Origin of the sequence: Paraburkholderia sp. RL17-383-BIF-A, assembly GCF_046028015.1 — a bacterium.
GTDB lineage: Bacteria > Pseudomonadota > Gammaproteobacteria > Burkholderiales > Burkholderiaceae > Paraburkholderia.
Genome location: NZ_JARESR010000015.1, coordinates 1 through 172,621, shown reverse-complemented (window position 1 = coordinate 172,621; position 172,621 = coordinate 1). Strand labels below are relative to the sequence as shown.

Annotated in this window: 150 protein-coding genes and 5 pseudogenes; 86 read left to right on the top strand and 69 right to left on the bottom strand. The window is 63.0% G+C overall.

The annotated features are described in order from the left end of the window. From P0D71_RS19090 to P0D71_RS19065, 6 genes and pseudogenes are all read left to right on the top strand, one after another. Positions 1 to 493 (top strand): annotated as a pseudogene (locus P0D71_RS19090) (threonine ammonia-lyase, biosynthetic); the annotation flags it as partial. A 240-nt stretch (positions 494 to 733) separates the two neighbouring features. Continuing rightward, positions 734 to 1,642 (top strand): annotated as a pseudogene (locus P0D71_RS19085) (4-hydroxybenzoate 3-monooxygenase); the annotation flags it as partial. 158 nt (positions 1,643 to 1,800) lie between these two features. Next, on the top strand, positions 1,801 to 2,565 hold the full coding sequence (locus tag P0D71_RS19080) for a ParA family protein (RefSeq protein WP_408187845.1): 765 nt from the start codon (positions 1,801 to 1,803) through the stop codon (positions 2,563 to 2,565). Between the two features lie 133 nt (positions 2,566 to 2,698). Then, complete coding sequence (locus tag P0D71_RS19075; RefSeq protein ID WP_408481575.1) at positions 2,699 to 3,340, top strand: glutathione S-transferase family protein; 642 nt, start codon at positions 2,699 to 2,701, stop codon at positions 3,338 to 3,340. A gap of 343 nt (positions 3,341 to 3,683) precedes the next feature. Then, positions 3,684 to 4,922 (top strand): IS110 family RNA-guided transposase, encoded by a 1,239-nt coding sequence (locus P0D71_RS19070; protein ID WP_408481573.1) that lies wholly within the window; start codon positions 3,684 to 3,686, stop codon positions 4,920 to 4,922. A gap of 565 nt (positions 4,923 to 5,487) precedes the next feature. Continuing rightward, positions 5,488 to 5,730: a hypothetical protein gene (locus tag P0D71_RS19065; RefSeq protein WP_091793819.1), complete on the top strand. Its 243-nt coding sequence runs from the start codon at positions 5,488 to 5,490 to the stop codon at positions 5,728 to 5,730. A gap of 51 nt (positions 5,731 to 5,781) precedes the next feature. Here P0D71_RS19065 and P0D71_RS19060 read toward each other — a convergent pair whose 3' ends face one another. From P0D71_RS19060 to P0D71_RS19050, 3 genes are all read right to left on the bottom strand, one after another. Next, positions 5,782 to 6,030, bottom strand: coding sequence for a hypothetical protein (locus P0D71_RS19060; protein ID WP_091800458.1), 249 nt, complete (start codon positions 6,028 to 6,030; stop codon positions 5,782 to 5,784). 78 nt (positions 6,031 to 6,108) lie between these two features. Next, positions 6,109 to 6,510: a hypothetical protein gene (locus P0D71_RS19055; RefSeq protein ID WP_408481571.1), complete on the bottom strand. Its 402-nt coding sequence runs from the start codon at positions 6,508 to 6,510 to the stop codon at positions 6,109 to 6,111. 53 nt (positions 6,511 to 6,563) lie between these two features. Next, positions 6,564 to 6,695 (bottom strand): hypothetical protein, encoded by a 132-nt coding sequence (locus P0D71_RS19050; protein WP_286161937.1) that lies wholly within the window; start codon positions 6,693 to 6,695, stop codon positions 6,564 to 6,566. 614 nt (positions 6,696 to 7,309) lie between these two features. Here P0D71_RS19050 and P0D71_RS19045 point away from each other — a divergent pair. Continuing rightward, positions 7,310 to 8,122 carry a Crp/Fnr family transcriptional regulator gene (locus tag P0D71_RS19045; RefSeq protein ID WP_091793824.1) on the top strand — a complete coding sequence of 271 codons (813 nt, stop codon included), beginning with the start codon at positions 7,310 to 7,312 and terminating at the stop codon, positions 8,120 to 8,122. Positions 8,123 to 8,252: 130 nt separating this feature from the next. After that, the gene (locus P0D71_RS19040) at positions 8,253 to 9,185 is read left to right on the top strand and encodes a TauD/TfdA dioxygenase family protein (protein ID WP_408187848.1); all 933 of its coding nucleotides are present in this window, start codon (positions 8,253 to 8,255) and stop codon (positions 9,183 to 9,185) included. Between the two features lie 56 nt (positions 9,186 to 9,241). On the opposite strand, the gene kdgR is transcribed toward P0D71_RS19040, so the two are convergent. The 3 genes from kdgR to kduI form a co-directional block, all read right to left on the bottom strand. Continuing rightward, positions 9,242 to 10,129, bottom strand: coding sequence for a DNA-binding transcriptional regulator KdgR (kdgR, locus tag P0D71_RS19035; RefSeq protein ID WP_408187849.1), 888 nt, complete (start codon positions 10,127 to 10,129; stop codon positions 9,242 to 9,244). Positions 10,130 to 10,220: 91 nt separating this feature from the next. After that, entirely contained in the window at positions 10,221 to 10,991 is a 771-nt protein-coding gene (kduD, locus tag P0D71_RS19030; RefSeq protein WP_408481569.1) for a 2-dehydro-3-deoxy-D-gluconate 5-dehydrogenase KduD, read from the bottom strand. Positions 10,992 to 11,103: 112 nt separating this feature from the next. Continuing rightward, positions 11,104 to 11,940: a 5-dehydro-4-deoxy-D-glucuronate isomerase gene (kduI, locus tag P0D71_RS19025; protein ID WP_408481567.1), complete on the bottom strand. Its 837-nt coding sequence runs from the start codon at positions 11,938 to 11,940 to the stop codon at positions 11,104 to 11,106. 303 nt (positions 11,941 to 12,243) lie between these two features. Here kduI and kdgT point away from each other — a divergent pair, with 303 nt between their 5' ends. Next, on the top strand, positions 12,244 to 13,260 hold the full coding sequence (gene kdgT, locus P0D71_RS19020) for a 2-keto-3-deoxygluconate transporter (RefSeq protein ID WP_091793833.1): 1,017 nt from the start codon (positions 12,244 to 12,246) through the stop codon (positions 13,258 to 13,260). 222 nt (positions 13,261 to 13,482) lie between these two features. On the opposite strand, the gene P0D71_RS19015 is transcribed toward kdgT, so the two are convergent. Next, on the bottom strand, positions 13,483 to 14,928 hold the full coding sequence (locus tag P0D71_RS19015; protein ID WP_091793835.1) for an NAD-dependent succinate-semialdehyde dehydrogenase: 1,446 nt from the start codon (positions 14,926 to 14,928) through the stop codon (positions 13,483 to 13,485). 446 nt (positions 14,929 to 15,374) lie between these two features. Here P0D71_RS19015 and P0D71_RS19010 point away from each other — a divergent pair, with 446 nt between their 5' ends. The 4 genes from P0D71_RS19010 to P0D71_RS18995 all read left to right on the top strand — a co-directional run bounded on the left by P0D71_RS19010 (position 15,375) and on the right by P0D71_RS18995 (position 19,431). Beyond that, positions 15,375 to 15,578: a cold-shock protein gene (locus tag P0D71_RS19010; protein WP_007181784.1), complete on the top strand. Its 204-nt coding sequence runs from the start codon at positions 15,375 to 15,377 to the stop codon at positions 15,576 to 15,578. A 175-nt stretch (positions 15,579 to 15,753) separates the two neighbouring features. After that, positions 15,754 to 17,175 carry a hopanoid biosynthesis associated radical SAM protein HpnJ gene (hpnJ, locus tag P0D71_RS19005; protein ID WP_408298112.1) on the top strand — a complete coding sequence of 474 codons (1,422 nt, stop codon included), beginning with the start codon at positions 15,754 to 15,756 and terminating at the stop codon, positions 17,173 to 17,175. After that, positions 17,172 to 18,332, top strand: a complete 1,161-nt coding sequence (gene hpnI, locus P0D71_RS19000; protein ID WP_091793839.1) for a bacteriohopanetetrol glucosamine biosynthesis glycosyltransferase HpnI — start codon at positions 17,172 to 17,174, stop codon at positions 18,330 to 18,332. The genes hpnJ and hpnI (P0D71_RS19000) overlap by 4 nt, the downstream gene beginning before the upstream one ends. Before the next feature lie 103 nt (positions 18,333 to 18,435). Then, positions 18,436 to 19,431 carry a flippase-like domain-containing protein gene (locus P0D71_RS18995; RefSeq protein ID WP_408481585.1) on the top strand — a complete coding sequence of 332 codons (996 nt, stop codon included), beginning with the start codon at positions 18,436 to 18,438 and terminating at the stop codon, positions 19,429 to 19,431. Positions 19,432 to 19,528: 97 nt separating this feature from the next. Here the strand turns inward: P0D71_RS18995 and P0D71_RS18990 are convergent, their stop codons facing one another. Then, on the bottom strand, positions 19,529 to 20,932 hold the full coding sequence (locus P0D71_RS18990) for an ATP-binding protein (RefSeq protein ID WP_408481564.1): 1,404 nt from the start codon (positions 20,930 to 20,932) through the stop codon (positions 19,529 to 19,531). Beyond that, the gene (locus P0D71_RS18985; protein ID WP_091793845.1) at positions 20,929 to 21,588 is read right to left on the bottom strand and encodes a response regulator; all 660 of its coding nucleotides are present in this window, start codon (positions 21,586 to 21,588) and stop codon (positions 20,929 to 20,931) included. Before P0D71_RS18985 ends, P0D71_RS18990 begins: the two co-directional genes overlap by 4 nt. Positions 21,589 to 21,912: 324 nt before the next feature. Between P0D71_RS18985 and P0D71_RS18980 the strand changes: the two genes are divergently transcribed. From P0D71_RS18980 to hpnK, 3 genes are read left to right on the top strand one after another with little or no spacing between them, the layout of a single operon-like run. Beyond that, positions 21,913 to 22,263, top strand: a complete 351-nt coding sequence (locus tag P0D71_RS18980) for a hypothetical protein (protein WP_408481562.1) — start codon at positions 21,913 to 21,915, stop codon at positions 22,261 to 22,263. 12 nt (positions 22,264 to 22,275) lie between these two features. Then, the gene (gene hpnI, locus P0D71_RS18975) at positions 22,276 to 23,547 is read left to right on the top strand and encodes a bacteriohopanetetrol glucosamine biosynthesis glycosyltransferase HpnI (RefSeq protein WP_408481560.1); all 1,272 of its coding nucleotides are present in this window, start codon (positions 22,276 to 22,278) and stop codon (positions 23,545 to 23,547) included. Beyond that, positions 23,537 to 24,361: a hopanoid biosynthesis-associated protein HpnK gene (gene hpnK / locus P0D71_RS18970; protein ID WP_408481558.1), complete on the top strand. Its 825-nt coding sequence runs from the start codon at positions 23,537 to 23,539 to the stop codon at positions 24,359 to 24,361. The genes hpnI (P0D71_RS18975) and hpnK overlap by 11 nt, the downstream gene beginning before the upstream one ends. Before the next feature lie 29 nt (positions 24,362 to 24,390). Here the strand turns inward: hpnK and P0D71_RS18965 are convergent, their stop codons facing one another. After that, positions 24,391 to 25,395: a LysR family transcriptional regulator gene (locus tag P0D71_RS18965; RefSeq protein WP_408481557.1), complete on the bottom strand. Its 1,005-nt coding sequence runs from the start codon at positions 25,393 to 25,395 to the stop codon at positions 24,391 to 24,393. 317 nt (positions 25,396 to 25,712) lie between these two features. Between P0D71_RS18965 and P0D71_RS18960 the strand changes: the two genes are divergently transcribed. From P0D71_RS18960 to P0D71_RS18920, 9 genes are all read left to right on the top strand, one after another. Then, positions 25,713 to 27,197 (top strand): UbiD family decarboxylase, encoded by a 1,485-nt coding sequence (locus P0D71_RS18960; RefSeq protein WP_408481555.1) that lies wholly within the window; start codon positions 25,713 to 25,715, stop codon positions 27,195 to 27,197. Beyond that, positions 27,190 to 27,816 (top strand): UbiX family flavin prenyltransferase, encoded by a 627-nt coding sequence (locus P0D71_RS18955; protein ID WP_408481554.1) that lies wholly within the window; start codon positions 27,190 to 27,192, stop codon positions 27,814 to 27,816. Before P0D71_RS18960 ends, P0D71_RS18955 begins: the two co-directional genes overlap by 8 nt. Next, complete coding sequence (locus P0D71_RS18950; protein WP_408481552.1) at positions 27,813 to 30,857, top strand: xanthine dehydrogenase family protein molybdopterin-binding subunit; 3,045 nt, start codon at positions 27,813 to 27,815, stop codon at positions 30,855 to 30,857. The genes P0D71_RS18955 and P0D71_RS18950 overlap by 4 nt, the downstream gene beginning before the upstream one ends. Next, a complete protein-coding gene (locus P0D71_RS18945; protein ID WP_408481551.1) occupies positions 30,854 to 31,675 on the top strand; it encodes an FAD binding domain-containing protein in 822 nt (273 codons plus the stop codon). The genes P0D71_RS18950 and P0D71_RS18945 overlap by 4 nt, the downstream gene beginning before the upstream one ends. After that, the gene (locus P0D71_RS18940) at positions 31,648 to 32,229 is read left to right on the top strand and encodes a (2Fe-2S)-binding protein (protein ID WP_408186653.1); all 582 of its coding nucleotides are present in this window, start codon (positions 31,648 to 31,650) and stop codon (positions 32,227 to 32,229) included. Before P0D71_RS18945 ends, P0D71_RS18940 begins: the two co-directional genes overlap by 28 nt. Beyond that, positions 32,222 to 33,799 (top strand): AMP-binding protein, encoded by a 1,578-nt coding sequence (locus P0D71_RS18935; protein ID WP_408481549.1) that lies wholly within the window; start codon positions 32,222 to 32,224, stop codon positions 33,797 to 33,799. Before P0D71_RS18940 ends, P0D71_RS18935 begins: the two co-directional genes overlap by 8 nt. Before the next feature lie 3 nt (positions 33,800 to 33,802). Further along, on the top strand, positions 33,803 to 34,609 hold the full coding sequence (locus P0D71_RS18930) for an enoyl-CoA hydratase/isomerase family protein (protein WP_408350957.1): 807 nt from the start codon (positions 33,803 to 33,805) through the stop codon (positions 34,607 to 34,609). A gap of 194 nt (positions 34,610 to 34,803) precedes the next feature. Then, positions 34,804 to 36,537 carry a GMC family oxidoreductase gene (locus P0D71_RS18925; protein ID WP_408481547.1) on the top strand — a complete coding sequence of 578 codons (1,734 nt, stop codon included), beginning with the start codon at positions 34,804 to 34,806 and terminating at the stop codon, positions 36,535 to 36,537. 92 nt (positions 36,538 to 36,629) lie between these two features. Further along, positions 36,630 to 38,006, top strand: coding sequence for an MFS transporter (locus tag P0D71_RS18920; protein ID WP_408481545.1), 1,377 nt, complete (start codon positions 36,630 to 36,632; stop codon positions 38,004 to 38,006). Here P0D71_RS18920 and P0D71_RS18915 read toward each other — a convergent pair. Then, positions 38,003 to 38,926: a LysR family transcriptional regulator gene (locus P0D71_RS18915; RefSeq protein WP_408481543.1), complete on the bottom strand. Its 924-nt coding sequence runs from the start codon at positions 38,924 to 38,926 to the stop codon at positions 38,003 to 38,005. The genes P0D71_RS18920 and P0D71_RS18915 overlap by 4 nt on opposite strands. A gap of 163 nt (positions 38,927 to 39,089) precedes the next feature. Between P0D71_RS18915 and P0D71_RS18910 the strand changes: the two genes are divergently transcribed. Beyond that, positions 39,090 to 39,959, top strand: a complete 870-nt coding sequence (locus tag P0D71_RS18910; RefSeq protein ID WP_408481542.1) for a ProQ/FinO family protein — start codon at positions 39,090 to 39,092, stop codon at positions 39,957 to 39,959. A gap of 15 nt (positions 39,960 to 39,974) precedes the next feature. On the opposite strand, the gene P0D71_RS18905 is transcribed toward P0D71_RS18910, so the two are convergent. Then, entirely contained in the window at positions 39,975 to 41,327 is a 1,353-nt protein-coding gene (locus P0D71_RS18905; RefSeq protein ID WP_408186659.1) for a TAXI family TRAP transporter solute-binding subunit, read from the bottom strand. A gap of 284 nt (positions 41,328 to 41,611) precedes the next feature. Between P0D71_RS18905 and P0D71_RS18900 the strand changes: the two genes are divergently transcribed. The 3 genes from P0D71_RS18900 to P0D71_RS18890 all read left to right on the top strand — a co-directional run bounded on the left by P0D71_RS18900 (position 41,612) and on the right by P0D71_RS18890 (position 43,485). Continuing rightward, positions 41,612 to 42,073, top strand: a complete 462-nt coding sequence (locus P0D71_RS18900; protein WP_408481541.1) for a DUF2946 domain-containing protein — start codon at positions 41,612 to 41,614, stop codon at positions 42,071 to 42,073. 104 nt (positions 42,074 to 42,177) lie between these two features. Further along, positions 42,178 to 43,071: a hypothetical protein gene (locus tag P0D71_RS18895; RefSeq protein WP_408186661.1), complete on the top strand. Its 894-nt coding sequence runs from the start codon at positions 42,178 to 42,180 to the stop codon at positions 43,069 to 43,071. 15 nt (positions 43,072 to 43,086) lie between these two features. After that, positions 43,087 to 43,485: a copper resistance CopC family protein gene (locus tag P0D71_RS18890; RefSeq protein ID WP_408481539.1), complete on the top strand. Its 399-nt coding sequence runs from the start codon at positions 43,087 to 43,089 to the stop codon at positions 43,483 to 43,485. A 113-nt stretch (positions 43,486 to 43,598) separates the two neighbouring features. Here P0D71_RS18890 and tssM read toward each other — a convergent pair whose 3' ends face one another. The 11 genes from tssM to P0D71_RS18835 form a co-directional block, all read right to left on the bottom strand. Further along, the gene (tssM, locus tag P0D71_RS18885) at positions 43,599 to 47,627 is read right to left on the bottom strand and encodes a type VI secretion system membrane subunit TssM (RefSeq protein WP_408481538.1); all 4,029 of its coding nucleotides are present in this window, start codon (positions 47,625 to 47,627) and stop codon (positions 43,599 to 43,601) included. A 32-nt stretch (positions 47,628 to 47,659) separates the two neighbouring features. After that, positions 47,660 to 48,994 carry a type VI secretion system protein TssL, long form gene (tssL, locus tag P0D71_RS18880; protein WP_408481537.1) on the bottom strand — a complete coding sequence of 445 codons (1,335 nt, stop codon included), beginning with the start codon at positions 48,992 to 48,994 and terminating at the stop codon, positions 47,660 to 47,662. A gap of 87 nt (positions 48,995 to 49,081) precedes the next feature. Beyond that, the gene (gene tssK / locus P0D71_RS18875) at positions 49,082 to 50,428 is read right to left on the bottom strand and encodes a type VI secretion system baseplate subunit TssK (protein ID WP_408481535.1); all 1,347 of its coding nucleotides are present in this window, start codon (positions 50,426 to 50,428) and stop codon (positions 49,082 to 49,084) included. 12 nt (positions 50,429 to 50,440) lie between these two features. Further along, positions 50,441 to 50,941, bottom strand: a complete 501-nt coding sequence (gene tssJ / locus P0D71_RS18870) for a type VI secretion system lipoprotein TssJ (protein ID WP_408481534.1) — start codon at positions 50,939 to 50,941, stop codon at positions 50,441 to 50,443. 113 nt (positions 50,942 to 51,054) lie between these two features. Continuing rightward, on the bottom strand, positions 51,055 to 51,537 hold the full coding sequence (locus P0D71_RS18865) for an Hcp family type VI secretion system effector (RefSeq protein ID WP_091793890.1): 483 nt from the start codon (positions 51,535 to 51,537) through the stop codon (positions 51,055 to 51,057). 46 nt (positions 51,538 to 51,583) lie between these two features. After that, positions 51,584 to 52,051 (bottom strand): DUF3828 domain-containing protein, encoded by a 468-nt coding sequence (locus tag P0D71_RS18860; RefSeq protein WP_408481533.1) that lies wholly within the window; start codon positions 52,049 to 52,051, stop codon positions 51,584 to 51,586. Between the two features lie 20 nt (positions 52,052 to 52,071). Beyond that, positions 52,072 to 52,473, bottom strand: coding sequence for a hypothetical protein (locus tag P0D71_RS18855; RefSeq protein ID WP_408481531.1), 402 nt, complete (start codon positions 52,471 to 52,473; stop codon positions 52,072 to 52,074). A 130-nt stretch (positions 52,474 to 52,603) separates the two neighbouring features. Further along, positions 52,604 to 54,097: a type VI secretion system contractile sheath large subunit gene (gene tssC / locus P0D71_RS18850; protein WP_408481529.1), complete on the bottom strand. Its 1,494-nt coding sequence runs from the start codon at positions 54,095 to 54,097 to the stop codon at positions 52,604 to 52,606. Positions 54,098 to 54,130: 33 nt separating this feature from the next. Next, positions 54,131 to 54,676 (bottom strand): type VI secretion system contractile sheath small subunit, encoded by a 546-nt coding sequence (tssB, locus tag P0D71_RS18845; RefSeq protein WP_408481528.1) that lies wholly within the window; start codon positions 54,674 to 54,676, stop codon positions 54,131 to 54,133. Between the two features lie 38 nt (positions 54,677 to 54,714). After that, a complete protein-coding gene (tssH, locus tag P0D71_RS18840; RefSeq protein WP_408481527.1) occupies positions 54,715 to 57,468 on the bottom strand; it encodes a type VI secretion system ATPase TssH in 2,754 nt (917 codons plus the stop codon). Between the two features lie 436 nt (positions 57,469 to 57,904). Then, positions 57,905 to 58,357, bottom strand: coding sequence for a hypothetical protein (locus P0D71_RS18835; protein WP_408481587.1), 453 nt, complete (start codon positions 58,355 to 58,357; stop codon positions 57,905 to 57,907). Between P0D71_RS18835 and P0D71_RS18830 the strand changes: the two genes are divergently transcribed. The 8 genes from P0D71_RS18830 to P0D71_RS18795 all read left to right on the top strand — a co-directional run bounded on the left by P0D71_RS18830 (position 58,319) and on the right by P0D71_RS18795 (position 64,232). Beyond that, entirely contained in the window at positions 58,319 to 58,723 is a 405-nt protein-coding gene (locus P0D71_RS18830) for a TagK domain-containing protein (RefSeq protein ID WP_408481583.1), read from the top strand. The two genes, P0D71_RS18835 and P0D71_RS18830, sit on opposite strands and share 39 nt — an antisense overlap. A gap of 51 nt (positions 58,724 to 58,774) precedes the next feature. Beyond that, on the top strand, positions 58,775 to 59,353 hold the full coding sequence (gene tssE, locus P0D71_RS18825) for a type VI secretion system baseplate subunit TssE (protein WP_408481525.1): 579 nt from the start codon (positions 58,775 to 58,777) through the stop codon (positions 59,351 to 59,353). A gap of 75 nt (positions 59,354 to 59,428) precedes the next feature. Beyond that, positions 59,429 to 60,526, top strand: coding sequence for a type VI secretion system protein TssA (locus P0D71_RS18820; RefSeq protein ID WP_408481581.1), 1,098 nt, complete (start codon positions 59,429 to 59,431; stop codon positions 60,524 to 60,526). A gap of 739 nt (positions 60,527 to 61,265) precedes the next feature. Then, positions 61,266 to 61,811 (top strand): PAAR domain-containing protein, encoded by a 546-nt coding sequence (locus P0D71_RS18815; protein ID WP_408186673.1) that lies wholly within the window; start codon positions 61,266 to 61,268, stop codon positions 61,809 to 61,811. An 8-nt stretch (positions 61,812 to 61,819) separates the two neighbouring features. Next, positions 61,820 to 62,383 (top strand): lysozyme, encoded by a 564-nt coding sequence (locus P0D71_RS18810; RefSeq protein WP_408186674.1) that lies wholly within the window; start codon positions 61,820 to 61,822, stop codon positions 62,381 to 62,383. Beyond that, positions 62,370 to 62,819, top strand: a complete 450-nt coding sequence (locus P0D71_RS18805; protein ID WP_091793913.1) for a hypothetical protein — start codon at positions 62,370 to 62,372, stop codon at positions 62,817 to 62,819. Before P0D71_RS18810 ends, P0D71_RS18805 begins: the two co-directional genes overlap by 14 nt. 204 nt (positions 62,820 to 63,023) lie before the next feature. After that, a complete protein-coding gene (locus P0D71_RS18800; protein WP_408186675.1) occupies positions 63,024 to 63,473 on the top strand; it encodes a hypothetical protein in 450 nt (149 codons plus the stop codon). 3 nt (positions 63,474 to 63,476) lie between these two features. Beyond that, positions 63,477 to 64,232, top strand: a complete 756-nt coding sequence (locus P0D71_RS18795; protein ID WP_408481523.1) for a hypothetical protein — start codon at positions 63,477 to 63,479, stop codon at positions 64,230 to 64,232. A gap of 507 nt (positions 64,233 to 64,739) precedes the next feature. Here P0D71_RS18795 and P0D71_RS18790 read toward each other — a convergent pair. Next, on the bottom strand, positions 64,740 to 65,189 hold the full coding sequence (locus P0D71_RS18790) for a hypothetical protein (protein ID WP_408481521.1): 450 nt from the start codon (positions 65,187 to 65,189) through the stop codon (positions 64,740 to 64,742). A gap of 203 nt (positions 65,190 to 65,392) precedes the next feature. Further along, complete coding sequence (gene hpaC, locus P0D71_RS18785; RefSeq protein ID WP_408481520.1) at positions 65,393 to 65,932, bottom strand: 4-hydroxyphenylacetate 3-monooxygenase, reductase component; 540 nt, start codon at positions 65,930 to 65,932, stop codon at positions 65,393 to 65,395. A gap of 267 nt (positions 65,933 to 66,199) precedes the next feature. On the opposite strand from hpaC, the gene P0D71_RS18780 reads away from it, so the two are divergent. Next, the gene (locus tag P0D71_RS18780; RefSeq protein ID WP_408481519.1) at positions 66,200 to 66,862 is read left to right on the top strand and encodes a response regulator transcription factor; all 663 of its coding nucleotides are present in this window, start codon (positions 66,200 to 66,202) and stop codon (positions 66,860 to 66,862) included. 55 nt (positions 66,863 to 66,917) lie between these two features. On the opposite strand, the gene P0D71_RS18775 is transcribed toward P0D71_RS18780, so the two are convergent. From P0D71_RS18775 to P0D71_RS18755, 5 genes are read right to left on the bottom strand one after another with little or no spacing between them, the layout of a single operon-like run. Next, complete coding sequence (locus tag P0D71_RS18775) at positions 66,918 to 67,661, bottom strand: SDR family NAD(P)-dependent oxidoreductase (protein ID WP_408351024.1); 744 nt, start codon at positions 67,659 to 67,661, stop codon at positions 66,918 to 66,920. 51 nt (positions 67,662 to 67,712) lie between these two features. Then, entirely contained in the window at positions 67,713 to 68,837 is a 1,125-nt protein-coding gene (locus tag P0D71_RS18770) for an amidase (protein ID WP_408481518.1), read from the bottom strand. Continuing rightward, complete coding sequence (locus tag P0D71_RS18765) at positions 68,834 to 69,349, bottom strand: nuclear transport factor 2 family protein (RefSeq protein ID WP_408481517.1); 516 nt, start codon at positions 69,347 to 69,349, stop codon at positions 68,834 to 68,836. The genes P0D71_RS18770 and P0D71_RS18765 overlap by 4 nt, the downstream gene beginning before the upstream one ends. A 10-nt stretch (positions 69,350 to 69,359) precedes the next feature. Beyond that, entirely contained in the window at positions 69,360 to 69,737 is a 378-nt protein-coding gene (locus tag P0D71_RS18760) for a hypothetical protein (protein WP_007181824.1), read from the bottom strand. A gap of 56 nt (positions 69,738 to 69,793) precedes the next feature. Then, positions 69,794 to 70,996 carry an acyl-CoA dehydrogenase family protein gene (locus tag P0D71_RS18755; protein ID WP_408481516.1) on the bottom strand — a complete coding sequence of 401 codons (1,203 nt, stop codon included), beginning with the start codon at positions 70,994 to 70,996 and terminating at the stop codon, positions 69,794 to 69,796. Between the two features lie 258 nt (positions 70,997 to 71,254). Here P0D71_RS18755 and P0D71_RS18750 point away from each other — a divergent pair, with 258 nt between their 5' ends. After that, entirely contained in the window at positions 71,255 to 72,751 is a 1,497-nt protein-coding gene (locus tag P0D71_RS18750) for a PAS domain-containing sensor histidine kinase (RefSeq protein ID WP_408481515.1), read from the top strand. A 7-nt stretch (positions 72,752 to 72,758) separates the two neighbouring features. On the opposite strand, the gene P0D71_RS18745 is transcribed toward P0D71_RS18750, so the two are convergent. The 3 genes from P0D71_RS18745 to P0D71_RS18735 are packed head-to-tail and all read right to left on the bottom strand — an operon-like array spanning position 72,759 to position 75,881. Then, entirely contained in the window at positions 72,759 to 74,075 is a 1,317-nt protein-coding gene (locus tag P0D71_RS18745) for an MFS transporter (protein WP_408481514.1), read from the bottom strand. Positions 74,076 to 74,100: 25 nt separating this feature from the next. Then, complete coding sequence (locus tag P0D71_RS18740; RefSeq protein ID WP_408185613.1) at positions 74,101 to 74,601, bottom strand: aromatic-ring-hydroxylating dioxygenase subunit beta; 501 nt, start codon at positions 74,599 to 74,601, stop codon at positions 74,101 to 74,103. Beyond that, the gene (locus tag P0D71_RS18735) at positions 74,598 to 75,881 is read right to left on the bottom strand and encodes an aromatic ring-hydroxylating oxygenase subunit alpha (protein WP_408481512.1); all 1,284 of its coding nucleotides are present in this window, start codon (positions 75,879 to 75,881) and stop codon (positions 74,598 to 74,600) included. Before P0D71_RS18735 ends, P0D71_RS18740 begins: the two co-directional genes overlap by 4 nt. Before the next feature lie 104 nt (positions 75,882 to 75,985). Here P0D71_RS18735 and P0D71_RS18730 point away from each other — a divergent pair, with 104 nt between their 5' ends. Continuing rightward, the gene (locus tag P0D71_RS18730) at positions 75,986 to 76,906 is read left to right on the top strand and encodes a LysR family transcriptional regulator (protein ID WP_091800464.1); all 921 of its coding nucleotides are present in this window, start codon (positions 75,986 to 75,988) and stop codon (positions 76,904 to 76,906) included. A gap of 19 nt (positions 76,907 to 76,925) precedes the next feature. Here P0D71_RS18730 and P0D71_RS18725 read toward each other — a convergent pair whose 3' ends face one another. Next, positions 76,926 to 77,813, bottom strand: a complete 888-nt coding sequence (locus tag P0D71_RS18725; RefSeq protein ID WP_408481510.1) for a LysR family transcriptional regulator — start codon at positions 77,811 to 77,813, stop codon at positions 76,926 to 76,928. Between the two features lie 104 nt (positions 77,814 to 77,917). Between P0D71_RS18725 and P0D71_RS18720 the strand changes: the two genes are divergently transcribed. From P0D71_RS18720 to catC, 3 genes are all read left to right on the top strand, one after another. Further along, the gene (locus P0D71_RS18720; protein WP_091793944.1) at positions 77,918 to 79,075 is read left to right on the top strand and encodes a muconate/chloromuconate family cycloisomerase; all 1,158 of its coding nucleotides are present in this window, start codon (positions 77,918 to 77,920) and stop codon (positions 79,073 to 79,075) included. A 47-nt stretch (positions 79,076 to 79,122) separates the two neighbouring features. Beyond that, positions 79,123 to 80,031, top strand: a complete 909-nt coding sequence (gene catA / locus P0D71_RS18715; RefSeq protein WP_091793946.1) for a catechol 1,2-dioxygenase — start codon at positions 79,123 to 79,125, stop codon at positions 80,029 to 80,031. Between the two features lie 111 nt (positions 80,032 to 80,142). Then, positions 80,143 to 80,433: a muconolactone Delta-isomerase gene (gene catC / locus P0D71_RS18710; RefSeq protein ID WP_091800467.1), complete on the top strand. Its 291-nt coding sequence runs from the start codon at positions 80,143 to 80,145 to the stop codon at positions 80,431 to 80,433. 95 nt (positions 80,434 to 80,528) lie between these two features. Here catC and P0D71_RS18705 read toward each other — a convergent pair whose 3' ends face one another. Beyond that, entirely contained in the window at positions 80,529 to 81,506 is a 978-nt protein-coding gene (locus P0D71_RS18705; protein WP_408481508.1) for a PDR/VanB family oxidoreductase, read from the bottom strand. Positions 81,507 to 82,239: 733 nt separating this feature from the next. Here P0D71_RS18705 and P0D71_RS18700 point away from each other — a divergent pair. Continuing rightward, entirely contained in the window at positions 82,240 to 82,986 is a 747-nt protein-coding gene (locus tag P0D71_RS18700) for a glucose 1-dehydrogenase (RefSeq protein ID WP_408481506.1), read from the top strand. Positions 82,987 to 83,091: 105 nt separating this feature from the next. On the opposite strand, the gene P0D71_RS18695 is transcribed toward P0D71_RS18700, so the two are convergent. Beyond that, positions 83,092 to 83,976, bottom strand: coding sequence for a LysR substrate-binding domain-containing protein (locus P0D71_RS18695; RefSeq protein WP_408481504.1), 885 nt, complete (start codon positions 83,974 to 83,976; stop codon positions 83,092 to 83,094). Positions 83,977 to 84,095: 119 nt separating this feature from the next. Between P0D71_RS18695 and P0D71_RS18690 the strand changes: the two genes are divergently transcribed. Beyond that, on the top strand, positions 84,096 to 85,328 hold the full coding sequence (locus P0D71_RS18690) for a 2-aminoethylphosphonate--pyruvate transaminase (protein WP_408481502.1): 1,233 nt from the start codon (positions 84,096 to 84,098) through the stop codon (positions 85,326 to 85,328). Positions 85,329 to 85,431: 103 nt separating this feature from the next. Next, positions 85,432 to 86,235: a phosphonoacetaldehyde hydrolase gene (gene phnX, locus P0D71_RS18685; protein ID WP_091793957.1), complete on the top strand. Its 804-nt coding sequence runs from the start codon at positions 85,432 to 85,434 to the stop codon at positions 86,233 to 86,235. Positions 86,236 to 86,478: 243 nt separating this feature from the next. Here the strand turns inward: phnX and P0D71_RS18680 are convergent, their stop codons facing one another. After that, on the bottom strand, positions 86,479 to 87,696 hold the full coding sequence (locus tag P0D71_RS18680) for an amidohydrolase family protein (RefSeq protein WP_408481501.1): 1,218 nt from the start codon (positions 87,694 to 87,696) through the stop codon (positions 86,479 to 86,481). Between the two features lie 225 nt (positions 87,697 to 87,921). Between P0D71_RS18680 and P0D71_RS18675 the strand changes: the two genes are divergently transcribed. Next, on the top strand, positions 87,922 to 88,953 hold the full coding sequence (locus P0D71_RS18675; RefSeq protein WP_177204977.1) for a sensor domain-containing diguanylate cyclase: 1,032 nt from the start codon (positions 87,922 to 87,924) through the stop codon (positions 88,951 to 88,953). Between the two features lie 154 nt (positions 88,954 to 89,107). Here P0D71_RS18675 and P0D71_RS18670 read toward each other — a convergent pair whose 3' ends face one another. From P0D71_RS18670 to P0D71_RS18645, 6 genes are all read right to left on the bottom strand, one after another. Then, on the bottom strand, positions 89,108 to 91,996 hold the full coding sequence (locus P0D71_RS18670) for an Hsp70 family protein (protein ID WP_408481499.1): 2,889 nt from the start codon (positions 91,994 to 91,996) through the stop codon (positions 89,108 to 89,110). Then, positions 91,993 to 93,852: an Hsp70 family protein gene (locus tag P0D71_RS18665; RefSeq protein ID WP_091793959.1), complete on the bottom strand. Its 1,860-nt coding sequence runs from the start codon at positions 93,850 to 93,852 to the stop codon at positions 91,993 to 91,995. Before P0D71_RS18665 ends, P0D71_RS18670 begins: the two co-directional genes overlap by 4 nt. Next, positions 93,849 to 94,433, bottom strand: a complete 585-nt coding sequence (locus P0D71_RS18660) for a DUF2760 domain-containing protein (protein ID WP_408481498.1) — start codon at positions 94,431 to 94,433, stop codon at positions 93,849 to 93,851. Before P0D71_RS18660 ends, P0D71_RS18665 begins: the two co-directional genes overlap by 4 nt. A 395-nt stretch (positions 94,434 to 94,828) precedes the next feature. Then, positions 94,829 to 96,448 carry a PqiB family protein gene (locus P0D71_RS18655; protein WP_408481497.1) on the bottom strand — a complete coding sequence of 540 codons (1,620 nt, stop codon included), beginning with the start codon at positions 96,446 to 96,448 and terminating at the stop codon, positions 94,829 to 94,831. 205 nt (positions 96,449 to 96,653) lie between these two features. After that, positions 96,654 to 97,616: a DUF2950 domain-containing protein gene (locus P0D71_RS18650; protein WP_408481496.1), complete on the bottom strand. Its 963-nt coding sequence runs from the start codon at positions 97,614 to 97,616 to the stop codon at positions 96,654 to 96,656. Between the two features lie 22 nt (positions 97,617 to 97,638). Further along, a complete protein-coding gene (locus P0D71_RS18645; protein WP_408481495.1) occupies positions 97,639 to 98,985 on the bottom strand; it encodes a DUF3300 domain-containing protein in 1,347 nt (448 codons plus the stop codon). 718 nt (positions 98,986 to 99,703) lie between these two features. Here P0D71_RS18645 and P0D71_RS18640 point away from each other — a divergent pair. Continuing rightward, on the top strand, positions 99,704 to 100,153 hold the full coding sequence (locus P0D71_RS18640) for a YMGG-like glycine zipper-containing protein (protein ID WP_408481493.1): 450 nt from the start codon (positions 99,704 to 99,706) through the stop codon (positions 100,151 to 100,153). An 83-nt stretch (positions 100,154 to 100,236) separates the two neighbouring features. Here the strand turns inward: P0D71_RS18640 and P0D71_RS18635 are convergent, their stop codons facing one another. From P0D71_RS18635 to P0D71_RS18620, 4 genes and pseudogenes are all read right to left on the bottom strand, one after another. Next, positions 100,237 to 102,714, bottom strand: a complete 2,478-nt coding sequence (locus tag P0D71_RS18635; RefSeq protein WP_408481492.1) for a fused MFS/spermidine synthase — start codon at positions 102,712 to 102,714, stop codon at positions 100,237 to 100,239. A 276-nt stretch (positions 102,715 to 102,990) separates the two neighbouring features. Next, a complete protein-coding gene (locus tag P0D71_RS18630) occupies positions 102,991 to 104,673 on the bottom strand; it encodes an arylsulfatase (protein WP_408185598.1) in 1,683 nt (560 codons plus the stop codon). Between the two features lie 126 nt (positions 104,674 to 104,799). Continuing rightward, entirely contained in the window at positions 104,800 to 105,858 is a 1,059-nt protein-coding gene (locus tag P0D71_RS18625) for an HAD family hydrolase (RefSeq protein ID WP_408481490.1), read from the bottom strand. A gap of 103 nt (positions 105,859 to 105,961) precedes the next feature. Then, positions 105,962 to 107,092 (bottom strand): annotated as a pseudogene (locus P0D71_RS18620) (formylglycine-generating enzyme family protein). A 440-nt stretch (positions 107,093 to 107,532) separates the two neighbouring features. Here P0D71_RS18620 and P0D71_RS18615 point away from each other — a divergent pair. From P0D71_RS18615 to P0D71_RS18575, 9 genes are all read left to right on the top strand, one after another. Beyond that, positions 107,533 to 108,492 (top strand): AAA family ATPase, encoded by a 960-nt coding sequence (locus tag P0D71_RS18615; protein WP_408481488.1) that lies wholly within the window; start codon positions 107,533 to 107,535, stop codon positions 108,490 to 108,492. Between the two features lie 31 nt (positions 108,493 to 108,523). Next, on the top strand, positions 108,524 to 109,486 hold the full coding sequence (locus tag P0D71_RS18610; RefSeq protein ID WP_408481487.1) for a DUF58 domain-containing protein: 963 nt from the start codon (positions 108,524 to 108,526) through the stop codon (positions 109,484 to 109,486). Then, complete coding sequence (locus P0D71_RS18605) at positions 109,483 to 110,022, top strand: DUF4381 domain-containing protein (protein WP_408481486.1); 540 nt, start codon at positions 109,483 to 109,485, stop codon at positions 110,020 to 110,022. Before P0D71_RS18610 ends, P0D71_RS18605 begins: the two co-directional genes overlap by 4 nt. After that, positions 110,009 to 111,046: a vWA domain-containing protein gene (locus tag P0D71_RS18600; protein WP_408481484.1), complete on the top strand. Its 1,038-nt coding sequence runs from the start codon at positions 110,009 to 110,011 to the stop codon at positions 111,044 to 111,046. The genes P0D71_RS18605 and P0D71_RS18600 overlap by 14 nt, the downstream gene beginning before the upstream one ends. Continuing rightward, positions 111,036 to 112,628: a vWA domain-containing protein gene (locus tag P0D71_RS18595; protein ID WP_408481482.1), complete on the top strand. Its 1,593-nt coding sequence runs from the start codon at positions 111,036 to 111,038 to the stop codon at positions 112,626 to 112,628. Before P0D71_RS18600 ends, P0D71_RS18595 begins: the two co-directional genes overlap by 11 nt. Further along, positions 112,625 to 114,004, top strand: coding sequence for a hypothetical protein (locus tag P0D71_RS18590; protein WP_408481480.1), 1,380 nt, complete (start codon positions 112,625 to 112,627; stop codon positions 114,002 to 114,004). The genes P0D71_RS18595 and P0D71_RS18590 overlap by 4 nt, the downstream gene beginning before the upstream one ends. Positions 114,005 to 114,108: 104 nt before the next feature. Continuing rightward, complete coding sequence (locus P0D71_RS18585; RefSeq protein ID WP_091793986.1) at positions 114,109 to 114,438, top strand: hypothetical protein; 330 nt, start codon at positions 114,109 to 114,111, stop codon at positions 114,436 to 114,438. Positions 114,439 to 114,920: 482 nt separating this feature from the next. Next, a complete protein-coding gene (locus tag P0D71_RS18580; protein ID WP_408481477.1) occupies positions 114,921 to 116,036 on the top strand; it encodes a glycosyltransferase family 4 protein in 1,116 nt (371 codons plus the stop codon). After that, positions 116,033 to 116,863: a polysaccharide deacetylase family protein gene (locus tag P0D71_RS18575; protein WP_408481475.1), complete on the top strand. Its 831-nt coding sequence runs from the start codon at positions 116,033 to 116,035 to the stop codon at positions 116,861 to 116,863. The genes P0D71_RS18580 and P0D71_RS18575 overlap by 4 nt, the downstream gene beginning before the upstream one ends. A gap of 53 nt (positions 116,864 to 116,916) precedes the next feature. Here the strand turns inward: P0D71_RS18575 and P0D71_RS18570 are convergent, their stop codons facing one another. The 7 genes from P0D71_RS18570 to P0D71_RS18540 all read right to left on the bottom strand — a co-directional run bounded on the left by P0D71_RS18570 (position 116,917) and on the right by P0D71_RS18540 (position 124,922). Further along, positions 116,917 to 118,470: a phospholipase D family protein gene (locus P0D71_RS18570; protein WP_408185587.1), complete on the bottom strand. Its 1,554-nt coding sequence runs from the start codon at positions 118,468 to 118,470 to the stop codon at positions 116,917 to 116,919. Between the two features lie 155 nt (positions 118,471 to 118,625). Then, positions 118,626 to 119,573 carry a TauD/TfdA dioxygenase family protein gene (locus tag P0D71_RS18565; protein ID WP_408481474.1) on the bottom strand — a complete coding sequence of 316 codons (948 nt, stop codon included), beginning with the start codon at positions 119,571 to 119,573 and terminating at the stop codon, positions 118,626 to 118,628. Between the two features lie 51 nt (positions 119,574 to 119,624). Next, complete coding sequence (locus tag P0D71_RS18560) at positions 119,625 to 121,001, bottom strand: LLM class flavin-dependent oxidoreductase (protein ID WP_408481472.1); 1,377 nt, start codon at positions 120,999 to 121,001, stop codon at positions 119,625 to 119,627. A gap of 46 nt (positions 121,002 to 121,047) precedes the next feature. After that, a complete protein-coding gene (locus tag P0D71_RS18555) occupies positions 121,048 to 121,914 on the bottom strand; it encodes an ABC transporter ATP-binding protein (RefSeq protein ID WP_091793997.1) in 867 nt (288 codons plus the stop codon). A gap of 34 nt (positions 121,915 to 121,948) precedes the next feature. Then, positions 121,949 to 122,827: an ABC transporter permease gene (locus P0D71_RS18550; protein ID WP_408481469.1), complete on the bottom strand. Its 879-nt coding sequence runs from the start codon at positions 122,825 to 122,827 to the stop codon at positions 121,949 to 121,951. A gap of 146 nt (positions 122,828 to 122,973) precedes the next feature. After that, positions 122,974 to 123,825, bottom strand: coding sequence for an ABC transporter permease (locus P0D71_RS18545; protein ID WP_408481467.1), 852 nt, complete (start codon positions 123,823 to 123,825; stop codon positions 122,974 to 122,976). 29 nt (positions 123,826 to 123,854) lie between these two features. Beyond that, complete coding sequence (locus P0D71_RS18540; protein WP_408481465.1) at positions 123,855 to 124,922, bottom strand: ABC transporter substrate-binding protein; 1,068 nt, start codon at positions 124,920 to 124,922, stop codon at positions 123,855 to 123,857. A 296-nt stretch (positions 124,923 to 125,218) separates the two neighbouring features. Between P0D71_RS18540 and P0D71_RS18535 the strand changes: the two genes are divergently transcribed. The 16 genes from P0D71_RS18535 to P0D71_RS18460 all read left to right on the top strand — a co-directional run bounded on the left by P0D71_RS18535 (position 125,219) and on the right by P0D71_RS18460 (position 145,371). Next, a complete protein-coding gene (locus P0D71_RS18535) occupies positions 125,219 to 126,700 on the top strand; it encodes an MFS transporter (protein ID WP_408481463.1) in 1,482 nt (493 codons plus the stop codon). A gap of 57 nt (positions 126,701 to 126,757) precedes the next feature. Further along, positions 126,758 to 127,819 carry an ABC transporter permease gene (locus P0D71_RS18530; protein WP_408481461.1) on the top strand — a complete coding sequence of 354 codons (1,062 nt, stop codon included), beginning with the start codon at positions 126,758 to 126,760 and terminating at the stop codon, positions 127,817 to 127,819. Next, the gene (locus P0D71_RS18525; protein WP_408481459.1) at positions 127,813 to 128,643 is read left to right on the top strand and encodes an ABC transporter ATP-binding protein; all 831 of its coding nucleotides are present in this window, start codon (positions 127,813 to 127,815) and stop codon (positions 128,641 to 128,643) included. The genes P0D71_RS18530 and P0D71_RS18525 overlap by 7 nt, the downstream gene beginning before the upstream one ends. Positions 128,644 to 128,691: 48 nt before the next feature. Next, positions 128,692 to 129,729, top strand: a complete 1,038-nt coding sequence (locus P0D71_RS18520; RefSeq protein WP_408481457.1) for an ABC transporter substrate-binding protein — start codon at positions 128,692 to 128,694, stop codon at positions 129,727 to 129,729. A gap of 12 nt (positions 129,730 to 129,741) precedes the next feature. Beyond that, the gene (gene soxC, locus P0D71_RS18515) at positions 129,742 to 131,019 is read left to right on the top strand and encodes a sulfite dehydrogenase (RefSeq protein ID WP_408481579.1); all 1,278 of its coding nucleotides are present in this window, start codon (positions 129,742 to 129,744) and stop codon (positions 131,017 to 131,019) included. 58 nt (positions 131,020 to 131,077) lie between these two features. Further along, complete coding sequence (locus tag P0D71_RS18510; RefSeq protein WP_408481577.1) at positions 131,078 to 131,599, top strand: c-type cytochrome; 522 nt, start codon at positions 131,078 to 131,080, stop codon at positions 131,597 to 131,599. Between the two features lie 283 nt (positions 131,600 to 131,882). Further along, positions 131,883 to 135,251, top strand: a complete 3,369-nt coding sequence (locus P0D71_RS18505; RefSeq protein ID WP_408481455.1) for an enterotoxin A family protein — start codon at positions 131,883 to 131,885, stop codon at positions 135,249 to 135,251. Between the two features lie 239 nt (positions 135,252 to 135,490). Continuing rightward, complete coding sequence (locus P0D71_RS18500; protein WP_408481453.1) at positions 135,491 to 136,399, top strand: TauD/TfdA dioxygenase family protein; 909 nt, start codon at positions 135,491 to 135,493, stop codon at positions 136,397 to 136,399. Between the two features lie 49 nt (positions 136,400 to 136,448). Continuing rightward, positions 136,449 to 137,501, top strand: a complete 1,053-nt coding sequence (locus tag P0D71_RS18495; protein WP_408481451.1) for an ABC transporter substrate-binding protein — start codon at positions 136,449 to 136,451, stop codon at positions 137,499 to 137,501. 70 nt (positions 137,502 to 137,571) lie between these two features. After that, complete coding sequence (locus P0D71_RS18490) at positions 137,572 to 138,402, top strand: ABC transporter ATP-binding protein (RefSeq protein ID WP_408351159.1); 831 nt, start codon at positions 137,572 to 137,574, stop codon at positions 138,400 to 138,402. Next, positions 138,399 to 139,277 carry an ABC transporter permease gene (locus P0D71_RS18485; RefSeq protein ID WP_091794022.1) on the top strand — a complete coding sequence of 293 codons (879 nt, stop codon included), beginning with the start codon at positions 138,399 to 138,401 and terminating at the stop codon, positions 139,275 to 139,277. Before P0D71_RS18490 ends, P0D71_RS18485 begins: the two co-directional genes overlap by 4 nt. Positions 139,278 to 139,579: 302 nt before the next feature. Continuing rightward, entirely contained in the window at positions 139,580 to 140,986 is a 1,407-nt protein-coding gene (locus P0D71_RS18480; protein WP_408481448.1) for a selenium-binding protein SBP56-related protein, read from the top strand. Beyond that, positions 140,983 to 141,666: a hypothetical protein gene (locus P0D71_RS18475; protein ID WP_408481446.1), complete on the top strand. Its 684-nt coding sequence runs from the start codon at positions 140,983 to 140,985 to the stop codon at positions 141,664 to 141,666. The genes P0D71_RS18480 and P0D71_RS18475 overlap by 4 nt, the downstream gene beginning before the upstream one ends. A gap of 45 nt (positions 141,667 to 141,711) precedes the next feature. After that, a complete protein-coding gene (locus P0D71_RS18470) occupies positions 141,712 to 142,248 on the top strand; it encodes a hemerythrin domain-containing protein (RefSeq protein WP_408298289.1) in 537 nt (178 codons plus the stop codon). Between the two features lie 357 nt (positions 142,249 to 142,605). Beyond that, on the top strand, positions 142,606 to 143,943 hold the full coding sequence (locus P0D71_RS18465; protein ID WP_408481444.1) for an LLM class flavin-dependent oxidoreductase: 1,338 nt from the start codon (positions 142,606 to 142,608) through the stop codon (positions 143,941 to 143,943). A 90-nt stretch (positions 143,944 to 144,033) separates the two neighbouring features. After that, complete coding sequence (locus tag P0D71_RS18460) at positions 144,034 to 145,371, top strand: LLM class flavin-dependent oxidoreductase (RefSeq protein ID WP_408481442.1); 1,338 nt, start codon at positions 144,034 to 144,036, stop codon at positions 145,369 to 145,371. A gap of 25 nt (positions 145,372 to 145,396) precedes the next feature. Here P0D71_RS18460 and P0D71_RS18455 read toward each other — a convergent pair whose 3' ends face one another. The 3 genes from P0D71_RS18455 to P0D71_RS18445 form a co-directional block, all read right to left on the bottom strand. Then, positions 145,397 to 146,173, bottom strand: a complete 777-nt coding sequence (locus P0D71_RS18455; protein WP_408481440.1) for a molybdopterin-dependent oxidoreductase — start codon at positions 146,171 to 146,173, stop codon at positions 145,397 to 145,399. Between the two features lie 15 nt (positions 146,174 to 146,188). Next, positions 146,189 to 146,815, bottom strand: a complete 627-nt coding sequence (locus P0D71_RS18450; RefSeq protein WP_091800502.1) for a cytochrome b/b6 domain-containing protein — start codon at positions 146,813 to 146,815, stop codon at positions 146,189 to 146,191. A gap of 70 nt (positions 146,816 to 146,885) precedes the next feature. After that, positions 146,886 to 147,137, bottom strand: a complete 252-nt coding sequence (locus P0D71_RS18445; protein ID WP_408185568.1) for a pentapeptide MXKDX repeat protein — start codon at positions 147,135 to 147,137, stop codon at positions 146,886 to 146,888. A 263-nt stretch (positions 147,138 to 147,400) separates the two neighbouring features. Between P0D71_RS18445 and P0D71_RS18440 the strand changes: the two genes are divergently transcribed. Then, a complete protein-coding gene (locus tag P0D71_RS18440; RefSeq protein ID WP_408481438.1) occupies positions 147,401 to 147,973 on the top strand; it encodes a sigma-70 family RNA polymerase sigma factor in 573 nt (190 codons plus the stop codon). Further along, positions 147,970 to 148,611 (top strand): DUF1109 domain-containing protein, encoded by a 642-nt coding sequence (locus tag P0D71_RS18435; protein ID WP_408481436.1) that lies wholly within the window; start codon positions 147,970 to 147,972, stop codon positions 148,609 to 148,611. Before P0D71_RS18440 ends, P0D71_RS18435 begins: the two co-directional genes overlap by 4 nt. Positions 148,612 to 148,675: 64 nt before the next feature. Here P0D71_RS18435 and P0D71_RS18430 read toward each other — a convergent pair whose 3' ends face one another. The 3 genes from P0D71_RS18430 to P0D71_RS18420 form a co-directional block, all read right to left on the bottom strand. After that, positions 148,676 to 149,080, bottom strand: coding sequence for a hypothetical protein (locus P0D71_RS18430; protein WP_408481434.1), 405 nt, complete (start codon positions 149,078 to 149,080; stop codon positions 148,676 to 148,678). Positions 149,081 to 149,303: 223 nt separating this feature from the next. Next, positions 149,304 to 150,194: an amidohydrolase family protein gene (locus P0D71_RS18425; protein ID WP_408481432.1), complete on the bottom strand. Its 891-nt coding sequence runs from the start codon at positions 150,192 to 150,194 to the stop codon at positions 149,304 to 149,306. Further along, positions 150,191 to 151,495 carry an MFS transporter gene (locus P0D71_RS18420; RefSeq protein ID WP_408481430.1) on the bottom strand — a complete coding sequence of 435 codons (1,305 nt, stop codon included), beginning with the start codon at positions 151,493 to 151,495 and terminating at the stop codon, positions 150,191 to 150,193. The genes P0D71_RS18425 and P0D71_RS18420 overlap by 4 nt, the downstream gene beginning before the upstream one ends. Before the next feature lie 143 nt (positions 151,496 to 151,638). Here P0D71_RS18420 and P0D71_RS18415 point away from each other — a divergent pair, with 143 nt between their 5' ends. Together P0D71_RS18415 and P0D71_RS18410 are read left to right on the top strand one after the other, a co-directional pair. Next, positions 151,639 to 152,382 (top strand): GntR family transcriptional regulator, encoded by a 744-nt coding sequence (locus P0D71_RS18415; protein ID WP_091794046.1) that lies wholly within the window; start codon positions 151,639 to 151,641, stop codon positions 152,380 to 152,382. A 230-nt stretch (positions 152,383 to 152,612) separates the two neighbouring features. Next, positions 152,613 to 153,920, top strand: coding sequence for an MFS transporter (locus tag P0D71_RS18410; RefSeq protein ID WP_408481428.1), 1,308 nt, complete (start codon positions 152,613 to 152,615; stop codon positions 153,918 to 153,920). Between the two features lie 138 nt (positions 153,921 to 154,058). On the opposite strand, the gene P0D71_RS18405 is transcribed toward P0D71_RS18410, so the two are convergent. From P0D71_RS18405 to P0D71_RS18385, 5 genes are all read right to left on the bottom strand, one after another. Continuing rightward, positions 154,059 to 154,421: a translation initiation factor Sui1 gene (locus P0D71_RS18405; RefSeq protein WP_091794050.1), complete on the bottom strand. Its 363-nt coding sequence runs from the start codon at positions 154,419 to 154,421 to the stop codon at positions 154,059 to 154,061. A gap of 299 nt (positions 154,422 to 154,720) precedes the next feature. Then, positions 154,721 to 155,965 (bottom strand): citrate/2-methylcitrate synthase, encoded by a 1,245-nt coding sequence (locus P0D71_RS18400; protein ID WP_408481426.1) that lies wholly within the window; start codon positions 155,963 to 155,965, stop codon positions 154,721 to 154,723. 107 nt (positions 155,966 to 156,072) lie between these two features. Continuing rightward, on the bottom strand, positions 156,073 to 156,465 hold the full coding sequence (locus P0D71_RS18395; RefSeq protein ID WP_408185560.1) for a VOC family protein: 393 nt from the start codon (positions 156,463 to 156,465) through the stop codon (positions 156,073 to 156,075). A 26-nt stretch (positions 156,466 to 156,491) separates the two neighbouring features. Then, on the bottom strand, positions 156,492 to 157,805 hold the full coding sequence (locus P0D71_RS18390) for an MFS transporter (protein WP_408481424.1): 1,314 nt from the start codon (positions 157,803 to 157,805) through the stop codon (positions 156,492 to 156,494). A 51-nt stretch (positions 157,806 to 157,856) separates the two neighbouring features. Beyond that, positions 157,857 to 158,615, bottom strand: coding sequence for an SDR family oxidoreductase (locus P0D71_RS18385; protein ID WP_408481422.1), 759 nt, complete (start codon positions 158,613 to 158,615; stop codon positions 157,857 to 157,859). 314 nt (positions 158,616 to 158,929) lie between these two features. Between P0D71_RS18385 and P0D71_RS18380 the strand changes: the two genes are divergently transcribed. The 5 genes from P0D71_RS18380 (at position 158,930) to P0D71_RS18360 (ending at position 164,444) form a co-directional block, all read left to right on the top strand. Continuing rightward, a complete protein-coding gene (locus P0D71_RS18380) occupies positions 158,930 to 159,892 on the top strand; it encodes a 2-hydroxyacid dehydrogenase (RefSeq protein WP_091794060.1) in 963 nt (320 codons plus the stop codon). A gap of 535 nt (positions 159,893 to 160,427) precedes the next feature. Continuing rightward, positions 160,428 to 162,008 carry an isocitrate lyase gene (locus tag P0D71_RS18375; protein WP_408297931.1) on the top strand — a complete coding sequence of 527 codons (1,581 nt, stop codon included), beginning with the start codon at positions 160,428 to 160,430 and terminating at the stop codon, positions 162,006 to 162,008. Positions 162,009 to 162,461: 453 nt separating this feature from the next. Continuing rightward, on the top strand, positions 162,462 to 162,962 hold the full coding sequence (locus P0D71_RS18370) for an SRPBCC family protein (protein WP_408297929.1): 501 nt from the start codon (positions 162,462 to 162,464) through the stop codon (positions 162,960 to 162,962). A gap of 156 nt (positions 162,963 to 163,118) precedes the next feature. Next, a complete protein-coding gene (locus P0D71_RS18365) occupies positions 163,119 to 163,895 on the top strand; it encodes a hypothetical protein (protein ID WP_408481419.1) in 777 nt (258 codons plus the stop codon). A gap of 84 nt (positions 163,896 to 163,979) precedes the next feature. Beyond that, a complete protein-coding gene (locus P0D71_RS18360; RefSeq protein WP_408481417.1) occupies positions 163,980 to 164,444 on the top strand; it encodes a 4-fold beta flower protein in 465 nt (154 codons plus the stop codon). A gap of 207 nt (positions 164,445 to 164,651) precedes the next feature. Here the strand turns inward: P0D71_RS18360 and P0D71_RS18355 are convergent, their stop codons facing one another. Next, positions 164,652 to 165,023 carry a YciI family protein gene (locus tag P0D71_RS18355; protein ID WP_091794068.1) on the bottom strand — a complete coding sequence of 124 codons (372 nt, stop codon included), beginning with the start codon at positions 165,021 to 165,023 and terminating at the stop codon, positions 164,652 to 164,654. 204 nt (positions 165,024 to 165,227) lie between these two features. Between P0D71_RS18355 and P0D71_RS18350 the strand changes: the two are divergent. The 3 genes and pseudogenes from P0D71_RS18350 to P0D71_RS18340 form a co-directional block, all read left to right on the top strand. Beyond that, a pseudogene (locus P0D71_RS18350) lies at positions 165,228 to 165,404 on the top strand (glutathione transferase); the annotation flags it as partial. Between the two features lie 183 nt (positions 165,405 to 165,587). Next, a complete protein-coding gene (locus P0D71_RS18345; protein WP_408187642.1) occupies positions 165,588 to 166,331 on the top strand; it encodes an SDR family NAD(P)-dependent oxidoreductase in 744 nt (247 codons plus the stop codon). 253 nt (positions 166,332 to 166,584) lie between these two features. Continuing rightward, entirely contained in the window at positions 166,585 to 167,040 is a 456-nt protein-coding gene (locus tag P0D71_RS18340) for a TIGR02594 family protein (protein WP_408481415.1), read from the top strand. A gap of 113 nt (positions 167,041 to 167,153) precedes the next feature. Here the strand turns inward: P0D71_RS18340 and P0D71_RS18335 are convergent, their stop codons facing one another. The 3 genes from P0D71_RS18335 to P0D71_RS18325 form a co-directional block, all read right to left on the bottom strand. Further along, on the bottom strand, positions 167,154 to 168,266 hold the full coding sequence (locus tag P0D71_RS18335) for a LacI family DNA-binding transcriptional regulator (RefSeq protein WP_408481413.1): 1,113 nt from the start codon (positions 168,264 to 168,266) through the stop codon (positions 167,154 to 167,156). 93 nt (positions 168,267 to 168,359) lie between these two features. Then, the gene (locus tag P0D71_RS18330; protein ID WP_091794077.1) at positions 168,360 to 169,319 is read right to left on the bottom strand and encodes a dihydrodipicolinate synthase family protein; all 960 of its coding nucleotides are present in this window, start codon (positions 169,317 to 169,319) and stop codon (positions 168,360 to 168,362) included. 46 nt (positions 169,320 to 169,365) lie between these two features. Beyond that, positions 169,366 to 170,685: an MFS transporter gene (locus tag P0D71_RS18325; protein WP_408481411.1), complete on the bottom strand. Its 1,320-nt coding sequence runs from the start codon at positions 170,683 to 170,685 to the stop codon at positions 169,366 to 169,368. Positions 170,686 to 171,873: 1,188 nt separating this feature from the next. Between P0D71_RS18325 and P0D71_RS18320 the strand changes: the two are divergent. Beyond that, a pseudogene (locus tag P0D71_RS18320) lies at positions 171,874 to 172,525 on the top strand (ISNCY family transposase); the annotation flags it as partial. Positions 172,526 to 172,621: the final 96 nt, after the last annotated feature.

Below are 172,621 nucleotides of genomic sequence, written 5' to 3'. Positions count from 1 at the left end.
TTTCCGGCGTTTCTGCGAACTGGTGGGCACGCGCAGCGTCACCGAGTTCAACTATCGCATTGCGGACGCGAATTCCGCCCATATCTTCGTGGGCGTGCAGATCAGGAATCGCAGCGAATCGGCTCAGATCGCGGGTGCGTTCGAAGCGCACGGCTTCGCCACGGTGGACCTCACGTTCGACGAACTGTCCAAGCAGCACATCCGCTATATGGTGGGCGGCCGCTCGCCGTTGGCACATGACGAACGCCTGTTCCGTTTCGAGTTTCCGGAGCGGCCGGGCGCGCTGATGAAATTCCTTTCGTCGATGGCGCCGAACTGGAATATCAGCCTGTTCCACTACCGCAACCAGGGCGCCGACTATAGCTCGATTCTGGTCGGCATCCAGGTGCCGGTGAGCGAGAACGAGGCCTTTGATCGTTTTCTCGCCACGCTCGGCTATCCGAACTGGGAAGAGACGCAAAACCCGGTGTATCGACTGTTTCTCGCATCGTAGAGCGGCTCGGGGTTTACCTTGACGTGGCGCGATGCGGCGCGACGAATGAGTCGCGCAGCGAATGCGCCACGAGCCTTGTCTGGACGGCGATAGCGCCGAATTGTGTCCGCGGTCGCGTGCGGCCAATCAAACCTTTTATCTCCAAACGCGATACGGCCTATCTACCGTATCGCGTTGCGCGATATAACGCGTGGTCGTCAAACTGAGTGCAAATCTAACGCCGCATTCAGGAGACAACTCATGCGCACTCAAGTTGGCATCATCGGTGCCGGGCCTGCGGGACTGCTGCTTTCCCATCTTCTTCATTTGCGTGGTATCGACTCCGTCGTGCTGGAGTCGCGTGCTCGCGATCAGATCGAATCCACCATCCGTGCCGGCGTGCTTGCACAAGGCACGATGGACCTGTTGACCGAAGCCGGCGTCGGCGCCCGCATGAAGGCCGAAGGCGCGCTGCATCACGGCTTCGAACTGGCTTTCGAAGGCAAGCGGCACCGCATCGATCTGACCGGACTCACAGGGCATTCGATTACGGTCTACGCACAGCACGAAGTGATCAAGGATCTCGTCGCGGCACGTATCGCCGACGACGGCAAGCTGCGTTTCAGCGTGTCGGACACGTCGATTCACGGCATCGATACAGACAAGCCGTCGATCCGTTATCGCCACGAGGGCGAAGCGTACGAACTGCAATGCGACTTCGTGATCGGCTGCGACGGTTCGCAGGGCGTGTCGCGCGCGTCGATTCCGCAGGCATTGCGCAAGGATTTCGAACGTGTGTACCCGTTCGGTTGGTTCGGTATCCTGTGTGAAGCGCCGCCGTCATCGGATGAATTGATCTACGCGCGTCACGAACGCGGCTTCGCGCTGATCAGCACGCGCTCGCCGAACGTGCAGCGCATGTACTTCCAGTGCGACCCGAAAGACTCGGTGGAGAATTGGTCCGACGACCGGATCTGGGCGGAACTGCATGCACGAGTCGATTCGCACGATGGCCGACAAATCGTCGACGGCAAGATCTTTCAGAAGAACATCGTCGCCATGCGCAGTTTCGTGTCGAACACCATGCAACACGGCAGGCTCTTTCTGGCGGGCGACGCGGCGCATATCGTGCCGCCCACCGGCGCGAAGGGTATGAATCTGGCGGTGGCGCGCGCACAAAGCATCCGGCCGTCGCACACTCACGCATAGATGAAATCTTCCCCGGCGAATGCAGCGGGACGAAACGACAGCGGCTTATGTCCGCGTTGTCATTTTGCCGGGGTATGCTCTCCCTTTAGTGCGTTCTTCGAAAAAAGGGGCAGAGGCAAATGCGGCGTGTCATATTCAACCAGAAGGGCGGGGTGGGCAAATCGACCATCGTGTGCAACCTGGCGGCCATCAACGCCAGCGAGAACCTGCGTACGCTGGTTATCGATCTCGACCCGCAAGGTAACTCCAGCCAGTATCTGCTTGGCAAAGAGGCCAGCGATCTCAAGCCCAACGTCGCGGACTTCTTCGAAACGGCCTTGAGTTTCAGCTTCAGACCGACGCCGGTCTCGACGTTCATTCACCGCACGCCGTTCGAAAATCTCGACGTGATGCCCTCTCATCCGGATCTCGACACACTTCACGGCAAGCTGGAGTCGCGCTACAAGATCTACAAGCTGCGTGACGCGTTGAACGAACTGGACGAGTACGACGCGATTTACATCGATACGCCTCCGGCATTGAATTTCTATACCCGCTCCGCGCTGATTGCGGTCGAGCGCTGCCTGATTCCTTTCGACTGCGACGATTTTTCCCGCCGCGCCCTGTATACGCTGCTCGACAACGTCAAGGAGATTCAGCAGGACCATAACGCCGGTCTGGAAGTCGAAGGTATCGTGATCAACCAGTTTCAGCCGCGCGCGAGCCTTCCCCTTCAACTGGTCGAGGAGTTGATCAGCGAAGGCTTGCCTGTGCTGGAGTCGCGATTGTCGACTTCGGTGAAGATTCGCGAGTCGCATCAGTACGCCAAGCCGATGATTCACTTCGATCCGCGTCACAAACTCGCCCATGAATTCATGGCATTGCATCGGGAACTGATTGGATAGACTCAGGCATGCGTTGCTAGTCAGGCGTGTCCGGATCGCTTTCGCCACTGAAGAATGAACCCGTTGATCATTCCGTTCGGCGGGCTCGTGAATGTGATAATCGGGCACGTTCACTCGCTAACGAGGTAATGCAATGCAGGTCTATGGCAGACGCAGTTCGATCAACGTACAAAAAGTGCTGTGGTGTCTCGCTGAACTGGGTTTCGCAGAAGGGCGGGAATTTTCGCGGATCGATGCCGGGCTCGAGTTCGGCGTGATCGACACGCCGCCGTATCGTGCGCTCAATCCGAACGGGTTGGTGCCCACGCTCGTGGATGGTGAGTGCGTGCTGTGGGAGTCGAATACGATCGTGCGCTATCTGGCCGCGAAATACGACGCGCAAACCTTGTTGCCGTCCGAACCCGCTGCGCGTGCCGATGTCGAGCGCTGGATGGACTGGCAACTCGGCACGCTCTGGGCAACGTTGCGCGTCGCGTTCCTCGGTCTGACGCGAGTGCCGGAGGAGCAACGCGACTATGACGCCATCAAGCGTTCATATCGCGAAGCAACGCGACTTCTGGGCATTGCCGACGCGGCCCTCGCGAAACACGACTATCTCGCGCAGGATCGCTTTACCGTGGCCGATATCGGAGTCGGCCTCGCGGCGCACCGCTGGGTGCATCTCGCGGAACGGTTTGCCGACGTGCTCCAGGCGCCGCAGCCCTTGCCTTCGCTGGACCGCTGGCTTCAGGCGGTCAAAGGCAGGCCGGCTTTTTCCGTGGCGGTCGCTCCCTGATTTGGCGTGAGGCGTGGCGCATATGCGCCTCACTCGGTCAAAGTGTCGCGAAAAGGCGCGACCATAATCGCGCCGAACAGAATCCATTTGAATATGTAACCGGCATGATATAGCCGGTGCCTCACGGTCCCGCGCCGCGCGGTTCTGGCGTATGGTGTGACCATCCGGGACAAGGGGCACCGGGGAGCACTTCGGGTGGGCAGGCCGTTCTTATACGATGAGCCGCGAGCTCGTTTTAGTAGTTGGCCGCCCCTGCGACCCGCCCGGTTGCGCTGCGAGCGCGAATCCGTAGTTGTCGTGCTGTCCCACCGGCTCCCAACATTCATCTGAATGGGAGACGATCATGCGAATCGTAGGGTTGGATGTTTCGCGCTCCGCGGCCGAGATCGCGTATCTCGAGGACGGTGTGCTGCAGGCCGGCGGTCGTGCCGGGCTCAGACGCGACGAACTGGAGCGCTTTGCCGCAAGGTTGCGCAGTACCGATCATGTGGTGCTCGAAGCGACGGGCAATACCGCTGCCATCGTCAACGTGCTGCGCCCCCACGTCGCGCGCGTCGCGATTGCGAATCCACTGCTGGTCCGGCTCATCGCCGAAGCACGCGTCAAGACAGACAGGATTGATGCGGCGGTGCTGGCACAGCTGTACGCGAGCCATTTTCTGCCGGAAGTCTGGATGCCCGACGAGAGCACCCTGGCGCTACGCCGACAGGTCTCGCGCCGGTCACAACTCGTGCGGCAACGCACCAGGCTGAAGAACGAAGTGCATGCGGTGCTGGCTGCGCATCTGATCGAGCGGTGCCCCGCTACTGATCTGTTCGGCAGGAAGGGACGCGTATGGCTCACGGCCCAACCGCTGCCGATGGACGAGCGTCTGGGCGTCGAGCAACGCCTGCGGGAGCTGGACCGTCTTGGGGAGGATCTGCACGAGGTCGACAAGGCCCTGGCGCAAGCCAGTATCGGCGACGAGCGGTTGCGCAGGCTGCTGACCATCACCGGCGTCAATAGCACTGTGGCAATCGGCCTGCTGTCGGCAATCGGCGCCGTTGAACGGTTTCCCAATCCGGAGAAGCTGGTGAGCTACTTCGGGCTGAACCCATCGGTCTATCAGTCGGGCCCAACGCCCGCCAGGCACGGTCACATCACCAAGCGGGGACGTTCGTACGCACGGGGATTGCTCGTCGAGGCAGCCTGGGGCGCAGCACAGGCGCCTGGCCCTCTGCGCGCTTTCTTCCTGCGCGTACGCGACCGTCGCGGCCAGCAGGTCGCCATTGTCGCGACGGCGCGCAAACTGGCGGTCATCGTGTGGTACGTGCTCACGCGCAATGAGCCGTTCGCATGGGATCGTCCAGCCCTGACCGCCCACAAGCTGCGCGCCCTGGAGTTGCAATCCGGCATGCCGGCACAACACGGCTCGCGCAAAGGATCGGCTGCCGCTTACAGCCTGAAGAGCGTACGCGACCAGGAACGGGCCATAGCCGAGCAGGCAGAGCGCACCTATCAACGCCTGTTCTCACGATGGAAGCAGACGCGTCCCAACAAACGCGAGGTACCACTGGTGTGGCCGGGAGCGCCGACCTCATAAAAATATCAAGCAGGGGCTTGTCGATTTCATCCGTAGTACGTTGGCCGATGCCATGCCTTTAGACGCTTTCTAACCCGTCGCACGGCATACAGATAGTTGAAAATGCGATTCAGAAACCCAATGCGATTTCCCGCTTCGTTCGGCGAGGCTGCCGTGCGAAGCTGAATGGCGGAAAACATCCGATTGAACGCGGCCGCCCAGCGAAAATACATTGTTCGGAGTGGAGAAGCGTTCGGAATGGAGACCGGGGCCGAGCCGCCGCACTCGCTGAAGCGACCGAGCCTGCGTGGTATAGCGCTCTGAATGACTGCTGCTCCGCAAAACAGGCACTGTGCGCGCCATGCAGAACAGTCCCCGCGTCCGAGCAGAGAAAGTAGCGTTTTTCCAGCAAATGCCTTTAGAAAACACCGGCTGCCCAACCGTTTTTCAATTGTAGTGGCAGCAGCAACAGTGAATTCAGGATTGTCGGATTTATCCGCCCGCGCCGGGCACCTACACTGTATTCACCGCTGCAACAACAGCCCCATCCGCAGCGCGTAGAAAGACAATCTCTGGAGGTGGTTTCATGAAGTCGCTCATTCAAGCTGTTGCTATCGCCGTTGTTCTTGCCGCGCCGGTAGCATCGTTCGCCCAGTCGTCCAATGACGCCGCGTCGCAAGCCGTGCAAGCGCAGGCCTCGGGCCAGCAACAATCGGCTCAAACGGACAAGAGCGGTTATGGCTCAGGCAGCCGTGGCACGTGGCAAGCGGGTTATGGTAACGACACGACGGTGAGTTCGTATTCGCCGCCGATCCGCAACATTCGTTAAGCAAACGACGAAGCGCGCGGCGAACACATCGCCGCGCGGGCGGATTGTTTTCTATGGCGCGCGCAACAGGGTCATTTCGTTGTGCAGCAGCGCCAGCAGATCATCATTACTAGGCCGCGTGCCCCAGTGCCGCGCGCCCGCTACTGACGCAATCGCGATCCACGAGTGAGGTGGAAACCATTCGCGCAGCAGTGTGCCATCCTGACGCAAACACAATTGGCCGGTCTGCTCGCTGTATTCGGCGCAGATCAGCGTGTCGTTGATTTGTGCGGTGACTCGGAGTGGATCGCTGCGTAGCACAATGTTGCTCCCGCGGATTAGGTGGCGCGAATGCGTGCGCGGCACGGTCGCGTCATCAACGCGACCGTGCCGCGTGCATCAATGATCGCCGTGACCGTGACCGTAGCCGCGATCGTCGCCGCGATCGTCGCCATGGCCATGCCAGCCATTATCGTGACCGCGCCAGTCGCCGTGCGGACCACGCGCCTCGTGCCATTCGCGTCCGTCGCGGTGACGCTCTTCCCACTCGCGCCGCTCCCAGTAGCGGTGGCCGTCGTAATAGCGCTCGCCGTACCAGCCCGGACTCACCACGACCACCGGCGGAGCCGGAGCGTAAACCGGCGGCGGGGGCGGGGCATACACGGGTTCGGGCGCGTAAGCGACCCCGGGAATGCCGATGTTCACACCCACATCGACGTGGGCCAGCGCGACTGACGATGCGCCGATTCCGAGTCCCGCAACGATCGCCATGGACAGCCAGCGGTTTCGTGATTTGTTCATGTTGTATTTCCCGCTTCTACGATAGTGAGTGGAAAGTCTTGTGTGGCTCGCGCTCAATAGCGGTCGCGATCGTGATAGCGATAATGGTCATGATCGTGGTAACCGCCCTCGGGGACGACGATGCAACCGCTCAATGCACCGCCGAGCGTGACGGCGAGAATGGCCAGCGCGAAAATTCTTTTCATGACGTTGCTCCTGTTTCCTTGTGACCCGAACTCTACTGACCGGCCGTATTTCCGGTGTGTTTGTGTGTAACAGGACGTGTCGATAGGCGCGTGTGGCGACAACGCGTGTACCGCGTAAGGGGCGCACGCCAGAGCCTGGTGAGAAGAGGGCGGATTATGCGGCGATCGGCGCGCAAGCCATTGAACGCACTGCAAATACAGCGTGATGGTCGACCCTTGCGCAAAGCGCTGCGGGCCGATCGGCGTGTGGATCGGCGGCACCCGGTCTCGTGGCGGGCAGGATTACCGCATCCATGCCGTACGGATACATTCAGTTGCAGACTAAGTTGCTGACCGGCGCTGTTGGCCGATTGAATCGCTCCGGTCGATTGATGATCCGCCGAAACATTGCGCGTGAGTGTCAGGACGTGGACAGTCGCCATTGGCGCCCGGCATGCGTAGCGACACGATTACGTCGATATCGACGCGGTGACGTCCGCGCGCGAACCTGGAACGTCGCGCGTGATAAGCACATGAAAAACAAGTCTTTTACGCGCGTGGCCAAGACTGGTTAGATCACGGGATCGACTGTCCGTCGGTCGATCCCGTTCAATCGCATTTCTTGCCGGTCAGCCATGAGCACACTTACCGAAGCGTTCACGCCGGATGCCGCGGCGCTCGCCGCGCGCCGGATGCCCTCGCGTGCTGCACCATTGGAGTGGTCGCGGCGCGACGGCCGCATGCTCGACGCCGATCTGCGCGAGGCGATCCACGCGGCCTTCACCGCGAACCCGTGCCTGAAGAGTTGGCCTGCCCACGCGATCGACGCGCTGTGCGACGCCGGCCACCTCCGCACGTGGACCAACGGCGAGTTGATTTTCGCGCGCGACGAGCCGTGCGACGACATTCAGGTGGTACTGTCCGGCGCGATCGAAATGAGCTGGACCAACGCGGCCGGCGTCCGCGCGGTGGCGGTGTATATGTGGCCGAACGAGGTCATCAATTTCATTCCGGTTCTGGACCGGCGCGGTTCGATGCATGATCAGCGCGCGCACGGTTCGACCACGCTGTTCCACATTCCCGGTCAAGCGCTGTTCGATCTGTTCGCCCGCGAGCCGGTGCTGTTGCGCAACGTGCTGGATCTGATCTGCCTGCGCAGCCGCGCACTGCACGGCCGCATGGGCAAGACGGCGCTGGCGGGTTTTCGCGCGCGCATGGCGGACCAGTTGCTCGCGCTCACCGAGTGGCATGGCAGACGAACGGAGCGGGGCGTCGAGTTGACGATCAGACTCTCGCAGGAGGATCTCGCGGCCTTGCTTGCCGCGTCACGGCAGAGCGTCAACAAGGAACTGCGCTGGCTGGTGCGCAACGGTATCGTCGACGTGCGTTATAGCCGTCTGACCGTGATCGACATGAAGGCGCTGCGCGAACTGAGCGAGGCCGCGTGAGAAAACTGATAACGATATAAAAAGCGCTTCTATCAAGTGTCCAAAGCGCGATAGATTCGCGGCGCCCACCCTGTCGATAATGACTCGTCGATTCAGACCTGTCCTGTCCTCAAACCGGGAGTTGCATCACATGTCGAACCTCAGTCTCGCGACGTCCAACGCACTGGACATTCATCCCGTCACTGGCCGCATCGGCGCGGAAGTTCGCGGCGTACGGCTGTCCGGCCAGCTCGAACCCGCAACGCTCGAAGCTATTCGCGCGGCGTTGCTGCGTCACAAGGTGATCTTTTTCCGCGGCCAGACGCATTTGCAGGACGCCGACCAGGAAGCGTTCGCCAAGCTGCTCGGCGAGCCGGTTTCGCATCCCACGGTGCCGGTGGTGGACGGCACGGACTATCTGCTCGAACTCGACTCGCATCGCGGCGGCCGCGCGAATTCATGGCATACGGATGTGACCTTCGTCGATGCCTATCCGCAAGCGTCGATCCTGCGGGGCGTGACGATTCCGGAAGTGGGCGGCGACACGGTATGGGCCAACACGGCCACCGCCTATGACGATCTGCCGCCGCCACTCAAGGCGCTCGCCGAACAACTGTGGGCCGTGCACAGCAACGAATACGACTATGCGAACCACGCGAACGTCGGCGAGCGCGGGCGCGATACTGAGGCGTTGAAACGTTACCGCGAGGCGTTCGTGTCCACGCGCTACGAGACCGAGCATCCGGTCGTGCGCGTGCATCCGGAATCCGGCGAAAAGACCTTGATTCTCGGGCACTTCGTGAAGAGTTTCGTGGGCCTCACGCCGAGTGCGTCGGCGCATGTGCTCGAACTGCTGCAAGGCTACGTGACGCGGCTGGAGAACATCGTGCGCTGGCGCTGGCAGACCGGCGACGTGGCGATCTGGGACAACCGCGCGACCCAGCACTACGCGGTCAACGACTATGGCGACGCCCACCGGGTGGTGCGGCGCGTCACGCTGAAAGGCGATGTGCCGGTCAGCGTCGACGGCCGCCGCAGCTTCACGCGCAGTGTCGAACCGAGACCGGCGGCGAAGGCGGCCTGAGGGTCGCGCTCACCTCGATTGCTCGCGAGTGGTTTCGTTCAGCGCGCATGGCGCGGCTATTCAGTGGCGAGGTGCGCCGGCGCGGTTGTTTCCCGATAGCCGAGCCGCGTCGAGATCGCGAGGCCCGACTTTCTGAGCAGCGCGACGTAGTGCGACTTGGTGTCGGCGCCGCAACGCATGGTCGGAAATGAAATGGACAAACCGGCGATCACGCGGCCGAAGCGGTCGAACACCGGCACGGCGAGACACTGCAGGCCTTCTTCCTGTTCCTCGTTGTCCTCGCCGTAACCCTGCTCGCGCACGCGCGGCAGAATGCTGAGCACGGCTTCGGCGGAGGCAAGCGTCTTTTGCGTCGACTTGCGGAATTCGACGTGGGAAAGCACTTCGCGCGCGTCGGCCGGTTCCATCCACGCGAGCAGCACCTTGCCGATCGCCGTGCTATGCAGCGGATTGCGCCGGCCAATGCGCGATTGCATGCGCAGCCCGTAATCGGCGTCGATCTTGTGAATGTAGATGATGGCGTCTTCGTCGAAAGCACCCAAGTGCACCGCCTCGCGCGTCGCCGCGCCGATACGGCGCATCTCGACGTCGGCCTCGCGGACCAGATCGACGCTTTCCAACGCTTTCGCGCCGAGTTCGAACAGACGGATGGTCAGCCGGTAGCGCTCGGTTTCCACTTCCTGCGTCACGTAGCCGAGCGACTTCAACGTCTGGATCACGCGATGCACGGTGGTCTTCGACATGCCGAGCCGCTGCGACAGTTCGCTAATGCCGATCTGTCCGCTGTCGCCGATCGCGCCGAGAATCGCGAAGACCCGGCCGATCGACGAGGCCGATTCGCCCTTGTCGCAAACCATGCCGCCCATGCCGCCGAAGTCGGCGTTCTCCGCGTCCTGTAGGTGGGCGGGGGCGTCGTCCTTGCGCTGTTTGCCTGTTGCTGCCATTGCCTTCTTCCCTGTCTATGCGTTGCCGCGCCGCCAACGCGCGTGTCGGCGACGCGCCGAGAGCATACCGCGTCCCGCGCGCGCTGCCGAGTCAACGCGCGAGCCAGCCGCCGTCCACCGCCAGTGTATGCCCGTGCACATAGTCCGAAGCGGATGACGCGAGGAACACGACCGGGCCCGCCAGGTCGTCCGGGGTGCCCCAACGGGCGGCCGGAATGCGGCCGAGAATCTCGTCGTTGCGCTGCGCATCGTCGCGCAAGGCCGCCGTGTTCGCAGTCGCCATGTAGCCTGGCGCGATCGCATTCACATTGATGCCTTGCGCCGCCCATTCGTTCGCGAGGAGCCGCGTGAGCCCGAGCACGCCGCTTTTCGATGCCGTATAGGAGGCCACCCGTATGCCGCCCTGAAACGACAGCATCGACGCGACATTGATGATCTTGCCGCCGCTTCGCTGCTTGACGAACTGCCGCGCGGCGGCCTGCGAGAGGAAGAACAGGCTCTTCAGATTGACGTCCACGACCGCGTCCCAGTCGGCTTCGGTGAAATCGAGCGCGTTCTCGCGGCGGATGATGCCCGCGTTGTTCACCAGCACGTCGATGCGGCCGAAAGCCTCGACCGCGGCGCGCACGATGTCCTCGACCGGCGCGATCGAGCCGAGATCGGCACGCACGTCCGCGAAGCGTCGGCCGGTTGCGGCCACGCGCGCGGGCGTGTCGCCGGCGTCGGCCCGGCTCACGCCGACAATGTCGCAGCCGGCGTTTGCCAGCGCGAGCGCCATGGCCGCGCCAAGGCCCGTGTTGCTGCCGGTGACGATGGCGACGCGGCCGGTGAGATCAAAGGTGTTCACGGTATTCATGCCCATGTCGTGCGCCGGGAGTTCCTGGCGCGAGAGAAGCAGTGAAGCGAGCAGCAAAACAAGCGGTTGAAAAACGGGCGAAGAAAGGGGCGAAGAAAGCGACGAAGAAAGCGGCCCGTCAACGCAAGTCCCCAACGGCGATGTGATCCATGTCGCTGAACACCTGGTTTTCTCCGACCATGCCCCAGATGAACGTGTACGCCTGCGTGCCGACGCCGGAGTGAATCGACCAGCTCGGCGAAATCACCGCCTGCTCGTTGTGCACGAGAATGTGCCGCGTCTCGTTCGGCTCGCCCATCATGTGAAAGACGGCGGCGTCGGCGGCGACGTTGAAATAGAAATACACCTCCATGCGGCGTTCATGCGTATGGCACGGCATGGTGTTCCACAGGCTGCCCGGCTCGAGCTTCGTCATGCCCATGGACAGCTGGCAGGTGGGCAGCACTTCGGGAACGATGAACTTGTAGATGGTGCGGCGGTTGCTCGTGGCGGGGTCGCCGAGCGTTTGCGGCGAGGCTTGCGCCAGCGTTATCGTGCGGGTCGGATACGACGTGTGCGCGGGGGCGCAGTTCAGGTAGAACTTCGCGGGGCGCGTGGCGTCGTCGCTGCCGAAGGCGATGGCCTGCGCGCCTTTGCCGATGTAGATCGCCTCTTCATTGCGCACCGTATGGCGCGTACCGTCCACATCGACCCAGCCGTCGCCGCCGATGTTGATCGCGCCGAGTTCGCGCCGCTCCAGCAGATAACTCACGCCGATCGCCTTGCCGAGCGAGCCGGGCACCTCGACCGCTCGCGCCACCGGCGACACGCCGCCGACGATGATCCGGTCGATATGGCTATAGGTGAGTTTCAACGCATCGCGCTCGAACACCTGATCGACCAGAAACGCCTGGCGCAGCCCTGCGGTGTCGAGCGTCTTCGCGTATTCGCTGTTGATGGCCTGTCTCACTTCCATGGTGCTTTCTCCGCTCGGTTGGCGCGCCTTGCCGTCTCTCCAGGCAGGCGCCGTTCTGGGCTCGACTGTAGCGCAGAAATGCGGTATCGGAACGGTGGTCCGAAAATAATGCTTTTCGTAACCGCGACTGGCAATGGTTTCAGAAGAGACGCGGGTAAACGATAAACGTAAATTTCAATTGAAACGGAACGGCGTTCCTAGGGCGGTGCTATATTGCGCCGAAAGGGAGCAGCCCGACCTAAGAACGGGACATTACCCCGGGTGAACCACCCGATAACTGGACGCAAAGTCCACGGAGGAGGCATGAAGCTCAAGAAGGCCATCGACCGCATTCCTGGCGGCCTGATGCTGGTGCCGTTGCTGCTCGGCGCCTGCGTCCACACGTTTGCGCCGGGCGCGGGCAAGTACTTCGGGTCGTTCACCAATGGGTTGATTACCGGCACCGTGCCGATTCTGGCGGTGTGGTTCTTCTGCATGGGCGCGACCATCGATCTGCGGGCGACCGGCACCGTACTGCGTAAATCCGGCACGCTGCTGGTGACGAAAATGATCGTGGCGTGGATCGCGACGATCGTCGCCTCGCACTTCATTCCGATCGACGGCGTCAAGGCGGGGCTCTTCGCCGGACTTTCGGTGCTGGCGATCACGACCTCGATGGACATGACCAACGGCGGTCTCTACGCGGCCGTGATGCAGCAATACGGAACCCGGGAAGAGGCGGGCGCGTTCGTGCTGATGTCGGTGGAATCCGGGCCGCTCGTCAGCATGATCATTCTCGGCGCGACCGGCGTGGCGTTCTTCGAACCGCGCCTGTTCGTCGGCGCGGTGCTGCCGTTTCTGATCGGCTTTGTGCTGGGTAATCTGGATGGCGAATTGCGCGAATTCTTCGGCCGTTGCGTGCATCCGCTGATCCCGTTCTTCGGCTTTGCGCTCGGTAACGGCATCGACCTCGGCGTGATCGCGAAAAGCGGCGTGCCCGGAATCGTGCTGGGTCTGGGCGTGATCGTGGTGACCGGTATTCCGCTGATTCTCGCGGACCGCTGGATCGCCGGCGGCAATGGAGCGGCGGGGCTGGCGGCTTCGTCGACGGCGGGGGCCGCGGTGGCCAATCCGGCGATCATCGGCGAGATGATTCCGAGCTTCAAGCCGCTGGTGCCCGCCGCAACCGCGATGGTGGCGACGGCCTGTCTCGTGACGGCGATTCTGGTGCCGATCCTCACGGCGCTGTGGGTGCGCCGGCATCATGCGCGCGACGCGTTGCGCGAGGAGTTCGCGGCGGCAAGCTCACCGCCGCTCAATGAGCGGGACGTGCATGTGTAGGGCGGGGTGAAGCCGGCTCGCTTGCGTTCCTGATAGACGTAAGCGGGTTCAGGCGTCAGCGGGTCGCGCGATTGCTCTGTGGTTGCTTGCGCTTGCGGGTAGTGGCTGCCGGTTCGCCCGTGCTCATGACAATAAAAAAGGTCCGCGAGCGACGGCTCACGGACCCGGTGCAGTGTAACGAAGCGTTGGCGGAAGGCGGCGAAAACGCCGCCTGCGCGAACCTTAGACCGCCATCACAGATACGGCCTTGGTGACCAGGTAGCCTTCCATCGCTTCAGGGCCGCCTTCTGAACCGTAGCCCGAATCCTTCACGCCGCCGAACGGCATTTCCGGCGACGGCGTAGCCGGCTGGTTGATCCACAGCATGCCGACTTCCAGTTGCTGCGACAGCAGATGCACATTGGCGAACGACTTCGTGAATGCGTAGCCGGCGAGACCGTACGGCAGACGGTTGGCTTCGGCGATCGCTTCTTCCAGTGTGTCGAAGCCGCGGATCGCGGCGATCGGGCCGAACGGCTCGTTGTTGAACACGTCGGCTTCGAGCGACACGTTGGTCAGCACGGTCGGTGCGAAGAAGTTGCCTTCCGAGCCCACGCGCTCGCCGCCCGTTTCCACCTTGGCGCCGGTTTTGCGGGCGTCGTCGAGCACCTTGCTCATTGCCGTCAGACGGCGCGCGTTGGCGAGCGGCCCGAGAGTCGTGCCCTCGGCAAGCCCGTCGCCCAGCTTGAGGCCTTCAGCGTGCTTGACGAGCGCCGCGGCGAATTCCTCGCGGATGCTGTTGTGCACGAGAAAGCGCGTGGGCGAGATGCATACCTGACCGGCATTGCGGAACTTCGCACCGCCCGCGGCCTTCACGGCGAGCGCCACGTCGGCGTCTTCGGCCACGATGACCGGCGCGTGACCGCCCAATTCCATCGTCGCGCGCTTCATGTGTGCGCCGGCCAGCGCCGCCAGTTGCTTGCCGACCGGCGTCGAGCCGGTGAACGTGACCTTGCGGATCACCGGATGCGGAATCAGATAGCTGGAGATTTCAGCCGGGTCGCCGAACACCAGGCCGACCGTACCCGCCGGCACGCCGGCTTCGACGAAGGCCTGCAGCAGCGCTGCCGGCGACGCCGGGGTTTCTTCCGGCGCCTTGACGAGGAACGAGCAGCCGCACGCGAGCGCGGCGCTCAGCTTGCGCACCACCTGGTTGACCGGGAAATTCCACGGCGTGAACGCCGCCACCGGGCCGATCGGCTCCTTGAGCACGAGTTGCTGCGCCGCGAGGTTGCGCGACGGCACGATGCGGCCGTAAACACGGCGGCCTTCGTCGGCGAACCATTCGATGATGTCCGCTGCCGCCAGTACTTCGACGCGCGCTTCGGCGAACGGCTTGCCCTGTTCCTGCGTCATCAGGCGGCCGATGTCCGACGCACGCTCGCGCACCAGCGCGGCGGCGCGGCGCATGGTGTTGGCGCGCTCGTTGGCCGGCACTTTGCGCCAGGCTTCGAAGCCGCGCTGCGCGGCGGCCAGCGCCCGGTCCAGATCGGCAATGCCGGCGTGCGCCACTTTGCCGATGGCCTGGCCGGTGGCCGGGTTGATGACGTCGAGGGTCTTGCCGCTGGCGGCGTCGCACCACTCGCCGTTGATCAGAAGTCGGGTATCGGTATAGCTCGAATTGGCCATGCTGGGGTTCCTGTATAGGGGAAGACGACAGGCCGCGCGCGCGTGAAACATGGGGCTGAATCTGCGCGGGCCCTGGATGGACTGCCGATACCAATCATATTATCTGATTGTGCAAAATCGCACCGACGGCCGGCCCGGCCGCGCCGCGCGGCACGCGTCTTGCGGCGCGGCTGGCGCGACAGCGGGAAACTGCCCAAAGCGGTGCCGCGCAAAGAAGCGTAGAGTCGAACAGCAGTGGCAGGAACCGGCGCGGACCCGCGGCCGTGGATGGTGCTGGAGGCCGGCTCGGGCAGGCAAAAGCAGAGAAAAGCAGGGAGAAAGCCGGCTCGAGCAGGCGAAAGCAGTACGCAAGGCGGTACGCGAAGCAGCGCGTTAGGCAACGTTCGCAGCGGCGAGCGAAACCCGGCGAATGCAGCCCAATCAACCCAGATGCACGAGGAATCGACATGCCAACCGGTACAGTGAAATGGTTCAATGACGCGAAAGGCTTTGGCTTCATCACCCCCGACGACGGCGGTGAAGATCTGTTCGCTCACTTCTCGGAAATTCGTTCCGAGGGTTTCAAGTCCTTGCAGGAAAACCAGAAGGTCAGCTTTGAAATCAAGCAGGGACCGAAGGGCAAGCAGGCGGCGGATATCAAGCCGGTCTGAACTGAAAGGCCGGTTCGCGCGTGACAGGCGCGCGGCCGGCCGGTACTTTCCTTAAGGTTTCCTTCAGCTTTGCTCCGTAGTATTTGCGCGATTACCCGCCGCCCGGTGGGCAAAAGTTCCGATTTTTTGTCGTTACTGAACAGAAAGCGCCAATACAAGGCTTGCTGGAGCATCCATGAAAACCCTGTTCTTGCAGGCGCCGTCGTACGACGGCTTCGATGGTGGCGCGGGTTCGCGCTATCAGGCCAAACGCGAAGTCCGCTCGTTCTGGTATCCGACGTGGCTTGCGCAGCCCGCGGCACTCGTGCCCGACAGCCGCGTGCTCGATGCACCGGCAGATGGTCTGTCGGTGGATCAAACGCTCGACATTGCGCAGCAATACGATCTGGTGGTGATCCACACCAGCACACCGTCCTTTCCGACCGACGCCCTGTTCGCCGAAGACCTGAAGAAGCGCAAGCCGTCGGTTTTGATCGGCATGGTGGGCGCGAAGGTCGCCGTCGATCCTCACAATTCGCTGGTTGCCACCGAGGCGATCGATTTCCTCTGCCGCGAAGAATTCGACTTCACCTGTCAGGAAGTGGCCGAAGGCAAACCGTTCTCACAGATCAAGGGTTTGAGCTATCGCGCCGCCGACGGTTCGATCGAGCACAACGAAGCGCGCCCGATCCTCGAAAACATGGACGAGCTGCCGTTCGTGGCGCCCATCTACAAGCGCGATCTGAAGATCGACAACTACTTCATCGGCTATCTGAAGCATCCGTACGTGTCGATCTACACGGGCCGCGGCTGCCGCTCGAAGTGCACGTTCTGCTTGTGGCCGCAAACCGTGGGCGGCCACCGCTACCGCACGCGCTCGGTCGAGAATGTGCTGGCCGAAGTGAAGTGGATTCGCGACAACATGCCCGAAGTGAAGGAGATCATGTTCGACGACGACACGTTCACCGATTTCAAGCCGCGCGTCGAGGAAATCGCTCGCGGTCTTGGGAAACTGGGCGTGACGTGGTCGTGCAACGCGAAGGCGAACGTGCCTTACTCGACGCTGAAGATCATGAAGGAAAACGGCCTGCGCCTGCTGCTGGTCGGCTACGAGTCCGGCGACGACCAGATTCTGCTGAACATCAAGAAGGGTCTGCGCACGGATATCGCGCGCCGTTTCAGCGACGACTGCCGCAAGCTCGGCATCAAGATTCACGGCACTTTCATTCTCGGTCTGCCCGGCGAGACGCAGGACACGATCCAGAAGACGATCGAATACGCCAAAGAGATCAATCCGCACACGATCCAGGTGTCGCTCGCCGCGCCGTATCCCGGCACCAGGCTCTACAACGAGGCCGTTGAAAACGGCTGGCTCGAAGAGAACAAGGTGATCAACCTCGTCAGCAAATCGGGCGTGCAGCTCGCGGCGATCGGCTATCCGCATCTTTCGCGCGACGAGATCTATAACCAGCTCGAACGCTTCTATAAGCATTTCTATTTCCGGCCGTCGAAGATCTGGGAAATCCTGCGCGAGATGCTGACGAGCTGGGACATGATGAAGCGGCGCTTGCGTGAAGGCGTCGAATTCTTCCGTTTCCTGCGCGCCCGCCAGGCGTGAGCGCCGCGCATCTGGCCGCCGTCACGCTCGCCTGCGCGTGCGCGGCGGGCGCGGTCCTCGGCATCGGCTACACCGCGCTCGCCGGTGTGCTGATCGGACGGTTCTTCAAACGCGCGGTGTCCGAGCCGACCGACTTCGTGCCGGTCACCATCGTCAAACCGCTGCACGGCAACGAGTGGGCGCTGCTCGACAATCTCTCGAGCTTCTGCCGGCAGAACTATCCGGGGCCCGTGCAGTTTCTGTTCGGCGTGCACGACTCCGCCGATCCCGCGCTGCAAGCCGTCGACGAATTGCGGCGCCTGCATCCCGAAGCGGACATCACCGTAGTGGCCGATGCGCGCCTCTATGGGCCGAACCGCAAGATCAGCAACATCCTCAATATGCTGCCGCAAGCGCGGCACGACGTGCTCGTCTTCGCCGACAGCGACGTGAGCGTCGGAGCGGACTATCTGCGCCACGTGATCGGCGAACTGCAGAAGCCCGGCGTGGGGCTCGTCACCTGCGCGTATCGCGGACAGCCCGATCCCGGTTTCTGGCCGCGCCTGTCGGCCAAGGCGACCAACTATCAGTTCCTGCCAGGCGTCGTGACGGGCCTCGCGCTCGGGCTCGCGCGCCCGTGCTTCGGCCAGACGATCGCGATGCGGCGCGATACGCTCGACAACATCGGCGGCCTGACGCCGTTCGTGCGGCATCTGGCGGAAGATCACGCAATCGGTGAAGCGGTGCGGCTGACCGGCGAGAAGGTGGTGATTCCGCCGTTCACCATCTCGCATGCCTGTGTCGAATCGAGCGCGGCACAGTTGATCGAGCACGAGTTGCGCTGGAGCCGCACGATCCGCCGCATCGATCCGCTCGGCCATCTTGGCTCGGCACTCGTTCATCCGTTCGCGTTCGCATTGCTCGCGGTTATCTTCTCGGCGGGCGGCTGGTGGGCGTGGTCGCTCGCGTTGGCCGCCGTCGGCGCGCGGCTCGCCCTGAAGCTGCTGTCCGATCGCGCGTTGAAGCAGGCGCATCGTGACCTGTGGCTGCTGCCAATATGGGATATCGTATCGTTTGCGATTTTCGTCGCGAGCTTCTGGTCGTCGCGCGTGATCTGGCGAGGCTTCAGCTTCAAGGTGGACGGCGACGGCCTGTTGTCGGCGGCGCAGGACGAATGACGGACGAAGGGCAGCCTGGATCGGCAATGATGAGTCGTATTTTCGAAGCAGCTTTCAAACGCGAGGCAACGCGCCTGAAGCGCGCGCACGAGGTGGGCGCGTGATGAAACACCTCGGCCGCGTCGCCGCGCTAGTTGGCCTGCTGGTCTCGCTCTGGCTCGTCTGGCAGGATAATCCCGCCGCCGTGCTCGGCGCGCTGCGCGCGGCCGGCGTGGGACTGCTGCTGGCCGCGCTCGCCCACGTGCTGCCGATGCTCGCCAATGCCTGCGACTGGCGTTCGTTGATTCGCGGCGCGAACCGTCCGGGCGTGTTTCAGATGCTGCACCTCGTGTGGGTGCGCGAATCGGTCAACAGCATGCTGCCGGTGGCGCGCATCGGCGGCGAAGTAGTGTCGTTTCGCATGCTCAGGCGTTGGGGCGTGCGGCCGTCCACGGCGGTGGGCAGCATCATCGTCGACATGCAGCTCACGGTGATCAGCCAGTTGCTCTTCACGATGGTCGGCATCGGCTTCCTGTTCGCGCATGCGCATTCCGATACGCTGCGGCTCGCCGGACAACTGGCATGGGGCGTGGTGGTGCTCACGCCGCTCCTCGTGCTGTTCTCGCTTGTGCAGCACGCCAGTCCGTTCGAGCGCATCACGCGCACACTCAATCATATGACGAGCGGCAAGCTCGCCGCGCTGGTCGGACAGTCGGCGCAGATCGATCAGGCCATCAAGCTGATCTGGCGCAGGCGTGGCGTGGTGTTGCGTTATCTGTTTTTCTGGCAACCGTTGCAGTGTTTCCTCACGTCGCTGGAAATCTGGCTCGCGCTGTACTTTCTCGGCGTGCACGTCACGCTCGTCGAAGCGGTGGTGATCGAATCGCTGATCCAGGCGATCAGCAGCGCGGCCTTCTTCGTGCCGGGCGGGCTCGGCGTGCAGGAGGGCGGCTTCATTCTGATCGGCGGCGCGCTTGGCCTCGATCCCTCCACCTGTCTCGCGCTGGCCGGCGCACGGCGCATTCGCGACCTCGTGATGTTCGTGCCGGGGCTGATTGCGTGGCAGTTCGCGGAGTCGTCGAATCGGGCGCCGCAGCGAGCCTTCGAGCGCGCACCATAGCGAGACGAACGGACAGGACACGCGGACGGCGTGGCGCGTATAGCGAGCAACTGCGGGTGAGGGGGAGGGCGCGCCGTCAGTTCGCGTCGCGATCTTCTCAGCTCACCTGAGCATAGGCGGGAAACGACACCTCGACCGTGAGGCCTCGTTCGCCAATGCCCGCACCCAGACGCAGGCTCGCGCCGAAGTGCTCCGCGATTCGCGCGACGATCGACAGCCCCAGCCCGCTGCCGGTGGCCTGATTGCCGGTCGCGCGAAAGAAACGATTCGTCAGACGGTCGAGATCGTCGGGCGCGACGCCGGGGCCGTCGTCGCGTACGCTCACCTGCACGCGGTCTTCGGCGTGCTGCACGGCCACTTCTATGTTGCCGCCGGCTCGGCCGTACTTGATCGCGTTATCGAGCAGATTGTCGAGCAGGATGCCGATCAGCACGGGCTCCGCGTTGATCTCGGCGCGCATGTCGCCCTTGAGCATGACGTGAATGTTTTTCTGCTGGGCGTTGCGCTCGTTGGCGAGCAGCGCGTCTTTTGCCACCACGGCGGGTTTGAGCGGCGCCGTCGACATGGTTTCGTGCGCGTCCAGACGCGCGAGCAGCAGCAATTGCTCCGCGAGCCGCGCGCTGCGATCGACGCCTTGCACCACGCGTTCCATTGCCAGCCGTTGCCGCGCCCCGTCCGTTTCGGCCAGTGCGACCTGTGCCTGCACCTTGATCGCGGCCAGCGGCGTTTTCAGTTCATGAGAGGCGTCGGCGGTGAACGCGCGCTCGCGCTCCAGCGAGTGCAGCAAACGCGACAGCAGCAGATTGATCGCATCGACGAGCGGTCGCACCTCGGTCGGCGCGCGGCCGATATCGACCGGTTCCAGCCGGTTCACGCCGCGCGTACGGATCGCACCCGAGAGCACCCGGAGCGGCGCGAGGCTCCAGCCGATGCTGAACCACACCAGCACCGCCAGCACCGGCAGCGCGATCAACGTGGGGCGGGCGATCCGGCTCGCGACGCCGCTCACCAGGTCGCTGCGCGTGTTGGCCGGTTCGAAGACGCGCACGGTGTGGCCGAGCAGCGTGTCGCGCAAGGTGAACGAGTGATACATCTGGCCGCCGAGCGTGATGTCCCGCGCGCCGCTCGCGCCCGGCACCGGAAGATCCCATGCGTTGAGCGCGCGCAGTTGCGGGCTGCCCGCCAGCACTTCGCCGTTCGCGCCGCGCACCTGAAAGAGTGCGTCGCGGGGCAGCGAATCGTCGTCGTCACTGTCGTTGGCGCCGGGATCACCGCCTTTTTCTTCTTCGCGCACGTCGATGCGGGCGTTGGCGAGCGTGGTCAGATTGCGCTCATCGAGCAGCGCGAGAATCTGCGCGAGTTCGGCGAGCCGCGCCCCTTCCCATTCGCTCACTTCGCGGACGGCCTGGCGATAGCTGGACACGAGCGCAATGCCCCACATCAGCACGATGCTCGCGAGAACCAGCAGCACGAGCCGCCGGCGGATCGACGCGCCCATCATTCTTTCTCCACCACGTAGCCGATATTGCGCACCGTCTTGATCAGCTTCGCGCCGAGCTTCTTGCGCAGATTGGACACGTGCACCTCGATCGCGTTGCTCTCGATTTCTTCCTGCCAACCATACAGGCTTTCTTCAAGACGCGAGCGCGACTGCGGTATGCCCTGGTTGGTCAGCAACTGCATCAGGATGGCCCATTCGCGCGAGGTGAGCGGCACGCGTTTCGCGCCCACTTCGACGGTTTGAGCGGCCGGATTGACCGTCAGGTCCTGATAGCGGATCTGCTCGACGCTGCGGCCTTGCGCGCGGCGCAGCAGAGCCCGGCAGCGCGCGATCAGCTCGGTCAGGTCGAAAGGCTTGCCGACGTAGTCGTCGGCACCCGCTTCGAGGCCATCGACCCGGTCGACCACCGTGCCCCGCGCGGTCAACACCAGCACCGGCACGTGCTTGCCCGAATCGCGCAGCCGTTTGAGCAGATCCATGCCCGATACGCGCGGTAACCCGAGATCGAGCACCACCAGCGCGTACGCGGTCGTGTCGAGCGCGAGACCGGCCTTGTGGCCGTCGCGGGCCCAGTCGACCGTGAAGCCGGCTTGACGCAGTCCTGCTTCGACACCGCAGCCGATCAGATCGTCGTCTTCTACGAGGAGTACGCGCATGGGTCCATTCATTCCATTCGATGTTTTTTGCATGGCGGCCGGCAGGTCAGGTGTCGAACCGCAGCCCGAAGTTTAACCATGCTGTTCATAACACGCTTTATACGCCTTCTTCCTTAAGGTTTCCTTCAGCTTGAATCGCTACTATCGGCCATCAACAGATCCTTGCTGCGGCGCCATTGCAAGCACGCGGTCTCGCGTCTGTTGCAACGTCTTTGCAGTTCAATCGTAGGCATCTCGATGGAATGGACGGTCGGCCGTTTTTCGGGCCGACGGGTCGCGCCGAGGCAAGGCGCCGTGCATTTCGTCAGGCAACGAGACCGAGTCATGAAGCCAGTCACCGTCGATATGCTGCGCGCCCACCTGCTGGTGGCTTCGCTCACGGCCATGGGCGCGGAGTTGCTCGTGTGTCTCGGGCTGCTGGTGTGGCCGGTTTCCGAGCACGCCTTCGGTTCCACGCCGTTCCGGCTATTGGCCGTGGCGGTGATTCTCAGCGGTGTGATCGTCACGCGCCAGTTCGCGCACGCCGCCTTCGACTTCGCTCTGCAGGGTCGCTACGCCACAGGCACCGGCCGGCCCGCACGGTCTGTCGCGGTCGCCTCGAACTGTCCGCGGCGCTGGCTCGTGATTCTTCATCTGCGCCTGACCGGCAGACCGTTCGTGCTCGCCGAGCATTGACGGAATGGAACGATGGCGGCGCACGCATTAACAGCATGCCAATGGGTTCTGCTCGGCGCAAGCGTCGGCGCCTCGCTGTACGCGCTGCTGGCGGCTGTTGCGATGCCGTTTTTTGCCTCTCGCCGGCGCGTAGCGAGTAGTCCTGCTCAAGGCGCTTCGCGCAACTCGCATCCGGTATATTCCTTCAAACATGTCGGGGTTAGCGTGCTCAAGCCGCTGTGCGGCGCAGAGCCACGGCTCTACGAAAATCTGCGGACCTTCTGCGAGCAGCGCCATGGATACTTCCAGCTGGTGCTCGGCGTGTCCTCGCCCGACGACCCGGCCATTGCCGTGGTTCGCCGGCTTCAGGCGGCCTATCCATTGCACGACATCGAACTCGCGATCGATACGCGCGTGCACGGCAGCAATCTCAAGGTCAGCAATCTGATCAACATGGCGGAGCGGGCCCGCCATGACGTGATCGTGATCGCCGATAGCGACATTGCCGTCGAAGACCATTATCTCGACAGCGTGGCAGCCCCGCTCGCGGATCCGCGCGTGGGCGTGGTCACGTGTCTTTACGTGGCCCAAGGTGTCGGCGGTTTCTGGCCGCGCGTGGGCGCGCTCTTCATCAACGAATGGTTCGCGCCGTCGGTGCGTGTCGCGCACGCGGCCGGTTCGCGCAGTTTCGGCTTCGGAGCGACACTCGCTTTGCGGCGCGCGACGCTCAAGCGCATCGGCGGTTTCGAGGCGCTGAAAAACTGTCTCGCGGACGATTACTGGCTGGCCGAACACGTGCGCGCCCTCGGGCTGCAAACCGTACTCTCGCGCGTGATCGTGGCCACCGACGTGATCGAGCCGACGTTCTCCGCCCTGTGGCAGCGCGAAACGCGCTGGCTGCGCACGATCCGCTCGGTGAACCCGCTCGGCTTCGCGTTCCTCTTCATCACCTTTCCCACGCCCTGGCTGCTGACCGGCGCGTGGCTCACCGCCAGCCTTGCGAGTACCTCCCACGCGGTCCACGTGGGGGCGGCGCTCACGTGCGCAACCAGCACGACGATCGGCCTCGCTGCCCGTCTGCTGTTGCATTGGCGCTCCGCGCGTCATGGGCGTACTTTCTGGCGTGATCTGCCGCTCGTGCCCTTGCGCGATGCCTTGCTGGCGTTGCAGTGGCTGGCCGGCGCGTTCGGCTCGCACGTGGTGTGGCGCGGTGCGCGCGTGCCCGTCGAGACTTCCACGTCGAGGGCGGCACGCGGCGGCGCGATGAACGTGATGGATGTCGCGGAGGCGTCCGATGGTCGCTAAGCCGCGCGGACTCATCGTGACCGCCGACGATTTCGGACTGCACGCGCGCGTGAACGAGGCGGTCGAGCGCGCGCATCGCGACGGCGTGCTCAGCGCCGCGAGCCTGATGGTCGGCGCGCCGGCCGCCGGCGACGCGGTGGCGCGCGCCCGTGCGTTGCCGCAACTGCGGGTCGGTTTGCATCTGGTGCTGGCTGACGGCGTCGCGAGCGCGCCGCGCGAGCGGATTGCGGCTTTGGTCGACGAACATGGCCGCTTTGGCAGCAACATGGTGTGGGACGGCGTGAGGTTCTTTTTCTTGCCGCACGTGCGCAAGCAGCTTGCGCGGGAAGTTCGCGCGCAGTTCGAGGCCTTCGCGAACACCGGTCTGACGCTCGATCATGTCAACACCCACAAGCACTTTCATTTGCACCCGACGGTGCTCGGGCTAATTCTGGACATCGGCCGCGAATACGGAATGAAGGCCATGCGCTTGCCGTTCGAAGCGAATGCGCCGCCATGGTTGCGGCCGTGGATCGCGCGGGTCGAGGCGCGTCTGGATCGCGCGGGCATCGCGCATAACGATTATGTGGTGGGGATCGCGGATAGCGGGCGGATGGACGAGGCGGCGTGGCTTGCGGCGCTCGCCGATCTGCCGCATGGGGTGGGGGAGATTTATTGCCATCCGGCGGTGGCGGGCGAGCGGGCGTTGAGCGACGGCATGCGCGATTACCGGCACGAGGCGGAATTGCAAGCGCTGTTGTCGGCGAAGGTTGCCATGGCGATTCGCGCGGCGGGAGTGCGGGTCGGCGGTTTTGCGGATGTGCTGGCCGGGTAGTTTTGCGGTCGGCGCCGGCACTAGAGGGCCTAATGTTTCCCGGCCGAAAGCGCCGGAGGTTTCCTGGCCGAAAGCGCCGGAGGTGGCTCGCTCGACGCATCTCCAGACGGGGGACTCAGCGTCGCGTCCAGTTCCGACGCGCTCGACACCTGGCGCAATTCATCGGCGATGATCGACACGAGCGCATCCGCCGCGGCGCTCAACGGGCGTCGCGGATGGGTCACGCACACGATATGCCGCACGATGCGCGGCGCGAGAATGGGGTAGGCGCGCAGGCTGCCCTGGCGCACCCCGCGCTGCACGGCGATACGCGGCAGAATGGTTGCGAAGTGGGTACTCTCCACCAGTTTCACGATCGTGCTCAACACGTCGATCTCGAAGCGCGGCGCGAGCAGCACGTCTTCATGCTGTGCAGCCGTATCGAGCACGCCCCGCAAGCCGTGACGCTTGGTCGGCAGCACCAGCTCCAGTTCCGGGAGTTGCGCGAGTTCGATCGCGTGCGGCAACTCGGGTCCGTGCTCGGCGCTCGTCACCAGCACCATTTCCTCGTCGAGCAAGGGCTGCGCGTCGAGTGAGAGACGTGCGCGCGGTTTGTTGATCAGCGCCGCGTCGAGCTGGCCGCCCGCCACCCAGTCGATGAAAGTCGCGCTGTAGCCGTCCGCCACGGTCACTTCGACATGGGGGTAACGCGCATGGAAACGCGACAGCGCATCGGCCAGCACGCTTTCCGTGACCGATGCGATCAGCCCGATCGACACATGCCCGGTCACCACCTCGTCGCGCTGCACGAGTTGCTGACGGGCATGCGCGAGATCGCGCATGATCGGCAGAAACAGCCGGTACATCAGCCGGCCGGCCGCTGTCGGCGCCATGCCGTGCGCGTTGCGCTCGAAGAGCTGCTGGTGCAGTTCGTCCTCGAGTTTGGCGATCTGCATGCTGAGCGCGGGCTGCACGATGTTCAGGCGTTTTGCCGCCCGCGTGACCGAACCGTCCTCGAAGAGCGCGATGAAATACTGGATTTGCCTGAGGTCCATGTTGGTATGAATAAAACATCAGCAAACGTAATGAGAACGGCGCGCCGTATCAGATGAAAACGGGAGCCGCGCGCCACCAATGCCTGCAAAGCGTGGCTGCTGCCCTCCGCCATGGTTGGCGACCCGCGCGGTGGCTCGCGGTCTCCATTGATATCCTGCCTACAATTGCCTGTCATTGGTGCTAACACGCATATCATCAGGAATGATCCAGCGCATCAATAATCAATATTAGAAGTTATAAGCCGATCTCGTTACGCTTCCGTCATCAACTGGCCGTCCGGTTCGGACATGAAGCCGGGGCACGGATGGAGACGTAAATGAATACTCGCGATGCCGCATCGCCCGGTACTTTCCACCTGACGTGGGGCCGCCCGTCCGGCGTGCTCACGCTGCGTGACTGGCTGGCGCACCTGGCGCATACAGGCCGGCTGGCCACGATCGACCAACCGGTTGCGCTCGAACACGAACTCGCCGCGATTGCGAAGTGCCTCGACGGCACGCAAGCAGCTTTCTTCACAAAGCCGGGCGCTCACGACGTGCCGGTGGTCAGCGGTTTCATGTCGCGCCGCGGCTGGATCGCCGAAGCAATGGGCGTGGCCGAGGCCGATCTGCTCGCGCGCTTTCGCGACGCGGCCGATCAACCGGTTGCCTCGAAGGAAATTCCACGCGCCGAGGCGCCCTGCCAGCAGGTCGTGCATACCAGCGGCATCGACCTTCACCAGCTGCTGCCGATTCCCACGCACAGCGAACACGACAACGGGCCGTATATCACCGCCGGTCTCGTGATTGCGCGTAATCCGCGTACCGGCGTGCAGAACGTGTCGATCAACCGCATTCAGGTGCATGGGCCGGACCGCATGGCGATCCTGCTGCTGCCGCGCCACTTGTACGCCTTCCAGAAAGCCGCGGAAGAAGCGGGTGAGGCGCTCGACGTCGCCATCGCGATCGGCGTCGATCCGCTGACCATGCTCGCCTCGCAAGCCATCTCCCCAATCGATTCCGACGAGCTCGAAATCGCCGGCGCACTGCATGGCGCGCCGCTGCCGGTGGTCAAATGCGTGAGCAACGGCGTCGACGTGCCGGCCTACGCCGAGATCGTGATAGAAGGGCGCATTCTGCCGAACGTGCGCGAACTGGAAGGCCCATTCGGCGAATTCCCGAAGTACTACAGCGCGCAGGAAGCGCGCGAGGTGATCGAAGTCACCGCGGTGACGCATCGCGAGAAGCCGATTTTTCATACGATCGTGCCGGCGGAAATGGAGCATCTGCTGCTCGGCGCGATTCCACGCGAGGCGACGCTGCTCGCGCATCTGCAGCGTAGTCATCCCAACGTGAAGGACGTGCATCTGTCCGTGGGTGGCGTGTGCCGCTATCACCTGTGGGTGCAGTTCGAGAAGAAGCGCGAAGGCGAAGCGAAGAACGTGATTCTGTGCGCATTCGGCGCGCACTACGACATCAAGCAGGTCGTGGTGGTCGACACCGATGTGGACGTGCACGATCCGGCCGAAATCGAATGGGCCATCGCCACGCGCTTCCAGGCCGACCGCGACCTCGTCGTGATCGAAGGCGCGCAAGGCTCGCCGCTCGATCCGTCCACCACCGTCGGTCAGCCCGAGGACGCGCCGCCGCATCTGCAAGGCGTGAGCGCCAAGATGGGACTCGACGCCACGCGGCCCGTGGTGTATCCGTCGCACGTGTTCACACGGGTGTGCATTCCGGGGCAGGACACGGTGAATCTGGAGACACTCGTGGCCGCCGACAACACCGCGTTCAATACGTATCTGGGTGGCGTGCATGGCTGATCACGGACACCAGCCTCAGCGCATCGTCGTGGGCATCTCCGGCGCGAGCGGCGCGCTGATCGCCGTGCGTCTGCTGGCGGCGTTGCGCCGCCTCGGCACGCACGAAACGCATCTGATCGTGTCGGCCTCCGGCGCGGTCACGGCGGCGCAGGAACTCGGCATGACGCGCGGCGACCTCGAGCGTCTCGCCGACGTGGTCTACAACGTGCGCGACATTGGCGCGGCAGTGGCGAGCGGTTCGTTCATCACGGCGGGCATGGTGATCGCGCCGTGCTCGATGAAAACGCTCGCGGGCGTGGCCAACGGTTTCGCCGACAACCTGCTCACGCGCGCCGCCGATGTGATGCTCAAGGAGCGCCGCCGGCTCGTGCTGGTCGCACGCGAAACGCCGCTCAACCTCGCGCATCTGCGCAATATGACTTCCGTCACGGAGATGGGCGGGATCGTCATGCCGCCGGTACCCGCTTTCTACGCGCATCCCAGGACGATCGAGGACGTGGTCGATCACACGGTAGGCCGTATTCTCGATCTGTTCGGGATCGAGCATCGCGAGATCGCGCAGCGTTGGAGCGGACTCGCGGACGAATTCGCGGCGCGCCGCTCTGGAGACGACGAATGAACCAGCGCGACTTGCTCCATTCGGGCGACGCGTCGACCCAGGAACGCCCCGCTGAGCCGGCGTTGGAGAATCGCCCGCAGCGGCATCTAGGCCGCCCGATGGAGCGTCTGGAGGATCCAGCGATTCTCACCGGCCGCGGCCGTTATGGCGACGACATCGGTATCCGGCTCGGCACGCTGCACGCCGCGATCTTGCGCTCGCCGCACGCGCACGCGGAACTGGTGTCGATCGATACCGAAGCCGCGTCGAAACTGCCCGGTGTGCACGCAATTCTGACCCGCGACGACCTGCGCGCCTGGTCACGGCCCTTCGTGGTCGGCGTGAAATCGCCGATGGAACAGTGGGCGCTGGCCATGGACCGCGTGCGCTATGTCGGCGAACCGGTGGCGGTGGTGCTGGCGCAATCGCGCGCGCTGGCCGAAGACGGTCTGGATCTGCTCAAGGTCGAGTACGCGATGCTCGAGCCGGTCACGTCGATCGAACAGGCGGCGAGCGATCAGTCGCCGGTCTTGCACGAGAAAGTGGGCAGCAACGTGATCAGCGACCGGCACTTCCGCTACGGCGAGCCGGAAGCCGCGTTCGAGCAAGCGCCGCATCGCGTGAAACTGGTCGCGCATTATCCGCGCAATAGCTGCGCGCCGATCGAATGCGGCGTGGTGATCGCGGAGTATCTGGCCGGCGACGAAGGCTACGACGTCACATCGAATTTCATGGGGCCGTTCTCGCTGCACGCAGTGATGGCGATGGCGCTCAACATCCCGGCCAACCGTTTGCGTCACAAGGCGCCGCGCGATTCGGGCGGCAGCTTCGGTGTGAAGCAGGCCGTGTTTCCGTACGTCGTGCTCATGTGTCTCGCCTCGCGCAAAGCGGGCGCGCCGGTGAAATGGGTCGAGGACCGGCTCGAACATCTGAGCGCGGCGACCTCGGCGACCGCGCGCGTCTCGACGCTCGAAGCCGCCGTGGAAAGCGACGGCCGCATCACGGCGCTCGCTTACGACCAGCTCGAAGATTGCGGCGGCTATTTGCGCGCGCCGGAACCGGCCACGTTCTATCGCATGCATGGCTGCTTGACCGGTGCCTATGCGATCGACAATCTGCTGGTGCGCAACCGCGTCGTGTTGACCAACAAGACGCCGACGGGTCTGGTGCGCGGCTTCGGCGGACCGCAGGTGTATTTCGCGCTCGAACGGCTGATGCAGCGCATCGCGCTTGAACTGAAGCTCGATGTGCTCGACGTGTACCGCCGCAATTTCGTCGCCGCCGATGCATTCCCATATCGTGCCGCGGCCGGCGCGCTGCTCGACTCGGGCAATTACCAGGAAGCATTGCGCCGCGCGCTCGCCGAAGGCAATTACGAAGAACTGCGCGCCCGCCGCGACGCGGCACGCCGGCAAGGGCGGCTGTACGGTATCGGCTTTGCGGCGATCGTCGAGCCGTCGGTGTCGAACATGGGCTACATCACGACCGTGATGCCCGCCGAGGCGCGCAAAAAAGCCGGGCCGAAGAGCGGCGCGATCGCGAGCGCGACCGTGAGCGTCGATCTGCTCGGCGGCGTGGTAGTGACGATTGCATCAACGCCCGCGGGCCAGGGGCATATGACGGTGTGCGCGCAAGTGGTTGCGGACGTGCTCGGCGTGTCGCCGCATGACGTCGTCGTCAATGTCGAATTCGATACGCACAAGGACGCGTGGTCGGTGGCGGCAGGCAATTATTCCAGCCGCTTCGCCGGCGCGGTGGCGGGCACGGTGCATCTCGCGGCCGTGCGCGTGCGTGACAAGATCGCGCGCATCGTGTCAAAGCAGTTGGGTTGCGCGCCGGACGAGATCCGCTTTGAAGAAGGCCGCATCTTTGCGAAGGGCGCAGAAGATCGCGCGCAGCCGTTCGGCCGTGTCGCCGCCAATGCACCCCATTGGGCGCCCGCGCTGTTGCCCGAAGGCGAAGAGCCGGGCTTGCGCGAGACGGTGTTCTGGAATCCGCCGAACATGGCCGCGCCGGACGAGAACGACCGCATCAATACGTCGGCGGCCTACGGTTTCGCTTTCGACATGTGTGGGATCGAAGTGGATCGCGCCACGGGCCGCGTGCGGATCGATCGCTACGTCACCGCGCATGACGCCGGCACGCTGCTCAATCCCGCGCTCGCCGACGGCCAGATTCGCGGCGCGTTCGCGCAAGGGCTCGGCGCGGCATTGATGGAAGAGTTTCGTTACGGCGCGGACGGCAGCTTCCAGTCGGGCACGCTCGCCGACTATCTGATGCCGACCACCTGTGAAGTGCCCGATCCGGTGATCGTGCATCTGGAAACGCCGTCGCCGTTCACGCCGCTCGGCGCGAAAGGACTCGGCGAAGGCAACAACATGAGTACGCCGCCATGCATCGCCAATGCGGTCGCGGATGCGCTCGGGGTCGACGACATTCGCTTGCCGCTGACGCCGTCGAAAGTGATGGCGCTGATCGGCATCGACGACCCGGAGCCGTCGCGTCCCGAGTTGCGTGAAGCGCGCGCGGCCAAACCGGCGACGCCGGGTGGCGGCAAGGCGCTCACCGCGCAAGGCAGCGTGGATTTGCCGGCATCGCCGGCAGCGATTTTTGCCGTGCTGCTCGATCCGAACGCGCTCGCCAAAGTGATACCCGGCTGCCATGCGCTCGAAGCCGAAGGCACGAACCAGTATCGCGCCGACGTGACGGTCGGCGTCGGGATGATCAAGGCGCGTTTCGAAGCGAAGATCGGCCTGTCGGAAATCGACGCGCCGCATCGGCTGCGTCTGGCGGGCGCGGGCATGTCGTCGCTCGGCAGCGCACGCGGCAGCGGCCTCGTCGAACTGACGCCGATCGAAAACGGCACGCGTCTTTCCTACGACTACGAAGCCCAGGTGTCGGGCAAGGTCGCGGCGGTGGGCGGACGCATGCTCGAAGGCGCGGCCAAGGTCGTGTTGCGGCAACTGTTCGAATCGCTCGGCCGTCAGGCGGCGGGCAAACCGGTTCGCACCGGCGGCTCGTGGCTCTCGCGCCTCTTGGCCCGTTTCAGGAGACAGGCATGAAACCCGCACCGTTCGATTATCTGCGCGCCATAACGACGCAGCATGCGCTCGACACCCTCGCGCAAAGCGGCGAGGACGCTCGCGTGCTGGCCGGCGGCCAGTCGCTGATGGCGGTGCTGAACATGCGGCTCGCGCAACCGCGCGTGCTGATCGACATCTCGCGCACCGACGAGCTGAACTCGGTGCGCGTCGATCACAAGGCCGGCTTGCTGATCGTCGGCGCGGCGGCGACGCAAGGCAGCGTCGAATGGCGCGCGACGCTGCGCGACGAAGTGCCGTTGCTGGCCATGGCGTTCCCGCATATCTCGCACTTCCAGATCCGCAATCGCGGCACGGTATGCGGCTCGGTCGCCCATGCCGACCCGAGCGCGGAACTGCCGCTGGTGCTGGCCGCGCTCGGCGGCGACGTGTTGCTGCGCTCGAAAAGGAAACACCGTGTGCTGCCAGCCCACGAGTTTTTCCAGGGCATGTTGATGACCGCGCGTGAGCCCGATGAGCTGGTGGAAGCCGTGCGCTTTCCGCTCAAGCGGCCGGGCGAGCGCTACGGCTTCACGGAATTCTCCGCGCGCCACGGCGACTTCGCGATGGTCGCCTGCGCGGCGGTCGTCACGAGCGATTCGATCCGCCTCGCGGTCGGCGGCGTCGCGGACCGGCCGGTGGTCGAGCAATGGCCGCGTCTGCGCGACGACGATCTGCGCAGCGCATTAAATGATTTGAGCTGGAAGCTGGGCGCGCAGGACGACGCGCATATCAGTGCGGCGTATCGCCGGCATCTGGTCCGGCAACTGGGATGGCGCGTGATCGAGGAGGCGAAGTGAGCAACACATCGAACGGCAATGTCGTGCACGTGATGCGGCAGGGCGAACGGCAATGCGTCACGCTGACGCTCAATGGCCATGAACGCAGCGGCTATTGCGAGCCGCGTGAACTGCTGTCGGATTTCATCCGTCACGAACTGGGCGCGACCGGCACGCACGTCGGCTGCGAGCACGGCGTGTGCGGCGCGTGCACGGTGCACGTGGACGGCGTGGCGGGACGCTCGTGCCTGATGCTGGCAGTGCAGGCCGACGGCCGCCGCATCGACACCGTGGAGGGACTCGCGCCCGACCTGAAGCTCGGCGATCTGCAGCAGGCGTTCCAGCGTCATCACGCGTTGCAGTGCGGCTTCTGCACGGCCGGGATACTGATGTCGTGCGCCGACTATTTGCAGCGCGTGCCCGATCCGAGCGAAGCGCAAGTGCGCGACATGCTGTCGGGCCATCTGTGCCGCTGTACGGGCTATACGCCGATCGTCGCCGCAGTGCTCGACGTGGCGGCGCGGCGCCGGCAAGGCAACCCGGCTAGTGAAACCGTGGAGGCCGCTCATGCTTGACCTCGGCCGAACTTTTCTGCAAGCCGTGGAGCGCAGCCCCAACGCGCTCGCGTTGGTCGACGGCGAACTCGCCTTGACGTATGCGCAGTGGCACCGCCTCATCCTGAAGGTTGCCGAAGGCGTGCGCTCGCTCGGTCTCGCGCATAGCGACCGCTTGCTGGTAGTGCTGCAAAACCGCTGGGAAATGGCGACCCTGCATTGGGCCTGTCAGTTCACCGGTGTGGTGATCGTGCCGTTGAACTGGCGCGCCAAACCCGATGAACTCGAGTACTGCGTGATCGATGCCGGGGTGAAGGCCATCGTCTATGAGCCGGTTAGCGCCGAGGCCGTCGCGCAAAGTCCTGCCGCGCAAGCGCTGCCGCGCATCGGTCTCGACGGCGCGCAAGGCGGCACCGCGAGCTTCGAAACGCTGATGGCGCAGAGCACGCAGAACTCGCTGAACGCCGGCCGCACCTGCGCGAATGCCGACGACTATTCGCTGATTCTCTACACGTCGGGCACCACCGGCAAGGCCAAAGGCGTGCCGCGCCGTCATCGTCATGAACGCGCCGCGGCGCTCGCACATGTCGCGCAGAATCTGTACGGACACGGCGAACGCACGCTCGGCGTGATGCCGCTTTATCACACCATGGGCGTGCGCTCGCTGCTCTCGATGGCGCTGGTGGACGGCCTGTTCGTCTGCGTGCGCCGCTGGAATGCGCGCTTCGCACTCGATGCGATCGCGCGGCACGAGCTCACCTGCCTTTATCTGGTGCCGACGCTGTATCACGATCTGCTGGCCGATGCGGCTTTTGCCGCGACGGATACGTCGACGGTGAAGAAGCTGGGTTTCGCCGGCGCGCCGATGAACGACGGTTTGCTCAAGCGCCTCTCGGCGGCGTTCGAACCCGACCTGTTCGTCAATCACTACGGCTCGTCGGAGGTCTACACCTTCAGCATCGATCAGGACGCCACGCGCAAGCCGGGCAGTGCGGGGCGCGCGGGTATCAACACGCGTTTGCGCGTCGTCACGCTCGACGCCCACACGCCCGAAGACCTCGCGCAAGTGGGCGAAGAAGGCCAGATCATCGCCGACCTGCTAGGTGACGAAGCTTTCGAAGGCTACTGGAATCGTCCCGACGCGAACGCCAGGTCGCTGCGCGACGGCTGGTACTTCACCGGCGACACCGGGTTCTTCGACACCGAAGGCGACCTGTACGTATCGGGCCGCGTCGACGACATGATCATCAGCGGCGGCGAGAACATCTCGCCGGTCGATATCGAGTCGGTGCTGTCGCTGCATCCCGCGGTCGACGAAGTCGCGGTGGCCGGCGTGAAGGACGAGCGGTGGGGCCAGCGCGTCGTCGCTTTCGTCAAACGCCGCGATTACGTCGACGCCGACACGCTCGACGCGCACTGCCGCACCTCCGAGCTCGTCAACTTCAAGCGTCCGCGCGAATACGTGTTCGTGGACGACATACCGAAGTCGCCGGTCGGCAAGATTCTGCGCCGCAAGCTGTCCGCGGGCGAATACCAGCGAGACACGCACGGCGAAGCCATTGCACCTCACACGCAAACCACCAAGGAGTAACTCATGACCGAGCTGACCCACCGCGGCCAGAGCCTGCTGCAGGATCTCGACGGCTTTTCCATCGAGATCGACGCGCAACGCGAGCGGGCCGACATCATCCTGCACCGGCCGCCGCTGAATGTGATTTCGATGCACGCGCGCGACCAGTTGCGCGCCGCTTTCGAGGCGCTCGACGAAGATCCGCGCGTGCGTGTGATCGTGGTGCGCGCCAAAGGCGAACATTTTTCGAGCGGCGGCGATATCAAGGGCTTTCTCGAAGCATCGCCCGAAACCGTGTCGAAGCTCGCCTGGAATATTGCCGCGCCCGCGCGCTGCTCGAAGCCGGTGATCGCGGCCAATCGCGGCTTCTGCTTCGGGGTGGGTTTCGAGCTGTCGCTCGCGTGCGATTTCCGCATTGCCACCGACACGACGTTCTACGCGCTGCCGGAACAGAAGCTCGGCCAGATTCCGGGGTCGGGCGGCTCGGCCCGTTTGCAGCAGATGGTCGGCATCGGCCGCACCAAGGACATCGTAATGCGCTCGCGCCGGATTCCGGGCAAGCAGGCTTACGAGTGGGGCATCGCGGTCGAATGCGTGGCCGACTCCGAACTCGAAGCGACCACCGACGCGCTGGTGGATGAACTGCGCGCGTTCTCGCCGCTCGCGCAACGCACCGCAAAGAAGCTGCTGAACGATACAGAGGACGCGCCGTTGTCGATCGCGATCGAACTAGAAGGGCACTGCTATAGCCGTTTGCGCACTTCTGATGATTTCCGCGAGGGCGTCGAGGCGTTTCATGGCAAGCGCAAGCCGGTGTTTCGCGGGAGTTGAGGCGAACGGCGGGCGTGGTTGAATTCAAATATTGCTTTGCATGGGATCGAAGTAAGCGCTAAAGCGCTAACTCCGGTCGACAGCTTTGCATGGGATCGGAGTAAGCGCTAAAGCGCTAACTCCGGTCGACAGCTTTGCATGGGATCGGAGTAAGCGCTAAAGCGCTAACTCCGGTCGACACAGGAGACAGTCGTATGGAGCGCTTCGATTACGTGATCGTCGGCGGTGGCTCGGCAGGATGCGTGCTCGCGCATCGCCTATCGGCCAATGCGTCGTTGCGCGTCGCGCTGATCGAAGCGGGCGCGGATACGCCGCCGGGCAAAGTGCCTGCGACCATCCTCGACAGCTATCCGATGCCCGTCTTCTGCGGCGACCGATACATCTGGCCGGAACTGAAAGCCAGCGCCACGCGCAACGCCGCGCCCCGCGTGTACGAGCAGGGCCGCGTGATGGGTGGCGGGTCGAGCATCAATGTGCAGTCGGCCAACCGCGGCCTGCCGCGCGACTACGACGCCTGGGCCGCCGACGGCGCGAGCGGTTGGGCATGGCAGGATGTGCTGCCGTATTTCCGCAAACTCGAACGCGATGTGAATTTCCCAGCCGGCGAACTGCACGGCAGCGACGGCCCGGTGCCGATCCGCCGCATTCTCCCGGCCTACTGGCCGGCGTTCTGCGATGCCTTTGCCAGCGGCATGCGGAAAAACGGTTTCGCGGCCTTGCAGGATCAGAACGCCGAATTCGGCGACGGCTATTTTCCCGGCGCGTTTTCGAATCTCGACGACCGGCGCGTATCGACGGCAGCCGCGTATCTGGACGAGGCGACGCGCCGGCGCCGCAATCTGCACATCTATGCGGACTTGCGCGTCGAGTCGATCGTCATGGAAGGGCGTGTGGCTCGTGGCGTGGTCGCGGTGGAACGCAGTGGTGCGCGTATCCGTTTCGACGCCAATGAGGTGGTGGTCAGCGCGGGCGCATTGCAATCCCCCGCATTGCTGATGCGGGCCGGCGTCGGCTCGAAGGCGGAACTCGACGCGCTCGGAATCGGGTGCAAAGTCGATCTGCCGGGCGTGGGCCGCAATCTGCAGGATCATCCGTCGCTCACGTTCTGTCATTTTCTCGAGCGGCGTTTTCGCATGCCGCTTGCGCGCCGCCGCGCGAGTATGACGGCAGCGCGTTTTACCTCGGGTGTCGCGGACTGCGACGAATCCGATCTGTATCTCTCGAGTGCGACGCGTGCTGCATGGCACGCGCTCGGCAATCGGCTTGGATTGTTTTTTCTCTGGTGCAACCGGCCTTATTCGCGCGGCCGTGTGCAACTCGTATCCGCTGATCCGGCGGTGGCGCCGCGGGTCGATCTGAATCTGCTCGACGATCCGCGCGATCTCGCGCGCCTCGCATACGGCGTGCGGATGCTCGCGAAAATCGTCGAAGCTTCGGGTCTCGGCGACAACCCGCGCGACTTTTTTCCGGCCGCGTTCTCACCGCGGGTGAAAGCGCTGAGCCGCGTCAGCAAGGGTAATGCGATGCTGACTTCGCTGCTCGGCGCGTTGCTCGATACGCCCGCGCCAATGCGGCGTCTGTTGATAGAACGTTTCTTCACGCGCGGCCAGCGCATGTCCGCGCTGCTCGCCGAGCCAGCCGCGCTCGACGACTTCATCCGCGCCAACGTGTTCGGTGTCTGGCATGCGAGCGGGACTTGCCGGATGGGCAGCGCGCACGACGTCATGGCGGTCACCGACACGTCGGGCAGCGTGCACGGCGCGCAGGGCCTGCGCGTCGTCGACGCCTCGCTGATGCCGCGGCTGCCCTCGGCGAACACGAATATCCCGACCATCATGATGGCCGAAAAAATCGCCGACGCGATGCTCGTGCGGCGCGCGGCTTGTGCTGGATCGAATACGGCGCCGCTCACCGCGGCCTCGTCATAAGGTTTTTTAACACCACCAAGAGCACGCGCAAAAGAGCGTGCCTCAAACGCGGACGATCGAAAGACGGCCCGCAGATAGTCAAGGAGATGACGATGTCCGTAGCAGCGCAAAATGGCGCCGCCTTGCCCGCGGTAGATCAGCGGCAAGTGATGGGTGCGGTAATGGCCTCGTGCCTCGGCTGGGCACTGGATCTGTTCGATCTGTTCGTGTTGTTGTTCGTCGCGCCGGTGGTCGGCCGGCTGTTCTTCCCTTCCGAGCACGCGATGCTCTCGCTCGCCGCGGTCTATGCGTCGTTTGCCGTGACGCTGCTGATGCGCCCGCTCGGTTCGGCATGGTTCGGCTCGTACGCGGATCGCCATGGACGCAAGGGCGCGATGATCATCGCGGTGGTCGGCGTGGGGCTTTCCACGGCCGCCTTCGGCCTGCTGCCGACCGTCGCGCAGGTCGGCCTCGTCGCGCCGATCCTGTTCCTCATGCTGCGGCTCGTGCAGGGCGTGTTCGTGGGCGGTGTGGTGGCCTCGACGCATACCATCGGCACCGAATCGGTCGCGCCGAAGTATCGCGGCGCGGTGTCGGGGCTGATCGGCGGCGGGGGAGCCGGCCTCGGCGCGTTGCTTGCCTCGCTCACCTATCTGGCGATGTCGGCGCTGTTCCCCGGCGCGGCGTTCGAGGTATGGGGCTGGCGCTGCATGTTCTTCACCGGCATCATCAGCTCGGTGCTTGGCCTGTTCGTCTTCAGCAGTCTGGAAGAATCGCCGCTGTGGAAAAAGCTCGCCGCCGAAAAGGCCGCCAAGGCCGCGGCGCAGAGGCTCGACGCGCCGGTCGAAATCGTCCGCTCGCCGGTGCGCACACTGTTTTCCCGCGACTATCGCTCGATCCTGTTCGTCAATCTGCTGCTCACCGTCGGCGGCGGCAGCGGCTATTACCTGACCTCGGGTTATCTGCCGACCTTTCTCAAGGTGGTGAGCCATGCGCCGAACGGCGCCGCGGCGGCGATCCTGCTGATCTGCAGCGTGGCGGTGGTGATCGCGTCGGTGGCGGCGGGGCATCTGAGCACGTTCATCGGCCGCAAGAGCGCTTTCATCTGGCTCGGCGTGATTCGCCTGTTCGCGTTGCCCGCGCTGTTCCTGCTGTTGCCCACGGCACAAAGCATCACCATGATCGGCGTGTACGCGGTGATTCTCAGCGCGCTCGGCAGCGCGGGCTATGCGCCGATCCTGATCTTCCTGAACGAACGGTTCCCGACCGCGATTCGCGCGACCGGCACCGGGCTTTCGTGGAACATCGGCTTCGCCATCGGCGGAATGATGCCGACCGCCGTCTCGCTGGTCGCAAAAGACGCCAGCGAGTTGCCGATGACGCTGGCGATCTTCGTCGCGGCAATCAGCGTGATTTTCCTGATCGGCGCGTTCGTCGTGCCGGAGACGCTCGGCCGGCTCGAACAGAGCGCGGCGCGCGACGCGGTCTAGCTCGCGGACGGGTCGGCGGGCACGCCCGTCGTCACGCGCCGGATCTCCTCGCCGATGATCTCGATCAGCGCGTGCGCCGCGGGCCCGATCGGCCGCTTCGGATGGCTCACGCGGATGATGTGCCGGATGATCGGCGGCGACGTGATGGTGCGCGCACACAGCACGCCTTCGTCGACCTTGCGCTGAACCACCACGCGCGGCAGGATCGTCGCGACGCTGCTCTGTTCGACGAACTGCACGATGGTGTTCAGCAGATCGATCTCGAACTTCGGTTTGATGACCACGTCTTCGGCCAGCAGCGCCGCGTCCAGCACGCCGCGCAGGCCGTTGCGGCGGGTCGGCAGCACCAGTTCGATGCCGGCCAGCTGCGCGAGACCGATGGCCGACGGCAGCTCGGGGCCGAACGCGGCGCTCGTCACCAGCACCATTTCCTCGTCGATCAGCGGCACCACGTCGAGCGTGAGGCGCCCGCGCGGCTTGTTGATGATGGCCGCATCCAGCCGGCCGGCTTCGACCGCGTAGATCAATTGCGCGCTGAAGCCGTCGGCGACCGACACTTCGACCTGCGGGAACATCGCATTGAACCTGGCGAGCGACTCCGGCAGCACGCTTTCCGCCTCCGACGACACCATGCCGAGCGACACGCGCCCCGTCACGATCGCGTCCTGCCGGCTCAACTGGTCGCGCGCCCGTTCGATGTCGCGCATGATCGGCGTGTACAAGCGGTACATCTGGCGCGCCCCGTCGGTTGGCGTCATGCCGTGCGGGCCGCGTTCGAACAGTTTCTGGCGCAATTCGGTTTCGAGCTTCGAAATCTGCATGCTGAGCGCCGGTTGCACGATATTGAGCCGCTTCGCCGCGCGCGTGACGGAGCCGTCTTCGAAAAGCGCGATGAAATACTGGATTTGCTTGAGGTCCATGAAGCGCAGAGGCGGGAAGGGGCGAGATATTGGCGCAAAGCGATTGGCGCAAAGCGCCTCAAACATCGAGTTTAACCGCACCGCGCGGCGCGGCTCGCGGCATCGTCACGAACGGCTTTCCTTACGCTGCTACAATCTCGTCTTTCTCGATCGATTGTGCGCTATGGGTTTCGAACAACTCGCTGAACTGAAGAAGCAATTGGCCGCGGCTCGCCGCGAGGCTGCGCCTGCCGCGAAATCCGGCGCCAAGCCTGCTTCGAAGGACGCTGCCAGGCCGGCTAAGGAGGCTTCCAAGCCCGCTGCCAAAGACGCGTCCAAGCCGGGCGCGAGGCCTGCCCGCAAGCCCGCGCCGCCGCGCCGTGCCGCGCCCGCAGCCGCTCCCGGCGACAGGCCGGCTGCAGAGGCCAGGCCGGCGGTGGACGCAAAGCCGGTGGACCCGGTGGTGAAATCGATCGGGCGGCTGCAGAAGCGCTTTCCCGTTGCTTTCCCCAAGAATCCGGCGCCCAAGCTGCCGCTCAAGGTCGGTATTTTTGAAGATCTGATGGTGCATGCGAAGGAACTGTCGCTGAGCGAAGCCGAATTGCGTGATGCGATCAAGACATGGTGCCGTGGCAGCCGTTATTGGAAATGTCTCGTCGAAGGCGCGGCTCGCGTCGATCTGACGGGCGCCGAGGCAGGCAAGGTCACCGCGCAGGAAGCCTCCGGCGCGCAGCGTCTGCAGGCGCATCGGGCGGGCAAGGGCGCGCCGAAGACGGCCGGCGCGGCGAATGCGAATGCAAACGCAACTGGCGAGGCATCGGCGGAAGCGGGCGCGGCGGACACCGTCGAGGCAGCCGGGGCCGAATCCCAGCCGGTGAACGTTTCCGCCGACGCAGCGAACGGAACGCAAGCCGCCGCGGGTTCGCAGGACGGCGCGGCGCAGACGCCCGCCGCTGCTGAAACGGTGCAGGAACCGGCCCACGCAAGTCCCGACGCGAGCGCCGACCAGGCCGCTACGGAACCGGCCAGCACGCCGGCCACCCGCGAAGCGTAAAACCCGCCACCCCGCCTAGGGGTGGCTGCCTTGCCGCGACGCAGCCCCCAGCCGGCTGCGCACGAATCCGACGTGTTCGCGCAGCACATAGAACGCGTCGGCGTAGGCGAGCGGCATGCGCAGCCGGTTCAACGAGTCCTCGATCCGATCCAGTTCCGCGAAGAGCCGCTTGCGCTCCTCTTCGGTCGAATCGGCGAGCGCGCCGCGTTCGATCGCAATCAGCGAACCATAAAAGCGATAGATGCGCGAGCGCACCCGCCAGCGGTAGAGCGCGGGAATCAGCCGCATGGCCGGAAACAGCAGCACCGCCACCGGCAGCAGCAGAACGAGCGTGCGGTCGCCGATGCTCGCCAGCCAGAACGGCAGCGTACGGTAGAGAAAGCTTTTGCCCGTCCTGTAGTAACGCTGCGCGTCCTCGCTGATCTGATATTCACGCGCAACCGGACTCGGAAATTGCCCCGCGCGCTGCAATAAACCCGGCATGCCGTGCACTTCCTGCGCGGCTTCGATCAGCAGATCGGAGATGGCTGGATGCAGCGTGTTGCGGGCCACGAGCTCGACAGTCGGACTGATCAGATGCACCGTTTCAGGCGGGATCGTGCGTTTCAGATCCAGCACGCCCGGCGGCAGGTCGATCTCGTCCAGATAGGGAAAAAGGCGCGTATAGGCGCTCGCCTCGGCAAAATTCATGACCGACACGCCGGGCACCTTGAGCAGGCGCAGCATCAGGCCACGGGTCGCGGAATCGCCGTTCAGGATCGCCGCGTCCACTTCGCCCGTCACGAGCTGGGTGGCGGCCTGCAAGCCGTCGGTCGGCACCAGTACGGTGTCGCCGCCCGGCTCGATACCATTGGCATCCAATAGTTTGAGCGAGAGCAGCCGCGTGCCGCTGCCTTCGCGCCCCACTGCGATCCGTTTGCCTTCCAGTTGCGAAAGCTGGCTCAACCCCGAGCCGCGATAGAACACCACCACCGGGATATAGAAGACGCTGCCGAGTGACATTAGCGACGCAGTGTTGAGGCCATCGGCCACGCCACCTTGCACGAAGGCGATGTCGACATGCTGCTTCGGGTCCAGCAGGCGCTGCAGGTTCTGTACGGAGCCGTCGGACTCCAGCACGTTCAGCTTGATGCCGTTGCGCTCAAGGATTTTCTTGTACTGTTCCGCGGCGACAAAAAACGAGCTGTCGTGCGGGCCGGCGCTCATGGTGATCGTCTTGGGCGGCGCCGGATCGACCAGCCAGACGATCAGCGTGACCATCAGCACGACGAGCGCGGCCACGACGATATAAGGCAACGTGTGATCGCGCCACTCGGCGTGGGGTTGAACGCCTGAAAAATGCGGGGGACGCGGGCGCTGCTCTTTCATGGGGACTCGGTGCCGGGGCCGGGATGAATGCATTGTCCACTGTCCGCGCCCCGTTTGCCGTCGGCAGTTTGCTCTATTGACGGGGCGTGGGCAAAGTTTGCACCAGCCGTGAATGCAAACGGAATGGCGGGAGCGGGGCAGCCAACGCCAGACGTTCAAGGAAGCGCCGCGGCCACACAGCGGATCGGTGAAATGTCCGGCATAACGGGCGCGCCGGCAAGCGGAAGGTGCGGGTCGTCGTGGCATAATCCGCGACAGCTTCCCCTCGTGTCGCCGGGCGCATCGTGAGTCGTTTCTATCGGAAGATCGGCAGTTGGCTGGGATTGTTCGCGATCCTGATGGCCACGCTCGCCCCGACGATCTCGCACACGCTCGCAGCACGCGGCGCCGAAAGCGCGATGGCGAGCGAGCATTGTGACATGCCGTCGATGGCCTCCATGGGCTCCATGGACACGATGCCCGCGATGGACACGATGCAGGAAGACGTGCCGCACGCGTCACCAGTCGCATCCAGTACGCCTGACCACCCCGGCAACGACCACACCCAGCACTCCACCCTGTCCGACGGCGACGCCTGCGGCTATTGCAGCCTGCTCGCCCACATGCCCGTCGTGCCGAGCGTCGAGGGACTGTTCGTCGTTACCGTCCGTGCTTTACAGCACACCGTCGCGACCCGCTTCGACAGCGTGCGCCGCGTCGAACCGCTCACCTTCGCGCAGCCCCGCGCCCCTCCGTTCGCATCCTGATTCGAGTCTTCACGCGCGATGCATCGAGTGCATCGCGGCTGCCGCCGCACGTCCGTCGCGACTGCGCGCGCCGGCCTTGTCACGACCTAGAAACAGGATGAATCATGCTGACCCAGACAACGCGCAGCGGGAAACCGCCGCGCGCGGCGGCGCTTGTCGCTGCCGCCAGCGTTTTGTTGTGCGCGCCTTCGCTCGCCAGTGCCCACGCGATTGCGGGCAATCGCGTCTTTCCGTCGACGATGGCCGTCGACGACCCCGGCGTAGGCGACGAAGCCAACCTCCAGTTCGGCCATCAACGCGTGCCGGGCGACAACGGCGACCAGAGCATCAACACCTTCGACTTCGAGTACGACAAGCTGATCACGTCGCGGCTCGCGGTGTCCGTGGACGGCACCTATGCGATGCAGAACAATCCGCGGGCGCACGGCTTCGACAACTTCGGCGTCGGCCTGAAGTATCTGCTGTATGTCAACGACGCGCACGAGTTCATGACCTCGATCGGCGTGGATGCCGAACTCGGCGGCACGGGCAGCCGCGCGATCGCCGACAACTTCTCGACGATCTCGCCGACCGTGTACGTGGGCAAGGGCATGGGCGATCTGCCCGAGTCGCTCGCGTATCTGCGTCCGCTCGCCATTACCGGTGAAGCGGGACCGGCGCTGACCACTGGCGCGGGACAGCCGAACGCATTCAACTACGGCTTCACGGTGCAATACAGCTTGCCGTATCTGCAGCAGCACGTGCGCGATGTCGGCCTGCCGCAGCCGCTCGCGAACCTGATTCCGCTAGTGGAGATTCCGCTGTCACGCAGCCAGGGGCAGACGACCGGCACAGTCAATCCGGGTTTTATCTGGATCAACCGTTATGGGCAGTTCGGCGTGGAGGCGCAGATCCCGATCAATCATGCAAGCGGCTCGCACGTGGGCATTCTGGTCCAGGCGCACATCTTCTTCGACGATGTTGCGCCGACCACGATCGGCAAACCTTTGTTTCAGTAACGCGGGAGAGTCACGATGATCATGAATGGCACGATCGGCAACCATCGCGGTGACGCGAGGCTCGCTGCCGCGAAACTGGCGGTGTGGTTCGCCGGTCTCGCAGTCGCGAGCGCGGCTTTCGCGCACGTGTTCCCGCAGAAGCAGGAACCCGGAGCCGGTGCGACGGTGGCCTCACCCGCGCAGGTACGGGTGATTTTTGACGGACCGCTCGAAGCGGCGTTCAGTTCGCTGACGGTGACCGACGCGAGCGGCAAGCAGGTCAACGCGCAGAAAGCCGCGGTCGACGAGCATCATCCGGCACTGATCGCCGTGCCGCTGCCGCCGCTCGAGGCGGGTCAGTATACGGTGCACTGGGTGGCCGTGGCGTCGGATGGACATCGCACGCACGGCGACTATGCGTTCAATGTGAAATAGCGGCAGGCGGTGATGCGCTGCGTCATCCGTCGAGGTATGGCGCGCGGTCGGTCGCATCATTCTGTTGCAATGACGCCGACCGCATGCGCATGCCTGGGATATCGCTTGCGGTATCAACGAGACGCGCCCGTCGCTTCGGCCGGAATTCCCGGAGGCAGTCCCGGCGGTGGTCCACTGTCGGTGAGGGTGAGCATCGGCATCGAACTCGGGCATTTGAACGTTTTCAGCACATCGCTCGTCAGCGGATTGGCAACGCTGCCCGCGCCCGCAATGTCGAGCACAGCCTTGCGGCCGTCGAAGTCGAAGGCCACGCGTGTGCGTCCCGGCGTTGCGGTCTCGGCAACCTGGCCTTTCTGAACCAGTCGCATTAGCGCCCACGGCCCGTCCGTTGCGAGCGTCGAAGTCTCCGGCCGGATGCGCGGCTCGGCCGTCACCTCCGCATGCACCCCGCCGCGTGTGCCCGGCCACGTCACCGGGAACGGCGTAACCGGTCCATGCTGATAGAGCGTCGTCTGACCGTCGATATCGATCATCAGTCCGGTAATCGTCGGATCGAGCTCGGGAATCCGGATCTCCGCCTTCCATGACAGCTGTTTCCGATCCGGGTCGGCGAAGAAGATGTCGCGGATCGCCTTCGCATGCTGGAACGGTTCGAGCTCCGGCCCCTGGACGGGTTCCGTCGCGCCGGCCAACGTCTTGTAGCGCCACGGTGTTGCCGACGTATCCACGAAGGCCGAGAGTGTCTTCACGAAGAAGTCGTCGATCACACCACCTTGCGCGAAGACACGCGTGAAGTCGTCGATACGCACCTCGCGCTGGCTGCCCGCCGCGAACGGATAGTTGCCTTCGATCGTCAACCGGCAGGTGTCGCCGACTACCGCCTGCATCTGTCGCGAGAGCAACTGGCCGATGCCCTGATTCACCTCGCGCGAGCCGTCCGCCGCCAGCGCCAGCAACACGGCGCGAAGCGGAGGCGGCATGGTGTTGGCGGTCATCTTGAGTCTGGCCGCCGTGTCGCTCGCCGGCGGCATGCTGTTGTTGGCGAGCGCATTGTCGGCGACCGTCAACGCCGTGTAGTAGTCGTTCAGCAGGTTCCCCACGCCGTCGAGCCCCGTCTTGTCCACTTGCGCCGTGCCTGCCTGCACGGCGGCCTGTCCGTCCGCATTGCCCGTAACGACCTCGCGCAGCGCGGCGAAGTGACTATCGACCAGTTCGCGTTCGATGATTTCCGAGGCCCGGATGCCGAGCGTCTTATCCGCTTTCTCGCTCAGCCGGTCGGCGGCCTTTTGCAGCAGGGAGGCGTCCGCTGCCGCGACGGCTTGCGTCAGCGTGGTCTCGCGCACGGCCGCGCGCGCCAGCCGGGCAAGCGGGGAATCGGGTGCTGCGAAGCTGCGCAGCACCTGTAGATCGAACTGCAGACTGGTCCCGTTGACGGTGCGAATGTCGCCGAGAAACGCATCCCACTGTCGCGCGTATTCCGTCAGATATTGGCGGCGGATAGCCTCCGTGAGCGGGTCGTCGGCGCCGCTCGCCGCGCTGACGAACTCAGCCGTTTTTTTTTGAGCCTCGCCCAGATAGGTGCGGCCCATTACCCAGGCGTCGTCGTCGCGCGCGGTCTCGACGAACTCGGGCACACGCTTGTCGAACAGCTGCCGGTAGCCGTCGAAGGTGAAGAGTCCCGGCACGCCGCGCGACAGCGGCGCGCCGCTCGCCCGCGTGAAGACGAGTCCGGCTTGCGGGCCGACCGCGCGGATCAGGGTGAATTCGTCCGGCGCCTCTTTCTGCATCGCCGCTCTGGCCCGTTCATACAGACGCGCGGTTGCATTGCTGCCATCGAGAAACGAGCGGGCCTGCTGCACCAGCGAATCGTTTCGGATCAGCGGTGACTGAACCACGCGGCTGCCTGAAAAGAGCTGCTGCACGTGCTCGATCATCGAGGCCCGGCCGCCGAACACCGCTGCGCTATCCGTGTTCGCCCAGTCGTCGAGCACCCAGGCTTTCACGTCGTCGGCGTGGAATTTCGGCTTGTCGTAGAGCATCAGGTAGAGGCGTAGCGCGTCGTAGGCGGTCTTCGAATCCTTGTTCGCCACCGCTTGGGCGATGACGTTCTCCATACGCCGCACAATAGGCGGCAGCAGCAGGTTGTCTTCGAGCACATCGTAGGTGCGGCGGCTCTCGGCGACCACAGCAGGCGCGGTGTAAAGACCGAACCGGTACGCGCTATCCGGGTCCGCCATGTCGAGCCCCGGGAAGGTCGGCAGGTAACGCGCTTCGGTGAGCGTATCGGGGATCGCGTCGGGTTTCGGCTCCTTGTAGAGTTGCGCGACCCTCGCGGCCAGCGCCTGCGACTTGCGGCCGATGAGGGAAAGATAGTCGCTGTTATGCGCGAAGCTGAGCCGCAGGCCGATTGCAAGCCATGCGAAGAGAAGCACGGCGAGCGCATGGCCGGTGAACCGCAGCAAACGGAAACGGAATTCCCAGCGCAGATTGGGCCGCACCAGTTGCGCCTCGGCGAACACGACCTTGGTGAGCAGATCGTGCAGGAAGTAGCTTTGATTGCCCGCCGGCCTGGCACCGCGCGTACCGGGCACCCTATCGAGCGATGCCGACAGCCGCCGTGCGATAGTGCGCCGCCCGGCGACCAACGTGTCGCCTGCCTGAATCGCGCTCGTGAAGTAAACGCCGCGCAGGGTGGCGTGAAGTTGCGTGGCGTCGTAACGTGAGTCGAGGAACACGCGTTCGACCAGCTCGCCCAGCGGTTGCGACAGTGCCGCAAACTCTTCGGATAGCGCGACGAGCTGCCGGCGCCGGGCCGGATCGAATTCGTCCTGCAAACGCGTGTTGACGCCGTCGGCGAGGCGGTTTGTCAACAAGCCGAGTTCCTCGTCGCAGCGCGTCCGCATGCCTCGGGCGGCAAGCGACTCCTTGCCGTAGGGCAGCGTAAAGCCCCAAGGTTGGGCTCGTCCCTCGGCCGTCAATGAAGCGAAGTATTCGTTGAAGCCGCACAGGCGGTCCATCTTGGTCACGACCAGATAGACCGGAAAGCGGATACCGAGCGTTTCGCGCAATTCCCCAAGACGTGCGCGTAACGCCGCCGCTTCGGCCATGCGCGCGTTGTTGTCGAGACTCGTCAGCGCGGCAAGCTCGACTGTCACTATCGCGCCGTTGATCGGCGCGCGAGGCCGGTGTTTGCGCAGCATCGCAAGAAAGCCGAGCCATTCGTCCGCATCCGTTTTTTCGTGCAACCGGTTCGAGTCCGGATGATTAGCGGCGGGCGACGCGACAGGTTTGTCCGTGGCGGCCGCTTCTGCATGCCTTGACGTGGCCGTCGCCTTGTCAGCAGCCTTGCTCGTCACCGTAGCGAGCGTCGACGCCAGTCGCCCGTTTTGCGAGGTGCCATGACAGGTGTAGTGCCCCGCGGTATCGATCAGCACCGCTTCGTTGGTCAGCCACCATTCGACGGACTCAGTGCCAAGGAGAGCACCGGCAGTGCGCTGCATCTGCGCCGCGAGCGGAAACGGCAGTCCGGCATTGAGTAACGCGGACGTCTTGCCGGAGCCTTGCGAGCCGAGCGTGATGTACCACGGCAATTCATACAGGTAGCGTTTGCCCTGAAACAGACGCGCGATCCCACGCGCTCCCGTGCGCATGGCTTTCAAACGCGCGAGCGCCGCCGAGACGATCGCATGTACGTTTTCCAGTTGTGCCGCAGCCGGCGATGCCTCCTTCCTGCGGCCAAATTCGAGCAGGCTCTGGAGGAATTGCGGTTCGCTGCGCATTTTCTGCAAGAGCAGGAATGCCCAGTACACGACGGAGATCGCCAGCAATATCGCAATGGCGATCATGCGCGCCGAAGCGGACACGAACGGTTGTTCGCGGCCGACGGTGACGAGTGGCGACGCGTGCCAGATCAGCAGGCACAGCAGCGCCACGAAAAACACACTGGCGGACCAGTCCGCCAGCCACAGCAGCACGCCTGCCAGCATGAGTGCTATCACCAGCACACGCATGCCGACGGGGGCGAGCGGTTTCAAGCCGCCGAACGCCACCAGTGGACCCACGAACCAGATCACCAACGCGATAACCAGCAGCGCGGCGAGAGCGAGGAACTGGCGCGATACCAGAAACGACAACTTCTTCATGCCTGAATTTCCCAAGTGTCCTGGTTGATCCGTCATTGCGCGACCGTGATCTCGACGCGGCGATTTTGCGCGCGGCCCTGTACGGTGGCGTTATCGCCCACTGGATCGGCGGCACCTTTTCCTACGGCTTCGAGGCGCGTCGCCGGTACGCCGGCTGTCTGAAGCCGTTGCATGATCTGCGTGGCGCGCTCCTCCGAGAGGGCTTCGTTCGAGGCGAACTGGCGGCTTCGGATCGGCAGATTGTCGGTGTAACCCAACACGGCGACCTTGCCCGGCACCTTGACGATTTCGCCCGCGAGCCTGGTGATGAGTGGCGTCATCGCGCTCTTCACCGCCGCGGCTCCCGGCGGGAACATGGAATCTCCGCGGAACGTTACCGAGCTGTGATGGCCGTCTTCGTCGACACTCACCGTGCCGGCGGCAATCTCGTTCTTCAACAGTTCCTTGAGGTGCAGTGCGCGCGGGGGAGGCGGGGGTGTCATGCGGCCAATGTCGGCGATCTGCTTTTGCATCTCCGCGCTGTGGTTCAGCAATTCGTATTTGAAGTAGCCGAACAGAGCGATCAGGATGACTGAAAGAACAAAAAGCGTGATCCATACCGGGAAGTCGAAAAACGACACCCGGTTGCCCTTCGCATCCGATTGCCAGTGTGGCGACAGCGCGACGGCCAGACTCCCGTGCCGCGGCATGATCTCGTTATAGATCCGTTGACGCACGGTTTCATGTTTGCGTCGTCCATCGGCCTCGTAGCGGTAGCGGCCTTCGAAGCCCAGACTAAGAATCCGGTAGATGAGTTCGAGCAGGTCGAGATGTTCCTGCGACTCGCTCATCAGCCGCCCGACCAGCAGATAGACCTTGGTGCCGCCTTGCCGATCTTCGTGGAAGAGCGTGGCAAGTCCATGGGTATTCCATTCGACGCCGGTTTCTCCGCCTTTGCCCCATACCGTTTGCATGGCGGCTTCGTCGAGTGCCGTGCACAGGCAATAGCGCGCACCGAGCATATGATCGCGCCGGATGTTGGTCTGATCGCAAAGCTTCTGGAAAGCCCGCACTTCCTGCTCAAGCAGCACTCGCAACTGTTCTATCCCGTCCTGCTGCAACGGGTCAGGCAGGTCCGCCAGCGCGCGCAACAGAGGGCGGGCCGCCTCGAGCAGCGGGTTGCGCGAGGCCCTGATCGCGGCAAGGCGCTCCGCGGTCGATTCACCCGGCGGCGCGTCTCGATGAGGGGACGGGCCGGACGCCGCCGCGCTCGCGGCTCGGGAAGACACTTCTGCCTGGGCGAAATGTGAGGCGGCGGCCTGCATGCCGCCCTGATCGCCAGGCCACGGGGCACGCTCGCGCGAGCGGTTTGCTACGTCTGAATGCACTGACTGACCTTTTGTCTCTGGATTGTCGTTGCCCCTTGTTATTCGAGGCTTTAGCGTCTCACGCTGCCTGGTACCCGCTGATGCGTGCTAGCCGCGCACGCCCCACAGTTCGAGCTTCAGCGACGGGAATTCGCCGGCGACATGCAAGGCAAGTCCACCGTGTCGCGCGACTTCGTCCCACAACGGGCCGCCACGGGCGAACTCGTAATAGACAAAGCCCGCGTTAAACGGGATCTGTCGCGGCGGGACCGGCAGCGCCTGTAGCGCGATGCCCGGCAGATGTCCCCGCACCAGATCAGGCAGCCGTTCAGAGGGGCCGGCTTTCGCCTGAGCGGCAAACTGTTGCTGGAGCAGGTCGGGCGGCATCGCGGCATGCACCGCGAGCACCACTGCCGTGAAGCCGCGCATGTCGACGGGATCGACCACCGCGTTGCGCATTCCATGTCCCAGCTCTCTTAGTTCAATGTGCTGTGCGCTGCGCACCAGCACCGCATTGAGCAGTAGATGCGTGTCGTCCACCAACGGCTTCAGACACAGGTGCGGCGTGGTGTGCTGGTAAGCCGGATGGGAATCGAGCGGGCGCCGGCTATCGGTGCGCACGTAGGTCGACAGTTCTCCCGCCATGCAGAGCAGCAGCGCATAAAGATCGGCCGGGGACGTGGCCGGCACCCGGCGTAGATGCTGGAGCAAGGGCTCGTAACGGTTGAGCGTTTGCAACAGCAGATAGTCGGAGACTTCCGCTGTGGTGCCGGCGTTGCCGTTAGCGCCGGTCAGACGGGTTGCGAGCGCGGTTGCACGCAGGCGCGTGAGTTCGTGAATCTTCGCGAGCCAGCTCGTGAGCAGTTCGCTCGCACCGAAGCCCGCCACCGGCGGAATCAAAGTCTCGTCCAGCGCGATGCTGCTGTCCGCGTGAATCGTCTTGACGCGAGTGAGCGCGAGGCCGATCCATGCATCGGTCAATTCCTTCTCCGGCACGAGCCGCAGGCGCAGGTTCGACAACTGCACGGTCTTCGGACCTTGTCCGATCGAATTCGTGTCGCGCAACTCGGTGTCGAATACAGTGTTGCGCGCGAGCGAGTCGGCCGCGTTGTCGAAGGTTGTCTCTTCGCCGTTCGGCACACGCACGGGCACCGCGAGATAGATCACCTGATCCAGGTGCTCCGCGCGGACGGTGAGCGGCGCGGGCGGCGACGTGCTGGCGGGCATATCGAACGGCGTGCCGTCCGCGAATACGCCACTGGCCGACTTCACGATCACCTTGCCGAGCGCCAGCGCTTCGCTATCGAGACTGTAGTGACTGAAGCCGAAGAAGAACGGCGAGAGCGTTGCTGCGCGTTTGTGCGCATAGTGCTCGAGGTATCGCTCCTGTTGCTGAAAAAGCTGCGGGCGCAGAAAGAGCCCCTCGCTCCAGACCACCTTGTTATGCCAGCTCATGCTTTTATTCCACTATTTTCTTTCGGTGATCCTGATCGCATTCGGTTCAAGATCGATGGTCAGTTTCAATTTCGGCGAGGCGCGATACCACGCCGCATCGGGCGCGGACGGTAGCGGATAGGCCGCGCGCCATACCGAGTTGGGCAGATCCCGATAGGCCGCGAGTATTCCGATCACGGTCGTGGCGGGATCGGTTTTGGTCCGGATAAATTTGCTCTCGCCTGGCCGCAACTGGAATTGCGCGCGCGTGACAAGCTCGTCCGCGAGGGCTGTCCTGTCTTTTTCCTGCAATGAAAAGAAGTCGGCGGAATTGAATGCCGCGTCGGTTTTCAATTCATAAACCCGTATGACGATCGGCGCCGCACGCTTCTGGTCGTCTGGATTGACACCCGACGACGCAACGACCGACAGTTCGAGCTTGACGGGTTCTTTCGCGGTGTTCGGATCGCGGCTGGCGCACGCGGTCAGCGCACATGCAAAGGCGAGGGCAATAACGGTGGCGAACGGGCGCATTGGGCAACGCAAAAATGAGGCACGATAGAAACGCAGCAAGGACGCAACCCGGCGAGGCAAGGGAACTCTAGGACCTACCGGGGACGGGGCTGCGCGTGAACCGGCAACGCGGCTCAAGTTTCCTTATTGCCCTTGATGTCGTAACCGGCTGTCACTGCGCCGCCGCTACCGCCCTGTGCGTTCTGAACGACATACTCCTGCTTGACCTTCGCAAACGAAAGGCGAACATGCTCGTGAATACCGTCGTCGGCGTTGCTGCCAGACGGATGAACCTGGGTGACGATCACATCGTTCATGGTGATCTTCAGATATTCGAGCGGGTTGCCGCCGGCCTTGCGCACAACCAGCACAGCCTGGTCGACGTGCTTACCGGTCAGGCAGTATTTCATCAGGTTCGGGCTCGCCCGATCCACGAGGTGTTCGAACTCGAGGTCGTCCACGGTCGCTTTTCCTGCGCCGCCGCCGGAGCCTGCATGCATATTCGCTTGCTGGGACACTCGCCAGCCCCAACTCCTGACTTCGATTTCGTTCTTGTGCGAAGCATCCGGCGATTCTCCATCAATACCGTTGATCTTGAGAAAAATGTCTTGTGCCATTTAAAAAACGCTCCTTGCGCGTTGAATTTTGACAGTCTGGTTTTCACTACTTGCTGGCTACATCCGCAATCTCTGCCTGCAGTGCCTCACGAAGACTACGGCGATCGTCGGCGGCCCTGATATCGTCGATAAGCCATTTGCCACGAACCCAAACCAGATCGAACTCCACCTGGTGCGGCTCCTTGAAGTTTGTAAACGACACGACGGCCCTCGCCGTGTGACGCTTCGCGACCGTGACGTCGATGCCGGTCGTCGTGATGTCGAAATCCTGGCAGCGGCAAACCGGATCCATGCCCAGATAGCCGGCCTCTCCCTTCAATGCCCGCTGATCCTTCCTGATGACCCGCATGAGTGAGGGCGACGCAATGGCATGAGAGCCGGACGTATCGATGCCGGGAGGATCGCCGTTGAACGTGTAGGCGCCATAGACGGTTTGCAGAAACCGCTTCGCCGAATCGACGCTCTGTGCAAGTGCCGGTTGCATGCCCAGAGCAGCCCACGCAACCGCCGCCAAAGCGCAGCTTCGCCATTGCCTCATTGCGCCCCCTGCCAGCGATACACCTTGTACGCCGGCTTCTTTTGACGATAGCCCGGACCGCCCCACATATCGTTCTGGCGAAAATCCGAGACCCACTGCAAGCCGTTGTACATGGTGATATGGCCGGCGATATTGCCGCCGGGATAAGGCTGAATAACGGCCGTGTCGCCTTTGCGCGGCGTAATCAGGTCGCCCACGGATACTTCGACAAACCCATGCGCGCGCAAAACGGGACCATAGTTCCTGGCGAACTCAACCGCCGGTCCCTGAGAAATGACGATTCCGCCGGCCGCAAGCGCTTGCCTCACATAGGTCGCGCATCGGCCATTGGAATCCGCACGGGCGTGAGTATTCAGATGCCTGACCGCTGCATCGACATCGTAATTTTGATCGGACATATCAACGTGTTGAATCGGATCGCAATCGGTTGAAAATCACAAACGGAAAGCGGGGCGAGATGCGGACGCACAACTGTTTTCGTAGCGATAACACGGTCTGCATCCAGAAGCCTGCTTCCGGCCGTTTCAGTCAGGCGGCTTCCTTGATGGACGGCAACCGCGCGACGAGGCGCAAGGACACCGTCAGCCCTTCGAGCTGAAAGTGCGGGCGCAGAAAGAACTTCGCCTGGTAGTAGCCGGGGTCGCCTTCCACTTCCTCCACCACCACCTCCGCGGCGGCGAGCGGCCGTCGTGCCTTGGCTTCCTGGGATGAGTTGGCGGGATCCGCGTCGACGTAATGCATGACCCACTCGTTCAGCCAGCGCTGCATGTCTTCGCGCTCCTTGAATGCGCCAATCTTGTCGCGCACGATGCACTTGAGGTAATGCGCGAAGCGCGAACAGGCGAACAGATATGGCAGGCGCGCGGACAGATTCGCGTTCGCGGTGGCGTCCGCGTCGTAGTATTCAGCGGGCTTCTGCAACGACTGCGCACCGATGAAAGTGGCGTGATCGGTGTTCTTGCGGTGGATCAACGGGATGAAGCCGTTCTTCGACAATTCGGCTTCGCGCCGGTCCGAGATGGCGATTTCGGTTGGGCATTTCATGTCGATACCGCCGTCGTCAGTGGGAAACGAATGGCACGGCAGATTCTCGACCGTGCCGCCCGATTCGACGCCGCGGATCAGCGAGCACCAGCCATACAGCTTGAACGAGCGATTGATGTTCACGCCCATCGCGTAGGCCGCGTTGGCCCACGCATAGCGACGGTGATCGGAGCCGTTGGTGTCCTCTTCGAAATCGAACTCGTCGACGGGATGGGTTCTCGCGCCATAGGGCAGCCGGGCGAGGAAGCGGGGCATGGCAAGCCCGACGTAGCGCGCGTCTTCGCTATTGCGCAACGAGTTCCACGGCGCGTACTCCAGGTTTTGCGTGAAGATCCTGGTCAGGTCGCGCGGGTTGGCGAGCTCCTGCCATGATTCCATTTGCAGGACCGAAGGCGACGCGCCGGAAATGAACGGCGTGTGCGCCGCCGCGGCCACCTTGGCGATCGAGCCGAGCAGATCGACGTCGGGCGGCGTATGGTCGAAATAGTAGTCGGCTACGAGGCACCCATAAGGCTCGCCGCCAAGCTGGCCGTATTCCTGTTCGTAGATCTGCTTGAAGAGCGGGCTCTGATCCCACGCCATGCCTTTGTAGCGTTTCATCGTGCGCCGCAACTCGTCTTTCGACACGTCCATGAAACGGATTTTCAGACGCTCGTCGGTCTCCGTGTTCGAGACCAGATGGTGCATACCGCGCCAGGCGGACTCCAGTTTCTGGAAGTCGTCATGGTGAAGAATCAGATTGATCTGTTCGGAAAGCTTGTGATCGATCTGCGCGATGATCGCCTCAATGCTTTTATACGCGTCGTCGCTGATCGTGGCCGACTGCAGCAATGCCTGTTCGGCGAGCGTCTGCACGGCGTGTTCGACAGCCACGCGGGCCTGTTCCGTTTTCGGTCTGAATTCGCGGTTGAGCAACTGGGTAAAGTCGGACGGCGTATGCGCTTCCGCAGCCCCCGCGTGGATCTGTTGTGTTGCCATGTCATGTCCTCCGGATCTGTTCTGCTCAGGCGGTCAGATGGTCGTGACCGTATCCACTGTGTCGTGGTCCGCGTCTGTCACGTGCGGTTTCGGTGTGGCCGCAAGCGATTTCAACAACGCCGGATTCTGTAGCAAACTGTTGACGAGTGATTCCGCACCGGACTTGCCGTCCATATACGTTTGCAGGTTCGCGAGTTGCGTGCGGGCTTCGAGCAGTTGGCGCAGCGAATCGACCTTGCGGGCAACGGCCGCCGGCGAGAAGTCTTCAATGCTCTCGAAGGTCATGTCGACCAGCAACTGTCCATCGCCTGACAGCGTGTTCGGCACCGTGAATACGACGCGCGGCTCGATCGCCTTCATCCGTTCGTCGAAGTTGTCGATATCGATGTCGAGGAAGCCGCGCGCGGCTACCGGCGGCAGCGCCTCGACGGGCGCGCCGGAAAGGTCCGACAGCACGCCCATCACGAACGGCAATTCGACCTTTTTCTCGGAGCCGTAGACTTCGACGTCGTACTCGATCTGCACACGTGGCGCCCGATTGAGCGCGATGAATTTCTGCGAACTGCTGGGAACGGACATGGAGGCCTCCGTGGACGGTGGTGAAGAGTCGGCAGCGGTCAGTCAACCTGCTCGACGGAAAATGTGGGTGACATGGTGGCTGGTGAGGGCCTTTCCGGCGCTGGCGCAAGCGCATACGTGCATTGGAAAGCGAGCGCCGCGATGGGTAGCGCGCTCACGTCGACGAGGTCGATCTCGATGCGGGTGATCGTTTGTTTCGACGCAAAGGCGTCGAGCCATAACGCGGAAAGGCGCGGCAGCACATGTTGTTCGATGAAGCCGATCAGCACGCGAGCCCCGGTTTCCTGAACAAGGCACCTGCCGACGATGTAGTCCACCACTTGCCGGCTGTACGCGAGCGCCATGTCGTGAACGTCAGCCATGCGTCTGGCAACGCGCTTCAGATGGAGCCGCACGATGCGCGCAAGCGATTCGTGCGCGAGAGGCCGGTAAGGCACCACGGTGACGCGGCCGAGAAATGCCGGGGGAAATGCCTTGAGCAATTCGGGTCTGAGGGCTTCGCGCAATTGGTTTGCATCGGGTGAGCGCGACGCATCGGCGCACAGCATGGCCGTGAGTTCCGACCCAGTGTTGCTGGTGAGCAGAATCGTCGTATTGCGGAAATCGATGTAGCGGCCGTCTCCGTCTTCCATATAGCCCTTGTCGAAGACCTGGAAGAACACTTCATGCACGTCGCGATGAGCCTTCTCGATTTCGTCGAGCAAGACCACCGAATAAGGGCGGCGCCGCACGGCCTCGGTGAGCACGCCTCCCTCGCCGTAACCGACATAGCCGGGCGGGGCGCCTTTCAGTCCGGAAACGCTATGGGCCTCCTGATACTCGCTCATATTGACGGTGATCAGGTTCTGCTCGCCGCCGTAGAGCGCCTCCGCGAGGGCGAGGGCGGTTTCGGTCTTGCCCACACCGGAGGGTCCGGCAAGCAGGAAGACGCCCAGCGGTTTCTTCGGATCCGTGAGCCCGGCGCGGGCGGTTTGCACCCGTTCGCCGATCTGACGCAAGGCGTCGGACTGCCCGATCACGCGCGCTTCGAGCGTGGCTGGCAGCGACTGCACGGCGGCCACTTCGTCGGTGACCATGCGGCCGACGGGAATGCCCGTCCAGTCCGACACAACCTGGGCGACGATCGCCTCGCTCACGTCCGCGAACACCAGTGGCGCATCGCCCTGCAATTGCGTGAGGGCGTGCTCCAGATCTTTGAGCGTGTGAAGCGATGCGCGCGCCTCCATGCTCGTGTCCGCGCGTGGCACGCAGCTATCGACGCCGAACGCATCACGAGCGGTGAGCAAGGCCTGCGCCGCTGCGAGCTGCGCTTTCCAGCGGGCTTCGATGCTCCCTTCAACGGCGACGAACTCATCGACGCGCGTCTGGGCCGCCGTCAGTGCGCGGCCGGGGTCCAGCCCGATACGCGATTCCGCGGTGAGCAACTCGCTTTCGACGCGTGCCGCCCGTACGCGCTGACGCACGTCCTGCAACTCTCGCGGAGGTGCGTGCAGGGAAAGTGCGACACGCGCGCACGCGGTGTCGAGAAGACTGATGGCTTTGTCCGGCAGTTGCCGTGACGGGAGATAGCGATGCGACAGCGTCACGGCCGCGCGGATCGCCTCGTCGCGCACGACGACATCGTGATGCCGCGAGAAGGTCTTTGCGAGGCCGCGCACCATATCGATAGCGGCCGGTTCTTCCGGTTCCCGCACCTGCAGAACCTGGAAACGCCGGGTGAGCGCCGGATCTTTTTCGATGTGGCTCTTGTACTCCGCCCAGGTCGTGGCGCCGATCGTGCGAATCGCGCCACGCGCAAGCGCGGGTTTCAGCAGATTGGCAGCGTCGCCAGTGCCTGTCTGACCGCCCGCACCGATCAGCGTGTGGATTTCGTCGATGAACAGGATCACGGGCACCGCCGAATTCAGCGCGGCCTCCAGCACGCCCCTCAAACGGGACTCGAATTCGCCCTTCATGCTCGCGCCGGCGAGCAGCGCGCCCACGTCGAGCGTCAGCAAGCGCACGCCCACCAGTTTGGGCGGCACGTCGCCGGTGGCGATGGCGCACGCAAGTCCCTCCACGACGGCAGTCTTGCCGACGCCCGCTTCGCCAGTCAGCAACGGATTGTTTTGCCGACGGCGCAGCAGCACGTCGATCATCGTGCGAATTTCCAGCTCGCGCCCGATGACCGGATCAATTTCGCCGTTGTGCGCACGCGCGGTCAGGTCCGTGCAGAACTGTTCGAGCGGCGAAGCTTTTGATTGCGCGGCAATTGCATGCGAGGTCTCGCCTGGCACGGCCGGTGAGAAATCGCTGTTGTCGTAGGGTGCTTCAGCGGTTTCTGGGGATGCGTCTATGGATGCCAGCAGAGATGCGTTCAGACCTTCGGCGGTTAGTCTGGCGAACGCCGGTGAGATGCAAAGCAGCACACGCCGCAATTCCACCGTCTGTACGAGTGCCGCGACGAGCCATGCGCTGCGAATGCGCCGGTCATTGAAGCTGAGCGTGGCCAAGACCCAGGCTCGCTCGATCGCCATTTCGACGTGATGCGAGAAATCGCTGATCGAACTGGCACCTGCGGGTAGTGCGGCGAGCGCGCTTGCCATGTCACGATCGAGCGCTTCCCGGTCGATACCACAGTGCCGCGCAATCCGATGCAGGTCCGAGTCGGGCTGTTGCAGCAGTTGATGCAGCCAATGCACGAGTTCGATATACGGATTGCCGCGCAGCTTGCAGAAGACGGTGGCGGACTCGATGCTTTTGTATAGCGTAGTTCCGAGCTTGCCGAAGAGCGCCTGTCGCGTAGTCGTCATGGGGTTTCTCTGCGTCGCTGTCATGCGTTTTCGTGCTTTCGCTCGTTGTCGGGCGAAGCAATTGCGGATCGGCCCAAATCAATCTGGGATCAATCTGAAAATAGGGCTGCGGGCTATTCGATCCATTGCGGATCAATCAAATTGCAATTCTTAAGTCATGATATTTTTTTAAGTGAAATAAAATCGTCAGGATTGTATTAAGCACCTGACTTGATTCATCCGTCAATTGATGTCTGTCGAAATAGATTGAAAATGGATGACGTTGTGAAAATTCCGAGTCGGATTGGGATTGTTCTTCACGAAAGTGTTATTTTTTGATTCTATTGTGCATATAAGTGATTGTTTTTATGGGGATTGATGTATTTGCACCAATGTCTTGAAATTACGGGAGAGTCGTGAAAATATGTGAAATACCGTGCCCTGAAAGATTTTTATCCTAATTTTTATCAAAAAAATAAGAGGTAGCGGTGAAATAGAATTTCATTCTTTTTGAAATGGACTGATGCCCGGGATTCGTGTTTAGAATGAGACTCCCGCCAATCAGGAAAGCACGGGCAATGACATGTGGGTGAGAAGATTTATCAGGCGTGAAGTGAGGGTGTCCCCGCGCATTGAAGCGTGCCCGACACAAACGGAACGCAAACTGCCGGGAGATAGGCGCCTTGCACATCAGACCGTCGACGATCATCTGCGCGCCCCCGAATACGATTCCGAGTACCGCAAAGACGAAGATCTGCTTGGCAGCAGCGCGATATTCGGCCTGATCGGTGCCGCCCTGGCGTCTGATACCGGCGAGTCGCGGCGAGATCGCAGCGAAGCAAGCAGCGGTATCGACGATCTGATCGAAACGTTGCACGAGCAGTACCGGCGCGTCCTTTGCGATCCCCATGCGTCTCTGTCTGGAGGTTGGGAATGGCAATCCGCCCTTTCAGCCGGCATGCATCCGGCTTCGCACTACGAGGCGCAATCCGCTGCACGGACGCCGCACATCGCGTCGATCGAAGCACTTGTGTCCGGGGCGCGTTTCATGGAAGACGCGTTCGGCCCGTTCGCGGCGGACCTGGAAGCTGACTTCGGCGCGGCGGAGTCGGTGCCCGAAATCCTCGGTCTTTTCGCACCGGAGGCATCCCTCGCCGCGGCCGAACGGCGCGCGCGCGTGTTGCAGCCCGCGCTGGCACGACGGGACCACCATGCGTTGGGTCTGGACAGCCCGTTGCCGGCCCCACGTTCAATGACACACGAAGAGACTCGATGACCGCATATCTATCCCGCAGCAACAAGACAGAGTGGCAGCAAGGCGCCGCAGATGGACAGGCCTAAGGCGCCTGCTTCGGGGGCCGTGCAACGCGAGGCGCGTTCCGCGCGCGAAGGCGCCGCCACGCCCCGACGAGCGAGCGCGCATCTGTTGCCAACGTTGCTCGACCGTCTGCGTGACGATGCGCCGCGCAGGCACACGGAAGCGCCCAGTGAATACACGGTGACCCGTTCGCAGATGCGCGACATCGTGCAGCGCGATCTGGCATTCCTGCTCAATACGACCAGCATGGAGGATCTGATCGATCGCGAGCGATATCCGCATGTGGCTTCGTCGACGGTGAATTTCGGCGTGCCGCCGCTTGCGGGGGCCTTCACGGCAACGCGCAAATGGGAACACATCGAGAAGATCATCCGGTCCGCGATCAACGAGTTCGAGCCACGGCTTATCGCCGAATCACTCAGCATTGCGCCGCTCGCCGGTGTCGATGCCGAGGTTCACTACAACGTGCTGGCATTCGAGGTCCGCGGCATGATTCGCATGGATCCGTATCCGCTCGAATTCATGGTGCAGAGTTCGCTCGACCTGGAAACGAGTCAACTGAACGTCACTGGAATGCGCGCGGGCTGAGCGTGATCCTGTATCTAGGGAGATGCACGAAGAACAACCGCAAGTGCCGATGGCCAAGCGGGATGAAGGTCAATGATGAGCAAAAGCAGAAAACAACCTGTCCAGAACGTAGGGACAACGAAAGCACCTGTGCCTCACAACTGGATGACCCCGGTCGACTCCGCGGCACCGTGCGGCTTCGGCCTCGAATACGACCCGGAATTCGTCGTTCTCGCGGCGAACATGACCACGAGGCTGGACGCCCAATACGGCGATTTCGTGGGATCGCCGGAGCCCGTCAACTGGAGCGACGTCGATCGCGATTGCCGCCGTTTGATGATGCGCAGCAAGGACATGCGTCTCGCCGTGCTGTTCACGCGCTGCCGCACCCGGCTCACCGGTGCGGCGGGACTCGCCGAGGGCGTGGGCCTGCTCGCCGCGTGGCTCGCGGCTTTTGCGGATCAGATTCACCCGCAGCCCGGCGTCGACGCGGATCGCGAGGCCGCGCTCGAAATCCGCATGAACGCATTGCAGGCCCTGACCGACGTGGATGGTCTGCTTGCGGATGTGCGAGAAATCGCGTTGACGAAGTCGACTGCCACGCGCCTTCAGGTGCGCGACATTGAGCGTGCGTTTGCTTATCCCCGTCTAAACGATGCGCTTGCGCCGGAATCGGTGACGCGGCAACTCGACGATCTGCGCTCACAGCAGCAGGGCACGTTGACGGGCTTCGACGAGGCGCTCGTCAGCCTCGCCGCGATCGACGCATGGAGCCGCGAGCACCTGGGCGTCCACGCGCCGAATCTTTCGGCGCTGACCCGGTTGCTCCAGCATGTTGCGCGAGATGGTGCGTACGCGGACAAAAGGAAAGCGGACATCGCTATGAGTGACCCGCCGACCATCGAACGCGGCGTGGATGAAGCGCCTCCCGATTCGTTGGCCGGGCATGAAGGGGAGTCGGCGCGCGGGAACGTCGATGTGATGGCAGGTGAGAGCGGCGGCACGCCACTTACCGATCGCCACACCGCTCGCGAGCTAATCAGGCAGGCCCGTGAGTGGTTTGAGAAAAACGAACCGAGCAGTCCGGTTCCTTTGCTGCTCGGGCGCGTCGAGCGACTTGTGGGTAAGCGCTATGCGGAGGTGGTCAAGGCCATTCCCGCTGAACTGCTTGTTCAATGGGAGAGCGAGGGGTGAGCGCCCCACGTGGGAGCGGCGGCGCAGGCCGCCTGAACAAATCAAATAGACATCGGTACGCTTCGCCACGAAGTAGTCGATACGCGAAGCGAATTGATGATAGGTCGCTCCCGTCATGCCCTTCACCGAGCTTCCTTTTGTATAGTCGTATGCGAGTCCGCATAGCCGCCGACACACCGCACGCAACCCTCCGCCCACTAGCATGAGCGGCCACGCCGCACCCATGAAGAAGGCGCGAATCATCGCGCCTTTTTTTCGCCCGTGCATCCGGTGCACTCGGGCCGACCCGTGATCTGTCAACTCCAGTGCGCATTGTCATGCGGCGCGCATTAGTCGCATTGCTTTTCCGACTTATCCCATGTACGCCGCTGCCGGCCTCCACAGATGATTTTGTGCCTGCAGTGGCTAAGCCGCTGCAGCAGCACCGGTGGCTTGGCTCGCCGGTCGCCTTCGTCTATTTCATGGAGTCGTGGAAATGTCGGATCAGGAACGTAAAGGCACGTTTTTATCACTTCGTCACTGTAGGCACGCTCACCGGGCACGGCGGGCGTGTCACCACCGGGCGGTCTATCACGCTGGCCGGGCTGCCCCTTGCGTGTGTCGGAGATATCGTGACATACAGCGACGGCGCGCGTGCCGTGATCAACGACAGTCCGCATCGCAGTTGCACACATCCACCCTGTTCGTGCCGCTCGATGAGCATGGCAACCAGCTTCAACTTCAGTGAGGGTGTGCAGGTATGAAACGACGCATAGCAGTTGTGGGCGACACCTTGAGCGGCGGGGGCGAGGTTCTTGACTATGTGCAGGGCACCGGCTTTCGCTTTCACGGCCATAAGGCCGCACTACTCGGCAAGGAAGCATTCTGTCTGACGTGCAAAAGCACCGGGATACTCGCGAAAGCGGGCGGCCCGTATCGGCTTCAATACGAGACGACGCACCATGTGGCACTCGATGGAGATATCGTTCTGTGCCAGTGTTCAACCCCACCGCGCGTCACTGCGAGTCTGGCAGGAGAGTCGTGGTGCGAGGACCGCGATTATGAATACGCGCGACGCGTGGAGCTTGATGGTGAGCACGCGTCCCAAGTCGAGTATGCACATCAACGCCACGATGAGCAGTTTGCGCTTGTTGACGCCGCACATAACGTAGTCCCTGACACGCCTTACACCGTGTTTCTACCTTCGGGCGAACGGATTCACGGCATGACCGATTCGCGCGGACGAACCCGGCGCTATCAAACGGACAGCGCGCAATCCATCAAGATTTACCTTGGACACAGATAGGAGGTTTGATGCCGGATGCACTTGGGACAGCAATAACGAACACCAATTCTAATTCGTGTGTGATCGTACGGACGGATCGGCTTTGCAAGCCGTGGCGAATCTCTCAGGCGGGAATCGGTTTTATTGAAGCATGGGAGGCTTTCCGGCCACATCTATACGACAACGATGGCGGTGGGCGCGGTGGAAATACAACTATTGGCTTCGGGCACCTGGTTCATATGGGTCCGATATCGGGTGTATCCTCTGAAGCCCCTTTTTTGAGGGGTATATCGTTGGAGCGTGCGCACCAATTAATGCATCAGGATTTGATAGACCCTGAACGGATCGTGAATCAACGCATAAATGTTCCGCTCTTTCAATACGAGTACGATGCATTAGTCGATTTTGTTTATAATTTGCGCAGTCACAATGAGGGACTTTTGCATCTCGTAAACACCGGCCACTACGACCAGGTGCCAGCAAAGTTTTTGGAATATTCGTGGGCAGGCGACGTACAACCGCGTGGCATTTTAAGGCGGCGCCGTGCAGAGGGAAACATGTTCAAGGATGGGAATTACGATGCGAGCCATTAAAGCAATCATTGTAGCGACTGGCTTTGCCTTTGCCACGTCTGCATTTGCTGACGCGGCTTGTGAGAAACACGCTAAAAAGCGTAATGATTTTCTCGAATGTACAAAAGCTGACGCAGACAAGATGCTTTTTGACTCGAAAAGTCTATATCTTAGAATTAGAGAGCAAGCCAAAGGAGACAGGCGGGCCGCGATAGACCAAAATTATCAGATATGGAAAGACAAGCTTGAATCAGATTGCACAGTGTTAGGCTATTCATTCAATGGGTGGGGGGGAGACTACACGCCGGATACTGATTTCCAGATTGCAGAATGTCGAAAGACCATCGCGACTCAGGAATTTGAGTTTTATAAACGGCTCACATGCCCCGGCGATATGGAAACGTCTCCAGTTCCAAAGTGTGCGGCCATAAAAAAGGCGCTTGACGAGAGCCGATAGAAAAACACGATCCCCGCTACGGCGGGGATTTTTATTGGAACGAAGACCTGCGTGAAAACCGATGAGGCATGGCATCCCCTTGTCAAATGGAAGTAGTCTTTAGGAGTTCTCTGATGTCATACATGTCTGCCATGGGGATAAGTTTGCATTTGTAGTGAGAGCTACATTTGCAAACGGCGCAAGCCACTCAATCAGAGAAAAACGATGACAAGCAGACGGTTATTTTTGCGTAATAGCGCATTATCTCTCGTGGGAATCACATCGCAAATTGCCCGCGCCACCCCCGAGTCGCCCCAGCTCCCTGCAACGTCGAACCACGGCTATGCGCTAACCAATGGCGCGAGCGCACTGAAGCGCGACGATGGGTCATGGATTTTTTGGGTTCGCATTATCAATTATGATAATCCTGATGATGATATTAACGCAAGTCTTGAGCTGGCAACTGATAGGGCATTCTCGCAAATCATCGAAAACCTTCCTTTTACTCTTACGAATTCACGATCTTTCATTGCCCAGCCGGTTTACACGCCAAAATCCGGAAGTTCGCAACTCTTTTATCGCTATGTGATCGGATCGAATCCTTCGACTTCTCGTTCGGTAAGTTCGGTCGTTAACTCAATTTCCCCATGGGATACTGAATCAAAGGCTGAATAACAAATGGAAAAAGTAGAGTTGGTGTTGCAATGGGTCGAAACGGGGTCGAATTCGATGGGATCTTATCAGGCGTTCATGTCTGCAGGAAATAGTCCAAGCGACTCGCTGTCAATAATCCAGAACGGCAGCAATCTGATTGCGACCGTATCAAATGTCAGCAATATGCTGAAACCGATCCGCATCATTACTAACGGCTTGTCAGCCACGTCCGCACTAACCCGGATCGTGACTGACTGGAAAGACCCAAATAAAAGGGTTCAACCCGGGGATGTGCTAACTCTTGTCAGTGCGACTGGTACAATCGCCGTTACGCTACTTATATGGGCGGAAATTGGACCCGGCGCGGCAGCGGCAATTGGAGCACTCGCCCTTGCTGCTGACTTGCAGTCTTCGTTTCAACCGTATGTGAGTGCCGCTAAGGTATGGCTTGGAGCTGCATTGTCGAAGACGCTGCAGCTTTCAAAACCAGCATCCATTGCCAGCGCATCGCTTTATTGGGGAAGCGTCAACCACGGGAACGGGTATAACCTTTACACATATGATGAGATAATGTCCGGTAAAGGTCTATTCGTCTATCTGAGTGATAGCATGACAGCGCCGGGTTTGATAAGAATCTCTGGAACCCCAGTGCCGGGTAGTTTTACACCGGTAGCAGACTCCCTATATAAGCAGAGTTACTGCCGGGCGCTGTATGACGAGAGGGGAGGCTCGGACCTTACCAGCTGGATGAATTATTGTCAGAGTACTATGTTCCGATGAAGACGCCTGCAATGCCACTCAGTATTCGAGCTGCCATCGTCGCTTTTTTTCTTGCCTTTCTATGTGAGGTATCGGTAGAAGGCGTTTTGTTATGGAGTCTGCCTTTAAAGCCGACAGGATGGGTCGCTATAATCGCAAGCCTTATAGCTAATCCGTTGGCACTGGTGTATGCAATGAAACGCCGAAAATGGGCCTTTGATCTTCTCAAGTGGATCGCAGCGTTTAGCATTGTATGGACCGTGTCCGGTGGACCCTATCTTTCGGTATTAGGCGTGTGGTCTATCGCTCTTATTGCGCTTTGCGTATGGCTTCGCGTTCTAGCGTTTATCATGCTACGGCGCGAGTCGGCGAGAGAGTGGATCGACTCCGCTATGGCGGCACGCCACCTGTAGCGCAGGACAAGGGACGAATCTGCGCCGCGGATATTGACGCCCGCTTCGTGCGGGCGTCTTTACGTAGTTTCTCAAGGGTCGCTTTCGCAGGAGCGGGAATCGATCCTCTCGGCACTCAAGGCTTCAGCAGCCTGTAAACAGTCAGGGATTTACGCAACGACAGAAGTGACCACGCATTGAGCAGGCCGACTGAACAAATCCAGAAAATCATCCGGCCTGTACCCGTTTCAGCGCTTACCTGCCTGATGGACAGCAGCACTCCAAGCAGCACACTGAACACACATAGCGCGATTTGGTGCCCAGGTGAATTGACGCCGTAAATCTCACCCGTTGCGTGATTAAGCCAACCTACCAACGTTTGCCAGTTTTCCGTATCGCGCAGTACCGCAGTCACCACCATGCCGTTTTCGAGTCGGGGCGCACCGTCTATCTGTACAGCATAGTGACGTTTTCCCTCGACCGTCACGTTAAAAGCCAGTCTCACTATTCTCGATCCATACCTATCTTTCTCTGCGACTATCCCGCTGATATTTTCAAGTGTGACTGTAATTGCGTGGTAGGTCATAGGCGGGTCATGCTTCAGGCGGATCAGAAGGACACCAAATATAACCCGCTCGCCATCCTGTATTTCCTTCTACTCATCCGCCAATGTCGGATCAAGATCTTCGCGCTAAAGATGTGTTCACCGGCTGGCACGTACAGCCGCACGCGCTCGCTTTGCGCTTCCGGCACCAAAAAATGAGCTATCGCGCGTGTTGCCGCCCTGCATCAACAGACCGCCGCGCGTTTGACGCGATGGAAGTTGCGATCGAAGTAGATCAGTCCGTCGCCATCCGTTCGCACGCTAATGCGCGTGGTCTTCACGAACATCACCGAATGCGAGCCGACTTTCTTCAGATCGACGATCTCGCCTTGCAGGCTGGCCAGCGCGTCACGCAAGACCGGCACACCATGTGCGCCTTCATCCCAGATCGGCCAGCCGAAGCGTTCTTCCATCGGCACCTGGGTCATGCCGGCGAAGTGGCGTGCCAGCAACTCGTGCTCGCCCGGCAGTACGTTGATGCAAACGTGCCGGTTGCGCTGGAAGGTCGCGTGCATCGCGCTCGATCGGTTCAGGCAGACGAGCAGCGTGGGCGGCGTATCGGTAACGGAGCACACGGCGCTCGCGGTCACGCCGCAACGTCCGTGCGGTCCGGCTGTCGTGACGACATGCACGGCCGCGCAGAGATGCGCCATGGCCTGACGGAATTGCTGTCTGGCGTGCGGGTGGGCTTCGGCGTCGGGAGTCGCTTGCTGAGTCGGCGTCATGGGTTGGCGTCCTGATGCGGGTGTCGAGTGATTGGATTCAAGCGTACTCAATCGCGTAGTGAAAAAGAATCCGCGCGAGCGGCAGGCGGACAGGCGTGTTTCCCAGGCTGTCTAAAGGTTTCCCCAGTGCGTCGACTAACGTTGATAACGTTGAGTGAACGGGCCATGATTCACCGGTCTTTTCAGGGTAACTATCGCTTTGCAGCGCCTTTTCCACTGGTTATGATGAACTCGCTTTTACGTGTCGAATCGCCTCCCTACGTCCACATGTCCCAGTCGCCGCAGTCCGCCACTTCACCCGCACCGATCGTCTATATCGTCGACGACGACAGTGGCATGCGCACGTCGCTCGCCTGGTTGCTCGAATCGGTTGGCGTGAAGTCGATGGGCTTCGCCAGTGCCGGCGAGTTTCTCGGTGCGTTCGATCCGGCGGTGCCGGCCTGTCTCGTGCTCGACGTGCGCATGCCGGAACACAGCGGCTTCGATGTGCAAGCGGAATTGAACCGTCGAGGTGCGACATTGCCGACCATTTTCGTCAGCGGTCACGGCGACATTCCGATGTCGGTGCGCGCGTTGCAAAACGGCGCGATCGATTTCGTCGAGAAGCCATATAACTCGCAGCAGATGCTCGATCGCGCGCAACGCGCGCTAAAGCTTGCCGCGCAACGTCATTTCGCCGGCCAGAAGCAGCGCGAACTGCGCAAGCGGATCGACTCGCTCACCGCGCGCGAAAAAGAAGTGCTGCGCGGCGTGATCGACGGCAAAGGCAGCAAGCGCATCGCCGGCGATCTGTCGATCAGCGTGAAGACCGTCGACGTGCATCGCGCGAGCATCAAGGATAAGCTCGGCGCGGCATCGATCGCCATGCTGGTGCGCGAGGTGATGGCAGTGTGGGATCAGGATGCGGCCGCTGTCGGCATGCCGCGTTGATGCATGCCGCTGCGGCGTGAATTGCATTGAATAGGCGTGAGAGTGTGGCTGAGCCTCAACGCATGAACAGCCCGCCATTCACGTCCCAGCACGCGCCGTTCGCGAAGTAAGCATTGTCCGCGGCGAGCAACACGGCAACGTCGGCGACGTAATCCGCCGAGCCCAGACGTCCTGCGGGAATAGTCGAGATCACCGCCTTCAGTTTGTCGGGCGCGACGCTTTCATGCACGATCGGCAGATCCATCGGTCCAGGCGAGATCGCATTGACGGTCACACCCGCAGCGCCGAGATCGCGCGCGAAGACCTTGGTGAGCGTGATTACGCCCCCTTTCGCAGCCGCATAGTGAGCACCGGTTGCCGAACCGCCATTCTGTCCCGCGAGCGACGCGATATTGACAATACGGCCCGCGCCCGCGTCGGCGAAATGCTGGCCGAACACCTGGCAACCGAACAGCACGCTGCGCAAATTCACGTTGATGACCTGATCGAATTGCTCCGCGGTAATGTCCATCACAGGCACGACTTTGGAGGCGCCCGCGTTATTGACCAGCGCGTCGATACGACCCCAGCGCTGAAGGATCGCGTCGCGCGCCGTGGTGAAAGCGGCTTTCGCGGTGACATCGAGATTCAGCGCGATTGCGGTGGAACCGTCGGCGCTCAGATCGCGCGCAAGGGCTTGCGCTGCATCGAATGCGATATCGCCGATGGCGACCGCGTAGCCCGCAGAATGAAAACGCGTGGCGATCGCCGCGCCCAGACCGCGCGCGGCGCCGGTGACAAGGACAACTCTTTTCTGCATCGCTTCCACTCCTGATAAAACGGCCGCTACTGCAGCGGCCTGATGCATCGCTCAGGCGGCGAGGGCGGCTTCGAAACGCGCCGCGATCGCGCACACCTGTTCATCCTGCCCCTTGCGTCCGACAATCTGCAATCCGGCCTTGAGTGGCGATCCCTTGATAGGCAGCGGCAGGCTCAACGCGGGATGGCCGCTCAGATTGAACGGCCGGATCAGTGACGACATGGCGATGACCGACTTCCCGCCGCGCGCTTCTTCGAGCGTGATAGGAAGCGCGGGCAGCGTCGGCAGAATCAGCACGTCGGCGTTGTCGAGCGCGCGGTCGACTGCCGCCGTGAACTGGCGGCGCACCTGTTCCGCTGCGTCGAGTTGCGCGGCGGTGGTGTGGGCTGCCGCACGCAGGCGCGCGTCGAGATCCGCGCCGATTTTTCCGGTTGCCACCAGGTGACCGAATGCGCGCGAGGTCTCGGCATTGATCACGGCTAGGCCCGCGTCGAATGCGGCTGCAAGACCCGCGAGCGGCAGCGTGTGCGCAGTGCAGTCGGCCATATCGGCCGCGTGTGCGACGGCTGCGAGGATATCGGGCGCCGCGTCGACTTGCACGACGCCGACTTTGCACGGGCCTTGCCATGCGTGCGCGGCATTCGCATCGAAGTCCGCTGCGATAGCGAGCATCGCGGCAGCGAGCGTTCGCATGTCGCGTGCGAACGGCCCGACACAATCGAGCGTGGATTCACTCGGCGCGACGCCGAGCCGCGACACTCGCCCGAAGGTGGGCTTCAGACCGATCACGCCGCAACATGCGGCGGGCCCGCGAATCGAGCCGCCGGTATCGGTGCCGAGCGCGGCGTCGACAAGTTTCAGTCCTACCGCGGCGGCCGACCCGCTCGACGAGCCACCCGGAATGCGCGCAGCGTCTTGCGGATTCTGCGGCGTGCCGGTGTAGTCGTTAATGCCGGTCATGCCGAAGGCCAGCTCATGCATGTTTGCCTTGCCGACAATGTGCCAGCCGGCCGCGAGCAGGCGCTCGACCACTTCCGCGTGGCGCTGCGCGGGCCGCGTGTCCGCCAGTGCGCGGCTCGCTGCCGTGGTGCGGTAGCCGGCGATATCGATCGTGTCCTTGATCGCGATGCTCGGACCCGTGTCGCCTAGCGAGAGGGTCTGGATAAACTCGTTCATGGGTTCGGTTTCCTTGCATTGACTTGCCACGGCGCGTCGAACAGGCGCTCCGTGCGAAAGTGCGTGATGAGCCAGTCGCGGCCATTGCCGGCAGGCGCGAAATCCACTTCAAGGCGCGCGGAGATCAGTTCGGCTTGCGCATCGACATAGCCGGACGCTTGCAGCATGATCCAGCGGCCTTTTGCATTCGCGCCCCGCACGTCGATGGTTTCCGATGTGAGGAAGTGCACGTTCACCGAGAAATGTGGCGAGGGCGGCAGGTAGCGCGTGAGCATCGCGAGGATTTCGCCGTGGCCGCTCAGGCGGCCGAACTTGCTCGCATACTGTGGGCCGATGCCTTCCCAGATCGCATCGGCGCTAAAGAGGGCCGCGAGCGTCTCGCCTTCGATTGCGCCGGACGGCACGTCGCACAGCGCCATATAGCGTGTCATCGTGCGGCGTACCGCGGATTCGGCTTCGAGCGCGGCGAGCCGTTGGGTCAACACCGCGAGTGTTTCGGGAGTGGCGCTCATCGCGTCACGCTCAGGCTGCATGGGCATGTTGCGGCGGCACCTGCAGCGCACGGCCGACACGCGCTTCGATCTTGCCGTAGCGCCACAGGTTGTATTCGCCCACGGGCGTGGTGCGATACAGATTGCACACGGCCACGGTGGTGTCGAAATCGCGCACGTCGGCCATGATGTAGAAGGTCCACGGCGAGTTGTCGGCATGACCCACGGTGAGGCGGTCGTCGTCCATGATGCCGAGCACCTTGACGCCTTCCATCGATTCGACCGCGGCCAGCATCTTGCCGTAGGCCTGCCAGACTTCACCGATCTGTTCGCGCGGCAGGTCGAAGAAATTCTGCGTGACGCCGCAGCAGAAGAGAACGCGCAGCGGCGGTGTTGAAGTATCGGACATGACGTGTTGCTCCTTGTAATCGTAGTCGTCTGGATGCTGATCAAGCGGAAAGTGGCCTACAGGTAGCCCGGAATCGGCGGCACGCCCACGAACACCGCGCCGGCGCCGTCGTAGTTGCCTTCGCCGAGAAACGCGTGCTGGGTCACGACCATCGAGTCGCGCATCAGACGTTGCAGCGGATGTGAGCGATAGATCGCCATCGTGCCGCCGAGGCGGTAAGCGCGCTGCACGACCTCGGCGCCTTCGCGCGCGATCTGCGTGGCCGCGAGCCGCAGCAGGCTCACCTGATCCGCACTGACGGCGTTGCCCGCGAGGATCGATTGCCAGACCTGATCGGTCGTGTCGTAGAAGAAGGCGCGCGCCGAGCGCAATTGCGCCTCGGCTTTCGCGAGTTCGATGCGGTAGTAGGCGCGGTCCGCGAGTTGCGGCGCGCCGGTCGTGGTCTTGCGGCCGCCGGCCATGTGGTTGGCGACATCCAGCGCGGCGCGGGCGAGGCCGAGGTTGACCACGGCGAGCACCTGCGCGGCGTAGGCGATCGTCGGGTAGCGATACAGCGGTTCATCCACGCAGGGTGCGCCGCCGCGCACGAAGGTCCAGTCGTCGGCAACGAACTGGTCGACGACGCGCAGATCGTGACTGCCGGTGCCCTGCATGCCGACCACGTCCCAGTTCTCGACGATCTCCACCTGCTGCGGACGGAACACGGCGGTGCGCGGTTTGCCGGCCGCACCTAAGCCGGCCGCACCTAAGCCGGCAGCACCTAAGCCGGCCGCACCGATCCCCACACCAAGCCAGTCGGCGCCCTTGCAGCCGCTCGCGAACTTCCATGTGCCGTTCACGCGCCAGCCGCCTTCAGCGGGTTGCGCCGGTTGCACGGGAAAGAGGCCGCCCGCGAACACCTGATCGGGGCCGCCGGCATAGATCTGCGCCTGGGTGTGCAGCGGCAGCGCTGCCAGGTAGACGTTCGCCGAACCGAAGCTCGCGACCCATGCCGCGGAGCCGTCCGCTGCCGCGATGCGCTCGATCATGTCGAGAAACACGGCCGGCGCGAGCGCGTCGCCGCCAAAACGCCGCGGCGTGGCAGCGCGATAGACGCCCGCGCGCTTGAGTTTGGCGATCACATCGCGCGGCACGTGCGAGAGGCGGTCGAACTCGTCGCGGCGCGTGGCGATCTCGGCGATTACTTCGTCGAGCGGCAGCGGCGCGCTGGTCGAAGTGATCGCGTGGTCGGCGGCAAGGGCGGTGGCGGTATCGGACATGTTGGGGCTTCTCCTTGATTCGTTATCGGCTGAAACTCGCGGTACGTTGGGCGCTAACAAACGAGCACAATCGAGCACAAACGAGCTGTGCAGGTTCAGACCAGTCTAGAAATGCAAAAAGAACGCTTCAATTGGGACGTGGGACGCTCTTTTAGGTAATGCGCCGGGGGTATCTAAAGAAATCTTCAGGCGCGAAACGCGCGCACGGGTGTTATGTTTCTGCCCATACGTGATCGAACCCATGTGCCGTACCGTCCGATGAACTTTCCCGCCGAAGAAGACTTTCACCGCCTGCTCGACGCGCTCACGCTGTGCGTGCTGCTGCACGACGCCGAAAGCAAGGCGATCGTGTGGGCCAATCGCGCGGCCTGCGAGGCGCTCGGCTTTACGCTCGCCGAACTGTTGCCGCTCAAGGCGAACGACATGACGCGCCCGGCGCCGAAGTACCGGCGCGAGATCGGCGTCGGCGCAATGGACCGTTCGATTACCGAAGGCCCGCAGATTTACGAATGGTGTTATCGCTCGCGCACCGGTGCCGATATGTTGTCCGAGGCAATTGCCACTTACGTGCCGCTTCGCGAGCGTGCGGTCGTGATGGTGCAGTTCCGCGATATCAGCGCCGAAGACACGCTCAAGCAAACGCTGCGCCGCTACGAGTCGCGCTTGCGCGAATTCATGCAGGATCTCGGCGAAGGCGTCGCGGTGCTGACGCCCGCGGGCGAGGTGGAATTCGTCAGCGAATCGGGCCGGCGTGTGCTCGGTCTGGAAGAGGGCGCGCCGATGGGGGACGTGCTCGACTATTGCAGCGAGCCGGATCGCCGGCGTCTCGTCGAACAACTCGCCAATGCGCCGCGGATTCAACCCTCGGCGCCGCAGCGTTATCGCATCACGCGCGGCGACGGCACGGCGGGCTGGTTGCGCATGACATGCCGGCGCATCGAGATCGAGAACGATCTGAATGGCCGCTTGCTGCACTTTCGCGACGTGACGGACGAAGTGGCCGTCGAAGAAGCGCGGCGCAACGAAGCGCGTTTGCTCGAATACGCGGGGCGTTACAACGCCATGGGGGAAATGGCGACCGCGATTGCCCATGAGTTGAGCCAGCCGCTTGCCGCCGTGCGCAACTTCATCGAAGGCGCGATCCGGCGGCTCGCGCAACCCGCATCGATCGACGAAGCCATTTGGGGTCTGCGCAGCGCCGATCGCCAGGCCGAACATGCGGCGTTGATCATCAAGAGCGTGCGCGATTACATCGTCAAGCGCGAGCCGAGCGAGACGTATGCGGATTTGCGCGAGGTCCTCGCGGACGTTGCGTACTTCATTGAATTGCGCGCGCGCGAGGCGGGCGTGACGCTCACGATCGAGCAGTCGCCCGCGCCATTGCCCGTGTATGTCGAGCGTGTGTTGATCGGGCAGGTGGTGTTGAACCTGGCCTTCAATGCGATCGAAGCGTTGGGCGAAGTAGTCAACGAAAACGTTGCACCGCCGCGCCGCGAACTTCGTCTCGTCACGCATTTGCGCGGCAAATTCGCGATCGCCGAGGTCATCGACAACGGTCCGGGCGTTCCCGCCGATGCACACGAGCGTCTCTTCGACGGCTTCTCCTCGTCGAAGGCCGGCGGCAACGGCATCGGTCTTTCGCTGTGCAAAAACATCGTCACGCGGCACGGCGGCGAGATCTGGGCGAAGCCGGCGCGGCACGGCGGGCTCGAATGCAGCTTTTCGCTGCCGGTCGTCGCCGCGCCGCCCGGCTGATCGCAAGTCAATCATGCGTGGTGCTGGTGTTGCGCGGAATCGTCACGAGCGTGAGCGCGGTGATCAGGCCGAAGCCGATCAGCATCAACGCGACAGGCCACGGCGCGCGCACTTTCGCATAGAGGGCGGTGGCGACGAGCGGCGCGAGTCCGCCGGAGAATACCGACGCGATTTCGTGACCGAGCGCCATGCCCGAGTAACGCACTTCGGTCGGGAACAGTTCGCCCATCAACGCGGGCTGCGTGCCGATCATCGCGGCGTGACAGAACGGCAGGCCTAGCGCGAGCGAGAGGAACACGAGCGTCGGCTGGTGCGTATCGATCAGCCAGAACGCGGGAAACGCGATCACCACCAAGCCGAGCGCGCCCATCATATACACCGGCCGCCGTCCGATCACGTCAGACAGACGCCCCCACAACACGATCGTCACGAGTTCGAGCAGCATGGCGAGCATCACGCCGCCGAGCATCACCGAAACGGGCACCCCGATCGTTTTGCCATACACCAGCACGAACGAGAGGAAGATATACGTCCCGCCATTTTCGGCGACGCGCAGCCCCATCGCCTGCAATACCTGCTTCGGATGATTGCGCAGTACCGTCAGCACGGGCATGTGCTTCGGTTTGGCGGCCGTGAAGTCGCGGCTTTCCGGCAAGCGCCGGCGAATGTATACGCCGACACCGAAGATCAGCACGCTTGCCAGAAACGGCACGCGCCAGCCCCACGACATGAAACTCTCGAGCGGCAAACGCTGCACCAGATAGAACGCGGCCGCCGACAACACGAAGCCGCCCGCCACGCCCAACTGGCTGAACGCCGCATAATAGCCGCGGCGATTGGCCGGTGCGCTTTCGCTGATCAGCAGCACGCCGCCGCCCCATTCGCCGCCCGACGCAATGCCTTGCACGACGCGCAGACACACGAGCGCGGTGGGCGCAAGAAAGCCGATTTGCGAGAACGTCGGCAAGAGGCCGATGCCGAAGGTCGCCACGCCCATCATCATCAGCGTGATGACGAGCGCGCGTTTGCGGCCGTGGCGATCGCCGATATGGCCGAACACGATGCCACCCAGCGGACGCGCCAGAAAACCGATTGCGAAGCCGGCGAATGCGGCCAGCGTGCCCATCAGCGGATCGCCGTGCAGCGGGAAGAACAGCGGCCCGAAGATCAGTGCGGCGGCGGTGCCGTACAGAAAAAAGTCGTACCACTCCAGCGCATTGCCGAGGACCGAGGCGACGATGATCCGCCGCAAGGTCCGCGAGGTGGCCGGCGCGGCGGATGCAGGGGGCGATCCGGCTGTGGGAGAGAGCGTGTCGTTTGGCATCGTCGTGTTCGCAGGTTGTCGGGGATCAGAGCAGGAAACCGATCGCGCTCAACGCTTCGGTCGAATCGATCAGGCGGATGACCTTTTGCACGATGCGCGGCTCGCCGCTCGCGAAACTGATGCGATGCGTGAGGTCCGCCGCGAACAACGTCGACTTGCCGCGCTTGTAGGCGACGATGACTTGCGCCGAATTCACCGTGACTTCATCGCTCGCGTCGCTCGTGAGCGTGAAACGCGACACGGTGCGCACGGTTCGGGCTGCATCGGCGGCCGATGCCGAATAGCCGGACATCATGCGTTGCACGCGTTTTTCGCGCATGTCCTGATCGTCGTAAGCATAGTTCAGCGTGGCGGCGAAATCCGTGGTGTCGTGTTCGATCGGCACCACGTAGAAGCCTGCCGGGTCCCACAGCGTCAGCCACTCGCGATAGTCCTTGCGGTCCAGCAGTTCCGCTTCGCGCCAGATGAGTTCGATCGCGCCGGCAAAGGTCTTCTGCGAGAAAAGCGTGTTCCTGTCGTCCATCATGCTTGCTCCATCATCGTGCGCCATTGCGCGTACGCTTCACGCATGCCGGTTTCGTCCGTGGCGTGGGCGGTCTTTTCGCCGTTCGGCGCGGTGCTCTCGCGATTCAGGCCGCGGTTCACGAGAATCGGCAGATCGGGGCCCGCGTGCGAGCCGCGCTGCACGCGCTCCCACGCTTCGGCGTCGTCCGGGCTGCCGAAGCCGAACGGCCCCTGGAAATGTTCGTGAATGCGCAGGCGCACACGGTTCGCTTCTTCGGGGCCGCCATCCATGGCGAGGGCGACATGGCGGATCTCGGTCTCGTTCGCGGAAATAGGCCGCAGGACGCGGAAAAACGCCATCGACAGCGCGAGGTTCGGAAACAGGTTCAAATTGAAGCCGACGCCCATCAGTGAGCGCACGATGCGGCGCACCTCGTCCGGCGTGTGATCTTTGGCAAGCGAGGCGGCCAGCGCTTCGAAGCGCTCGGGAATCGGCGCGCCGTCGTCCTTGTCGAGATCGACGAGTTCCGGCACCAGCACCGCGAGGCTATGGCCGTTGCCGAGCGAGCGGCAGAAGGCTTCGTCGCTCGTCATGAAGCTCGTGATCGCGGCAGCGGTTTCGTCGTCGATCGATTTCATCCACGACTTGTGGACCACAGGGAAGTGATACAGGTCGGTGGTGTTCTCGAGCTGGATCTTCCAGTTTCCGTTAAAGCGGAACCGATGCTCGCCGTTGGCCTTGACCGGATAACCCGCGCCTTGCTTCATGAACAGGTCGATCCACGGTTTCGCGCCGCCGAGAAAGTCTTCGAGCGGCTCGATGTCCTGATTGAAGCTCGCGAAAATCAGGCCTTGATAGATGCCTACGCGCAGACTGGCGAGCGGCAGTTCGGTCTTCTCGACCACGCCCTCATAACCGTCGCCGTACGGCAGCGCGCGCAATGCGCCGTCGAGTCCGTAGGTCCAGCTGTGATACGGGCACGTAAAGCCCTTGGCGTTGCCCTTGTGTTGTTCGCAGACGGTCGCGCCACGGTGGCGGCAGCGGTTCTGCAGAACATTGACCGCGCCGCTCCTGTCGCGCACCACGATGACGGGCTGGCGGCCGATCGTGGTGGTGCGAAAGTCGCCGGGATTCGGCAACTCGCTTTCGTGGGCGACCCAGATCCACGTCTTGTAGAAAATGCGTTCGAGTTCCGCCTCGAAAACGGCCGGGTCGTAATACAGCGACGGGGCCACGCGATCCGGCAGCGCGCGCTGATACAACGCGCTCGTGTCGACGGTCTGATAGGGAGATTCGCTCATGGCTGTGTAAGTGGGGTGGTCGATGAAAGCCAGTCTCGCCGACCTGCTGATATGCGTCAAATTGATCTAAAATGAAATATAAAATCAACCGTATGGATATCTCGATGAATTCGCTGGACCACGTCGACCTCAACCTGCTGCGCGTTTTTCAGGCGATTGTCGAAGAGCGCAGCCTGACCCGCGCGGGCGAGCGGCTGGCGTTGTCGCAGCCCGCCATCAGCTATTCGCTGGGGCGTCTGCGCACGCTGTTCGACGATCCGCTTTTCATCCGCACGCGCGCCGGCATGCAGCCCACGCCGATTGCGCTGGAGTTGTCGACTATCGTGTCGCGCGCGCTGGACACGGTGCGCGAGGCGCTGCGTTACGCGGAACATTTCGACCCGGCAGTGAGCACGCGCACATTCCGCCTATCGTTATCGGATGCGGGCGAGCTGGCCTATCTGCCACCCATCTGCGAGGCATTGCACCAGCAGGCGCCGCGCGTGAGATTGCGCATCGAGCCGTTGCCGGTCGAGGAAATAGAGGATGCGCTGCGGGCGAGCCGGCTCGATTTCGCCATTGGCAATCTACCCACGTTGACCGCGCGCACGCGGCATCAGGCGCTGTTCGAAGAGACCTACGTGTGCATGACGAGGAAGCGGCGCGGCTTGCCGCGCACGAAGGAGCTGAGTCTGAAGGCCTTTCTGGATGCTTCGCACGTGCAGATCACGTCGGTCGAGCACAGCCACCACGCGCTCGACGACGAATTCCGCACGCAAGGCGTCGGGCGTCATATTGCGCTGGAACTGCCGCATTTCGTGGCATTGCCGAGCGTGCTGGCCGTCACCGATCTGTTCGCCACGCTGCCGCGGCGCCTCGCGCATATTTTCAATCGCGACGGCGGTTTTCAGATTTACGAGTTGCCCGTGACCTTGCCGATCGCCGCGGTCACGATGCACTGGCACGAGCATTTCGATCAGGACGAGGGCAACGTGTGGCTGCGCAATCTGATGGCGGATATCGTGCGGCGTTTCGACGAGCGGTGACTGACGGGCGCCGGCCGCTTCAGGCGCGTTTGAACAGGTCTCGTGCGAGCGAACAGAGCAGCGTGGTGGTCGGCGATTCGTCCTGCAAGCGGCGGCTCATGATGATCGGCGAAGCGACGTTGGCCGCGGGAATCGGCCGGTACACCACGCCGTGCGCGCGCAGACCCTCCACGCTCTCCGGCACGAGACATACCCCAACCTGCGCCGCGACCAAACCCAGCGCGGTCTGCAATTCCCGCACTTCATGAATCGCTTTCGGCTCCAATGCATGGTCGTGCATGGCCGATAGTTGCTGGTCCGCATAACTCGGCCGCGGCGTGCTCGGATAAACGATCAGGGTTTCCTGCGCGAGTGCAGCGAGGGTCAGTGGCTTCTTCTGTCGCGCGAGAGGATGGTCTTGCGGCAGCGCGGCAATCATCCGTTCTTCGACGAGCACTTCGCGCGCGAGCTGCGTGTCGTCGAAACGCAGGCGGCCGAAGCCCACGTCGATGCGCCCGCCTTTGAGCGCCGCGAGCTGCTCGATCGTGAACATTTCGATCAGCGAGAGTTCGATATGCGGCGCGGCTTCACGGAACGCGCGAATCACCGCGGGCAGCGCGCCATATAACGTTGACGGCACAAAACCGATCACGATGCGCTCGGCCAGTTGCGCGAGGCGCCGCGTGAGCGGGGCGAGTTCGTCGGCTTCGTCGACGAGCCGCTTCGCCTGCGCATAGAAAATGCGCCCGGCTTCAGTCAGGCGCAATGGCCGTGAGCCGCGTTCGAACAGCGCCAGGCCGACGTTTTCCTCGATCTGCTGGATCTGGCGGCTGAGCGGCGGCTGCGTCATATGCAGGCGGTTGGCGGCCCGCGTAATGTTCATTTCTTCCGCGACTGCGATGAAGTAGCGGAGTTGGCGAAGTTCCATGCATACCTCTAAGGTATGGAAGTAGTCGGAATCGGTGTTGGACTGCTTCGCGGGTTTGTTTCTAATATGGGGGCTCCCGGTCAGGCAGTTCAGGAGAGCAACGAATGATAGCAACACCCGTGAAGATCGAGAGCGTGGAGACGATTCTCGTCGACGTGCCGACGATCCGCCCGCACCGGCTCTCGGTTGCAACGATGAACTGCCAGACGCTGGTGCTGGTGCGCATTCGTTGCGCCGACGGTTTGGCGGGCGTGGGCGAGGGCACCACCATCGGCGGTCTGGCGTACGGCGAGGAGAGCCCGGAAAGCATCAAGGTCAACATCGACACCTACTTCGCACCATTGCTCAAAGGTATGGACGCAACGCGTCCGGGCGCCGCGATGGCGAAACTGCGCGAGCTTTTTCAGGGCAACCGCTTTGCGAAGTCCGCGCTGGAAACGGCGCTGTTCGATGCACAGGCACAGCGCCTTGGCGTGCCGTTGTCGGAGTTGTTCGGCGGCCGTGTGCGCGACTGCGTGGACGTGGCGTGGACGCTCGCGAGCGGCGACACCCAGCGCGATATCGCCGAAGCCGAGCAGGTGTACGAGTCGAAGCGGCATAAGGTGTTCAAGCTGAAGATCGGCTCGCGCGCGGTGGCGGACGACGTGGCGCATGTCGTGGCCATCAGGAAAGCGCTGGAAGGGCGCGGCGAAGTGCGCGTCGATGTGAACCAGGCATGGACCGAATCGGAAGCGATCTGGGCCGCGCGGCGTTTCGCCGATGCCGGCGTGGCGCTGATCGAGCAGCCCATCGCCGCAGGGAACCGCGCCGGCCTCAAGCGTCTGACCGACCTCGCTCAGGTGCCGATCATGGCCGACGAAGCGCTGCACGGCCCGGCCGATGCGTTCGCGATTGCCAGCGCCCGTGCCGCCGATGTCTTCGCCGTGAAGATCGCGCAATCGGGCGGTCTGGTCGGCGCCGCGCAGGTGGCGGCCATCGCCTCGGCCGCGAACATCGACCTGTATGGCGGCACCATGCTCGAAGGCGCGGTGGGCACGATGGCCTCGGCGCAACTTTTCAGCACCTTCGGCGAGTTGAAGTGGGGCACCGAACTGTTCGGCCCCTTGCTGCTCACTGAAGAGATTCTCACCGAACCGCTGCGCTACGAGAATTTTGCGCTGCACCTGCCTCAAGGTCCGGGTCTTGGCATCACGCTCGACTGGGACAAGATCGACCGCCTGCGGCGCGATACGCGCCAGGGCGCCAGCGTTTCCACGCACTGAAGGCTCATCCGTTAGCCATCCAGAACATCATACGAAGGAGATACCCCATGAACAAGCAAGCAATCGACGCGCTGCTCAAGAAGATCAACGACAGCGCCACCCACGAAGGCAATCCGCGCACGAAGCAGATCGTCAACCGTATCGTGCAGGATCTGTTCTATACGATCGAAGACCTCGATGTGCAGCCCGCCGAATTCTGGACCGCGCTGAACTATCTCAGCGACGCGGGCAAAAGCGGCGAGCTCGGTTTGCTGGCCGCGGGTCTGGGTTTCGAACATTTTCTCGATGTGCGTCTGGATGAAGCGGAAGCCAAGGCCGGCATTGAAGGCGGCACGCCGCGCACCATCGAAGGACCGTTGTATGTGGCCGGCGCGCCGCTCTCCGAAGGCCATGCGCGGCTCGACGACGGCACTGATCCAGGCCAGACGCTGATCATGCGCGGCCGCGTGCTGGGCGAAGACGGCAAGCCGTTGGCGCATGCGCTCGTCGAAGTGTGGCACGCGAATCATCTCGGCAATTACTCGTACTTCGACAAATCGCAGCCGGCTTTCAATCTGCGCCGTTCGATCCGTACCGACGCCGAAGGCAAGTACAGCTTCCGCAGCGTGGTGCCGGTCGGCTATAGCGTGCCGCCGCAAGGGCAGACGCAACTGCTGCTCGATCAGCTCGGCCGTCATGGACATCGTCCCGCGCACATCCACTTTTTTGTTTCCGCGCCGGGCTTCCGCAAGCTGACCACGCAGATCAACATCGACGGGGATCCGTATCTGTGGGACGACTTCGCCTTCGCCACGCGCGACGGACTCGTGCCGGCGGTCAAGCAGGCCGAGGGCGCCGAAGGCAAACCGTATGGCGTGGACGGCAACTTCGCGCTGATCGATTTCGACTTCACGCTGTTCAAGGAACGCGACAACCTGCCGGCCGCCGAAGTGGAGCGTCTGCGCGCCGAAGCCTGATCTGCGTAGAAAACGGCTGGACGTACCGCATGAATCTATCAACCCTGGTTGCGCGGCGAGATCGGCCGGGCCGCCAGGGCTTTTTGTTATCGATCAGGGATGGGAGCAAGCATGCTGTTTCACGTTGAAATGACCGTCAACCTGCCGGCCGACATGGATGCAGAACGCGCCGCGCGTCTGAAGGCCGATGAAAAAGCGATGTCGCAAAGGCTGCAACAGGAGGGCGTGTGGCGGCATTTATGGCGAATTGCCGGGCGCTACGCGAATATCAGCGTGTTCGATGTGGATAGCCCCGCGCATCTGCACGACGTGCTGAGCCAGTTGCCGCTGTTTCCGTATATGGATGTCGAAGTGCGCGCGCTGTGCCGGCATGCGTCGTCGATTCGCGACGACGACCGGTAAGCACAGATGCTTGAGAAAGGTGCCGCGAGTGCGGCACCTTGTTTGTTACGCGCGCGTCGCCGCTGCGTCAGAAGACTGCATCTGCGGGACGCGCGTCAAAGGTCCAGCACCAGAAGCGGCGACGCGGCGCGCGAAATACAGCAGCAGATCACCTTGCCGCTCGCCCGTTCCGCTTTGCTCAGGCAATGATCGCGATGTTCGGGCGTGCCGCTCACCACGTCCACCATGCAGGTGCCGCACACCCCTTCGCCGCACGACGTATCCACTTCAATGCCGATCGACGCCAGTGCCGCGACGATGGTCGTGTCCTTGTCCACGCGCACGGTCGCGCCGCTGCTCGCGATCCGCACATCGAAGGTATCGAGCGCGGCGGTCTCGTTGTTCGAGACACCAGCCGGTTCAGCGGCAAATCGTTCCAGATGGATCGCTTCCGGCACGACACGCGTTTCGCCGATCGCCACCACACGCTCCATGAAAGGCGCGGGCCCGCAGGTATAGAGGTGCGTGCCTTCGCGCGCATTCGCGAGACAATCGCCGAGCACTGCGTCGAGCCGCTCCCGCGCAACGCCGAAGTGGAGCTTCACGTAATCACTGAACGGCGCGCGTGAGAGCAGCGGCAAGAACGCCGCGTGCTCCGCGCTGCGCGCGAAATAGTGCAACACGAAGCGCCGTTGCTGCTTGAGCAGCCGGTAAGCCATGCTCAGCAGCGGTGTTACGCCGATACCGGCAGCGATCAGAATATGTTCTTCGGCGTTCGGCGCGAGCTGGAACAGATTGCGCGGCGCGCCGATGGTCAATTCGCTGCCCACCGTCACGTCGTCATGCAGCGAGCGCGAGCCGCCGCGCGAGGCGTCTTCGCGCTTCACGGCAAATAGATGGGCTTCACGACGATCCGGGTCGCCGCACAACGAGTATTGCCGCGTGACGCCGGACGGTCCGGTGACGTCGATGTGCGCGCCGGGTTCGTAGTGAGCGAACGGTTGCCCGTCCAGGCGCGAGACGCTGAATGAGCGCACGCCGTGCGCTTCGTCGCGGACGCTATCGACGCGTACATTGATGGTGGTTCTTTCCATGATCTTGCCGGCAAAAAATGGGGCGGGCGGCGTATGCGGCGTACCGCATACGGTTGTGCGTCAAGGATAAGAAGCCGTGGCAAATCAGGCAAATCGATTAAAAATAGTAAGTTAGATCAGCCGCACTGATAATGGTATGGCCGGGTGCGAAGCGGCGCTGATCCGTTATCTACCCGCCCAGACTGGACATTCAATTGATGCCGCGCGAATTCGTTTAATCAAGCAATGGTGGAAAGCGAATGTGAAAGGAGCGACATTGTGTGGTCTGCAATTCTCGATACGCTCGGCGCGCTGGCGGTGCTCGTCAGCGTCGCCGTGCAAATTGTGTTGATGCTTAAGTGCTGAATTCAATGCGACTTAAGCTGCGTCATTGGTATTGACCGAACCGCTCTTGCCAGAACGGCCACGCATTGCAGGCGTGCAAAACGCTGACGGTTCGAGCCGCCTCTGCGGAGCGGCGGCGATCACCGACCGATCTTATGTGCGTGCTTACCGTGCTCCTTTCACTCGCGTTAGAAGATGGCGCGGGGTCTTGCATCAAGCCCACCCGCCATACGCATCGCCCGTCTCCCGATTGTTCGGCTCAACCGACGTATCTATTCGCCTTCAGCCGCTTTATCTGCTCGCCCAAGCTCCCTACATTGTCACCAGTGACAGCGCCACGGCAATTTCCAACGCGGCCCGCGAATCTTCGCGGCAGCATCGGCGCCAATCCCATCTAAAGGAATCGATCATGAGCAAGCTCACAGGTAAGGTTGCGGTTGTAACGGGTGCATCGAAAGGTATCGGCGCGGCCATCGCCAAGGCATTGGCGGCACAAGGCGCCTCCGTGGTGGTGAACTATTCGTCGAGCAAGGCGGGCGCGGACAGCGTGGTCGCCGCGATTACCGCTGCGGGAGGCAAGGCGGTGGCGGTGGCCGGCGACGTGTCCAAAGCGGCGGACGCGCAAGGCATTATCGATTCCGCTGTGGAAACGTATGGCCGTCTCGACATTCTCGTCAACAACTCGGGCGTCTATGAATTCGCGCCGATCGAAGAGATTACCGAAGAGCATTTCCATAGGCACTTCAACGTGAACGTGCTGGGTCTGCTGTTGACCACGCAGGCAGCGGTCAAGCACCTCGGCGAAGGCGGGAGCATTGTCAATATCAGTTCGGTGGTGAGCCGCATCACGCCGCCGAACAGCGCGGTCTATACCGCGACCAAGGGCGCCGTGGATGGCATTACGGGTGTGCTCGCGCGTGAACTCGGCCCGCGCAAGATCCGCGTCAACTCCGTGAATCCAGGCATGGTCACCACCGAAGGCACGCATAGCGCAGGCATCGTCGGTTCCGACCTCGAAGCGTGGGCCATCAGCACGACGCCGCTCGGCCGCATCGGCCAGCCTGACGATATCGCCGATGTCGTGACCTTCCTCGCCTCCGACGACGCGCGCTGGCTGACGGGCGAAAGCCTGATTGCAAGCGGTGGATCGCGTTAAGCGGGTCAACGCGAAGGTGGGTGGCGTGGCTCGATAGCGCCGCGCCCCATTACGCAGCACGCGGAAAACCGCTCGCGGGCCACGCCTGAAGGGCGGTTTTCCGCTTTATCCAGCCGGAACGGCCGTCGCCGGGTTCGGCAACTCGACCGCGAACAACGCATCCAGCAGATTCGACCCCGGCCGCTCGGCAAGCCGCGTGAGCGATTCGATCATCTGCACCTGACAGTCTTCCAGCGGAATCATTCTGATCCGTCGCGATTCATTGAATTCGGCGCGTGCAATCACGCCGACGCCCATGCCTTGCGCGACCGCTTCTTCCAACGCCTCGCGGCCATCCACGTACATGATCGGCTCCACTTGCAGCGATTCGCGCACCAGTTCGATCTCCAGCAACTGCTGCGTGACGGATTGCGCCTCGCGGAAAATCATTGGCTGCTGCACGAGTTCCGTGTAGCTCAGCTTGCGTTTCTTGGCCACCGGATAGCTCGCGGGCACCATCGCCACCAGGGGATCGCGCCGCAACACACGCGCTTCCAGCCGGCTGTGCACTTGCGGCGCGGCGGTAATGGCCGCGTCCACGGCGCTCGATAGCACGCGCTGCATGCAATCCGCGGCGTTGGCGATGGACAGCGTCACGACAATCCCCGGATGCAGCTTGCGAAATGCGCTAATCAGCGCGACCGCCAGATCGGGCGCGTCCGCCACCAGCGAGAGCGAGCCGGATTCGAGTCCGCCTGCCGATTCGAGCAGTTGCCGCGCGTCGCGCTCGCAACTGACCATCTGCCGCGTCACGCTGAAAAGGCGCAGACCGAATTCGGTCGTTTCCACGCCGCGCGGCCCGCGTTCGAAGAGTTTGACGCCGTAATCCTGTTCCAGCCGCCGCACGTGGTCCGATACAGCCGGCTGCGAGAGCGAGAGCGCCTGCGCTGCTTTGGAGAACCCGCCATGTTCCGCGACCGCATGAAACGCTCGCAATTGTGCGTATTGCACGTGTGCCTCGTCGCCATATAAGTTATTGCGATACCCGCATCGATTATATCGATTTTACCGATGGCGCGTGTTTCTGTACTGTGTGAGCCACCGCAACAGCGATATCGGAGATTCCGAACATGGACAGCGTGATCGACCGTTCCCCAGCCGCGAGCGCCACCGGGTCGTCCGCGCTCACGTGCGCGCAGCCGCCCAAGGGCGAGCCGTATCTGTTGACGCCCGGGCCGCTCACCACGGCGTTCTCGACCAAAGAGGCGATGCTGCGCGATTGGGGCTCGTGGGACGGCGATTTCCGCGCGATGACCGCGCTCCTGCGTAGCAGCCTGCTGGAAATCGCGGGCGATACGGCGGGCGAGTACGACTGCGTGCCGCTGCAAGGCAGCGGCAGCTATTGCGTCGAAGCCATGCTCGGCAGCCTGATGCCGCGCGACGCTCATGCGCTCGTGCTGGCCAACGGCGCGTACGGCAAGCGCATCGCGACCACGCTCGGCTATCTCGGCCGCGCCTGCACGGTGCTGGACAAGGGCGATTATCTGCCGCCGCGCGCCGCCGAAGTCGAACGCATGCTGGACGCCGATCCGCGCATTACCCATGTGGTCGCCGTGCATTGCGAGACCAGTTCGGGAATTCTCAATCCGATCGAGGAGATCGCCGCCGCCACAGCGAAGAAAGGCCGCAAGCTGCTGATCGATTCGATGAGCGCCTTTGGCGCGGTGCCGCTCGACGTGCGTGAGATTGCCTGCGAGGCTTTCGTGTCGTCGGCGAATAAATGCATAGAAGGTGTGCCCGGTTTCGGCTTCGTGATTGCGCGCAAGAGCGCGTTGCAGGAAGCGAAGGGCCGCAGTCACTCGCTCGCGCTCGACGTCTACGATCAATGGGACGTGATGAACCGCACGGGCCAGTGGCGTTTCACGCCGCCGACGCATACCGTGGCCGCGTTTATCGAGGCGTTGCGTCTGCATAAGCTCGAAGGCGGGCAGGCCGGCCGCCTCGCGCGTTACGCGAACAATCGCGACGTGCTGGTGGCCGGCATGCACGAACTCGGTTTCGAGCCGTTGCTGAACGCGCGCTGGCGCTCGCCGATCATCGTGACGTTTTTTGCGCCGGCGCATCCGTCTTTCATGTTCGAGACTTTCTATGAGTTGATGAAGCAGCAGGGCTTCATCATCTATCCGGGCAAATTGACGGTGGTGGACAGCTTCCGTATCGGCTGCATCGGCCAGGTGGACGAGCCTGTCATGCGCCGCGTCGTAGAGGCGTGCGCCGAGTCGCTCCGGACGATGGGTGTCGAGCATGCGGCGCCGCCGGCAGCGGCGCTCGAAGAACGCAAGAGATTGGCCGAAGCGGCCTGAAGAAGAAGGCCCGCACGCGTATCGCGTGGACGGCTGGATGGAGCGTGATGAAAAACGCGCGGCACATTGCGCGCGCGATGGAATCTCCCGAGGATCGAAGTAAATGAAGCACGTCAAAGCAGTGATTTTCGATTGGGCCGGCACGGTGGTCGATTACGGTTCGCTGGCGCCGATGGGCGCCTTCGTCGAGACGTTCGAGCAGTTCGGCGTGTCGATCACGATCGATGAAGCGCGGGGTCCGATGGGCATGGCCAAGCGCCCGCATATCGCGGCGCTGATGGCATTGCCGCGCGTCGCGCAAGCGTGGGCCGACAAATACGGTCACGTGCCGGGTGAAGCGGATATCGACGCCGTGTACGACGTGTTCGTGCCGAAGAACATCGCGGTGGCGGCAAGCTACAGCTCGGTGATTCCGGGCGTCGCCGACGTGGCGAGCGCGCTGCGCAGTGACGATATCCGGATCGGCACGACCACGGGCTATACGCGCGAGATCATGGCCGAGATCGTGCCGGGCGCGGCGGCGCAGGGATTCTCGCCGGACAGCATCGTGTGCACCGGCGATACGCCGGAAGGGCGGCCGTCGCCGTACATGATCTACAAGACGCTGCCGGAACTGGGCGTCTGGCGCGCGAAGAATGCGATCAAGGTCGACGACACCGAGGTCGGCATCGAAGAGGGGATCAATGGCGGCACGTGGGCGGTGGGTGTCGCGGTGAGCGGGAACGCGTTCGGCATGGCCGAAGACGACGTCAAGGCGCTCGCGCCGGATGAGTTCGCATGGCGCCGCCAGGCGGCGATCCAGAAGCTGCAGGCGGCCGGCGCGCACTATGTGATCGACAGCGTCGCGGATCTGATGCCAGTGGTGTACGACATCGAGGCGCGGTTGGCGCGGGGCGAGCGGCCGTGACGAGTAGCGTTGTGGCCGGTGGGACTTGACTCACGCCCGTCGCCGTATTGAGGAAGCGCCTGGCACCAGGCGCTTTTTTTATGCAGATGACTCAGGGAGTCGTATCCTGAGCATCTCGCCGCCGGACACATTGCAGTATGACGAGCAGCCGGAGTCGCCGCACTCATCTATACGGAGAGGCAATGCGGATCGCTGCGCCGCATGCACCCCATTGCAAATGCGGGCAGCGGCGCTGAGCGACTGTCAGTGGTTTGCGTGCGCACCGTTGCGAGCGACAACCCGGCCGTTCGATACCACCAGCTTCCTCGGCGGCCGTGCAACGACCGCATGCGCGAGCGTGTCCGCGTCCACCAGCACGAGGTCCGCGCGCGCGCCCACGTGCAGGCCATAGCCGGTGAATCCGCAGGCGCGTGCGGCGGTGGTGCTGATGCAGTCGAAGGCGATGGCGAGGTCGTCGTCGCGGCGCAGGCCGTAACGCATCGCGATCAGCATCGCGCGTTCGAGCATGTCCGGCGAACCATATGGCGTCCACGTGTCACGCACGCCGTCGTTGCCGCCGAACAAGGTCACACCTTTTTCAATGCACGTTTTGAGCGGTGGAACGGTGGTCGAAGGCGGGGCAGTGGTGAGCAGCGCCACGCGCAGGTCGGCGATTCGTTCGAGCAGGCTGTCACGTTCGCGCTCGGGCAGCGCGCCGAGACAGAATGCGTGGCTGACTACCACTTGCCCTTGCATACCGAGCGCGGCAACCCGGTCGAGCAGCAGGCCGAGCGTGAATGCGCCGATTTCGCCCGGCTCGTGCAGATGGATGTCGATGGGTTTGGCATGCCGTTGCGCGAGATCTAAGGTCAGATCGAGCGACGCCACCGGGTCGCCGTCGATCAGCGCGGGGTCGAGCGCGCCGAGCACGTCGGCGCCCGCGCTCAGGGCTTCACCGAGCAACGTATCGGTGCCGGGACGGCCAAGCACACCCGATTGCGGAAACGCGACGATCTGCATGTCGAGCACTTCACCAAGCGTTTCGCGCGTCGCAAGCACGCCCTCCAGATGGCGCAAACCCGCGTCGGTATCGATATCGACGTGCGTGCGTAGACGCGTCGTACCCGACTGCAGGAACGCGTGGGCCAGCGCGAGCGATTGCTGTCCCGCGTCATGTCCGCTCTGCGCACGCCAGCGCCGTTCGTTTTCAATGCGGTCGGTGAGCTTTGGACCGACCTCGTTGCGATACCACGGCAAGCCCCAGTTGGTCTTATCCAGGTGTGTATGTCCTTCGACGAAACCCGGCAGCAGCAGCGCGCCGCCGCCGTCCTCGACTGCGACGCCCGGCGCGCGCGCGAGGCCCGGACCGAGCGCGGCGATGCGCCCGGCGGCGATCGACACGTCGACGCGCGCGCCGTCCGACAGATGCACGTTGGTAATGAGCAGGTCGTTCGTCGGCAGATGAGGAGCGGTCGTGGTCATGAAGGTAGGGCAGGTGTCGTACGGGAGATCGGCGGCACGTTGCCGGCGGCGCGTCCAATTGTCTGCTGAATAGACGCGTTGCCGGCCTGGCAGGCCATGAAGACGGCGCGTGAATTGTACTTCGCGTGGCCGCGCGAACCCGCATGGGTTGATCTGGCTCATGCGCACTCAAGTTTGGTGAGTATCTGCCGTTGACACGAGCTAACCACATTCTGGAACCCTGCCGTGCAACTCGCCTTCAATAACGATCGTCTGTCCAGCCGGATGCAGTTCGATCCGTCCACCACCGGCGAACCCGAGGTGGAATCGTCGGTGATCGAATGGCTGCTGCATGATGATCAGGTGATGCGCGAGTGTTTCACCCACGCCGCGGAGATACTCAAGAGCGTGACGGGCGCGGCGATCACCGCGATCACGCTGCTCGACGAGGAGTACCAGCATTACCGCGCCGAGGTCGGCATGGCGATGCCGCTCGTCACGCGTGCGCGCTCGCTCGCCGACTATGCGGTGCGCGACGCCGAGCTGTTCGTGATCGAGGATGCGCACGACGATGCGCGTTTCGGCGAATGCATGCTGGTGCAGCGTCATCCGTTCGTGCGTTTCTATGCGGCGATCGCGCTGCGCGCGCCCAACGGCGAGATCGTCGGCGCATTGTGCGCGATGGATCCGTCGCCTGGCCGGCTCGATGCAGGACAACGGGCCGTGTTCTATCACCTGCGCGCAATGATCGAAAACGACCTGAAGATGCGCACGGCGACCGCGATCGATCCGCTGACCCAGTTGTACAACCGCCGTTTCCTGCTGGAAAGCATCACGCGCCGATGGAAGGAGGCGCGCGATGGCGACGTGATGGGTTCGGTCGTGGTCGACGTGGACTGGTTCAAGCAATACAACGACACCTATGGGCATCAGGCGGGCGATCACTGCCTGCGCAAAGTGGCTTCGGTGATGCAGGCGGCGGCCGATGGCGAACGCGTGATCGTCGGGCGCATGGGGGGCGAGGAATTCGGCCTGCTGATGCTGCGAGCCGAACCGGCAGCGCTCGAAAACACGCTCGAAACGCTGCGCCAGGGGGTGGAGGATCTGGCGATCGAGCATCGCGCGTCGCCGCTCGGCATGGTGACGGTGAGCGTGGGCGCGACGCTCACGCGTATCACCGAAACCTCACGGCCCGCGTATCGGGATGGTTTCGCGAGTGCTGACCGGGCGCTGTATCGGTCGAAGCATGGCGGTAGAAACCAGGTGACGATGGCGTAGTGAGGGGCGGGACGCACGCTGCTGAACACGCCGGCAGGCTTCAATGAAATCACGGCGCGTGAAAATCATCCTGTAGCGCCGCGATCAAGAACCGCAAGAACCCACTTGCGGCGAAAGCGCGCCCAAACGTCGAGCCGCGCCGGTCGCGCATGTTTCAGCTCGCGATCAGTTTCAGCCCTGCCGGTAGCGACTCGCCGAACACGCGCCCTTCGTCCGCGTCATCGAGCTCCACACTCTCGTTCACCATCGTGATCCACGCGCGCGGCGCGTTGGCCGCTTCGAGCCGGCGCACCACCGTGCGGCGCACGTCTTCGGGCAAATCACGCGAGCGGTCGCCGGTCATGCGAGCGATCTGCACGGCGGCAAACGCGGCGGGATCGACCTTCTTCCAGTCGAGCGCGAGTATCGCGTCGAGCCACGCCGAGGCGATCTCCGGTGGCACGACGCTGTGCGCGCTGCCGTAGAAAGGCCGACGCGCACCGATACGCCCGACCGCCCACCAGCTTTGATGATTTTCCGCGGGCTTCTTCAAGCGGGTCAGCACCGACTCGCCGAGTTCGATCTTGCGCTCCACAGGAATCCGTTCGAGCGATGCGCTCAGGCGAACCATATCGGTGAAGCCGGTTTTCGCCACGTCGAACGGCAGCTTGTGGCGCGACTGCGCGGCTTTTTGCAGATAGGCCATCGCGTCGAGTACGCGCAGTTGCGCGCTCTCGTCGAGGCCGCCCGCGGCGCGACGCCAGAGCGTCCACCATTCCGACCAGACCTGGCCTTCGTTGACGTACTGGATGCCGTCGTCGAAGAGCGACCAGAGTTGTTCGACACGCCATTCGTCGAGCGGATAACCGAAGCCCGGCCGCACGCAATAGCCGGCCAGATTCAGCCAGAGCCGTTCGTGATCCGCCGAGCGGCGCCGACGCCGCGCGCGTTCCCACAGCGCGCCGAACAGTTCACGCAGCAACGCGCTGTTCCAGCTCTCGCGCGGGCCCAGCAAGTGTTCGAGTTGTGAGCGCAGCCGTTTGACTTCTTTGGGATCGACCTTCTGCGCGCGCGAACCGAAGCTGCGGTCGATCTGTTCGATCGCCTCGTCGAGCGCGGGATGGCGGGCTTGCGCGGCATCGGCCGTCAAGTTCATCTGCGCGTCTTCGCGGCGCAACTGGAATTCGAGCAGCCAGCGCTGCGCGGGATTACCTAGTTCGATGCAGTGGACTTCGAGCGTGCCCACTTCGGTGAGCGATGTCGCGATCTGCACCGCGGTTTCGCGCGCGGTGCTCGCGCCACGCGGCTGCACGATGGTCGCGACCGGCGGCAGGCGAACGAAGTCGCCGCTTGCGAGATCGATCAGCTCGCCGGGCTGATACACCGTGTCCGCGCTCGACGAGACCAGGTGAAAACGCACCGGATGTCCGAGGCGCAACGCGAAGGTGCGATCCGCGATCAGGATCTCGTGGCCTTCTTCCGTGCCGCGCGGCAGCAGGCAGATGCCGCGTGGCACCGGTTCGGCTTCTTGCTTGCCGTCGCCGGCTTCGTCGAGTACGAGAAAGTAGCTGCGCGGCGAGCCGCCGCCGATTCTCGGCGCGTTGCCCGCGCGCGCGAGTGAATAGGCGACCGCTCCGCGTGCAACGGCCACGTCGGGATTGTCGTTATGCAGCACGTTGAGCGCTTCGCCGCGCCACGCGCCCAGCGTGCTCGCCAGACGCTGCGTGAGCGCGCCGGCGCGGAACACGCCGCCGTTCAGAAGCAGCGTGTCGGGCACCGGCAGCGTGTGTTCGTCGGCGAGTTGCGGCGAGGCGGACGACTCCGCGCCCAGCGCTTTACGCGACTGCGCCGCGAAGCGGTTCAGAAACGCCGCGATATGACGCGTGACCGCCGCATCGGTCGCATAGGGCAGGCCGAATTCGACGATCGCGCCGCGCGGCCTGCCGGGCCGTTCATGCGACGCCACCGCCGGAAAGAAGCCGTCGACGATGATCCGCTCGACCTCATCGCGCGTGACCTGCACCGTGCGTGCGCCGCCGATCAGCTTCGAGCCGGCGCCGAGCAGTGTGATCGACGTCGAGTCGGGCGCCTGCGGGCCGAGCAGCTGTTCCTTTGCGTTGCGGCAACGCTCGACCAGTTGCGACAGGCTCGCCGCCGACAAACGCGCGCGCCCGCTCGCCTGGTCCGCGCCCGGCAGCCGCGCTTCCACCAGATGCGCGAGCGCCAGATCCATATTGTCGCCGCCGAGCATCAGATGATTGCCCACGCCGATACGCGTAAGCTGCGGCTCGCCGTCTTTCAGGCCGACTTCGATCAGCGTGAGGTCGGTGGTGCCGCCGCCCACGTCGCAGATCAGGACGAGACGGGTGTCCGCGAGCTCGCTTGCAAGCCGCTCGCGATGATGAAACAGCCAGTCGTAGAACGCCGCTTGCGGCTCTTCCAGCAACTTCAGATTGTGCAGGCCGGCCATGCGCGCGGCTTGCACGGTCAGTGCGCGTGCGCCTTCGTCGAAAGAAGCCGGCACCGTCAGCACCACATCCTGAGTCTCGAGCGGCGCGTCCGGAAAACGGTGGTTCCAGGCCGCGCGCACGTGCGCCAGATAGCTCGCGCTGGCTTCGACCGGCGAGACTTTGAGGACATCGTCGGCGGCGCCCCACGGCAGGATCGGCGCGACGCGGTCGACCGATGCATGCGAGAGCCAGCTCTTCGCGCTCGTCACGAGCCGCCCCGGCACCTGAGCGCCTAGCAGGCGCGCGAGCCGGCCGATCACGACGGGCGGTGGTTCGGCTTGGGCGTTTGCTTGAGCTTCTGCGTGCGCTTTTGTCCGAGCGCCGGTTTGATCCGCACTGGACCACGGCAATTGCAGATCGCCGGGGTTCAGTTCGCCCTGCGCCGCGTGGTAGCGCACCGAGGGCAACAGAGGCCGCGCGGCCACTTCGCCGGGACTTACCAGTTGTTCGATCTCGAAGACGCGAATGAGCTGCGACCCCGCCTCCGCATAGGCGAGCACCGTGTTGCTGGTGCCGAGATCGATACCGACGCTGTACCGCTTCATCTCATTCATGCATTCGCGTTGCCGCGCACGTCGAACTCGACTTTCCAGCGCTCGTCAGTGCCGCGCGGCACGGCTTCGAGTTCGAGCGTGCCCGCTTCGGTGACGCGCGCATGCAGCTTCACCGGCACCACTTCGCCGGCGGTGCGGCCAGAGGCGGGCAGCGTTGCCTGAATCTCTTCGAGCTCCTGCAATTCCTCGGGTCCCCAGAAGTCGAGCAGCGTGCCGACCTGATCCTGACGTCGCACCGACGACCCGAAGAAGCGGAAATGCACCGGCTCGCCGACCACCAGGCCGAATTCCTGCGCGGGCAGCTCGGCCTCGGTGCCTTCTTCCATGCCGAACGGCGCGACGCACAGTGCCTGAATAGGCGGTTCGAGACCGGGCACCGCGGGCATCGCCGATTCGATCGCGATGTAGTACGCGCGCGCCGTGCCGCCGCGAATCCGCACGCCCTGGCCGCGTCGCACGTAACCGTAATAGGCCGCGCCGCGCGCAACGGCGAGGTCGAGATCGGCGCCTTCGAGCAGCCGCGCCGGCGCCGCGCCTTCCGCGCCGAGCCAGTTGTTGAGCGTGCCCATGATGCGTTCGACCAGCAGCGGCGACTTGAACACGCCACCGTTGAACAGCACCGCCGTGGGATGCAGGAAACTCGCGTTTTCCGCTGTGGCGATGTCGCGCAGTCCTTCCAGTTCGGCGAGCGCGCCCACCTGACGGCCGAGAAACGCCGCGAGGTGCCGCGTGATGCCAGCGTCCTGCGCATACGGCAGGCCGAGCTGCGTCAGACCGGCGCGCGCGCGGCTCACCGGACGCGCGGCGCTCTCCACTTGCGGGAAGAAGCCTTCGAGAATCGTCTGGGTCAATTCGGCGCGCGTGAGTTCGGTGCGGATCGAGCCGCCGATCAGCTTCGAGCCGCGGCTCGGCACGACGAGCGGCACGGTGTCGGTAGCCGGGTCGCTGAGCAGCGTTTCCTTGGCCGAGCGGCATGCATAGGTGAGGGCGCGCAGTTGCCACGCGTCGGCCTGGGTGCCGGCCGCCGCCAGCTTGCGCGCGACCACGTGCGCGAGCGCGAGGTCCATGTTGTCGCCGCCGAGCAGAATGTGTTCGCCCACCGCGACGCGATGCAGTTCGAGATTGCCTTCGCGCTCGATCACGGCGATCAGCGAGAGGTCGGTCGTGCCGCCGCCCACGTCCACCACGAGAATGATGTCGCCGACCTTGACCTGCTTGCGCCACTGACCGCCGCTCTTCTGGATCCAGCTATACAGCGCGGCTTGCGGTTCTTCCAGCAGCGTCATGCTGCCGTAGCCGGCGGCCTCGGCCGCTTCGGCGGTCAGTTCGCGTGCGGCCGGATCGAACGATGCCGGGATCGTCACCGTAATGTCCTGCTCGCTGAACGGCGCGTCGGGATGTGCGTGGTCCCACGCTTCGCGCAAGTGCGTCAGATAGCGCACCGAGCTTTCGAGCGGCGAGACGCGTGCGACTTCAGGTGGCGCGTCGTTGGGCAGGATAGCGGCGCGCCGGTCGACGCCCGGATGGCACAGCCAGCTTTTCGCGCTCGACACGAGCCGGATCGGCGTGGCCGCGCCGCGGCTGCGGGCGAACTCGCCGACCGCGTATTCGCGCTGGCCGGTCCACGGCAGATAGAGGTCGCCCGAGGCGAGTTCGTCCGGATGCGGCAGATAGAGAAACGAGGGCAGCAGATCGAGGTTGTCGATCGCGCCCGGACCCGTGAGCTGGGCGATCGGCAGCACGCCCTGGGTGGTTTTTTCGCCGTCGCTCGCGCTCGTGTCCACATAGGAGAGTGCGCAATGCGTGGTGCCGAGATCGATGCCGATGGCGTAACGTGACTGGCGTGCGTCGCTCATAGCTCCACCTCGGCCGGTGCGATCACCTTGGCGTTGTGACTGTCCGCGAGCTTCGGCAGACGCACTTCCTCGACCCGCCAACCGCGATGGCTGATGCTGCCGTTAAACGGCGCGCGGCCGACCACATTGCCGGTCAGGCGAATCGAGGCGGCGTCGAAACCTTCGGCCAGCGTGACGCGGCTGCCTTCGGCTTCGTCACGCACCGGGCGGATCGTGAAGTGCTCGCGCAGCGTCGCGCGGCAACCGTCGTGCACGAGGCGCGCGGCCGCGCCGATGTCGGCGTCGCTGTAGCTCTTGATGTCTTCCTCGACGAAATCGATGAAACGCGCGTCGCGTTGCAGCAGGCCGAGCAGTTGCAGGGCGGCGTCGGGGCTGGCTTCTTTCAGCACGGGCGCGGGCTTCGGCGTGGGGGCGGGCGCCGGCGCCGGTGCCGGTGCCGCTACGGGCGCGGCGCTGGCGGCAGCGTTGCCCTCGCGCAAACGCAAGACGCCGGCGGCGAATTCGCTATCGCCGAGAATGCGGAAGAACGTGCTCACGGCCAGGGAAATCCTGCCGAGGAAGGATGGGTTCGAATCGGTCATAAATGCTCCTGAGGTGCTCTGTTAAAGGACGAGCTGTCCTGGCTGCGCCGCACGCCACGGGCCGCGAAGCCGCGCCGGGCCTGCGTGGGCCGCCGTTGTGCGGGTTGGCAAAGGCCGGCGGCATGCCGGTCGCCGACGTCTGATTGATCGGGGAGCGCGGCGCGGTTGGCGCGCGCAAAACCCGTATTTTGCCTTGTGGCGCGGCTGAAGCGGGCAAAGCCGGTCATTCTAGCGGGCAATGCGGCGAGATTGGCGGGTTGTCACGGGCGGTTGTGGGTGGTTGCGGGCGGGCGATGAGCTTGCGGCTGTTCGTCAGTGTGAGGTGTTCGGCGAGGCGGAGTAGCCCTGGCTGGTTAGGTTGTGGGGCAGGGCAAACGGTCTCAGCAGCGCCGATGTCATGGCTTGTCTCCAGGTTTGCCGCGCACGAGCGATTCAGGATGACGCTCCAGATAATCCGCCAGCGCGTTCAGCGATTGCAGCGTGCGGGTCAATTCCTGCAGCGCCTGGTGCACATCCGACTGCAACGGCGAGTCGCGCTGCAAAGTCGCCTCCGCCGAGCCAAAGGTCTGCCTTGCGGCGGCGAGCGTGTCGCGCGCCTGCGGCACGACTTCGGTGTTCAGCCGATTGAACAGCGCGTCGGCGTTTTTCAGCGACGTGTTCAGGTTCGCGCCGATCTGATCGAACGGAACCCGGTCGAGTTTCTTCGCGATATCGGCCACCTGCACCTGTAGCGCGTCGAGCGTATTCGGAATGGTCGGCAGTTCGACCGGCTCGATGCTGCCATCGAACTTGACGGGCGCCGCCTTCGGGAAAATGTCGAGCGCGATATATAACTGGCCCGTCAGCAAGTTGCCGGTACGCAACTGGCCACGCAGGCCCCGCTCGACGAGACGGCGCAGCAGGTCGTGGCTGGCGGTCGAACGGGCCTGCGGCATCGTTTGGCTGCGGGCGCGCCGTCTGAGTCGGTCCGGATACAGGTCCAGCGTCACCGGCATCGTGAAGCTCTGCGTCTGCGGATCGTACTCGACACCAATGTCCGTCACCTGGCCCAGCACGATGCCGCGGAAGTCGACCACCGCGCCCACGGAAAGCCCTCGCAACGACTGGTTGAAATTCATCACGGCGCGCACCGGTACGCCGTCTGGCGCGCGCATGGCGTCCGTCTCGTCGGAGGCGAGGCGGAAGTCGCTCTTCTCCGGTGCTTGCACGCCCATCGGCTGCCCCGGCGGCGTCTGGAATGCGAGGCCGCCGACCAGAATGGCTGCGAGCGACTGCGTGTTGACGACGAAGCCGGACGAGTCGAGCCGGACATTGACGCCGCTTGCATGCCACCAGCGCGAATTGGTGCCGACGTACTGGTCGTACGGCGCGGCGACGAACACCTGCATGGTCACGCCCGTGCCGTCCTTGTCGAGCGCGATGCCGTAGACCTGCCCCACCTGCACGCGCCGGTAAAAGATCGGCGAGCCGATGTCGATCGAGCCGAGCGAATCGCCATGCAGGATGAAGCGGTGGCCTTTCTGGTCGGTGGTGATGGGGGGCGGCGTTTCGAGTCCGACGAAGTGGGTTTGCGTTTGTTTGGAGCGGCCAACGTCCACGCCGATATACGCGCCCGAGAGCAGCGTGCCGATGCCCGACACGCCCGTGGCGCCGACGCGTGGTCGAACGACCCAGAAGCGCGTGTCCTTGACCGCGAAGTTTTCCGCCTGCTTGGTGAGTTGCACGGCGATTTCCACGTGCGTTTGATCCTTCGACAGGGTGATCGCCTTGACCGAACCGATTTCCACGTCCTTATATTTGACCTGGGTTTTGCCGGGTTCGAGACCTTCGGCGTTCTCGAAGACGATCGTGATCGCCGGGCCGCGTTCGGTGACGGACTTGACGACAAGCGCGATACCGATCAACGCCGCGATCAATGGCACGACCCAGACGAGCGAGGGCAGCCAACTGCGCCGCGGCGCAATGTCAGGATCGGGCAAATCCGGGGGGAGGACGGGTTCTTGCGGGCTATTCATGACTGGGCTCCGAAGCGTGACTGGCCGCGTCCTGGCTCCCGCTCGCCACGCGCTCCTGAATGGGATGCGGGGCGAACTGCCGAGCCGCGTTCACCCCGTGTTCGCCGCGAGCTCATCTCGCGTTCACCCCGCGTTCATTCTTCGCCCCGGGCGCGGCGCGCGAGGCGCCACACGCTGGGTGGCGCCGGCGACGCGGATGCCCCGTTCAGGGCTGCACGGCCTCCCACGACGGGTCCGGATCGAACGATTTGAGCGCGGTCGCGGTACGTGCCGATTGAGGCCCGAGATTTTTCTGGTAAATCTGCCCGTCCTGATTGACGATAAAACTCATCACGCCCGTCTTGCCATACTCGGCGGGCCACGCAATAAGCCCATAGCCCTTCGTCATCGTGCCGTTCTCGATGTAGTTCTGGCTGCCGCCTTTCGCATGCGGCCCTTGCGCGCTCAGAATGCGGAAGTGATAACCGTGATAACCCTCCTTCGAAACGGAGCCGCCATGCGGCATTGCCGCGGCAAGCGGGCCAAGCGGGCTTGCCGGTTCACCCTCCGCAGTGGGCCAGTACAAGCCGTCGTGCTGACCCGGTGTGCTGAGAATGTGTTGCGCGTAGTGCTGGGTCAATGCCTGGTAATCGCGTTGCGCATCGAGGTAGGCAAGGGAGGTCAGCATTGCCGCGCGCTCATTGCGGCCAATGCGGCGCGTCATGATTTCGTCGCGGCCGGCAGCGGGATCGAAGCGCCAGCCATTGGCCGCCTGCACGAGCGGAATCGGCAGCGTCCAGCCACTGTTGCCGACCGAGAGATGCTTGCTCGCGCGACCGTTGAGCGGCGCCGGATCGTCGACGATCTGGTGTCCTGCTGCCCACGCGCCGAGAAACTCGTAGATATCGTCTTCGCCTACGTTTTTGGTGGGAATGAAGTGGGTGAAATCCTTGCCGAGCACATGCTGCATCGCGGTGTCGTCGTTGCTGGAAAGCGCGTTGACGAAAGCGCTGGCCGCGGCCTCCGCTGTCGGATACACGGCTTGCGCGTGCGCCGCCGACGCGCCGAGCATGAGCGCGGCAAGCCCGAGTGCGCTGCCCGCAAAGTGTGGCTTGAGAGCGCCGAAGGCGCGAGGAAGCGTGTCGGCAAGACGTGCGCCGACGGTCTGGAATGTATGGATACGGATCATGAGCGGCTCCTGTGAGATCGGTTCAACGTTGCCGGCCGAGGTGACGCTGGCCGCCGCCACCCGCACCCAACCCGCCGCCGCGCTGCTGTCCACCGCCGCCCGCACCGAAGCCGCCGCCGGCGCGCTCGCCACCGCCGCCCGCACCGAAGCCGCCGCCGGCACGCTCGCCACCGCCTCCCGCGCCCAGATTGCCGCCACGCTGCTGACCACCGCCATTCGCGCCGGGACTGCCGCCGCGGTTGTTCGCCAACTGTTGGCGGCTTGCTTGCCCGCGCTGCATGTCCTGCTTCGCGGCGCCGCCGTCGCCCGCGCCGCGCAGCGCGTTGTCGCGGTTCACGTTTTGCGCGTTGTTGCGAACGTTGGCGGCATTGTTGCCGCCATGCTGGATACCCTGCACGCGCTCACTTGCGGTTCCGCCCAGGTTCTGGCCGGTGCGGTTCTGCAGCGTTTGCTGCGCCTGTGCACGCGAGGCCGACGTATCGCGCCCGCGATACGCGTCGCGCTGCGCGCTGCCCACGTTGGCTGTGGTGTTGCGATTGACAGACGCATTACGGTTCCAGTTCGTCGTGCTGCTGTTCACGTCGAGCCGGCGATTCACATTGATGTTGTTGTACTGATTGACGTTGATATTGACGCTGTGATTGTTCCAGTTGACGTTGCTCCACAGCGAACTGGTGATCGCCACGCCGGCACCGAACGCGAGTCCTGCGGCGAGGCCGCTCGCCACCGCGTAGCCCGGCGGAGGCGGAACATACACAGGTGGATAGGCTGGATACGGCCACGCGCCGTAGACGACCGTGGGGTTGTAGGTCGGCACGTAGACGACCTGAGGGTTCACCGGCACGATCTGGATGGTGCTCTGCTCGACCACCACTTTCTGCTGCTGGTTGGTTTGCAGGTTGCCGGCCTGCTGCGCCTGCTTGCGCAAACGCTGCACCGAGTCCATCACGTCGTTCGGTTGAGCGAGGAAGGCATTGCCCAGTTGCGTGACCCAGTCGGGTTTCGACGCCATGGTGGCCAGCACTTGCGGAAACGCCACCAGCGATTGCACGCTCGGATCCCACGGCTCGGACCCCACTGCCTTCACGGCGTCGTCACCCTTGAGAATCGGATTGGCTTTCGCCCATGCCTCCGCCGCCGGCACGTCTTGCGGAAAGGTGGACGCCATCAGCACCTGGGCGAGCAGGGCGTCCGGATAGAGCGCGATTGGCGCCGTGAGCGAGTCCAGTTGCTGGTTCGAAATTTTTGCCGGCGCCTGTGCGTAGGCGGCAGGCACCGCGACCTCGAGGAACAACGGTGCGCCGGCCAATACGGTGAGTGTGGCTAGAAGAATCCGCGATCTTCTCTGGTATGCCCTGGAGCGATTCACGATCAAGTCTCCCCTGTTGGAAGTTGTATATGGCGCACGGGTGCGGTGCGTGAGACATCCACATCGGAAACCAGTGGGAAGCGATCGGCTATGTGTGGCGGTGCTAACCAGTGCAGCGGACTGCTGCTCGAGATCCGCGCAGGTTCCGCGACAATCGCGCTTCAAACGGACTCCGAATCGTGTTGCAGACAGCGCGTGCATGATGGCAAGATTAATAAACCTTTTCCCACGAATTGTGCAATCTTTTGTTCAAATAAATTCTTGTTGAATTTCTCTTGTTGTTGGATTAACGGCGCAGCGCGGTGTCGCGTATGTGGCGCTTTTGCCGACCTTCAGCCTGTCCAACAATGTTCTTGCGTTTCGTGCACAGGTTTCATTGGTTGCTTGAGGAACTGTGAAATCGTCGCCGGGTAGCCAGGCGGGGTCAAGATACATATTGACTCAGCCTGTGCCCCGTTTCGTTTGCGGTTTCGATTGCGTGGGACGACGAAATATTAGCGCAGCTCGATATCGATCGATTAATGTGAAAACTCATTTTCGTTGAGCGTTTTCGGCACCCTGTCAGCTAATCTACCGTTCCCTCGCCGCAGATCGGCGAAGTGACCAAGTGGCGACGTATGTGCGGGGTTGCCTGATACATCCGCACGCCGCACGCCGCACGCCGCTCGATCCGCGGCGCGGACTGCTGCTCGAACGCTCAATCCAATGAGAGACCTCTATGAAACGAATCGTCGTGGTGTTCATGGCCAGTATGAGCGCGCTCGCGCTCGCGCAAAAACCGTCCGTCTATCCCGCGCATGGACAAAGCCAACAGCAGCAGACCTCGGACGATGGAGCCTGCTACTCATGGGCAAAGCAAAGCACCGGCATCGACCCGGCCGTGGTCGCGCAAACACCTGCGCCACAATCGGGGCCGACAGGCGCGCGCGTTCGCGGTGCGGCACGTGGAGCGGCGGCGGGCGCAATCGTTGGCGACGTGAGTAATAACGATGCAGGACATGGCGCCGCAGTTGGTGCGACCGCTGGTGCGGTGGCCGGTGGCGTGCGCAATCGTCAGCAACAAGCCGCGCAATTGCAAACGGCGCAGGCTAACCAGCAGTCGGCAATGAGCACATATTGGCGCGCTTACGACTCCTGCATGCAAGGCAAAGGCTATACGGTTCAGTAGTCGCACGTAAGGTCCTTTTCTTTTGATCGCGGTGAGTTGGGCACCGTATCAACGGAACGATGCTGAGGCTCCCTCGTGCGCCTCTACGGTTCGTCGCCGACGAACCAACGGAAGTAGGGATTGTCCGGTTGCGCCTGCAATGCCTCGCCAATATCGCGAGACCATGCATCACGTTCGCCACGGTATGCGTCGAGGCCCGCGGCATAGAAGCTTTGCAGCGCGGCGTGCTCGGCGTTCAAGGCCACGCGGAACTTGTCATCGGCGTGCAACAACGGCGGTTCGCCGCGAAGCGCGAGCAGGTGTGCGAGCGTGTCCGGAAAAGCGTCGCGCCGCACCCACGCCGCGTATTCAATGCGTGGCCGGTCATCGGTCACGGGTAGGGCATCCGCGGTGTAATACGCGAGGCCGGCGCGATCGGTGATCCAGGTCGCGAGCAGCGCCGCCGGCGTGGCCACGCCGACTTCGCGCAGCGACGCCGCCACCTGCGGTTGAGCAAAGCGCGACTCGATGCGCTGCACATCCAGTTCGATCGGCTGCATCGAGCCGATTAGCATCATCTCGTGCAACTCGGTGGTCCATAGCGCGGCATACGGAAACACCTGGATGAAGCTCTGGATCAAGGAGCGCGTGTCGTCTTCGTTCTGGGTCGGCAGCGGCAGCCACTGCGCGACGATACCGTCCGTGCGCAGACGCGAGGCCGCCAGTCGGTAGAAATCCGACGAGTAGAGATTGACCACGCCGGCCGCCGAGGGCGGCGGTGGTTCGAGCGTGATCAGGTCGTAACGTTCGCTGCTGCGTAGCAGCTCGCGCCGTCCGTCGCGCAGGCGAATGTCGACGCGCGGGTCAGTGCCGATACCGTAGTTGCCTTTGAACTGCGGCGCGGCGCGTACGACCGCAGGCAGCAACTCGGCGACCACGCGTTGGTCGAGGCTAGGCCACGTGAGCAGCGCACCACCGGTGATGCCCGTGCCGAGTCCGATGACAAGCGCGCTGCGCGGCGTATCGCGGTGAATCAGCAGTGGCAGGAGCGCTTGCAGACGCATGTAGCGCAACGAGGTCATCGCGTCGCCGGAATTGGAAACGCCTTGAATGTAGAGGCGCTGGAACTGCTTCTGGCCCGCGCCCTGTGCAACCACAGCCACGGTACCGCCCGCACTCTCCTCGTAGGAGATCAGCGTGCCGCCGCGTGCGGCAGCGAGCAGGTTGGCGAGACGATCCGCCGGCGTGAGCAGCACGGCACACAGGGTGGCCGCGACCAATACCGGCACGGACCAGCGGGCGCCACGCCGCACGCCCTGACCGCGCCAGACGGCCACGGCGGCCACTGCGCCAGCGAGCAACGCGAGCACCGCAAGCGCACGAACCAGCCCGAGTACCGGCACGAGCAGGAAGCCGGCGAGCAGCGTGCCCGCGATACCGCCCGCGGTGTTGAGCGCCAGCACGGCGCCGACATCGCGGCCAGTGTGCCGGGCATCCACGCTCACGCGCAACGCAAATGGGAACGCCGCTCCAAGCAACAGCGTGGGCACGAAAACGACGCACGTAGCCGCGACCGCAAAGCCCGCGCACATGGCGGCGAGGAGGCTGCCGGTGGCGGAGAAGGTTGCCTCGCGCGCGAGGCTTTGCCATTGGAGCAGCCACCCGCCCAACGCGGCCACTTCCAGCAGCGCGACGAGTCCGGCGGCCACGATCAGCAGCGCGAACATACCCCACGGATCGCGCGCGCGATCGACATGGCGCGAACTGAGCGCGCTGCCGAGCGTCAGCCCGAGTAGATACGTGGCGAGCACGATCGCGAAAGCGAAGCTGCGGGTGCTGATGAACTGGACGATCAGTTGGGACCACACGACCTCGTAACCCAGCGCGATGCCGCCGGCGAACGCATAGAGGACGATGGCGAGGCGTGCGCCGGGCGCGGCCCGGTCGACTGCTGTTTCGTCGGCAGAGGCCGTTTCGAGCGGTTGTCCATCGACAGATTCGCGTGCAGAAGCGAAACGGCCAATGAGCAGTGCAGCCAATGCGGCCAGCGCGTTCAACCCGGCAGCCGCGAACGCGCTGCCTTGCACGCCAAGTGACGGGATCAGCACAAAGGCGGCGGCGAGTGTGCCGGCAATCGCACCACCCGTATTGGCCGCATACAGGCGCGCGCCGGCGCGGCCGAGCCGTGTCGCGCGAGGGCCCAGCGCGCGCATCAGCACCGGCAGCGTGCCGCCCATCAGCACGGCGGGCAGGCCGACCAGCGCAAACGGCAACGCCCAGGCGAGCGGCCCGGCGCGATCCTGCAGCCATGCGAACGGCGCGGCCGCGTGCGCTAGCGCAATGGTGCCGGCTACCGCCAGCAGTAGCGCGCCGCCTTCCAGCGCGGCGTAAAGCAGCAACGGCCGCGAGATGCGATCGGCGAACCTGCCGAGGAGCCAGCCGCCCAGCGCGAGACCGGCGAAGAATGCGCTCACACCGGTCGTGACCGCCCGCACGTCGACGCCCACGACGAGCGCCAATTGCTTGATCCACAGCACCTGGTAAATCAGCGACGCCGCGCCCGATGCAAACAGCAGGAGCATCGGCCACGCAATCGGCAATGCAGGAGAAGCAGGCGAAGCAGAGCGACTGTCCGTGTCGGCCGGCCCATGTTCATGCGGATCGGCGCGGCGCTGTGCGCGTTCTTGTGCGCGACGCTCGCGGCGTGAGCTTTTGGCGCGGTGAGCCAACGTTTGGGTCATCGGATAATGTGCGCGGATGCAGTGCGTCGAGACGAGGTGAATGGACTTGAAAACCGAAGCGTAAACGCGCCGCACATGCCAATGGAAGCCGGCAAGTGCGGCGCCTGCTGAAACGTATTACTCGAGTCCGCGCTTCTTGAACGACTCGTCGATCTTCTTGTCGACCTGCCGGCGCACACCGTCCACGCTAAAGCTCGCGGGCCGCTGGCTCGGCGGGTAATCGACGAAGGTCTGCAGGAATGCCGATGCTTTGAGCGTCGCTATGCCGTTCAGGTAAACGTTCTTCGTCACCCAGTCGTTGTATTGATCCGAGGTGATGTCCGCCCGTTCATAAGGATCCATGCGGAGGTTGAACAGCTTGGGCAACCGCAGACAGACGAGCGGGTCCTGCCAGATGTCGAGGTTGCCCTTGGCACGCTGCTCGCAAAATACCGCCTTCCAGGCGTTGCCATCCTGATCCCAGCGCATCGCGACCAATTGTCCGTCGTCGTCGAAGTAGAAGAACTCCGTGCGCGGGTCCTGGGTCGTCTGTCCAGTCAGGAACGGCAACTGGTTGTACCCGTCAAGATGGTTTTTGAAGCTCGTGCCTCCCGCCTTAGGCGCCCATCCTTTCAGCAACCGGTCCTTCACGCCGCCGTCTCCCGCGGCGGCCAGCAGCGTCGGAAACCAGTCGAGCCCGGAGAACATGCCGTTAGAGGTCTCGCCGGCCTTGATATGGCCCGGCCATCGCACCATGGCCGGTACGCGGAACGCGCCTTCCCAGTTGGAGTCCTTTTCGCTGCGGAACGGCGTGGTCGCCGCGTCGGGCCACGAGAACTGATTCGGGCCATTGTCGGTCGTGTAGACGACGATGGTGTTCCTGGAAATGTTCAGGTCATCCAGCAGCTTGAGCAGTTTGCCGACGTCCTGATCGTGCTCCCACATGCCGTCGGCATATTCATTGCCGGGCATGCCGCTTTTGCCCCTGAACTCGGGGCGCACGTGGGTGAAGACGTGCATGCGCGTGAAGTTCATCCAGACGAAGAAAGGCGTGCCGTTCTTCACCTGCTTGCGGATGAATTCTTCCGCGTGCGCGCCGGTTTCGTCGTCGATGGTCTCCATGCGTTTCGTGGTGAGCGGGCCGGTGTCCTGCACCTTGCCGTCCGAGGTGCTATGAATCACCCCGCGCGGCGAGAAGTTCTTCACATACGGATCGTTCTTGTCCTTCGGCCAATAGGGGCGCTCCGGTTCTTCTTCCGCGTTCAGGTGATACAGGTTGCCGTAGAACTCGTCGAAGCCGTGATTGGTCGGCAGGTACTCGTTCTTGTCGCCAAGGTGGTTCTTGCCAAACTGGCCGGTTGCATAGCCGAGCGGCTTGAGCGCCTGGGCGATAGTCATGTCGCCCTTTTGCAAGCCGACTGGCGCGCCCGGTGCGCCGACTTTGGACAGTCCGGTGCGCAACGGCGACTGACCGGTGATGAACGAAGAGCGGCCGGCCGTACAACTGTTCTCGGCGTAGTAATCCGTGAAGATCATGCCTTCATTAGCAATGCGATCGATATTCGGTGTTCTGTAACCGACCACGCCGCGCGTGTAGGCGCTGATGTTCGCCTGCCCGATGTCATCGCCGAAAATCACGAGAATGTTCGGCTTGGCCGAAGACTTCGCGGCCGGTTGCGGCGCGCTCGTAGGGGCGGGTTTGGCCGCCGGTTGGGTTTGGGCCGGTGCGTTGATGGATGGAAAAATCACCGCACCGAACGCGGCAAGGGCTAATGCGCCAGCCCCCAACGCGTAACGCCCTCGTTTCAACAGGTTTGTCATCGTGTCGCTCCAATGGAGTTGACTCTTATCCACCCGTCACGCATTGCTCCGCGTGATGGGGTCGCCCCTCGTCGGCCGCCGGCAGCCCACGGCCTGAACTTGCCGCGCGCCGCTTCTCGCCGCCGCTCACTGCTGCGGTGCGGGAAAGACGGTTTGCCAATCGTCTTTCATGCTCACCACCGTCCAGCCGTCGGCGACGGCCTCGTCCCACGCCTTGTCCAGCTTGCCGACTTTCGACGCGCGGTCGTAAGCGAATTCCCGCACGGCGTCGTCGTGATGCAGGAGCAACGCGAGATGCCGGCGAGGGCTCGCGGCCGTGTACTGCAACATCTGCAGATCGCCGTCGGAGTTGCCGAACGCGAGAATGGGCTTGTGTCCAATGTTGCGATAAATGCCGACGGGCTTGCCGGGCCCGTCATCGACGAAATCGAGTTTCGGCTCGCGCACGAGCACGGGCTGGCCGTTGCGCACCTCGTACTGCACGACCTGGCTGGAGCCGATCACCTGCTCGGGCGGAATGCCGTAGGCCTTCTCGGCCCAGACCCGCATAAACTCGATCGTGCCGCCCGAAACGATGAAAGTCTTGAAGCCGTTGGCGCGCAGGTAGGCGAGCAATTCCCGTTGCGGCTGATAGACGAGGTCGGTATAGGGGCGGCCGAATTTTGGATGGCGTGCGCTTGCCAGCCACGCGCGAATGGACTTGTCGTAGTCGTCGACGGTCATGCCGCTATTGGCGAGCGCGACCAGTTGCAGCAACGCTTTCTGCTGGCTCGCGAGCGCCCCGTAGTCTTTCGCCATGAGCGCCTTGAAGGCCGGGTTGTTTTTCCACTCGGGATGCTGCGGTGCGGCCGCCTTTACCTGTTCCAGCATAAAGACGAACTGAAAATACAGCGGCTGTTCGCTCCACAGCGTGCCGTCGTTGTCGAATACGGCGATACGCTCCGCAGGCGGCACGAACGACGGCGAACCTTCACGGGTCACGTCGGCGACGAACGACTGGATTGCCTGTCTCGCGGGCGTGTCACGCCATGAGGGCAAGGCGGCGGCAGGATTGTTCGCTGTCGTTGGGGAGGGTGCGACGCCGTCGTGCGGCGCGGCGCAGCCCGCGAGACTGAATGCAACGCACGCTACGCGTATCAGGCGCAAGGCACGGCTCGACCACACAGGCTGATGGCGCAGGTGCATCCGGGCTCCGGTTCGATCAGACGGTCAATCGCAACGCGCGCCGACAGATCGCAGGCGCGAAACACGGGGTTTCACCAACAGTCCAGTACAACAGTTCAGTACGTTAACCGCCAGGGATGCCGGGCGCGCCGGCTCCTTTCGCCGACGCCTGGCGCGCACCGGCTTCCTTCCAGGTGTCTTCGTCCATCACCAGCCGGAAGCCCAGATGCGACATGCTGTTGTAGGGGTCGGTGCCGCGTCGCGCGCTGGGCCGGTAGCTCAGGCAATAGGTTTCGTTGCAGAGGAACGAGCCACCGCGTGTCACGCGCTTGGGCGCGCCGACGGGTACGCCCGGGTCGGCGGGGTCCCACGAATCGCGCGGACCTGCCGGGTTGTCGATCGCGCTGGTGCTCACTGCCTCGCGTCTGAACTGATCCGCGCGATACCAGTCGGCAACCCATTGCCACGCGTTGCCGGTCATGTCGGAAAGGCCGTAGCCGTTGGCCGGAAAACTGCCTACCGGGCTCGTGCCGAGCGCGCCGCCGGCTTTCGGATTGACGACCGGGAAAGACTGCGGCTGCTGGCCTTGCCATACGTTGGCCATCTGTTTGCCGTCGGGCGAGAACTGTTCGCCCCAGGCATACGTGGCCTGTTCTAGACCGCCGCGCGCGGCGAATTCCCATTCGGCTTCGGTCGGCAAGCGCTTGCCGGCCCATTTCGCATAAGCCTGCGCGTCTTCGTAGGAGACCTGAACCATCGGATGATCGTCTTTACCGATGATGTTGCTGTCCGGCCCGGTCGGATGACGCCAGTCGGCGCCCGGCACATAGCGCCACCATTACGAATAATCGTCTAGCGGCACAGGGCGGTTGGTGCCGACGAATACCATGGCACCCGCCACCATCGCACTCTCGGGCGGGCGGGGCGTGCCGGGCGGCAACTGGACTTTCAGCGTGTCCCAGTCGGGTTTCTTCTCTGCGGTGGTGACGTAGCCGGTGGCTTCGACGAAACGGCGGAATTCGGCGTTGGTGACGTGATGGCGGTCCATCCAGAAGCCATGCACCTTGACCTTGTGCGCGGGACGTTCGTTCGGTTGCGCCTGTTTGGCGTCGCTACCCATCAGGAACTGTCCGCCTGGCACCCACGCCATGCCGAGCGGGCCATGCGTGCCGTCGCCGAGGACGATTGCTGAATGAGCGGGAGTGTGCGGCGTGAAGGCCCAACTGACTGCGGCGCCGACACAAGCAGGGAGCATGACGAGCAGGGTGCCCCATAGCAAAAGTTTGCGCATGCCACCGGAACGCGAGAGAGTGGTTGCGGCCGCCCCGTGCTGGTGTGACGACAGGCGTGACGACGGGTGTGACAACCTCGCGGGCCCTCGATCTCTTGCACTCGTCATCTTTTCTCTCATGGAGTGAAACGGCCGGGTCGTCGTAAATAACGGTCGACTCTTTATTTCAAGCCTGGCATTTCAAGACTGGGACAAGCTTAGCGATACAGAGTAACGATGCTGCACTCGCGCAAACAAGCAGTTGCAGAGTAGCAATTTTTTGACGACATTTCATATCTTTTTTTAACCATGCACGTGAGACACTTTGACGAATGCGGACCATTGCATTAACGTGTCTGACAGCGGGCATGGGCATTCGGGTCGTCCAATCAGATTGACATAAATGACTGGAGAGAGAAAGCACGATGCGCGACACCGTTCTGCAGTTCGAAGCGAGTGTGAATCAGGCGGTCGTGGGCCAGCAGTCCGTGGTTCGGCAGGTGTTGATCGCGTTGCTCGCCGACGGCCACGTGCTTCTCGAAAGTCTGCCGGGACTCGCCAAAACGCGCACGGTCAAGGCCATCGCCACACGGCTCGCGGCAACCATGAGCCGGATCCAGTTCACGCCGGATTTATTGCCGTCGGACATTACCGGCGCGGAGACGCTGCTGCAATCGGGCAGCGAACGCACGCTCAGTTTTCAACCGGGTCCCATTTTCGGCAATCTGATTCTCGCGGACGAAATCAACCGCGCACCGGCCAAGGTTCAATCCGCATTGCTCGAAGCCATGGAAGAGCGGCAAATTTCAGTGGCGGGAAAAACGCACCGCATGTCCGCGCTTTTTCTCGTCATGGCCACGCAAAATCCGATTGAACAGGAAGGCACTTATCCATTGCCCGAAGCGCAAATGGACCGCTTTCTTCTCAAAGTGCTGATCGGCTATCCGTCGCCGGACAGTGAAGTCGCGATGCTGCGCCTGCTGCGGCAGGAGAGCAACGGGCCCGCCGAGGCGCCGTCCGTGCTGTCGCAGGACATCATCTTCGCGGTGCGCGAGCAAATCAGGCAGATTGTCGTTGCGCCCGCAATCGACGACTATATCGTCTCGATCGTCAATGCAACACGTCACGGCGCGCAGCTCGACGCGGACCTCGGCAAGTGGATCGAGGTCGGCGCGAGTCCGCGCGGCGCGATCGGCCTCGACCGCGCGAGCCGCGTTCAGGCTTGGCTGCAGGCACGCAGTTTCGTTACGCCGGACGACGTGCGCGCCGTCATTCATCCCGTGCTGCGGCATCGGCTGATACTGTCCTACGATGCCAACGCGGACAATATCAGCGCCGACCGGGTAATCGACCGCCTGATCGAAAAGGTCGCGGTGCCGGCCTGAATCCGGTGTCTTTTGAATGCGCAGGAGTGGCATGGACGTGCTGTCCTCTACCGACATCGGCAGCGTATATGTCGACGCCGCGCATCTCGCGAAGCTTGAATTTCAGGCGCGCGGGCTGAGTTTCGTCGCGCCCGCGCCGGTGTCGAGCGTGCTGTCGGGCGCGCACGCATCGCGTCTGCGCGGGCGAGGCCTCAACTTCGAAGAGATTCGCGGCTATCTGCCGGGCGACGACGTCCGCCATATCGACTGGAAGGCGTCGTTGCGGCTCGGCAAACCGCAGGTTCGCACCTATACCGAAGAGCGCGACCGGCCGCTGCTGGTCGTCGTCGATCAGCGCATGAGCATGTTTTTCGGCTCGCGCCGCGCGTTCAAATCGGTCGTGGCCGCCGAGGCCGCCGCGCTTGCCGTGTGGATGGGATTCGCCGCGGGCGATCGCGTCGGCGGTGTGCTGTTCAACGACAGCCAGCTCACGCGGATCAAACCCTTGCGCAGTCGCAGCCGCATCAAGACCCTGTTCGGCGCGCTCGCCGCGATGAACGGCGCGCTGCATGCCGGAAGCGAAGCCAGAACCGCATACGACCAGCTCGACGCCGCGCTCGAAGGCGTGCTTCAACTTGCCGGGCATGACTATCTGATTTGCGTGGTCAGCGATTTCGCCGGGGCGGGCGATCGCACGCGTCGACTGTTGCGGCAACTCGCGGCGCACAACGACGTCGTCGCGGCGATGATCTTCGATCCACTCTGGCAGCAGATGCCTGGCCACCGTACGCTGGTGGTCAGCGAAGGACGCTTGCAGGTCGAATTGCGCATCGAGCAGGCGCGGGTGCGCGAGCCGCTGTCGAGCCTGTTCAGCGGACGCACGGCTGAAGTGGCCGAATTGCTGCGTACGAGCGGCGTGCCGCTCATGGCATTGTCCACCGACGAGCCCGCCGTCGATCAGGTTCGCCGTCTGTTCGGCGAACGCGCGCGGCCTGCCAGGGGGAGCGGCATATGAGCGGCACCTCGAACGCTACGCTCGCTCCGGCCGGGTCGTCGGCGGAGCTGCAAGGCTTGCAGGAGTTGCCGCTGCCCCCGCCGGTATCGTACGTACCCCAAACGATTGGCTGGCTGTTCGTCGCAATCGTGCTGCTCGGTGCCGTCCTGCTGATGTCATGGGCTGCCCGGCGGCGCTATCGGCGCGAGCGTTACCGGCGTCATGCGTTAAAGGAACTGGCGGGCATCGAAGCGGGTCTCGCGTCTGGCTACGCGGACCCGATGCAGCGCGCGGCCATGCTCGCCGCGATTCCTCGGCTCCTCAAACGCACGTCGCTCGAAGTCGCACCGCGCGAGCAGGTCGCGTCGCTGACCTGCGACGCCTGGCTCGACTTTCTGCGCCGTACGCGCGGCCGCTTCGACGCGCGAACCGGCCCGCTGCTCAGTCTCGCAAGCTACGCGCCGCCGCAGCAGGTCGCCAGTGTTTCGCCGGACGACGCCGCCGCGCTGATCCGGCACGCGCGAGACTGGATCGAGCATCATCATGTGGAAGTTTGATTTTCCGTGGATGTTCGCGCTGCTGCCGCTGCCCGTGTTGGTGTGGTGGCTGGTGCCGGCATATCGCAGCACGGCGATGGCCGTGCGCGTGCCGTTCTTCCACGAAATGGCGCAGGCCGCGGGAGAAAAACCGGCGCCCGGCGGCGTGCGCCTGCGCCGTCACTGGCTGTTGCGTTTGCTGCTGCCGGTGCTGTGGATACTGCTCGTGACCGGCGCGGCGAAACCCGTGTTCGTCGAGCCGCCAATCGTGCGCGACGAACCGGCACGCGACCTGATGCTTGCGATCGATCTGTCAGGATCGATGGCCACGCGCGATTTCGTCGATCCGGCCGGCGAGCGTATGGACCGGCTGAGTGCCGTCAAGCGCGTGGTGGCCGATTTCGTGGCGAAGCGCAAGGGCGACCGCATCGGCCTCGTGGTGTTCGGCGACGCGGCTTATCCGCAGGCGCCGCTCACGCTCGATCACGACAGCGTGCGGATCCTGCTCGATCAGATGCAGATCGGCATGGCGGGGCCACGCACGGCAATCGGCGACGCGATCGGCCTGACGGTCAAGCTGATGGCGGATTCGCACGCGCAGGAGAAAGTGTTGATCCTGCTCACCGACGGCAACGACACCAGCAGCGCGATCCCACCCGAGCGGGCCGCCGAGATCGCAAAGCAGCACAAGCTCGTGGTGCATACGGTGGGCATCGGCGACCCGGCCACCACCGGCGAGGATCGCGTCGACCTCGATGCGTTGGCGCACATTGCGAGCATCACAGGTGGCCGCGCATTTCGTGCGCTAGGCCAGGAAAAAGATCTCGCCGATGTGTACGCCACGCTCGACAAACTGACGCCCGAAAAAATCAAACGGGAAATCTACCGGCCGCAGCGCGACTATTTCTGGGTGCCGGTCGCAGCGGGCTTATTCATTCTCGCGCTCTATCACGTGCTGGCGTTGCTGGTCGCGCTGCTGCGCTCGACTGGGCGAGCGCAGCGCGCGCAAGGTGTGCCGGTCAGCGAGGCGCAGCATGGAAATTGACCTCACGGCGTTTCATTTTCTGCGGCCGGCGTGGCTGCTGTTGCTGATTCCGGCGCTCCTGCTGCCGTTCGTCTGGCTGCGCCGCAACGACGTCCGTGCGCGTTGGCGCGGTGTGATTGCGCCGGCCTTGCTCGAACATCTGATTGTCGGTGATGCGAAACGGCGCGTGCTTCAGCCCGTCCATACGTTGGCGCTGCTGCTCGGCATCGGCGCGCTTGCCGCGGCGGGGCCGACGTGGCAACAGGAGCGCCCGCCGTTCAATCAGGACAAGGCGCCGCTCGTGGTCGTACTCGAACTGGCTCGTTCGATGGATGCCACCGACATTGCGCCGACCCGCCTCGAACGCGCGAAACAGAAGGTGCTCGATCTCGCGAGAGCGCGCAAAGGCGCGCGCACCGGACTCGTCGTGTTCGCGGCGACCGCCCACCTCGTGGTGCCGCCAACCGAAGGTCCGGCAATGCTCGAACTCTACGTGCCCGCGCTTTCGCCAGCGCTGATGCCGCGTGACGGCAAGAACGCGACGGCCGGCCTCGACGTTGCCGAGCAGCTTCTGGCGAACGACCCGGCGGCGGGCACGATCGTGTTCATGAGCGACGGCTTCGACGCAGACGGTACGGACGCCTTCGTGCAGAAAGCGAAATCGCTGCGGCACCAGTTGCTCTGGCTCGCGGTCGGCACGGAGCACGGCGGTCCGATTCGCGGTCCTGACGGCATGATCCAGATGGACGCCGAAGGCCATCCGCTGCTGGGCACCTTCGACGCCGACGCGATCCGCCACGTCGCGCGCGACGCCGGCATTCCGCTCGCCAGCATGCGCGCGGACAACGACGATGTGTCGTGGGTCCAGCATCGCGCGCAGGCCTATCTCGCGCAAGCGGAGCAAACGAAGATCGAGCCGCGCTGGAAGGAAAGCGGCTACTGGCTCGTGTTGCCATTGCTGCTGCTCGCGTTGTGGAGCTTCCGGCGCGGCTGGACCGTCAAGTGGCTGCCGGTCGTGCTGATCTCGCTTGCCTTCGGCGCGCTGCCGCGTCCGGCGCAAGCGGCGCCGTGGCAGTGGCTTGATCTGTTCGCGACGCACGACCAGCAAGGGCGCTGGCATCTCGAACACGGCAACTACAAGGCGGCTGCGGCGCGTTTCGACGATCCGATGTGGAAGGGACGCGCGCAGTATCTGGCGGGGGACTACGCGGGCGCGCTCGAAACCTTCTCGCGTCTCAAGTCGGCGCAGTCGTATTTCTATATCGGCAATACGCTCGCGCATCTCGACGACTACGCGGGCGCGATCAAGGCCTACGACAACGCGCTCAAACTGCAACCGTCGCTCGCGCAAGCCGCGGCCAATCGCGCTTACCTGCAAACGCTGCTCGCGCGAGACAAACAGAACGACGCCGATCCCGAGGAAGATCCGCCCGACCAGGTGCAGGTGGACAAGAAGAAGGGCAGGGGCACGACAGCGGTCATCGAGGCGGCGCCGCGTCCCAGCGAGGATGCCTGGATGCGCAATCTGAACACATCGCCCGCTGTCTTTCTGCAACAGCGTTTCGAGCAGGAATCCGCGGCAAAGACGGGTGGTGCGCCATGATGCGGTTTCCACGCAGCGCTGCGCTTCTCGTGACGTTGCTGCTTTCGTCGCTGGTCTCCCTGCTTGCAGCCCGGGCCGCGGCGGCCGATCCCGCGCCGCGCATCATGGCGCGCGCGCATCTGGAACCAGCCGGGCCGGTCGTGGCGGGCAGCGAGGTCAAGCTCGTCGTCGATCTGCTGACCACTACATGGTTTACCGAAGCGCCGAACTGGCCTTTGTTCACCGTCGCCGACGCGATCGTGAACCTGCCCGACGAGCAGGCCGACAACCTCTCGGAGGACATCGACGGCACGCGTTGGTTCGGCGTGAGCCGCGCGTACCGGATCGCGCCGCAGGCCGGCAAAACTTACGAGATCGCGCCGCTGACCATTACGGTGTATCCCGGCGGCATGCAGGGACCGGCCCAGGTGAGTACGCCGGCATTGAAGTTCGTCGCGACATTGCCGCCCGGGGCCGAAGGCATGAGCCCGTTTTTCGCCGCGCCCAAGCTCACCGTCGAACAGAAAATCGAACCGGCGCCGGCGCATCTCGCCGTTGGCGCGCCGCTGACGCGCACGATTACGCAACGGGCCGCCGGCACCGAGTCGATGCTGATTCCACCCGCGATACTCGGGGACGAGCCCGGACTCAAGCGCTATGCGAGACCTTCGGCGACGCGCAACATCGTCGAAGATCGCGCGGGACTCGTCGCCGGCGAGCGCACCGACAGCGCGAGCTACGTGGCCGATCGCAGCGGCACGTTCAGCCTGCCGCCGGTGACGATCGAATGGTGGAACACGACTACGCGGCGCAAGGAAACGATCGTGTTGCCGGCGGTGCGTTTTTCGGCCGCTCCCGTACGGGAAAAGCCGCTGTTCGAGATTCCTCTGGAAGCCATGCGCGAGGGTACGCCGCATAGAATCATCGTGATCCACGCACGCGAAGCGATTGCCGGTGGTCTTGTCGTGTTGGGTCTGATCCTTCTGATTTCCTTGCGCACGCGTGTCGCGTCGTTCGTTCGGCGAGGTCAGCGTGCGTTCAGCGAAGCGCGCCAACGCTGGCTGGCAAGCGACGCGCTCGCCTGGCGCAAGCTGGCAACGACCGCGCGTAAGGGCGAGTGGCGGCGGACCATTCCTGCGTTATATGCGTGGATGGACAGAGGGCGCGACTTCGGCCGCCCGGCCCGTTTCGATAATATCGACGCCGCCGGGGATCAGGATGCCGCGAGGCTGATCGCCGCCGTCCGGTCGAACTATGCGGGAGACGCTGCGCCGCGTTTTCCTGTGTGGAAAGAGATCGGCGCGGTGCTTCGCAGGAATGCGGACCGGGCGAGGATAAAACGTGAAGACAAAGCATTGCCGGGACCGTTGAACAGATTTGAAGAACCGGCGGATTGAAAATGTGCGGAGACAGACGCCACATAAGCAACCGCTTGGGAAGCGCGCTGCCGCTGTCCATGCGACCGTATGATTTTGCAACCTCTTTCGAGCAGGAGTCGCCCATGCATCCACGTGTTCAGTTTCTCTTCATCGTGGCGTTGACCAGTCTGCTGAATGCTTGCGCACAAACCGGCCCGGTCGAGTTTTCCGCGTCAGGCGCCGACGCGCCCATGCTCAACCAGGCGAGCGATATGGACTTCGGTCCAATGGACAGGTCGATCGCGCAATGCAAAGCGGTCTCGAAGAACGCTGGCCAGGATCAATGCACGAAAATTCGCGCCTACGAGTCATGCATGAAGAGCCGCGGCTACATTACCGTGCTTGGCCCGGAAAACCCGCAAGGCTGCGGCGATCCGGAGTGGGAGAAGGACGTGCGCAAGTGGCTGCGTTGAGCACGGATTCGCGGCATTGAGGGGCGAACGCTTCGCGAACGCTGAAACCCCCTGGACACATTCGGCCAGCGCCCGCTCAAAGACATCATCCGCAATTGATAGACGGAGAATGCCAGCAGTAGTCAAGCGCTTTCCGTCTTCGTGCTTTTCCCTCCGGCGCTTTGAAAGCCCAAAAACAACACTTTCCCCACGACAACGTTTGCGCCTATGCGAGCCGACCCTAACGGTATGTTTGCCTATTTACAAAACCGGAAGCCACCCAAATACTCCAGCATCGACTTGAAAGTCGAGTGTCAACGAGAAGTCATGCCAGGCCGTTAAATGGACATCGACCGATAGCAGGTTGAGTTCACTTCCACATCGCTGCGCCCCCATGAACAAAGCGTTTGCCTGCCGACCGCACAGGTCCGAGGTAAATATTACGAACGATTACGAGCTGCACGTCGTAGACAGGATAGGTTGCCGTAAGGCAAGTCAGCGCAATGAAAGCATTAAGCGTTCTCCACAGCGAGTCGTCGCGTGGATGGGGAGGCCAGGAGGTTCGCACGCTCAAGGAAATGATCGCGCTGCGCTCGCTCGGCCATAACGTCCAGCTCGTGTGCCCGGAAGACGCGCGCATCGGCATCCGTTCGCGCGCCGAAGGCTTCGAAGTGCATCATGCGCGTATGCGCAGCGGCGGCGACCTGCGCTCCATGCTGACCATCAGGACGCTGCTCGAGCGTCGCCGCTTCAACGTGCTGAACACCCATAGCGGACATGACAGCCTCGTCGCCGGCATGGCGGGGCGGCTGGCGCGGACGCCGTTTATCGTGCGCACGCGGCATCTGGCGTTGCCTATCACGTCGTTGGCCACGTATAACTGGCTGCCGCATCGCGTCGTCGCGGTCAGCCATCATGTGCGGAAGTATCTGATTTCGGCGGGCGTGCATGAAAACCGCGTGGAGACGATTTACGACGGCATCCTGAAGCCGGAAGCGCTGACACGCTCCACCCTGCGCGACGAACTCGGACTGGACGCCACGAGCGTGGTTGCCGGAATGGTGGCGATCATCCGCGAGAAGAAAGGTCATGAGGATCTCATCGCAGCCGTTCAGCCGATGCTGGCCGAGCGGCCCAACCTGCATGTCGTGATGGCCGGTGACGGCGTGTGGTTCGACAAGATCAAGGCCATTGTCGATGGCATGGGGTTGGCCCATCGCATCCATCTGCTCGGGTTCCGCACGGACATTGCCAACGTATTGCGCGGATGTGATCTATTCGTTTTACCGACGCATCAGGAAGCGCTCGGCCAATCCTTCATAGAAGCGATGGCGGCAGGTCTGCCGGTGATCGGCACGCGGGTCGACGGCGTGCCCGAGTTGATCGACGACGGCGTGAACGGCCTGCTCGTGCCGCCGCACGATATCGATGCGTTGAGAAGCGCGCTTGCGCGTCTGATCGACGATGCGCCGCTGCGCGAGCGCCTGGGGTTTGCGGCGCGTCTGAAGACCGACAGCCGTTTCACGGTCGACGCCATGGCGAACGAGACCATCGATTGCTATATGCGCGGCATCTATGCCCGGCGCCCTTACTATGGCGAATGGCGGGCGACAGCATGACGAAGTTCGCGCGCGCGGTGCCGGTGCTGATGTATCACCATATCAGTACGTCGCCAGGCATGATCACGGTGTCGCCCGAGCATTTTGCCGAGCAGATGGCGTATCTGGCCGCTGCGGGCTACACGACCATCGGCAGCGCGCAACTGTCGGCCTATCTGGCGGGCGAGCCCTTGCCGAAGAAATCCGTCGTGCTCACTTTCGACGACGGCTACCTCGACAACTGGGTGCATGCGCATCCGGTTCTGCAGGCGCACGGCTTGACCGCGCTGTGCTTTCTGGTGACGAGCTGGATCGGCGAAGGGCCGGTGCGCGAGCATGCCCGCTCGGGCGGCGACGTGCCTGCCTTGCTCAATCACCACGACGGCGAACGGGCGATTGAAAACGGCGAACCCGATCGCGCCATTCTGCGATGGTCCGAGATTCATGCCATGCGTGAAGCCGGCACGTTCGAATTTCACAGTCACACGCATAGCCACGTGAGATGGGATCAAGTGTGCTCTCACGCAGAGGAGAAATGCGCGGGACTGTCAGCCGATCTCGCGAGCGCACGCGCCGCGCTGGAGCAGAAGCTGGGCGGCGTGTCGGATCACCTGTGCTGGCCGCAGGGCTATCACGACGCGGACTATCGGCGCATCGCGGCTCAGGCGGGCTTCCGCCATTTCTACACGTGCGAGCCGGGTTCGAACTATTCGGGCCGCAATGACGGGACGGCGCGCTCGATTACTCGCCTCGAAGTACGGAACAAGCCGGCTTCATGGCTGGCTTCGCGGTTGTGGGTCCATACACGGCCCACGATCAGCCGTGCGTATCTGAAGATCAAACGTTGATCTGCTGAAGTTGTTTCGCTGAAGTTGAACCGCTGAATCAGCGCGGTCCCGCGTTACAGCTGCGATTCGATCGGCAGCAAGCCAAGGAACCAGATACCGACACGCTTCATGCCGGACACGCCGGGTTCGCCGCTCTCGGTCACCTTGCCATCCGGCGCGGTGTCGATCCACACGATCCTGCTCGTACCGTTGGGATCGGTGCGGGTTTCGAGCCGCCACGCGATCTGGTCCAGCTTCGGTTCGAGCCCATCGGCGACCTGTGCGGCGAGCGGGGGGCTTTCGCAATACACGCCGATCTCCGTATTGAGGGTGATGGAACGAGGATCGAGATTCATCGAGCCGATAAAGACGCTGCTCCGGTCGAATACGTAGGTCTTCGCATGCAGCGAAGCCTTCGAGGAACCGAGAATCGATTTCTTCTTCCCGCCGCTGTCTTCGCCGGCAGCCGGTTTCAATTCATAAAGGTGTACGCCCGCGTCGAGCAGATCCTTGCGGTAACGCTGATACCCCGCGTGAACGGCGGCAACGTCCGTTGCGGCGAGCGAGTTCGTCAGCACGGTGACACGCACGCCGCGCTGTGTCTGGGCGCGCATCCACGCCACGCCTTTTTTGCCGGGCACGAAGTACGGCGAGATGACCAGCACTTCCTTGGCGGGCTCGATACGCAACGCATTGAACTGCGACAGCAGATGTCCCTGCGGATCGTCCGGCGAGCGGGTGATCTTGGCGGGGTCGTCGTAGAGCAGGGTCGCTTTGCCCCACGAGAAGTCGGTGTCGCGCGCAGCCAGCGTTTCGCCGAGCCTGGCTCTCGCCTGCGTGACGTAGGGCGAATCATGCTCGGATGCGATGAACGCCGTGAGCTTCGCGCGATAGGCCGGCAGCGCGTCCGGCTCGGCGGCATGTCCGGTCAGGCTGACGATCGGATAGGCGGCATCCGAGTTCCAGAATTCGTCGAAGGCGTTGGAGACGCGATGGACCACGGGTCCGAAAGTCAGCACGTCGAGGTCGCCGAAATCGACCTCGCTGGATGCGCCGAAGTACTCATCGCCGATGTTGCGGCCACCCAGAATGGCGGCCTGATTGTCCGCGATCAGCGACTTGTTGTGCATGCGACGGTTGATCCGGCTGAACTCCAGCGCCGTGCCCAGTTTCTTGAAACTGCGGTTGGCGACCGGATTGAAGAGGCGTATTTCGATATTGGGATGCGAGCTGATGGCGAGCAGAACCTTGTCGTCGGCGCCCGTGCCCAGATCGTCCAGCAGAACGCGAACCCTGACGCCGCGATCGGCCGCTTTGAGCACCGCGTTCGCCAGGTGGCGGCCGGTCAGGTCGTCGTGCCAGATGTAGTACTGCAGGTCCAGCGTACGATCGGCCGCTTCCGCGAGCACGATACGGGCGAGCAGGGCATCGACGCCGTTGGACAACAGGTGAAAGGCGCTGCTGTCGGGGTGCTTGCGCTCCTGCGGTACGAAGGCGGCGGCAAGCCGGGTGTTGTCCGTGTCCGTCAGTGCGTGCGTCTCGGTGCGGCCGGCCTGCGGCGGCAAGCTCGCGCAGGCGCTCAGCAGCGTGAACAGTAAGACTGCCGCAATGCCACGAAACGTCGCCATATTGTGCCCTTCGATCGTCCCAGTCCGTAAGATAGCCGAGAGACATGGGGCGAGTCGAGTGAGCACTGAGGGTTTGGCGGATTTGCGCGCGCCGTGCCTAAGTCATGGCGATGTCATGGCGATGTCCCGCCGATCGCAAGCGCGCGGCGGTGTCCTCAGTTCAAGGCGACGGCCGCGGCGGCGCTGACCGGCGAACCTTCGATCGCCACCGATTGCGCGCCGTCCGGGCCGACGGGCACGTCGCCGACCAGCGTCGTGCGGTACAGCTGCCGGTCGAAGTCGAGATCGAAGATATCCGTGGGCGCGAGATGAGCCGTTGCCCGGTTGTCCCAGAACGCGACGCTGCCGGCCTCCCATTTGAAGCGCACGGTGAACTCCGGCCGCGTCACGTGTTCCCACAGCAGTTCGAGCAGCACCTGGCTTTCGCGCGGGCTCACGCCGACTATGGATTTCAGGAAGCTCGGGCTGACATACAGCGCCCGCTCGCCCGTTTCCGGATGAACCCTGACAAGCGGATGTTCGGTGACGAGCGCGCGTTGCTCGACGGCCTGGATGAACGCTTGCGTTCCGCTCGCGCCGGCCGGCGGCGTGAACCGGTGAACGCCACGCAGTCCGTCGACGAAAGAACGCAGCGGCGCCGATAGCTTCTGATAGGCGGCGACCAGGTTGGTCCACTGCGTGTCGCCGCCGTAAGGGGGAATCGTCACGCCGCGCAGGATCGACGCCCACGGCGGATTGACCGCGGCCGTGACATCCGTGTGCCAGCCCGTCCAGGGGCGTTGCAGGGTCTGCCCTTCGAAACGCGTGGCCTTGCGGTACTTCGAAATCGAATAGACCTCCGGATGCCCCTCCACGTGGCCGAACACCGGATGTCCCAAGGTCAGTTCGCCGAATTGCGCGGAGAACGCAACATGCTGCTCGTGCGTCAGGAACTGCTCGCGAAAGAACACGACGCGCCACTTCAGAAGCGCCGCGCGAATCTCCGCGATCTGGCGCGCATCCAGCTTCTGCGTGAGATCGACAGCGTGAATCTCCGCGCCGATATGCGCGGACAGCGGCGTGACCTGAATCGACTGTACTTCCTGCACTGCGGCTGCACTCATGAAAAACTCCTTGCGAAAGAGAACGGGCGCGACGGTGTGAGCGCCGGCGCTTTATCGGCCGGCTGCGGCCGCGACCTGCTGCGTGGCACTGGCGTATCGGTTAGCGGGGCGCGGCAGCCCGAGATTGCCGCGCAGCGTGCCTGCCTCGTATTCCGTGCGAAACAGCCCACGCCGTTGCAACTCGGGCACCACCAGTTCGGCGAATTCCGTCAGTCCGCCTGGCAACCAGGGGGACATGATGTTGAAACCGTCCGCGCCTTCTTCCTCGAACCACTGCTGCAACTGGTCCGCGATGCTTTGCGGCGTGCCGACCACCTGCTGATGGCCGCGCGCACCGGCAATGCGCAGATACAGATCGCGAATCGTCAGGTTTTCGCGCCGCGCGAGATCGAATAGCAGGCGTTGACGGCTCTTGCCGCCGTTGGTTTCCGGCAATTCGGGCAGCGGTCCGTCCACGGGGTATTGGGAGAGGTCGACGCCGCCAGACATGTTCGACAGCAGCGACAGGCCCACGGTCGGATGAATCAGGTCCTGGAGCGCGGCGAACTTCGCCTCGGCTTCCTCCTGGGTGCGGCCGACCACCGGGAAAATGCCCGGCATGATCTTTAGATGGTCCGGCGCGCGCCCGTATTTCGCCAGACGCCCTTTGACGTCGCGATAGAACGACTGCGCTTCGTCGAGTGTTTGATGCGCGACGAAGATCACCTCGGCGGTTTGCGCCGCGAGCTCACGCCCGGCCTCGGACGCGCCCGCCTGCACGACGACCGGCCAACCCTGCGGCGAACGCGCCACGTTCAGCGGCCCGCGCACCTTGAAGTGCTTGCCCGCGTGGCCGAGCACGTGCAGCTTGTCCTGATCGAAATAGACGCCGCTGTCCTTGTCGCGGATAAACGCGTCGTCTTCCCAGCTATCCCATAGGCCCGCCACCACGTCGTAGAACTCTCTCGCGCGCTCGTAGCGGACTGCGTGCTCCGGATGCCGATCGAAACTGAAATTGAGCGCCTCCGATTCCGTGCTCGACGTCACCAGGTTCCAGCCCGAGCGGCCGCCGCTCAGATGATCGAGCGACGCGAATTTGCGCGCGAGGTTATACGGCTCGTTGAACGTGGTGGACACCGTCGCGATCAGGCCGATATGTTTCGTCACGACCGAAAGCGCCGACAGCAAGGTAAGCGGTTCGAAGTGATCGGCGCGCGCGGTGCGCGATAGCGAGGGCAGATTGGTATCGCGCACGCTCACGCTGTCGGCGAAAAAAATCGCGTCGAATTTGGCGCGCTCGGCGATCTGCGCGAGCTCCGCGTAGTGCGCGAAGTCCAGTCCGCCACCCGCATGCGCATCGGGATGCCGCCATGCGGCGATGTGGTGGCCCGTCTCCATCAGGAAGGCGCCCAGTCTGATCTGCCGCTTCGGCTGTTTGTCGCCGCTCATCGTCTGCTCCGTGAAGGGTGGTTGTGCGAATGGGACAGCGGGCGTGTCACCACGCGAGCCGCCATTCGGTGATCGGGGGACTTGCTACCGGAATGCGCGTGCCGTCTTGCGGCGTATCGTCCGTATGGGGTTCGTGCCGCGCGCGGTCAGGCCCGGCGAAGTCGGCCAGCACTTCGTCGCGCAGGCGGATGAAGCGCGGGTCATGGCGCTCGCGCGGACGCGGCAAGGCCACGTCCACGATTCGCTTGATGCGGCCGGGGCGCGGTGCCATCGTGACGACGCGATCGCCGAGGTAAAGCGCTTCGTCGACATCGTGCGTGACGAGGATCATCGTGATGCGTTCGTGTTCCCAGATGCGCTGCAACTCGTTTTGCAACCGCCCGCGCGTCAGCGCGTCGAGTGCGCCGAATGGCTCGTCGAGCAGCAGCACGCGCGGGCGATTGACGAGACCGCGCGCAATCGCCACGCGCTGCGCCATGCCACCCGACAGTTGGTGCGGGTAGGCATGTTCAAAACCCTTGAGCCCGACTAGCGCGATATGTTCCGCCACGGCTTCGCGTTTTTCGGCGGCGGAAAGCGGCGCATTGCGCAGCGCGGCGAGAATGTTTTGCGAAGCCGTGAGCCACGGAAACAAGCGGTGATCCTGGAACACGATGCCTCGTTCGAGCGATGTGTCGCGCACCTTGTCGCCCGCGACCACGATGTCGCCGCTATAGTCGGTGTCCAGTCCGGCGATCAGCCGCAGCAGCGTGGATTTACCGCAGCCGCTCGAACCGAGCACGCTGACGAACTCACCGGCGCGCACCCGCAGGCTGATGTCGTCGAGCACGGCGAGCGGTGCGCCGCCTTGCTGCGCGTAGCGTTTGCTGACGTGGAGAATGTCGATGCTGTCGGAGAGCGTGGAAGATGTCATGAGCGGTCCGGGCGGTGAGAGTTCAGTTGCGGGTTCATCGAACGGCGGACTGGAGCCGGCGCGCGAAGATCGCGCGTTCCACGGCCCGCGCCAGCGCGTTCAATGCCCAACCGGTTATGCCGACCACGATCACGCCGAACAGCACCAGATCCATGCGGAACTGCTCGCTGCCGTCGATCAGCGTATTGCCGATGCCGCTGCCGGCCACCAGCAGATATTCGGCGCCGAGCGTGGCGAGCCATGAATAGATCAGCGCGAGATAGATGCCGGTGAAGATCGACGGCAGCGCGGCGGGCAGGATCACGGCGCGAATGAGTTGCCAGCGCGAGTAACGGAAGGCGCGCGCGACTTCGATATAAGCGCGCGGCACCGCGTGGATGCCGTCGCAGGTGTGCGCGGTGACGGGCAGAAGCGCGGCGAGCGAGAGGAACACGACTTTCGCCGCGTCGCCCAGTCCGAACCACACGGAGATCAGCGGAATCCACGCGAACAGTGAAATCTGCTTGAAGGTGTCGAAGCTCGGCCCGATCATGCGTGTGGCAAGCCGCGAGAAGCCGAGCACGCTGCCGAGCAGCAGGCCGCCCAGCGTGCCGATCACAAAGCCGCTCGCTTCGCGTGCGAGCGAGGCCGAGAGCGCCTTCAGCAGCGCGCCGCTGATGATCTGCTGCCATGCGGTGGCGAGCACCTGCGCGGGGCTGACCAGCAGGCCGCTTTTGATCACATGCGCCTCCGAAACGGCCCACCAGATCGCAATCGCGACGACGGGCAAGACGCTCCCGCGCCAATCGAAGCGCGCCAGCCACGGACGGCGCGGCCGGGCGGCGCGCTGGAAAGCGGCGGGCGCGGTGCAGTCGCAGGCTGCGTCGGCGGACTTGAGCGACGGGGTGGAACGTTTGAAGAGGGCGAGAGTCATTGGGGTGTCCTCACGGGCGGCGCTTCGCGGGCGTGGCTGACGGTGGTGTCGGTGCATATCGCAGCGCCTGGGGTGTCCGGGTGTGTCCTGCGCTGTCACGGTGCGGACTGGTCCGTATCGATGCGTGTTCGTGCGCCTGCATGCCATTACTCGCGGAACGCCGACGGCTGTCCGCGCCGCAAACGCGCTTCGAGTGCGTCCAGCGCCCGATTCACCGCATAACCAATCGCGCCCACCACGACCACCGACGCCATCACCAGGTCGAGCTGGAAAAGCTGCCGCCCGTAGACGATCAGATAGCCGAGTCCTTCGGAAGACGCCACCAGTTCGACGACCACCAGCGCGAGCCATGCCTTGGTGAACGCGAGCCGCACTCCGGTGGCGAGCGTCGGCACGGCCGCGGGCAGAACCAGATAGACAATCCGTTGCCAGCCGCTGTATTCGAACACCCGCGCGACTTCATCGAGCGCGGCGGGCGTTTGCCGGAAGCCTTGCAGCGTGCTCAGCGTGACCGGCACGAGCGCCGCATGCGCGATCAGAATGTATTTGAGCGGTTCGCCCACACCCACCAGCAACAGCAGGAACGGCAGCCAGCCGAGCACGGGAATCTGCACCAAAGCATTGAAGCTCGGCAGCACATAAGCCTCGAGCCTGCGCGACAGACCCAGCGCCGCGCCGAGCGCGAAGCCGAGCAGCGTGCCTGCGCCAAAACCCAGCAGCACGCGTTGCAGGCTGATCAGCGTATTGCGCGCGAGGTCGCCGCTGCGGGCCAGTTCGACGAGCGTGTCGAACACACGCTCGGGCGGCGGCAGGATTTGCGGTGCGATCCAGCCGCGCTCGCAGCCCACGGTCCAGAGCGCGAGCAGCAGGGCGGGCAACACCCAGGGCGCGAGCCGCCACGCTATTGCGCGCAGCCGCGCATCGCGCAATAGCGACGCGTGCGGCACGTTGGCTGAGGCAAGCCGTTCACGTTCGACGTGGATTACGGTTTCGCTCATCGTGATCGCTCCGGTGAGGTGGCTGAGCGTTAGCCGAGCGGTTTGCCCGCGGCGTCGTAACGCGTCCAGTAGTGGTCGAGTTTTTGCGTGCGCAGCGCGTTGTCGAGATACTTCGTTTCGAACCAGCCGTCCACTTCGACCGGCTGACGAATCAGCTTGAGTTTCAACGCGTCGTCGGCCACGGCTTTGTAGCGCGCCACGATGAACGGATCGATCAGCGGCGAATTGCGATCCTTCAGGCTTTGATTCGCGAACTCGGCCTGCCATGACGAGTAAGGCACGCCGCTCTTGGCCCAGAGTTTGAAGAGCGCATCGCGGTTGGCTTCGTCGGAGGACCATTGCGCGCCTTTCACGAACACATTGACGACGCGCTGCACGACATCCGGATGCGCGTGATCGAAGTCGTCGAGCACCAGCAGATGAGACTGACGCGTGAACTGCGGACCGTCGTTCTGCGATTCGTAGACGACCTTCGCGAGTCCCTGGTCACGCAGCTTGTACACGTGGTAATCGTTGACGGACGCGTCGATACCCTTGGACGCCAGCGCCGCGAGCGAACTCGCGGTATCGAGATTGATCACGCGCAGATCGCGTTCGTTCAACTGATTGGCGGCGAGCGCGTTGTCGGCGACGAGTTGCAGATTGGTGCCGCGAAAGATCGACACGCGCCGGCCTTTGAGGTCCTTGAGCGAGTGCACATCCGAATCCGCGGGCACGGCGACCTTGATGCCGGTGCGTACGCCCGAGGCGAGCAGCAGGTGCGTTTTCAGGCCATTGGCGCGGGCGAGCACGGCGGGCAGATCGCCCTGGAAGGCAAAGTCGAGCGACTTGTCGGCGATCGCTTCGTTGACCGCCGGGCCCGCGCCCTTGAAGAACAGCCATTCGACCTTGATGCCGTCGGCGGCGAATTCCTTTTCGAGCGACTGCTGCAATTGCACGGTCGCCGCCGGCGAGCCGCCAAAAGAGGGCGGGTCGCCGGTGCCTTGTTGCGCGACACCGATGCGGATCACAGCCGGTTTGTCGGCGTAGGCGTGAGCCGCGGCAAGCGAGAGTGTCGCCACCGCGACGAAAGTCTTCAGCAAACGGAAATAGCGCATGCGCAAATACCAATCGAGAGAAGGAAGCGGGTGCGAACGGGTGCGAACGGGTGTGAAAGCTCAGGTCGGCGCACAGTCGGAACTACACGTTAGATTCGCGTGCGCTCGAATCCAACCAATCATTGCAGATAAGAAAATCTGCAGAAGTGCGAACCGTACCGGCTGCGCGTGGCTTCAAAGTGGTGCATTGAAGCAAGCGCGGATTTCCCGATTTGCATAGTTAAATTCGTCGTTTTGCCGGCATCGATCGCATGGCTACCATGCAACGCTTCAGCCACTCATGCGAAGTCCGGATCATGTCCACTGTTGCTTTCCCACCCGCCGCCGCCGCCCCGCAGGCGAGCGCCGATAGCGCCGCGCGGCCCGCTGTCATTCGTAGCGCGCAAGACGTCTCGCGTATCGTCAATGCCGGCGCTGCCAAGGGCAGCAATGCACGCATCGTGATTGCGATCGCGCTCGGCGGCGTCTTTCTCGATGCTTACGACCTGACCTCGCTCGCTTACGGGATCAAGGACATCGCGCGCCAGTTCTCATTGTCGCCGGTGCAGGTGGGCTTCGTTTCATCGGCCATTACGTTCGGCGCGATTCTCGGTGCGCTGTTCGGCGGCTATCTGGCTGACCGCATCGGCCGTTATCGTGTGTTCATGGCCGACATGCTGTTCTTCGTGGTCGCGGCGATTGCCGCGGGTCTCGCGCCGAATGCATGGGTGCTCGGCGGCGCGCGGTTTTTGATGGGTTTTGGCGTCGGCCTCGATTTACCGGTCGCGATGGCCTTTCTCGCGGAGTTCTCACGCGTGGCGGGCAAGGGCAACAAGGCAGCCAGCGTCGCGGCGTGGTGCCCCGCCTGGTATGCGGCCACGAGCACCTGCTATCTGCTGATTCTCGGGCTTTACGCGATTCTGCCGGAGCATCAGCTCGGCTGGCTGTGGCGTCTGACGCTGGCCTTCGGCGCGGTGCCTGCGATTGTGATCATTCTGGTGCGCAGCCGCTATATCAGCGAATCGCCGGTGTGGGCCGCGAATCAGGGCAATCTGGAAGAGGCGGCGCGGATTCTCAAGCGCTCGTATGGCGTGGACGCCGTGGTCGAAGCCGGCGCCGCGCCGGTGAACAAGCCGCGCGCCGCATCGTGGCGCAACTACGGCGTGCTCTTCAACGACACTTACCGGCGCCGCACGATTCTCGCCGCGGTGATCGGCAGTGCTTCCTCGTTTGGCTACAACGCAATCATCTTCGGCTTGCCGGTGATCATCACGAGCTTCTTTCACCAGGGCCCGCTCACCACGATCATCGCGGCGCTGTGCCTGAATCTGGCGTTTGCGTTCGTGGGCGGCCTGATCGGCGTGCGCACGGCGCCGACGGTCGGCGCCTGGAAAATGACGGTGCTCGGCCACTCGCTGCAATTCGCCTCGCTCATCGGGCTCGCCCTGATCGGCAAGCCGGGCAGCGGCGCGCTCGTCGTGGTGGCGATCCTGCTGCTCGGCGGCTACCTGTTCGGACAGGGTTTCGGACCGGGCTCGCATTCGATGACGTATGCGTCGCTCAGCTATCCGACGTCCTTGCGCGGCATCGGTGTCGGCTTCAACCAGACGCTGGTGCGCAGCGCCTCGACCGTGTCGCTGTTTCTGTTCCCCGTGCTGGCCGCCGCGTTCGGCACCAAGGTGTTCTGGCTGATCGCGATTGCGCCGCTGACTTCGCTGCTCGTGCTGCTGGTGATTCGGTGGGAGCCGTCAGGCTATGACATCGACGGCGAGGATTACGCGCAGCCAGACCCCGCGTGAAGACGATTTTCAGTATGCGCTCGCGCTAACTCAACAATGCAGGAGGCTGGAACGCTTATGTCCACCCAGTTCGATTCGATTGCGACGCGAGGGCCTGATATCGACGCGGAGTCCGGCGATGCCGGAGGCCTCACAAACAGGCGCGCGCTCCCTCGCGGCGTGCTGATTGCATGGCTTGCCGCGCTCGCGTGGCTGGCCAGCGCGGCGCTGACCCAGTGGTGGCCGAGTCTCGACGACTGGCCGTACACGAACACCTTCATTGCGCTCAAGCTGGTGCTCGCGGCATTCGCGGCTGCGACGGCGCTCGCGGGATGGCGCGCTCCGTCCGGGCGCAAGGCGGCAACCTCCACGCGTATCGGTGCATGGCTCGCCGCGATGCCGTGGCTGCTCGCGCTGGCGCTCGGCGTCAGTGCCTGGGAAGCCGTCACGGCACAGCTCGAATGGTTGCCGCGGCCCTTCTTCGCGCCGCCGCAAGCGTTGATCGGCGTCTATGCCGAAGACTATCCGCGGCTCGGCACGAGCGTCGTGCATTCGTTCGGCCTGCTTGCCTACGGTTATCTGCTCGGCGCGGTTGCGGGTTTCACGATCGGCGTGAGTATCGGCTGGTCGCAGGCCGTGAGTTACTGGGTGCATCCCGTTCTGCGGCTGATCGGCCCGCTGCCGGCCACCGCGTGGCTGCCGCTGGCGTTCTTCTTCTTCCCGTCGAGCTTCAGCGCAAGCGTGTTCCTGATCGCACTGGCGACAGCGTTTCCGGTCGCCGTGCTGACGTGGTCGGGCGTGGCCAGCGTCAATTCCGCGTACTACGACATTGCCCGCACGCTCGGCGCGAGGCCCGCGTTCCTGATCCTGCGCGTCGCGATTCCGGCCGCGTTGCCGTCGGTGTTCGTCGGGCTGTTCATGGGGCTCGGTGCATCGTTTTCGGTGCTGATCGTCGCGGAGATGATGGGCGTGAAAGCGGGGCTCGGCTGGTATCTGCAATGGGCGCAGGGCTGGGCGGCGTACTCGAATATGTATGCCGCGTTGCTGGTGATGGCGCTGATGTGCTCCGGTCTGATCACGCTGCTGTTCCGCGTGCGCGACCGCCTGCTGGCCTGGCAAAAAGGATTGCTCAAATGGTAGCCGTACCCGAGGTATTGAATCAGCCGGCCGCCGCGGCGCCGGTTCGTGACGGCGCGCGCATCGACGTGCGTCACGTCAGCCATCGATTCGCGCTGCGCGGCGCCGCGTTGCCGGTATTGCAGGACGTGAGTTTCGCCGTCGAGCCGGGCGAGTTCGTCGCGCTGCTCGGACCGAGCGGTTGCGGCAAGTCCACCTTGCTGCGACTGGTCGCCGGGCTCGATGCGCCGACCCAGGGCAGCGTGCAGGCAGATGGCGCTGCGATCACCGGGCCCGATCCGTCGCGTGTGGTGGTGTTCCAGGATCCGACCTTGTACCCGTGGCGCACGGTGCGCGGCAACGTCGGCGTCGGACCGCAGGCGCAGCGCAGAGGCTTTGCCCGGCGCGGCGGTTCGCAGGACGCGCGGGTGCGGCAACGCATCGATGCCGCGCTGGAACTGGTCGGCCTGACTGAATTCGCCGAGGCGTTTCCGCATCAGTTGTCGGGCGGCATGGCGCAGCGTGTGGCGCTGGCCCGCGCGCTCGTCAACGATCCGGCGCTGCTGGTACTGGACGAGCCGTTCGGCAAGCTCGATTCGCTGACGCGCATCCGCATGCAGAACGAACTCGCGCGCCTCTGGCAGGACGCGCGCTTCTCCGTGCTGCTGGTCACGCACGACGTGGAAGAAGCGCTGTTGCTGGCGAACCGGGTGATCGTCTTTAGCGAGCGGCCGGCGCGGGTGATCGCCGAGGTGCGCAACGACGCGCCGTATCCGCGCCATCGCGACGACCCGAAACTGGTCGCGTTGCGCCGCGAGGTGCTTGCCCAGCTCGGTCTGGATACCTGAACGAATAGAACCATCGACAGACAACAAACGACCTGAGGAATACTCACCATGAATCCCTTCGATGAAGCTCCGCCAAACCCGGCTCGCCGCGCATGGCTGCGCAAGACGGCGTGGAGCGCGGGCGCCGCGGCGTTAGGCGGTGCGGTGCTGATGCCTGGCCCGCTGACCTTCGCGCAAACGCCGCAGGCTCCGCTCAAGCCGCTCAAGCTTTCGTGGAATGCAGGGGCGATCTGCACCGCGCCCGTTGCCGTAGCGGTGAAGCAGGGCTTTTTCGAGCGTCACGGCTTGCAGGTCGAGCTGGTGAATTTTTCCGGCTCGACCGATCAGTTGCTGGAGGCGATCGCGACCGGCAAGTCCGACGCGGGCGTCGGCATGGCGTTGCGCTGGATCAAGCCGCTGGAGCAGGGCTTCGACGTGAAACTGACCGCCGGGATTCACGGCGGCTGCATGCGTTTGCTGGCCACGCGGGCGTCGGGCATTGTCGATTTGGGCGGGCTGAAGGGCCGCACGATCGGCGTCAGCGATATGGCGAGTCCGACCAAGAATTTCTTCGCCATCGTGTTGAAGAAAATCGGCGTGGATCCGGAGCGTGACGTGAACTGGCGCCAGTATCCGGCGAATCTGCTGGGCGAGGCGTTGAAAAAGGGCGAAGTGCAGGCTATCGCGGATGGCGACCCGACCATCTGGTCGATCCGCGAGTCCGATCACCTTTATGAAGTGTCGAACAATCTGTGCGGCGAATACCAGACGCGTTCGTGCTGCGTGCTCGGCATGCGCGGTTCGCTGGTGCGCAAGGATCGCGCGACCGCGCAGGCGTTGACCCAGGCGCTGCTGGAGGCCACCGAGTGGACCGCGAATCATCCGGACGATGCCGCCGCGATCTTCTCGGTCTACACGCCATCCGCGAACGTGGGTCAACTGAGCGCGATGCTCAAGAGCCACACCGATCGTCATCATCCGGTCGGCGATGCGTTCAGGAAAGAAATCTCGCTTTATGCCGACGACCTGAAAGCGGTCGGCGTGCTCAACAGCGGCACCGATTCGAATCGCCTCGCGGACCGGGTGTTCTCGAATGTGCTGGCTTAGCGGCGGGGCATGATGCCGTTACGTCTCCCTGTGCCGGACACGCCGCCGTCGCGCGGCCGCCGTCGATTGCTTGGCCGTCTGGCGGCCGGCGGTCTCGCCGTGTCCCAAGCCGTGGCCGCGAGTGAACTGCTCAAGCCGCTCGAGGTCGCGCCGTCGAGCCGCGTGCCCGGTGCGCCTATCCTCGACCATCCTTATGGTGTGCCGTCGCCGCACGAAGCAGATGTCGTGCGGCGTAGCGCGCGCGCGTGGCCGCTGCCCGGCGCGGCTTCGTCGATGACGCCGCTCGCCGATCTGCACGGCACGCTCACGCCCAACGGCCTGGTCTATGAACGCCATCATGGCGGCGTACCGGACATCGATCCCGATCAGCACCGGGTGGCGATACACGGACTCGTGCGCACGCCGAAACTCTTCACGATGGACGACCTGCTGCGCCTGCCGTCCGAATCGCGCATTCATTTTCTCGAATGCTCCGGCAATACCGGCAACGAATGGAACGGTCCAAGCGGCATGCCGGTGCAACTCACCCATGGTCTGCTCTCGTGCTGCGAATGGACCGGCGTGCGCCTGTCCACTTTGCTGGAAGAGGTGGGCGGTTTATCCGTGTCCGGTCGCGCAACCGGGGGTGGCTGGTTGCTGGCGGAGGGCGCCGATGCCGCCGCGATGACGCGCAGTTTGCCGCTCGATCGCATCCTCGACCGGGCGCTCGTGGTCTATGCCCAAAACGGCGAGCGCTTGCGCCCGGAGAATGGTTATCCGCTGCGGCTGATCGTGCCCGGCTTCGAGGGCAATACCAACGTGAAGTGGCTGCGCCGCCTGAAGCTGGTCGACGCGCCGCTGCAAACCCGCGAGGAAACCTCGAAATATACGAGCCTGCTCGCGAACGGCACCGCGCGCCAGTTCGCCTTCGAGATGGACGCGAAGTCGGTGATTACGCGGCCTTCGCCGGGACATCGCCTCACCACGCACGGCTATTACCCGATCAGCGGTCTTGCCTGGTCGGGACGCGGCACGATCCGCAAGGTCGAGGTATCGACGGACGGCGGCGCAACGTGGCGTGCCGCGCGCCTCGTCGGGGCGATCCACGATCGCGCGCTGACCCGCTTTGACGCGGACTGGCGTTGGGACGGCGGCGCGGCCGCTATTCTCTCGCGCGCCACCGATTCGACCGGCTACGTGCAACCGACGCGCGCTGAACTCGTCGCGGCGCGCGGCCTGAATTCGCAATACCACTACAACGCGATCCAACCATGGCGCGTGGACGAAAGCGGCGAGGTGCGCAATGCATGACGGTCATCGCAAGATTACGCCGGCGCGCACGGCGCTGGCCACGCTGCTGTCTCTGGCGATGCTGGCGTCCTGCGCATCGAGCGCGCCGGTCGCGCGGGTCGCACAGCACACCGGCGCGGCTCACGAGATCGGCACGCCGCTCACCGAGCAGGATCTCGCCGCCTGGAACATCGACGTCGCGCCGGATGGACGCGGCTTGCCCGCGGGCAGCGGCGACGTCGCGACGGGCGCGCACGTGTTCGCCGCGAAGTGCGCGGCGTGTCATGGCGCGCAGGGCCAGGGCGGTCTCGGCGACGCGCTGGTGGGCGGCCAGGGGACGCTCGCGAGCGCGAAGCCCAAGCGCACCGTGGGCAGCTACTGGCCTTATGCGACGACGCTCTTCGACTACATCCGCCGCGCGATGCCGTACAACGCGCCCGAATCGCTTTCCGCTGACGAGGTGTATGCGGTGAGCGCCTTCCTGCTCAACCAGAACGGCATCGTGCCGGCGAATACGCGCCTCGACGCGGCGTCGCTGCCGCGCGTGGTGATGCCCAATCGCGGCGGTTTCGTGGCCGATCCGCGTCCGGGGCGGTTGTAGTCCCGGCCTGCGGGCGCCCGCGGGACATCAGCGCCTCCGCTTAACTCTGTTTAACGCCTGCTGCAGGGCCGATCGTCCGATCGGCCCCCGCGCACCATTGCGCGTGCGATGACCCGGCACGGCTATGCCGAGCGTTGGTGTAGCAGTTATTCAGCGCCCGACACGAAGCATGCTCACCCACACTGACCCTGTGCCGCCGAGAGCCATCATCCGCTGGTCAAGCGAAGAACTGGTCCTGATTTCGGCGCCACGTCAACCGTGTCCCTTCTCGTGGGAGAGCCGTATGGAAATCAGTCGCACTAACGTATCGTCCTATCCCGTGGAATCGCGCGATCAGCCGAGCCAGCCTTCGCAACGTAACGATACGGGAACACCATCGCAGGTTGTTTCGCCTGCGCGAGTGCCCAGTCCATCTGGAAACGGTGGCACGAACGCGGCACCCACCTCGACATCCAACTCGACGCTCTCCCGCGTTCGACGCGGCGGGGCACTCGGCAAGTGCGCCGCCGCGTCGGAGTTTCGCGAGTGCCGTGGCGGCGAAGCGCTGAAAGAGACGGCCGCGTCCTACCAGAAGTTCGACCAGGCCGATCTCGATCGAAAGCGAGGCAACACGGGGCATGGTGCCTGCGATGGCATCGTCATGGAGGCAATACGCCGCGTCGACCGGAACGCGGACGGGAAAACCCCGGACGTGCCCTCCGCCGTGAAGCGGATCCTGGCCGACGCGGGTCGCAACTCCGTGACCCGCGAGGAGATGTTCGACCGGATCGAGCGGTTTCAATACGACACCCGCTCGCTCGGGGTCAGCCGGTACGCGGAAGGTGGTGTCGATCGGCTCGGCGACACGGAAGATCGCGCGCAGCGCATCGCCAACCTCATGACACGTATCCGTGACGAGATGCACGCGGGCGACATGGCGCATGTGCGGCTCGACCGGCTATCCAGCGGTGACAATGCGCTTCGGGGCGGCCATGCCATGCTGATTGCGAGGCAAGCCGACGACCGTTATGTCCTGTTCGATCCGAACAACGGCGCGTTCGTTTACCGGAACCGGGGCGACATGGAGCACGCCCTCAGGGGATATCTGGAATCCGCGTATAACGAAGCGGATTTTCATCTCACGCCCAACAGTATCCAGATCTTTACCGCACCCCAGCCGCGCGGGCGTCCGGCCGGTACGCCGCCACCGCCGCCGGTGCTTTCCGAACCTCCGCCTGCGCAGTCTCGCGAGGGCCTGTATGCGCGCACCGCGGCCGGCGCGAACAGGCTGTCGCAGGACGTGCTTTCGGTCGCCGCGGAAACACCGCGCGCGATGGCCTATTCCGGTGCCGGCATGGCTGTCGACGCGCTCATGAATATTTCCCATGGCCGTGTTGCCGATCTGGCGAGCGCGACGGCCGATCTCAGGGATCGGCTTGGCAACCCACTGTCGCGACACGCGACGATCGAAGAGATTCACAGCCTGCAGGATGCCAATCAGTATTCGACGGTCGCGAATGTGCCGGACCACATCAGGCACGACGGCCGAAGCACGATTCGAAGCGCCGCCGAGTTGGTCGACGATCTCAAACGAAACTTCGGCAGCCCCTATGTTCGCGACAACAGCTTGCGGGGCTATGACAACGACTTCGTTGAGATCCGTCTGAACGCTCCGGCCGACCGCAGCGCCCGCATCGTCGGTGCACAGGGAGGCGTGCCGCCCGGGGAGGCGCCGGTCATCGTGCAGAGGGTCGAACCGTCCGCGGACTATCGGAACGATGCCTACCAGATCTACGATCCGGCCGTCGGCGTGTACAGCTATCGAAATTTCGACGCTATGTCGGCCGCCATCAGGAGCCGGTACGAGCAGGAGTACGCGCCTGGCCGCCATGACTACGCGACGACGGCGTGGTTCGCCAACCTGAACCGGAGCCAACCGGTGCAAGGCGTCAGCCAGGCCGAATTTGCCGTGGCGCCAGAGTCGCCCATCAACGACATCACGTTGGGCGATATCGCGGAGGCACACCACGTCGCCGTGCCGCCCATCGCTTTACCACCCGAGCCTGACATGGAGCGGCTCGGCGTACCTCGGGCCGAGTTCAGGAAGCGGTCTACCGATACGTCGGACAACTCAACACAGAATGTGCTATTCCGGCCGTCGACCGTAACGCCCGAAGCGTTGAAGGCGCAAGGCGGTTTCAGCATCGAGAGCGCGCCGCTAAAAGACGTGAGTCTCGACATGCACAATTTCGACGTGAGTTCGAATCCGTCCGCCGTCGACTCGGCCGGTTATCTCGGCACCTTCGAGCGTGGCGGCACGGCGTTGGAGCGCCTTGCGGCGCAGTCGAACAACGGCTACATCTACCGTGTAGCGCCGACGCCGAACATGGTGGATGTCAACGGAAGTCTCGGCGCCGGCGCCCGCGACCCGCAAACTCACGAACAGGCGGCGATGGGACGGATCGACTACACGCAGATTGTAGGTTGGCAGCACGTGCAGGACGGCAGATTGCAGCCGTTCGTCGCCAATCCCGATTACCGCTGGGATGTCTACGACCAGACGCAAACGGCCGGCGCCCAACCGCAACTGGCGCGCTTTCCGCTCACCAGTCCCGCGTGGAACGACAGGAGTCATAGCCCGTTCGTGTCCCGCATCTCATACGCCGGCAAGCCCGCGGTGCCGCAACCCGAACAGGATCCGAATCGCACGCAAGCCGAGTTTTACGATCATGCGAGGTCGCAAGTGGCGCACCTCGTAGACCGGCAAGCCAGGGGGCTCGATTATCGCGGCCCGATGACGATGTGGGGCCACGGAGACGCCAGATGGCAGACCAAGCTCTATGTCGGCGCCAACGGCGAAGTCTGTTTCGATTATTCAGGCAGAGTCGACGTGCCGGGGAACACAAGCCAGTTCGTCATGGGCGAAGACGGACGCTTTCATCTCGCGAACGACAACAAGCGGGTGCTTCGTGTCGGCAGCGACGGCTACCTCTACGCGGGCGCTGTGCCGTCGGCTCGAACCAACCGCAACGGCGTGTTTGAATACGATGGCAAGCATCTCATTCACGCGGAAGATCGCAAGTTTCTCAGCGTCGGCAAGTACTCGTACTATCCATATGTCTCGCAAGGATCGTTGGGTAGCCGCTCCGAATGGAGTTTGACGGGCTTTGACGGGAAAGTGGTCGTGCCGCCGCCCACCAGCTTGCACACCTTCTGGAAAAGCACCGCGGGCGATCGGTTCCGCCTGTACGAATTCGCGAGGAATCCCGACTCGGCCTTGCCTCCCGGTACGACGCGATTCGTCACGCAATTGCCAGGCATCGACGCCCGGAATAACTTTCTCGACAATGTCGACAAATGGACGCCGAAACAGGTTGGCAAGGCGGCGAAATGGCTCGCGCGGGGCAATGTCGCGTGGCTCTTCAGGGACGGCTACTATGCGCTCGCCAGTGCGCCCAATCAGCTCGAGGTGCGCAAGCTCGACAGCACACCCGTCTGGCGCGCGGCCATCGACCGGGCGACGCGCAAATGGCGCTGGCAGCCCGTCGGCACACTCGCGTCCGACTACCGGGTTCCCGATCTCACGTGGGACAGGATCAAGGCGGACGAGGACAGAAACCGGCAACTGCAACGGGTGCTCAAGCCTCGTTATACCGCGCACGGGCAGGACTGAAGCTGCGTGAAACGTGCGGGCCGGCCGTGCCGAACGCCCGCGCACGTGCGCGGGGACGGGCGACCGCATGCGGTGCCGGTGGTCGCTTCACGGCCGGAATGCGTTAAAGCATCGGCTTTATCACTCCAGCAGATATCCGTATCGGATTTGCTTCGTTGCCGGCGCGCGCGTGCGCCGGTAAATTCGTCTGACTGCGCCCTCGCGGGCGTCTTCCGACCCGATTCGACGACGAGTGTCCTGTGACGACCGCCTTTGCACCTACCGCCGCCAGCATTGCTGGCCATGTTCACCCGACTCAGCACATCGAGATCCGCGCGTTCGACGGCCCCGTCGGCGCGGAAGTGCTCGGCCTCGATCTCGGCAAGCCGCTGGGTCAGGAGGATTTCGACCGCATTCACCGCGCGCATCTGGATCATCACGTACTGGTGTTCCGCGATCAACGCATTACGCCGGATCAGCAGATTGCTTTCAGCCGCCGCTTCGGTCCGCTGCAGATCCACGTGCTGCACCAGTTCCAGTTACCGGGCCATCCGGAGGTGCTGGTCGTCTCCAACATTGTCGAAAACGGCCAGCCGATCGGTCTCGGCGACGCCGGCCATTACTGGCATTCCGACCTGTCCTACAAGGAGAAGCCGAGCCTCGGTTCACTGCTGCACGCGCAGGAGCTGCCTTCGGAAGGCGGCGACACGTTGTTCGCCAACATGCATCTGGCGTGGGACACGTTGCCGGCGCATTTGCGCGCCGCCGTGGAAGGGCGTTCGGCGGAACACACGTATCTCGCGAAATACGCCGAGCTGCAAAAGCGCAGCCCGTGGCGCCCGAACCTCTCCGCCGAGCAGATCGCCCAGGTGAAGCCGGTGGTGCATCCGGTCGTGCGCACGCATCCGGAAACCGGACGCAAGGCGCTCTTTGTCAGCGAGCATTTCACCACCCGCGTGATCGGCCTGCCGGAAGACGAGAGCAAGTCGTTGCTCGACGAACTGTTCGCGCATAGCGTGCGCCCCGAGCATCTGTATCGGCATCAGTGGGCCGAACACGACATGGTGTTCTGGGACAACCGCTCGTTGATGCACCTCGCGGCCGGCACGCCGGATCATCTGCGCCGCAAACTGTACCGCACGACAATTGAAGGCGACGTGCCGTTCTGAGGGCAACGTGGCCCGTTTTCACCACTCTCACACGCTCACCGGAGTTCCGATGCTCGCCATGTTTCGCCCGACCGCCGCGCGGTCGTCTTTTGCTCGCCGTCTGACCGCGGCGCTGCTGACCTTGTCGACGGGCGTGGCCGGTCTCGGCGCGAGCGTGCCCGCGCATGCCGAAGGGCAGATTCGCGTGGCTGAACAGTTCGGCATCGTCTACCTGCTGCTGAACGTGGCGCGTGACCAGCAGTTCGTCGAGAAAGAAGGGCGTAAGCAGGGGATCGATATCAAGGTCGACTGGGTGAAGCTCTCCGGCGGCGCAGCGGTCAACGACGCACTGCTCTCCGGCGCGGTGGATATCGCCGGTGCCGGTGTCGGTCCCTTGCTGACCATCTGGGACCGCACGCACGGCAAGCAGAACGTGAAAGGCGTGGCCTCGCTCGGCAATCTGCCGTACTACCTCGTCAGCAACAATCCCAACGTCAAGACGATCGCCGACTTCACCGAAAAGGATCGCATCGCGGTGCCCGCCGTGAATGTGTCGGTGCAATCGCGCGTGTTGCAATATGCGGCGGCGAAACGCTGGGGCGACAAGGATTACAACCGGCTCGACAAGTTCACGCAGGCGCTGCCGCATCCCGACGCGGCCGCCGCGATCATCGCCGGCGGCACCGAAATCACCGGTCACTTCGGTAATCCGCCGTTTCAGGAGCAGGAACTCGCCGGTAATCCGAAGGCGCACATCGTGCTGAATTCATACGACGTGCTGGGCGGACCGAGTTCGGCGACTGTGCTCTACGCAACGGAAAAATTCCGCGACAACAACCCCAAGACCTATCGCGCATTCGTCGACGCACTGGCGGACGCGGCACGTTTCGTGACGGCTAATCCGGATGCCGCAGCCGATATCTATATCCGCATGAATCAGTCGAAGATCGACCGCGCGCTATTGCTGAAGGTTATCAAGGATCCGCAGGTGCAATACAAGGTCGCACCGCAAAACACGCTCGGACTCGCGCAATTCATGCATCGCGTGGGCGTGATCAGGAACAACCCGCAGTCGTGGAAGGATTACTTCTTCGACGACCCGGCAACCGCGGCGGGAAGCTGAGCGTGAACACCTACCCGAGCTTCGCCCGATTTCTATCGGCCCGCGTGGTCGGCTTACAGGGAGCGATCTGATGGTGGCCAATCCTACCTTGCTGTTTCCGAACCATGGTGAGCAGGTCGCTGCGGCGACCAGCGAAAAACTGCTCGCGGTCGAGCGCGTCAACCTCGAATACCGCACACGCGAGCGGATCGTTCGCGCGACCCACGACGTGAGTTTCGACGTCTACGGCGGCGACCGCTTCGTGCTGCTGGGGCCGTCGGGCTGCGGTAAGTCGACCCTGCTCAAAGCCGTCGCCGGCTTTATCGAACCGACCTCCGGCAGTATCTCGCTCGATGGCCAGATCGTGCGAGGCCCCGGCGCCGATCGTATCGTGGTGTTTCAGGAGTTCGATCAACTGCCGCCGTGGAAGACGGTTGTGCAGAACGTGGCTTTTCCGCTGCGTGTTGCGAAGAAGCTTTCGCGGGCAGAAGCCCACGAGCGCGCGCTGCATTATCTGGAGAAGGTCGGGCTGGCTTCCTTTGCCAACGCGTATCCGCATACCTTGTCGGGCGGCATGAAACAGCGCGTCGCCATTGCCCGTGCGCTGGCCATGCAGCCGCGCGTGCTGCTGATGGACGAGCCTTTCGCCGCGCTCGACGCGCTCACGCGACGCAAGATGCAGGAAGAGCTATTGCGGCTGTGGGAGGAGGTGAACTTTACGCTGCTGTTCGTCACGCATTCCATCGAAGAGGCGCTCGTAGTCGGCAACCGTATTCTGTTGCTGTCGCCGCATCCGGGGCGAGTACGCGCGGAGCTCAACAGTCATCAGTATTCTCAGGACAGTTTTGGACGCAGCGATTTCCAGCGCAGCGTGGCGCGTATTCATCACCTGCTGTTTGAAGAGACGGAGGCCGTGCAATGAGTTCTCCCGCCACCTTGCTGCCGCCGGTTCGCGAGGAATACGAGCGTCCGCTCGAACCACTCGGCGAACTCGTTCTCGAAGCCCCGCTGCCGCTCGGTAAGCGCATCTTCGCGCAAAGCTGGCTGCGCAAGACGCTGATCGCGCTGGTGTTGATCGGCATCTGGGAAATCGCCGCGCGCGCGATCGACAACGATCTGCTCTTGCCTACTTTCGGCGCGACTTTCAGCGCATTCGTGCAGGGCGTGTGGTCCGGCGAACTGCTGCAAAAAACGGCCGTGTCGATGTCGGTGCTGCTGCGCGGCTATCTGCTGGGCGCCGCGCTCGCTTTCGTGCTGACCTCGCTTGCCGTATCCACGCGGTTGGGCCGCGATCTCCTGTCGATGCTGACGGCGATGTTCAACCCGTTGCCTTCCATTGCGCTGTTGCCGCTCGCGTTGCTGTGGTTTGGCCTCGGCACCGGCAGCCTGCTGTTCGTGCTGGTTCATTCGGTACTCTGGCCGCTGGCGCTGAACACCTATTCCGGTTTTCAATCCGTGCCGGCGACGCTGCGCATGACGGGCCGCAACTACGGGCTCACCGGCATGCGCCATGTGCTGCTGATTCTGGTGCCGGCGGCATTGCCGGCGATTCTGGCGGGCTTGCGGGTGGGTTGGGCCTTTGCGTGGCGGACGCTGATCGCGGCCGAACTCGTGTTCGGCGCGAGTTCCGGCAGTGGCGGCCTTGGCTGGTACATCTTCCAGAATCGCAACGAGCTGTACACGGACCGCGTTTTCGCGGGACTCGCCGCGGTGATCGTGATCGGCTTGCTGATCGAACACCTGGTATTCGACACGCTCGAACGCGTGACCGTTCGGCGCTGGGGCGTGCAGCACTAACGGCATACCTAGGGCCACACTAACGCCCGTGCGATGATCCTGTAGAACTATTTGGCTTTGGCGACCAGAATAGGGCGGAAGGACCCTTCGGTACGGCAACGGCGCAGTGCACAAAAATGGGCGAAACTTCCGGTTGCTCTCGCTGCCGCCGTGGACTACAAATCTAAAGCTATGCCACGGCCTGCCATCGGGCCGCGCATCTCATTGATAACGATGTTTCGTAACGAGTCGCGCGGACTCGCCAAAGCAGGCGGACGCCGGGCGCCTCGGTCCCGAACCAGACAGACAAGGAGACTTCCGCCATGGGTATGCGTCCGGATCCCACATTCCATGCATCACCACAACTCGCGATGGATGCGCCGGTTGAGGAATACGCCTACACCGTCCTGCTCAGCCCCGATTTTTCGCAGCCCGACGCGCTTGCCGTCATCGACGTGAAACCCGGTTCGCCGACCTATAGCCAGGTGGTGCACACGGTGCCGGTGCCGTATAAGGGCGACGAATTCCATCACTTCGGCTGGAATGCCTGTTCGTCGGCACTGTCGCCGCTGACCGGACACGCGTTCCTCGAACGGCGCTACCTGATCATTCCGGGTATGCGTTCTTCGCGCATTTACATTGTCGACACGCACCCGCATCCAACCCAGGCGCGCATTCATAAGATCATCGAGCCGGAAGAAATCTTCCGCAAGACGGGCTATTCGCGTCCGCATACCGTCCATTGCGGGCCCGAAGGCATCTACATCAGCACCCTCGGCGGTGCAGGCAAAGATGGCACCGACGGGCCGCCGGGCATTTTCATCATGGACTGCGAAACGTTCGAGGTGCTCGGCCGCTGGGAGATCGACCGCGGATTGCAGGAGAAACACTACGATTTCTGGTGGAACCTGCCGCGCGACTATATGGTGTCGAGCGAATGGGCATTGCCGCCGCAATTCGAGAACGGCATTGTTCCCGAAGACCTGCTGTCGAACAAGTACGGGCACCGCATCCATTTCTGGGACCTGAGCGGCAGGCGCAACGTGCAGACCATCGACCTCGGCGCAAACCATCAGATGGCGCTCGAAGTGCGTCCCGCGCACGATCCGAGCCGGGAATACGGCTTTATCGGCGTCGTGGTCGATACGACGAATCTGGAAGGGTCGATCTGGACCTGGTGGCGGGAGGGTGGCGAGTTTCACATCGAAAAGACCGCGACCATTGCACCCGAGCCGGCGGCCACGGAACTGCTGCCACCCTTGCTGCAGGGGTTCGGCGCGGTGCCGCCGCTCGTCACCGATATCGATCTTTCCATCGACGACAAATTCCTCTACGTGGCCTGCTGGGGAACGGGCGAGTTGCGCCAGTACGACGTGACGGAACCGCGCAAGCCGAAGCTTACGGGTTCGGTTCACATTGGCGGGATTGTGCGGCGTACGCCTCATCCAAGCGGCAAGACCTTCGCGGGTGGACCGCAAATGGTCGAGATCAGCCGCGACGGCAAGCGTGTCTACTGGACCAACTCGCTCTATTCGACCTGGGACAACCAGTTCTACCCGGACGGCGTGCCCGGGGCACAGGTCATGGCGCGGGTGGAGCCCACGGGCGGCCTTACTTTGGCCGACGACTATTGGGTGGACTTTCCCGATGGCTACCGGGCGCATCAGATACGGCTCGAGGGAGGGGACTGCTCGACCGATTCGTTCTGTTACCCGTCGGTGGGCGTTTGATCGGCGCAGGCTGGTCGCAGACCGGCCTTTGGCTGGCGATTCTCGCGAGCGGTTTCTATCACGGCATCAATCCCGCGATGGGTTGGCCGCTCGCGGTGTCGGGCGGCCTGATGGAAAAACGCGCGCAGGCGCTGTTCCGCGCGCTCCTGTATCTCGCGGCGGGGCACATGCTGGCGGTGTTGCTGGTGATGCTGCCGTTCGCCATGCTGACGACGCTGCTTGCCTGGCAGCGCCAGATCCAGATCGGCGCCAGTGTGCTCGTTATCGGCTTCGGCGGATTTCTGCTTGTCTGGCGACGCCATCCGCGCGTCCTCGTGCGGATTCCCCCGTCGCGCCTCGCGCTCTGGTCTTTCGCGATTGCCATGGCGCACGGCGCCGGGCTGATGCTCGTGCCGATCTACCTCGGACTTTGCCACGCCTACGACGATCAAGGCCACCGGGCGGCGCAGACACTGATCGAGGCCAACCTGGGCATGGCGCTGCTGGTCGCGGGTGTGCATGCCGGCGCGATGATGGTGGTCGGCGGGCTGCTGGCGTGGCTGGTTTATCGCTATCTGGGGCTCAAGTTCGTGTCGCGGAGCTGGTTCAATCTGGACATCGTCTGGGCGGTGAGTCTGGTGCTGGTCGGCGTGCTCTCCCTGGCCATGAATGCCGCTGAGGTCTTTAGTCGTCAGGCATGACGCTTGCGCCACGAATCGTTCTTACCCATGAACGAGGAGCGCAAGATGCAATCGACGAAACAGGACAAGGCGGCGACAGAAGCAGTGCCGCATGATGCCATCGAGCTTCTGGAGGCTGATCACCGGGCAGTCGAAAAACTGTTCACGGCGTTCAAAAAAACCGCGGACGACGATCTGGACGCGAAGGCCACCCTTGCGCAGCGCGCCTGCGAAGAGTTATCCATCCACACGATGCTCGAAGAGGAACTGCTTTATCCCGCCGCGCAGGCCGCGCTGCCCGCCAGTGACAAGATCGACGTGGAAGAGGCATACATCGAACACTTTCTCGTCAAAACCCTGATTGCAAAGTTCGAAACGCTGAAGGCCGGCGACAAGGGCTTCGATGCGACCTTCAAAGTGATGAGTGAGATGGTGGGGCATCATGTGGAGGAAGAGGAACAGGAGCTGTTTCCGGAACTGCGCAAGTCGAATTGCAATCTCCGCTCGCTGGGCGAGAAGATGGCAAAACGCAAAGCCGAATTGCAGAGCAAGCTGGATGCGGTCGGCAGTAAAGCGGTGGGTGACAAGACTGCCGCGATTTGAGTCTGATGAGTTGAGGGCATATCACGCAGCGCAGCAGACGCAGGAACACGTGGCGTAGGCTGCGCTGCTAGCGCAACGCGGTGCGTGACCTATTTTTTCGCGGGTGCGCTCGAGGTTCCGTACGCTACACGTCCACAAGCGTTTCCGTTAGTTCGCTGACGAATATGGATCTGCCGATTTGTTCGTGGCGCAATGCGGCGAACACATCGAGAATGCAACCGGTTGGCATGCCTTCGCCTGCCAGCGCCGGCAGAATGCCGCGTTGTCCTTTCGACGGACACAGGCGAAGCAGCGCGCGCTCAACTTACGGCCGGCAGGCGCAGCGCCTCCCTATTCATTCTCGAATCGCGGACTTCCATGAGCAGACGTAGCGGGCACCTGCGCCTCGGCGCCTTCCTTTACCCCTCCGGACATCACATTGCGGCGTGGCGGCATCCCGAGGCGCGAGCCGACGCCAGCGTCGATTTCCGTCATTACGTCCAGCTCGCCAAGGCTGCGGAGGCCGCCAAATTCGATCTGGTCTTTCTCGCCGACGGCGTGGGAACACGCGGTGACAACGTCGACTTTCTTAGCCGCACGGCGCATAGCTACGTGGCGCAGTTCGAACCGATCACCTTGCTCTCTGCGCTGGCGGCCGTGACCGAACGCATCGGCCTGGTCGGCACGGCCTCGACGAGTTTCAACGAGCCGTATCACATTGCCCGCAAGTTCGCGTCGCTCGATCACATCAGCGGAGGGCGTGCGGGCTGGAATCTGGTGACTTCGTCGAGTGAGCACGAGGCGAAGAACTTCAATCGCGACAAACATTTCGATCATGCCGAGCGCTACGCGCGTGCCGCCGAGTTCGCCGAAGTCACCGCGGGGCTGTGGGATAGCTGGGAGGATGACGCCTTTGTTCGCAACAAGGCCGAAGGCCGCTTCTTCGACCCGGCCAAGCGGCATGTGCTGGATCACAAGGGACGTTTCTTCCAGGTCAGGGGGCCGCTCAATGTCGCCCGTTCGCCTCAAGGGCATCCGGTCGTCGTGCAGGCAGGGTCGTCCGAAGCCGGTCGCGATCTGGCCGCAAAAACCGCCGAAGTGATTTTCACGGCGCAGCAGACGTTGCAGGACGCCGTCGATTTTTACGCCGATGTGAAGGGCCGCATGCAGACCTATGGCCGTCATCCCGACGACCTGAAGATCATGCCCGGCGTGTTCCCGATTGTCGGCCGCACCGAAGACGAAGCGAAACAGAAGTTCGAGCAGTTGCAGTCGCTCGTCGACCCGAAGGTGGGGCTCGCGCTCGTGTCCGGACTTACCGGCGGCTTCGATCTGTCCGAGTATCCGCTCGACGGTCCGATCCCGGAGCTGCCCGAGACGAATGCCAGCAAGAGCCGGCAAGCGCTGACCATCGAACTCGCTCGCCGCGAGAATCTGACGATACGTCAACTCTATTTGCGAGTGGCGGGGGCGCGTGGCCATTGGCAACTCGTCGGCACCCCGGCGCAGATCGTCGATCAACTCGAAGAGCGCTTCCTGAACTACGGCGCCGACGGCTTCAACGTGATGCCGCCGTTGCTGCCCACCGGCTTGACCGATTTCGTCGAACTGGTGCTGCCCGAACTGCGGCGACGCGGCCTGTTCCGCGAGGACTACGAAGGCCGCACACTGCGCGAGAATCTCGGCTTGCGACGCCCGGCGCATCGCGTCGGATAGCGGCTGGCGCAACGGCGCCGGCGGCTTGCGAGCAGCCGCGCCGAAGCCGGATTAAACTGGCTCGACCTTGTTCGGGACGGAGATCGTTTTATGTCACGTCAGCTTCGCCTCGGCGCATTCATGCGCCCCACGACCATTCACACCGGGGCATGGCGCTACCCCGGCGCTTATCCCGACGCCAACTTCAATTTCGCGCATCTGAAGCGTTTCGCGCAGACGCTCGAGCGCGGCCGCTTCGACGCATTCTTCATGGCTGACCACCTCGCGGTGCTCAACATGCCGCTCGATGCACTCAAGCACAGCCACACGGTCACGTCGTTCGAACCGCTCTCCTTGCTTCCCGCGCTCGCCGCGGTTACCGAGCGGCTGGGGCTCATTGCGACCGCATCCACGACATTCGACGCGCCTTATCATGTGGCAAGGCGTTTTGCCTCGCTCGACCACATCAGCGGCGGCCGCGCGGGATGGAATCTCGTGACCACGTCGAACCCCGACGCCGCGCTCAACTTCGGCCTCGACGAGCATGTCGAACATGACGAGCGCTACCGCCGCGCGCGTGAGTTCTTCGATGTGGTCACCGGACTCTGGGACAGTTGGGCCGACGACGCGTTTATCCGCGATACGGAAACCGGCACATTCTTCGATCCGCAAAAGCTGCATGTGCTGAACTACAAAAGCGAGCACTTCTCCGTGCGCGGGCCGTTGAATATCGCGCGCCCTGTGCAGGGTTGGCCCGTTATCGTGCAGGCGGGATCGTCGGAAGCAGGGCGGCAGATCGCGGCCGAAACGGCCGAAGTGGTCTTCACCGCGCAAACGCAACTGGCGGACGGAAAGCGCTTTTATGCCGATGTCAAAGGCCGCATGGAGAAACTGGGGCGGCCACGCGATCATATGAAGATCCTTCCCGCCGCCTTTGTCGTGGTGGGCGATACGCTGGACGAGGCGCTCGAAACGCGAGCGCGACTCGACACGTTCGTTCATTACGAGAGCGGCATTGCTTCATTGTCGATTGCATTGGGACACGACGTGTCGGGCTTCGATCCGGACGGGCCGCTGCCCGACATTCCCGAAACGAATGCGAGCCGGACTGCGCGCCAACGCGTGCTCGAATGGGCGGAGCGCGACGGGCTGACGATTCGTCAACTGGCGCAGCGCATTGGCGGATATGCAGGGCTGGAGATGGTCGGCACGCCCGCCATGATCGCCGATCAGATGGAGCAGTGGCTGGTGGAAGAGGGCTCCGACGGATTCAATGTGATGTTTCCGTATCTGCCGGGTGGGCTCGACGACTTCGTCGACAAGGTCATCCCCGAGTTGCAGAAGCGGGGGCTGTTCCGGCGCGAATACGAAGGCGCCACGCTGCGCGAAAATCTGGGCTTGCCGCGACCGGAAAACCGTTTCTTTCCGGGCTCTCGCCTCTCACGTTAGCCCGTTGGCGAACCCAGGCCGCCGTTCAGGAACCGCCGAACCAGTTATAGCCCTGATCGACCCAATAGCCGCCCGGAAACGTGTTGGTCACGAAAATCTCCATGATGTGCTTGGGGTTCTTGTAACCGAGTTTGGTGGGCATCCTGAGCTTCATCGGATAGCCGTACTTCGCAGGCAATTGCTGACCGTCGTACGTAAAGGTCAATAGTGTCTGCGGATGAAGCGCCGTCGGCATATCGATGCTTTCGTAGTAGTCGTCCGCGCATTTGAAGCCGACGTATTTCGCCGACGTATCGGCGCCGACGCGTTTGAGGAACTCCGAAAACGGTGTGCCGCCCCACCGGCCGATCGCGCTCCATCCTTCGACGCAGATATGCCGCGTGATCTGTTCCGCTTTCGGCAAGGCGTAGAGATCGTCGAGGCTCCATGCTTTTCTTTCCTGCACGAGGCCACTGACCTTCAACCGGAAGTCGCTGCCGTTGACGTGCGGAACCTCGCCGATGCCATAGAACGCGTTAAAGGGAAACGGACGGGTGATGTCCGCCTCCGTGTAGGTCGGCGCGAGACGGTTCGGATCGAACAGCCAGCCCTGCACGCTGTCGTTGAGCTTCGACACGCGCGCCAGAAACGTCTCGACCGATTTGTCGTCCGACAGGCTGCATCCGGTCAGCATCGCGAGCCCGCCGAGCGTGATGATGCGCTTGCCGAAGAGTCGCCGTGACGGCATATCGAGCTCACGACGCACGTCGATACTGAGCGACTCGCGATCCACGCCCAGCGAGGAAGGTTTGAATAGCTTCACTGTCTTACTCCTCGGTTAGCGGCCACGAATCATAGTGAGCAGCGAGCGCGGCACCAGCGCGACCATCGTCAGGTGGACGACGATAAAGCCGGCCAGCAGCGCCATCGCGCAGAAGTGAACGACACGCGCACGGTCGTATCCGCCCATCAGGTCGCGCAGTAGCGGAAACTGCACCGATTTCCAGATCGCGAGGCCCGATACGATCAGGAGAGCGATGTCGAGCATCACGAACAGGTATGCGAACTTCTGCACCGCGTTATAGCGGCTCGGGTCCGCGTGCGATAGATGTCCTCTCAGCGCTTCGCCGAGATCGTGCAGGATCGCGCGCGGCGACAGCGGGAAAAATTTCGATCTGAGCCGTCCGGTTGCAAGGTTCATCGCCAGATAGAAGAGGGCGTTGAAGAACAGCAGCCACATGGCCGCGAAGTGCCACTGCAACGCACCGCCGAGCCAGCCGCCGAGCGTGATGCCCGTCGGAATCCTGAAACCTTCGAATACCGGCGACGCGTCGTAGATTCGCCAGCCCGACAGCATCATCAGCACAGCGGCCAACGCGTTGAGCCAGTGCGCGATACGCACCCACGCGGGTTGGATCGTGCGCAATGCGTCGTGCGATGCGCCGGATTTGGGGATCGTGTTCATGTTGAATGAGCGCCATGAGAATTCGAAGGTGCATTCGCCGCAGAGATGCCGCGAATGCACCTTGGGGGACTTACTTGCTCATCGCGTCGCCTTTCTTCATCGCGTCGGGTTTCATCTTGCTGCCGTCCTTGCTCATCGAGTCTTTGGCCATCGCGTCCTTGCTCATCGAATCTTTGGACATGGTGCTCTTGGCCATCGAGTCTTTGCTCATGGCGTCCTTCGACATCGAATCACCGGACATGGCGCCGCTCGCCTGGGCGAACGCCGAACCACCGCTGACGAGCAACGCTGCGGCAAATGCTGCAATTGCAATGCTTTTCATGACAACTCCTTGAGTGTTGTTGATGAGGCCGGTATCGCCTAGGCGGCGTACGGGGCCCATGTGTATGAAGTGAATCTGCTTTCCGGCAACTACCGATGCGTCGTCATCCCGCATCTGTGAGGTAGTTCGCCGGGTGTCCCGACGCGGTTACAGCAGGCGCAAAATTTTTTGCTGAACGGGTGAAGGAGGGGGGCAACGTGCTTGCGACCTCCATTGCGCGGGACGATGGAATAAACTCCTGTTTCCTGTAACCGACGCCCCAGATGAATCGAACTACGGATATCACCGCCGCGCAGGCGAAAGAGGCGCACCTGCGAACCCTTTTCCAGCGTGGGCTGGACGGCGACGGCGCCGCGTACCGGCAATTCCTTATGGAACTTGGCGCGCACTTGCGCGGCTTCCTGCGCAGGCGGCTTTACGATGGCGCGTCCGACGCCGAGGATCTCGTGCAGGAAGTATTGCTTGCGGTGCATAACGCCCGGCATACCTATCGCGTCGAGGAACCGCTGACGGCATGGATTCACGCGATCGCGCGCTACAAGCTGACGGATTACTTTCGGGCGCGCGCCCGGCACGACGCGCTGAATGATCCGCTCGACGACGCGTTCGAGCTGCTCGCCGCGCCCGATCTCGAACCGGCGCAGGCAAAGCGCGACCTTGGGAAACTGCTCGAACAGTTACCGGATCGCCAGCGGCTGCCGATCGTGCATGTGAAGCTCGAAGGGCTGTCCGTGACGGAGACCGCGAAATTGACCGGCTTGTCGGAGTCCGCGGTCAAGATTGGCGTACATCGTGGACTCAAGGCATTGGCTGCAAAGATTCGAGGAACACGATGAAAACGGATGACTTCATTTCCCTGCTTGCCACTGGCGTCACGCCGGTGGACCGCCGCGCGCTCACGAAACGCTTCGGCGCCGCGGTGCTGATCGGCGCGGCCGGCGCCACGCTGATCATGGCGGTGGTGCTCGGCATCCGGCGCGACCTCGCTGAAGTGGCGGTTACGCCGATTTTCTGGGCGAAGATCGCGTTGCCCTTATGTGTGATGATCGGCTCGCTGTGGATGTCGACGCGGCTTGCCCGTCCCGGCGTACGCACGGGCGGCAGCAGTTGGCTGATCGCCGCGCCCGTCGCGGCGGTCTGGCTGGCCGGTGCCTATGTATTGATGGTCGCACCGGGCGAAGCAAGGCTCGCAGTCGTGCTCGGCAAAACCTGGCGCGTGTGTCCGTTCAATATCGCGATGCTGTCGATTCCCGGCTTTATCGCGGTGTTCTGGGCGCTCAAAGGACTGGCGCCGACCCGGCTCGCTTTGACGGGCGCGGCGGGCGGTTTGCTGGCGGGTTCGACGGCGACGCTGGCGTACTGCCTGCATTGCCCGGAGATGGGCATTCCATTCTGGGGTGTGTGGTATGTGCTCGGAATGTTGTTGCCGGCGGTCGTTGGCGCAGTGCTCGGGCCGCGGTTGTTGCGCTGGTAGTTGGATCCGGTTGATTCCACGCAAACTCTCGTACGCGGATTCCTGGGCGGGCCTCGAAGCCACGTTAGTGGTCCGCCGATTTACCCCACACGACAGATCCTGGATGCTGTTCCAGGTAATCCGACAGCGCCTTCAGCGCGGCAACTGTGCGGCGCAACTCGGTCAACGCCTCACGAATGTCGGTGTGCATCGGCGAGTTCTGCTGCAGCGTGGCGTTTGCCGCATTGTCTTCCTCGACGGTATTGGGCACGGTCGGCAGTTCGACCCGCATACCACGTGTATCGATGCTGACAGCGGGCGCGTGCGGGAAGAAGTCCAGCGCCACATAGCGCTGGCCGGTCAGGACGCAACTGTCCGCGCAGACCCTGGGCGACCAGTTGATGCAGCAGCGCCCTGGCCGCCGCGCCGGAGCCTTGGCCGAGCGCCTCCCTGTAGTGTCGTCCGAGGCGATAGGGGTCTCGCGTTTCACTCTCTGTTGGGACTCTCGCCGCTGGAGGATTCGACTCGCGACCGGCTGTTCGATCGTCTCCTCGACGAAGCGAGCTGGCAAGGTTCGCATTCGCAGACAAAACGTCGCAAACCGACCGCGGGCTGAGCCACGCGGTCACGTCAATTTGCTGTGCGGGTGTCGCGCTGGTTCCATCGTGAACGGCGCGTCGACGCGTGGGCAAGAGCGGGGGGCTTGCCCATCCTTATGCGCGATAGCTTGCGACTCGGCAGAGCGGATTCCGGTCGGTCGACACGGGCTCTTTATCGAACCCATAAAACGAATGCGCAGTTGAGCACAGGATTGCATCGACGAGCGAGGGCGCAAGACGTAAGTCCAGCAACGCGGAAAGTGTCTGGCTGTAGTCTGTCGCGTGTTCAAACTGCGTGTGTGGCCAGTCACTGCCCCACATCAGGCGTTCGGCGCCAAATGCGTCGATCAGTTGGTCCGTGGCTTCGCGCATGAAATTCGAGCCGGGTTTCGCGCAACGGTAAGCGCCCGAAATCTTGACCCATACACGACCCGAAGAGCCAAGCTCCAACAGGTCCTTGAACCCCCGGTCGCTGGTACCGCTATCCAGGGCAGGGCGGCCAAAATGGTCGACGACGACCGGCAAGCCCGCATCCAGCAAAGTGGTGATGAGTGGCGCCAGGTCCGACGCCTGCCTATGCAACTCGACATGCCAGCCGAGTTTTGATAACCGCCGCCATAACGTCGCGTAGCGCGCCGCGCCGATGTCGGGGAGCGTCTGCCCCACAAGGTTGAGGCGCACGCCGGTAATGCCATCGGCGTTCAGTTGCGCCAGTTCGTCTTCCGAAATATCGGGGGAAACGACCGCCACCCCGCGCAGCCGGATCCGTTCCGTGGTCAACGCCTGTAAAAGATAGCTGTTGTCGGTACCGAGAAAACTTGGCTGGACCAGCACGGCATGTCCAATGTCGCTCGCGTCCAGAAGCTTCCGGTAAGCGTCCAGGGTTGCGTCATAGCCGGGTGCGTAGCGCCGTCCGTCCGCGAGCGGCAGTGTTCTTGCAAACACGTGCGCGTGCGTGTCGACGCGCGGCAGGACTCGCCGCGCAATGGGTGGTGCCTGAGTCATCGCTGGCTCCGGGGATGTTCAAGCGCAAACTCGGCATCGGCGACCGGCTGTGAAGACTGCTCGACGCCAGTCGGCCGCAAGCGCCTGCCGCGCGTTTCGGGAAGCGCCAACACGGCAACCATCGCCAGCCCATACGCAATGGCCGCGTCGATACCAATCGCTGCTCCGAGCGACATCGAATGACTCATGTACCCGACCAGCACAGGAAAACCTGCCGAGGCGATCCGCCCAAAGTTGTAGCAGAAGCCGACGCCCGTGCCGCGCATGTCTGCCGGATAGAGTTCGTTGAAGAGCGCACCCAGACTGGCCGGAATGCCGGCGGCAAAGAAGCCGAGCGGAAAACCCAGGATGAGCATCTCCGTGTTGCTCAACGGAAGCATGACGTAAGCCAGGACCGTGACAATGCACGCAAAGGCGAAGAAGGCGATGTTGCGGCGGCGGCCAATCCGGTCGAGCAGATAGGCGCTCGCCATGCAGCCGCACCAGAAGGCAACGATGACGACGGCGAGGTATCCACCCGTGTTCAGGACCGACAGATGTCTTTCCTTTGAGAGGAAGGTCGGCAGCCAGGTCATGATGGCGTAGTACCCACCGTGAGCACCTGTACCGAGAATCGCGCCTACCACCGTGGTCTTGATGACGCGTGGCTGAAATACTTGTGCGACCTGTGCCCAAACTGAAACGGACGGCTCAGCAGTAGTCGGGGCGATGCGCGCCGGTTCGCGGAGATTGCGGCGAACGTAAAGAACGAGGAGTGCCGGTAGCAGACCGACCCCGAACATGACACGCCACGCGGTGTCCGACGGTAGCCATGAAAACGCTGCTGCATACAGAAGCACGGCACCGGCCCAACCAACAGCCCACGCGCTCTGCACGGCCCCCATGGCCTTGCCGCGGTGTTCGGAACGGATGGTCTCCGCCATCAGCACTGCGCCGGCTGCCCACTCCCCGCCGAACCCAAAACCCTGGAGTGCCTTCAGGACCAGCAACTGGGGAAAACTTTGGGCAAACGCACATAGGAAGGTGAAACTTGCAAACCAGAGGATCGTAATCTGCAGCGTCCGAACCCGACCGATCCTGTCGGACAAGGCGCCCGCCAGCCAGCCGCCCAGCGCCGACGACACCAAGGTCACTCCGCTGATGGCGCCCGCCTGTGTGTGGTCGATGCCGTAGGCTGCAATGATGGCGGGGATTGCCAGGGTGAACATCTGCACGTCGAGGGCATCGAGGCCCCAGCCGGCGAAACAACCCCAGAAGGTGCTGCGTTCGAGGGGTGTCCCTTGTTTGTACCACGTGAGCATCGCTGTCTCCACTTGAATTCATATATTCATGTATATGACTATATGTGTAGTCTAGAGTCGTCCACGAAAATGTCATTGAGGACTTACCCTCGTCTTCACGAGTTGTTGTAAAGTGACCATTCCTGTGAACAACTAGATGAATCATGGATACGCAATCGTTCTCGGGCACGCCAGACGGTCGGTTGCCCCGATACCAGCAACTGCGCGACGACCTGGTGCGTCGCATTGCGGAGGGCGAGTGGGAGCCCGAAAAGGCGATCGCCACCGAGGCGGAGCTCAGTCAGTTCTATGCCGTGTCGACCGGAACCCTTCGCAAGGCGATTGATTTGCTGGTGGCCGACGGCGTGCTCACCCGCACTCAGGGGAAGGGAACCTTCGTGCGGCGTCCTCGCTTTGATTCGTCGTTGTTCCGCTTCTTCCGGTTCAAGTCGGTTGACGGCAAACCGGTCCGACCGACAGCAAAAGTGCTCCGCCGCGAAGTCGTCAAGCCGGACGAGGGGATTCGCTCCACGTTGCGAATGAAAGCGACCGAGAAGGCGGTTCATCTCTCAAGAGTACGGCTGATTGACGGGCAACCGGTCTTGTCGGAAGAAATATGGCTGCCTCGAAGCCGTTTCGAAGGGCTGGCGACACTCCCCCTCGGCGATTTCGAAGACTTGCTGTATCCGCTTTACGAGCGGCTCTGCCGGCAAATCGTGGCATCGGCCAGGGAAATTCTGAATGTCGAGCAGGCCACAGAAGCCGATGCAGCGCTCTTGCGTATCGATGTTGGCAGCCCGGTCATTCTCGTGCACCGTGTGGCATCCGATTTTGCCGGGACGCCTATTGAATGGCGTACCACGCGTGGTGCTGCGTCAGCCTTCCAGTATCAGGTCGACATTCGCTGACAGCGCGACTTCCTTCTTTCCGCTCCGAACATACGAACATAGGCAGGCGGCCTGCTGAAACAGCAGCGCCGTGTGCGTTCGTACGCCCGTCCGTCCGGGTTATACCTCATTGCAGACCAGCGCAAAACATACAAACATATATATGACTATATAAATTTGCTTGTTTTCGTTTGACCGGGCGCTCTGCGAAACGCCAGTCACGGCAGCGGGCATGGACCTTTGGAGCGAACATGTCTACGGCGGTTATACGCGAGCAGCAGGTAATGAGGAAAATGGCATGGCGGCTGATGCCCTTGCTCATCGTCATGTTTCTCATCGCATTCATCGACCGGCAGAATGTCGGTTTCGCGAAACTGGAAATGGTTCAGGCGCTCGGCATGACGGAAGCCGCCTACGGGTTGGGCGCCTCGCTGTTTTTCATCGGCTACCTCCTGTTCGAGGTGCCCAGCACTCTGGCATTACATCGTTTCGGCGCCCGCACCTGGCTTGCGCGCATCATGATTACGTGGGGCGTCATTACGGTGTTAATGGCGTTCACGAAGTCGCTGCCGGTGTTTTATTCATTCCGGTTCGCACTGGGTGTTGCAGAGGCCGGGTTCTATCCAGGTGTCATTTACTATCTGACGCAGTGGTTTCCTCAGAGCTACCGGACGCGCGTGCTCGGGCTGTTCACACTCGGCAGTTCGCTCGCGAACATGTTAGGTTCGCTGGTTGGAGGCATGCTGCTTTCCTTGGGTGGGACACTGGGACTGGCTGGTTGGCAATGGGTCTTCCTCGCGACCGGCATTCCGGCAATACTGATTGCGTTCGTAGCACTGAAGTTTCTGCCGAGCTCAGTCAAGCAAGCGACCTTTCTCTCCCGGGATGAACAGGACATGGTGATCGCGGCGCTCGAGCGCGAAGCGTCCCCCGAGGCAAAAGAGTCACGGCCATGGGCCGCATTGCTCGACCCGAAGGTGCTTATGTTTGCCGCGACCTACATGATGATGTCGACGTCGCTGTACGGTGTCACGTACTGGATGCCTACGTTGGTCAAGAGCTGGGGCGTTTCTTCGAGCGTCAACGGCCTGCTCAACATGATTCCGTGGGCACTCGCGACACTTCTTCTGCTTTGGCTTCCCGGGAAACTCAAGCGTGAGCAGGTGGTGCTAAAAGCAATGGTCGTGGTGGCAGGCATCGGCGTCGTATGCTTTGCTTCCAGCCTCGTATTGCCGACCGTGCCGTTGCGCTTTATTGCGCTGTGTTTGGGCGGCGCCTGTATTCCTCTGCTGTACCCTTGCTTCTGGTCGCTGCCCCCGCGTTTCTTTTCCGGCGCCCGCGCCGCAGCAAGCGTTGCGGCTATCAACTGCATCGGCAATCTTGGCGGGTTCTTCGGACAGAACCTGATGCCGTACGTTGGCAAAGTCAGTAATAGCCACGTTGCACCAATGCTTGTTCCGACAGCATGCCTGTTGGCTCTCGCAATTGGGACCGCCATTGCATCGGTAGTGGGTGGGCATCGCAAGGCGGCGCTTGCATCTTCAACGGTTTCGCTTTGATTGAATCGCTGCCGCTCGATGCAGTAGCCTCGGACTGAGATTCGGCCACTTCGAGACGCTCGCCTGGGCGGATTCGATGGCCGCTCGATAGCCGCGAGCGGCCGATTGATCTCATCGCGCCGTCGCTCGTTGAAGCGATTAACCCCCGGCCCGCTTAGCGTTATGGCCGTGCTTTTTGAGTGCCTCAATGACCCGCTCGCAATGATCGCCTTGCACTTCAATCACGCCGTCCTTGACCGTCCCGCCAGAACCGCAGACCGTGCGCAGCTGCTTGGCTAGCAACGCCAAAGCGAGCGGCTCGAGCGCCAGCCCTCTTATGAGTGTCACGCTCTTGCCTCCGCGGCCCTTGGTCTCGCGAGACACTCGCACCGCACCGTCACCCGCCTGCGATGTCGCGGCCACTGCCTTGCAGACACAGTCCGCGAGCGGGCGCCTGCACTCGGGGCACATCCGCCCGCCGTCGGTGGAATAGACAAGGCCGCCTTTTGAACTACTCTTCATGATTGGCTTACTCGAAGACGCTTATAAGTCGGGAATCGGGGCGAGTTTAGCAGGTGTGCTTCAGTAGCCGACTAAGGCCTGGTGAGGTCGCTCGGAGCTTGCGGATAGTGCGAGGGGTGGGCCGCGAAAGAGCAGTGCGTTGAACTCATTCAACCAGCTTTCCCACGGCCGCTATCTGCCATGCTGTCCGCAATCGAAGTCGAATGGCAAGGGGCGTGATCTTTAAGCGCGCCGTGGGCCGCCGCGCACAGGACGGTTCGATCAGATGCATGACGCAAGCGATTGATCGATCAGCCTTCTCAGGAATCGACCGCCTTGAACAGCCGATTCTTGTCGAGCGTGGCCGGATCGAGTGCCTTCTCGGCGCCTTCGGCAGGCAGCGGCGGGCTGGCGTCTTCCAGCGCGCGCCCGGTATAGCGGCTTCGTGGCCGTATGACCTTGCCCACCCGCAACTGCTCGATACAATGGGCGAGCAATCCCACGCTGCGGGCCGTTGCGAACAACGCGAACGACGTATCGCGTGGCAACGCCAACTGGGCAGCAAGAGCCGCGAGCGCAACGTCGATATTCGGCTGGAGTCCGGTCAGCTCGACCACCTTGTCGATGAACGAGACGAGTTCCCTAGGTGGATTCAACACTTCGAGCAAGGCGGCCGCTCGCGGATCGCCGTCCGGATAGAGATGATGTCCAAAGCCCGGTATCGGAATGGCCGACTGCAAGTGATGAGCAACGACGTGTTCCGCGCCGAGTCGTCCAACGTCGTCGAACACGGCCCGCACGCGGCCCGACGCGTCGCCATGCAGTGGGCCTGATAAGGTCGCGAGTCCCGTGAGCAGGCATCCCGGCAGCGATGCGCCGGTGGAGGCGGTAATTCTGGCGGCGAACGCCGAACTCGTTATCTCGTGATCGGCCACGAGAACCATCGCACGGCGGATGAGTTCGGCGGCATCGCGGTCCTGGCCCCAACCGAGCGCGAGCCGCTCATGTGTCCCAAGTGCATGCGCGTCACCACGCGCGCCAAACGCTTGCGCGATGAGCGCCACGAGCCGGCCGGCTTCGACATGCAGTGCGCTGTCCGTGCGTCCGATGGTCGAGTGCCCGCTGGCCGCGAGTGCCGCCAGCGAAGTGAACGCGCATTGCCTGCCACGCTCGTCGCCCTGCAGCGGCAGACCACCGGCTTCGAACGAAACAGGCGCGCGCGCATTCCAGAGAATGGCCGCCACTTCCTCGAGCGTCGCCGTGTCCGCGAGCCGGATGCTATCGCGTCCCCGGTAGTACGGCCGACCTTTTGAGAACGTGGTGATGCCGCTGTAAATGCAGGGCTCCGCACCGAATATCATTCCGGCGGCGAGCGCCTCGCGCTTACGTCCCACCTGCTTTTTGCGGCACAGACCGGCGACGTCCTCCGCACGATAAAGGCTCTTGCGCGGGTCATGCGGGTCCGGCATGACCGCAATGGTGCCTCGACTGACGTACGCGTAGACAGTCTGCGCCTGCACGCCGAGTTGTCGGGCCGCTTCAGTCAGAGTTATCCAGTTTCGCATGGGATGACAGGCAAGTGATGCAGCACAACGCGGCAGAAGAGGCGTTACGATGCTGGTCGCGCGTTGCCTATGAGCGCGACCAATCCAGCGTCAATAGTGACGTTTTTTCAGGTGAAAGTCATCTCGGCGGGTCGTCGCTCCAGAATCTCGACGAGAATGTCGCCCGGCGCTCGTACGAAGCAGGCTCGGACGCCGGCGCGAACCTGCTTGACCGGCGCGACGATTTCCGCGTCACAGCGCAACAGATGCTCGAACGCGGCGTCGAGATCGTCCACCACCACACCGAAATGATCGATGCCCTGTCTTTGCTCGCCCTGAGGAAGCCGGCCGGCTTGCGCGTTCGCCAGCGGCGTGATGAAAAGATTGATGCTGCCGATGCGCAAATCCACGCGTCCCGGACGTCGCACGATTTCAGCGTTCAGACAGCGCGCAAACCATGCGGCGGTCGCTTCGGCGTCTGCCGAGCACAGTTGCAGATGATCCCACTTGAATTCAATCATTCGATTTCCCTGGATAGTCGAAAGCGTCACAGTTCGATGCGGGACAGCTTCCCCAGCAGCACGGAGTATGAGAACGCGCCGAGCAGGCAGATCGCGCCCATCAGGTTCAGAGCCCAGTAGAAGTGGCCGGTGTGGTGGGTGATATAGCCGATCATGAGCGGCGTGGTAACACCCGCGATATTGGCCGCGAGACTGGTGATGCTGCTCGTCAGTCCCACGTACTGCCGGGGCGCGATTTCGGAGACGGCGGCCCACGACATCGATCCCACGCCCTGCGCGAAGAACGCAATCGTCAGGATCGCGATCACGGCCTCGTTCGACTCGACGAAATTGACGAGCACGATCGAAGCGCCGAGCAGCGTGCCGACGATAAGCGGCGTCTTGCGCGCCGTGGAAATCGACACCCCGCGCCGGATGAAGAAATCCGACAGGGAGCCGGCAAGGAGAATGCCGAGCGTCGCGCCAATGAAAGGCAGCGCCTGGAAGATCCCGACCTTGATCATCGACATGTGGCGCGCTTCGATCAGATAGGTCATGAACCACGTGGTGAAGAAGACCAGCAAGGTGTTATTGCAGAACTTGCCAAGACAGATGGCGAGAATCTGCCGGTAGCTGAGCAGCTTGAGCGCCATGCGCCAGTCGAATTTTTCGCGTGCCTTGTGCGTCGTCGCGCCGTCATTGATGTACTGCAGCTCGGCGGCATTCACGCTCGCGTGCCGATGCGGATCGCGATACACCCGGTACCAGAGAAGGCTGAACAGAATGCCGAAGCCTCCCGTCACGAAAAACACCGCGCGCCAGCCGTACGCGGCGGAGATCCACAGCAACAAGCCGGTAAACAAGGGCGTGCCGATGTATTGGCCCATGACGTAGACGCTGGTTGCGAAGCCGCGCTCCCGCGCGGGAAACCACAGCGTCACGGCGCGTGCGTTCGAAGGGAAGGCGGGCGCCTCCAGTGCGCCGATCGCGAGCCGCGAGCCGAGCAGCATGTGATAACCGCTCGCGAGACCCTGCGTCAGCGTGGCGAAAGACCAGCCGACGAGAGACAGCGCATAGGCAATGCGCGAGCCCAGAACGTCGGTCAGCACGCCGCCGGGCACGAGAGCAATGGAATAGGCGAGGCCGAATGCCGCGAACAGTTCGCCCATTTGCATCCTGTCGAGCCCGAGCCCCTTCGAGAGGCCCGGTGCAACGATGCCCAGCGCCGAGCGGTCCACGTAGTTGAGGATAGTGGCCACGAGCAACATCGAGAGCACGACATACCGGATTCTGGAGCGTTTCGCGGTATCCGCGAAGGCCGCGTTTCGCGGCGGCAAGGTTTTTTCCTCTATGACTTTCATCGGTGTCTCCATAACATTAGCCTGTTGTTTTTTTATTGGCGAAAGGGCGATCTATCCGCGGCCGACGAACGGCATGGCGCTCGCCATGATGGTCATGTTGAGCACATTGGCTTCGAGCGGAAGACTGGCCATGTGCACTACGGCATTCGCAACGTGCGTCACGTCCATTCTTGCTTCCGGCGCCAGTCGTCCGTCCGCTTGCAGTACGCCGCGGTTCATGCGTTCCGTGAGCGAGGTGGCCGCATTGCCGATATCGATCTGACTGCAGGCGATGTTGAACGCTCGTCCGTCCAGCGCAATCGATTTGGTAATGCCGGTGATCGCATGCTTGGTCGCCGTATAGGCGATGGTATGCGGCCGCGGCGAGTGCGCCGAGATCGATCCATTGTTGATGATTCGTCCGCCTTGCGGGGATTGCGCTTTCATCAAGCGATAAGCGGCGCGAGCGCACAGGAACACGCCGGTCAGATTGGTGGCGACGACATCGTTCCAGAATTCGACCTCGTAGTCTTCCAGCGGGACGGCGCCCGCGTTGCGCCCCGCGTTGTTGAAGAGCACGTCGAGGCGGCCGAATGTCTCGGCGATCTGCGAAAACGCGCGCTCGACCGAGGCTGCGTTGGCGACGTCGGTCTGGAACACATGCGCTTGCCCACCGGCGATGCCGATTGCCTCGTTCGTCTCCAGCAGCGGTTCCGCTCTGCGCCCGAGGAGCGCGACGGCGAATCCGGCGTGGGCGAGCGCCATGGCGGCGGAGCGGCCGATGCCGGAGCCGGCGCCCGTCACGGCTGCAAATTTCTTCGATGCAGGCATTTCACTTCCTCTCGACAGGTCAATTGAACATGGGGTGCAGAGTTGCATTCGTGCCATGCGTCGAGCAATCTTGATTCATTGAATCAACATCTGAGCGCTTTGCCGATGGGGATCGCACCAGGGTTTTCCTGATACGGGCGTTGAGTGTGGCGGGACAGACAAGGGGCGCGAAAGGAAAGGGATCGGGGCATGCAGCGCGCACCGGGGCGAATAGGGGGCTCATCATTTCCGAGGAGTTGATTCATCCAATCAACATTGACGGCCCGGTCGGCTGTTTCGTAGGCTCTCGACGTCTGCCTACCCAAGGAAAAACCATGTCGAAAGATAACCGTACCAGGCTGTTGATTGCGCGCAAAGTTCCCACCGCCGTGGCGCAGCGCGCTGAAGCCGATTTTCATGCCTTCGTGACCGAGTCCGATATGGACTCGTGGTCGGTCGTCGACTTCTGCAAGAAGCACGAGGTGCCCGCCGTACTGATCGGCAAGAAATCCGGGTTGCAAGCGGAGCACATCGCCGCGCTGCCTTCGACAGTCAGGATCATTGCGAACGCGAGCGCGGGCTTCGACCACATGGACGTGGCTGCTGCCCGCGAAAGGGGAATCGTCGTCACGAACGCGCCTGATGCGTTGACCGAATGCACGGCCGATTTCTCGATGCTGCTCGTGCTCGCGGCCTGCCGGCGTGCGTCGGAGTACGAACGAATCATGCGCAACGGTTGGGGAAAATCTTTCGGCATGACCGAAATGCTGGGGACGCGGGTCAACGGCAAGACGCTCGGGATTGTCGGATTCGGGCGTATCGGACGTGCGGTCGCTAAGCGTGCGCAGGGTTTCGGCATGCGCGTGATCTACACGGACATTAACCGTGCGCCTGAGTCGCTGGAAAATGGCGCGACGTACTACGCCAGCCTCGAGGATATGCTGCCGCACTGCCATGTGCTCACGCTGCACGTGCCAGGCGGCGGCGTCCCGCTAATGACAAAAAATGAGTTTGGGCTGCTGCCCAAGGGCGCGGTCTTTGTCAACGCGGCGCGTGGCGGTCTGGTGGATGAAGATGCGCTTTATGAAGCACTGACTTCGGGACATCTGTTCAGTGCGGGTCTGGACGTGTACCGGAATGAGCCGAATGTCGACAAGCGTTTTGCGGCGCTCGAGAACGTGTTTCTAACGCCGCACATGGCGAGCGCCACGATCGAGACTCGCGACCAGATGGGTTTCACGGCGCTGGATAACGTTGCCGCCGTGCTGGATGGGCGGCCCGCGTTGAATCCGGTGTGAATCCCGGCCTCGCGAATCAGAGCTTGTAAAGCTCGCGTGACGCAGCAGCGGGAGCGTCGCGAGGTCGTCCAGTTCCACCTGTGCTCAGCGGCCAACAGCGCGGCCTTGACCTCGTCATACAGCCCGCTGTGACCCGGCGCGTCGCGCTTCTCGCTGTGGATCAGTGCGATCCGTTTCGAATGGCGCCGAGCACGCGGGCAGGGCACGTGTGAGACGGTCGGCGCGTAGTGCCCGCTGTAGCCCGATGGCAGCGGAATCGATCGGCTGTCCTTTCTCCGTCAGCGAAAGCGCGTTTCACAATGCGGGATTCCGCGAAAATCTCCGGATCAGCATCATTTCGTTGTTTGAAAAGTGGTTTTGCATCGCAAAAATTGCCGCGTATCTATTTGAAATATAAGAGAAAAATATGTCTTATGTCTTATATAAGACTTGGGCCGGGCGGCATTACTATTTAGTCATGCAGCTCGCTTCGAAAGACGCAGCGACGCCGCGCTGAACCACTTAGTTAAACGCGCTTTGCTTTTAGGAGAGTCACATGGCCCAATATCAAGACGACATTCAGGCAGTTGCTGGTTTGAAAGAGAATCACGGCAGCGCCTGGAATGCCATCAACCCCGAGTACGCGGCGCGCATGCGTGCTCAGAACAAGTTCAAGACGGGCCTGGACATCGCCAGGTACACGGCGAGGATCATGCGCGCCGACATGGCGGCTTACGATGCCGACCCGTCCAAATACACCCAGTCGCTGGGCTGCTGGCACGGGTTCATCGGCCAGCAGAAGATGATCTCCATCAAGAAGCACTTCAACAGCACGGAGCGCCGTTACCTTTACCTGTCCGGCTGGATGGTGGCCGCGCTGCGCTCCGAGTTCGGCCCGCTGCCCGACCAGTCGATGCACGAAAAAACTTCCGTCAGCGCGCTGATCCGCGAGCTGTACACGTTCTTGCGCCAGGCAGACGCCCGTGAACTGGGCGGCCTGTTCCGCCAGCTCGACGCCGCCCAAGGCCCTGCCAAGGCCGCCATCCAGGAAAAAATCGACAACCACGTCACCCACGTCGTGCCTATCATCGCCGACATCGACGCGGGATTCGGCAACGCCGAAGCAACGTATCTGCTGGCCAAGCAGTTCATTGAAGCGGGCGCATGTTGCATCCAGATCGAAAACCAGGTGTCCGACGAGAAGCAGTGCGGCCACCAGGATGGCAAGGTCACCGTGCCGCACGAGGACTTCCTCGCCAAGATTCGCGCCATTCGCTACGCCTTCCTGGAACTGGGTGTGGACGACGGAATCATCGTGGCGCGTACCGACTCGCTGGGCGCCGGCCTGACCAAGCAGATCGCCGTGACCAACACGCCGGGCGATCTGGGCGACCAATACAATTCCTTCCTTGATTGTGAAGAATTGTCGGCCGACGAACTGGGCAATGGCGACGTCATCATCAAGCGTGACGGCAAGCTGCTGCGTCCCAAGCGCCTGCCTAGCAATCTGTTCCAGTTCCGCGCCGGTACCGGCGAAGCGCGCTGCGTACTGGACTGCGTCACCGCGCTGCAAAACGGCGCAGACCTGCTGTGGATCGAAACCGAAAAACCGCACATCGCCCAGATCGGCGGCATGGTCAGCGAGATTCGCAAAGTCATCCCGAACGCCAAGCTGGTGTACAACAACAGCCCGTCGTTCAACTGGACCCTGAATTTCCGCCAGCAGGCGTATGACGCGTTGAAGGCCGCGGGCAAGGATGTGTCGGCATACGACCGCGCGCAGCTGATGAGCGTGGAATACGATCAGACCGAACTGGCGAAGCTCGCCGACGAAAAGATCAGGACTTTCCAGGCGGATGCGTCGCGCGAAGCAGGTATCTTCCACCACCTGATTACGCTGCCGACCTATCACACCGCGGCATTGTCGACCGACAACCTGGCCAAGGAATACTTCGGCGACCAGGGCATGCTGGGTTATGTGGCTGGCGTGCAGCGTAAGGAAATCCGCGAGGGCATCGCCTGCGTCAAGCACCAGAACATGTCCGGCTCGGACATCGGCGACGACCACAAGGAGTATTTCAGCGGCGAAGCGGCGCTGAAAGCGGCGGGGAAAGACAACACGATGAACCAGTTCTGATATCGGCATTGTCGTAAGCAAAACGCCAACCCGTCCGGGTTGGCGTTTTTTTGTCATGACGATTCAATCCCGTAGTTTGATGCCTTCCAGGACATCTGACACTCCACATCGGCGCCGACTTTTTTCGACCGAATCGGCCACAACCTGTCATTCAGTGAGCAGGGAAACCCGCCGTTTGACCGGCTGCAGTACTCCGGAAGGTGACTGACGAGCTACATGCACAATTCGGCCTGAGACGCCATTCGCGTGTTGATGCCGGCATGCCCGCTCACTCCGGCACAGCGGTCGTTTGACAGCGGCAATCGCGAATGGATGCTGTGACATCGATGAATGCGTACTGCCGGCCAGGTTCAGACACTCGACGTCGCTGGCTAGATCGTCAACAATCTGTGCATTCAAAACTGCAGCAGTACAAATGCAACCGATTATGGGGCGAATATGGGCTTGCGGGGATTGCTGCTGAAAGGCATCGCTGTCATTGTTGTCGGCGTAATTGGAACCCTTTTTGTCCTGCACGAAGATAGCAGCGTGCATGCTGACATTCTCATCGATCGGCCGCCTGCCGATGTCTGGAACGTCGTATCGAACAGCACCGCGTATCCCGATTGGAACCCCTTCATTACTCGTGTTGACGGCGACTTCAGGGAGGGAGAGACAATCCGCATCGTGCTAGGCATTGGACCGGATTCGATGGTATTCAAGCCGACTGTTCTGGTCGTTCGCCCGGAACAAGAACTTTGCTGGCGTGGCAGTGTATGGATTCGTGGTGTCTTCGACGGCACACATTGCATTCACCTCACGGCCGTAACTGGCGGCACCCATCTTGAGCAAACGGAGTCTTTTTCGGGATTGCTCGTTGGGCGGTTGACGAAAGACGTAACCGAGGAAACTCGGCGGAACTTTCAGGCGATGAATGCTGCGGTTAAGCAGCGCGTGGAAACGAAAACGCCCTGAGCGCCCGCTTGTCGCGCGACACCCAACGGTGTTAATGGCCGCAGTCGCTGGTCGGCCAGTTTCGGCTGGTCGACGCCGACGTGCAAAACGTCGACAATCGCGACTCATAGCGGGTTAAGCGCTTTTTTGCACTTCCTACAAAAAAGGACAGCACAGGTGGGCGAAAACATACAGAGGTCAACCCGAGAGGGCCTGTATTCTGCTGGGATAGCTGCTTGTTATCTTGCCGCTTTTTGGGGGCGCTTCGGCATAAACATCTTCCAGTTTGCAGGACTGAGTGGGTTCGCAAGCTTGGCAATGTATCCGCTAATGACCGCGATCGGAATAAACATCCTGGCGTTTCTTGCGCTCGGAATCGGACGAAAGTCAGAGTCGGCACCAAACACAGACAGAAGTCCTACATTTTTTTGGCGGGTAGCAAATAAATATCTGCACATTTGGGAAACCTTCGGACCGGTTGTCGCGCTCATTCTCGTTGTTGCCATCTCCGCCCCAGAAAAATGGTTTGCCTTGCTCTTCTTACTTGCTCCTTGGATCAGGAGACTCGCGGATCTGCCGTACTTCGCGCAGATTCTTCCTGAATTCAAACTCCGGCTTAGAACTGTCTACTGGCTTGTGGCATTCCCGGTCCTGACTATCGGACTTGGTGCCTCAAATGCGGACCTATATTTCTCAGGCGACGAATCGCGTATCGTAGCGGCGACGGGAGCTGCTACCGGATTGCAGTGGGATCAGGAGCATCCCATCGGATACTTGGGTTTTGCGGGCGGCACGTACTTTTTGTTCGAAGGCAAGACGGGTAGCGTCATTATGTTGAATCAGGCCGTCGCAGGGCCATTGACGATTCAGGTTAATTCACCAAACGGGCGGCAGCGAAAGCCTCCAGAGTGGCGTCGCAACTTGCTTCACAGCCTCGCCAGCGTCCATTTGTGACCTTGTGGGAGACGGCCACCTTAGGGATGCTCGTGTATCCGGCGGAAAACGACTTCGCTCACAAACAAGAACCACGGGGGATTCATGCAAATCAAAACCATACGCCAGCTTATCCGTTGGGTATTTCCGTTGGCCATTGCAGCTTACGGTGCAGCCGCGCAGGCCGAGGACGAGGTGACACTTTTCAACGCGAGGGGCGCAGCCGAGGCGTACATCGCTATAGACGACGGGCTGACCATTTACTTGTGGAGCGGCAAGCCCGTGGCTTACCTCGAGAAGGCTGGCACCGACGAAGGCTACAACGTCTACGGGTTTAACGGAAAGCACCTTGGTTGGTTCGCAAAGGGGGCAATATATGCCCACGATGGGACCGCGGCATGCGCCACAGCTCAGGTCATGACGTCCGCGACCCAGCTCGAACCGCTCAAATCTCTCAAGGAACTCGCGCCCCTTCAGTCATTGACGGAGCTTTCGCCTCTCCAGCCGGTGCTCGCCAGCAGATTCGGTGATACGCCGTGCCGTTTCCTTTTAGGCGCGGGGTCAAAATGAACTGATGTGGAGTGTCGCTACGCGGGAGACTGACAGGGATGGCCGATCACGAGTGGCAGCTTCGGAGAAATGTGAAAGTCCCCTGCGGGTCGATCACAGGCGTCGCCGCTCGGCCCAGAGTAGCACCGCCACGAACACGCACGAATCCGTCAACGTGTTTGTGGAGAAAGGAGCGCCGACGCGTGTTTGAGACACACCTCCAAGCCCTCATGGGGTCAAATATGAATCCAAGGGGATAAGCTCGACGGCCCATCCGCCTTCTTCGCCCAGCTTGGCCGCCGGGTGCATGGAGGCGATGCGCAACGCCTCGTCATGGGTATCTGCCTCGATGACGAAAAGGCCGCCCACGACTTCCTTCGACTCGGTGTACGGCCCATCGATGACGTGCGTCTTCCCACTGCGCGGGCGGAGCGTCCTCCAGGTGTCCAGATCGCCAAGCGAAGCGGAAATCAGTACCTTGCCGGTAGCTCTCATCTTGTCGTCCAATGCGGGGCATTGGCTGACTAATTTCTTGACGTCGTCTGGCGCCATCGCGGCGAATTTTTCGGGGGTAAAGTAGGCCAAGCCGAGGTATTTCATGGGAGATCCTTTGGGTGGGAATATCCTGACGACGAATCTGATGATCGAAAATCGACATCTTTTCTTGGGGAGTCTGTAGCGAGTCTCGCCAGCCTGTCCGCTTTGAGTCCGGAATATGCCGGATGCGTGAGGCAGTGGCCGGCCAATCACGGTCGCTCGACACCAGGCCCAGGATAGCTAACAATCGACCAACTCCTCGTCCGGCAGCTCGCAGTGCAGAAGCTACACCTTGCGGCGGATCGGCTTCTCTCAACGGATGCATTGAACCTATTCGGCGATTGGTGCATCGCTGACACCGATTTGGCTTTAATACTAAATCGCCTCGTCATGAATGGCGATGACGTCCCCACAAAGTTGGCATCGTACGCAGCGCATCAATGAGAACGAGCGTCAGTGCAGCAGTAGGGCATGCTGGAGCGGCCTCAGCTGTGTCCATCAACGCAAGCAGCAGGACTTCCGTGTGGATCGACAGTCAGTCAAGGTTGAACGTTCGACAAAGTCGCCTGGATCGTCAACAATCGACGAACGAACACCTGATAAAGACCGTCGTCCATGACACCACCCATGAAAATTGCGTCCCCTGTTGCGCTTATTACCGGTTCGACTTCTGGCATTGGCGCTGCCATCGCTCGGCGGCTCTCAAGCGAAGGATTTTCAATCGTTTTGCATTCGCGCAGTTCGGCGGAAACAGGGCAAGCATTGGCCCGTGAGCTTGGCTCGGCGATCTACGTCCAGGCCGACTTGGCCGATGATATGGACAGGGTGCGCCTGGTACGTGAGTCCGTCGCCGCATGGGGGCGACTCGACGTTCTGATCAACAATGCGGGGATCAGCCGTGTTATCCCGCATGGTGATCTGGCTGCGGCTACGCCGACTGTCTGGCAGGAACTCCACGAGGTCAACGTAATCGCCCCGTTTCGTTTGATAGCTGAAGCGGAACCAGCATTACGTGATGCAGCTCGACGGGGTCGCCCTGGTAGCGTGATCAACATCAGTTCACATGCGGGTGTTCGACCTAAGGGCGCGTCAATACCATACTCGGTCACGAAGGCTGCGCTGAACCACATGACCCGCTTGCTGGCGCTATCACTCGCGCCTGACATCCGGGTGAATGCTGTTGCGCCAGGGCTAGTCGACACTCCATTGACCGCGGATTGGACGCAAGCACAGGAACTGTGGAAAACACGAGCCCCAATGCGGCGGTCGGCTAGCCCCGAAGACATTGCTCAGGCTGTCGCGATGCTGGTCGCATCGGACTATCTGACCGGAGAAATTCTGCTATCGGATGGTGGGTTGAATCTCACGTAGTAAACCGATGTCTTAGCTTCGAACTTCAGAACTCGTCCAATACCAGCCGCTCGACATTAGCAGACACATCGCTGACAATTTCAAGTCTTGCCATTGGGCCGTTCTTCACTCGAATCCGGTTCCTCTCGTGATCTCACTTTCCGATCCTGTCGTGGCAATGGTCCTACGGCGACCGATAGTGGGCGGTAATTTCTGGCGAGCCACGGGCCATCTACGGCCCAGTCGAAGAAGGGCGTCTGTAAGGAGCACGCGGATGATTCAAGGGCATCGCGACCAGCAAGCAGCGAACGGATTCACGCCTGTCTGGATGGATATCGCGTTCAAGGAACGAGGTGTCAAGCGTTACGGCGCGGGCGAATGCAACCCGAGGATCGCCGAGTATAACGAAAGCACTCAATTGGCAGGCTACGACGACAAGATCGCATGGTGTTCGTCATTCCTCAACTGGTGCATGAAGCAATCGGGCATTGCAGGAACGCGGTCGGCCTTGGCTCGCTCCTGGCTAACTTGGGGAAATGAGCTCGGCGCTCCAATCTACGGCTGCGTTGCAGTGTTGACTGCCGACGATGCCGTCGAATGGAAGGGTCATGTGGGATTCTTTCTGCGATCTGACGCCCAGCACGTTTACTTGTTCGGAGGCAATCAGCTTGAAGAGGTACGCGAATTAGCTTATCCGCTCGACCGTGTGTTGGCATATCGCTGGCCGTGAGTGGAGGCCGCGTTTTCCGCGGCACTTGAACGGGATCGGCAACGCCGCTATCTGAGAAGGACATTCAACCGGCGGTTCCTACCAGGAAGTGGCCTTCGGGCGCACACGAGCTATCAAGGTCGCCGCGAAACCTGGCTCGGGCATGGCCCCGTCGACTGGCGAATCTGTAATTGCGCATGCACCTCGTGTCCACGTTGAACTCGCTTGCCGTCGAGTGCGTCGAGCAGGTGTTGCGCCGCAAGCCTTCCAATCTCGGCGGTGTCGACCCGCATGGTCGTGAGCGCGGGACGCATCTCTTTGGCGATCGCGAGATCGTCGAAGCCCGTCACGGACAATTCGCCTGGAACGGCAATCCCCAGATCCTCCGCCTCGCGCAGCACGCCCAAAGCAATGTGGTCGTTGCCGCAGATGATCGCGCTCGGGTGCTCGCCTGCCGATTGCCAGATCGAGCGCAAGCTGCGCCGCCCGAATTCGATCGTCGATTCGCCTTCGAACAGGTGCTCCGGCCTGACGGCGAGGCCGTGGCGTTCGAGCGCCGAGCGAATGCCCGCGAGGCGCGCCTGCACCCGGTCGTTGTCGCGAGTCGGCTGAATGCAGACCGCGAACGAGCGGTGGCCAAGGCCAATCAGATGTTCCGTTATTTCAACGTAGGCCGCGTGATTGTCGAAGCCGATACAGTCGTGCGGGCTGCCCTCGCGATACGCATACGTGACCGCATAAGGCACCCGATAGAGCCGCAATGCATCGAACAGTTCGGCCGGATGCGCCTCGCCGACGATCGCCATCGCCTCGACGCCGCGTGCCAGCATCGCGCGCACCTGCACGATCGCCTGCGCGGGGTCGTAGTTCGAGCAGCCGAGCACGAGCGTGATGCCGCGCGCCGCGAACGCCGCCTGCATGGCGCTCACCTGCGAGGCGAACACCTGATCGTCGAGCGTCGGAATAATGATGCCGGCGATATGGCTGCGCGTGGACGCGAGCGCGCGTCCTGCCGCATTCGGAAACCAGTTGAGCGTGAGCGCGGCGTGCTCGACGCGCTCGCGCACGCTGGCCGAGACTTTGTCCGGCTCGTTGTACACCCGCGACACCGTCGCCGTGGATACCCCCGCGAGCTTCGCGACATCCGAGAGCACGGTGCGTCCTGTGTTGCGGCGAGCGCGGCTCGTCGGCGTTCGGGCCGGGGCCGTATCGGAAGCGGGCGCGGGAGAATCAAAGGAGCGGGGCATCGGATCAGGAAGTGACGGTTGTACGAAGGCGGATGCAGCAAGCGCCGTCATCATACCGTCGCGGCGTTCCGCCGGGTGCGCGCGCGTTTGGGCTCATGCGGGCGCCGAGAGAGCGGCAATACGCGAACGGAAATGTCCGGTGCCGGCGACGATCTTGTCGAGCACCGCATCGAGCGCCCAGAAGCGCTCGCGAACGTCGTAGTCGATCACGCGGCAGCGAATCGACTCGAACGTGCCGATGCGCTGATGGTAAATCTTCGCGAGCGCCGGATAGCCCAGCGCTTCAGAAACCGCGGAGACCACGAGAAACGTCGACAGTTCCTCCGCGAGTGCTGGGTCCTGAGCTGCATCGTTGCGCAGCCACTTGTAGAGGTCCGGGTGAAAGTTCGTGAACACGCCGTTGAAACCTGCCGAGCCGGCCTTCATCGCGTCCCACGCGATCGCCGCGTTGGCGTTCAGGATCTTCAGCGGCGAACCCTGCGCCATCGCGACGCGCCGTTTGACGGTCTGGAGATCGCAACTCACGTCCTTTAGCATGATGAAGCGGCCGGTGTCGATGCACATCTTCAGTTCATCATCGGAGAGCAGCCGCCGATACGGCGCCGGGCATTCGTAAAGGCCGAGCGGAATGTCCGACGGAAGGCGCTCGAGAAGGCGCTTGAGATTGGCCGTGAAGACCTCCGTTCCCTCGTGCTTCGGATCGAGCCGGTTCGTCACGAGCACGATGCCTTGTGCGCCCGTCGATGCGGCGACGCCGAGTTCTTCCGCCTGCGCCTCGGGATCGTCGCTGATGTGGCCGGAGACCACGACGGGAATGCGGCCCGCCACTTTTTCCACGACGAACCGGCCGAGTTCGCCACGCTCGGCGAGGCTCAGGAACTGCATCTCGCTCGACTGCGCAACGGCGAAGAGCGCGTCCGAGCCGTGCGCGATGTACCACTCGATCAGACGTTCGAGGCCGGCATAGTCGATCGCGCCGGAAGCGTCGAACGGTGTCAGCATCACGGGAACGATGCCTTCGATCGAAGGGGGGGAGTGCGTGGCACTTGTCATGGTTATCTCTCTGAATGGGTTGAATGGGGCTCGGCGCGCGCTCTCGTCACGCCTGCGCGCTAAAAGCTTCGACGTGTGCGGGCTTGTCCTCGATCGGCTTGCGTACGAGCAGCAAGTAGCTCATTGCACCGATGAACGCGATGCCTGCCGCCGTTAGCAGCGCGGGCACAAAAGACCAGGTCTGCGCGATGTAGCCGGTCAGAATGGGGGCGAGGGCGCCGCCCAGGAAGCCGCCAAAATTCTGGATTGCGCCGAGCGAGCCGACGCGGTTTGGCGGCGCGGCGGCGGTCGCGAGCGCCCAGGAACTGGCTGAAGCGGCGTTGGCCAGGAAGATCACCACCGAGATGCACGCGATCGCGATCATATTGCTTTCGACGAGCGCCGCCGGAATCGTGAACGCGACCATGCCGAGCATCGCGATCACCACGGCGTTGCGGCGGCTCCCGACCGGATTTGTGCTGCGGCTCGTCATGAGATCCGAGAACCAGCCGGCCGTGAGCGAGCCAAGAAAACCGCAGAAGAAGGGAATCGATGCTGCGACGCCCGTATGCATGAGGCTCATGTGGCGTTCCATCGTCAGGTAGCCTGGCAGCCACGTCAGATACACCCAGTTGAGGTAGACGGAGCCGAAAAAGCCGATCAGCATGCCCCAGGTCGTGCCGTGCGAAAAAAGCGAACGCCATTCGGCGAAGGTGAGCGACTGCGCGGGCCTGCGATCCGCCTCGTCACCGTCGAGATAACGGCGCTCTTCTTGGGTCATCGTGGCCTTCGCCGGATCGCGATACACCGCAAGCCATACGACCGCCACGATCAGGCCGACGATGCCCGTCACGATGAACGCCCAGCGCCAATGGAAATTCACAACGAGAATCGACAGGCAGAGCGGCGCGAGCGCCGTGCCGAGCGGGGACGCCGAGTTGAAGATGCCGGTCGGCTTGCCGCGAGCGCGCAGCGGAAACCAGTTGCTGACGACGCGCGCCGCTGACGGAAACTGCGGCGCCTCGCCGATGCCGAGCACGATCCGCGCAAGGATGAACCAGCCGAAGGTCGAGACGAAGCCCCCAGCGGCCTGCGCGAGCGACCAGACGATCAGGCCGAGGCCGAGCAGCTTGCGCGGCCCGACGCGGTCGACGAGACCGCCCACCGGCAATTGAAATAGCGCGTAGCTCCAGGAAAACGCGGAGAGCAGCAGCCCCATCTGAGCCAGCGACAAGCCGAGATCATGGCGGATCAGCGGATTGGCCACGGCAAGCGTGCCACGGTCCAGATAGTTGACGATGCCGCTGACCATCAACAGCGTCAGCGCTACGGTCTGGGCGCGGCGAATTCTTGGTGGTGCCGGCTCAGGGCGAGGGGTTGTGCTCATGATCTTTTGTCTCCGGTTCATGTATTCGGTTGAGTTGAGGCGGGCCGCGCCGATGCGTTGTCAGGCGGCTTGGTGTTGCGCGTTCACTCCGGCTCGCATGGGATCGAAGTTTGCGCTCCGCAGCGTATTACGCTATGCGCTCAATCCGTCCTCAAAAAATGGTAGCGCTTACATTTTGTGACGTCGCGCAGATACGGAACTAATCTAAACGGTATTATTTCGCCTAAATCGAAGTGTTAGCGCTTACATTTTGGGTCTAACCGGGAGAGATTGCAAGCGCCGGAAGGGCTTCAGCGGGTTAACGCGGATCATCCAAGCGGCCTTATTCGACATCCTCGATTCTTATATAAGATATAAGAGTTGGCGTTGCTGGCTTGTCGAACTTCGTGAAGATGAACCCGCGGGATTTTTCTGGACGCATCATCTCCGTCAGCACGAATGGAACGTCAATTCTCTGCGTAGCACGGGGATGTGGGAGCATGCGGGCAACACACGCCTCAACGAGGAGGGACGAGGGCGCGCGCATCGCGCGCGGGTATTGTGACGTGTGCTGCGCACAGACCTCGTTTAGCGAAAACTCGGGATGCACCGGGTAACTGATCCGGACGCTAGAACGATATGACACGCTGCTCGCGCCGCTTGTCTATGGCGAAGGCAGGGCGAGTGAATCCGGCGAGTTGCCGCTATCCCTGGTTGCATTCGGCGTGGCCCGTCTTGCCGTACGCAAAAACGCACGTTATTCGCGCCAGTTGCTCTTCGAGACGGGCACGCTGGGATACCGGGCGAACTGTACGATCCTTCGAGTCCTTATCGCTGTTTTGGGGCGGATCGAGATTGCAACTCGTAGCGGGTCGTTCACCTCTTGCCCCCGAGTGAAGATCAGACTGTTTTGCGCATGCTACGGCGAGCACGTCCCGTGGTGTGTTTCTCCGGAAACAGACTGAATGAGACAGTCCCGGATTGACTACCGGAGAGAACGTCGCGGGTGTTCAACGGGAGGGCGACCAGCAAACCAACGGTTCAGACACTCTCATCGTCCGCTCAAGTACATAATTTGACATAAGATAAATTATCACCCATTTGTATGTAGAGGCTAAGTTGTAATGTCCGCTTTTAGCCAAGTTCAAATGTCCGCTTCGAGGCGGCATAAGCTTACCCTGCGTCGATCCTCCGGCGCCGGAGGCTGCGATGGCTGCGACGGACAGGATCACCATGACGATGCGTGAGCTGGACAGGTTCAAGGTCATTCAGGCCGTGGCGGACGATCTGCTCAAACCGTGGCGCGCTGCGCAGCGGCTCGGCCTGACGACGCGACAGATACGACGGCTGGTCGCGCGCCTGCGTGGAGATGGCCCGGCGGGTCTGGTGTCCGGCCGATGCGCGAAGCCGAGCAACAACCGGCTCGATGCCGGCACCGCGGCTCGCGCGCTGGCGATCATTCGCGAGCGCTATGCCGATTTTGGCCCGACGCTGGCGTGCGAGAAGCTTTGGGAGTGTCACGGCATCCGGATGGCCAAGGAAACCGTGCGGCAGTTGATGACCGATGCCGGACTGTGGATTCCACGCCGGCAGCGCCCGCCGAAGATCTACCAGCCGCGGGCGCGGCGCTCGTGTGTTGGCGAACTGGTGCAGATCGACGGCAGCGAACATCCGTGGTTCGAGGAACGGGCGCCCGCTTGCACGCTGCTGGGTGTTCATCGACGATGCGACTGGCAGGCCGATGACGCTGCATTTTACGGCAACGGAATCGACCTTCAGCTATCTTGAGGCCCAGTCGAAGTATCTGATGGCACACGGCAAACCTGTCGCGTTCTATAGCGGCAGGTTTCGTCCGGTTTATCCACGCCTGCCGGGCGTTTGCCGTTTGCCGTTTGCCAGCGGGCGGCCGTAAACGCAGAAACCCCACCTTTATGGGGTGGGGTTTCTGATGCTGCTG

Excerpts from the sequence above, each read along its gene's own strand:
- P0D71_RS19080 (WP_408187845.1), top strand. The coding sequence starts at position 1,801 with ATGCGGCGTGTCATATTCAACCAGAAGGGCGGGGTGGGCAAATCGACC.
- P0D71_RS19075 (WP_408481575.1), top strand. The coding sequence starts at position 2,699 with ATGCAGGTCTATGGCAGACGCAGTTCGATCAACGTACAAAAAGTGCTG.
- P0D71_RS19070 (WP_408481573.1), top strand. The coding sequence starts at position 3,684 with ATGCGAATCGTAGGGTTGGATGTTTCGCGCTCCGCGGCCGAGATCGCG.
- P0D71_RS19065 (WP_091793819.1), top strand. The coding sequence starts at position 5,488 with ATGAAGTCGCTCATTCAAGCTGTTGCTATCGCCGTTGTTCTTGCCGCG.
- P0D71_RS19055 (WP_408481571.1), bottom strand. The coding sequence starts at position 6,510 with ATGAACAAATCACGAAACCGCTGGCTGTCCATGGCGATCGTTGCGGGA.
- P0D71_RS19050 (WP_286161937.1), bottom strand. The coding sequence starts at position 6,695 with ATGAAAAGAATTTTCGCGCTGGCCATTCTCGCCGTCACGCTCGGCGGT.
- P0D71_RS19045 (WP_091793824.1), top strand. The coding sequence starts at position 7,310 with ATGAGCACACTTACCGAAGCGTTCACGCCGGATGCCGCGGCGCTCGCC.
- P0D71_RS19040 (WP_408187848.1), top strand. The coding sequence starts at position 8,253 with ATGTCGAACCTCAGTCTCGCGACGTCCAACGCACTGGACATTCATCCC.
- kdgR (WP_408187849.1), bottom strand. The coding sequence starts at position 10,129 with ATGGCAGCAACAGGCAAACAGCGCAAGGACGACGCCCCCGCCCACCTA.
- kduD (WP_408481569.1), bottom strand. The coding sequence starts at position 10,991 with ATGGGCATGAATACCGTGAACACCTTTGATCTCACCGGCCGCGTCGCC.
- kduI (WP_408481567.1), bottom strand. The coding sequence starts at position 11,940 with ATGGAAGTGAGACAGGCCATCAACAGCGAATACGCGAAGACGCTCGAC.
- kdgT (WP_091793833.1), top strand. The coding sequence starts at position 12,244 with ATGAAGCTCAAGAAGGCCATCGACCGCATTCCTGGCGGCCTGATGCTG.
- P0D71_RS19015 (WP_091793835.1), bottom strand. The coding sequence starts at position 14,928 with ATGGCCAATTCGAGCTATACCGATACCCGACTTCTGATCAACGGCGAG.
- P0D71_RS19010 (WP_007181784.1), top strand. The coding sequence starts at position 15,375 with ATGCCAACCGGTACAGTGAAATGGTTCAATGACGCGAAAGGCTTTGGC.
- hpnJ (WP_408298112.1), top strand. The coding sequence starts at position 15,754 with ATGAAAACCCTGTTCTTGCAGGCGCCGTCGTACGACGGCTTCGATGGT.
- P0D71_RS18995 (WP_408481585.1), top strand. The coding sequence starts at position 18,436 with ATGAAACACCTCGGCCGCGTCGCCGCGCTAGTTGGCCTGCTGGTCTCG.
- P0D71_RS18990 (WP_408481564.1), bottom strand. The coding sequence starts at position 20,932 with ATGATGGGCGCGTCGATCCGCCGGCGGCTCGTGCTGCTGGTTCTCGCG.
- P0D71_RS18985 (WP_091793845.1), bottom strand. The coding sequence starts at position 21,588 with ATGCGCGTACTCCTCGTAGAAGACGACGATCTGATCGGCTGCGGTGTC.
- P0D71_RS18980 (WP_408481562.1), top strand. The coding sequence starts at position 21,913 with ATGAAGCCAGTCACCGTCGATATGCTGCGCGCCCACCTGCTGGTGGCT.
- hpnI (WP_408481560.1), top strand. The coding sequence starts at position 22,276 with ATGGCGGCGCACGCATTAACAGCATGCCAATGGGTTCTGCTCGGCGCA.
- hpnK (WP_408481558.1), top strand. The coding sequence starts at position 23,537 with ATGGTCGCTAAGCCGCGCGGACTCATCGTGACCGCCGACGATTTCGGA.
- P0D71_RS18965 (WP_408481557.1), bottom strand. The coding sequence starts at position 25,395 with ATGGACCTCAGGCAAATCCAGTATTTCATCGCGCTCTTCGAGGACGGT.
- P0D71_RS18960 (WP_408481555.1), top strand. The coding sequence starts at position 25,713 with ATGAATACTCGCGATGCCGCATCGCCCGGTACTTTCCACCTGACGTGG.
- P0D71_RS18955 (WP_408481554.1), top strand. The coding sequence starts at position 27,190 with ATGGCTGATCACGGACACCAGCCTCAGCGCATCGTCGTGGGCATCTCC.
- P0D71_RS18950 (WP_408481552.1), top strand. The coding sequence starts at position 27,813 with ATGAACCAGCGCGACTTGCTCCATTCGGGCGACGCGTCGACCCAGGAA.
- P0D71_RS18945 (WP_408481551.1), top strand. The coding sequence starts at position 30,854 with ATGAAACCCGCACCGTTCGATTATCTGCGCGCCATAACGACGCAGCAT.
- P0D71_RS18940 (WP_408186653.1), top strand. The coding sequence starts at position 31,648 with ATGGCGCGTGATCGAGGAGGCGAAGTGAGCAACACATCGAACGGCAAT.
- P0D71_RS18935 (WP_408481549.1), top strand. The coding sequence starts at position 32,222 with ATGCTTGACCTCGGCCGAACTTTTCTGCAAGCCGTGGAGCGCAGCCCC.
- P0D71_RS18930 (WP_408350957.1), top strand. The coding sequence starts at position 33,803 with ATGACCGAGCTGACCCACCGCGGCCAGAGCCTGCTGCAGGATCTCGAC.
- P0D71_RS18925 (WP_408481547.1), top strand. The coding sequence starts at position 34,804 with ATGGAGCGCTTCGATTACGTGATCGTCGGCGGTGGCTCGGCAGGATGC.
- P0D71_RS18920 (WP_408481545.1), top strand. The coding sequence starts at position 36,630 with ATGTCCGTAGCAGCGCAAAATGGCGCCGCCTTGCCCGCGGTAGATCAG.
- P0D71_RS18915 (WP_408481543.1), bottom strand. The coding sequence starts at position 38,926 with ATGGACCTCAAGCAAATCCAGTATTTCATCGCGCTTTTCGAAGACGGC.
- P0D71_RS18910 (WP_408481542.1), top strand. The coding sequence starts at position 39,090 with ATGGGTTTCGAACAACTCGCTGAACTGAAGAAGCAATTGGCCGCGGCT.
- P0D71_RS18905 (WP_408186659.1), bottom strand. The coding sequence starts at position 41,327 with ATGAAAGAGCAGCGCCCGCGTCCCCCGCATTTTTCAGGCGTTCAACCC.
- P0D71_RS18895 (WP_408186661.1), top strand. The coding sequence starts at position 42,178 with ATGCTGACCCAGACAACGCGCAGCGGGAAACCGCCGCGCGCGGCGGCG.
- P0D71_RS18890 (WP_408481539.1), top strand. The coding sequence starts at position 43,087 with ATGATCATGAATGGCACGATCGGCAACCATCGCGGTGACGCGAGGCTC.
- tssM (WP_408481538.1), bottom strand. The coding sequence starts at position 47,627 with ATGAAGAAGTTGTCGTTTCTGGTATCGCGCCAGTTCCTCGCTCTCGCC.
- tssK (WP_408481535.1), bottom strand. The coding sequence starts at position 50,428 with ATGAGCTGGCATAACAAGGTGGTCTGGAGCGAGGGGCTCTTTCTGCGC.
- tssJ (WP_408481534.1), bottom strand. The coding sequence starts at position 50,941 with ATGCGCCCGTTCGCCACCGTTATTGCCCTCGCCTTTGCATGTGCGCTG.
- P0D71_RS18865 (WP_091793890.1), bottom strand. The coding sequence starts at position 51,537 with ATGGCACAAGACATTTTTCTCAAGATCAACGGTATTGATGGAGAATCG.
- P0D71_RS18855 (WP_408481531.1), bottom strand. The coding sequence starts at position 52,473 with ATGTCCGATCAAAATTACGATGTCGATGCAGCGGTCAGGCATCTGAAT.
- tssC (WP_408481529.1), bottom strand. The coding sequence starts at position 54,097 with ATGGCAACACAACAGATCCACGCGGGGGCTGCGGAAGCGCATACGCCG.
- tssB (WP_408481528.1), bottom strand. The coding sequence starts at position 54,676 with ATGTCCGTTCCCAGCAGTTCGCAGAAATTCATCGCGCTCAATCGGGCG.
- tssH (WP_408481527.1), bottom strand. The coding sequence starts at position 57,468 with ATGACGACTACGCGACAGGCGCTCTTCGGCAAGCTCGGAACTACGCTA.
- P0D71_RS18835 (WP_408481587.1), bottom strand. The coding sequence starts at position 58,357 with ATGGGGATCGCAAAGGACGCGCCGGTACTGCTCGTGCAACGTTTCGAT.
- tssE (WP_408481525.1), top strand. The coding sequence starts at position 58,775 with ATGGACAGGCCTAAGGCGCCTGCTTCGGGGGCCGTGCAACGCGAGGCG.
- P0D71_RS18820 (WP_408481581.1), top strand. The coding sequence starts at position 59,429 with ATGAGCAAAAGCAGAAAACAACCTGTCCAGAACGTAGGGACAACGAAA.
- P0D71_RS18815 (WP_408186673.1), top strand. The coding sequence starts at position 61,266 with ATGAAACGACGCATAGCAGTTGTGGGCGACACCTTGAGCGGCGGGGGC.
- P0D71_RS18810 (WP_408186674.1), top strand. The coding sequence starts at position 61,820 with ATGCCGGATGCACTTGGGACAGCAATAACGAACACCAATTCTAATTCG.
- P0D71_RS18805 (WP_091793913.1), top strand. The coding sequence starts at position 62,370 with ATGCGAGCCATTAAAGCAATCATTGTAGCGACTGGCTTTGCCTTTGCC.
- P0D71_RS18800 (WP_408186675.1), top strand. The coding sequence starts at position 63,024 with ATGACAAGCAGACGGTTATTTTTGCGTAATAGCGCATTATCTCTCGTG.
- P0D71_RS18795 (WP_408481523.1), top strand. The coding sequence starts at position 63,477 with ATGGAAAAAGTAGAGTTGGTGTTGCAATGGGTCGAAACGGGGTCGAAT.
- P0D71_RS18790 (WP_408481521.1), bottom strand. The coding sequence starts at position 65,189 with ATGACCTACCACGCAATTACAGTCACACTTGAAAATATCAGCGGGATA.
- hpaC (WP_408481520.1), bottom strand. The coding sequence starts at position 65,932 with ATGACGCCGACTCAGCAAGCGACTCCCGACGCCGAAGCCCACCCGCAC.
- P0D71_RS18780 (WP_408481519.1), top strand. The coding sequence starts at position 66,200 with ATGTCCCAGTCGCCGCAGTCCGCCACTTCACCCGCACCGATCGTCTAT.
- P0D71_RS18775 (WP_408351024.1), bottom strand. The coding sequence starts at position 67,661 with ATGCAGAAAAGAGTTGTCCTTGTCACCGGCGCCGCGCGCGGTCTGGGC.
- P0D71_RS18770 (WP_408481518.1), bottom strand. The coding sequence starts at position 68,837 with ATGAACGAGTTTATCCAGACCCTCTCGCTAGGCGACACGGGTCCGAGC.
- P0D71_RS18765 (WP_408481517.1), bottom strand. The coding sequence starts at position 69,349 with ATGAGCGCCACTCCCGAAACACTCGCGGTGTTGACCCAACGGCTCGCC.
- P0D71_RS18760 (WP_007181824.1), bottom strand. The coding sequence starts at position 69,737 with ATGTCCGATACTTCAACACCGCCGCTGCGCGTTCTCTTCTGCTGCGGC.
- P0D71_RS18755 (WP_408481516.1), bottom strand. The coding sequence starts at position 70,996 with ATGTCCGATACCGCCACCGCCCTTGCCGCCGACCACGCGATCACTTCG.
- P0D71_RS18750 (WP_408481515.1), top strand. The coding sequence starts at position 71,255 with ATGAACTTTCCCGCCGAAGAAGACTTTCACCGCCTGCTCGACGCGCTC.
- P0D71_RS18745 (WP_408481514.1), bottom strand. The coding sequence starts at position 74,075 with ATGCCAAACGACACGCTCTCTCCCACAGCCGGATCGCCCCCTGCATCC.
- P0D71_RS18740 (WP_408185613.1), bottom strand. The coding sequence starts at position 74,601 with ATGATGGACGACAGGAACACGCTTTTCTCGCAGAAGACCTTTGCCGGC.
- P0D71_RS18735 (WP_408481512.1), bottom strand. The coding sequence starts at position 75,881 with ATGAGCGAATCTCCCTATCAGACCGTCGACACGAGCGCGTTGTATCAG.
- P0D71_RS18730 (WP_091800464.1), top strand. The coding sequence starts at position 75,986 with ATGAATTCGCTGGACCACGTCGACCTCAACCTGCTGCGCGTTTTTCAG.
- P0D71_RS18725 (WP_408481510.1), bottom strand. The coding sequence starts at position 77,813 with ATGGAACTTCGCCAACTCCGCTACTTCATCGCAGTCGCGGAAGAAATG.
- P0D71_RS18720 (WP_091793944.1), top strand. The coding sequence starts at position 77,918 with ATGATAGCAACACCCGTGAAGATCGAGAGCGTGGAGACGATTCTCGTC.
- catA (WP_091793946.1), top strand. The coding sequence starts at position 79,123 with ATGAACAAGCAAGCAATCGACGCGCTGCTCAAGAAGATCAACGACAGC.
- catC (WP_091800467.1), top strand. The coding sequence starts at position 80,143 with ATGCTGTTTCACGTTGAAATGACCGTCAACCTGCCGGCCGACATGGAT.
- P0D71_RS18705 (WP_408481508.1), bottom strand. The coding sequence starts at position 81,506 with ATGGAAAGAACCACCATCAATGTACGCGTCGATAGCGTCCGCGACGAA.
- P0D71_RS18700 (WP_408481506.1), top strand. The coding sequence starts at position 82,240 with ATGAGCAAGCTCACAGGTAAGGTTGCGGTTGTAACGGGTGCATCGAAA.
- P0D71_RS18690 (WP_408481502.1), top strand. The coding sequence starts at position 84,096 with ATGGACAGCGTGATCGACCGTTCCCCAGCCGCGAGCGCCACCGGGTCG.
- phnX (WP_091793957.1), top strand. The coding sequence starts at position 85,432 with ATGAAGCACGTCAAAGCAGTGATTTTCGATTGGGCCGGCACGGTGGTC.
- P0D71_RS18680 (WP_408481501.1), bottom strand. The coding sequence starts at position 87,696 with ATGACCACGACCGCTCCTCATCTGCCGACGAACGACCTGCTCATTACC.
- P0D71_RS18670 (WP_408481499.1), bottom strand. The coding sequence starts at position 91,996 with ATGAATGAGATGAAGCGGTACAGCGTCGGTATCGATCTCGGCACCAGC.
- P0D71_RS18665 (WP_091793959.1), bottom strand. The coding sequence starts at position 93,852 with ATGAGCGACGCACGCCAGTCACGTTACGCCATCGGCATCGATCTCGGC.
- P0D71_RS18660 (WP_408481498.1), bottom strand. The coding sequence starts at position 94,433 with ATGACCGATTCGAACCCATCCTTCCTCGGCAGGATTTCCCTGGCCGTG.
- P0D71_RS18655 (WP_408481497.1), bottom strand. The coding sequence starts at position 96,448 with ATGAATAGCCCGCAAGAACCCGTCCTCCCCCCGGATTTGCCCGATCCT.
- P0D71_RS18650 (WP_408481496.1), bottom strand. The coding sequence starts at position 97,616 with ATGATCCGTATCCATACATTCCAGACCGTCGGCGCACGTCTTGCCGAC.
- P0D71_RS18640 (WP_408481493.1), top strand. The coding sequence starts at position 99,704 with ATGAAACGAATCGTCGTGGTGTTCATGGCCAGTATGAGCGCGCTCGCG.
- P0D71_RS18635 (WP_408481492.1), bottom strand. The coding sequence starts at position 102,714 with ATGCTCCTGCTGTTTGCATCGGGCGCGGCGTCGCTGATTTACCAGGTG.
- P0D71_RS18630 (WP_408185598.1), bottom strand. The coding sequence starts at position 104,673 with ATGACAAACCTGTTGAAACGAGGGCGTTACGCGTTGGGGGCTGGCGCA.
- P0D71_RS18625 (WP_408481490.1), bottom strand. The coding sequence starts at position 105,858 with ATGCACCTGCGCCATCAGCCTGTGTGGTCGAGCCGTGCCTTGCGCCTG.
- P0D71_RS18615 (WP_408481488.1), top strand. The coding sequence starts at position 107,533 with ATGCGCGACACCGTTCTGCAGTTCGAAGCGAGTGTGAATCAGGCGGTC.
- P0D71_RS18610 (WP_408481487.1), top strand. The coding sequence starts at position 108,524 with ATGGACGTGCTGTCCTCTACCGACATCGGCAGCGTATATGTCGACGCC.
- P0D71_RS18605 (WP_408481486.1), top strand. The coding sequence starts at position 109,483 with ATGAGCGGCACCTCGAACGCTACGCTCGCTCCGGCCGGGTCGTCGGCG.
- P0D71_RS18600 (WP_408481484.1), top strand. The coding sequence starts at position 110,009 with ATGTGGAAGTTTGATTTTCCGTGGATGTTCGCGCTGCTGCCGCTGCCC.
- P0D71_RS18595 (WP_408481482.1), top strand. The coding sequence starts at position 111,036 with ATGGAAATTGACCTCACGGCGTTTCATTTTCTGCGGCCGGCGTGGCTG.
- P0D71_RS18590 (WP_408481480.1), top strand. The coding sequence starts at position 112,625 with ATGATGCGGTTTCCACGCAGCGCTGCGCTTCTCGTGACGTTGCTGCTT.
- P0D71_RS18585 (WP_091793986.1), top strand. The coding sequence starts at position 114,109 with ATGCATCCACGTGTTCAGTTTCTCTTCATCGTGGCGTTGACCAGTCTG.
- P0D71_RS18580 (WP_408481477.1), top strand. The coding sequence starts at position 114,921 with ATGAAAGCATTAAGCGTTCTCCACAGCGAGTCGTCGCGTGGATGGGGA.
- P0D71_RS18575 (WP_408481475.1), top strand. The coding sequence starts at position 116,033 with ATGACGAAGTTCGCGCGCGCGGTGCCGGTGCTGATGTATCACCATATC.
- P0D71_RS18570 (WP_408185587.1), bottom strand. The coding sequence starts at position 118,470 with ATGGCGACGTTTCGTGGCATTGCGGCAGTCTTACTGTTCACGCTGCTG.
- P0D71_RS18565 (WP_408481474.1), bottom strand. The coding sequence starts at position 119,573 with ATGAGTGCAGCCGCAGTGCAGGAAGTACAGTCGATTCAGGTCACGCCG.
- P0D71_RS18560 (WP_408481472.1), bottom strand. The coding sequence starts at position 121,001 with ATGAGCGGCGACAAACAGCCGAAGCGGCAGATCAGACTGGGCGCCTTC.
- P0D71_RS18555 (WP_091793997.1), bottom strand. The coding sequence starts at position 121,914 with ATGACATCTTCCACGCTCTCCGACAGCATCGACATTCTCCACGTCAGC.
- P0D71_RS18550 (WP_408481469.1), bottom strand. The coding sequence starts at position 122,827 with ATGACTCTCGCCCTCTTCAAACGTTCCACCCCGTCGCTCAAGTCCGCC.
- P0D71_RS18545 (WP_408481467.1), bottom strand. The coding sequence starts at position 123,825 with ATGAGCGAAACCGTAATCCACGTCGAACGTGAACGGCTTGCCTCAGCC.
- P0D71_RS18540 (WP_408481465.1), bottom strand. The coding sequence starts at position 124,922 with ATGCGCTATTTCCGTTTGCTGAAGACTTTCGTCGCGGTGGCGACACTC.
- P0D71_RS18535 (WP_408481463.1), top strand. The coding sequence starts at position 125,219 with ATGTCCACTGTTGCTTTCCCACCCGCCGCCGCCGCCCCGCAGGCGAGC.
- P0D71_RS18530 (WP_408481461.1), top strand. The coding sequence starts at position 126,758 with ATGTCCACCCAGTTCGATTCGATTGCGACGCGAGGGCCTGATATCGAC.
- P0D71_RS18525 (WP_408481459.1), top strand. The coding sequence starts at position 127,813 with ATGGTAGCCGTACCCGAGGTATTGAATCAGCCGGCCGCCGCGGCGCCG.
- P0D71_RS18520 (WP_408481457.1), top strand. The coding sequence starts at position 128,692 with ATGAATCCCTTCGATGAAGCTCCGCCAAACCCGGCTCGCCGCGCATGG.
- soxC (WP_408481579.1), top strand. The coding sequence starts at position 129,742 with ATGCCGTTACGTCTCCCTGTGCCGGACACGCCGCCGTCGCGCGGCCGC.
- P0D71_RS18510 (WP_408481577.1), top strand. The coding sequence starts at position 131,078 with ATGCTGGCGTCCTGCGCATCGAGCGCGCCGGTCGCGCGGGTCGCACAG.
- P0D71_RS18505 (WP_408481455.1), top strand. The coding sequence starts at position 131,883 with ATGGAAATCAGTCGCACTAACGTATCGTCCTATCCCGTGGAATCGCGC.
- P0D71_RS18495 (WP_408481451.1), top strand. The coding sequence starts at position 136,449 with ATGCTCGCCATGTTTCGCCCGACCGCCGCGCGGTCGTCTTTTGCTCGC.
- P0D71_RS18490 (WP_408351159.1), top strand. The coding sequence starts at position 137,572 with ATGGTGGCCAATCCTACCTTGCTGTTTCCGAACCATGGTGAGCAGGTC.
- P0D71_RS18485 (WP_091794022.1), top strand. The coding sequence starts at position 138,399 with ATGAGTTCTCCCGCCACCTTGCTGCCGCCGGTTCGCGAGGAATACGAG.
- P0D71_RS18480 (WP_408481448.1), top strand. The coding sequence starts at position 139,580 with ATGGGTATGCGTCCGGATCCCACATTCCATGCATCACCACAACTCGCG.
- P0D71_RS18470 (WP_408298289.1), top strand. The coding sequence starts at position 141,712 with ATGCAATCGACGAAACAGGACAAGGCGGCGACAGAAGCAGTGCCGCAT.
- P0D71_RS18465 (WP_408481444.1), top strand. The coding sequence starts at position 142,606 with ATGAGCAGACGTAGCGGGCACCTGCGCCTCGGCGCCTTCCTTTACCCC.
- P0D71_RS18460 (WP_408481442.1), top strand. The coding sequence starts at position 144,034 with ATGTCACGTCAGCTTCGCCTCGGCGCATTCATGCGCCCCACGACCATT.
- P0D71_RS18450 (WP_091800502.1), bottom strand. The coding sequence starts at position 146,815 with ATGAACACGATCCCCAAATCCGGCGCATCGCACGACGCATTGCGCACG.
- P0D71_RS18445 (WP_408185568.1), bottom strand. The coding sequence starts at position 147,137 with ATGAAAAGCATTGCAATTGCAGCATTTGCCGCAGCGTTGCTCGTCAGC.
- P0D71_RS18440 (WP_408481438.1), top strand. The coding sequence starts at position 147,401 with ATGAATCGAACTACGGATATCACCGCCGCGCAGGCGAAAGAGGCGCAC.
- P0D71_RS18435 (WP_408481436.1), top strand. The coding sequence starts at position 147,970 with ATGAAAACGGATGACTTCATTTCCCTGCTTGCCACTGGCGTCACGCCG.
- P0D71_RS18425 (WP_408481432.1), bottom strand. The coding sequence starts at position 150,194 with ATGACTCAGGCACCACCCATTGCGCGGCGAGTCCTGCCGCGCGTCGAC.
- P0D71_RS18420 (WP_408481430.1), bottom strand. The coding sequence starts at position 151,495 with ATGCTCACGTGGTACAAACAAGGGACACCCCTCGAACGCAGCACCTTC.
- P0D71_RS18415 (WP_091794046.1), top strand. The coding sequence starts at position 151,639 with ATGGATACGCAATCGTTCTCGGGCACGCCAGACGGTCGGTTGCCCCGA.
- P0D71_RS18410 (WP_408481428.1), top strand. The coding sequence starts at position 152,613 with ATGTCTACGGCGGTTATACGCGAGCAGCAGGTAATGAGGAAAATGGCA.
- P0D71_RS18405 (WP_091794050.1), bottom strand. The coding sequence starts at position 154,421 with ATGAAGAGTAGTTCAAAAGGCGGCCTTGTCTATTCCACCGACGGCGGG.
- P0D71_RS18400 (WP_408481426.1), bottom strand. The coding sequence starts at position 155,965 with ATGCGAAACTGGATAACTCTGACTGAAGCGGCCCGACAACTCGGCGTG.
- P0D71_RS18395 (WP_408185560.1), bottom strand. The coding sequence starts at position 156,465 with ATGATTGAATTCAAGTGGGATCATCTGCAACTGTGCTCGGCAGACGCC.
- P0D71_RS18390 (WP_408481424.1), bottom strand. The coding sequence starts at position 157,805 with ATGAAAGTCATAGAGGAAAAAACCTTGCCGCCGCGAAACGCGGCCTTC.
- P0D71_RS18385 (WP_408481422.1), bottom strand. The coding sequence starts at position 158,615 with ATGCCTGCATCGAAGAAATTTGCAGCCGTGACGGGCGCCGGCTCCGGC.
- P0D71_RS18380 (WP_091794060.1), top strand. The coding sequence starts at position 158,930 with ATGTCGAAAGATAACCGTACCAGGCTGTTGATTGCGCGCAAAGTTCCC.
- P0D71_RS18375 (WP_408297931.1), top strand. The coding sequence starts at position 160,428 with ATGGCCCAATATCAAGACGACATTCAGGCAGTTGCTGGTTTGAAAGAG.
- P0D71_RS18360 (WP_408481417.1), top strand. The coding sequence starts at position 163,980 with ATGCAAATCAAAACCATACGCCAGCTTATCCGTTGGGTATTTCCGTTG.
- P0D71_RS18355 (WP_091794068.1), bottom strand. The coding sequence starts at position 165,023 with ATGAAATACCTCGGCTTGGCCTACTTTACCCCCGAAAAATTCGCCGCG.
- P0D71_RS18345 (WP_408187642.1), top strand. The coding sequence starts at position 165,588 with ATGAAAATTGCGTCCCCTGTTGCGCTTATTACCGGTTCGACTTCTGGC.
- P0D71_RS18340 (WP_408481415.1), top strand. The coding sequence starts at position 166,585 with ATGATTCAAGGGCATCGCGACCAGCAAGCAGCGAACGGATTCACGCCT.
- P0D71_RS18335 (WP_408481413.1), bottom strand. The coding sequence starts at position 168,266 with ATGCCCCGCTCCTTTGATTCTCCCGCGCCCGCTTCCGATACGGCCCCG.
- P0D71_RS18330 (WP_091794077.1), bottom strand. The coding sequence starts at position 169,319 with ATGACAAGTGCCACGCACTCCCCCCCTTCGATCGAAGGCATCGTTCCC.
- P0D71_RS18325 (WP_408481411.1), bottom strand. The coding sequence starts at position 170,685 with ATGAGCACAACCCCTCGCCCTGAGCCGGCACCACCAAGAATTCGCCGC.